General features: G+C 69.3%; 163 protein-coding genes, 3 tRNA genes, 1 pseudogene and 1 riboswitch (1 of these 168 only partly in view). Of the genes and pseudogenes, 85 read left to right on the plus strand and 82 right to left on the minus strand.

All coding sequences use genetic code 11. From position 1 onward, the window contains the following. Positions 1–844: the 5' end (the start) of a sialidase family protein gene (locus AB0B96_RS17735; RefSeq protein ID WP_362899833.1), read on the minus strand. It extends 899 nt beyond the left edge of the window; only the first 844 of its 1,743 coding nucleotides appear in the window; it begins with the start codon at positions 842–844; the stop codon falls past the left edge of the window. A gap of 187 nt (positions 845–1,031) precedes the next feature. Here AB0B96_RS17735 and rpmG point away from each other — a divergent pair, with 187 nt between their 5' ends. Further along, positions 1,032–1,196: a 50S ribosomal protein L33 gene (gene rpmG / locus AB0B96_RS17740; protein ID WP_350945296.1), complete on the plus strand. Its 165-nt coding sequence runs from the start codon at positions 1,032–1,034 to the stop codon at positions 1,194–1,196. 2 nt (positions 1,197–1,198) lie between these two features. Next, on the plus strand, positions 1,199–1,444 hold the full coding sequence (locus tag AB0B96_RS17745; protein WP_350945297.1) for a type B 50S ribosomal protein L31: 246 nt from the start codon (positions 1,199–1,201) through the stop codon (positions 1,442–1,444). Positions 1,445–1,591: 147 nt separating this feature from the next. On the opposite strand, the gene AB0B96_RS17750 is transcribed toward AB0B96_RS17745, so the two are convergent. The 3 genes from AB0B96_RS17750 to AB0B96_RS17760 all read right to left on the minus strand — a co-directional run bounded on the left by AB0B96_RS17750 (position 1,592) and on the right by AB0B96_RS17760 (position 4,291). After that, positions 1,592–2,152, minus strand: a complete 561-nt coding sequence (locus tag AB0B96_RS17750) for a cellulose binding domain-containing protein (RefSeq protein ID WP_350945298.1) — start codon at positions 2,150–2,152, stop codon at positions 1,592–1,594. 188 nt (positions 2,153–2,340) lie between these two features. Next, the gene (locus AB0B96_RS17755; protein WP_362899837.1) at positions 2,341–3,405 is read right to left on the minus strand and encodes a lytic polysaccharide monooxygenase; all 1,065 of its coding nucleotides are present in this window, start codon (positions 3,403–3,405) and stop codon (positions 2,341–2,343) included. A 406-nt stretch (positions 3,406–3,811) separates the two neighbouring features. Then, the gene (locus tag AB0B96_RS17760) at positions 3,812–4,291 is read right to left on the minus strand and encodes a GNAT family N-acetyltransferase (protein WP_362899839.1); all 480 of its coding nucleotides are present in this window, start codon (positions 4,289–4,291) and stop codon (positions 3,812–3,814) included. Between the two features lie 155 nt (positions 4,292–4,446). Between AB0B96_RS17760 and AB0B96_RS17765 the strand changes: the two genes are divergently transcribed. Continuing rightward, positions 4,447–4,665 carry an EF-hand domain-containing protein gene (locus AB0B96_RS17765; RefSeq protein WP_362899841.1) on the plus strand — a complete coding sequence of 73 codons (219 nt, stop codon included), beginning with the start codon at positions 4,447–4,449 and terminating at the stop codon, positions 4,663–4,665. A gap of 147 nt (positions 4,666–4,812) precedes the next feature. On the opposite strand, the gene AB0B96_RS17770 is transcribed toward AB0B96_RS17765, so the two are convergent. Beyond that, the gene (locus AB0B96_RS17770) at positions 4,813–5,160 is read right to left on the minus strand and encodes an STAS domain-containing protein (protein WP_362899843.1); all 348 of its coding nucleotides are present in this window, start codon (positions 5,158–5,160) and stop codon (positions 4,813–4,815) included. Between the two features lie 370 nt (positions 5,161–5,530). Here AB0B96_RS17770 and AB0B96_RS17775 point away from each other — a divergent pair, with 370 nt between their 5' ends. Together AB0B96_RS17775 and AB0B96_RS17780 are read left to right on the plus strand one after the other, a co-directional pair. Beyond that, positions 5,531–6,643 carry an acetate/propionate family kinase gene (locus tag AB0B96_RS17775; protein WP_362899845.1) on the plus strand — a complete coding sequence of 371 codons (1,113 nt, stop codon included), beginning with the start codon at positions 5,531–5,533 and terminating at the stop codon, positions 6,641–6,643. 88 nt (positions 6,644–6,731) lie between these two features. After that, entirely contained in the window at positions 6,732–7,175 is a 444-nt protein-coding gene (locus tag AB0B96_RS17780) for a DUF6789 family protein (protein WP_362899847.1), read from the plus strand. Positions 7,176–7,306: 131 nt separating this feature from the next. Here the strand turns inward: AB0B96_RS17780 and AB0B96_RS17785 are convergent, their stop codons facing one another. Continuing rightward, positions 7,307–7,702: an isoamylase early set domain-containing protein gene (locus AB0B96_RS17785; RefSeq protein ID WP_350945304.1), complete on the minus strand. Its 396-nt coding sequence runs from the start codon at positions 7,700–7,702 to the stop codon at positions 7,307–7,309. A gap of 289 nt (positions 7,703–7,991) precedes the next feature. Here AB0B96_RS17785 and AB0B96_RS17790 point away from each other — a divergent pair, with 289 nt between their 5' ends. Then, complete coding sequence (locus tag AB0B96_RS17790) at positions 7,992–8,618, plus strand: uridine kinase (RefSeq protein ID WP_362899849.1); 627 nt, start codon at positions 7,992–7,994, stop codon at positions 8,616–8,618. 60 nt (positions 8,619–8,678) lie between these two features. On the opposite strand, the gene AB0B96_RS17795 is transcribed toward AB0B96_RS17790, so the two are convergent. Next, positions 8,679–8,975 carry a hypothetical protein gene (locus AB0B96_RS17795; RefSeq protein WP_362899851.1) on the minus strand — a complete coding sequence of 99 codons (297 nt, stop codon included), beginning with the start codon at positions 8,973–8,975 and terminating at the stop codon, positions 8,679–8,681. 109 nt (positions 8,976–9,084) lie between these two features. Beyond that, on the minus strand, positions 9,085–9,333 hold the full coding sequence (locus AB0B96_RS17800; RefSeq protein WP_350945307.1) for a hypothetical protein: 249 nt from the start codon (positions 9,331–9,333) through the stop codon (positions 9,085–9,087). 134 nt (positions 9,334–9,467) lie between these two features. On the opposite strand from AB0B96_RS17800, the gene AB0B96_RS17805 reads away from it, so the two are divergent. Further along, on the plus strand, positions 9,468–10,181 hold the full coding sequence (locus tag AB0B96_RS17805; protein WP_362899853.1) for a hypothetical protein: 714 nt from the start codon (positions 9,468–9,470) through the stop codon (positions 10,179–10,181). Positions 10,182–10,284: 103 nt separating this feature from the next. Here the strand turns inward: AB0B96_RS17805 and AB0B96_RS17810 are convergent, their stop codons facing one another. After that, the gene (locus AB0B96_RS17810; RefSeq protein WP_362899855.1) at positions 10,285–10,755 is read right to left on the minus strand and encodes a PepSY domain-containing protein; all 471 of its coding nucleotides are present in this window, start codon (positions 10,753–10,755) and stop codon (positions 10,285–10,287) included. A 278-nt stretch (positions 10,756–11,033) separates the two neighbouring features. Here AB0B96_RS17810 and AB0B96_RS17815 point away from each other — a divergent pair, with 278 nt between their 5' ends. From AB0B96_RS17815 to AB0B96_RS17840, 6 genes are all read left to right on the plus strand, one after another. Continuing rightward, positions 11,034–11,720, plus strand: a complete 687-nt coding sequence (locus AB0B96_RS17815) for a hypothetical protein (protein WP_362899857.1) — start codon at positions 11,034–11,036, stop codon at positions 11,718–11,720. Positions 11,721–11,910: 190 nt separating this feature from the next. Beyond that, positions 11,911–12,825 carry a helix-turn-helix transcriptional regulator gene (locus tag AB0B96_RS17820; RefSeq protein ID WP_362899859.1) on the plus strand — a complete coding sequence of 305 codons (915 nt, stop codon included), beginning with the start codon at positions 11,911–11,913 and terminating at the stop codon, positions 12,823–12,825. 145 nt (positions 12,826–12,970) lie between these two features. Continuing rightward, on the plus strand, positions 12,971–13,783 hold the full coding sequence (locus tag AB0B96_RS17825) for an SAM-dependent methyltransferase (RefSeq protein ID WP_362899861.1): 813 nt from the start codon (positions 12,971–12,973) through the stop codon (positions 13,781–13,783). Positions 13,784–14,041: 258 nt separating this feature from the next. Continuing rightward, a complete protein-coding gene (locus tag AB0B96_RS17830) occupies positions 14,042–14,509 on the plus strand; it encodes a hypothetical protein (RefSeq protein WP_362899863.1) in 468 nt (155 codons plus the stop codon). 134 nt (positions 14,510–14,643) lie between these two features. Continuing rightward, positions 14,644–15,258 (plus strand): TetR/AcrR family transcriptional regulator, encoded by a 615-nt coding sequence (locus AB0B96_RS17835; RefSeq protein WP_362899865.1) that lies wholly within the window; start codon positions 14,644–14,646, stop codon positions 15,256–15,258. A 107-nt stretch (positions 15,259–15,365) separates the two neighbouring features. Then, the gene (locus AB0B96_RS17840; RefSeq protein WP_350945315.1) at positions 15,366–15,590 is read left to right on the plus strand and encodes a hypothetical protein; all 225 of its coding nucleotides are present in this window, start codon (positions 15,366–15,368) and stop codon (positions 15,588–15,590) included. 107 nt (positions 15,591–15,697) lie between these two features. On the opposite strand, the gene AB0B96_RS17845 is transcribed toward AB0B96_RS17840, so the two are convergent. The 4 genes from AB0B96_RS17845 to AB0B96_RS17860 all read right to left on the minus strand — a co-directional run bounded on the left by AB0B96_RS17845 (position 15,698) and on the right by AB0B96_RS17860 (position 20,276). Further along, positions 15,698–16,861 (minus strand): XRE family transcriptional regulator, encoded by a 1,164-nt coding sequence (locus tag AB0B96_RS17845; RefSeq protein ID WP_362899867.1) that lies wholly within the window; start codon positions 16,859–16,861, stop codon positions 15,698–15,700. Positions 16,862–16,945: 84 nt separating this feature from the next. Next, the gene (locus AB0B96_RS17850; RefSeq protein ID WP_362899869.1) at positions 16,946–17,395 is read right to left on the minus strand and encodes a DUF779 domain-containing protein; all 450 of its coding nucleotides are present in this window, start codon (positions 17,393–17,395) and stop codon (positions 16,946–16,948) included. Continuing rightward, entirely contained in the window at positions 17,395–18,912 is a 1,518-nt protein-coding gene (gene adh, locus AB0B96_RS17855) for an aldehyde dehydrogenase (RefSeq protein ID WP_362899871.1), read from the minus strand. The genes AB0B96_RS17850 and adh overlap by 1 nt, the downstream gene beginning before the upstream one ends. A 98-nt stretch (positions 18,913–19,010) precedes the next feature. After that, complete coding sequence (locus tag AB0B96_RS17860) at positions 19,011–20,276, minus strand: GAF domain-containing protein (RefSeq protein WP_362899873.1); 1,266 nt, start codon at positions 20,274–20,276, stop codon at positions 19,011–19,013. 143 nt (positions 20,277–20,419) lie between these two features. On the opposite strand from AB0B96_RS17860, the gene AB0B96_RS17865 reads away from it, so the two are divergent. Together AB0B96_RS17865 and AB0B96_RS17870 are read left to right on the plus strand one after the other, a co-directional pair. Beyond that, a complete protein-coding gene (locus tag AB0B96_RS17865) occupies positions 20,420–20,641 on the plus strand; it encodes a hypothetical protein (protein WP_350945322.1) in 222 nt (73 codons plus the stop codon). A 142-nt stretch (positions 20,642–20,783) separates the two neighbouring features. Continuing rightward, the gene (locus tag AB0B96_RS17870; protein ID WP_362899876.1) at positions 20,784–23,021 is read left to right on the plus strand and encodes a family 2 encapsulin nanocompartment cargo protein terpene cyclase; all 2,238 of its coding nucleotides are present in this window, start codon (positions 20,784–20,786) and stop codon (positions 23,019–23,021) included. On the opposite strand, the gene AB0B96_RS17875 is transcribed toward AB0B96_RS17870, so the two are convergent. The 4 genes from AB0B96_RS17875 to AB0B96_RS17890 all read right to left on the minus strand — a co-directional run bounded on the left by AB0B96_RS17875 (position 22,992) and on the right by AB0B96_RS17890 (position 26,956). Next, complete coding sequence (locus tag AB0B96_RS17875) at positions 22,992–24,263, minus strand: YihY/virulence factor BrkB family protein (protein ID WP_362899878.1); 1,272 nt, start codon at positions 24,261–24,263, stop codon at positions 22,992–22,994. The genes AB0B96_RS17870 and AB0B96_RS17875 overlap by 30 nt on opposite strands. Positions 24,264–24,488: 225 nt before the next feature. Then, complete coding sequence (locus tag AB0B96_RS17880; protein WP_362899880.1) at positions 24,489–25,106, minus strand: TetR/AcrR family transcriptional regulator; 618 nt, start codon at positions 25,104–25,106, stop codon at positions 24,489–24,491. A gap of 15 nt (positions 25,107–25,121) precedes the next feature. Beyond that, positions 25,122–25,832, minus strand: a complete 711-nt coding sequence (locus AB0B96_RS17885; protein WP_362899882.1) for an ABC transporter ATP-binding protein — start codon at positions 25,830–25,832, stop codon at positions 25,122–25,124. Then, positions 25,829–26,956, minus strand: coding sequence for an ABC transporter permease (locus AB0B96_RS17890; RefSeq protein WP_362899884.1), 1,128 nt, complete (start codon positions 26,954–26,956; stop codon positions 25,829–25,831). Before AB0B96_RS17890 ends, AB0B96_RS17885 begins: the two co-directional genes overlap by 4 nt. Positions 26,957–27,169: 213 nt before the next feature. On the opposite strand from AB0B96_RS17890, the gene AB0B96_RS17895 reads away from it, so the two are divergent. The 3 genes from AB0B96_RS17895 (at position 27,170) to AB0B96_RS17905 (ending at position 29,485) form a co-directional block, all read left to right on the plus strand. Beyond that, positions 27,170–27,595 (plus strand): hypothetical protein, encoded by a 426-nt coding sequence (locus AB0B96_RS17895; RefSeq protein ID WP_362899886.1) that lies wholly within the window; start codon positions 27,170–27,172, stop codon positions 27,593–27,595. Between the two features lie 114 nt (positions 27,596–27,709). Further along, positions 27,710–27,841 (plus strand): hypothetical protein, encoded by a 132-nt coding sequence (locus AB0B96_RS17900; protein WP_362899888.1) that lies wholly within the window; start codon positions 27,710–27,712, stop codon positions 27,839–27,841. A 129-nt stretch (positions 27,842–27,970) separates the two neighbouring features. Next, positions 27,971–29,485 carry a family 43 glycosylhydrolase gene (locus AB0B96_RS17905; RefSeq protein WP_362899890.1) on the plus strand — a complete coding sequence of 505 codons (1,515 nt, stop codon included), beginning with the start codon at positions 27,971–27,973 and terminating at the stop codon, positions 29,483–29,485. Between the two features lie 231 nt (positions 29,486–29,716). On the opposite strand, the gene AB0B96_RS17910 is transcribed toward AB0B96_RS17905, so the two are convergent. Then, positions 29,717–30,028, minus strand: a complete 312-nt coding sequence (locus tag AB0B96_RS17910; protein WP_362899892.1) for a hypothetical protein — start codon at positions 30,026–30,028, stop codon at positions 29,717–29,719. A gap of 261 nt (positions 30,029–30,289) precedes the next feature. Beyond that, positions 30,290–31,360: a hypothetical protein gene (locus tag AB0B96_RS17915; RefSeq protein ID WP_362899894.1), complete on the minus strand. Its 1,071-nt coding sequence runs from the start codon at positions 31,358–31,360 to the stop codon at positions 30,290–30,292. Between the two features lie 243 nt (positions 31,361–31,603). On the opposite strand from AB0B96_RS17915, the gene AB0B96_RS17920 reads away from it, so the two are divergent. Then, the gene (locus AB0B96_RS17920; protein ID WP_362899896.1) at positions 31,604–31,900 is read left to right on the plus strand and encodes a hypothetical protein; all 297 of its coding nucleotides are present in this window, start codon (positions 31,604–31,606) and stop codon (positions 31,898–31,900) included. A 131-nt stretch (positions 31,901–32,031) separates the two neighbouring features. On the opposite strand, the gene AB0B96_RS17925 is transcribed toward AB0B96_RS17920, so the two are convergent. Together AB0B96_RS17925 and AB0B96_RS17930 are read right to left on the minus strand one after the other, a co-directional pair. Beyond that, the gene (locus AB0B96_RS17925; RefSeq protein WP_362899898.1) at positions 32,032–32,622 is read right to left on the minus strand and encodes a hypothetical protein; all 591 of its coding nucleotides are present in this window, start codon (positions 32,620–32,622) and stop codon (positions 32,032–32,034) included. Between the two features lie 805 nt (positions 32,623–33,427). Beyond that, positions 33,428–33,501 (minus strand) — tRNA-Arg (locus AB0B96_RS17930). A gap of 293 nt (positions 33,502–33,794) precedes the next feature. Between AB0B96_RS17930 and AB0B96_RS17935 the strand changes: the two genes are divergently transcribed. The 5 genes from AB0B96_RS17935 (at position 33,795) to AB0B96_RS17955 (ending at position 37,975) form a co-directional block, all read left to right on the plus strand. Further along, complete coding sequence (locus AB0B96_RS17935) at positions 33,795–34,013, plus strand: hypothetical protein (RefSeq protein ID WP_362899900.1); 219 nt, start codon at positions 33,795–33,797, stop codon at positions 34,011–34,013. Positions 34,014–34,175: 162 nt separating this feature from the next. Further along, positions 34,176–34,982: an aminoglycoside phosphotransferase family protein gene (locus AB0B96_RS17940; protein ID WP_362899902.1), complete on the plus strand. Its 807-nt coding sequence runs from the start codon at positions 34,176–34,178 to the stop codon at positions 34,980–34,982. Between the two features lie 37 nt (positions 34,983–35,019). Beyond that, entirely contained in the window at positions 35,020–35,985 is a 966-nt protein-coding gene (locus AB0B96_RS17945) for a cobalamin biosynthesis protein (protein WP_362899904.1), read from the plus strand. Next, positions 35,982–37,505: a cobyric acid synthase gene (locus tag AB0B96_RS17950; protein ID WP_362899906.1), complete on the plus strand. Its 1,524-nt coding sequence runs from the start codon at positions 35,982–35,984 to the stop codon at positions 37,503–37,505. Before AB0B96_RS17945 ends, AB0B96_RS17950 begins: the two co-directional genes overlap by 4 nt. A 254-nt stretch (positions 37,506–37,759) precedes the next feature. Then, positions 37,760–37,975, plus strand: a complete 216-nt coding sequence (locus AB0B96_RS17955; RefSeq protein ID WP_350945335.1) for an SHOCT domain-containing protein — start codon at positions 37,760–37,762, stop codon at positions 37,973–37,975. Between the two features lie 244 nt (positions 37,976–38,219). On the opposite strand, the gene AB0B96_RS17960 is transcribed toward AB0B96_RS17955, so the two are convergent. The 4 genes from AB0B96_RS17960 to AB0B96_RS17975 form a co-directional block, all read right to left on the minus strand. Continuing rightward, positions 38,220–38,741 carry a hypothetical protein gene (locus AB0B96_RS17960; RefSeq protein ID WP_362899908.1) on the minus strand — a complete coding sequence of 174 codons (522 nt, stop codon included), beginning with the start codon at positions 38,739–38,741 and terminating at the stop codon, positions 38,220–38,222. 100 nt (positions 38,742–38,841) lie between these two features. Next, on the minus strand, positions 38,842–39,093 hold the full coding sequence (locus tag AB0B96_RS17965) for a hypothetical protein (RefSeq protein ID WP_362899910.1): 252 nt from the start codon (positions 39,091–39,093) through the stop codon (positions 38,842–38,844). A 41-nt stretch (positions 39,094–39,134) separates the two neighbouring features. Continuing rightward, positions 39,135–40,169: a 1-acyl-sn-glycerol-3-phosphate acyltransferase gene (locus tag AB0B96_RS17970; RefSeq protein WP_350945338.1), complete on the minus strand. Its 1,035-nt coding sequence runs from the start codon at positions 40,167–40,169 to the stop codon at positions 39,135–39,137. Positions 40,170–40,358: 189 nt separating this feature from the next. Continuing rightward, a complete protein-coding gene (locus tag AB0B96_RS17975) occupies positions 40,359–41,192 on the minus strand; it encodes a patatin-like phospholipase family protein (protein WP_362899912.1) in 834 nt (277 codons plus the stop codon). A gap of 176 nt (positions 41,193–41,368) precedes the next feature. On the opposite strand from AB0B96_RS17975, the gene AB0B96_RS17980 reads away from it, so the two are divergent. From AB0B96_RS17980 to AB0B96_RS17990, 3 genes are read left to right on the plus strand one after another with little or no spacing between them, the layout of a single operon-like run. Continuing rightward, entirely contained in the window at positions 41,369–42,301 is a 933-nt protein-coding gene (locus AB0B96_RS17980; RefSeq protein WP_362899914.1) for an ABC transporter ATP-binding protein, read from the plus strand. After that, positions 42,270–43,073 carry an ABC transporter permease subunit gene (locus AB0B96_RS17985; RefSeq protein ID WP_362899916.1) on the plus strand — a complete coding sequence of 268 codons (804 nt, stop codon included), beginning with the start codon at positions 42,270–42,272 and terminating at the stop codon, positions 43,071–43,073. Before AB0B96_RS17980 ends, AB0B96_RS17985 begins: the two co-directional genes overlap by 32 nt. Then, positions 43,073–44,182 carry a helix-turn-helix domain-containing protein gene (locus AB0B96_RS17990; protein WP_362899918.1) on the plus strand — a complete coding sequence of 370 codons (1,110 nt, stop codon included), beginning with the start codon at positions 43,073–43,075 and terminating at the stop codon, positions 44,180–44,182. Before AB0B96_RS17985 ends, AB0B96_RS17990 begins: the two co-directional genes overlap by 1 nt. 16 nt (positions 44,183–44,198) lie before the next feature. On the opposite strand, the gene AB0B96_RS17995 is transcribed toward AB0B96_RS17990, so the two are convergent. From AB0B96_RS17995 to AB0B96_RS18025, 7 genes are all read right to left on the minus strand, one after another. Continuing rightward, complete coding sequence (locus AB0B96_RS17995; protein ID WP_362899920.1) at positions 44,199–45,161, minus strand: quinone oxidoreductase; 963 nt, start codon at positions 45,159–45,161, stop codon at positions 44,199–44,201. A gap of 62 nt (positions 45,162–45,223) precedes the next feature. Beyond that, on the minus strand, positions 45,224–46,972 hold the full coding sequence (locus AB0B96_RS18000; RefSeq protein WP_362899922.1) for a serine/threonine-protein kinase: 1,749 nt from the start codon (positions 46,970–46,972) through the stop codon (positions 45,224–45,226). 37 nt (positions 46,973–47,009) lie between these two features. Further along, positions 47,010–47,672 (minus strand): HAD family phosphatase, encoded by a 663-nt coding sequence (locus AB0B96_RS18005; RefSeq protein WP_362899924.1) that lies wholly within the window; start codon positions 47,670–47,672, stop codon positions 47,010–47,012. Further along, positions 47,662–48,807, minus strand: coding sequence for an ABC transporter ATP-binding protein (locus AB0B96_RS18010; protein WP_362899926.1), 1,146 nt, complete (start codon positions 48,805–48,807; stop codon positions 47,662–47,664). The genes AB0B96_RS18005 and AB0B96_RS18010 overlap by 11 nt, the downstream gene beginning before the upstream one ends. Beyond that, complete coding sequence (locus tag AB0B96_RS18015; protein ID WP_350945357.1) at positions 48,804–49,658, minus strand: ABC transporter permease subunit; 855 nt, start codon at positions 49,656–49,658, stop codon at positions 48,804–48,806. Before AB0B96_RS18015 ends, AB0B96_RS18010 begins: the two co-directional genes overlap by 4 nt. Beyond that, on the minus strand, positions 49,646–50,524 hold the full coding sequence (locus AB0B96_RS18020; RefSeq protein ID WP_350945358.1) for an ABC transporter permease: 879 nt from the start codon (positions 50,522–50,524) through the stop codon (positions 49,646–49,648). Before AB0B96_RS18020 ends, AB0B96_RS18015 begins: the two co-directional genes overlap by 13 nt. Further along, positions 50,521–51,636 carry an extracellular solute-binding protein gene (locus AB0B96_RS18025; RefSeq protein ID WP_350945359.1) on the minus strand — a complete coding sequence of 372 codons (1,116 nt, stop codon included), beginning with the start codon at positions 51,634–51,636 and terminating at the stop codon, positions 50,521–50,523. The genes AB0B96_RS18020 and AB0B96_RS18025 overlap by 4 nt, the downstream gene beginning before the upstream one ends. Positions 51,637–52,023: 387 nt before the next feature. Here AB0B96_RS18025 and AB0B96_RS18030 point away from each other — a divergent pair, with 387 nt between their 5' ends. Continuing rightward, positions 52,024–52,779, plus strand: coding sequence for a GntR family transcriptional regulator (locus AB0B96_RS18030; protein ID WP_350945360.1), 756 nt, complete (start codon positions 52,024–52,026; stop codon positions 52,777–52,779). A 71-nt stretch (positions 52,780–52,850) separates the two neighbouring features. Continuing rightward, positions 52,851–53,117, plus strand: coding sequence for a DUF6504 family protein (locus AB0B96_RS18035; protein WP_350945361.1), 267 nt, complete (start codon positions 52,851–52,853; stop codon positions 53,115–53,117). Between the two features lie 51 nt (positions 53,118–53,168). Here the strand turns inward: AB0B96_RS18035 and AB0B96_RS18040 are convergent, their stop codons facing one another. Next, positions 53,169–53,996 carry a DUF4328 domain-containing protein gene (locus AB0B96_RS18040; protein WP_362899930.1) on the minus strand — a complete coding sequence of 276 codons (828 nt, stop codon included), beginning with the start codon at positions 53,994–53,996 and terminating at the stop codon, positions 53,169–53,171. A gap of 84 nt (positions 53,997–54,080) precedes the next feature. Continuing rightward, on the minus strand, positions 54,081–54,731 hold the full coding sequence (locus tag AB0B96_RS18045) for a response regulator transcription factor (RefSeq protein ID WP_350945363.1): 651 nt from the start codon (positions 54,729–54,731) through the stop codon (positions 54,081–54,083). Positions 54,732–54,886: 155 nt separating this feature from the next. Here AB0B96_RS18045 and AB0B96_RS18050 point away from each other — a divergent pair, with 155 nt between their 5' ends. From AB0B96_RS18050 to AB0B96_RS18060, 3 genes are read left to right on the plus strand one after another with little or no spacing between them, the layout of a single operon-like run. Further along, the gene (locus tag AB0B96_RS18050) at positions 54,887–55,039 is read left to right on the plus strand and encodes a hypothetical protein (RefSeq protein ID WP_362899932.1); all 153 of its coding nucleotides are present in this window, start codon (positions 54,887–54,889) and stop codon (positions 55,037–55,039) included. A gap of 51 nt (positions 55,040–55,090) precedes the next feature. Then, the gene (locus AB0B96_RS18055) at positions 55,091–55,609 is read left to right on the plus strand and encodes a sigma-70 family RNA polymerase sigma factor (protein ID WP_362899934.1); all 519 of its coding nucleotides are present in this window, start codon (positions 55,091–55,093) and stop codon (positions 55,607–55,609) included. Further along, the gene (locus AB0B96_RS18060) at positions 55,606–56,781 is read left to right on the plus strand and encodes a hypothetical protein (RefSeq protein WP_362899936.1); all 1,176 of its coding nucleotides are present in this window, start codon (positions 55,606–55,608) and stop codon (positions 56,779–56,781) included. Before AB0B96_RS18055 ends, AB0B96_RS18060 begins: the two co-directional genes overlap by 4 nt. Before the next feature lie 91 nt (positions 56,782–56,872). On the opposite strand, the gene AB0B96_RS18065 is transcribed toward AB0B96_RS18060, so the two are convergent. Further along, positions 56,873–57,892 carry an LLM class F420-dependent oxidoreductase gene (locus AB0B96_RS18065; RefSeq protein WP_362899938.1) on the minus strand — a complete coding sequence of 340 codons (1,020 nt, stop codon included), beginning with the start codon at positions 57,890–57,892 and terminating at the stop codon, positions 56,873–56,875. Positions 57,893–58,003: 111 nt separating this feature from the next. On the opposite strand from AB0B96_RS18065, the gene AB0B96_RS18070 reads away from it, so the two are divergent. Beyond that, positions 58,004–59,497, plus strand: coding sequence for a sulfatase (locus AB0B96_RS18070; protein WP_362899940.1), 1,494 nt, complete (start codon positions 58,004–58,006; stop codon positions 59,495–59,497). Here AB0B96_RS18070 and AB0B96_RS18075 read toward each other — a convergent pair. Then, positions 59,426–60,181: an FCD domain-containing protein gene (locus AB0B96_RS18075; RefSeq protein ID WP_362899942.1), complete on the minus strand. Its 756-nt coding sequence runs from the start codon at positions 60,179–60,181 to the stop codon at positions 59,426–59,428. The two genes, AB0B96_RS18070 and AB0B96_RS18075, sit on opposite strands and share 72 nt — an antisense overlap. 70 nt (positions 60,182–60,251) lie before the next feature. On the opposite strand from AB0B96_RS18075, the gene AB0B96_RS18080 reads away from it, so the two are divergent. The 9 genes from AB0B96_RS18080 to AB0B96_RS18120 all read left to right on the plus strand — a co-directional run bounded on the left by AB0B96_RS18080 (position 60,252) and on the right by AB0B96_RS18120 (position 73,179). Then, positions 60,252–61,172, plus strand: a complete 921-nt coding sequence (locus tag AB0B96_RS18080; protein ID WP_362899944.1) for a heterodisulfide reductase-related iron-sulfur binding cluster — start codon at positions 60,252–60,254, stop codon at positions 61,170–61,172. After that, complete coding sequence (locus tag AB0B96_RS18085) at positions 61,169–62,575, plus strand: lactate utilization protein B (protein WP_362899946.1); 1,407 nt, start codon at positions 61,169–61,171, stop codon at positions 62,573–62,575. Before AB0B96_RS18080 ends, AB0B96_RS18085 begins: the two co-directional genes overlap by 4 nt. Next, positions 62,572–63,372 carry an LUD domain-containing protein gene (locus AB0B96_RS18090; RefSeq protein WP_362899948.1) on the plus strand — a complete coding sequence of 267 codons (801 nt, stop codon included), beginning with the start codon at positions 62,572–62,574 and terminating at the stop codon, positions 63,370–63,372. Before AB0B96_RS18085 ends, AB0B96_RS18090 begins: the two co-directional genes overlap by 4 nt. Before the next feature lie 232 nt (positions 63,373–63,604). After that, positions 63,605–64,147 (plus strand): GNAT family protein, encoded by a 543-nt coding sequence (locus AB0B96_RS18095; RefSeq protein ID WP_362899950.1) that lies wholly within the window; start codon positions 63,605–63,607, stop codon positions 64,145–64,147. Positions 64,148–64,474: 327 nt separating this feature from the next. Next, positions 64,475–65,302 carry a sirohydrochlorin chelatase gene (locus AB0B96_RS18100; RefSeq protein WP_350945373.1) on the plus strand — a complete coding sequence of 276 codons (828 nt, stop codon included), beginning with the start codon at positions 64,475–64,477 and terminating at the stop codon, positions 65,300–65,302. Between the two features lie 75 nt (positions 65,303–65,377). Beyond that, positions 65,378–66,460 carry a nicotinate-nucleotide--dimethylbenzimidazole phosphoribosyltransferase gene (gene cobT / locus AB0B96_RS18105; protein WP_362899952.1) on the plus strand — a complete coding sequence of 361 codons (1,083 nt, stop codon included), beginning with the start codon at positions 65,378–65,380 and terminating at the stop codon, positions 66,458–66,460. Positions 66,461–66,689: 229 nt separating this feature from the next. Further along, entirely contained in the window at positions 66,690–67,922 is a 1,233-nt protein-coding gene (cobA, locus tag AB0B96_RS18110; RefSeq protein ID WP_350945375.1) for a uroporphyrinogen-III C-methyltransferase, read from the plus strand. 1,160 nt (positions 67,923–69,082) lie between these two features. Next, positions 69,083–71,545 carry a dynamin family protein gene (locus AB0B96_RS18115; protein WP_362899955.1) on the plus strand — a complete coding sequence of 821 codons (2,463 nt, stop codon included), beginning with the start codon at positions 69,083–69,085 and terminating at the stop codon, positions 71,543–71,545. Further along, positions 71,542–73,179: a GTP-binding protein gene (locus tag AB0B96_RS18120; RefSeq protein WP_362899957.1), complete on the plus strand. Its 1,638-nt coding sequence runs from the start codon at positions 71,542–71,544 to the stop codon at positions 73,177–73,179. The genes AB0B96_RS18115 and AB0B96_RS18120 overlap by 4 nt, the downstream gene beginning before the upstream one ends. Before the next feature lie 26 nt (positions 73,180–73,205). Here the strand turns inward: AB0B96_RS18120 and AB0B96_RS18125 are convergent, their stop codons facing one another. Next, a complete protein-coding gene (locus AB0B96_RS18125; protein ID WP_362899959.1) occupies positions 73,206–74,573 on the minus strand; it encodes an acyltransferase in 1,368 nt (455 codons plus the stop codon). Positions 74,574–74,883: 310 nt separating this feature from the next. On the opposite strand from AB0B96_RS18125, the gene ssb reads away from it, so the two are divergent. Beyond that, a complete protein-coding gene (gene ssb, locus AB0B96_RS18130) occupies positions 74,884–75,765 on the plus strand; it encodes a single-stranded DNA-binding protein (RefSeq protein ID WP_362899961.1) in 882 nt (293 codons plus the stop codon). Positions 75,766–75,892: 127 nt separating this feature from the next. On the opposite strand, the gene AB0B96_RS18135 is transcribed toward ssb, so the two are convergent. Then, a complete protein-coding gene (locus tag AB0B96_RS18135; protein ID WP_362899963.1) occupies positions 75,893–76,465 on the minus strand; it encodes a hypothetical protein in 573 nt (190 codons plus the stop codon). Positions 76,466–76,615: 150 nt separating this feature from the next. Here AB0B96_RS18135 and AB0B96_RS18140 point away from each other — a divergent pair, with 150 nt between their 5' ends. Then, the gene (locus tag AB0B96_RS18140) at positions 76,616–77,209 is read left to right on the plus strand and encodes a hypothetical protein (RefSeq protein WP_362899965.1); all 594 of its coding nucleotides are present in this window, start codon (positions 76,616–76,618) and stop codon (positions 77,207–77,209) included. A 217-nt stretch (positions 77,210–77,426) separates the two neighbouring features. Here AB0B96_RS18140 and AB0B96_RS18145 read toward each other — a convergent pair whose 3' ends face one another. Then, positions 77,427–77,954: an ATP-binding protein gene (locus AB0B96_RS18145; RefSeq protein WP_362899967.1), complete on the minus strand. Its 528-nt coding sequence runs from the start codon at positions 77,952–77,954 to the stop codon at positions 77,427–77,429. Positions 77,955–78,274: 320 nt separating this feature from the next. Here AB0B96_RS18145 and AB0B96_RS18150 point away from each other — a divergent pair, with 320 nt between their 5' ends. The 4 genes from AB0B96_RS18150 to AB0B96_RS18165 all read left to right on the plus strand — a co-directional run bounded on the left by AB0B96_RS18150 (position 78,275) and on the right by AB0B96_RS18165 (position 84,036). Further along, entirely contained in the window at positions 78,275–79,618 is a 1,344-nt protein-coding gene (locus tag AB0B96_RS18150) for a hypothetical protein (protein ID WP_362899969.1), read from the plus strand. 714 nt (positions 79,619–80,332) lie between these two features. Next, complete coding sequence (locus tag AB0B96_RS18155) at positions 80,333–81,589, plus strand: GGDEF domain-containing protein (protein ID WP_362899971.1); 1,257 nt, start codon at positions 80,333–80,335, stop codon at positions 81,587–81,589. Between the two features lie 182 nt (positions 81,590–81,771). After that, entirely contained in the window at positions 81,772–83,436 is a 1,665-nt protein-coding gene (gene ettA / locus AB0B96_RS18160) for an energy-dependent translational throttle protein EttA (protein WP_362899973.1), read from the plus strand. A gap of 159 nt (positions 83,437–83,595) precedes the next feature. After that, positions 83,596–84,036 (plus strand): thioesterase family protein, encoded by a 441-nt coding sequence (locus AB0B96_RS18165; RefSeq protein ID WP_362899975.1) that lies wholly within the window; start codon positions 83,596–83,598, stop codon positions 84,034–84,036. Between the two features lie 41 nt (positions 84,037–84,077). On the opposite strand, the gene AB0B96_RS18170 is transcribed toward AB0B96_RS18165, so the two are convergent. The 4 genes from AB0B96_RS18170 to AB0B96_RS18185 form a co-directional block, all read right to left on the minus strand. Continuing rightward, entirely contained in the window at positions 84,078–85,619 is a 1,542-nt protein-coding gene (locus AB0B96_RS18170) for a glycoside hydrolase family 13 protein (protein ID WP_362899977.1), read from the minus strand. Positions 85,620–85,674: 55 nt separating this feature from the next. Next, entirely contained in the window at positions 85,675–86,073 is a 399-nt protein-coding gene (locus AB0B96_RS18175) for a globin (RefSeq protein WP_350949457.1), read from the minus strand. Between the two features lie 20 nt (positions 86,074–86,093). Beyond that, on the minus strand, positions 86,094–87,161 hold the full coding sequence (locus AB0B96_RS18180; protein WP_362899979.1) for a mechanosensitive ion channel domain-containing protein: 1,068 nt from the start codon (positions 87,159–87,161) through the stop codon (positions 86,094–86,096). Between the two features lie 480 nt (positions 87,162–87,641). Continuing rightward, on the minus strand, positions 87,642–87,926 hold the full coding sequence (locus AB0B96_RS18185; protein ID WP_362514799.1) for a hypothetical protein: 285 nt from the start codon (positions 87,924–87,926) through the stop codon (positions 87,642–87,644). 372 nt (positions 87,927–88,298) lie between these two features. On the opposite strand from AB0B96_RS18185, the gene AB0B96_RS18190 reads away from it, so the two are divergent. Further along, the gene (locus tag AB0B96_RS18190; RefSeq protein ID WP_362899981.1) at positions 88,299–89,840 is read left to right on the plus strand and encodes an XRE family transcriptional regulator; all 1,542 of its coding nucleotides are present in this window, start codon (positions 88,299–88,301) and stop codon (positions 89,838–89,840) included. Then, positions 89,837–90,331 carry a GNAT family N-acetyltransferase gene (locus AB0B96_RS18195; RefSeq protein ID WP_350949460.1) on the plus strand — a complete coding sequence of 165 codons (495 nt, stop codon included), beginning with the start codon at positions 89,837–89,839 and terminating at the stop codon, positions 90,329–90,331. Before AB0B96_RS18190 ends, AB0B96_RS18195 begins: the two co-directional genes overlap by 4 nt. 289 nt (positions 90,332–90,620) lie before the next feature. Here the strand turns inward: AB0B96_RS18195 and AB0B96_RS18200 are convergent, their stop codons facing one another. After that, complete coding sequence (locus AB0B96_RS18200) at positions 90,621–91,124, minus strand: NUDIX domain-containing protein (RefSeq protein ID WP_362899984.1); 504 nt, start codon at positions 91,122–91,124, stop codon at positions 90,621–90,623. 294 nt (positions 91,125–91,418) lie between these two features. On the opposite strand from AB0B96_RS18200, the gene purU reads away from it, so the two are divergent. Then, entirely contained in the window at positions 91,419–92,273 is an 855-nt protein-coding gene (purU, locus tag AB0B96_RS18205; protein ID WP_350949462.1) for a formyltetrahydrofolate deformylase, read from the plus strand. A gap of 14 nt (positions 92,274–92,287) precedes the next feature. On the opposite strand, the gene hypE is transcribed toward purU, so the two are convergent. The 14 genes from hypE to AB0B96_RS18275 all read right to left on the minus strand — a co-directional run bounded on the left by hypE (position 92,288) and on the right by AB0B96_RS18275 (position 104,269). Next, positions 92,288–93,568 (minus strand): hydrogenase expression/formation protein HypE, encoded by a 1,281-nt coding sequence (hypE, locus tag AB0B96_RS18210; RefSeq protein ID WP_362899986.1) that lies wholly within the window; start codon positions 93,566–93,568, stop codon positions 92,288–92,290. Then, on the minus strand, positions 93,565–94,692 hold the full coding sequence (hypD, locus tag AB0B96_RS18215; RefSeq protein WP_362899988.1) for a hydrogenase formation protein HypD: 1,128 nt from the start codon (positions 94,690–94,692) through the stop codon (positions 93,565–93,567). Before hypD ends, hypE begins: the two co-directional genes overlap by 4 nt. A 6-nt stretch (positions 94,693–94,698) precedes the next feature. Then, positions 94,699–94,917, minus strand: coding sequence for a HypC/HybG/HupF family hydrogenase formation chaperone (locus AB0B96_RS18220; RefSeq protein WP_362899990.1), 219 nt, complete (start codon positions 94,915–94,917; stop codon positions 94,699–94,701). 7 nt (positions 94,918–94,924) lie between these two features. Next, positions 94,925–95,323: a hydrogenase maturation nickel metallochaperone HypA gene (locus AB0B96_RS18225; protein WP_362899992.1), complete on the minus strand. Its 399-nt coding sequence runs from the start codon at positions 95,321–95,323 to the stop codon at positions 94,925–94,927. Positions 95,324–95,560: 237 nt separating this feature from the next. Continuing rightward, positions 95,561–96,064 carry a hydrogenase maturation protease gene (locus AB0B96_RS18230; RefSeq protein WP_362899994.1) on the minus strand — a complete coding sequence of 168 codons (504 nt, stop codon included), beginning with the start codon at positions 96,062–96,064 and terminating at the stop codon, positions 95,561–95,563. Beyond that, positions 96,061–97,500 carry a hypothetical protein gene (locus tag AB0B96_RS18235; protein ID WP_362899996.1) on the minus strand — a complete coding sequence of 480 codons (1,440 nt, stop codon included), beginning with the start codon at positions 97,498–97,500 and terminating at the stop codon, positions 96,061–96,063. Before AB0B96_RS18235 ends, AB0B96_RS18230 begins: the two co-directional genes overlap by 4 nt. Further along, a complete protein-coding gene (locus AB0B96_RS18240) occupies positions 97,497–98,129 on the minus strand; it encodes a DUF6084 family protein (protein ID WP_362899998.1) in 633 nt (210 codons plus the stop codon). Before AB0B96_RS18240 ends, AB0B96_RS18235 begins: the two co-directional genes overlap by 4 nt. Next, complete coding sequence (locus tag AB0B96_RS18245) at positions 98,122–98,829, minus strand: DUF5947 family protein (protein WP_362900000.1); 708 nt, start codon at positions 98,827–98,829, stop codon at positions 98,122–98,124. The genes AB0B96_RS18240 and AB0B96_RS18245 overlap by 8 nt, the downstream gene beginning before the upstream one ends. Beyond that, positions 98,826–99,590, minus strand: a complete 765-nt coding sequence (locus tag AB0B96_RS18250) for a NifU family protein (protein ID WP_362900002.1) — start codon at positions 99,588–99,590, stop codon at positions 98,826–98,828. The genes AB0B96_RS18245 and AB0B96_RS18250 overlap by 4 nt, the downstream gene beginning before the upstream one ends. A gap of 39 nt (positions 99,591–99,629) precedes the next feature. Next, positions 99,630–101,411: a nickel-dependent hydrogenase large subunit gene (locus tag AB0B96_RS18255; protein ID WP_362900004.1), complete on the minus strand. Its 1,782-nt coding sequence runs from the start codon at positions 101,409–101,411 to the stop codon at positions 99,630–99,632. 1 nt (position 101,412) lies between these two features. Then, on the minus strand, positions 101,413–102,489 hold the full coding sequence (locus AB0B96_RS18260) for a hydrogenase expression protein HypE (RefSeq protein ID WP_362900006.1): 1,077 nt from the start codon (positions 102,487–102,489) through the stop codon (positions 101,413–101,415). A 91-nt stretch (positions 102,490–102,580) separates the two neighbouring features. After that, on the minus strand, positions 102,581–103,315 hold the full coding sequence (locus tag AB0B96_RS18265) for an SIS domain-containing protein (RefSeq protein ID WP_362900008.1): 735 nt from the start codon (positions 103,313–103,315) through the stop codon (positions 102,581–102,583). After that, positions 103,302–103,595, minus strand: a complete 294-nt coding sequence (locus AB0B96_RS18270; protein ID WP_362900010.1) for a HypC/HybG/HupF family hydrogenase formation chaperone — start codon at positions 103,593–103,595, stop codon at positions 103,302–103,304. The genes AB0B96_RS18265 and AB0B96_RS18270 overlap by 14 nt, the downstream gene beginning before the upstream one ends. After that, positions 103,592–104,269: a phosphoheptose isomerase gene (locus AB0B96_RS18275; protein ID WP_362900012.1), complete on the minus strand. Its 678-nt coding sequence runs from the start codon at positions 104,267–104,269 to the stop codon at positions 103,592–103,594. The genes AB0B96_RS18270 and AB0B96_RS18275 overlap by 4 nt, the downstream gene beginning before the upstream one ends. Before the next feature lie 325 nt (positions 104,270–104,594). On the opposite strand from AB0B96_RS18275, the gene hypF reads away from it, so the two are divergent. Then, the gene (gene hypF, locus AB0B96_RS18280; protein WP_362900014.1) at positions 104,595–107,018 is read left to right on the plus strand and encodes a carbamoyltransferase HypF; all 2,424 of its coding nucleotides are present in this window, start codon (positions 104,595–104,597) and stop codon (positions 107,016–107,018) included. Positions 107,019–107,154: 136 nt separating this feature from the next. On the opposite strand, the gene AB0B96_RS18285 is transcribed toward hypF, so the two are convergent. The 3 genes from AB0B96_RS18285 to AB0B96_RS18295 all read right to left on the minus strand — a co-directional run bounded on the left by AB0B96_RS18285 (position 107,155) and on the right by AB0B96_RS18295 (position 110,760). Then, on the minus strand, positions 107,155–107,502 hold the full coding sequence (locus tag AB0B96_RS18285) for a VOC family protein (RefSeq protein WP_362900016.1): 348 nt from the start codon (positions 107,500–107,502) through the stop codon (positions 107,155–107,157). Positions 107,503–107,616: 114 nt separating this feature from the next. Further along, positions 107,617–108,423: a helix-turn-helix domain-containing protein gene (locus AB0B96_RS18290; protein ID WP_362900018.1), complete on the minus strand. Its 807-nt coding sequence runs from the start codon at positions 108,421–108,423 to the stop codon at positions 107,617–107,619. Between the two features lie 264 nt (positions 108,424–108,687). Continuing rightward, positions 108,688–110,760, minus strand: a complete 2,073-nt coding sequence (locus AB0B96_RS18295; protein ID WP_362900020.1) for a prolyl oligopeptidase family serine peptidase — start codon at positions 110,758–110,760, stop codon at positions 108,688–108,690. A gap of 318 nt (positions 110,761–111,078) precedes the next feature. Between AB0B96_RS18295 and AB0B96_RS18300 the strand changes: the two genes are divergently transcribed. The 3 genes from AB0B96_RS18300 to AB0B96_RS18310 all read left to right on the plus strand — a co-directional run bounded on the left by AB0B96_RS18300 (position 111,079) and on the right by AB0B96_RS18310 (position 112,793). Continuing rightward, positions 111,079–111,588, plus strand: coding sequence for an HNH endonuclease (locus AB0B96_RS18300; RefSeq protein WP_362900022.1), 510 nt, complete (start codon positions 111,079–111,081; stop codon positions 111,586–111,588). 120 nt (positions 111,589–111,708) lie between these two features. Further along, the gene (locus tag AB0B96_RS18305; protein ID WP_362900024.1) at positions 111,709–112,530 is read left to right on the plus strand and encodes a GNAT family N-acetyltransferase; all 822 of its coding nucleotides are present in this window, start codon (positions 111,709–111,711) and stop codon (positions 112,528–112,530) included. A 32-nt stretch (positions 112,531–112,562) separates the two neighbouring features. Next, entirely contained in the window at positions 112,563–112,793 is a 231-nt protein-coding gene (locus AB0B96_RS18310; protein WP_350949482.1) for a zinc ribbon domain-containing protein, read from the plus strand. A 144-nt stretch (positions 112,794–112,937) separates the two neighbouring features. Here AB0B96_RS18310 and AB0B96_RS18315 read toward each other — a convergent pair whose 3' ends face one another. The 3 genes from AB0B96_RS18315 to AB0B96_RS18325 all read right to left on the minus strand — a co-directional run bounded on the left by AB0B96_RS18315 (position 112,938) and on the right by AB0B96_RS18325 (position 116,718). After that, positions 112,938–113,423, minus strand: coding sequence for a WYL domain-containing protein (locus AB0B96_RS18315; protein ID WP_350949483.1), 486 nt, complete (start codon positions 113,421–113,423; stop codon positions 112,938–112,940). Between the two features lie 81 nt (positions 113,424–113,504). Beyond that, on the minus strand, positions 113,505–115,343 hold the full coding sequence (gene ilvD, locus AB0B96_RS18320; protein ID WP_362900027.1) for a dihydroxy-acid dehydratase: 1,839 nt from the start codon (positions 115,341–115,343) through the stop codon (positions 113,505–113,507). Positions 115,344–115,893: 550 nt separating this feature from the next. After that, positions 115,894–116,718, minus strand: coding sequence for a nuclease-related domain-containing protein (locus AB0B96_RS18325; RefSeq protein ID WP_362900029.1), 825 nt, complete (start codon positions 116,716–116,718; stop codon positions 115,894–115,896). Between the two features lie 282 nt (positions 116,719–117,000). On the opposite strand from AB0B96_RS18325, the gene AB0B96_RS18330 reads away from it, so the two are divergent. The 3 genes from AB0B96_RS18330 (at position 117,001) to AB0B96_RS18340 (ending at position 118,443) form a co-directional block, all read left to right on the plus strand. Further along, a complete protein-coding gene (locus tag AB0B96_RS18330) occupies positions 117,001–117,300 on the plus strand; it encodes a hypothetical protein (protein WP_350949486.1) in 300 nt (99 codons plus the stop codon). A 61-nt stretch (positions 117,301–117,361) separates the two neighbouring features. Beyond that, positions 117,362–117,724 (plus strand): DUF5130 family protein, encoded by a 363-nt coding sequence (locus AB0B96_RS18335; RefSeq protein ID WP_350949487.1) that lies wholly within the window; start codon positions 117,362–117,364, stop codon positions 117,722–117,724. An 89-nt stretch (positions 117,725–117,813) separates the two neighbouring features. Beyond that, a complete protein-coding gene (locus AB0B96_RS18340) occupies positions 117,814–118,443 on the plus strand; it encodes a hypothetical protein (protein ID WP_362900031.1) in 630 nt (209 codons plus the stop codon). A gap of 18 nt (positions 118,444–118,461) precedes the next feature. On the opposite strand, the gene AB0B96_RS18345 is transcribed toward AB0B96_RS18340, so the two are convergent. Beyond that, positions 118,462–119,424: a hypothetical protein gene (locus tag AB0B96_RS18345; RefSeq protein WP_362900033.1), complete on the minus strand. Its 963-nt coding sequence runs from the start codon at positions 119,422–119,424 to the stop codon at positions 118,462–118,464. 253 nt (positions 119,425–119,677) lie between these two features. Beyond that, positions 119,678–122,245 (minus strand): aminopeptidase N, encoded by a 2,568-nt coding sequence (gene pepN, locus AB0B96_RS18350; RefSeq protein WP_350949490.1) that lies wholly within the window; start codon positions 122,243–122,245, stop codon positions 119,678–119,680. A 221-nt stretch (positions 122,246–122,466) separates the two neighbouring features. Here pepN and AB0B96_RS18355 point away from each other — a divergent pair, with 221 nt between their 5' ends. Further along, complete coding sequence (locus AB0B96_RS18355; RefSeq protein WP_362900035.1) at positions 122,467–123,087, plus strand: disulfide bond formation protein DsbA; 621 nt, start codon at positions 122,467–122,469, stop codon at positions 123,085–123,087. A gap of 153 nt (positions 123,088–123,240) precedes the next feature. After that, positions 123,241–124,650: an aldehyde dehydrogenase family protein gene (locus AB0B96_RS18360; protein ID WP_362900037.1), complete on the plus strand. Its 1,410-nt coding sequence runs from the start codon at positions 123,241–123,243 to the stop codon at positions 124,648–124,650. A 72-nt stretch (positions 124,651–124,722) separates the two neighbouring features. On the opposite strand, the gene def is transcribed toward AB0B96_RS18360, so the two are convergent. Beyond that, entirely contained in the window at positions 124,723–125,211 is a 489-nt protein-coding gene (gene def / locus AB0B96_RS18365) for a peptide deformylase (protein ID WP_362900039.1), read from the minus strand. Between the two features lie 99 nt (positions 125,212–125,310). On the opposite strand from def, the gene AB0B96_RS18370 reads away from it, so the two are divergent. Then, on the plus strand, positions 125,311–125,778 hold the full coding sequence (locus AB0B96_RS18370) for a ribose-5-phosphate isomerase (RefSeq protein ID WP_350949494.1): 468 nt from the start codon (positions 125,311–125,313) through the stop codon (positions 125,776–125,778). 3 nt (positions 125,779–125,781) lie between these two features. On the opposite strand, the gene AB0B96_RS18375 is transcribed toward AB0B96_RS18370, so the two are convergent. Beyond that, entirely contained in the window at positions 125,782–125,982 is a 201-nt protein-coding gene (locus AB0B96_RS18375) for a hypothetical protein (protein ID WP_350949495.1), read from the minus strand. Positions 125,983–126,037: 55 nt separating this feature from the next. Then, positions 126,038–127,267: a GNAT family N-acetyltransferase gene (locus tag AB0B96_RS18380; RefSeq protein WP_362900042.1), complete on the minus strand. Its 1,230-nt coding sequence runs from the start codon at positions 127,265–127,267 to the stop codon at positions 126,038–126,040. A 119-nt stretch (positions 127,268–127,386) separates the two neighbouring features. Between AB0B96_RS18380 and AB0B96_RS18385 the strand changes: the two genes are divergently transcribed. Then, entirely contained in the window at positions 127,387–128,502 is a 1,116-nt protein-coding gene (locus AB0B96_RS18385) for a PP2C family protein-serine/threonine phosphatase (protein WP_350949497.1), read from the plus strand. Positions 128,503–128,538: 36 nt separating this feature from the next. On the opposite strand, the gene AB0B96_RS18390 is transcribed toward AB0B96_RS18385, so the two are convergent. Then, positions 128,539–129,144 (minus strand): response regulator transcription factor, encoded by a 606-nt coding sequence (locus tag AB0B96_RS18390; protein WP_362514925.1) that lies wholly within the window; start codon positions 129,142–129,144, stop codon positions 128,539–128,541. A gap of 253 nt (positions 129,145–129,397) precedes the next feature. On the opposite strand from AB0B96_RS18390, the gene AB0B96_RS18395 reads away from it, so the two are divergent. The 12 genes from AB0B96_RS18395 to AB0B96_RS18450 all read left to right on the plus strand — a co-directional run bounded on the left by AB0B96_RS18395 (position 129,398) and on the right by AB0B96_RS18450 (position 145,500). Next, positions 129,398–130,666, plus strand: coding sequence for a site-2 protease family protein (locus AB0B96_RS18395; RefSeq protein ID WP_362900044.1), 1,269 nt, complete (start codon positions 129,398–129,400; stop codon positions 130,664–130,666). Positions 130,667–130,793: 127 nt separating this feature from the next. Next, positions 130,794–131,315: a MarR family winged helix-turn-helix transcriptional regulator gene (locus AB0B96_RS18400; protein WP_362900046.1), complete on the plus strand. Its 522-nt coding sequence runs from the start codon at positions 130,794–130,796 to the stop codon at positions 131,313–131,315. 581 nt (positions 131,316–131,896) lie between these two features. Then, the gene (locus AB0B96_RS18405) at positions 131,897–133,015 is read left to right on the plus strand and encodes an FAD-dependent oxidoreductase (RefSeq protein WP_362900048.1); all 1,119 of its coding nucleotides are present in this window, start codon (positions 131,897–131,899) and stop codon (positions 133,013–133,015) included. Between the two features lie 174 nt (positions 133,016–133,189). Next, the gene (locus AB0B96_RS18410) at positions 133,190–133,918 is read left to right on the plus strand and encodes a L,D-transpeptidase family protein (RefSeq protein WP_362900050.1); all 729 of its coding nucleotides are present in this window, start codon (positions 133,190–133,192) and stop codon (positions 133,916–133,918) included. A gap of 487 nt (positions 133,919–134,405) precedes the next feature. Continuing rightward, positions 134,406–135,632, plus strand: coding sequence for a hypothetical protein (locus AB0B96_RS18415; RefSeq protein WP_362900052.1), 1,227 nt, complete (start codon positions 134,406–134,408; stop codon positions 135,630–135,632). Continuing rightward, positions 135,629–136,990 carry an MFS transporter gene (locus tag AB0B96_RS18420; RefSeq protein ID WP_362900054.1) on the plus strand — a complete coding sequence of 454 codons (1,362 nt, stop codon included), beginning with the start codon at positions 135,629–135,631 and terminating at the stop codon, positions 136,988–136,990. The genes AB0B96_RS18415 and AB0B96_RS18420 overlap by 4 nt, the downstream gene beginning before the upstream one ends. A 69-nt stretch (positions 136,991–137,059) precedes the next feature. Next, positions 137,060–137,764, plus strand: coding sequence for an SRPBCC domain-containing protein (locus AB0B96_RS18425; protein WP_350949505.1), 705 nt, complete (start codon positions 137,060–137,062; stop codon positions 137,762–137,764). 10 nt (positions 137,765–137,774) lie between these two features. Further along, positions 137,775–138,356 (plus strand): flavin reductase family protein, encoded by a 582-nt coding sequence (locus AB0B96_RS18430; protein ID WP_362900056.1) that lies wholly within the window; start codon positions 137,775–137,777, stop codon positions 138,354–138,356. A gap of 129 nt (positions 138,357–138,485) precedes the next feature. Beyond that, positions 138,486–139,523: an aldo/keto reductase family protein gene (locus AB0B96_RS18435; RefSeq protein ID WP_362900058.1), complete on the plus strand. Its 1,038-nt coding sequence runs from the start codon at positions 138,486–138,488 to the stop codon at positions 139,521–139,523. Positions 139,524–140,567: 1,044 nt separating this feature from the next. Further along, on the plus strand, positions 140,568–141,281 hold the full coding sequence (locus tag AB0B96_RS18440) for an AfsR/SARP family transcriptional regulator (protein ID WP_362900060.1): 714 nt from the start codon (positions 140,568–140,570) through the stop codon (positions 141,279–141,281). Positions 141,282–141,490: 209 nt separating this feature from the next. After that, positions 141,491–141,919 carry a nuclear transport factor 2 family protein gene (locus tag AB0B96_RS18445; protein ID WP_362900062.1) on the plus strand — a complete coding sequence of 143 codons (429 nt, stop codon included), beginning with the start codon at positions 141,491–141,493 and terminating at the stop codon, positions 141,917–141,919. A 395-nt stretch (positions 141,920–142,314) separates the two neighbouring features. After that, positions 142,315–145,500 (plus strand): BTAD domain-containing putative transcriptional regulator, encoded by a 3,186-nt coding sequence (locus AB0B96_RS18450; protein WP_362900064.1) that lies wholly within the window; start codon positions 142,315–142,317, stop codon positions 145,498–145,500. Between the two features lie 128 nt (positions 145,501–145,628). On the opposite strand, the pseudogene AB0B96_RS18455 reads toward AB0B96_RS18450, so the two are convergent. Together AB0B96_RS18455 and AB0B96_RS18460 are read right to left on the minus strand one after the other, a co-directional pair. After that, positions 145,629–145,715, minus strand: a pseudogene (locus AB0B96_RS18455) (IS5/IS1182 family transposase); the annotation flags it as partial. Between the two features lie 484 nt (positions 145,716–146,199). After that, a complete protein-coding gene (locus AB0B96_RS18460) occupies positions 146,200–146,718 on the minus strand; it encodes a hypothetical protein (protein WP_362900066.1) in 519 nt (172 codons plus the stop codon). Between the two features lie 524 nt (positions 146,719–147,242). Between AB0B96_RS18460 and AB0B96_RS18465 the strand changes: the two genes are divergently transcribed. After that, positions 147,243–147,500, plus strand: coding sequence for a hypothetical protein (locus AB0B96_RS18465; RefSeq protein WP_362900068.1), 258 nt, complete (start codon positions 147,243–147,245; stop codon positions 147,498–147,500). 568 nt (positions 147,501–148,068) lie between these two features. On the opposite strand, the gene AB0B96_RS18470 is transcribed toward AB0B96_RS18465, so the two are convergent. The 4 genes from AB0B96_RS18470 to AB0B96_RS18485 all read right to left on the minus strand — a co-directional run bounded on the left by AB0B96_RS18470 (position 148,069) and on the right by AB0B96_RS18485 (position 151,813). Next, complete coding sequence (locus tag AB0B96_RS18470) at positions 148,069–149,043, minus strand: hypothetical protein (RefSeq protein ID WP_362900070.1); 975 nt, start codon at positions 149,041–149,043, stop codon at positions 148,069–148,071. 3 nt (positions 149,044–149,046) lie between these two features. Next, positions 149,047–149,183: riboswitch (cyclic di-AMP (ydaO/yuaA leader) on the minus strand. A 72-nt stretch (positions 149,184–149,255) separates the two neighbouring features. Beyond that, on the minus strand, positions 149,256–150,335 hold the full coding sequence (gene galT / locus AB0B96_RS18475; RefSeq protein ID WP_362900072.1) for a galactose-1-phosphate uridylyltransferase: 1,080 nt from the start codon (positions 150,333–150,335) through the stop codon (positions 149,256–149,258). After that, positions 150,332–151,132 (minus strand): DeoR/GlpR family DNA-binding transcription regulator, encoded by an 801-nt coding sequence (locus tag AB0B96_RS18480; RefSeq protein WP_362900074.1) that lies wholly within the window; start codon positions 151,130–151,132, stop codon positions 150,332–150,334. The genes galT and AB0B96_RS18480 overlap by 4 nt, the downstream gene beginning before the upstream one ends. 84 nt (positions 151,133–151,216) lie before the next feature. Further along, on the minus strand, positions 151,217–151,813 hold the full coding sequence (locus tag AB0B96_RS18485; RefSeq protein WP_362900076.1) for a metal-dependent phosphohydrolase: 597 nt from the start codon (positions 151,811–151,813) through the stop codon (positions 151,217–151,219). A gap of 198 nt (positions 151,814–152,011) precedes the next feature. Here AB0B96_RS18485 and AB0B96_RS18490 point away from each other — a divergent pair, with 198 nt between their 5' ends. Beyond that, on the plus strand, positions 152,012–152,143 hold the full coding sequence (locus AB0B96_RS18490; RefSeq protein ID WP_350949513.1) for a hypothetical protein: 132 nt from the start codon (positions 152,012–152,014) through the stop codon (positions 152,141–152,143). 18 nt (positions 152,144–152,161) lie between these two features. Here AB0B96_RS18490 and AB0B96_RS18495 read toward each other — a convergent pair whose 3' ends face one another. Continuing rightward, positions 152,162–152,731, minus strand: coding sequence for a TIGR03086 family metal-binding protein (locus AB0B96_RS18495; RefSeq protein ID WP_350949514.1), 570 nt, complete (start codon positions 152,729–152,731; stop codon positions 152,162–152,164). A 211-nt stretch (positions 152,732–152,942) separates the two neighbouring features. Between AB0B96_RS18495 and AB0B96_RS18500 the strand changes: the two genes are divergently transcribed. Further along, positions 152,943–154,481 (plus strand): choice-of-anchor I family protein, encoded by a 1,539-nt coding sequence (locus AB0B96_RS18500; RefSeq protein ID WP_362900078.1) that lies wholly within the window; start codon positions 152,943–152,945, stop codon positions 154,479–154,481. Positions 154,482–154,575: 94 nt separating this feature from the next. Here the strand turns inward: AB0B96_RS18500 and AB0B96_RS18505 are convergent, their stop codons facing one another. The 3 genes from AB0B96_RS18505 to AB0B96_RS18515 form a co-directional block, all read right to left on the minus strand. Further along, positions 154,576–156,249 carry a SpoIIE family protein phosphatase gene (locus AB0B96_RS18505; RefSeq protein WP_350949516.1) on the minus strand — a complete coding sequence of 558 codons (1,674 nt, stop codon included), beginning with the start codon at positions 156,247–156,249 and terminating at the stop codon, positions 154,576–154,578. 44 nt (positions 156,250–156,293) lie between these two features. Continuing rightward, a complete protein-coding gene (locus tag AB0B96_RS18510) occupies positions 156,294–157,880 on the minus strand; it encodes an NAD(P)/FAD-dependent oxidoreductase (protein ID WP_362900081.1) in 1,587 nt (528 codons plus the stop codon). A 104-nt stretch (positions 157,881–157,984) separates the two neighbouring features. Further along, positions 157,985–158,602: a TetR family transcriptional regulator gene (locus AB0B96_RS18515; RefSeq protein WP_362514978.1), complete on the minus strand. Its 618-nt coding sequence runs from the start codon at positions 158,600–158,602 to the stop codon at positions 157,985–157,987. An 86-nt stretch (positions 158,603–158,688) separates the two neighbouring features. Here AB0B96_RS18515 and AB0B96_RS18520 point away from each other — a divergent pair, with 86 nt between their 5' ends. Continuing rightward, positions 158,689–159,978, plus strand: coding sequence for an NAD(P)/FAD-dependent oxidoreductase (locus tag AB0B96_RS18520; RefSeq protein WP_362900083.1), 1,290 nt, complete (start codon positions 158,689–158,691; stop codon positions 159,976–159,978). Positions 159,979–160,503: 525 nt separating this feature from the next. On the opposite strand, the gene AB0B96_RS18525 is transcribed toward AB0B96_RS18520, so the two are convergent. Next, positions 160,504–160,574 (minus strand) — tRNA-Gly (locus AB0B96_RS18525). A gap of 88 nt (positions 160,575–160,662) precedes the next feature. Between AB0B96_RS18525 and AB0B96_RS18530 the strand changes: the two genes are divergently transcribed. After that, positions 160,663–160,736 (plus strand) — tRNA-Pro (locus tag AB0B96_RS18530). 160 nt (positions 160,737–160,896) lie between these two features. Here the strand turns inward: AB0B96_RS18530 and AB0B96_RS18535 are convergent. Beyond that, positions 160,897–161,406, minus strand: a complete 510-nt coding sequence (locus AB0B96_RS18535; RefSeq protein ID WP_350949519.1) for an ATP-binding protein — start codon at positions 161,404–161,406, stop codon at positions 160,897–160,899. Positions 161,407–161,649: 243 nt separating this feature from the next. Between AB0B96_RS18535 and AB0B96_RS18540 the strand changes: the two genes are divergently transcribed. The 6 genes from AB0B96_RS18540 (at position 161,650) to AB0B96_RS18565 (ending at position 170,267) form a co-directional block, all read left to right on the plus strand. Beyond that, a complete protein-coding gene (locus AB0B96_RS18540) occupies positions 161,650–162,516 on the plus strand; it encodes a helix-turn-helix transcriptional regulator (RefSeq protein ID WP_350949520.1) in 867 nt (288 codons plus the stop codon). Between the two features lie 209 nt (positions 162,517–162,725). Continuing rightward, complete coding sequence (gene tig / locus AB0B96_RS18545; protein ID WP_362900085.1) at positions 162,726–164,105, plus strand: trigger factor; 1,380 nt, start codon at positions 162,726–162,728, stop codon at positions 164,103–164,105. 516 nt (positions 164,106–164,621) lie between these two features. Further along, positions 164,622–165,215, plus strand: coding sequence for an ATP-dependent Clp protease proteolytic subunit (locus AB0B96_RS18550; RefSeq protein WP_344896003.1), 594 nt, complete (start codon positions 164,622–164,624; stop codon positions 165,213–165,215). Positions 165,216–165,226: 11 nt separating this feature from the next. Continuing rightward, positions 165,227–165,871: an ATP-dependent Clp protease proteolytic subunit gene (locus AB0B96_RS18555; RefSeq protein ID WP_350949522.1), complete on the plus strand. Its 645-nt coding sequence runs from the start codon at positions 165,227–165,229 to the stop codon at positions 165,869–165,871. Positions 165,872–166,063: 192 nt separating this feature from the next. After that, positions 166,064–167,344 (plus strand): ATP-dependent Clp protease ATP-binding subunit ClpX, encoded by a 1,281-nt coding sequence (clpX, locus tag AB0B96_RS18560; RefSeq protein ID WP_350949523.1) that lies wholly within the window; start codon positions 166,064–166,066, stop codon positions 167,342–167,344. A gap of 346 nt (positions 167,345–167,690) precedes the next feature. Continuing rightward, positions 167,691–170,267: a valine--tRNA ligase gene (locus tag AB0B96_RS18565; protein WP_362900087.1), complete on the plus strand. Its 2,577-nt coding sequence runs from the start codon at positions 167,691–167,693 to the stop codon at positions 170,265–170,267. Positions 170,268–170,613: the final 346 nt, after the last annotated feature.

The raw sequence follows: 170,613 nt of genomic DNA on the forward strand, positions 1-170,613 counted from the left end.
TGGGAAGGTTCGCGTCCAGCTTGAGCGGCGACCACGTCAGTCCGCCGTCGGTGCTGGTCGCCGTGGCGCTGTGGGCCGCGCCCGAACGGTAGCGGGCGTCGCGCGCCGCCGCCGAGGCGCCACTCCTCAGATCCAGGGAGCGGGTCACCATCACGAGCGTCCCGGGGTCGTCCTGGGAGGGCGCGATCTGCGGCTCCTCGATCGCCACCCCCGGCGGGTTCTCCGCGAGCCCGCCGGAGGTCCAGGTCTTCAGGTCGGTCGAGCGCAGCACGCCCGCCCTGTTCGTACCGTCCGAGTGCCGCCAGTAGGGAACCAGCCACACGCCGCCGTGCCGCAACGGTTTGCCCGCCACGACCACACCCCTGCCGTTGTCCGGCACGTCGACGGTGACGGGGAAGGCGGTCCAGGTGCGGCCGCCGTCGGCGCTCCTCCTGACGACGAGCGAGGTGGGGAAGCCGTCGACGTCGCCCTCCCGGTCACGGTCGCGTTCGACGGAGATCAGGCCGAGCAGCGCGTACAGCGTGCCCGCGTCGTTGAGGAAGATCACATAGTGGTAGCGGGTCGTGGCGGTGGCGGCGGCGAGCGTTCCCACCGTCCAGGTCAGGCCGCCGTCCTCGGAACGGGCGTACATGATGGAGCCCTGATCGGTCGGCGCCGGGTCCCGCGCGTCCCTGACACCGGCCCGCCAGGCGACCACCAGCCGCCGGTGGTCCAGGGCGACGATGTCGGGAACCCGGTTGCCCTCGTGGGCGAGTTCCCCGTCGGGATTCCTGGTGACCTTGCCGTACACGACGACGGGAGGGCTGACGTCCGATCCGACGATCTCACTTTCCGGCCAGGGCATGGATCACAGGGAACAGTGGGCGGATGGACGGGAGGTTATCGGGGGGTGAAGCCCACGCGGCCGACGTCTCGCGTCCGCCCGAACCCGGGTGAACGCGGGGCGGGCGAAGGACGCGGAGCGGGAATGCCCGGCTAATGAAAACCGTTATCATCGGCGTCGGGTAATCCGCCCTCCGAGAGGAGCAGACGTGGCCAAGAACGAGATGCGACCGGTGATCAGGCTGAGGTCCACGGCGGGCACCGGTTTCACCTACGTGACCCGCAAGAGCCGGCGTAACGACCCCGACCGGCTCACTCTCGTCAAGTACGACCCGATCGTCCGCCAGCACGTCCCGTTCCGAGAGGACAGATAGCCATGAAGAAGGGCATCCACCCCGACTACCGCCCGGTCGTCTTCCGCGATCCGAGCGCGGGTGTCGCCTTCCTGACCCGTTCGACCGTCAGCAGCCGCAAGACCGTCGAGTGGGAGGACGGCGCCGTTTACCCGCTGGTCGACGTCGACGTCTCCTCGGCGAGTCATCCCTTCTACACCGGGCGCGGCCGGGTCGTCGACACGGCGGGGCGCGTCGAGCGCTTCCAGCGGCGCTACGGCAGGAGCTGACCCCAGAACCGATTCCGGCCCCGGCCTCGGCCGGGGCCGTGCCGTTTTCCGGTGGCCGGGACTCGCGTCCCCGCCACGCCGGGACGCGCGGCACCGCTCATCGGGGCGCGGGCCACCGTGCACAGGCCGTGGACAGGCCGGGCCGCGTCAGCCGCAGGTGATCTCGGTGAAGGTCGGGGGTGTGGTGGCGGACCCCACGAAGCCGATGTCGGTGGCGGTCGCCCCCGGCGCCAGCGACGGCTTCTCGGTGGGGGCGTGCAGCATCGCGACGGGGCCACTCTGCATGTGGGTGCCGTTCCACGACTGGGTGAAGGTCGCCTCGCGCGGTTGCATCCACTGGATGTACCAGTCGCGTATCGGCTTGTCGGTGGTGTTGGTGATCGTCGCGGCGCCTCGGTAGCCGCCGGGCCACGACTCCACCAGGGTGACCGTCGCCTGACACCTCTTGGTGTCCGGGGCAGGGGTGTCCATGTCCTCGTGGAGGGGCGCGGAGGACGATGATGCCGGGGGGTTGCCGTCATCGGACGGGGCCGCCGGGGGGTTCCCCTGGACGGACGGGGACACCTGGGTGACGTGCTGGGAGATCGGGTGCGCCGCGGTGTGCCCGCTCTCCTGGGTCCGGCCGGCGCAGGCGCCCGCGACCAGGGCCACCGCCGCTCCGAGCGAGACGAGGCCCAGCAGTGGCGCGATCTTCGTGCTGAACGGCACGGGACTCCCTTCCGCCCTTTTCACGAGGGCGCGGCGGCCGTGGGGAGGGGCGGTGATCCGGTGCGGTTGTGGCGGCCCGGCGGTCTGCCGGTCCGCTCATCCGTCGGTCTGTCGGTCTGTGGGGACGAACGGGGTGAGGGGGAGACGGGTCGGTCCCCGCCGGTGGCACCGGCGGGGACCGCGTTACATCAGGGGCTGGAGCAGGTGACGCTCGGAGAGCCGCTGGTGCCCGATCCGGTGAACCCGAAGGTGGTCGAGGCGCCGGGGGCTATCGTGCGGTTCCAGTCGACGTTCTTGGCCGTGACGGTGGATCCGGACGTGGTGTGCGTGGCACTCCACAGACTGTTGATGGCGCTACCGCTGCCGAGTGTCCACGTCGCCGTCCAGCCGTTGATGGTGGCCGATCCCGAGTTGCGCACGGTCACCTCGCCCTGGTAACCGCCCGACCAGGAGCTGACGGTCTTGTAGGTGGCGGTGCACGCTCCGGTGCCGGGGGTCGGCGTCGGGTTCGGGGTCGGGCTCACGGTCGGCGTCGGGGTCGGGGTCGGGTCCGGGTTGTTGCCCGAACGGCCGACTCCGGTCACCTGGCCGTTGCCGCCGTCGAAGACGACGTCGGAGCAGTTGTAGAACGTCTCGGCGCTGTCGGAGCGCTTCCACACCGAGTAGATGATGTGGCGGCCCGACTTGCCGGAGGGGAGCCTGGCGTTCCAGTAGTAGTTGGCGTCGTTGGTCCCCGGGTTTCCGACGCTCTGCGGGTGGTCGGCCGTGTGGAAGGGTTCCGACTCCAGGTCATCCCAGGTCAGAGCCCGGTTGGGGTTCCAGCCGTCCTTGGTGATGTAGAGGTAGAACCAGCCGGGGTGGGCGGCCCACTTGTTGTACTTGAACTGGATGTTCGCGCCCGCGGTCAGGTGCGTCACCGGCCAGTTGGCACTCGGCAGGTCGTACCCGCTGTAGCCCGGGTTGCCGCCGCTGCACGCCTGGCCGTCGGGGATGAACCCGCGGGTTCGCCCGGCTCCGTCGGACCGCAGCAGGCTGAACCAGTTGTACAGCGAGTTCGCCCCGCTCTGGGCAACCGCCGCCGAACACGCCGAGTTGATCGGCACGATGTTCCCCTGCGGGGAGAGGCCGTCCTGCCAGCAGAAATACGTCCGGCTGCCGGGCACCATCATCGCGCCGTGCGCCGAGGCCGGCAGGGGAACGAGAACGACGGCGAGCAGCGCGGTCATGAAAGTGACCACACCGGCGACAGCCATACTTCGCCATTTACTCACAGAATTACCATCCCTTTCGAGGGGGTGACGAGACATTGATCAATGGCGGTGAGGCGCTCACGCGAGACGGACTCTAGGTCGCAGGTTGCGGGGGTGTAAACGGAGTGCTTCTTTCACCGTGAGGTAGCGGCTTGTTGTACCAGTTCAGGGGGTTACGGGGTGATTTCACCCAATGAAAGGTTCACGGTTGGGGTGCCCTGTGGTGAGTCTTCGCGGGAAGGGTCGCACCAGGTGGAGAGCGAAGGACTTGCGGATCTTCGAGGTGTAGGAGAAAACGGTGGGGAAAAACGAAAGACCGGCCGGAGGATTTCCGGCCGGTCTTCGGCGAAGGGGCGGGCCCTGGGCGAGATGCCTTTCCCCGCGGGGCCGCCGCGCCTTTCCTGCGGGGCTACCGCGTTCTTCCCGCCGCGACCTTCTCCAGTGCGGGCCCCGTGAGGCGGTACCTGTCCCACTCGTCGAGCGGTTCCGCGCCGATCGCCCGGTAGAAGTCGATGGCCGGGGTGTTCCAGTCGAGCACCGACCATTCGAAGCGGCCGTAGCCGCGCTCCACGCAGATGCCCGCCAGTTCGGCGAGCAGCCTCCTGCCGTGCCCGCCGCCCCGGTGGGCCGGATGGACGAAGAGGTCTTCGAGATAGATCCCGTGGGTGCCGAGCCAGGTGGAGTAGGAGACGAACCAGATCGCGAACCCCGCGATCCTCTCCCCGTCGACGGCGATGTGGCAGAACACGCTGGGGGAGGGGCAGAAGAGCGTCTCGTGGAGCATGTCGGGGGTGTTCTCGACCTTGTCCAGCGCCTTCTCGTACTCCGCGAGTCCACGGATCATGTCGATGATCGCCGGGACGTCGTCCGGCGTTGCGGGGCGAATCATGCTCGAAGTCTAGGGCGGGGCCGCGGTTGGGGACGAGTTAGAAAAGGATTTTCGGTGATAAAAGGTGTTATATAGGGTCGCATGGCTGTACGGGAGACGCCTCCCGTAAGTTGTCTGCTGATCGAAGTGCGGGTCGTTGAGAAAGGCGGGTCACCATGTCGACAGAACCCCACGGGGAGCGGCTGGCGGAGCTCAGGGAGGCGTTCGCGGCCATCGACATCGATGGCGACGGATTCATCACGGAGCGGGAGTTCGGTGAGCACTTTCCCGCCCTGCCCGCCGAGGCCATCGGATCGCTGAACCAGAACGGCGACTCCGATGGCGACGGCCGGCTCTCGTTCGAGGAGTTCGTCCGCCTGGTTTCCCGAGACTGACCGTTCCCCGTTCTTCGAGGGGGCCACCGGAACCGGTGGCCCCCTCGAAGAACGGGTGCCACCTCGCGCGACCTTCTCTCGGCGTTCTCCCTCGGTGACGTCGGGCGCCACCGCGGGTCTGACCGCGCTCACCGGAGACGGCGAGGGTCAGCGCGGGACCGGGACGTGACTGTCGGAGATCTCGCGCAGTGACTCCTCGACGGTGGAGTCGATGGGGAACGCCTCGCGCAGCCTGGTCAGATCGAGCAGGCGGCCGAGGAATCCGTGCACGCCGACGAGGCGCAGCCAGCCTTTCCGCTCGTAGGCGCGTCGCAGGCTCGTCAGCAGCACCCAGATGCCCGTGGAGTCGCAGAATCCCACTCCCGTCGTGTCGACGACGAGACAGATGTGACCGCGCCTCATGTACTCCGCGATTTTCTCCTCGAGCAGCGGCGCCGAGGACTTGTCCAGGTCGCCGACCAAGGTCACCACGGAGAAGTGCGGGTGCGCGTCCATGCTTACGGAAAGTCGAGTCATATCGCCCCGCTGTCTACGGCGGTTGGAGACAGCGCCCTGTCGGGAGCCGTACGAAGGAGAAGGACAGGTGCCGTTACCCCCACCGTACGCCCGTCGCTCATGACAGTTCAACAAGTGATTGCGAACCGTCAGCGGTCAAGGAATCCGGAGGTAGATCGCCGCGCTCCGGTTTCGTTCTCGGTGCGGGACCTCACAGGACCAGGCCGTCGCGGTGAGACGAGGGGCGGCGTCCTCACCCCGGATACCCGCGGATACCCCCGGGATACCCACGGATTCTCACGCACGGTGACGGACGGCGGGCCGCCGCGGGGCGCCGTTTGTCCCATCCGCCCCCGGGCACGTGAGGAAGATGGGAACCACTGATCCGGCGGTGCTCACCGTCAACGCGGGATCGTCGAGCCTGCAACTCCACCTCGTCCGGGACGGTCAGGTCCTGCGCACCGAGCACAGCGAGCAGAGTCTCGACCCCGGCACGGCCGAGCGGGCGATCACGGACTTCCTCGACGCCGCCCCCGGCACCGACCTCGCCGCTGTCGGCCACCGCCTCGTCCACGGAGGCGAGGCGGTTCGGAAGCCGACGGTCGTCGACGACGGCGTACTGCGAGCGGTGGGGGAGTACGCCGATCTCGCCCCGCTGCACGTACCGCCCGCGCTCGCGCTCGTCGAGGCCGCCCGGAACAGGCTGCCCGACATCCCGCACGTGCTCTGCCCCGACACCGCCTTCCACGCCGAACTCCCCGACAGCGCCGCCACCTACGCGCTGCCCGCGGAGTGGAGGAGCCGCTACGGCCTGCGCCGCTACGGCTTTCACGGCCTGTCGTACGCCTGGACGCTGGAAAGGGCCGCGGAGATGCTCGACCGGCCCGCGGGCACCCTCCAGGTCGTGCTGACCCACCTCGGCGGAGGCTCCTCGGTGTGCGCCGTCCGCGACGGCCGCAGCGTGGACACCTCGATGGGATTCACCCCGCTGGAGGGGGTCCCGATGAGCAAACGGTCCGGGAGCGTCGATCCCGGCATGCTGCTGTGGCTGCTGTCGGACTCCCGGCTCACGCTCGACGAACTGCGTGAAGGACTGGAACACCACTCGGGCCTGCTCGGCCTCTCCGACGGGAAGTCGGGAGACACCCGGGAACTGGTCGCCTCAGGGGATCCGGCCGCCGCGCTGGCCCTGGAGGTGTTCGCGCATCGGGTGAGCCGGGAGATCGCCGCCGCCGCGACGAGCCTGGACCGGCTCGACGCGCTCGTGTTCACCGGGGAGATCGGCTGGGACCAGCCGGAGGTCCGCGAGGCCGTCTGCGGAAGGCTCTCCCTGCTCGGCGTCGAGCCGCCCGCCCGCGGTGACCTCGACACCGACGGGACGGTCAGCGCGCCCGGCGCGTCCGTGCCCGTACTGGTGGTCAGGCCGAGAGAGGAACTGCAACTCGCCAGAGAGACCCTCGGCGCGCTCGGCGGGCATCCGTGAGGGGACCGGCCGCCGTTCGAGGATCTTCGTTTCGAGGAATCCCGCCGACGTTTCGAGGACTTTCACCGGAAAGGCAGGGGTAAGGATCGTGATTCGTGATCTCGTCAGGGGCGCGGGGAGCGGCGTTCTGGCCACGGCGGCGATGAGCGCCGTGATGCTCGCCGGGGAACGCGCGGGGCTCATGAGGGATCAGCCTCCCAAGAGGATCGTCCGCGGCCTCCTGCCTGGCCACAGGCACCGGCCCAAGTCGGGGGAGAGAGCACTGGGCGCGATCGCCCACTTCGGCTTCGGCGCCACGGGCGGGGCCGCGTTCGCCCTGCTCTGCGGGGGACGCCGTGCCCCGGTGACGCTCGGGGTGGCCTACGGGCTGGCCATCTGGTTCGTCAGCTACCAGGGCTGGGTGCCGAAACTGGAGGTCCTGCCGCCGATCGACGAGGATCAGCCGGGACGTCAGGCGGTGATGGCCGCGGGCCACGTGGTGTACGGCGCGATGCTCGCCCTCGCGGTGAACGGCCCCCGGCGCGAGACTTGACGGCCCGCACCCTCCGCGTCCCCGCCGGAAATGGGCCGGGACGGGGAAGGCACGAGCCGCAACGATGATCGCGGAGCCGGTGGAACGGTTCCGTCCGGGGGATCCCGCTCCTGCGAACGGTCACCGAGGTGCTAGGAGGAGGCCACCGAGGCCGTGACCGGCTGCCCGGCCGAGAGCGTCTGCCGTATCGGCTTGCCGACCGCGGTGCGCGCCGCGCCTGGGCTCTCAGGAGCCTCCTGGACGTCGGCGGGGTTGATCCGGCCGCCGTGCTCGTCGTGGTGGTCGGCGTCCGCGTCGTCGAACCACACGCCGCCCTCCGCGAGATAGCGGAAGCGGATGGGCTGGTGAGCGGGAACCATCAGGCTCACCTGATAGGTGCCGTCGTCCCTGCGCCGCATGGGATGGGCGTAGGGGTCCCAGCCGTTGAAGTCACCGACCAGCGAGACCCCTCCGCGGGTCGGGCTCTCCACTATGGTGAAAGTCAGCTTGACCTGGCCGTTCTTGGTCGGCTTACCGCGCTTGATCACTGAAGTCCTCCTGACATCGCTGTCTCCGTGCGTAACGTGCCGTGATCTCGGTTGCGGAAAGACGTGAAGATCACGCCAACTACCGGATCGCGCCGACGTGGACGTGACGCGATCTGGAGGCCGACGCCCGGTCACGGCCGAGCCGTCGATCCATATGGATCGTTACCGCCCGTAGCGGCCGGACAACCCGGACAGACCGATATTTGATCGGCATTACGTTCGACCTTGACCCGACCGGGATGGTTGACCGGTCCCGCCGGAGGCGGCGCGCGTCGGCCAGGATGGTGGGGTGGACATACGGCCTATCTCCCCTTCCTCGCTGGTGGAGGAACTCGCCGACCGGGTGGCCGCGGAGCCCCGCGACTCCTGGGTGCGCGTCGCGCTCGACGGGGCTCCCGCGACGCGGCCGGAGCAACTCGCCGACGCGCTGGTGGGCCCGCTCCGGCTGCGCGGCAGGGAGGTGCTCCGTGTCTCCACCGCCGACTTCCTGCGCCCGGCCTCGCTGCGTTTCGAGTACGGCCCGACCGACCCGGACTCCTTCTACGCCGACTGGTTCGACTACGGAGGGCTGGTCAGAGAGGTGTTGGGACCGCTCGACCCGGGCCGGTCGGGAAAGGTGCTGCCCACGCTGTGGGACAGCGCCGTCGACAGGGCCACCCGTGCGCCGTACGTCACGGTCCCCCCGGGCGGTGTGCTGCTGCTGGCCGGCCCCCTGCTGCTGGGCCGGGGGCTGCCGTTCGAGCTGACCGTGCACCTGAGGCTCTCGCCGGGCGCGCTCTCCCGGCGCACCCCGGAGGAGCTGCACTGGACGCTGCCCGCCTACGCGCGCTACGAGGAGGAGGTCGCCCCGGCGGAGCTCGCCGACGTGGTCGTCCGCGTCGACGACCCGAGACATCCGGCCCTGGTCACCCCGTGACGGGCGAAGGCGGGGCACGTCCCCCTGACGCGTCCCGCCTTCGATCCTCCGGTGACGGTGCTACACGCCCGCGCGGGAGGGCGTCCTGCGCTCGGAGTACGACTCGGCGACCGACCCCTGCTCCAGGGAGGGCCGCATCTCCTCGCGGGTCTCCTCCATGCGCAGCGCGATCCCCATCGCGAAGAAGGTCGGTGCCCACTCGCCGATGAAGATCCCCCAGTGGTCCGCCCGCTCGATCCCCGCCCTCTCCTGCGCGTTCGACGTGAACCACGCCGCGATCGACGCGCCGACCGAGGCGATTCCGGCGGCGTACATCATGTTGGACTTCACGCCCATCTTGTGAAGCATATTGATCATTTCATCCCCCTGATGATGGTTCGTCCTTATGGTTACCCAGCGAGATGGCGGATAACCGAATGTGGCGAACCGCAGGTGGGGCTGCTTCCAGCGGGTGAAGCCCGTCTCGCTACGTCGTGCCGCGCGTTTTCGAGGGGTCTCGCTCGTCGTCCTCGCCCAGGCGTTTGAGAAGGTCGTCGCGCCTGGCTTCGAGCTCGCCGACCAGGATCTCCTGCTCGTCGGCCTGATTGATCAACATTGCCCGTTCGACGGCGTCGGTGGGGCCGATCTCTCCCACCTGCCCACGCAGCTCCGCGACCTCGGCACGCAGTCTCTCCAGGTCCTCTTCGACCTGCCGCAGTTCTTCCTGAAGACTCATTCGCTGTCCATACCCCTGCTTTCGGCCTTGACTCCACGGCCTTGACCTCACGCTCCGGGCCATAGCGGCCCGGTGACCGGGAGACGCATCGCGCGGTGGCGGAACCTGATCGACTCGACCGGTGTATCTCCCGCATGAGAAGAATTCTTTTACTTCTGGCGCTCATCGTCCCCCTGCTGGCCCTGGGCGCCCCGGCGCGGGCGGGAGGCTGGGCACTCACCGTGATGGACCCGGTCCCGGTGACGAGCCCGGACACGACGTACACCCTCGGCTTCTGGCTGCTCCAGCACGGCACCCATCCGTACGAGGGTGACGACCTGGGTGAGGTCGCGCTGGAGTTCACCGACGGGAAGAAGACGCTCCGGTTCCCCGGCGTGGCGCTGAAGGAGCCCGCCCACTACGCCACCGCGGTCTCCCTGCCCAAGGGCACCTGGGAGGTGACCGCGATCCAGGGCTGGTTCCCGTCCTACCGGATCGGCACCCTGGCCGTGCCGGGACGGTTGGAGGTCGCCCCGGTTCCCCCGGACCTCAGGCCGGCGATCACCGGCCAGCAGCCGCCTGAGGAGGATCACTGGGGGGCGATTCGCCCGCCGAGGATTCCCCTCGGTGACGGCACTCCCGGCTTCCTCCCGTACAGGTCCGCCACTCCCACGCCCGTCGCCACCCCGGCGGCACCCGCCGGAGGCTCGCCAGGAGAGACGACCACCGTCGCGGTCGTGGAGCGGGGAACCTGGTGGCGGCCCGGGTACGCGGTGACGGCGCTCGCGGGGGTCGCGGGGGTCGCAGTCCTCGCCGCGCTCGTCCACCGGATGCGGCGGGGCCGGATCACCGGCGTTCCGCCTCGGTGACCCCCTCCCGTGTCCGGTGACCGCCGTCGCGTTCGGCCGGCATGGACAAGGAGCCCGTGACACGCGAGGTGTCACGGGCTCCTTGTCACTGTTCGTCTTTATGTCAGTCGTCGTCCTGGTCGTCATCGTCATCGTCGATGTCGTTGGCGTCATCGGCGGCGTCGGCGGCCCGTTCCGCGGCGGTCTCGGTCTCCTGCTCGTGCTCCAGGATCGCGCCGGTGGTGGCGTCGACGTCGAACTCGTGCTCGACGTCACCCTCATGGAACTCGATCTCCCACTTGGTGGGAGTCTCGTCGCCGTCGAACTCGGTCTTGACGAGCCTGGCGCCGGGAACCTTGTCCTGGGCGATCTTGATGGCCGCGTCCCGGCCGACCTTGGCCTCCGCCTCTCCGGGCGCGGGGGTCGCGGGAGCGGTGCCGGTCCCCGGCGTCTCGTTGACCGGCGCGGGAGTCGTCGCCGTACCGCTGGGGGCCGGAGTGGGCGTCGCGGTTCCGGCGAAGGCTACTGCGCTACCTCCGGTGACGACGGCGAGGAGTCCGGCGGCGGCGATGGTGAGTTTCGTCGTGTTTCGCATGTCCCAAAGCTTGCCGGGGGCGTCGTTAGCGGCACGCTGCGGCAACCCTAAAGGCAGGTTAAGACCGTCGAGCGGTTCCGGGCCTCGGATTTCGCCCCCCGTCGGCCCTTTCCCGATGAACCGGCCATGCCGATGCTGCGTACCTGCCGGTGAAAGCGACCTCGAAATCGACGGCGCGAGCCGGGACCAGTCGCCTGGTCCGGCTCGGGTCCGGGCGCGATCCGCCGTCGTGCCCTCGCGTCGTCGATGACGCGGATCTCCACGCCGGAAGGACTGGGATGGACGACATCACGGCCTGGCGAGGAGTCCCTGCAGGGACTCCTCGCCTCCGCTCGGAGGCTTCGTGCCCCTCCTGGTGCGAGCGCGAGCATTCCACCACGTACGTCACCCACACGGCCGACATCGCCGAGCTGCGCAACCCCGACGGGTCCACGGTGACCGTCACGCTCTCCCAGCACGTCCAGCCGGGGTACGTGGGGGAGCGGGTCGTGCGTGTCTACACCTGCCTCGGTGCGGAGACCGGCATCGCCGACCTGTCACCGGACTCCGCGGAGGCCGTCGGACGTTCGATCGTCGCCTTCTCGCCCGACGGGTCCATGCGCGCGTACGGGCTCGCCCTGCAGCGGGCCGCCGCGCACCTGCTGCTTCCCGGGCTGGAGATGTCCCGCGACGGGCAGGGCGCGACGGGGCCGGTCAAGGTGTCCGCCCCCACCGCCGTGTCGCCCTCGCAGGAGAAGCTGTTCAGGATCGCGTACCTGTCCGGGTACCTCGACGTGACCAGGGCGCCGGCGCCGTTGAGCGGGGGAGTGGTCGAGCGCCGTCTCAGCCGGGTGCTGTCGCCGAGGGAGACGAGCGAGTTGTGCGACATCGTGCGCGGCATGCTGTCGCGCCGTACCGCCGCGAACCGGGGAACCCTCCGCGACGACGCGTACGAGGACTCGGGGGACCTCGCCGCGGGGCTGTAGGGCCGAGCGGCTTTACCGGCGATTCCCTAGGGGTGATGAATTCACCGACATTCGCCTACAAAGGTAGATTTGTAGCTATCTGCAGTCGCAGATGCAAGTGCAAACGCAAGTGCGTGTCCGGCGGAGCTGTGCGAAACACGCTGTATGTGTGAAACTGTGGCACCGTAGGAAGGCGCGACAGGGAGCCCGCATGGCCGGACAGACCGCGAAAGACAGCGGTGAGCAGGGTGGCGTTCTCGCGTACGCGGGTGGTGGTGGTCCCACGATCCTGCGGATTCTGCTCGGCGCCCAGCTGCGGAGGCTGCGCGTCGCCAAGGACATCACCCGCGAGCAGGCCGGTTACGCCATCCGTGCCTCCCACGCCAAGATCAGTCGGCTGGAGCTCGGGAGGGTCGGCTTCAAGGAACGCGACGTCGCGGACCTGCTGACGATGTACGGGGTGACCGACCCCGAGGAAAGGGCCCCGCTGCTCACGCTGGCCCGCCAGGCCAACGCCCCCGGCTGGTGGCACAAGTACGGAGATCTGCTGCCCAACTGGTTCGAGGTCTACGTCGGGCTCGAAGAGGCCGCCTCGATCGTCCGGACCTACGAGGTGCAGTTCGTCCCGGGCCTCCTGCAGAGTCCCGAATACGCGCGGGCCGTCATCATGCTCGTGCACGGCGCCGCCTCCACCGACGAGGTCGACCGCCGCGTCTCGCTGCGGATGGCCCGCCAGAAGCGCCTGACCAGGCCGGACGCCCCGACGCTCTGGGCCGTGATGGACGAGGCCGTGCTGCGGCGGCCCATCGGCGGCCCCCACGTGCTGCGCGCCCAGCTCGACCACCTGCTCGACGTGGTCGAACTGCCCAATGTCAGGCTGCAGATCATGCCGTTCGAGCGGGGCGGCCACGCCGCGGCCGGCGGTCCGTTCTCCATCCTGCGCTTCCCCGAGCGGGACCTGCCCGACGTGGTCTACATGGAGCAGCTCACCAGCGCCCTCTACGTGGACAAGCTCGAAGAGACCGACCACTACATGCAGGTCATGGACCGTCTGTGCATCCAGGCGTACTCCGTCTCCGAGAGCAAGCGGTTCCTGCGCGACCTCCGCGAGGAACTCTCGGTCTGATGCGGTTCGGCGTGGTTTCACGGGACCGGTGAGGTCCGCTGACCTGGGGAAACCGCATTCGGTCATCAGACGAAATGTCGGTTCATGATCTGAAGGCGTCGATCACTCGTCTACCATTCGAGAAAGAGATGGTGAAGGCGAGGACATGACTGAACACGAGCAGGCTCCGCCGGGAATCGACCCTACGGTCCCGAGTGTGGCTCGTATGTACGACTACTACCTGGGAGGCAAGGACAACTTCGCCTCCGACCGGATCGCCGCCGAGAAGATCGTTGAACTCGTCCCCAACGTCAAGGACGTGGCGCGCTCCAACCGCGCCTTCCTCGGGCGTACCGTGCGGCATCTCGCCGCCTCGGGAATCCGCCAGTTCATCGACATCGGCACGGGACTGCCGACCCAGGAGAACGTGCACCAGGTCGTCCTGCGCGAGGCGCCGGACTCCCAGGTCGTCTACGTCGACAACGACCCCATCGTGCTCGTCCACGCCCGCGCACTTCTCGCCGACAACACGCAGACCGTGGTGATCCCCGGTGACCTGCGGGAACCGGGGGCGATCCTCGACCATCCGGAGGTTCGCGAGCGCATCGACTTCGACCAGCCGGTCGCCGTCCTCATGGTGTCCATCCTGCACTTCGTCGCCGAGGACAAGGAGGTCGCCGACATCGCCGCCTCCTTCGGGAAGCGGCTGGTCTCCGGCAGCCACCTGGTGATCTCCCATGTCACCTCCGGCGACCTCACCGAGGAACAGGTCCGGCAGGGCCGCGGCGTCTACGGGACGACCACGGCGGGCGGCATCTTCCCCCGCACCCTCACCCAGATCCGCGGCCTGTTCGACGGGCTGGAGGTGCTCGAACCCGGCCTGGTGCCCGTCTACGACTGGAGGCCCGACGCCGGCGACGTCGTCATCCCGCCGGGAGCCGGCGCCGTCACCGTGGGAGCCGTCGGGCGGGTCCCGTAGAAGTCTCGTCTCCCGTCCGCGTTCCTCCCCGGAGCGCGGACGGGAACCTCGGAAGAGTGTGAAATCCCGGAGCGCGGAACCTTGGCGGGGCCGTGGGACACCCGGAGCGGGGGCACGACGTCCTTTCCGGTCCCCGGGTCCCTCACGGGACCCTCGATTCCGTTCGGGCGCCCTCGGCGCGAGACACGGTGACCGCGCTCCCGATCGGCGACGCCCGCGAACGGTGAACCCGCCGGGGCCGGTGAGCGTATCTGAAGGATGTTGACACATTCGCGCCGGACCGGTGTCGCCAGGAACCTCCGGGTGGTCGCCACGGTGATCCTCACCCTGTCCTTCTCCCTCGCCTGCAGCGCGGACCAGCCCGCGAGCGCCCCCGCCGCGGCCGGAAACGCCGTCCCCGCAGTCCCCGCGGGCCCGCCTCCGACCGTCGAGCAACTCGCGAAGAAGGTCGACTGCAAGCCCAGGATCCAGGTCGACGCGGTCGACATCCGGACGGGAGCCTGCAAGACCTCCGTCGGTCAGTTCTTCATCAGCACCTTCGTCACCCAGTCCGGCAAGGACCAGTGGATGGACCAGGCGCCGGAGTACAACCCCCACCTCGTCGGAGAACTGTGGACCGTACTCGGCGCCAGGAAGGTCCTGGACGAGTTGCGCGTGACGCTCGGAGGAGAGCTGCACCTGACCGACCACCGGGTGACCCCGACCTCCACACCGCCCGCCGGGTGACATGTGCCCCCCTGCTCCGCACCGGGTGAGCGCCCGGTGCGGGCCGGGGCGCCGCTTGTCATAGCGGTGCTAGATGTGCGAGCGGCGTTATTAATAACAAGGGGCGACTTAATAGCGGTGCTAGCATCAGCGTGATGTCCACACAGGAGCGCCGTGAGCGCGAGCGGGCGCGGCGCCGTCGGCTGATCGTGACGGTCGCCCGCGAGCTGGCCGAGGCCGAGGGGTGGGAGGCGGTCACGACGCGCCGTCTCGCCGAACGCATCGAATACAGCCAGCCGGTCCTCTACAGCCACTTCGCGGGCAAGGACGCCATCGTGGCGGCCGTCGCGCTGGAGGGTTTCGCCGAGCTCACCGCGGAGCTGGGAAAGGCCCGACTGAGGGCGGAGGATCCGCGCGAGGCCCTCTCCGCCCTGATCCACGCCTACGCCGACTTCGCCCGGCTGAACCCGTCGCTGTACGACGCCATGCTCACCCTCGCCGTCGACCTGCCCTTCGGCCGTCCCGGCACGCCGGCCCCGCTCCAGGCCGCCTTCGCCGAATTCCGTGAGGCGATCGCCGCCTTCGCCGACGACCGCGACACCGGAGTCCTCGCCGAGATCGCCTGGGGGTCAGTGCACGGACTCGTCACCCTCACCCGCAGCGGACGTCTCCCGGCGGCCCACCACGAGCGGCGGCTGGCGATGCTGATCGACCAGCTCACCGCGCCCGCCGGCGGTGGCCGTCCCGCGCCCGCCGCCGGCGGTGGGTGATCCCGCGTAGGCGTTTCCAGCAGAATTATCGGCGAGGGCGAACTTTATCCCTGAATGAAATAGACGCGGCATTGCCTGCTGATTCGCCGGTCCGTAGCATCCGTCCCATGTCCATCACGCGTGAGTTCGCCTACGCATCATCCTCGCGTCCCGCCGACGGTGAATGTGTCTGGTATCGCTCAAAGGGCGACATTTACGACTTGATTCGCACGGGCAGCGACGGAGATTTCCGATACCACGCCTTCCACGCCCGCGACGGCCGCTATCTCCAGGCCTTCGCCTCCTGGCAGGACGGCCTGGAGTGGATCAGGGAGCGTGTCGAGGGCGAGTGAGCGGGTGGCGGGGCGACGCGGGGTGGTCACGGGGGGAGGCTCCGCGAAGCGGTCGCGACGAGCGTCACCGCACGGCGCGACCGGCGGCCGGTGCCGCGAAGGAGCGGTCAGGGCACCGGCCGCAGCGCCGGGCGACGGTCGGGCAGGTCGGGCAGGTCGAGCAGTTCGCGCACCCGTGAGACGGGCCAGGCCAGCTGGGCGGCGAGCAGTTCCGTGGTCAGGCCGGTCTGCGAGACGGCGAGCTCGAAGGCCCGGTGCAGCAGCACGGGCTGCTCGTCGGGGTGGCCGCCGATCGGCTCGGCGGCGAAGCCCGGCTGGTCGCGCAACGTCTTGAGCCGCCGGTGGGCGCGGCTCGCCGCGGAATCGGAGATCAGGCCGGCCTCGCGGCAGCGATGCAGCAGGGAGTCGACCGGCACGCCCCAGGTGCGCTTGAGCTCGACCAGCCCGCGCAGGTCGAGGCGGTCCGGCAGCTCCGGCAGGATGCTGTCGCGCGGGGTGAGGAACTCGGCGGCGAAGACGTCGGCCTCCCGCTCCTGCCGGACGTCTCCCGAGGCCGTGTCGCCGTGCAGCACCAGGTGGCCGAGCTCGTGGGCGGCGGTGAACCGGTGGCGGTGAACGTCGTCGCACCGGTTGGCGGTCAGCACCACGATCGGGCGGGGCAGCCGGGAGGTGGAGAAGGCGTCCACCGTGACGGTGTCCTCGTCGTCCTCGCCGGGTGGGAGGAAGACCACGACGATCCCGTGGGCCTCCATGTGCCGGACGAGGTGCGACAGCGGGCCGGTGCCCAGCCCCCAGAGCCTCCGCAGCGCGCGGGCGGCCCGGGCGGGGTCGCCGGGCGGCTCCACGCCGGAGTGGACCTCGCCGCCGGAGGGACCGGGAAGGACGACGGGGGGCAGCCCGACCTGACTCTCCAGCGCGTGGGCCAGTTCCCAGACCTGCTCGACGAAGGCCGCGGCCTTGGCCCGCTGGTACGCGCGGGCGGAGCGCGGGCTCCCGAAGTGCGCGATGGAGCCGTCCAGCCTGCCGTGCGGGCGGCCCAGCAGGAAGAACGCCGGCGGCACGCCGAGTGCGTCGGCCAGGCGGGGAACGAGGTCGGGCCGGGGGCGGCTCATGCCCGTCTCGTACTGTCCCACCGCCGCGGGGGTGACCCCGATCCGCTCGGCGAGGTCCTTCTTCGTCATCCCCGCCAGCTGCCTGGCCTGGGTGAGCCGCCCCTGGTCGAACGCGTCGGCGACGGCCTGCGGGCTCTGTGCGGAGTTCCGCCGGTCCATGGGCGACCTCCGCTCACGCTTCGCCCGGTGTCAGGCGATCACCGCCGACACTTCATTTCCGTGCATCGTACTCCCGCTGTGACCCTATTTGATGTTGTATGTCCCCGTATCACGGTCGGCGCCGCTCGGTGGGTGAGGCTCCGCCAGGATCCGCTCGGCCTCCTCGTCGGTGAACAGCCGGGAGCGGATGAGGAAGCGCACCCCCTCGGGGGCCTCCAGGGAGAATCCGCTGCCACGGCCGGGAACCACGTCCACCGTGAGATGGGTGTGCTGCCAGTAGGCGTACTGGGAGGCGCTGATCCAGAACGGGGTGTCCAGGGCCAGCACGCCCAGCAGCAGGTCCACGCCGCCGACCCGGAACTCGCCCCGGGGATAGCACATGGGCGAGCTGCCGTCGCAGCAACCGCCCGACTGGTGGAACATCAACGGGCCGTGTCGCCGGTGGAGCACGGTCAGCAGTTCCTCGGCCGCGGGGCTGAGCCGCACCCGCTCCACTCGGAGCGGATGCGGCTCACCGGTGGGGCCGGTCGGCATCAGAAGAAGCCCAGTCTCTTGGGCGAGTAGCTGACCAGCATGTTCTTCGTCTGCTGGTAGTGGTCCAGCATCGCCCTGTGGTTCTCGCGGCCGATGCCCGACTGCTTGTAACCGCCGAACGCGGCGTGCGCGGGATAGGCGTGGTAGCAGTTGGTCCACACCCGCCCGGCCTTGATCGCCCGGCCGAACCGGTAGGCGGCGTTCACGTCGCGGGTCCACACCCCGGCGCCCAGGCCGTACAGGGTGTCGTTGGCGATCTTCAGGGCCTCGTCCTCCGAGTCGAAGGTCGTCACCGACACGACCGGCCCGAAGATCTCCTCCTGGAAGACGCGCATGTCGTTGCTGCCCTTGAAGACCGTCGGCTCGATGTAGTAGCCGCCGTCCAGACCGGGAACCGTGCGCGGGCCGCCGCCGGTGAGCAGCTCGGCCCCCTCCTTCAGCCCGATGTCGATGTAGGACAGGATCTTCTCGTACTGGTCGTTGCTCGCCTGCGCGCCGATCATGGTGGCCGGGTCCAGCGGGTCGCCGCCGACGATCGCCCTGGTACGGTCGAGCGCCCTGCTCATGAACTCGTCGTAGATGGACGCGTGGATCAGGGCCCGCGAGGGACAGGTGCACACCTCGCCCTGGTTCAGGGCGAACATCACGAAACCCTCGACGGCCTTGTCCAGGAAGTCGTCGTCGGAGGCCGTGACGTCGGGAAGGAAGATGTTCGGGCTCTTACCGCCGAGCTCCAGCGTCACCGGGATGATGTTCTCCGAGGCGTACTGCATGATCAGCCGCCCGGTCGTGGTCTCGCCGGTGAAGGCCACCTTCGCCACGCGCGGGCTGGAGGCGAGAGGCCGGCCCGCCTCCGCGCCGAACCCGTTGACGACGTTGATCACACCGGGCGGGAGCAGATCGGCGATGAGCTCCATCACCAGCAGGATGCTGGCGGGAGTCTGCTCGGCGGGCTTGAGGACGACGCAGTTGCCCGCGGCCAGGGCGGGGGCGAGCTTCCACACCGCCATCAGGATGGGGAAGTTCCACGGGATGATCTGGCCCACCACGCCCAGCGGCTCGTGGAAGTGGTAGGCGACGGTGTCCTCGTCCAGCTGGCTGATCCCGCCCTCCTGGGCGCGGATCACCCCGGCGAAGTAGCGGAAGTGGTCGACGGCGAGCGGCAGGTCCGCGGCGAGCGTCTCGCGCACCGGCTTGCCGTTCTCCCAGGTCTCGGCGACGGCGAGCCGCTCCAGGTTCTCCTCGATACGGTCGGCGATCCGGTTGAGGATGTTCGACCGTTCGGCGGGCGAGGTCCGGCCCCAGGAGTCGGCCGCGCGGTGGGCGGCGTCCAGCGCCAGGTCGACGTCGGCCGCGGTGGAGCGGGCCACGCTGGTGAAGGTCTTCCCGGTGACCGGGCTCGGGTTGTCGAAGTACTCCCCGTTCACCGGGGGCACCCACTCGCCGCCGATGAAGTTGTCGTACCGGGCGGCGTAGGTGACGATGCTTCCTTCGGAACCGGGTGGTGTGTAGACCATGACTCCGCCTTCCTTCACATGGCTGTAACAGAGCCAACGATGGAGGGCCGAGGTTGGTGAAAGGTTGGCGTCCGGCCGATGCCGGGGGAGGGGCGAGGTCAGTCGCTCCGCGCCGTGCGGTGGCGGGCGAGCGCCACGGCCCTGCGCGGGTCATCGGCCCCGAGGACCGCGAGGGTCCGCTCGTGTATCTCCAGGTCGTACGGGTGCAGCTCGCCGAAGCGGAACACCGGACCCGGACCGGGCCAGCGCAGCACCGCCTCACGCAGCGCGACCTCGATGTGCTCGCGCCAGGTCCTGACCCCAGGCGCGTCCGACCACGGCAGCAGAGGGCCGCCGTAGAGCCGCGCCGCCGTCTCCACCCGCCCGGCGCCCAGCGCGGCGAGCACCTCGGCGGCGTCGCAGTCCAGGGGCGCGGTCAGCTCGTAGCGCCGGGTGGCCAGCGCGCCGGAGAGCGCCCGCCGCAGGTGGGAGACCTCCGCCTTGAGGGTGGTCGCGGCGACGTGCCGCTCGCCGTACAGCTCGTCCATCAGCCGCTCGGGGGACATCCCGGGCCCCTGCGGTCCCGAGAGAGCGAGCAGGGTGAGGATCTCCAGCTGGCGAGGGGGCAGCTTCAGGGGAACGCCGTCACGGGTCAGCTCGGCGCCGCCGAGGGCGCGCAGCCGCAGGCCGCTCTTCTTGCCGGTACTTCCGGCGAAGAAGCCCTGAACGGAGGGTCCGCTCGCGGACGGAGGGCTCATCCGTTCGGCCAGCCGGCTCTCGATGGCGCCGACCAGGGTGTGCAACGCGGGCATGGCGAGGGGATGCGAGCGCTCCCAGGTGCTCGACAGGTCGAGCACGCCGAGAACCCGGCCGCCGGGGGACCGGATCGGGGCGCAGTAACAGACCCACCCGTGCAGGGCACGCACCAGGTGTTCGGCCGAGAACACCTGGGTCGGGCGGCCGGTGCGCAGCGCGAGGGAGAGGGCGTTGGTGCCCATGGCCTGTTCGTCCCAGCGCCCTCCCGGGGCGAAGTTCACCGCCTCGGCCCGCCGTCGCATGACCCGGCCGCCGCAGGTCCACATGATGGTGCCCGTCTCGTCGGTGACCGCCGCGATGAAACCGCCGTCCTCGGCGATCCCGCGCAGCTCGTCGGCGACCGTGGCCAGGGGCTCGCGCAACGGCGAGGCTCTCCAGCGCTGCAGGGCTTCGCCCTCCTCGGGGGCGCTGTCCTGCTCGGGTCTCACCGTCGCGATGGACCGGCCCCAGGAGTCGACGATCTCCTTCCTGAGCCGCTCGCGGTCATGCGGACGCCCGCCCTGGACCCAGCGTGCCCACTCCAGCTCCAGGTTGGTGCGATGCCGGCGTAGCGCCTGGCTTCCTTCCATACCTGCCTCAAACCCGTCGACGCCTACCGTGATGATGCCTCACCGTGCGCCGGGACGCACCCCTTCGGGACGCGCGTTCACATCTCGGGCGAGCGTAAAAGGACCTGCGAATTGTCGGTGGGGCAGGGAAGGATGGCTCCATCATGGTTATCACCCCCTCCCTTCCTTTCGCCGCCACGACCTCCCCGAGCGGGGACATCGTGGTCTTCTACGTCGGCGTCGAGCCCCGCATGACACCGGAGCAGGCGCTCGCGTTCGCCGACCGGCTCCGTGACCTCGCGACCGCCGTGTCGCGCCCGGGTCGCGAGGAGCACCGGTCGGCGGGCGCCGGATGTCCTGATCGTGCCATGGCCTATTCGGGGTAATCCCTTTCACTCTCCGTGGTCGTTGCGTAGCGTTCTGCCTGTCGTGGCTCCCGGGTGAGGGAGCCGCCTCGTCGACTCGTCATGCCCCCTGATGCCCAGGGCGCTCCCGGACGCGTCGATATCGGATACGGAAGGACAGAACATGCAACCCTTCGAGCTTCCTGACTTCTATCTGCCGTATCCGGCCAGGCTGAACCCCCACGTGGAGACCGCGCGAGAGCACACCAGGGCCTGGGCGTACGACATGGGCATCCTCGACCCCGACCTCGGCATCTGGGACGAGCGCAAGCTCGACGCCATGGACTACGGCCTGCTGTGCGCCTACACCCACCCCGACGCCCCCGCCGCCGAGCTCGACCTCATCACCGACTGGTACGTGTGGGTCTTCTTCTTCGACGACCACTTCCTGGAGACCTTCAAGCGCAGTGGCGACCTGACGGGGGCGAAGGAATACCTCGACAGGCTGGCGGCCTTCATGCCGGTGCATCCCACGGGGCCGCCTCCCGAGCCGGAGAACCCGGTGGAGCGCGGCCTGGCCGACCTGTGGGCCCGGACGATCCCGGCGATGTCCGCCGACTGGCGGGCACGCTTCGTCGAGAGCACGAAGAACCTGCTCGACGAGTCCCTGTGGGAGCTCGCCAACATCAACGCGGGACGCGTCGCCAACCCGATCGAATACATCGAGATGCGACGCAAGGTCGGCGGCGCCCCCTGGTCGGCGAACCTGGTCGAGCACGCCGCGGGCGCCGAGGTCCCGGCTGTCATCGCCGCGAGCAGGCCGATGCGCGTGCTGCGAGACACCTTCTCCGACGGGGTGCACCTGCGCAACGACCTCTTCTCCTACGAGCGGGAGGTCGGCGACGAGGGCGAGCTCAGCAACGGCGTCCTGGTCTTCGAGCGGTTCCTGGGCTACGACACCCAGCGGGCCGCCGACGCGGTCAACGACCTGATCACCTCCCGGCTGCACCAGTTCGAGAACACCGCGCTCACCGAGCTGCCCCCGCTCTTCGAGGAGCACGGCCTGGACCTGAAGTCCCGCCTCGACGTCCTCGCCTACGTCAAGGGACTCCAGGACTGGCAGTCGGGCGGCCACGAGTGGCACATGCGCTCCAGCCGCTACATGAACGGGGCCTCATCTGCCGACCCGGTGGCCCCGGCCCTCCTCGGCGGGCCCACGGGCCTGGGCGTCTCGGCGGCGCGCATCCGGCTGGCGCCCGGCATCACGGGCCCGGGGGGCCCGAGAAGCCACACCCACGTCCCGCTCAGGAAGGTGGGGCCGCTGCCGCTGCCCGAGATCTACATGCCGTACACGGCCCGGATGAATCCCAACCTCGACAGTGCCCGCCGCAACACGGTGGAATGGGCGCGCGAGATGGGGATGTTCGAGCAGCTGCCCGGCTTTCCCGGCCTGGCGATCTGGACCGAGCACAAGCTCGACACCTACGACTTCGCCATCTGCGCGGGAGCCATCAATCCGGACGCCCCCGGCCCCGAGCTGGACATCTCGACCTTCTGGCTCACCTGGGGAACCTACGCCGACGACTACTTCCCGCTCGTGTTCGGGTCCCGCCGCGACATGGCGGGCGCGAAGGCGTTCAACGAGCGGCTGTCGGCGTTCATGCCGCTCGACCTCTCCGCCACCCCGCCTCCGGTCAACCCGATCGAGCGCGGCCTCGCCGACCTGTGGTTCCGTACGGCGGCCTCCATGACGGAGAGCGCGCGCGCCAGGTTTCGCCGGGCCGTCCAGGACATGACGGAGAGTTGGCTGTGGGAGCTGGCCAACCACATCCAGAACCGGGTCCCCGACCCGGTCGACTACATTGAGATGCGCCGCAGGACCTTCGGCTCCGACCTCACGATGAGCCTGTCGCGCCTGGCCCACGGCCAGGCGGTGCCGCCCGAGATCTACCGCACCCGGACGATGCGCGGGCTGGACGACTCGGCCGCCGACTACGCCTGCCTGGTCAACGACCTCTGCTCATACCAGAAGGAGATCCAGTTCGAGGGCGAGCTGCACAACTGCGTGCTCGTCGTCCAGGACTTCCTGAACTGCGATCCGCAGAAGGCGGCCGACATCGTCAACGACCTGATGACGTCGAGGATGCGGCAGTTCGAGCACATCGTCGCCACCGAACTCCCCGCCCTCTTCGACGACTTCGACCTCGACGGTGAGGCGAGGAAGACCCTCGACGGATACGTGCGGGAGCTGCAGGACTGGATGGCGGGTGTGCTGCTGTGGCACATGAAGACCCGCCGCTACGACGAGGCCGAGCTGCACCACCCACCCGCGACGACACGTCCTCTCGTCCTCTCCGGGCTCGGCACCGCGGCCGCACGCGTCGGGTCCCCGCTACGGGCGGTGCCGGCCTCGCTCTCCTGACGCGACAGGGGGTTCGGGGCCGGAGCCTTCCCACTGTCTCACCGGAGGTGTCGGCGGGTGAGGGGCGGCCGTCTGGGCTCGACGGTCCTCAGGAAAATCTCGGCTGCCCCTCGCCGAGGAGCGCGCCCGTCGCGTTCTGAAGTCGTACCTGCGTGGCACGGGTCGTGGCCGCACCCACGCCTGCGCTTCCGTCTCCCGTTTTGTTCGCGGGTCCGTCTGTGCCTTCGGGGTCGTCTCCTCGTCGTCCGTCCGCGGCTTCTCCTCCGGGCCCGTCTGTGCCGATGGCCCCGTCCTGATCTCGGGGATCGCCGGTGCGGTGACGACCTCGGTGCGAGGCTCGCCGACGGGCCGCCGGGTGGCCAGGTCGAGGACCGTGCCGTGGCGGCTGGTCGCGGCGTGCGAGGCGGCGAACAGGATGAGCACGTTCACCAGCTTCAGGAAGAGCAACATGCCCACCGCACCCGCGACCACCTTGTACGCGGGATTCGCTGAACTGATGTTGAAATAGACCTGTCCGATCGTCTTCAGCAACTCCAGGCCGATGGTGATGACGAGGGCCGGTCCGACGACCCGCCGTGGCGACAGGCGCAGCCGAGGGGGCAGCGTCATCAACGCCGTCGAGAGCAGGAAGTTCACGCAGATGCCGAGCACGAAGGTGGTCGTGGACAGGGCCCAGCGCGCCGGTAGCGCCTCGACCCCGATCGTATGCTCGGCCAGCCAGATGAGCGCGCTCTGAGTGCCGAAGGAGAGGGTGAGCGAGATCGAGAGCAGCAGCCCGAGCGCGACCATCACGGCCAGGTCGAGCAGCCACCGCAGGAAGAAACCGCCCGGATACTGCTCCAGACCCCAGACCGCCCGGATGGAGGAGCGCATCGAGTCGATCCAGAACACGCCGGTCAGCGGAAGGCCGAAGAAGGCGATCAGCCCCGCCGTGTCCCGCGCGTCGCGCAGTGCCTGCACGTCCAGTCGCGGGAACGTGTCGCTCAGGTAGTCCTCCACCTGACCGAGCGCGGCGGGGGTGTCCAGCACATGGCCCATGATCACGAAGGACAGCAGCGCGAGCGCGAAGGTGGCGTAGAACGCGTAGTAGGTCATTCCCGCGGACAGGCGGCCCGCGTCGGTGCGGTCGTAGTGGACGGCCGCCCGGACAAGATGGTCGAACCAACCGCACCGGTTCCGTACCGCGGTCCATGCTCCGACGAACCCGCTGGTCCACCGGCTCGCCCCGGAGGTGGCCTTCATGACTGGGCACCCTACCCTCAGGTGGGCGTTTCACCGCTGGTGAGTCGGGGCGACGTCGCGATTCCTGTGACAGCGGAACGTCTTCACCGAGGAGGAGCCGCGGCGACAGACGGAGAGGGGGCGCGAGCGCTTCGACGAGAAATGACCTTGTTAGCGGCCAACGCCGGCCGAGGTACGAAGGCGCCGGAGAACCCCTGGTCCCGCGCTCCTGCCCTGATCGGCCGGTCAGGTGTGGTCGCTCCTCTCCCGCGGACCGGCCGGTGCGGAGGAGGCGGTCAGGTAGGGGGCGAGGAGTTCCCGGGTCCGCGCGCGGATGTCGCGCTCGTCCGATCCGGACTCGATCATCTTGGAGGCCGCGTACACGACGGCGTTGATCAACTCGGCGGTCGTCTCCGGAGCGGGCGCGCCCATCTCGGCGAGCGCCCCGACGAGCGGGTCCAGCATCTGCCGGTGCATGACGCCGCTCTTCTCGTCCAGTTCCCTGCCGGGGGCGACGACGGTCAGGGCACGGGCGATGGCGTGCTCTCCCTCGGAGACCAGGCACAGGTTCGTGTCCACGTAGGCCAGGACCCGCTCGCCGGGGGTGGGGGCGACGCGCATCGCCTCGGTGACGCGCTCGGACCAGCGGGGGAAGACGTCCTGGATCAGGGCGTCGAGCAGGTCCTGCCGCGAACGGAAGTACTGGTAGACCGACGAGCGGGCGAGCCCGGCACGGGCCGCGACCTCGGCCAGGGCCGGGGCCTGCTCCGCCCCCTCGGCGAGGATGGCCCGGGTGGCGTCGAGGAGGGTCCGCAGCTGCGCGGCACGGTGCTCCGCGACCGTGGGAGCACTGATACGTGGCACGGACCCTCCTCGCTTTCAGCCGGACAGCCGCCCGTCGGTCATCTCCACGATCCGGTCGCAGTGCTCAAGCACGTCATGGTCGTGGGTGACCATCACGGTAGCAACCGCGGACTGCTTGGTCTCCTTGGCCAGCAGGGACACCACCTCGTGGCTGCGGGCCCGATCCAGCGCGGCCGTCGGCTCATCGACCAGCAGCAGGGACGGGGTCGCCATCAGGGCGCGGGCGATACCGATTCGCTGGCGCTCGCCACCGGAGAGCTGGTGGGGACGCCGGTTGGCCTTGTGCCCCATGCCGACCTCCTCCAGCAGCTGCCGGGGATCACGGTGGTTCTCGCCGCCCCCCGCCAGATGTGTCACCAGACGCAGCTGGTCGAGCGCGATCAGCGCGGGCAGCAGGTTGCCGCTCTGGAAGACGAACCCGATGTGGTCGCGGCGGTAGGCGGCCCGGTTCGCGGGGCTCATGGCGGCGATGTCGTGACCGTCGATGGTGACGGTTCCCTCGTCGGGGGTGGTCAGCGCCCCGGCGACGGCGAGCAGGCTCGACTTCCCCGCTCCTGAGGGGCCGACGACGGCGACGAACTCGCCCGGTTCGACGCTCAGGTCGACGGCGTCGAGCGCCGTGACGGTGCTGTCGCCGTCCCCGAGACGCAGGGTCACCCCGGCGAGGACGAGCCCGCTTCCGGTGTCGGCGGCAGGACGGTCCTTGGCGCTCTTCGTACGGGTCATCGTTGTCCTCCCAGGGCGGCCAGCGGGTCGACGGCGGCGATGCGGACAATGGCGGCGGCCGCGCCGAGCAGGCCGAGGACGACCAGCAGCACGCTCGCGAGGCCCACCGCGGGGGCTTCGAGAGTGAAGGGGATGCCGCCGCCGATGGCGCTGCCGAGGCCCACTCCGACCGCCACGCCGACGCCGGTGGAGGCCAGCAGGACGACGGAGGCCTGGAACAGGCCGTCGCGCAGCAGGTAGGGCTTGGAGGCCCCCATGGCCCGGAGCACGGCGAGCTCGTGCTTGCGCTGGATGGTCCACACGGTGAAGAACGCGCCGACAACGAGGGCCGAGATGGCGTACAGGAACACCTGGATGAGGCTGAGTGTCGAGGTCTCGGCGGTGTAGCCGGGCGAGGCGCCGAACGATTCGGTCAGGGTGACGCTGGTGGTGCCCGCGGCGCCGTCTCCGGCCGCGAGGTTCAGGGTGGCGCCGCTCTCGGCCCGGATGGCGACGGCCGTCGCCTCGGTCATCGCCTCGGGGCGTACCTCGTCGTCGGGGCCGGCACCGGTGTGCAGCCGCTGCCAGGTGGCCAGCGGCAGGTAGGCGACGTCGACGTGACCGAAGGTGTGCTGGTCGGCCGTCGCGCCGATCACGGTCAGCTTGGTGCCGATCCGGTCGACGGTCACGACGTCCCCGACGCGCAGGCCGTCGTCCAGCGCGCTGGCCGACACGACGATCCCGTCCGCCGCGCCCAGCCCGGTGCCCTCGGCGACCTCGGGGGCGAGGAACGAGTCGGGGTTCACCCCGAACAGGGCGAGGTCGATCGGCAGGTCACGGTCGCTGCGGGTGTTCACCAGGAGGTTGCCGAAGGGCTCGGCCTCGGCGACGCCCGGCTGGGTCCTCCAGGTGTCGACCTGCTTGACGTCGACCACGCTGCGAGAGAACGCCGCGTCCAGCTTGGTGCCCTCGCCGAACGCGAACGCGGTCACCGGGAGGCGCTTCAGTCCGGAGACACCGTCGTTCACCAGGCCGGACGAGAGGCCCGACAGCAGCACCATGAGCACGGCGATGAGCGCGACCACACCTCCCATCAGGATGAAACGGGAACGCGCGAACCGTAGTTCGCGCATGGCAAGAAACATTTTTCCTCTCCTTTCTCGGTGGTCATGCAGTTTCTCGACACAGTGTCGGCAACTATACCGACAGCGTGTCGGGAACATGTCGCGGGCAGTTGGAAGCGGTAGGGACGGCGCCGGGTCGGATCACCCCGAGGTGTGCGAAGCGGCTCGGCTGGTCGCGACGGTGCGGCAGCGCATATGTTTGGGGCGACCGTCGCCGACGAAAGCGCGGAGATCGTGGCAGAAGATGGCGTACCCCCTGTCCCCGGCACCGTGGCCACCGCCCGGATCGGTGCGGCTCTGGCCGTGGCGTCTGCGTTGAACTACCTCCTCTGGCTGGGCTGGGACCGGGAACGGGTTGTCGAGTCGGACGGGAGTCTCAGCGGCCCCTATGAGGCGTGGCAGGTGGTCGGCCTGGTGGCCGGCCTGGGAATCCTCGCCGTGCTGGCCGGCAGGCTCGGCCTCCCCAGGATCGGCACGCTCGGCGTCGCGGGTGTGATGTGGTTGTGCTGGTCGATCGACGCCGCGATGTCGGACGACGGCGGTCTGTGGGTCGTGGGCGCGGTGATGTTGCTGCCCGCCGTCCTGCTCGGTGTCGGTCTGGTCGCGTTCCTCGCGGCTTCCGGTAAAACCGCCGGTCGGAAGGCCCGGCCTGGGGAGTGACCCGCGCGCGGGACTCGCCGACCCCTCTCACCTGCGCGGTGGCGGTGGCCGGTTCTGTCGAGGGTGCGGGTCCGTCGGTGGTGCGGCCGCCGCGTCCTTGTCGTAGGAGCGTCCTTGCGGAACGCGCCCCTTGAGGTCGTGACGGCCGGCGTCTATGACGGCGACCACCGTCCCGCTGCCTCCGAACAACCGGTGTGCCTGCTCGATCCGCGGCGCGCCCAGGTGCCGGAGGCGGCGGGAAATTGACGCTCACTCTTGACGGCAGCAATGTTTGCGTTAACGCTTTGGGCGGAAACCTCCGCGAAATCCCCTCGTGACTTTCGCGGTTCGTCATCCATTTCTTGTTAGCGTTAACATTTGTTGGGAGATACGAGCATGCTGCGCATCACCCCCCGCGCGGCGGTCGAGACCGTGACGATCCGGCGAGCGGGCAGCCGAAAGCTCCTGTGCCGCTCGTCGCGGTCGGCGGTGACGGCCGTCATGGTCGTGCTGAGCCTGATCGCCACCCTGCTGACCGCCCCCGCCGCCCATGCCGCACCGGCCGTCCAGTACACCAACCCCCTGGTCGCACAACGAGCCGATCCCCACATCTTCCGGCACACCGACGGCTACTACTACTTCACCGCCACCGTTCCCGAATACGACCGCATCGTGCTGCGCCGAGCCATCACCCTGCAGGGCCTGTCCACCGCGCCGGAGACGGTGATCTGGCGCAAGCACACGAGTGGTGAGATGGGGGCCCACATCTGGGCACCGGAGATCCACTTCATCAACGGCAGGTGGTACGTCTACTTCGCCGCCGGCCGTGCCGACGACGTCTGGCGGATCCGGATGTACGTCCTGGAGAGCAGTGCCGCCAACCCGCTGACCGGCAGCTGGACCGAACGCGGCCGGATCGTCACCCCCTGGGACACCTTCGCGCTGGACGCCTCGACGTTCGTCGCGGGCGGCGTCCGGTATCTGACCTGGGCGCAGCAGGAACCCGGCATCGCCACCAACTCGAACCTGTACATCGCCCGGATGGGAACCAACCCGTGGACCATCACCGGGCCGACGACCCGGTTGACCGTGCCGACCCTGGCCTGGGAGACGCGCGGATACAAGGTTGCCGAAGGGCCGTCGGTGATCCAGCGCAACGGCCGGATCTTCCTCACCTACTCCGCCAGCGCCACCGACGCCAACTACTGCCTCGGCATGCTGACCGCCTCGGCCTCGGCCGACCTGCTCAACGCCTCCTCCTGGACCAAGAGCCAGAATCCGGTGTTCGCCACCAACGCCGCGACCGGCCAGTACGGGCCGGGGCACAACTCCTTCACCGTCTCCGAGGACGGGCAGAGCGACATCCTCGTCTATCACGACCGCAACTACCGGGACATCTCCGGCGACCCGCTCAACGATCCCAACCGGCGTACCAGGCTCCAGAAGGTGTACTGGAAGGCCGACGGCACCCCCGACTTCGGCATCCCGGTGCCCGACGGGATCTCGCCGGTGCGGCTGAGGTCCTACGACCAGCCCGACCGTTTCGTTCGGCACTGGGAGTATCGGGCCCGGATCGACGCCAACGTCGCACCGCTGGCCGACTCCCAGTTCAGGATCGTCCCCGGGCTGAACGGTGGGACGACGGTGTCGCTGGAGTCCACCAACTTCCCCGGCTACTACCTGCGGCACCGTAACCACCAGGCGTGGGTGGAGCGCAACGACGGCTCGGCGATCTTCCGCGCCGACGCCACCTTCACCCGCAGGACCGGCCTGGCCGACGGTTCGGCGGTGTCGCTGGAGTCCGTCAACTTCCCCGGCTACTACCTGCGCCATCGCGACCTCCAGATGTGGGTGGAGCGCGACGACGGCTCGGCGACCTTCCGCGCCGGTGCCACCTTCACCCTGGAGTGACCCGCACCGTCGTCAGCGTCTGATCACCTACCGGCCGACGGCCGGCATGGTCGCCTTCGAGCACAACCTGTTCCTCGTGGCGGTTCTCTTTCGGCGCCGGTGCGCTGAGAACCTTCACCCGGGTAGGCGGCGCCCATGGACGGCGAAGAGTTCCTGTCACACCTCATCGTGATAGGAGCTCTTCGCCGACGGCACCGCCGGCCACGCCCCGGCGGTGCCGCCATACCCGCGTCAGGAGAGCGGACGTACGTCCACGCCGTAGCTCAGGCGGTCGATCCACGTTGGTCCGCAGCTCGCCGTGCTCCACTGACCGCTGTTGGTCGTCACCCATCCGCCGTCCCTGCGGCCGTTGCTGCACTGGACCCACGCGCGGAACTCGTAGGCAGGGCCGATCGTCGCGCATCGGGCGGAAAACGAGTTCTGACCGAAGGTGTAGTCACAGCCGTCGGCCCCTGCCGACGCCGGGCTCAGCGCACTCGACCCGACGGTAACGGCTCCCACCGCGAGCACGGTCGCGGCGAGGACACGCAGGATTCTTCTCATACCCTCTCCTAAACACTGATGACAGCTGGCCGTTCAACGTTCCGTACAACCCGGTTCGCGCCTTACTCCGGGGACGTGCAACAGAGGGAGCTCTTAGGAAACTTTCCTAAATAAAAGATACGTCCAAGCCGGAGCGCGTCAACCCCGCGCGTACCGGCAACCGCATCCGTCCAGTGAATGCCGGAAGAAGATCACGCCATTCCGTACATGTTCCGGATCTTGGTCTGCCAAGGACTGTGAGTGAAAGACCGCATCGGCTGGTTACGCCCCTGCACCCGGCAAGCTCGCAGGTCGATACTGCCGCCCCGGTGGAGTGCATTCCCCGATCCCGTGGTCGCGATGGCAACGGGGATCCCAGTGAGAACCGTAATGCAGCAGCGAAGCGGCCAGGTCGGGGTGGGCGGCAGCCCAGACGTCATCGAAGACGAACCACTGGCGGTAGCCGGAGTAGTCATCGATATGGATGGCCATCTGAGCCACGTGCTCGCTCTGCCGGATGATCGTACGGTGCGGATCGCGACCCCGGGCAGGCGCGAACCCCTGCAGCAGGCGTAGCCCGATCTCGTGTGCCTGCTGGTGAGCGCCATATGTTTCCGAGATGTCCTGCTCGAAGTCGGGCCAGCGGTTGCAACGCTCCAGGGCCGGCCCGATCTCGTCCTCACCGGGTGCGACCAGGGCGCGCAGGACGGCCAGTTCCCCGGACCACTCATCGATCGGGGCGTCCGTCTCCCGCAGGGTCGCCGCGAGCCGGGGTAACCGGGTGCCGGGAAAGCACGCCGGCATGTTCCAGCCCATGCTGTCGAAGGTGCTGTAGAAGGTCAGCACGACCGCGTAGGTCGCCCCTTCACCTCCGGGTGGCGCGGGCGTTGCGGGCCAGGTCGTCACCGGAGAGGTGAACGACCGGCTGGCGGAGAAGCCGGGAGGGACGTCGGGGAGTTTCCATCCGTCGTGCAGCAGGTAGGCCCAGCGCTCCGGTTCGGCGGCCACGAGAGCGTCCTCGACGAAGAAATAGGCCAGCATGACCTCGTCGTCATCGGTGAGCACCCGCACGCTGTGCTCGTCGACCCGTAGCTCCTGCTCGACGTCGAGGTGTTCCTCCAGCAGGCGGTGCAGCTCCGCTGTGCTCCGGGGCGCGGGCAGCCCGGTCTCGAAGATGGTGGACAGGCCATAGACGCTCGCCCCGAGTTCGCGCGTGATCCACTCATAAGCGTCACCGCTTCCCGCCTCGTCCCAGACCCTACGGAACCAGTCGAGCACCGTCGCGTCGGGAAAATGCCGCACCAGCTTGCCGGAGGGGCCCTCGTAGACGCTGCGGTAGATGAAAAAGACCATGCCGCAGACCATCTCAGACGGTACTGACAGAACATGATCCGTCAGCTTGCCATGCTTGGTGGTCGTCCCGAATGAGACGCCACTTGGTGGCACCGGTTTTCCAGAGGGCCGAGTTCCGAGCGGCAGTGCCTTCTACCGGGGGGAAATTACGTCCATCGCACTCACGCAATGAAGATCACCATTCATGTGTCCCGCACCGGTAGGCCGTTGGCACAATGGCTTGGAGATCGAGAAGGTGACGCCGTGGAGGACCACAAACGCGCTCTCATCAACCAAATGGCTGCGCGGATTGACCTGTACGACTCGGGCGAGATTTCCTTACCCAAGCTGGTCGAAGACCTCCGCGGCCTGTTCGAGGCCGCCGATCCGCGCGAGCTGAGCATCAGGGACTCGTTCGAGGAAACCTGGACCGAACTCGATGCCGAGAGCGAGCTCAGGACGGAGGCATGGGCACCTCCAGGCCTTGCCGATGACGCACACCTGCGCGAGATCCTCCAGCGGCTGCGCTCCTGGATCGAGTGGTGCGGCCTCGCCTTCTGATCCGTACAGTGATCCGCTCGAGAAACCTGCCCCGCATCTGCTTGGTGAGCCGTACGGCAACGCGTCAGGGCACTGGCGCGGCGACGGTGTCCTGATTACCCAACGTACGGACTAGAAGATCAGTCTGACGCCTACTCCACCCACCACCAACCGTCTCCAAGATCGTGTGTGGCGTTGCCGAGATCACCGCTCGCCGTCTGGACCGTCGTGCCTCGACCATCGGAACCCGGTACATGGGCGATGCCCCTGCCGGTCTCCGCCCGCCAATCCTCGAACACCGGCAGGTAGAGCACGTCGCCCTGTGGCCGTACCTGACCGTCTATCGACAGATACCTCATCCACCCGGGCACGGTGAGCGGCCGGTGGTGTTCGTGGTCGGCGGCGAGTTCAGCGAATGCGTCCCGGTGGGACCGGACCAGGTCCTCCGCATACAGGGCTTCCCAGTCAGCGGTTCTGACCACCGCTCCGGCACCGAGGGCAAGCAACAGCGCGGCGATACACCGGCCATAGTCCCTGAAGGACAGATAGGTCATCACCACCGTGATCGACCGACTGATCACCCACAACCAGGCCGCCGTGATTGCAAGCCCGGCGAACAGCTCGGACACCCTGAACACCGGAATCCAGAAGTACTCCAGCGCCACCAGCGCGAGCCACGCGAGTGACACCATCGTGAGCGCCGGCCGGCTCAAGGGCTTCTTCTCACTGGATGCAGTCGACACGGCGTGAAGTTTTCCGGAGCGACCAGCGGCCGAGCTACATCTGAACAGGTAATTTCACACCGTTTGCACGCTTCCCCCACATATCCTCAGTACTGCTGACTGATCCTTGAGCTCGGAGACAGATGGTCGACTCCCCAGGAGATCTGGGAACTGATCTTTCTCATCGACGACTGGGAAGCTCTGCGCGGCGCTCCGCCGACCGACGACGAGCTTCGAGAGCCGGCAGGAAAGATCGTCGATTTCGCGAGGACGGTGCTTGAGGCGGAGGCAGACCCGGGATCGTAGTAGGGGAAGCTGCCGTCAGGCTGGTGATCACCCTGGAGCCGAGTGCCCTCACCGCAGGCACAGCGGGTCTCAGGGGGGCTGCGTCCCGAGCGGAGACAGGGCCTCTGAACAGGGGGGCGGCTTTTTTCGCACCGCGACTGCTGAAGATCATCCCGCATATATCCCGCAACGGCTATTCATCGACCTTGGGCGTGCCTGACACGCTCTCGCAGCCGGTGTAGGCGGCGGTCGTACTGACCGGCGTAGGACTTCTCGGCCTTAAGGAGATGCGGCCGGTGCCGATCCCGCCGGAACTGGTGGCCATCCTGCGTGACCACATCGACCGTCACGGCGTCGCCGCCGATGGCCGGCTCTTCCGGAACCGCCGGTCCCACCTGGGGAAACGGGGCCGGATCCATTCCGCGTATGTTCCGTGACCGGTGGCATACGGCTGCTTCCGGCTACCTGTGGCTGCCTGAGAGGCACGGGCCGCGGACAAGCAAAAGACCAGGTCAGCGGCTAGATGACCTGGTCTTGGCAGCGCACCCTGCAGGATTCGAACCTGCGACCGTCGGATTAGAAGTCCGGTGCTCTATCCAGCTGAGCTAAGGGTGCTCCCGCTTAATTGTGCATGATCCGGGGAGTGCTCATGTATCGGTTTCCTGGCTGTGTCGTGAGGATCACCCCGTGAATCCTCCGGATCCTGTAGGGAGCGTCGCGGATGCCGAGTGTGGGCGAGCGGGGCCGGGAGGTCCAGGGGTGCGCCCAGGGGAGGCCCGAGGGCAGGTTTTGCCTGGTTATGCACCTGCTTTGGGGCGGATGCCCCCGCGTGTCGAAGTGATGATCCTCGCTCGGGATTCCACGATTCGCGCCCCTGCCCGGCCGGTCACCAATCTATGCTGGACAGCATGCCGTACCTCGAAGAGCGCGTCGACACCGTTGAGACCGACAGTACCGAGATCAAAAGTCGTCTCGGTGTGCTCGAACGATCCGTCGGCAACATTGAGAAGAACACCGCGGTCATGCGCGACGACATCGCCGAGTTGAAGGCCGGGCAGATCGAGATCCGTGACCTGCTCGCTCGCGTGGTGGCACGCCTCGAAGGCGTGCCAGGCCAGACCGCCTAGATCAGGCGCGAAGCGCGGTCGGCGACCGGGCAGGGGCGCGAACGGCCGACCGGCTCGGCGACGGTCGATCGGTGAGAACGGCTTCCGGCTGTCCCGGCGTGTGAAGATCGGTCTGTCCGAATCGTTCTCCTGAGGAGACGGGGCGGTCTAGGCTCGTATGCCATGTTCGTCGCGACGGCCCAAGAGGAGATTCCCCTTCTGGGCGGTGATGTCACCGACGGGGTGGTGCGGGTCGGGGACACCGTCCGGCGGCCCTGCAGGGCCTCCACGGCTTCGGTGCACGCACTCCTGCGTCATTTGGAGCGTTCTGGGTTCGAAGGGGCTCCCCGGGCGCTGGGGGTGGACGAGCGGGGCAGGGAGATCCTGAGCTATGTCGAGGGGGAGTCCGCGGTCAGGCCGTTGCCTTCGTTCGCACTCACCGAGGAGTCTCTGGCCGGGCTGGCGCGGCTGCTGCGCGCTTTTCACGACGCGGCCGAGGGGTTCGTCCCGCCGCGGGAGGCGGTCTGGGAGGCGGGGTCCAACGACGACGCGGCGCCGCGGCTGGTCGGGCACTGCGACGTCAACCTCGACAACGTGATCTTCCGTGACGGGCTTCCCGCCGCGCTGATCGACTTCGACATGGCCCGGCCGACGACCCGGCTGTTCGACGTGGTGACCACGCTGCGGCACTGGGCGCCGATCGCCGATCCCCTCGATCTGGAGCCGCTCCAGCGTCGTCTCGACGTCGGTCCCCGGCTGCGCCTGTTCTGTGACGCGTACGGCCTGGAGCCCCGTGATCGCCGGCGCCTGCTGGATCTCGCCCGGCTCCGCTTCGACCGCTCCTACCACGCGATGCGGGCCAAGGCCGAGGCGCAGGGCGGGAACGGCGGGTGGGCCCGGATGTGGGCCGGTGGGGCGGGGGAGCGCATCCGGCGGGCCTGTGTGTGGCTGGAGACCCACCAGGATGAACTCCATGAACACCTCGTTTAGCCGACTGATCGTCAAAGTGGGACCGAAGAGACCTGGAGTGGCCGAAGGGGTGGGGATGCTCGCCGGGGTCGCGATCGACGCCGTGCTCGCCGATCCCCGGCGCGGGCATCCGGTCGCGCTGTTCGGCACCGCCGCCGCCGGGGTGGAGGGGCGGGTGTACGGCGACAGCCGGGCGAGAGGTGTGCTCCATGTGGCCCTGTGTGTGGTCCCGGTGGCGCTGCTCGGTCACGTCGCGACCCGGCCGCGCAACCCGGTGGTGCGGGCCGGGCTGAGCGCGGCTGCGACGTGGGCGGTCGTCGGCGGTACGACGCTGGGCCGCGAGGGTGCGGCGATGGCCGGATTCCTGGAGGACGGCGATCTCGCGGGGGCGCGGGGGAGGCTGCCGCACCTGTGCGGGCGTGACCCGTCGGGGCTCGGGGAGTCCGGGCTCGCCAGGGCGACCGTCGAGTCGATCGCGGAGAACACCTCGGACGCGGTGGTGGCGCCGCTGTTCTGGGGTGCGGTGGCCGGAGTGCCCGGTCTGCTCGCGTACCGGGCGGTCAACACGCTGGATGCGATGGTGGGGCACCGGAACGCGCGCTACGAGCGCTTCGGGTGGGCCGCCGCCCGCCTCGACGACGTCGCCAACTTCGTGCCCGCCCGGATCACCGGGCTGCTCGCCGCGCTCGGCGCTCCGCTGGTGGGCGGTTCGGCGCGGCGGGCGGCGGCGGTGCTGCGCAGGGACGGCCACCGCCATCCCAGTCCCAACGCGGGCCGCTGCGAGGCCGCCTTCGCGGGGGCGCTGGACCTCACTCTGGGAGGGGTGAACGTGTACGGCACCAGGGTGGAGCACCGGCCGGAGATGGGCGAGGGGCCCGCGCCCTCGGTCGCGGACATCCGCAGGTCGGTACGGCTGGCGCGGGCGGTCGGCCTGGCGGCGGCGGGGCTCGCCGTCCTGGCCGCCGTTCGGGGCTCGTACGGGCGAGGTTCACGCGGGACGGGCTCGTATGGGAGGAAGGGGTGAAGGGGGCGTTGCTGGTCGCGGGGACGACCTCCGACGCGGGCAAGAGCGTCGTCACCGCCGGGATCTGCCGCTGGCTGGCCAGGCAGGGGGTGAGGGTCGCGCCGTACAAGGCGCAGAACATGTCGCTCAACTCCTTCGTCACCGCGGACGGCGCCGAGATCGGCAGGGCCCAGGCGATGCAGGCCGCCGCGTGCGGGCTGGAACCCAGCGCCGACATGAACCCGATCCTGCTCAAGCCGGGCAGCGATCGGCGCAGCCAGGTCGTGGTGATGGGCAGGCCGATGGCCGAGGTCGACGCGATGGAGTACTGGGACGTCAAGGAGCGGCTCCGCCAGGTCGCGGTCGACGCGCTCGAGCGGTTGCGGGGCGCGTACGACGTGGTGGTCTGCGAGGGGGCGGGCAGTCCGGCGGAGATCAACCTGCGCAGGGGCGACATCGCGAACATGGGCCTGGCCCGTGCCGCGAACCTGCCGGTCGTCGTGGTCGGCGACATCGACAGGGGTGGGGTCTTCGCCGCCCTGTACGGGACGGTCGCGCTGCTGGAGCCCGCCGACCAGGCGCTGATCGCCGGGTTCGTGATCAACAAGTTCCGCGGGGCGCCCGAGCTCCTCGAACCGGGGCTGGACATGATCAGGGAGCTGACCGGCCGCGAGGTGTACGGGGTGCTGCCCTGGCTGGACGGCCTCTGGATGGACGTCGAGGACTCCCTCGCCCTGGACAACCGGCCCGCGTCCGGGACGCGTGCCCCGTACGGCCGGCAGACCCTGCGGGTGGCGGTGGTGCGGCTGCCGAGGATCTCCAACTTCACGGACGTGGACGCGCTGGCCTCCGAGCCAGGAGTGATGGTCCGCTTCGTGACCTCCCCGGGCGAGTTGGAGGACACCGACCTGGTGGTGCTGCCGGGCTCTCGGGCCACGGTCTCCGACCTGGGGTGGCTCCGTGCCACCGGCCTGGCCGCCGCCCTGCCGGGGCGGGCGGTGCTGGGCATTTGCGGCGGTTACCAGATGCTCGCCAGGACCATCCGCGACGACGTCGAGTCGGGGGCGGGGCTGGTCGAAGGGCTGGGGCTGCTGCCCGCGTCGGTGGAGTTCGCCGAGGACAAGACGCTGGGCCGTCCGGTCGGTGCCGCGTACGGCCACCCGGTCTCCGCGTACGAGATCCACCACGGCGTGGTGACGGCCGACGGCGGCGAGCCCTTCCTGGACGGCTGCCGTGCCGGTTCGGTGTGGGGTACCACCTGGCACGGCGCCCTGGAGAACGACGGTTTCCGCCGGGCCTTCCTCGCCGACGTGGCCGCCGTCTCCGGTCGCGACTTCACCCCGGCGCCGGACGTGTCGTTCGCCGTGCTGAGGGAGGAGAGGCTGGACGCGCTCGGTGACCTGATCGAGCGGAACGTCGACACCGGTGCCCTGCTCCGGTTGCTGGAGGGCGGGGCTCCCGCGGGGCTGCCGTCGCTGCCGCCCGGCGGGGTCTCGCGTGAGGCTCCGGATTTCTCGGCGGGCGCTTCCTCCGTCGGGTGAGGTACGCCGGAGGCGACCGGCGAAGCGATCGGAGCCGGGGGTTCCCTCCGTCGGGTGAGGTGCCGGTCCTTCCGTCGGCTGAGACCGGTGTCCGTTCCAGCGAGGCGACAGGTGATTTATCACCTGTACTGCCTCTTTTGAGGGGCGAAGACGAATAAATCAGTTCAGATGGTGAAAAAGGGGAAGGTCTTCCGCCGGGTAAACTCGATGGATCCCCGGCGAATCCGATGGGGAGGTAGTAGGGGAGGCCGACGATGTTCCGCATCCTGGTGTTGCTCGTCGTCATCGCGGTGATCGTGGTGGTGATCCTCGGCGTGACCAGGAGGGTACGTGCCGCCGTGGCAGGCGGGGTGAAACGCGAGCCCGTCGCCGACAGTCCCCGCGAGATCCTCAAGCGCCGCTACGCGGCCGGTGAGATCGACGAGGACGAATACCTCCGCCGGATGTCGGGCCTCTCCCAGGACTGGTAGTTCCACCGGCGTCGCGCGTCGGGCTGCGGTCAGGTTGGTGCCGTTGGACCTCAAGATCCAGTCTCCAAGGTGTCCACATTCAATGGGGAGCGCCCAAGAGCTGCGGTGATGGAGCCGGCGACGAAGCGGAGGTGGGTGGCCCCATGTGGGATTGCCGCCTGGTGGCCTTGGGCTCCGGTGAGGGCACGGCGCAAGGTCGCAGAGTCTGCGGCCGGGATGGTCGCGATGTTGGCGGAAACAGGGGTCAGTGACCGGGAGCCGTCAGGCAACCGCCGTCGTTGATGTAGCCCCCTACCTCCACCTTCGACTCACGCTCGTCGTAGAAGCCGGTGAGGCATCCTCCCGACAATTCGATAGCGAACACCACAGCGGAGCGAGCCCCTCCTGCCCTGATGATGACGTTCGTCCCTGGTGGGGCGACCGCCCGTACCGCTTTCGCGACGTGGGCCTCGCCGTGCAGTGCCCGCTCGCGCAGGTCGGCGAATTTGCCCCGCAGGGCCTCGGCCACCGGCTCAGCCTTCGCAGCCACCTCCGGAGGAACCGCGCCGCGCTGGCGGTATGCCTCGTTGTCCGCGTGCTTTTGCTCCCAGGAGGGCATCGTGACGCAGGTGGCAGGCGTCAGCGACTCAGCGGCTTCCGGGCAAGGAAGTAAGGCTGACGGCGACGCCGACGGCCCGCCTCCCTGTGTCCGCGCCACACCACAGCCATTCAGGATGGTCAACAACAGCATGGCGACAAGGGCAATTAAGATCTTCATGCTCTTCATGCCTCAACGATCGGGCACGGCGAACCGGGGGCACAAGTCACGTCGGCGGCAGTGGGGTGATCGCGTGGTGTTCGCCGGCTCACAAGGATCAGGTGGCCCTTCAATCCGGGAGTCTCAGGGTTTCGGGCGTTTCCCAGACTGTCGGCTGCCGCTCGGGGTTGGTTTCCTGGTGCACGAACTGGCTGATCAGCTCGGTGAGGGCTTGCCGGTCCTGCTCGGGAAGGTCCTGTAGGAGGGCGATCGCCGGTTGAAGCACCTCCACCGTGGCCTCGGGTGTGATGGCGTCGTTGTCGCTGTGATCAAGTTTGATGACGATCTCTCTCAGGCCCTTAGGTGGTCGGACCGGCGTCACGAGCCGACGTGGTCGGGCGCACATCGTGACGCCGGCGCGTGTCAGGTCGCGGGGGCGGGGGCCGGCTGGTTCTCGGTGATCCAGGCGTCGATCTCCTCCCAGTGCTCGAAGAGCCAGCGGATCTGCTCCTCGCGCTCGCGGGGCACGTCGGCGGCCTGGACCCGCCACCACTTGGCCTTGATCTGGGCGCTGAGCGGCAGACGGGTCCAGATGTCCCCGAAGGTGATCAGGTCGTCGAGGCCGGTGTGCGCGACGAAGATCACGTCGGCCTCGGGGCAGGCGTCGATGGCGGCGATCGCCCCGTTGGGGCGGGGGGCCATCAGGTGCTCCAGCCTGCGGGCCCGTGCGGCCTCCTCGGCCAGGCCCTTCTGCTCCAGCCTCAGGATGGCCCGCCAGCGGCGCTTCGGGGTGAAGTTGCCGCCCTCGGGGAAGATCACCAGGGCGTCGTCGGCGTCCATGCCGGCCGACAGGCGGCGGATCTCGGCGAGGATGCCGCTCTCCGCGGTCTTGCGGTGGACGAAGGCGTTGGGGAGACGGTTGATCACCACGTCCAGCGAGGGGACGAACTGCAGGGCCGCCTTCATCACGATCCTTGGGCGCCTGTGGTATCGGGCGAGAAGGTGGTGCACGAGCAGGAAGGAGTCGCCGGGGCCCGCGTGGCGGGACAGGACGATGACGGGGCGGGTGAGGCGCCGGGAGGTCTCCTCGGAGGTCGGCGGAGGCTCGTCGACCTCGACGCTCAGGCGGAAGATCCGCACCGCGGCCTCGTAGATCTTGGACAGGAACCACTGGATCAGCTCGTAGTGCTGCTCCTGGTACTCGTCACGGCTGAGCCGGCCGCCCAGGCCGTTCGTCACCCACAGCCACAGGCAGGCGCACAGTGCCATCGACTCCAGCGTCAGCCACGCCATCGCGAACCAGACCAGCCGGGTGCCGCGCCGCTGCGGGGGCGGCAGGCGCAGCGAGGCCGCGGTCACCACCAGCAGCCAGATCGGGAGCGTGAGCACCGCGAGGACGGTGAGCACGATGACGAGAGGTGCGAGGACCAGGCGGCGGATGATGCGAGGAGGCAGCACGAGCGGCTCCTGCCTGTGTGGATGTGCGGTGTGTAGGTCGTGCGGGTGCTGGGTGACTCACACCGGTGTGACTCAGGCCGGTGTGACTCGGATGGACGTTGATGCGGACATGTCCCTGTGAGGTACCCCGATGTATACGTACAACGCGATGTGGGGCATATCGATGCCGGGCTGGACGGGTGACGTGGCTCAGGAGGGCGACTGCCGGGCCAGGTAGTCGGCCGAGGCCCGATAGGCGCGATCGATGTATTTAGATATATGCGAAATATCCCGGTATCGCAGCTGGGAGAAGTCCATTCCCGGCCGGGACTCACCCCCCGAAGGCATCACGTGGACCTCGATGTCGTCCGGCAGGGTGGCCATCTCCTCGGTGAAGCGGTGCCGCCGGGCGATCTCGAAGGCGGTCATGCCGACCTCCCACGGGCGCCGGGGCACCGTCAGGGGACGCTCGATCCTGCCCACGTGCAGCACGTAGACCCGCCGGGCGCCGAGCGCGACGGCCCGGCCGACCGGGATGCTGTGCACCAGCCCGCCGTCGAGATAGTGACCCTCGCCGACGCGGACCGGCGGCAGCAGCCCCGGAACGGCGCAGGAGGCGAGGACCGCGTCGACGAGCGGCCCCTCGGTGAACCAGTGCGCGGCGGCGCGCTCGACGGAGGCGGCCACGCACTGGAACGACACGGGAAGATCCTCGATGCGGGAGACCGGGAGCGTCCTGGCCAGCAGGTCGCGCAGTGGCTCGGAGGAGTGCAGGTGGGTGCCGCTTTTGGCGAGGGTGGACAGCCGGGTCACCCAGGACCCGGCGAACGCCGTACGGACGATGTCGGAACTCCACAGCGTGTTCAGACGCTCGACCGCGTCACCGGGGGAGGCGGCGAACACGACGCCGTTCAGCGCGCCCACGGACGTGCCGACGATCAGGTCGGGCTTGATACCCGCCTCGTCGAGCGCGCGCAGCATGCCCACCTCGTGAGCGCCGAGAACGCCCCCGCCACCCAGTACGAAGGCAGTGTCCAGGCTCATGGGCTCACCATATCCCCGCCCCGGAGCGCCGGATTCCCGCCGAGGCCGCGCCGGTTCCGGATCCACGGGAAGAAGCCGAGGAACCGGGCGGTTCCGGATCCCCGCAAAGAAAAGGCGGCCAGTTGTCCGGGTCCTGACATGACCTCAGGCGCCGGCGAGAGGGCACGATCTGACGCATGACAAGTGTGGTGGAGACCGAAGGGCTCACCAAGTTCTACGGCGGACGCCGAGGACTTGAGGATCTCGACCTGGAGATCCGACCGGGGGAGGTGTTCGGGTATCTCGGCCCGAACGGAGCGGGAAAGACGACGACCATCAGGCTGCTCCTGGACGTCATCCGTCCCACCAGGGGCCGGATGACGGTCCTGGGCAGGGATCCCCGCGAGGCGGGTGTGCGGAGCCGGATCGGTTACCTGCCCGGCGAGCTGGCTCTGGAGGGCAGGGAGAAGGCGGGGGAGTTCCTCGCCTTCCTCGGCATGATGCGCGACGGCGTGCCCAAGGGGCGGATCGAGGAGCTGGCCGAGAGGCTGGAGGCCGACCTGTCGGTGCCGATGGGCAAACTCTCCAAGGGCAACAGGCAGAAGGTCGGGCTCATCCAGGCATTCATGCACGAGCCGGAGTTCCTGATCCTCGACGAGCCGACCAGCGGCCTGGATCCACTGATGCAGCAGGAGTTCCTCGCGATGGTCCGCGAGGTCCGCGCCTCGGGCCGCACCGTGCTGATGTCCTCCCACGTGCTGGCCGAGGTCGAGGACGTCTCCGACCGGGTCGGTATCGTGCGCGGCGGCAGGCTGGTCGCGGTGGAGGACGTCTCCGCGCTCAGGGAGAAGGCGGTGCGCCGGGTGGAGTTCCACTTCGACGCCCCGGTGCCCCGGGAGGCGTTCGAGAACCTGCCCGGCGTACGGGACCTGCGGGTGGAGGGGGCCGGGGTGCGCTGCACCATCGACGGCCGCCCGGACGCGCTGATCAAGGCGGCGGCGAGGTTCACGGTGGTGCACATGGTCAGCGCCCAGCCCGACCTGGAGGAGATCTTCCTCACCTACTACAGCCGGCACGAAGAGGAAGAGGAGGCGCGCGATGCCCGCACTGGTGTCGAAAAGCCTGCGTGACTACCGCAGGCCGCTGCTCGGCTGGACCATCGGGATCAGCGCCTTCTTCGCGCTGTACCTGGCCTTCTACCCGAACATCCAGAGCAACCCCGGCCTTTACGGGGAAGTGGCGCTGACCAAGTTCCCCGGGGCGATGCGCGACCTCATGGGCGGCCTGGAGGAGGGATTCACCAGCGGCTCCGGCTACCTGCAGACCCTGGTCTACCAGCTGTTCGGGCCGCTGCTGTTCATCATGTGCGCCGCCGTGATCGGCAACCGGGCGATCGCCCAGCCCGAGGAGTCGGGCACGCTGGAGCTCGTCCTCACCCTCCCGGTCGACCGCAGGCGACTGGTCCTGGAGCGCTTCGCCGCCCTCGCCCTCGCACTGTTCGGCGTGGCGGCGGCCACCTTCCTCGCCGTGCTCGGCCTGGCGGTCGCCGTCGACATGGGCGTACCCGCCGGCAGGATCCTCGCCGGTCACGTCGGCGTCTTTCTGCTCGCCCTCTTCTTCGGCACGCTCTGCCTGACGGTCGGCGCCGCGACGGGTCGCAGGGGGGTCGCCCTCGCGGTGGTCGGGGTGGTCGCCGTGGCCGGATACGTGGTCGAGACCATGGGCAAGGACGTGGCCGGTGTGTCCTGGCTGCGCTGGATCTCGCCGTTCCACTACTACCTCGACGGTCGGCCGATCCAGCTGGGGCTCCCGGTAGGGGACTATCTCGTGCTGGCCGGGGCGACCGTCGTGCTGCTCCTGATCGCGATGCCGGCCTTCGACAGGCGTGACGTGGGAGTCTGATGGACGAGCTGCTCGGCGGCCATCTCCGGATGTTGCGGGAGGCGGCCGCCACCGGCAGGCTGCCAGGGCGGGCCGAGCTCGACGACTGCCGCGCCGTCGGCGCGCTGGCCGCCGAGCGGGGCGTGTCCGTGCGGGCACTGGTCGAGGCCGCGCTGGCGACGGCCGAGTCGGTGACCCCCACCCCGCTCCCGGCCCTGCGGCGTACGGTCTCCGCCCTGATGGAGGGGTACGAGAACGCCCAGCGGGCGGCGTTGCGCCGGGAGGAGACGGCGCGCAGGAAGTTCGTCGACGACCTGCTCCAGGGCCGTGCCGACAGGCTCGCCGAACGGGCCGAGCACTTCGGGCTCCGCATGGCCGAGACGTACGTGGTCGCCGTCGCCCGCCCTGTCACCGGAGCCGCCGCGGCCGTCGCTTCGGGGGACGGCGGGTTCGAGGGGCACGGCGGGTTCGAGGGGCACGGAGGGGAAGAGGAGGTCCGCGGGCTCGCGGGCGAGGCGGAGGGGACGGCCAGGAGGATCGAGGAGGCGCTGGTCGCCCGGTTCGGCTCGCACAACGTGCTGGTCACGGTGCGCGACGGGATGCTCGTGTGCGTGGCGCCGGGCAGCCTCGACGTCGTGACCGGAGAGTTCACCCATCACGTGCGTCAGTTGTTGGCGCCCGGCTGGCGGGTCGGGCTCGGCAGGGCGCACCGGGGCCCAGGCGGGGTGGTCACCTCCTATCGGGAGGGTGTCAACGCCATCGGGTTCGGCGACAGGCTGGGATTGCGCGCCTCGGTGCTCAAAGCCGCCGACCTGTTGGTCTTCCCGGTGCTGCTGCGGGACCGTACGGCGATCGAGGACCTGGTGACGAGCGTCCTCAGCCCGCTGCTCGAGGCGCGGGGCGGCCCCGAGCCGCTGCTCGCCACGCTGGAGGCCGTCTTCGCCTCCCAGGGCAACCAGACCGCCGCCGCGCGCAGGCTCGACATCAGCACCCGGGCGGTGACCTACCGGCTGGAGCGGATCCGCCGCCTCACCGGGTTCTCGCCGGACGATCCCACCCAGCGTTTCACCCTGGAGACGGCGGTCCTGGGCGCCCGGCTCCTGGACTGGCCCGCCCAGCCGACGCACTGACCGGACCTCCGCGCCGTTACGGGATCAGGAGCAGCTTGCCGGTCGTCCGGCGGGCTTCGAGGTCCTCGTGGGCACGGGCGGCCTCGGCGAGCGGGTAGCGCTCGGAGACGTGCACCCGCAGCTGCCCGGAGGCGACCCAGCGGTAGAGGTCGGAGGCGCGCCAGGCGAGCTCGTCGCGGGTGGCGATGTAGGAGCCCAGCGTCGGACGGGTGAGGAAGAGGGAGCCGTTCTTGGCGAGGATCTGCGGGTCGAACGGCGGGACCGGGCCGCTGGCCTGGCCGTACAGCGCCATCATGCCGCGCGGTCGCAGCGAGGCGATGCTCTCGTCGAAGGTGGCCGCGCCCACGCCGTCGTAGACGACGTGCACGCCGGAGCCGGTCAGCTCGCGGACCGCGTCGGCGAAGCCCTTGTAGCGGAACACCTCGTCGGCGCCCGCCTGGCGGGCCAGGGTCTCCTTCTCGTCGGTGGAGACCGTGCCGATGACCCGGGCGCCGCGCAGCTTGGCGATCTGGGTGAGCAGCAGGCCCATCCCCCCGGCGGCGGCGTGCACCAGGACGTCGTCGCCCTCCTTCACCTCGTACGTGGAGTGCGTCAGGTAGTGGGCGGTGAGTCCCTGGAGGGTGACGGCCGCCGCGGCCTCGGCCGTCACCCCCTCGGGTACGGCGAGCACCTTGGAGGCGGGCACCACGTTCCTGGAGGCGTAGCTGCCCGGCACGTTCGCCCATGCCACGGTGTCGCCGACGGCGACGTCGCGCACGTCCTCGCCGACCGCGACGACGGTGCCCCCGCCCTCCTCGCCGGGAACGAAGGGCAGGGAGAGCGGGTAGCGGCCCATCCGGTGGTAGACGTCGATGAAGTTCACCCCGGAGGCGGCGACGTCAACCAGGACGTCACCGGGATTCATCTCGGGGTCCGGGTGATCGTCGGTGTAGGTGAGAACCTCGGGTCCACCGGTGGCGGAGACGACTATGGCGCGCATCGTGCTGAACTCCTTCGGTCGGTCGGATGCCCCGTTCCCCGCAGGGTGCGGATCACTCGCCGTCAGGGCTGTGTGGTGGGGGCGGGGCCGTGCAGGGTGAAGTTGTCGAACGCGGTCCGCAGGACGGCGTCGCTGTTCTCGCCCACCCGGGCGATCACGCCGACGAGCCCGTTGGGCAGCGGGTTGGTGTCGAGGAACGACTGGGTCTGCTCGTCGTTGACCCACATGGTGAGCCGCACACCGCCCTCGACTCCGGCGCACTCCGCCGTGAGCCGGACGGCCTCGCCCTTGGGCAGGTCGATCTTGACGGGCTTGGTGAGCTCGCCCCCGGCGCTCTTGACGGTCTTGCGGATGCGGGCGTTGCCCGAGGTGTCGAGCAGAAACTCGTACCGCGTCGCCTTGTTGTCGTCCTCGCCCCGACAGAACAGCCCGTACTCGCCCATACCGACGGTGCCGGAGCGGATCGTGATGTCGGAGCCGAGCAGGATACGGCTCGGGGTGATCGGCATGGGACTGGCCGTGGGGTCGGGGGTGGCCGGGGGAGCGGAGACGAAGGGGATCGGGGCCTGCTCCCGCCTGATGGGGGAGTAACCGCTGACGTCGACGGCGTAGTAGCCGTTGGGGGAGTAGCCGTACGTGCCGGTCAACGGGCTGTAGGTGCCGCCGCTCCAGCCGGTGCCGCTCTGGGTGAAGTCGTCCTGGTAGAGCAGGGGGAGGTCCTCCGGAGGGCCGCCGGGAGCGAGGGCGAGGCGCAGCCCGATCCCCGCTGCCGCCACCAGCAGGGCCGCCACCGCCGCCCCGACGGCGAGGTTTCGCCGCCCGCCCGCGAGGCCGCGCGGGAAGGGACCGGTGCCGCCCTCCGGTGGCCCGGTGAGGGTGTGGCCGGGGCTGGAAGGCGTACCCGAGGGTCCACCGGGACCGGTTCCGCTCCAGGGGACGCCGTCAGGCGTCTCCCCGAGTTCCTGCCAGGAGGCCTGGACCGAGTGGGCGGCCTGTTCCGGCGCGGCGGAGCGGCCAACCAGGTGGTCGAGGAGCTGCTGCGAGGTGGGCCGGTTGTGCGGGTCCTTGGTCAGGGCGTAGGTGACGAGCTCGCGCAGCGCGGGCTCCATGCCCTCCAGGGAGGGTTCGGTGTTGAGCACCTGGTACAGCACGGCGGGCAGCGCCTCGCCGCCGAACGGCGCCCGCCCGCTCGCGGCGAAGGCCATCAGGCAGCCCCACGAGAACACGTCGCAGGCGGCGGAGACCGGCTCACCGCGCAGCACCTCGGGCGCCATGTATCGCGGGGTGCCGAGGATCTCGCCGGTCCCGGTCATCCCACCGAGGGTGTCCAGCGCGCGGGCGATACCGAAGTCGATCACGCGGGGGCCGACGGGGGAGAGCAGCACGTTGGAAGGCTTGAGGTCGCGGTGCACGACTCCGGCGCCGTGGATGGCGGTCAGCGCGGTCGCCACCCCGACGGCGAGCGCGTCGAGGCTGGAGCCGCGGAGCGGCCCGTCCGTGTCGACGGCCTCCTCAAGGCTGGGGCCGGCGACGTACTCGGTGACGACGTAGAGCTGGTCGCCGTCGAGCGCGGCCTCGACGACCGCGGCCGTGCAGAACCTGCGGACCCGCTGCGCAGCGTCGGCCTCCCTGCGGAAGCGCATCCGGAACCGTTCGTGCCGGCTGTACTCCGGATTGATGACCTTGATGGCGACCTGCTGCCCCTCAGGGGACTCGCCGAGATAGACCGTGCCCATCCCGCCCCTGCCCAGCCGACTGAGCACGCGGTATCGGCCTATCTGCAGGGGTTCGTCGGGACTGAGGTCGCTCACCTTTGTGCCTAACCGCCTACGCCGTCACATGGGTGTTTCAGCCTATCGATCTTCTGCCGCTCACCAGCAGACGCAACAGCGGCACGCCGACTTTTTCCAGGCCGTCCACGGTCAGCACGTCCTCGGGCGCCGGACCGCCGGAGACCGACACCACCCGGCACCCCGCCGCGCGGGCCGCAGCGAGCCCGGTCGGGCTGTCCTCCACGGCCACGCAGTCGGCGGGGTCGAGGCCCAGCACGGAGGCCGCCCGCAGGTACGGGTCGGGCAGCGGCTTGCCGCGAACGGTGTCCTCGGCGGCCACGACCAGGGCGAAGCGCTCCGCCCCGACGGTGCGCAGCACCATCTCCACGATGAGTCGCGGTGAGGCGCTGACCAGTGCCGCGGGTACGCCTTCCGCCCTCAGCTCGTCCAGCAGCCGGATCGCGCCGGGCAGCGGTGTCACCCCGCCGGAGATCCGTCCGGCGAAGGCCTCGGTGAGTCGCGCCCCGATCCGTTCCACGCCGGGCGGGGACGGTGCGCGCCGTGCGAGGTAGCCGGCCACGTCCTCGACCATGCGGCCCAGGACGTGGCCGGCGTCGGCCTCCGTCAGCTCCAGGTCCAGCTCGGCGGCGACCGCCACGCACGCCTGCCACCACATCCCCTCGGTGTCGACGAGCGTGCCGTCCATGTCGAACAGAACGGCCTTGAGCTCACCCGACACCCGCGACGTCCTCGGACTCGGACGCTCCGGATGCCCCGGACGCCCTCGACGACGCGGCGGGCGTCGCGGAGTCCGGGGAGCCCTCAGGGGTGAGGACGGGGGCGGGGGCGGTGCGCGCGGCGACGAGCACGGGCCGCTGCACGAGGGAGACGTCCACCCGCGTGCCCGGCGCCAGGCGTACCGCGTCGTGTCCCGGCACGTCGCTGAGGACCTCCAGCTCGCCCACCCGCACCCGCAGCCGGGCGGTGGAGCCGCGGAAGGACGACGCCACGACCGTGGCGTTCCCTTCCGGGGAGGGTGTGACCAGCACGGCCTCCGGGCGTACCAGCACGTCGACGTCGGGCGAGGACGGCACGGAGCCGTCCACCGGCATGAGTTTCCCCATCACGGTCACCTCCCGGCCGGACAGCCGGCCGGGGACGTGGTTCATCGCGCCGACGAACTCCGCCACGAACGGGGTGGCGGGCCGGTCGTAGACCTCGGCCGGTGGGCCGCACTGCTCCAGCCGACCGGCACGCAGCACCGCGACCTTGTCGGCGACCGAGAGGGCCTCCTCCTGGTCGTGGGTGACGAAGATGGTGGTGATGCCCAGTTCGAGCTGGAGGCGCCGGATCTCCTCGCGCAGCGAGACGCGGACCTTGGCGTCCAGTGCGGACAGCGGCTCGTCGAGCAGCAGTACGCGTGGTTCCAGCGCGAGTGCCCTGGCCAGGGCGACACGCTGTTGCTGGCCGCCCGACAACTCGTGCGGGTAGCGCTGGGCGTGCGTCGGCAGGCCGACCAGCTCCAGCAGCTCGTCCGCCCGCGCGTGCCGTTTCGCGGTCGGCACCTTGCGCACCCGCAGCCCGAAGGCCACGTTGTCCCGCGCGTTGAGGTTGGGGAACAGGCTGTAGGACTGGAAGACCATGCCCGCGTCCCGCCGGTTGGCGGGCACCCGGGTGATGTCCTTGCCGTCCACGAGCACCGCTCCGGCGTCGGGGTGCTCGAAACCGGCGACGCAGCGCAGCGCGGTGGTCTTCCCGCAGCCGGAGGGGCCGAGCAGGGCCATCAGCTCGCCCTGTTCGACGATGAGGTCCAGGCCGTCCAGGGCCACCGTGCGGCCGAACGCGCGACGCAGCCCCCGGAACTCGACGGTCATCGGCGTTTCCTTCCCGCACCCGAGAGGGTGAGCAGCAGCAGCCAGATGAGGAGCAGGCTGATGATCGACAGGGCGACGGAGAGCTGTCCGTCGTTCCCGGAGATGGTGACGATCCAGACGGGGAACGTCTGGTAGCCGAGCAGGGCGGCGACGGTGTACTCGCCGAGCACCAGCGCGAGGGCGAGGAACGAGGCGCTCGCGATGGAGGAGCGGATGTTGGGGATGATCACGCGGAACAACACGTACGGCCACGAGGCGCCCAGGTTGCGTGCCGCCTCCACCAGCGTCCGCACGTCGATCGCGCGTAGCCCGGCGTCCAGCGACCGGTAGACGAACGGCAGCGTCAGCATCACGTACGCGAGCACGAGGACGAAGGGGAACCTCTCGTTCTGGATGGCGATGAGCGTCGCCCAGAACGGTGTGGCGGCCAGCGCCTCGACGCCGTCACGCAGCGCCGTGCTGATGCCGACCACGTAGGTGATCGGCGGTACGACCAGCGGGAGCGTGGAGAGCACCTCCAGCACGGGCCGCAGCCGGGGCGCGCCGAGCCGTACGGCGAGCATGGCGGGAAGGGTGAGCAGCAGCACCGCGACGATGGTCGCCGCGGCCAGTGCCAGGGAGAGCAGCAGGCTGGGAACGAAGCCGGGCGCCGACAGGATCCGCCCGTAGGCGGCGAGCGAGAAGCCCTGGCCCTCGGAGTAGACGGTGAACCAGAAGGACACTGCCATCGGCACGACGAAGTAGACCGCCGCGACGACCAGCACGATCCCGCGCCAGGCCCGCCGCGCTCCGGGGCGGGCGGTGGCGGCGGGACCCGGGGTGACGTCGGGCAGGGTCGCTACCGCAACCATCGGGAGCTCCTCTTCTGCAGCGGCAGGTAGACCGCCATCACCAGCAGCGCGACGACGATCATGTCGAGGCTCAGGGCAAGCGCGACGTTCTCGTACCCGATGAGGACGTCCCCGGTGAGTGCCTCGGCGATCTGCAGGGTGACCAGGGGGACCGTGCTGCCGACCATGGCGTAGGCGGTGGCGTAGGCGGCGAAGGCGCCGCCGAACAGCAGGACGACGCCGCCGAGCAGGGCCGGGGTGAGCACCGGGACGCCGACGTAGCGCCAGAACTGCCAGGTGGTGGCGCCGTTGTTCTGCGCCGCCTCCCGCCACTGCGGGCGCAGGCCGTCCAGCGCCGGGGTCACGACGAGCACCATCAGCGGCACCGAGAAGTACATGTAGACCAGGGCGAGGCCCCAGAAGTTGTACAGCACGCCGGGGCCGAGGCCCAGCGCGGTGGTGATCACCCCCGAGTTGCCCAGGGTGGCGATCCAGATGAAGGCGAGTGGCACGCCGCCGAAGTTGGCCAGCACCCCGGAGAAGGTGAGCACGGCCTCGCGCAGGGCGGTGAACCGGGAGGTGACGACGGCCTGGGCGAGGAACGTCCCGGCGACCGCGGCGGCGACCGCCACCACGGCCGACAGTTGAACGCTGCTGATCAGGGCGTTCAGGTAGGCGCCCTGCAGGCTTCTGGACAGGTTGGCGGTGCCGAGGGAGGAGACCTTGGTCACCGGGTCCTTGACGGTGAACGCGCCGACCAGCAGCGTGAGCGCCGGGATCCCGAAGGCCACCGCCGTCACGACGAGCAGCGGCAGGGCTCCCACCCAGTTCTTGGAGCGAGGACGGCCGCCGCGCGGGGCGGCGGCCGTGACGGCCGGGACCGTCATCCCGAGACCGCGGCGCCCCAGCCGTCGGCCAGGACCTCCTTGGCCTTGTTGACCTGGGCCTCCGTCGGGAAGGTGGGGTCACCCTCGACCGGCGGGAGGTTGGCCTCGGCCGTCGCGTCGACCGTGCCGTCGGCCTTCATCGCGGGCAGCAGCACCGGGCGGGCGAAGCCGCCGAGGTAGAGGTTCTGGCCCTCGGCGCTGTAGAGGAACTCCTGCCACAGGCGCGCGGCGGCCGGGTGCGGGGCGTCCTTGTTGATGGCCTGGGCGTAGAGCTGGAAGTACTTGCCGTCGTCGGGGATGACGGTCTTCCAGTCGATGCCCTTCTCGGCCATCTTGGGGGCGTAGGCGGCGTTGTTGTAGTCCCAGTCGATGCTGATCTGGGTCTCGCCCTTCTCGATGGTGGCCGGGGTGGTCTCCACCGGGTTGAAGTTCCCGGTCTCCTTCAGCTTCTTGAAGAAGTCGAGGCCGGGCTGGATGTCGTCGAAGGAGCCGCCGTTGGCGAGGGCCGCCGCGTACACGCCCGCGAACGCCGAGCCCGACTTGGTGGGGTTGCCGTTCAGCGCGACCTTGCCCTTGTACTCGGGCTTGAGCAGGTCGGCGTAGGTCTCCGGGCACTTGTCGATCTTCTTGGCGTCGCAGCCGATGGAGATGTAGCCGCCGTAGTCGTTGAACCAGAGGCCGCTCGGCTCCTTCTGGTTGTCGGGGATCTTGTCCCAGCTCTCGACCTTGTACGGCGCGAACAGGCCCTCGGCGGCGCCGCTGATCGCGAAGGACTGGCCGATGTCGAGCACGTCGGGGGCGCGGTCCTGGCCCTTGCGGGTCTTCACCGCGTTGATCTCGTCGGCGCTGGAGGCGTCGGGGGTCTCGCTCTCGATCTCGATGCCGTACTTCGCCGTGAAGGCCTCGATGATCTTTCCGTAGTTGGCCCAGTCGGGCGGGAGGGCGATGACGTGGAGCTTGCCCTCCTTCTTGGCGGCCTCGACGAGCTTGTCCAGCCCGCCGAAGTCGGCGGCGGAGGTGGCGGTTCTGGCGTCCACTCCGGCCGCGGAGCCGTCGGCGCCCGCCGTGGGGGCCGCTGTGGTGGGGGCGGCTCCGCACGCTGTGGCGCTCATCAGGAGGAAGGCGGCCAGGCCTGCAAAGCGAACTCGGGATGCGATCACTGTGTCTCCCAAGGGGGTGTCGCGCAATATTTCACGAAAGTAGACGAACTTGTACAAACAAGCTAGACCCCCTATGTCGTGAATCAGTTGCTGTTTGGTGAACGGGCGAAGTACAAGGGTGAAATGCGGAAACTAGGGCTATGTGCGGCGATAATGCTTGTTTAGGGTGAGGTTCATCCGGACATATGGTGCGCGCAGCGAGGGATTCCGTTGACGCCTGCCGGGCCGGACGCGAGTGGGCGGCTTGAGAGGCGAGGCGAGATTGCACGGTCACCGGGTGTGCGGGGGTGCGTGGGAGAGAGCCGTGGGGTTCGCGGGTACGCCGGAAGGGGGGCGGAGGTGACGGCCCGGTACATGGGCATCGCGGAGGAGTTGCGCGACGCGATCATGCGAGGCGAGCACCCCGTGGGTGCCCAGCTCCCCTCGGAGGCCGAGCTGGCCGCCCGCTTCGCGGCCTCGCGCGGCACGATCCGCCAGGCGGTCGCCGTACTCGCCACCGAGGGCCTGGTCGGGTCCCGCCAGGGCGCCAGACGCATCGTGCTCGGCCGTGAGCGCAGCCAGAGCTTCGCCGAGCTGCACAGCTTCGCCCAGTGGGCGCGGGCGATGGGCTACCGGGTGAGCGGGCGGATGCTGGAGCAGCGCCGCAGGGGCGCCGACGTCACCGAGGCCGCCAGGCTCGCCCTCCAGCCGGGCGATCCGGTGCTTTTCGTGCTGCGGCTGCGCTCCCTGGAGGGTGAGCCGGTGATGCTGGAACGCACGGTCTACGCCGGGTGGATCGCCCCGGCCGTCGAGCGCATCGAACCCGGCTGCGAGTCGGTCACCCAGGCCCTCTACGAGAGCGTCGGCCTCGTCTTCGCCTACGGCGAGCACCTCATCGACGCGGTCGCCGCGGGCGTCGAGGACTCCAGGCTGCTCGCCGTGCGCAGGGGCAGCCCGCTGCTGCGCCAGCGCCGGGTCACCACCACCCACGAGGGGCGGCCCGTCGAGTGGTCCGACGACCGCTACCGCGCGGGCAGCGTCACCTTCAGCATCCGCAACTCGGTGGACGCCAATCCGCTCGTGCGGCAGATGGGGGACTTGCGCCCGGCCCCGTGAGAACGTATGTTCGATACGCCAGACCCGTCTTCCCCCGGGTGCTCATCGGAAAGCCGTGGGAGAAGAGCGTCTTGAGCAGACTTTACGGCGACCCCGTCGAAGTGTGGATCCGCGACGGGCAGCCCGTCCAGTTCGTCTGGGGCGATCGCCTCCACGCCGTCGGCAGGGTTCTCGACCACTGGGTCGTCGCACGCGAGTGGTGGAAGACCTCCGCCGGTGATCCCGGCGAGCGCCGGTTCTGGCGGGTCGAGGCCGCCTCGGGAGGCCGGGCCGGCACCTACGAGCTCAGGTTCGACACCGCGGGCGAGGGCTGGCTGCTGATCAGGGCCTGGGAGTGACGCCCCGCCCCGGCACGCCTCCCGCGTGCCTTCCATCGGGCGGGGCGGTGCTCACTGCCCGGCGGGATGGACCTCCTGGGGCTGCTCCTGCCCGGAGACCTCCGGTGAGAGTGCCTCGGAGGGTGTGGGGTCCTTCGCGGGCGAGGTCGGGACCGATCTCACCGGGTTTCGCTTCACCCGGTCCTGCTGCACCGAGGTCGGTTTCACCGGGACCGTCTCCGTCGCCTTCGCCGGGAGGCGGCGCTCCGGCCTGGTCCGCCGCCGGTGCCCGGCGCCCGCGGCCTGGATCCCGGTGATCTGCCGCACGGTCGTCGCGCACAGCAGGGAGGCGGTCGCGACGGCGATCAGCTCGGTCAGGCCGAACCCGGTCAGGCTCGTGCCGCCCTGGGGCGCCCCCGGCCACAACCGTGCAAACACCAGCGCGGAGGCGACGAGCCAGCTCAGCCACCAGGCGGTGAGCAGCGCCTTCCAGCGCAGGCGGCGATCCAGCGGCGGCCGGGAGGCTCGCCACAGCCGGTCGACCAGCACGGGGGGCGCGGCCAGGTTGACCACCGGCACGAACCAGCTCACCAGCACCGGCGCCACCGCGGGCCGGTCGGCGCCCTGCCGGGCACGGAGCAGCCAGTTCAGGTACGCGGCGACGGCGGCGATCGCGGATGCGGCGAAGAACATGATCAGAATGGCGAAGACGGTGACCGCGCCGAAGACCGCGTCGGCTCCGGGGGCGTGGGGGTCGCCGTTGAGCTCGGATATCTCCAGGACGAGGCGCCGGCCGCGGACCTGTTCGAACACCGCCAGGGCGGCGACCGCGACCACCAGTGCGGTGAGCGTGACATAGACGGCCGAGGCCGATTTTTGTAGAGATGGGATAGAGCGCATGTATATCTCCCCCCGCCATGCGCTGAGGACCTGCCCCTTTTCCTATCCCGTCAGCGCTCCCGCTAATCAGCGCGGATGCCCTGCTCAGCCGACGATGCCGGACTCCCACGCCCAGGCGGCGATCTCCACCCGATTCCTCGCGCCCAGCTTCGCCTGGATGCTCCCCAGGTGGGTCTTCACGGTCGACAGCGAGACGAACAACTCGGCGGCGACCTCCTGGTTGGTCCGCCCCCTGGCGACCAGTCGCACGACGTCCAGTTCGCGCTCGGTGAGGGGCTCGCTGGGCGGGCGTACGCCACCGGCCCGAGGGTGGGAGAGGTGTTCGAGCAGGCGCACGGTCACCGAGGGCGACACCAGCGCGTCCCCGGCCGCCGCGGCCCGGATCGCCTCGATGAGCAGCGTCGGCCCGCTGTCCTTGAGCAGGAAACCGGTCGCCCCCGCGCGCAGCGCGCCGTAGACGTACTCGTCGAGGTCGAAGGTGGTGACGATCACCACTCTCATCGGGTCCGCCACCCCCGGCCCCGCGAGGATGCGGGTGGCCTCCAGACCGTCCAGCTTGGGCATGCGGATGTCGAGCAGGCACACGTCCGGTCGTAACCGTCGTGCCAGCTCGACGGCCTCGGCCCCGTTGGCGGCCGTCGCCACGACCTCCATGTCCTGCTGGGCGTCCAGAATCATCTGGAACCCGGTCCGCACCAGTTCCTGGTCATCGGCGATGAGCACCCGAATCGTCACCTGTTGGATTGTGCCAGCCCACGGGCGGTTCCGGATCGGGCATCCGGCCGATGTGCCGGTAAGCGACGGCGAATCGCCCTTTCCGTCGATCCCGTCCGGGGGCGTGGAGACGATCGGTCGATCTGCCGCCGTCCTCCGCGCGGGAAAGTGCTCGCGTGAACGTTGTCCTTGAGGGAGCCGGGCTGGTCAAGCGCTTAGGAACGACCATGGCGCCGGACGGTGTCAGACCGGCGATCCACGCGGGCGAGGGCGTGGAGAAGGCAGGGGCGGGCCGAGGCGGGTGGGTGGGGAAACAGGGTGCCGGATAACTTTTCTCTTCCCGGCCGGTGATCGGGGGGCCGGGAAAGGCACTCCTTGGTGTGGATGATCCAGAAGCGCGATTCACCGCGCTGTACGACCAGCACTATCGCAGCGTGCTCGGCTACACGCTGCTGCGCGCGGAGCGGCAGGCGGCCGAGGACATCGCGAGCGAGACGTTCCTGATCGCCTGGCGGCAGCTGGAGGAGCTGCCGGAGCCGCCGCTGCCCTGGCTGCTCGGCGTCGCCCGGAACCTGCTGCGCGGGCAGCGGCGTTCCGGGCTGCGACGGCGGGCACTGGTGGAACGGCTGGCGGAGCTGTCCTCGGAGGGCGACGTGACCGAGCGGGTGGCCGAGCAGGTCGCCGAGCGCGAGGCGGCCCTCGCGGCGCTCGCCGGGCTGTCCGAGCTGGACGCCGAGGCGGTGATCCTGGCCAGCTGGTACGGGCTGGCTCCGGCCGACGCCGCCAAGCTCGCCGGCTGTTCCGCCCGGGCCTTCACCGTCCGCCTGTATCGCGCCCGCCGCCGCCTGTCCCAGGCACTCGACCTCACCCCGGCCACTACCCTGCAGGAGCAGCCTTGAACGACGTCGACGAACGTGTCCGCGCGTTGCGCCCGGACGCACTCACCGAGGACGCCCACCGGCGGCGCCGCGAGGCCGATCTCGCCCGCGCCTTCGCGACGGCCGTGTCCGAACCCGGTCGCGCGTCCGATCATGCGTCCGGTCGCGCTTCCGATTCCGTGTCCTCCCGCGTGCCCCTCGACGCCTCCCGCCCCCTGTCCCGTCTCCGCCTCACCCCCGGGATCGTGCTGACCGGCGCCCTCGTCGGGCTGGCCGCCGCCGTGACGGTGCCCGCCGTCATGACGGGGACGGTCGGGCTGCGGGGGCCGGGCGGGGGCCGGACCGCGGCGATCGCCTCCCCGGACCCGGCCTCGGGCACCTCCCCGGTACGGCACCCCGAGACCTCCGGCTCGCTCCCGGCCGCTACCCCCGGCACACCGGTGGTCACGCTCGACGCCCGGTCGTTCCTGCTGACGGGTGCGGAGACGGCGGCGCGCACGACCTCCCCGGAAGGCCGGTACTGGTTCGAGCGCACCAGGACCTTCGAACCCGTCGGGTCCGGCGCGACCGTCGCCCACACCGACGAGTCCTGGTATGACGGCCGGGCCGGGCGGGTCGTGTCCAACCAGGATGTGGACATCACTTTCGCCACCGATGCCGCGAAGGCGGCATGGAGGGCGAAGGGAGCCCCGGCACTGTGGCCCGGGCCGCGTACCGAGGACTTCTCCCGGCTCTCGCTGCGGTGGCGGGTCGGGAGCGAGACGCTGAGCATGGACGAGGTGCGGGACCTGCCCGGTGACGCCGGAGAGCTGGAGCGGTGGCTCCGCTCGGCCCACCGGGACGGGCCGTTCCCGGACTTCGTCTTCGACGCCGCGCGGTACCTGCTCGCCTCACCCGCGAGCCCGGCCACGCGTGCCGCGACGTTGCGCGTCCTCGCGGCCCAGCCCGGAATCGTCCTGGAGAAGGACGTCCTCGACCCGCTCGGGCGCACCGGCTTCGCCGTCACCACGGCCGAAGGCCACCACACCCTGGTCGTCGACGAGTCGGGGTCGCGCCTGCTGGCCTTCGTCTACACGGGCCCGGACGAGAGCCCCCGTACCGGTGACCGTTCCGCGCACCTCCCCTTCCGCAAGGGCCTCAGGATCGCCTATGAGGAGTCCGGCTGGGTGGGGAAGGTCGGCGTCCGGAGGTGACGTCCGCCCCGCCGCGCGGCGAGACCGGCGGGCGGCGGGGCGGTCCTCGCGCGAGGAGGATGCGAGGAAGAGCGGCGCCGCCCGGGACGGTTCAGCCCAGGACGAGGTCCCTGACGGTCTTCAGGGAGGCCTCGTCGCGAGGGCCCATCACCAGGAGGTTGCTCACCGGGCTGTCACGCCACAGCTCAAGGCGTTCGCGGATGCGGCCCGCGGGGCCGACCAGGGAGATGCCGTCGGCCAGCTCGTCGGGGATCGCGTTGAACGCCTCGTCCCTGCGTCCGGCCAGGTAGAGGGCCTGGATCTCCTCGGCGGCCTCGGCGTAGCCCATCCTGCCGATGATGTCGGCATGGAAGTTGCGGCTCTTGGCCCCCATACCGCCGATGTAGAGGGTGAGCATCAGCTTCACCCCGTCCAGCGCCGCTCGGACGTCGTCGGTGATGAGGGTCATGACCATGGCGGCGATGTCGAAGCCGGGGTCGGCGCCGGCGAGCGAGGGGCCGTACATCCGCTCGATCTTCTCGGGGAACACGAACAGCGGGAGCCAGCCGTCGGCGATCTCGGCGGCGAGCGCGACGTTCTTCGGCCCCTCCGCGCCCAGGTAGAGGGGGATCTCGGCGCGCAGCGGGTGCGTGATCAGCTTCAGCGGCTTGCCGAGGTTCGCGCCTCCCGGGTAGGGGAGGGGGTAGTGCTCGCCGTCGCTGGTCACCGGCTCCTCACGGCGCCACACCTTGCGCATGATCTCGACGTACTCGCGGGTGCGGGCGAGCGGCCTGGGGAACGGGTTCCCGTACCAGCCCTCGACGACCTGGGGCCCCGACGCGCCGATACCGAGCAGCAGCCGCCCGCCGGTGAGATGATCCAGGGTCATCGCGGTCATCGCGGTCGCCGCCGGGGTTCTGGCGGAGATCTGCACCACGGATGTGCCGAGTTTGATGCGGGATGTCCGCGCGCCGTACCAGGCCAGGGGAGTGAAGGCGTCGCTACCGTAGGCTTCCGCGGTCCAGACGGACTCATAGCCCAATCGCTCCGCGGTCTGGACGAGTTCGGTGGCGTCGTCGGCGTTCCGTTGCCAGTAGCCGAGGTTCAGGCCGAGCTTCAGGTCGGTGCTCACGGGGTTCTCCTCGCGACGCGGCGCCGGACGGATCCCGCAATTAGAACACGTTCTATATTGGTCGGTCGAGTGTGAGGTGTCGAGATTCTGTCTTCCGGGAAGCGTGCTTCTGTGCTCAACGCCGCTCGCAAACTCCTCTCCCTGGTGTCGCTCCTCGCCCTCGCCGCCATGGGAACGATCCCGGCCGTGGCGCACGCGCAGGGACGGCCCAACATCCTGTTCGTCCTCGTCGACGACCTGGAGGCGGGTGATCTACGGAGATTTCCCAACATCTGGAACCTCCTCGCGCAGGGCGGCACCGGCTTCGACAGGTTCTTCGTGCCGAACTCCTGGTGCTGCCCCTCCCGCGCGTCGATCATGCGCTGCCAGTACGTGCACAGCCACGGCGTGCTGACCAACACCGCCCCCGAAGGGGGGTTCACCAAGTACTACACATCCGGCCTGGAACGCTCCAACATCGGGACCTGGATGAAGTCGGCCGGATACCGCACCGGGCTGATGGGCAAATACCTCAACCACTATCCCGGCGGCGCCACCTCCGCCACCCACGTGCCTCCCGGCTGGGACGAGTGGGACGTGCCGGTGCGCAGGCTGTACGAGGAGTACGGCTACACGCTCAACGAGAACGGCATGCTGCGGAAATACGGCTTCGCGCCGCAGGACTACCTGACCGACGTGCTCAGCGCGAAGGCGAGGGCGTTCGTCTCCCAGCCGAGCCGGGATCCGTTCTTCCTGTATCTCGCCCCGGTCGCCCCGCACAACCCGGCCAACTACGCCCCCCGGCACGAGGCCGCCTTCTCCGGGGTGGTGGCTCCGCGCACCCCGTCCTTCGACCAGGCGGATGTCAGCGCCGAGCCACTCTGGCTCAGGTCGCTCCCGCCGTTCGACGCCGCGAGGGTCCGCAAGATCGACCGGCACTACCGGGACCGGCTCCGGGCGATGCTCGGCGTGGACGACATGGTCGGCGCCCTCGTCGAATCGCTCAGGGCCTCCGGCAAGCTCGACGAAACGTATATCTTTTTCTCCTCCGATAACGGGTTCCACCTGGGCCAGCACCGGCTCGCCCAGGGCAAGACCACACCCTTCGACGAGTCGATCAAGGTGCCGCTGCTGGTGAGGGGACCCGGCGTGCAGGCGGGCCGCGTCGTCGGCGACATGGCCGCGAGCATTGACCTCGCCCCGACGTTCGCGCAGCTCGCCGGGGTCACCCTCCCCGACTTCGCCGAGGGGCGCTCCCTGCTGCCGCTCCTGCGGGGCGAGACGCCGCCCTCGTGGCGGCAGAACGTGCTGCTGGAGTTCTACCGCCCGACCAGCCCGGATTCGGCCCGCCAGACCCCGGTCCCCGCCTACCAGGGGATGCGGACCGCCCAGAGCACCTTCGTCCGCTACTCCACCGGCGAGTACCAGATCTACGACGTCGTCAGGGATCCCTACCAGCTCCACAACCTCGCCGCGGAGATCCCGCTCCCGGTGATCGCCGAGTTCAACCGGCAACTCGACGCCCTGGTCTCCTGCTCGGGCGCCTCCTGCCGCTCAGCCGACTCGGTCAGACCGCCCCTGCTGCCCTTCAAGCCCCTCGTCATTCTCAGCCCGTGGGGGACGTGAGATGCCGGGGTAGGCCCGTCGCAGGTGGTCCTCGACGGCGGAGGCGGCCTCCGCCGCGTCTCCGGCGGCGATGGCCCGGTGGATCCGGCGGTGGTCGGCCATGAGCCCCGCGGTGTCGCCCAGGCGCTCGACCGCCTCGACCGCGTAGCGGCGGAGCGAGTCGCGCAGGGAGAGCATCATCGCGGTGGTCAGCCTGTTGTCCGAGGCCTCGGCGATGGCGACGTGGAAGGCCGTGTCGTGCTCGACGAACTCCTCGGCCGTCGTGGTGGCGTCCATACGCTCCAGCGCGGCGGTCAGGGCGGACAGGTCGGCCCCGTGGACGGCGGCGTGCGAGACCGACCACTTCTCGATCATCAACCGGGCGTCGACGACCTCCTCCAGTGACAGGTTCGCCAGCCCGAGGTGCAGCCTGAGCAGGTCGCTCAGGGCCTCGGCGGGCCTGGAGATGAGGAGGGCCCCCGCATCGGGACCCCGCCCGACCTGCGAGGAGACCACTCCCAGCGTCTCCAGCACCCGCATCGCCTCACGTACCGACGACCGGCTCACCCGTAGCTGCTCGGCGAGTTGCCGCTCGCCGGGCAGGCGATCCCCGACCCTGAGGCCGTCGTCCGCGATACGACGCTCGATCTGGGCGATCACCTCCTCGAACGTCCGGGTGCGCCGGACCGGCTGCCAACCGCTCAAGAGGACCTCCTCTTGTGGAGAAATATGGTCAGACCATACTGTGGTCAGGCCATTGAAAGGAAGGAGCGCCGTGCGCGTCGCCCTCTTCGTCACCTGCGTGAACGACACGCTGTTTCCCGGCACCGGGCGGGCGGTCGTCACGCTGCTGCGCCGCCTCGGATGCGACGTCGACTTCCCCAGCGCCCAGACCTGCTGCGGCCAGATGCACGTCAACACGGGATATCCCGAGGAGGGCCGGCGGCTCGCGCGGCACTTCGTGGACGTCTTCGCCCCCTACGACGCGGTCGTCGCGCCGTCGGGATCGTGCGCCGCGATGGTCCGCGAGCAGTATCCCCGGCTCGCCCGCACCACCGTCGCCCCCGCCCAGGTCAGGACCGGGGGCCCCGGAGGGCTGATCACCGGGACCGTCGGGACCTCGGCGTCCCGGGCGGTTCCGCCGAGAGGCGCGGGTCCCGCTCCGGCGCCTCTCGCGGGCGAGTCGGAGTCGCCTGCTCCGCCGAAGGACCCGCGCCCCGGCCCGGCGCCCGGCGAGGGCGAGTCAGGGTCCTTCGCCGCCGAGGTGGCCGAGCTGGTGCCCAGGGTCTACGACCTCTCCGAGTTCCTCGTCGACGTCCTTGGCGTCACCGACGTGGGCGCCTACTTCCCGCACCGGGTGACCTACCACCCGACCTGCCACTCGATGCGGATCCTGCGTGTGGGAGACCGGCCCACCCGGCTGCTGGAGCAGGTCAGGGGGCTGGAGCTGGTCCCGCTCCTCGGTGCCGACGAGTGCTGCGGCTTCGGCGGCACCTTCGCGGTGAAGAACCCGGCGATCTCCGCGGCGATGTGCGCCGACAAGGTGCACAACGTCGCGACCACCGGCGCCGAGGTGCTGTGCGCCGCCGACAACTCCTGCCTGATGCACATCGGCGGCACCCTGAAACGCCAGCGCACCGGTGTGCGGATCATGCATCTCGCCGAGATCCTCGCCGCCACGGAGACCACCCGATGAGCGGCACTTTCCTGGGCATGCCCGCCTTCCCGGCGAACGCCGCGGTCGCCGTGCGGGACTCGCAGCTCAGATACAACCTCCGCAGGGCCACACGCACGATCCGCGGCAAGCGGGCCTTCATGGTCGACGAGCTGCCCGACTGGGCCGAGCTCCGCCGGGCGGGCAAGGAGATCAAGGACCACACCCTGCGCAACCTGGAGCACTACCTGCTCCGCATGGAGGAGGCCGTCACCGCCGCGGGCGGTCATGTCCACTGGGCGGCCGACGCCGAGGAGGCGAACAGGATCGTCGCCGACCTGGTCAAGGCCACCGGCGAGACCACCGTGGTCAAGGTCAAGTCGATGGCCACCCAGGAGATCGGCCTCAACGAGGCACTCCAGGCGGAGGGCATCACCGCCTACGAGACCGACCTGGCCGAGCTGATCGTCCAGCTCGGTGACGACTGGCCCTCGCACATCCTGGTCCCGGCGATCCACCGCAACCGTTCGGAGATCCGCGAGATCTTCCAGGAGAAGATGGCCGACTGGGGCCGCGCGGCGCCCGAGGACCTGACCGACGAGCCCCGTGCCCTCGCCGAGGCCGCCAGGCTCCACCTGCGCGAACGTTTCCTGTCGACCAAGGTCGCCGTCTCCGGCGCCAACTTCATGATCGCCGAGACCGGCACGCTGGTGGTGCTGGAGTCCGAGGGCAACGGGCGGATGTGTCTCACCCTGCCCGAGACGCTGATCAGCGTGGTCGGCATCGAGAAACTGCTGCCGAGCTGGCGGGACCTGGAGGTCTTCCTCCAGCTGCTGCCCAGGAGCTCCACCGGCGAGCGGATGAACCCCTACACCTCCACCTGGACGGGCGCGACCGAGGGCCAGGAGTTCCACCTGGTGCTGCTCGACAACGGCCGCACGAACGTGCTCGCCGACGAGGTGGGCCGCCAGGCGTTGCGTTGCATCCGCTGCTCCGCCTGCCTCAACGTCTGCCCGGTCTACGAGCGCGCCGGAGGCCACGCGTACGGGTCGGTCTATCCGGGACCGATCGGCGCGATCCTCACCCCGCAGCTGCGCGGGACCGCCTCGGAGCTGGACGCGTCGCTGCCGTACGCCTCGACCCTCTGCGGCGCCTGCTTCGACGCCTGCCCGGTCGCGATCGACATCCCCGAGGTCCTGGTCCACCTGCGCGGCAAGGTCCGCCACGCGCGCGCCGAGCGCCTGGGCATGCGCGCCGCCGGGTGGGTGTTCGACCGCCCCACGCGGCTGGCGCGCGCCCAGCGGTTCGGCGGGCGCCTGCGCAGGTTCGTCCCCGGCCGCCTGCCGGGGCCGCTCTCCGGCTGGACCGACACCCGCGACATTCCCGACATCCCTGCCGAGTCCTTCCGCGACTGGTGGAACCGTACCGACGGAGGTGCCCGATGACCGCCGGAGCAGCGTCCCCCGCGCCCGGTCCCGGGCGGCCGTCCGGTGCCTCCTCGGGGGCGGGTGCCCTCTCCGGCAAGAGCGGTTCCTCGGCCACGGGTGGTCTTTCCGCTACGGGTGGCTCCTCGGCTACGGGTGGTTTCTCCGGTACGGGTGGCTCCTCGGGTTCGGGTGGTTTCTCCGGTACGGGGGCCAAGGAGCGGATTCTGGCGAGGATCCGCTCCGCCGTGGCCGGAGCGCCCGACGTCGAGATCACCCGCGCCTACCGCACGTCACCGGAGTCGGTGGCCCCGGAGGGCGTGGTGGAGTTGTTCGCCGAGCGTGTGGCCGACTACCGGGCCGTCGTGCACGTGGTGGACGAGGCGGAGGTCGCCGCGACGGTCGCGGCGGCGCTGGCCCGGCGGGGCGCCGGCCGACTGGTCGTCCCCGAAGGGCTGCCGCCGGAGTGGGCGCCCGACGATCCGGTCACCGACGACCCTCCGCTGAGCGCGGTGGAACTGGACGGGCTGGACGGGGTCGTCACCGGATGCGCGGTCGCGATCGCGGTGACCGGCACCATCGTGCTGGACGCCGGACCCGGCCAGGGGCGGCGGGCACTCACCCTGGTCCCCGACTACCACCTGTGCGTGGTGCGGGCCGGGCAGATCGTGGCGGGGGTCCCCGAGGCCGTCGGCAGGCTCGACCCCACCAGGCCGCTGACCTGGATCAGCGGCCCCTCCGCGACCAGCGACATCGAGCTGAACCGGGTGGAGGGCGTGCACGGCCCACGCACGCTGGAGGTCGTCATCGTCCGCTGAGCCGTCGTACCCCCGGCCGGTTCGGCGGGGGCGATCCTCGCCGACGGGAGGTCGTCGTCCGCTGAGCCGTACCCCGAGCCGGCTCGGTCCGGATGATCGCCACCGGCTCGTCGTCCGTCGAGGCGTTCCCTTCGGATCCCGATCCGGCCCGTCCGGGCCGGATCGGGATCTTGCGCGGGCGGGGTTCGCCGGGGTGAGGTTGGGACCACACATCTCCCGGCAAGGAGGGCGCGTGACCGCCTTCGTCCCCGATCCGCCGATCCTGACCGGCCGGCTCGTGATCCGGCCTTTTCGCCCGGGTGACGCCCCCCGCGTCCGCTCGGTGATCAGGGCGCGTGACAGGTTCCTGCCGCCAGGCGCCCCTGGGCACCCGTCGGGCATCTCCCAGTGGCTCTCCCACGGCGTGCACGAACTGCGTCGCTCCGGCCAGGGCGTGCACCTGGCGGCGGAGGCCGACGGTCTGATCGTGGGCGCGATCAGCCTCTTCAGGACTCTCTGGGGTGCGGGGACCACCGAGGTCGGGTACGGGGTGCATCCGCTGCACCGGGACCGGGGCTACGCCACCGAGGCCCTGCTCGGTGTGGCGCGCTGGGTGTTCGAGACCACGGAGATACGCAGGATCGAGCTTCGCGCCGGCCTGGACAACACGGCCTCCCTCCGGGTCGCGGAGAAGGCCGGTTTCGTCAGGGAGGGCGTACTTCGCGCCGCCGAGCTGGGGGAGGACGGTCCGCGCGACATCGTGGTGTTCGGAATGCTCAGAAGTGATCTGTCCTGATCCACGCGGGATTCTCGTGTCGCGGGTGGCGCGATGGACGTCATGCCTGGCCGGGAAGGGGGGAGGGGTGCGCGGGGTGTGGAACGACGGCGTGGCCGTGCTGGACGTCTCCCGCGAGCCGGGCTAGCGTGCCAGGGCGTGTGATCCAGATGGCCCGGCGGGTGAGGGAGTGTCGCCACCACCGGTCCAATCCGCACCACCCGTCACACCCGTGTGAGAAAAGACGTATTTACCGATCCGTTACCTGTCCATGGAGTGGCTTTATCGGATATTGTCGCGAGTCGCCACTGCGTAACCCCAGGTCAAGGTCATTGGAGTCCCCGTTCCATGAAACCGCCGCTGCTGCTCATCGGGCAGGGCTCGCACGACGACAATGGATCTGCTGAATTCGGTAGGTTCGTCCATCGGCTGCGCTGCCGCCTGGATCAGAAGGCCGTGGACGTCTCCGGTGGCTACATCGCCAGGGCCAGGCCGCGCCTCAGCGACTCCGTCGCCTCGCTGGTCGCTCGCGGGCACCACCGGATGGTGGCCCAGCCGATGAGCCTGGCCGGAGACGTGTGGCTCGGCGCGGACATCCCCTCGGCGATGGCCCGCGAGCAGGAGAGGCACCCCATGCTGACCTGCGACTACGGCCGTCCCCTCGGCTCGGACCCGCGCATTCTCGCGCTGCTCGCCGAGCGTCTGGCCGACGCGGCCGCCGAGGTCGCCAGCCTCCGGCTCGTCCCGGCCGCCGCCGGGGTGTTCGACGACGAGCCCGAGCACATCGAGATCGGCGAGACCGCCGTGGTCCTGGTCGGCGACGGCTCCACCAGTCCCGAGACGAACGCCGACGTGCACCGGGTCTCCCGCCTCTTCTGGGAGACCCACGCCCACGAGTACATGACCGTGGAGACGGCCTTCGTCTCCCTCACCCCGCCCGGCGTGCCCGGCGGCATCGAGCGCTGCCGCCGCCTCGGCGCCAAGCGCGTGATCGTCGTCCCCTACCTGCTGTTCGCCGGTGGCCTGCTCGACCGGGTCTGGGCACAGGCGATGGCCTACGCGGCCGGGCACCCGAATCTGGACGTCCGCTGCGCCGACGTCATCGGCGACTGCGAGGGCCTGGCCGACGTGGTCATCGAGCGCTACGAGGAGGCGCTCAGCGGCATCGCCTGGTGATCCGTCGATCCCCGACGGGTCGGTATGACTTTTCAGTATTTTCCCGGAAATCCGGATTCAAGGGAGAATGATCACATGACCACCCTTGAGGAGACCATCGCGGCGATCCGTCCCGCGGACCCGGCGGCCGTCGCGGAGGCCCGCGCCCACCAGGACCGCCTGACCAAGCCCCGTGGCGCGCTGGGCGCCCTGGAGGACGTGGCGGTACGGCTGGCGGGAGCCGCGGCGGTGAGTCCTCCGCCCCTTCCCGCTCCCGCGGCTCTGGCGATCTTCGCGGCCGACCACGGCGTCCACGCCAGAGGCGTGAGCCCGTGGCCGAGGGAGGTCACCCTGCAGATGGTCGGCAACTTCCTCGCGGGCGGCGCCGTGGCCAACGCCTTCGCCGTCCAGGCAGGGGTCTCGGTGACGGTCGTCGACGTCGGCGTGGCGGCCGACCTCGACCCCGCGCCCGGTCTGACGATCAGCAAGGTCGCGTACGGCACCGCAGACCTGTCCGCCGGGCCCGCGATGACCCCCGAGCAGGCGGTCGCGGCACTGGAGGCCGGGATCGCGGTGGCCCGCGATCTCGTCGAGGGAGGCGCCCGCTGCCTGATCACCGGCGACATGGGCATCGCCAACACCACCGCCTCGGCAGCGCTGATCTGCGCGTTCACCGGGCACGACGCGGCCGTGGTGACCGGCAGGGGCACCGGTGTCGACGACGAGACCCTCGCGCGCAAGGTCGAGGTGGTCCGCGAGGCCCTGCGGGCGAACGGCCTGGAGCACGGACGGGACAGTGCCTCGGAGATGTCCGCGCTGCGGACGCTGGCCGCGGTCGGCGGCCTGGAGCACGCGGCGATCGCCGGATTCGTCCTCGCCGGGGCCGCCCTTCGCGTACCGGTCATCCTGGACGGTGTCATCGCCGGGGCGGCGGCGCTGGCGGCGGCGGCCCTCGCCCCCGACGTCGTCGACCACTGTGTGGCGGGGCACCGTTCGGCCGAGCCCGGACACGCCGTCGCGCTGGATCACCTCGGACTGCGGCCCCTGGTCGAGCTGGAACTCCGGCTCGGCGAGGGTACGGGTGGCCTGCTCGCCCACCCCATCGTCTGCGCAGCCGTCAGGGTGATGCACGAGGTCGCGACCTTCGACTCCGCCGGTGTGACGGACAAGGAAACCTGATCCAACCGTCACGGTCGCGGCTTGTCCGCAGATCAGCCGCGCGAATCCTCCTGCTTCGGTCGCGGGGAGGAAGCCAAGTACGGAAGGCTTGGAGGGACAGGTTGACAGCGGTCAGCCCAGTCTTGACAGCTGTTAACACGGGCGCAGTGAAGCGGGCGCCATTAGCCGGTAGGTTTACCTCCTAGCACGCCATGCTTCGCAATTCCTCGTGAATGGGAGATCGGTCGCCATGTCGCCCTACCTGCTTGGCTTGCGCCTTTCCGGGCGGCGAGTGCTCGTCGTGGGTGGAGGACGCGTCGCCCAGCGGCGGGTGCCGGCGCTGCTCGACGCGGGCGCCCTGGTCACCGTCGTCTCGACGAGCGTCACGCACGCCCTCGACGACCTCATCGCCACGGGTCGCGTGACCTGGGAGGCGAGGCGCTACCAGGTCGGCGACGTCGACGGGGCCTGGCTGGTGCAGGCCTGCACCAACGACCGCGCGGTGAACGCCGCGGTGGCCGCGGAGGCGGAGGCCAAGCGCATCTGGTGCGTACGCGCCGACGACAAGGACGCCTCGGCGGCCTGGACCCCGGCCAGCGGCAAGGTGGACGAGATCAGCGTGGCGATCACCGCCGGAGGCGACCCCCGCCGCGCCGCCGGGATCAGGGACGCCGTCGTCGGAGCCCTCAGGGACGGCACGGTCGACGCCAGGCGCAACCGTACCAAGCCGGTGGGCGTCGCCCTGGTCGGCGGAGGACCCGGCGACCCCGGCCTGATCACGGTCCGCGGGCGGCAGTTGCTGGCCCAGGCCGACGTGGTCGTCGCCGACCGCCTCGCCCCGCAGCCCCTGCTCGACGAGCTCTCGCCGGACGTCGAGCTGATCGACGCGGCCAAGATCCCCTATGGTCGTTACATGGCCCAGGAGCGGATCAACGAACTGCTGATCGAGCACGCCAAACAGGGCAAATTCGTGGTCAGGCTCAAGGGCGGCGACCCGTTCGTCTTCGGTCGCGGTGGCGAGGAGATGCTCGCCTGCGCCCGCGAGGGCATCCCGGTCATCGTGGTTCCCGGTATCACCAGTCCGATCGCGGTGCCCGCCGCGGCGAACGTCCCCGTGACCCATCGCGGAGTGAGCCAGGAATTTCACGTGATTTCCGTACATGTTCCGCCCGGCGATGAGAGATCCACCGTCGACTGGCCTAATCTGGCAAGATCCGGCGGAACACTGGTGCTTATGATGGCGGTCGAACGAATCGGCGCGATAACCGAAGCGCTGATTCGTGACGGCCGTTCGCCGGAAACTCCCGTAATGGTGGTACAGGACGGTACCCTTCCCACCCAACGCGCTCTTTACGCCACGCTGTCCACCGTGGCGGAGCGTGTGAGCGCGGCTGGGATTCGACCACCTGCGATCGTGATCGTCGGGGATGTCGTGAAGGTCGGCCAGGAGGTCGAGATGGTTCGAGCGGAGCGAGTACCGTGAAATCGGCGTCCAACAGGCCCCCCCAACCAGGTGGTGGCCGTGACCCTCGCCTCGCCGGCACCCCCCAGGAGCCGCCTGACGACACCTCGTCGGACGACAGGGAATCCCCCGGCGAGCAGACGGTGACCTTCGGCGCCATCCGTGCCGACGACGACGCGGCCTCCATCCGCGCCCGCACCCGGCCTCCGGGTGCCCAGCCACCGGGGACAGCCGTTCCCAGGGCGGCCGGCGGCCCCGCCGTGCCCCGGGGAAGGACACCGGGTCCCGCGACCCCGGCCGGAGGAGGCGGCACCGCCGCGCCCTCGGGCAGGACGGCGGGTCCGGCGGGAGGCGGTCCCGCGACCTCCGCCGAGGCGAGCGACCCCGCGGCCCCACCCGCCTCCAAGGAGACGATGGAGGCATTCCACGCCGCGGCCGCCGCCGCACAGGCCAAGATCGAAGCCATCACCGCCTCCCGCGCCCGCGAAGCGGCCGCCAAGCCCGCCTCCCAGGGCAACCGCCCGACGGGCACCCAGGGCAACCGCCCGACGAGTCCCTCCCGGGGCGGCCCCGCCACGGCCCCCGGTCAGGGCGGAGGTCAGGGCGGCCCCGCTTCCCCCGGTGCCTCTCGCGGAGGCTATCCCTCCGCGCCCGCTGCGACTCCTGGTCAGGGGGTTCGTCCTTCCGCGGGTGCCCCCCGTGGAGGTGCTCCCGCCTTGCCCGGCGCGGCCCCTCGCCCCGGGACCCCCGCTCCCCGTGGCGTCCCCGCCTCGCCGGGTGCTCCTGCTTCTCCGGTTGCTCCTCGTGGGGGCACGCCCACGACTCCTCAGGGCACTCCCCGAGGGCAGGGCGCCCCCGGTGTCCCTCCGGGCGTCTCTCGCGGAGGCGCCGCAGCCGGTTCTCCCGGCGCCGCCTTCCGTCCAGGTGCTCCTGTCCCCTCGAGCGGTGCCGAAGCCGATCCCGGTGCGGCCTTCCGTCCGGGTGCTCCGGTGCCTCCGAGCGCACCTGCTGGTGGGGATGCCGCTCCCGGTGCGCTTTTCCGTCCCGGTGCACCCGTTCCTCCGAACGTCCCCCGCACCGGTGGCCCCGCCAGGCCCTCATCCGGTGCTCCCGCACCCCAGACCTCCGGTGCTCCCGCACCCCCGGCCGAACCCGGCGCGATCTTCCGTCCGGGTGCTCCGGTGCCTCCGTCCGCACCTGCTGGTGGGGATGCCGCTCCCGGTGCGCTTTTCCGTCCCGGTGCACCCGTTCCTCCGACGAACGTCCCTCGCACCGCCGACCCCGCCACCTCCCCGTCCGAAACCGGCGCAGAGGCTCCCGCCTCCCAGGAAGTCCCGGACCCCGCGCGGGAGACAGGGGTCTCCGCCTCCGGCGCCGCTGTTGAGGAAGCCCTCTCCCGGTCCGAGGGCGGCGCCCCCGGCAGCGACTCCGGCACCGGAGGCGCTCCGCCCCTTCGCGCGAGCAGGGCGGAGGAGAAGCAGGAACGATCCGACAAGGACGCGGAGCCGGACGAGGTCGTTCCCGGCACGACCTCGCAGGAACGTCGGAACGACTCCGAGGACGACGCGGAGAGCGACGGCGGCACACCGGGCACCACCGGCCTCGTCGAGGCCGAGAGCGGCGAGGTTCGGCGCGACGCCACGGTCGCCACCGCCGACACCGGCATCGCCGACGAAACCGCGAGTGACGCCGAGCCCTCCGCCATCGCCGACGAGACGCCGGGCGAGAACGAGGACGGGAGCGACGACGCGGCCGGTGACGATGTCCGGGACGAGGCCGGAACCGTCGACGGCGGCGAGGAGATCAAGAACGAAGAGGTCCAGGGCGAGGAAACCCAGGGCGAGACCGACGAACTCCGAAGTGAGGACGGCGAACGTCGAGGCGAGGGTGAGGAAACCCGGGGCGAGGACGAAGAGCGCCGAGGCGAGGGCGAGGAGGCGGCGCCGGACGGGACGCGGGAGACCCTGCTTCCCGAGGCCGTCTCCGAGGCGCTGAGCAACGCGCTCACCGCCGTACGCGCCGGCGTCACCGATCTCACCTTCGGCCTGGACCTCCCCGGCGCGGAGGAGGCGAGGCGGGTCCAGGGCGAGATCCTCGCCCAGCTTGACGACTACGTGATCCCGCGTGTCCACACGAGCACCGCGCCCGCGCTCGTCGTGGTGGCGGGTTCCACCGGCGCGGGCAAGTCCACGCTTCTCAACACCCTGGCCAAAGCCAAGATCAGCGCGACCGGAGTACGCCGCCCGACGACCGGCACGCCCATCCTGGCCTGCCACCCCGACGACCACGAGTGGTTCACCGAGAGCGACCTGCTCGGCAGCCTGCGGCGGCTCAGCGAGCCCGACCCCGAGGCCGCCTCGGGGAGCCTCGTGCTCGTCTCCACCGAGCACCTCCCCTCCGGTGTCGCCCTGCTCGACACCCCCGACATCGACTCGGTCGTCGAGGAGCACCACGAGATCGCCCACCGCATGCTCGACGCGGCCGATCTGTGGATCTTCGTCACCACCGCCGCCCGGTACGCCGACGCTCCGGCCTGGCGGCTGCTGCGCCTGGCCAAGGAGCGTGGAGCCCGCCTGGCCATCGTGCTCTCCCGGGTGCCGCCCAGGTCCCGAGAAGTGATCACCAAGCACTTCGTCAGGATGCTCACCGAGTACGGCCTCGGCGAGGTCGAGCGGTTCGTCATCAACGAGAGCAGGGTCACCGACGGGATGCTCCCCGACGCAGAGGTGAGCGAGCTGCGCCAGTGGCTCACGGATCTCTCGGTCGACGACCGGCGTCGCGCGCAGGCCGTACGGGCGACCCTGGACGGGGTGCTGAACAGCTTCCGCACCCGTGTCCCCGCCCTGGCCAAGCACCTGGAGATCCAGGTCGCCTTCCGGAGGGACCTTCGCGGCGACGTGGACGGCGCCTACGCCCGTGCGATGGCCGACGTCGACAAGAGCACCGAGGACGGTTCGCTGCTCCGGGGTGAGGTGCTCGCCCGCTGGCAGGACTTCGCCGGGTCCGGCGACCTCATGCGTACCCTCCACCTGCGCAGGCCGAGTCGCTTCGGCGGCAAGGCGAACCAGCAGGCGCCCGAGCGGATCAGCGCGCTGAAGTCCGCGCTGCGCGCGGGGCTGGAGTCGGTGGTCGTCTCTGCGGCGCAGCGGGCCGCGGAGGAGGCCGCGTCGCGCTGGCTGAACCGCCCCGGCGCGCAGGAGGCCCTGGCCGCGACCCCCGATCTCGGCCGCCCGTCCGACGACTTCGCGCGCAGGACCGGCCGGGCCGTCGCGGCCTGGCAGGAGCACATCATCGAGCTGATACGCACCGAGGGGGTGACCAAACGGGCGGTGGCGAGGGTGATCTCGTTCGACGACGAGTCCCTCTCGCTGATCCTGACCATCGGGCTGCTCGGTTACGGTTCCTCGGACGAGCGGAACGGCGCCGGGGCACTGCCGCAACGGCTGGTGCACGCGCTGCTCGGCGCGGAGTCGCTGCGCAACCTCGGCGTGAAGGCCCGGAGCGATCTCCGAGCCCGGATCGGCATGCTCTTCGACGACGAGATGGCGCGTTACGCCCAGGCTCTCGACGGTGCGGGCATACCTGACGAATCCGCCGCCACCCGCCTTTACCAGGCAACGTACAACCTTGAGGTCGCCCGATGAGTGTTGGCACCACCCAGTCAGGCCAGGGTCTCGGCAGCCGGCTCGCCGCGCTGGCTCGGATCGTGGAGCTGGGGCCGGGCAAGGTCGAGCCCAAGCTCCTCACCGAGTCGGGTCAGCTGCTGCTGCGCGCCGGTGACAGGCTGAAGCTCTCCTCCGAGCACACCGTGGTCGCGCTCGCGGGAGGTACGGGCAGCGGCAAGTCGACGCTCTTCAACTCGATCTCCGGCCTGGAACTGTCGCCGACGGGGGTGCGCCGCCCGACCACAGCCCGTACGCACGCCTGCGTCTGGGGCCTGGACGGGGCGGGTCCGCTGCTCGACTGGCTGCAGATCCAGTGGCGGCACCGCTTCGCGCGGGCCAGCGCCCTGGACAAGGACGAGGGCCAGCTTCACGGGCTGATCCTGCTCGACCTGCCCGACCACGACTCCATCCGGGCGCTGACCGACACCGAGGCGGACCGGCTCATCCAGATCGCCGACCTCGTCGTCTGGGTGCTCGACCCGCAGAAGTACGCCGACGCCTCCACGCACCGGCGCTACGTGACCGATCTGGCCGGGCACGAGGCCGTGACGATCTTCGTACTCAACCAGGCCGACAAGCTCGACCAGGAAGAACTCGCCGAGTGCGTCGAGGACCTGGACGGTCTGCTCCGCCGCGAGGGGGTCGAGAACCCCGTGATCGTCACCACCTCGGCGATCATGGGCAGGGGCGTCGACGAGCTCAAGGCCGTCCTCGCCGAGACCGTCTCCAAGCGCAGGGCCGCGACCCAGCGGCTGGAGGCCGATCTCGACCGGCTGACGCTCCGTCTCGCGAAGGTCATGCCCGCCGACGGTGCCTCCCCGCCCTCCTCCATCGACGACGCCCGCAGAATCGGTCTCACCGACGCCCTCTGCGACGCCGTCGGCGTCCCCGCGGTCGGCGAGGCGATGGAGAACGTGTACGCGGCGCGGTCCGGTGAGTGGGTCGGCTGGCCCTACACCCGCTGGGCCGCCAAGCTCCGTCCCGACCCGCTGAAAAGCCTGCGCCTGGGCAAACTGCGAGACGAGATCCGCGGCCTGAGCGGCGGCTCGGTCAGCGCGCAGCCCGCCGAGGTGGACACCGCCGTCCAGGCGCTCACCGACGGCCTGACCTCGGGCATGCACGAGGCGTGGCAGAACGGGATCAGGGACGCCGCGCGCTCCCGCTCCGCGCAGCTGCCCGAGGTGCTCTCCGAGGAGCTGTCGGAGGTCGCGCCGAGACTGGACAGGGTTCCCGGCTGGTGGCGGTTGCTGCTGGCCTGGCAGTACTTCCTGGTCCTGCTCTTCGTCGCGGGCCTGGCCTGGGTCGGTACGGCCCTCGCCTACGGCGTCTTCGGGCTGGGAACCCTGCCGGATGGGCTGGAGGTGTTCGCCGACGCGGCCTCACTGCCATGGGTCGGGTTGATGATCTTGTCCGTGCTGGGGCTCGGGGCGCTCACCGCGACGGCGAGCCGCAACTTCGTCGTGCTCGGCGCGGGCAACGAGCGTGACACGCTGGAGCGCGAGATGCGCCGCAGGGTCGCCGGGATCGCCGAGAACATGGTGATCGAGCCGGTGGAGCGGGAGCTGACCCGTTACAACGAGTTCAACTCGGCGATGCGGAGCCTGCGGGACTGATTTCTCCCTCGATGCCCTGGTCTCGATCACTCCCGCATGGGGTGCGAATATCTCCAACGGACGAACCCCAGGACGGCGACGCCACCGAAGTAGGCGATCAACACTCCCGCGGGCATTCCCATCGGCTCCTGCTCTTCCCCCGGGCCGACCAGAGCGATGGACAGAAGCGCGGCGACCACGGCACCGACCCCGACGATCGTGAGTGCCGTTGGCCACCCGCCCTTCACCGTGTTCCCGGACGAGGCCCATCGCCCCGCGCGCCGCTCGAAACCCCCGAACAGTACGACAAAGAACGTGAGAACCAGAGCCAGGCAGGCGAGCCAGGGAACGCGCAGGAGCAACCAGAATGCCGACCCGGGCGCGGCGTCGGGCATCACCCCCGTTCCGTAGAGCGCGAGGACACCGACGACGGCGGCGGTCATGTGCCAGAGGAAGAGCGTCATGATCACCGAGTTGATCGCCACGACGACGGTCCACGGTCTCAATCGCCGCAGCCACCGGTTTCCCGGGCCACGTGCGCACAGGGCGACTCCCGTCTGCGTGACGGCCAGCGCCAGGAGGGCGAGCGTAGGGGGAGAGGTGTTCTGTACGCCCTCCCCTCCGAATCCCACCATGCTGACCGGATAGGGGCCGACCACCGTGAGAAGCACGAGGGCGATGAACCCGGCCGCCGCCATCGACAGAGCCACGCTCTGCCGACCCGGCAGGCGCCCGTCCTGCCAGGCGAAGCCGAGCTGATGCACGGCCAGCCAGGCGAACAGGAAGTTCGCCTGGCCCCCATGGGGAACGTCCAGCACCAGACCTGCCAGGTCGCCCGCACCGACGAGTGCCGCCAGGATGATCGGCACGACCAGGCCCACACGCCGATGCACGGCGTGCATCGGCGGGGTGAGGGCCGTCACGGCGATGTAGATGACCAGGAACCACAACGGGATCGAGGCCAGCCAGACCGCCATACCGATCAGAGCGGGCTCGACACCCAGACCCCTGGCCGTCAGAGCCACCACCGCCAGTCCGCCCAGCAGTATCGTCGTCGGGCCCAGAAGCCGAGCCGTCCGACCCAGCATCCAGCTCACGGCGTTGCCGCCCCGCTTGAGGTGGGAGGTGAGGGACGCGGCGTTCGCGAAGCCGCCGACCAGGAAGAACAGGGGCATCACCTGGAACAGCCACGTCAGCGGATGGGTCCACGGGACGACCTGGAGGATGCTGCCACCTTGGAACTTCCCGCCGTCGTGGGTCACATAGATCGCCAGCCAGTGTCCGATCACAACCGCGGTGATCGCGACGGCGCGCAGCAGGTCGACGTAGCGCTCCCGATGCGGCGGTGTCCGCTCGGCCATCAGTCGCACCTGCCGCCCCATCCTCTGGACGGCTAGAAAAGGGCGCGCTGCCATCTCGCCGATGTTTCCCACGATGGGGGCATTCCTCCATCCACGCCATATCAAGCGATCTTTCTTCCCTCCCCTTGCCGTCCGATCGGCTCCCGCAGATTTACGGCGGAGTGGAACCGATGGGAAACATGGGACCGGCGCACACATGGGACCGACGCACGCTGCTCGGGGTCGGTAAGACCGGGTCGTCCACAGCTTTCTCGCGCGTCCCGGGTTTTCCCCAGAGCGTGATTCGGTAACCCGTGCGAGGGGCGGGCGGGGCGATCGTGTCCTTCATGCCGCCGGCGCTCGGCCGGCTCTCATGGGAGGCACGATGAACGACATCTACGTCACGCTGACCGGTAACGTCGCGGCCCCGCCGCGCCAGCACACCTTCCCCGACGGCTCCCGGGTGACCTCACTCAAGATCGCCTCAACGAGCCGCTACTTCGATCGGGAGAACCAGCAGTGGCGCAACGGCGAGACGACCTACTTCGGCGTCCGCTGCTTCCGGGGGCTCGCCGACAACGTCGCCCAGTCGGTCCAGATGGGCCAGCCGGTCGTGGTCCAGGGGCGGCTGCGGATCCGCGAGTTCGCCCATGAGGGAGAGCGCCGGTTCATGCCCGAGGTGGAGGCCAACTCGCTCGGCCACGACCTGCGCTGGGGGCTCGGGAGCTTCACCAAGCCGCAGCGCGGCGGTCCGCTCCCCGCTCTCGGCAGCGCGGAGCGGATCGAGCTTGACCGCGAGACCTCCGACTGGGCCATGAGCGGCGGCGCCCCCGTCGCGGCCGGGGCTCTCGGCGCCCCGTCTCCGCTGAAGACCGGCTCCGACACCGAGACCTCAGCGCCGCACGAGGTGGAGATCACGCCGGACGGTGAGGCGACCCACGACGCGATCTCCGCAGGCTCCACCGCTCACCCGGAGCAGGCCACCACTCATGTCTGGGAGGCCGTCGAGGTCCCGCCGCGTCCGGCCGACCCCGGGCTCACCGGACAGGGCCACGGTCCCGCCAGGGAGGAAGCGGCGGAGGGACAGGCCGTGGCCGGAAGGGCGAAGGCGGCGAGAAGCACGACGACGAAGCGGCGAGGCACGACGGGGACGCGAGGCCCGAACGCCGGCGAGGCACCCGTCGGGAGCGGACCGGGCGCGCTGAAGACCCACCCGGATACGAGCGACGAGACGCCCTGGCCGACCCGGGCACCCATCGCGGCCTGAGCCGCTTCAGGCGGTGAGGTCTGGACCGCGGACCTCCCCGCCGACCGGGAGCTCAAAGCCGGAGCGCGGGGTGGTGGGCGATGGTCGCGGTCCGTGCTTCTTCAGTGACGCGAGAGGGCAGGTTCGCTCAGCGTGGCCAGGCGTCGCGGGGTACGCGGTAAAGGACGCGTGAGGTCGCGAACCAGTCCCGGTCGAGGAATCTGCCGGTGATCCGCCCCGCCAGGATGAGGTAATACTCCACCTGCTCCCGGAACCCGGCATCATCCGGATCCAGGTCCAGCGCGTAACCCTGGAACGCCTCCTCGCCCACCCTGCCCACATACTCTCCGTCGTGGTAGTAGACCATCCCTTCGTCGGCAAGTTCATACAGGCCGGCCATGTGCCAATGAGCGAGGATGCCCCTTCCTCCGGTGCTCGCTTCTTCGGACAGCGTGAAACCCCTGTTCATGGTGACCGAGACAGACCAGCCCGGGGAATGCGTCCCGATCCAGACCAGAGTCTCCTGCTCGTCATTCTCAATCAGGTCGAACGCGGTATCGAGATCGCAGAGAACCCCAGAGCCCGAATCCGCCCGGAAACGCTCCGCGGCTTCATCGATCTCATCCGTGTCGATCCAGGCCACATCGAAGCGGCTGTTCAGGAGATGCTCCTCCAGGAGATCCCACTGATTCTCCGCGGGCATCGCTCGTAACAGGTTCAACGGACAGCTCCTTGCGAGGTTCGAGCAAGTCCGTGAGTGGAGGCGAATCGCTCTCTGCCTGGGCGTGACCCGATATTCCAGCTACGCGAAGAACGCCATTAACATCCACTGAACTTGGTCAGGATCTTCTTCAGGGTAAGCGGAGGGGACATGCGTGTCGGTGACAGTGCCCAGGTCCACCAGGCGTGCGGGTTGCTCGCGCAGGTGCAGGCCATTCAGCGGTTCAACGCCGAAGCCGGACTGTGCTTCGCTCGCATCGGCCTCACCGGCGAGCGCGCGTCGCTGGTCGTGGAACACCCCGACTATCCGCCGCTGCACTTGAAAGTGGACTACGACATCTCCCGGCCGGCGCTGCGCGCGCTCCTGACCGCGCGGGGTCGGCCGGTCCGTCCCGAACCAGCTGACTATGACCACACTGTGGCGACACCCCACCCGCACGGTCCCGGCCTGATCCGGCACGGGTACGTTCTCTATGAACTCTGCGACACCGGCGCGTGGACCGACTACTACGAGGGTCGCTCCTGGCAGGGCGAGCTGGCCGACATCGTCTATGAACCCGTCGGCACCGATCTGTTCGTACGCCTTGATGGTGTGGCCTGGCGAGTGACGGTGAAACTCTCCATCCGGGAGCTAGGCGACCTGATCGGTGCCGCCTACAGCGTGGTCGATCGCATCAGCAGCGCGGTGGAGACGCCTTCGGCGGCGCAGCGTGAGCAGATGCGCCACGGCGAGGTGCTCGTATAAGGGATGTTTCCTTCACGGAGAACTGCGCACCGATCTAGGTTCCCGTCCTGCGGGGAAGCTCAGAGAGGCCGGCGTCACGGACGGGGGTGGGGTCGGGTCCGTGGACGCCGGCCTCTGGGTACGGCCCACGCCCGGTACGGGGGAGTGGTGGGCGTGGGCCGGCTCCGGGGTCAGGGGGATCGGGGGACGATCCTGGCTGCCCGGAGGTTGGGGGAGGTCAAGGGTGGTGTCGTTGGGGGGTGAGGTCGAGCCGGTATCGCTCGGTCGGTAGGTCGAACCAGACGACGGTGCCGAGTTGGCCGGTGCCGCACAGGCGGGTCCATTGGGTGCCGCAGTGGCCGTGGGTGAGTTCGGTGACGATGCGCAGGCCCCGGCCGCCGAGTTCGAGGTCGTCGAGGTGTTCGGGGACGGCCGGTGGGCGGCGTAGGAGGTGGTCGATGAGGGTGGTGCCTGCTCCGGCGTCGACGACCTCTGCGCGGACGGGCAGGTTGTGGTCGTGCAGGAGGCGTAGTTCGTAGGGGGCGGGGGCGTAGCGGGTGGCGTTGGTGACGAGTTCGGAGACGACGATCTCCAGGTCGTCGAGCACGTCGGGGTCCGGGAGCTGTTTGGTCAGCTGGTCGCGGAACAGCTCCCGGGCGCGGCGGGCGGCGTTGCCGGGGGGTAGGCACCAGGCGGTCATCCGGAAGCGGTTGGGGAGTCTGCCGTGCCCGTCGGGGTCCGGGACGGGCACGTGCTCGATGAGCATCGTCGCTCCTATCGGGTGGGAAATGGAGACGTTTCACCGGCGGACGGAAACCGGTTTTGGGAAAGTCGCCCATCGCGGGACGGGCACTGCTTATTAGGGCTTTCGTGAAATTCTTGCCCTGATTATCCGTTGTAATGAGACGACTGCGGAGCGTAGTGTTGCGAGAGCGGAACGAACCAGACGGGCTCCAGAAAACCTGCTCGCACCCCTCTCGAACAGGCAGATCTCGTCGTCCGGGGTTGTCCCCTCTTCAGGGAAGCCTCTCGTGGCCTGTCCGGGTGGATTAATCAGATTTACAGTCGGAGAAAGGGGAGTGGCGAATGTCCGGACCAGTCTCTATGCAGCCCGGAGAGGTCTTCGTCCATCCGTTGAGTTATGTCCGCGCCGAGCGCGGCTGGACCTACCAGGACCTGGTGACCGTCATCGCCCGACGTGTCGGGAACATGGCGCGAAGGAGGGAGAAGGCGTGGCGCTGGGAGCACTGGGGGGTCGTGCCCGACCGTGACACCCAACTCGCTCTCGCCGCCGAGCTCGGCGTCTCCCCGGAGACCGTCCACGCCCGGCCCTGGCCCGGTTGGCTGCCGGTCGGCGACCCCATCCGAGTCGACTTCTCCTGGGACCAGACGGGCAGTCGGCTCGCTCTCAACCACGCATTGGAGAAGGCGATGATGGACCGGCGGGGTTTCGTACGGCTGACCGGAATGAGCCTGACCGCGTTCGCGACCGACTGGCTCAACGTCGAACCGGCCCGGCTCACCTCTGTGCTGGGCGGGGGCCAGATCGGTGAGGAGTTCGTTGAGCAGATCGAGGCGAGCCTGCCTCGTCTGCATACGCTGCAGGGCAGCCACGGTGGGCAGTACGTCCGCAAGCTGCTCGACGCCGAGCTCGGCATGGTCACCGGGGTGCTGGAGAAGTCCTCCTACAGCGAGGCCATCGCCCGGCGTCTTCACACACTGGCCGCAGAGCTCGGGCAATTGGCGGGTTTCGCCTCCTTCGACACGGGATTGCATTCCGCAGCTCAGCGATACTGGGTCGCTGCCGTCCATTCCGCGCAGGCAGCCGGTGACCGCGCCGTAGGGGCGGACATCCTCAAGTCGATGGCTCTGCAATGCAGGGATGTAGGGGACTTTCCCGGTTCCTTGACCCTTGCCCGTGCCGCCTACGAGGGCGCCGGAAAGGTCACACCGCGTATCGCCAGCGTGCTGGCCATGCGGCTGGCGTGGGCCCACGCGAGCGTCGGTGACAAGGCTGAGGCTCATCGCCTGCTGGGCATCGCCGACACTCAGTTCGGGCGCGGCACCAGCGCGGACGACCCCCGATGGATCCGATGGTTCGACGAGGGGGAATTCCACAACCATGTCGCCACCTGCCAGATCGACCTGGGCGACCTGCGACGCGCGGACTCCTACCTTGAGAAGGCGCGAGAAGGGTTCGCCCCAACCAGACGCAGAGACTACGCCACCTATCTGATCAGGCGTGCCCGCGTCCAGAACGACCTTGGCAATGCCGATCAGGCCGGTGATCTGCTGCACCAGGCGGTTCCGCTGATCGAGCAGGCCCCCTCCAAGCGCAACGTCGGCAAGCTGCTCGCCGTTCGCGATCGCCTGCCCGACGACACCCGCAGGAGCGACCTCGACCAGAGGCTGTCCCCCCTGACCGGGTGACCGTTTCCGGACCTTGGCGCGTCGTCGGAGCCGACCTCCGCGGCCCTGGCAGAGCCATCGCCGCGGAACCGGCCGAACGTTCTCTCGGAGAGGACTCTCTTAACAGCTCTTCGACGTTGAGGGGGAAGTGCCTTCTCGGCGCCCTCCCCCTCCCCGGTTCGTTTTCGATCCCACGACCTGTGTGTCCGGGCGCCGGATGACGATGCCGGACGTCGAACGGCCGTAACCGGGCAACGAGGCTATGAAAAGGCAGGGAAGGAAGCGCTGGAGGATTCGACGGGGGGAGAGGGGAGATCTAGGGGATTCGAGTGAGCAGGGTGTCTGGTGGGGGGTAGCAGGCTCACATGGGTACGGAGAGGGAGCCTGGGTGCGGGCGAGTTGAGGGGGCACCGGCCGGGCGCGGTCGGGGTCTCGCCGTGACTGCGCGGTGACGCCGAGATAACCGGCCGATGGTCTTGCCCGTGTCAGATGCCGAGACACCTGTTAGGTCCAGGTCACGCCCCGCAGCATGGCTTGCTCCTTTCCCACCACGGCCCGCTCGCGAGCGAGCGGTTTCCAAGTCGTGAGCCGGCCGGTGGGCTGACTCACTCCGCCAAAGGTAGCGGTTGCCATCGCGCGTCGCACACTCCGCAACTATTGTGTTACACATCGTTAGTCGGAGAGGGGGACGACATGGTGGCTCCCAGTCACTCACCGGTCAAACCACGCGACGGCATGACACCTTTGGTCGATCGATGGCCCCTGCTGGGGCAGCGTCGTCCGCTGGTCGGCTACCTGTGCGGGATAGTAGCGCTGGATCTCGTCGCGATCGTGTTCTTCTCGATTTCCGGTGTTTTCCGCTGGTCCGACGTGCTGACGTTCACGGCGTTGATGATGTGCGGAGCCGTGTGCATCGAGGCGACCCGGAGACTCGGCATGCCCGCGGGCGTCTACCGCGATCTGCTGTCCGCCTGGTGGTTACCCGCAGCCCTGCTCCTCCCGCCGATCTACGCGCTTCTGGCGCCCATCCCGCTCCAGTTCCTGCTGCAGAAGCGGGTGCGCGCGACGGTGGTCTACCGGCGGGTCGTGAGCTCGGCGGCGATCGGACTGGCCGGATGCGCGGCCTCGCTGCTCTTCCACGCCGTGGTCGGCGACCTGGGGGCGCTGACCAGGGGGGAAGGATGGCCGATCCTCGTTGCCATCGGCTGCGCGATCTTATTCACAGTGATCAACACCGCGCTGATCGCCATCGCCGCGCACACCGCCGACCCCGAGAGCCGCTGGCGGGAGGTCCTGTGGAACCGGGAGAACCTGCTCCTCGACTTCGTCGAGCTCTGTCTCGGCGTCCTCGTCTCCATCACCTGCGGGCTCAACCTGGCCCTGCTGGTCCTGGCGCTGCCCCCGGTCGTGCTGCTCCAGCGCAGCCTGCTCCACGCCCAGCTCCAGGCGGCGGCCCGCACCGATCTCAAAACCGGCCTGCTGAACGCCGCGGCCTGGCAGCGGGAGGCCGACACCGAGATCGTCAGGGCGCGGCGCACCGGGGAGACGCTCGCGTTGCTGATCGTCGACATCGACCACTTCAAGAAGGTGAACGACACCTACGGTCACCTGATCGGCGATCAGGTCCTCGTCGGGGTGGCCGACACCATCCGCAGCCAGCTGCGTGACTACGACGTGGTGGGCCGGTTCGGCGGTGAGGAGTTCGTCGTCCTGCTGCCCAGGGCCGACGTGACCGAGGCGCGCAGGGTGGCGGAGCGGCTGCGCTCACGGGTGGGGCGGATGGCCGTCCCGGCCGACGACAACATGATCACTGTGACCATCTCGGTCGGTGTCGCGATCATGAGTGTGCACGGGGACGACCTGATCGAGCTGCTCGCGGCGGCCGACCTCGCTCTTTACCGGGCCAAGGAGCTCGGCCGCGACCAGATCTGCCTGTCGGCCACCATCGTGCCCCCGGCCCGCAGGCCCGGATCCGAGGCCGCTCCCGGCTGAACTTCTCGGGCCCCATCCGGAGCCGCTCCCGGCTGAACCGGTCTTCGTCCGGGCCGCCCTCGGTTGAACGAGCCTTCCTCCGGGGCCGTCCTCGCCGAATCGGTCTTCGTTCAGGGCGGAACCCTCGACGGCCCTATCCAGGGCCGCCCATAGCTGAACTCCCCAGGCCCTAAACTAAGGGCATGCCGGAGTACATCTACACGCTGCAGCGCGTGCGCAAGGCGCACGGTGACAAGGTCGTCCTCGACGACGTGACGCTGTCGTTCCTGCCGGGCGCCAAGATCGGTGTCCTGGGCCCCAACGGCACCGGGAAGTCGACGCTGCTGAAGATGATGGCGGGCCTGGAGCAGCCGTCCAACGGCGACGCCCGGCTCATGCCCGGCTTCACCGTCGGCATGCTTCAGCAGGAGCCCCCCCTCAACGAATCCAAGACCGTCCTCGGCAACGTCGAAGAGGGTGTCGCCGAGACCAAGGCGATGCTCGACCGCTTCAACGAGATCGCCGAGCTGATGGCCACCGACTACAGCGACGATCTGCTCAACGAGATGGGCAAGCTTCAGGACGCCCTCGACCACCGCAACGGCTGGGATCTCGACAGCCAGCTGGAGCAGGCGATGGACGCCCTGCGCTGTCCTCCGCCGGACGCCGAGGTCACCCAGCTCTCTGGTGGAGAGCGCCGCAGGGTCGCCCTGTGCAAGCTGCTTCTGGAGCAGCCCGACCTGCTGCTGCTCGACGAGCCCACCAACCACCTCGACGCCGAGAGTGTCCAGTGGCTCGAATCCCACCTGGAGAAATACCCGGGCACCGTCCTGGCCGTCACCCACGACCGCTACTTCCTGGACAACGTGGCCACCTGGATCCTGGAGCTCGACCGGGGCCGCTGCCACCCCTACGAGGGCAACTACTCCACCTACCTGGAGGCGAAGGCGGCGCGGCTCAAGCTTGAGGGCCAAAAAGACGCCAAGCGCAAGAAGCGCCTGGAGGAGGAGCTGGAGTGGGTCCGCTCCAACGCCAGGGCCCGCCAGACCAAGAGCCGGGCGCGTCTGCAGCGCTACGAGGAGATGGCCGCCGAGGCCGACAAGCACCGCAAGCTCGACTTCGAGGAGATCCAGATCCCGCCGGGCCCGCGCCTGGGGACCACGGTGATCCGGGCCGAGAAGCTCACCAAGGGCTTCGAGGAGCGGGTCCTGATGGAGAGCCTCTCCTTCGACCTCCCGCGTAACGGCATCGTCGGTGTGATCGGCCCGAACGGTGTGGGAAAGACCACCCTGTTCCGGATGATCACCGGCAGCGAGACGCCCGACAGCGGCGAGATCGTGATCGGCGACACGGTCAAGATCTCCTACGCCGACCAGAGCAGAGGCGGGATCGACCCCGCCAAGAACGTCTGGGAGGTCGTCTCCGACGGGCTCGACTACATCAAGGTCGGCCAGGTCGAGATGCCGTCCCGCGCCTACATCGCCGCGTTCGGGTTCAAGGGCCCTGACCAGCAGAAGAAGTCGGGCATCCTGTCCGGCGGAGAGCGCAACCGGCTCAACCTGGCGCTCACCCTCAAGCAGGGCGGCAACGTGCTGCTGCTCGACGAGCCCACCAACGACCTCGACACCGAGACGCTCTCCAGCCTGGAGAACGCGTTGCTGGAATTCCCCGGTTGCGCGGTCATCACCTCGCACGACCGGTGGTTCCTCGACCGCATCGCGACCCACATCCTCGCCTGGGAAGAGGGTTCGAACTGGTTCTGGTTCGAGGGCAACTTCGCCGACTACGAGAAGAACAAGATCGAGCGCCTGGGTGCCGACGCGGCCAGGCCGCACCGGGTCACCTACCGCAAGCTCACCCGCGACTGATCCCCTTCCCCGGAGGCCGGTCTGCAGACCGGCCGGTCTCCGGGAAGGGGTGTCGCACCTGGCGCGGGCCCGCCCGCGACGGATGCGGTGTCGCCGTGCCGACGGGCTTCCGACGTACCGCCGTAAGCCGGCGCGTCGGGGCCCGCTACGGTTTTGGGTGTGTTTGGACAGAGCATCGTGGACGGCGTCGGCCGTGGCCACCGGCATGTGTTCCCCAGGGCCGTGAGGTTCGCCGACATCGACTCGCTGGGACACGTCAACAACGTACGGTTTCTCGACTACCTGGAGGACGCGCGGCTCGCGCTGTTCCATGTCGATCCCCGGCGTGAGGGCCGCGAGCCCTTCAATGGGCTCGTGATCGCCAGACACGAGGTCGACTATGTGCGGCCCCTTACCTTCCGCCCCGATCCGGTCCGGGTGGAGTCATGGGTGACGGAGATCCGGCCGGTGCGGTTCACCCTCGTGTACGAGATCCTCGACGACGAGGAGATCTTCGTCAGGGCCCGCTCGGTGATCGTGGCCTACGACGTGGAGAAGGCCTCCCCCCGACGGCTGAACCAGGACGAGCTCGCCTACCTGGACAGGTTCGTCACGGGCTGAGGGCGCCTGCCACCGGACGTCCGCCGGTGGCAGGCGGTCTGTCAGGCCTCAGGAGTGTGCAGCCAGGCCGCGGTGTCCGGCAGGAGAAGGTGACCTTCCACCGGGGCGCTGCCGATCAGGACACGGTCGTGCGGAGGCAGTTGCACCGGCTCGGAACCGCAGTTGATGACGCAGGTGAGCGGACCCCGGCTGAAGATGAGGGCGTCCTCGGGGGAGTCCAGCCAGGTGATCTCGTCCGGCAGCGTGCCGCGCAGCTCGCGGCGGGCGCGCAGGGCCTCCTGATAGAAGTGGAGCGTCGAGCCCGGGTCGTTCGACTGGCGCTCGGCGGAGAGTGCGGCCCACTCGACCGGCTGTGGCAGCCAGGGCCGTGTTCCGTCGGGGGAGAAGCCGTAGGGCTCGGCCGCACCGGACCAGGGGATGGGGACCCGGCAGCCGTCGCGGCCGGCCAGCTCGCCCTTGGAGCGGGCGAAGATCGGGTCCTGGCGGGCCTCCGGGGGAAGATCCTTCACCTCGGGGAGGCCGAGTTCCTCCCCCTGGTAGAGATATGCCGATCCCGGCAGGGCGAGCATCGCGAGCAGGGCCGCGCGGGCACGGGCGAGGCCCGTCGTGGAGTTGGTGAGGCCGTCGCCGTACCGGGTCACGTGGCGGATCACGTCGTGGTTCGAAAGGACCCAGGTGGGGGCGGTCACCGCGGCGAGCGTGTCATCGATGATCTTCTTGAACGCCGGTCCTGACCAGGGCGCTTCCAGCCAGGCGAAGTTGAAGCTCTGGTGCAGCTCGTCGGGGCGGACGTACAGGGCGAGATCCTCGGCGGAGTCGGTCCAGACCTCGCCGATCGCCATCCGCTCGCCCTCGTAGGAGTCGAGGACCTTGCGCCAGTCGCGGTAGACCTCGTGCACCTCGGGCCGCCCCCAGATCGGCGACTCGGCCTTGAACGCCTGGTCCTCCGGCGGGGTGTCCGGCAGCCCTTCGGCCTTGTACAGGCCCATCGCGACGTCGATCCTGAATCCGTCCACCCCGCGGTCGAGCCAGAACCGCAGCACGTCGAGGAACTCGGAGTGGACCTCGGGATTGCGCCAGTTGAAGTCAGGCTGTTCGGGGGCGAAGAGGTGGAGATACCACTGTCCGTCGGGAGACTTGCTCCAGGCGGGGCCGCTGAAGGTCGACTGCCAGTTGTTGGGAGGGGACTCCCCGCCGTCCTGGAAGATGTAGCGGTCGCGCCCCTCGCCTCGCAGGGCGGCCTGGAACCACTCGTGGGCGGAGGAGCTGTGGTTCGGGACGATGTCGACGATCACCCGCAGCCCGAGCCGGTGCGCCTCGGAGACGAGTTCGTCGAAGTCGGAGAGCGTGCCGAAGAGCGGGTCGACGTCGCGGTAGTCGGCCACGTCGTAACCGCCGTCGGCCATCGGGGAGCGGTAGAAGGGGGTCAACCAGATCGCGTCCACGCCGAGCTCGGCGAGATACGGCAGGCGCTGCCGGATGCCGGGCAGATCGCCGACGCCGTCTCCGGAGGCGTCGGCGAAGCTGCGAACGTAGATCTCGTAGACGACGGCATCACGCCACCAGGGGGTTTCCATGTGCATGGGTTGCCCCAGGCCGGTGGGGTTTATGCGTGGCAGACCCCGACCTTACGGTGGTTTATACGTCGGGGGTGTTTACCATGCTGTGCGCCGCGTACACGAGATAGTCCCAGAGGCGTTTCTCCAGCTCGTCGGGGAGCTGGAGGGAGACCACCGCGTCGTGCATGTGGCGGAGCCAGGCGTCGCGCTCGGCCGAGCGGATGACGAACGGGTTGTGCCGCATCCGCAGCCGGGGGTGGCCCCGCTGCATGCCGTACGTGTTGGGACCGCCCCAGTATTGGATGAGGAAGAGCCTGAGCCGCTCCTCGGCGCCTTCGAGGTCTTCCTCGGGATACAGCGGCAGGAGGATCGGGTCGGTGACCACTCCCTGGTAGAAGCGGTGCACCAGACGCCTGAAGGCCTCCTCGCCGCCAACGGCGTCGTAGAAGGACTGGGATTCCTCGGGGGTAGCGGACACGTCATCCAGCCTAATTGACGTCAGGAGGCGATCGTGATGCCGGCGCGGTCGAGGGCGAACTTGATCCGCAGGCGGAGCTCGCGGGCGACCTCGCCCTGCCGGGAGGGGAGGGTCTTGGCGCTGACCCGGAAGATGACCGCGGTGTCGGAGATCTGCTCGATGCCCCAGACCTGGGGCTCCTCGACGATGACGCTGTCGCGGAAGGCGGGCTCGTTCCACATCTCGTCGACGACCTCCTTGAGCAGGTCGCGGACCACGGGGATCTCCGAGGCGTACGCCACCGGCACGTCGACCGTGGCGCGGGCCCAGCCCTGGGACTCGTTGCCGACGCGGGTGATCGTGCCGTTGCGGATGTACCAGACGCGGCCGTCGCTGTCGCGCAGGCGGGTGATGCGCAGGGTGACCGCCTCGACGGTGCCGACCGCGGTGCCCGTGTCGATCACGTCACCCACGCCGTACTGGTCCTCCAGGAGCATGAACATGCCGGCGATGAAGTCCTTGACGAGCTCCTGGGCGCCGAAGCCGATCGCGACGCCCAGGATGCCGACGCTGGTCAGCAGGGGGGCGATGGGGATGGAGAGGCGGTCGAGAACGGTGAGCGCGGCGGTGCCCAGGATGATGATCGAGGCGACGTGCCTGAGCACCGAGCCGATGGTCTCGGCCCGCTGCCTGCGCCGTTCGGCCACGATCGCGTCGAGGCCCTCGGGGGCGACCGTCTCCCTGCCGCGCAGCCGTCCCGCCAGGGAGGTGCGCTCGGCGGACGCCCGGCGCACGATCCGGCCGATCAGCCGGTGCGACAGGTTGCGCAGGATGAGCGCGATGGCCACGACCAGGACGATGGCCACCAGCCACGCGATCACGGGGGCCACCCAGTCGACGGACGCGGGGATGAGCATCTTCACAAAGTCGCAGATTACTCCCCCACCGTCTCCGCACCCTTTTGTAAATCCCGCACTCACGTCGAGGAGGTCCTCGACGACGGCTTCCGGACCCGAGGTCGGGGTGACGCTGGGTGTCGGGGTGAAGCTGGGAGTGGGGGTGAAGCTGGGGGTGGGAGTAGGAACGGGCGTGGGGGACAGCAGGAACACGGAGTGGATCCCTTTCGGATCGGATCGACAGGCTGACCGAGTGAGTCATGCAACCCACCCATCTTGCCGATCGAACCGGTCTCCGTCACATCACGCCGGGGAAGACGGGGACATCCTGGTCTGGAGCCGCGGAGGCGGACCAGGATGCCCCTGGTGACGGGGTGACCCGGCACGGGGCACGCACCCGGAAGCGTGTCCCGTGCCGTTCCCGAAAGGGATCCCTCCGGTCACCGTCCGGACGAGAGACCGGACGGCAGCCTGTGCTTTGCAGCGGTTCGTGGGCTTCGGCTCACGGGGAGCCTCCGCGTTTTTCGTGGAAGTTCTCGTGGAACGGCGGCCCGCGGGTGCGGGCCTGACGATTCGGAGCCGGCGGGGTGTCCAGCGTCCGAAGACGCTCCGCACCGGATCACCCCGCCGGCTCCGTCGGGCCGCGGTAGGCGCGGCACACCGGGCGGATGAACGCCCGTTGTGCCGCTCACCTCACTCTCCTACCGCGGCTAGCACGCGTGCGACCTTGGTCGCGGCACCGGCGGGGTCCTCCACCGTGTGCATTCGTTCGCCCCAGGACCACCAGTAGTACCAGTCCCGATGGCTGGGGGTGGCCTGCGCCCTGCAGGTGACGTTCTCCGCCAGGCTGGTCGCCTTCGGATTGATCACACGCACGAACGCACGGCCCGAGTGGGTCCGCACCACGCGGGCGTGCAGCCCGCGACAGTCAAGCTCCGTCACCAGCCGCTCAAGGTGCTGGAAATCGTCTTCACCCACCTCGTCCCTCCTCGTGCTCTCGGATGGCCGGCACCGAATCGTGTTCGTCCGATCACGCTTCCGGTGCTGCCCGCCAAAGATGACTCACAGCGGCCCTACGGGTCAATTCAGGGAAAACCCTGTTCAGGGTGGGCGATGTGCCAAGTGGGTTGAAAGAAACAGTCCTTCGGAGGACGATTCTTAGCCAGCGGCTTTATTAGCGTGTTCCGGATGAGTCAAACGTGGTCCATCATTCTCGGTAGGCGCAGTGCGACCGGAAGATCACACTGCGTCAAGGGAGATGGGGATCCGGTCGGGACCAGTGTGCCAGCCAGCCCAGCTGGTCACGAGAGAGGGGCCGGTATGTCCGGCAGGCAGCACAGGGAGACAGAGTTGGCGAGGCAGGTCCGGGCCCGTGGCCTGGCGGCCGGGAAGTCCTCGGCGCAGATAGCCGAGGAAATATATGAAAAGTGTAGTTCGCAATTCGGGACCACTCGGATAAAAGGTCACCGCCTCGCGCACGGCGTCGCTCTCGCGGACGTCATCGAACAGATACGGGCGCTGTTCGAACGCGACGGTAAGGCGGCTCCCGGCATCGGTGAGACGCTCCTGTCCGCGTACGAGAGCGGGTTGAAGCGACCCGGTCCCGAATACCTGCACTACCTGTGCTCCGCCTACCGGGTCGAGCCCCCCTCCCTCGGGTACGACGGCCCGTGCATCTGTGGCCACGGCCACAAGATGCCCGGTGTCGTGCGAGGTGATCTCCAGGATGGAAGACCCGACACTTCCCCTGGTCCGCGTGAGCTGCTGATCCAGCCGATCGGCGCCGACCCTCCCGCGGACGGGGGTGAGGAGGACGAGAACGTGCTACGGAGGACGCTCTTACAGCTTCTGGCCGGCAGCGGTATCGCGCTGGACGGGCAGGTGCTCGGATCGGTGGAAAGCATGCGTCGGCGGATGGACGACACGCTGGTTTCGGCCACCGTCTCGCCCGCGATGCTCGATCAGTGGGAGGAATCCACCATCGGCTTCGGCCGCCAGTACATGAACACCCCCCCGCTCAGGCTGCTGTGCGACGTGATGCTCGAATTCGCCGCGGTGCGCAAGGCGATGGAGCGGCACCAGCCGGTCGACCTGCAAGAACGGCTGTGCCGCATGGCGGCGAAACTCGCCGGTCTGAGCGGCATGATCATGATCAATCTTGGCGACCACCGGCTCGCGCGGTCCTTCTTCAGGACCGGCAGGACCGCGGCGGACGAGACCGGCGACCGGGCGCTGAGGGCGTGGGTCACGGCGAGGGAGGCTCTGGTCCCCCTCTACTACGGCGACCCGCGCGAGGCCCTCAACCTCGCCAAGAAGAGCAGGGACCTGGCCGGGCAGACGCCCTGTGCGGCCCAGGTCATGGCCCCGGTGGTCGAGGCCCGCGCGCTGGCGATGATGTCGGGCTCGGGCAAGAAGGACGTGGTCGACCAGGCGAAGCGGGCGCTGTCGAGGGCGAGGGCCGCCTTCTCCCAGATGTCCGCCACGGAGCAGGACGACTCGACCTTCGGCTACACCGAGCGCCAGCTCTACTTCCACCAGGGAGACGCGCTCGTCAAGCTCGGGCAGGCGATGGAGGCCGATCTCATCCTGGAGCAGGCGCTCACCAAGTACGGCCCGACCGACTGGCTCGACCCGACCTTCATCAAGTTCGACCGGGCCCAGTGCAAGATCCTTGAGGGTGACGTGGACGAGGCGCTGGAGATCGCCCACCGTACGGTCCTGAGCCTCGACGAGAGTTGCCGGCCCGACATCCTCATGCAACGCGCCCACGAGGTGGGCAAGCAGGTCGAGGTGAAGGTCCCCGGCCATCCCAAGCTCAAGACCTACATGGAGTCGCTGCGCAGCCGCGGCACGTCGACGGAGGATCCGGTGACCGACAGGAGTGGCACTTGAAGCCGAGGCTTCGGCGTTATCGCTGGTCCGACCTGGAGTCCGTATGGGCGCTTCACCAGATCTGCCTCGCGCAGGTCGGTCTCGCGCCGGGGGACGGCGTCTACTACGAGGACGACTTCCCGAGGATCCACGAGATCTATCTCGCCGACCGGGGTGAGTTCCTCGTGGGCGAGACGCCCGAGGGGCGCGTCATCACGATGGGCGGTCTGCGTCGTGTCGACGACCAGACCGCCGAGATGTGCCGCATGCGGGTCCATCCGGAGTTCCAGCGTCGCGGATTCGGCGCCCAGATGGTGCTCGCGCTGGAGACGCGAGCCACCGAACTCGGTTATGTGCGTCTTCGCGGTGACACCACCATGAATCAACTCGCGGCGATGGAGCTCTATCGCAAGTTCGGCTGGCGCGAGGTCCGCCGGGAAGAACGAGGGGGGTGTGTGGTGATTTACGGAGAAAAAGACCTAATAGCCGCTATGTCCTCTTTAACTAAGTGATCTATATTTAGGGATATCTTTCGGTTTGGTATTGCCTATTTCGGAAATATCCGAATAATTATTTTCGTACCTACCACCATTCCCTGGTGAGTGCGATGAAAAAGATCATTGTCCACAAAGCCGGCGTGTCGCGACTGGGTGGCGCTGCCGGCACCATCCACAAGGGATGAGATTCTTCCCCACCGAGAGAATCATCCTCCAACGGTCGCGGCCCCCGGTCCGAGAGATCGAGGGCCGCGCGGGCTTTTCTTGTCCGGCTGTTCGTTCCCTTTTCCGGCTGATGACCGGTTCACCCCAGCAGTGTGAGGCGGGAGACGACCTCTGGCAGGTCAGGGGGCTCCAGGGAGCCGGGGAGATCGACCATCTCCGCCGGTGAGAACCAGTCGCAGCCGAGGTAGGTGATGTGCTCCTCGGCGGTGAACGCCCCGGCGCTCACCTCGGGAGTGCCCTCGAACCTCGCCAGATAGAACCGCTCCGTCTTGGCGTAGTCGACCCCGATCCAGCGGAACTCCCTGCGTACCGGCACCCACAGGTTCAGCACCGCCTCGCCCGGCAGCCCCGTCTCCTCGGTGAGTTCGCGCCGCGCGGCCTGCAGAGGGGTCTCGCCCGGGTCGATCCCGCCGCCCGGCGGTTCCCAGAGGGTCTGGCCGCCGACGGGGTCGCGCCAGTGCATGAGAAGCACCCGGCCTGCCCCGTCCACACAGATCACCCGGGTCGCGGGCCTGCCGCTCGGCTGAGGGGTGTCCGCGATGTCCGTGGTATCCGGGGTGTCCGCGAGGTCTGGGGTCTCCATAGGGTGGGGGTCCATAGGGTGGGGACGATAGCACCCCGTTCGCCCAGCGGATCAGCGCCTCGGACGGTTCCGGATGGCTTTCTTGACTCCGGGCGATGTCGGCCGACCCCGGGTGCTCCGACGACCAGAGCGAGATCGCGTGGTTGTGGTGGTTCCGGGGGTCTGTGGTGGCCTTGGGGTCTCGTGGCCCGCCACGTGCCGGACGGCCGGATGCGGCGGTGGGATTCGCTGTACCCTGCCCAGGTCAGGTGGAAGCACCGTACGATCCGACCTCTCAAGCTCAAAGGTGAAGGCATGAGTTCCAGGGCCGAGTTTGTGTTGACGCTGTCCTGCCCGGACCGTCCGGGAGTGGTGGCCGCGGTCTCCGGCCTCCTCGCCGGGCGGGGATGCAACATCATCGAGAGCCAGCAGTTCGGTGACGCCGTGGCCGAGCGGTTCTTCATGCGGGTGCAGTTCGCCTCTCCGCTGTCCGACGGGGAGCTGCGCGAGGCCTTCGCCGCGCTCGCCCCCGAGTTCGGCATGGATTTCAAGCTGCGCGACGTCTCCGTCAAGCCGCGCGTGCTGGTGATGGTGAGCAAGTTCGGCCACTGCCTGAACGATCTTCTGTACCGGACGCGCTCGGGCCTGCTCGACATCGAGATCGTCGCGGTCGTCTCCAACCACCCGGACCTGCGGCCGCTGACCCAGTCGTACGGCATCGACTACCACCACCTGCCGGTCACCCCCGAGACCAAGCCCAGGCAGGAGGCGGAGGTCCTCACCCTGGTCGACCACTACCGGGCCGACCTGGTGGTGCTCGCCCGCTACATGCAGGTGCTGTCGGAAGACCTCTGCGTCAAGCTCGCGGGCAATGTGATCAACATTCACCACTCGTTCCTGCCGTCGTTCAAGGGCGCCAAGCCCTACCACCAGGCGCACTCCCGCGGCGTGAAGCTGATCGGCGCGACCGCGCACTACGTGACCGCCGACCTTGACGAGGGCCCGATCATCGAGCAGGAGGTCGCCCGGGTCAACCACACCCACTCCGCGGACGACCTCGCCGCCATCGGCCGTGACGTCGAGTGCCAGGCCCTGGCGCGGGCCGTCCGCTGGCACACCCAGCAGCGTGTCCTGCTCGACGGTCACAAGACGATCGTCTTTCCCCGCTAGCCAACCGCTCCCGGTCAGCAGATTCTCGGTAGCGGGTCGCCGACCAGCAGGTCGACGATGCGGGTGCCGCCGAAGGCGGTCCTGAGCAGGACCAGCCCCGGCGGATCGTCGGCGATCCGCCCGATGATCGCCGCGTCGGAGCCGAGCGGGTGGGAACGAAGGGCGGCCAGGGCCGTCTCCGCGGAATCCCCGGCCACCACCGCGACCATCCGGCCCTCGCAGGCGACGTAGAGCGGGTCGATCCCCAGCAGTTCGCACGCCCCCCGTACGGCGGGGCGGACCGGCACCGCGTCCTCGTCGAGGACGACGGCGACCCGCGAGGACTCCGCTATCTCGTTGACGATCGTCGCGACCCCGCCCCTGGTCGCGTCGCGCAGGCAGCGCACCGCGCCGCCCCCGTCGCTGTCGCAGGCGTCCAGCAGCAGGTCGACGAGGGCGTTGAGCGGAGCGGTGTCGGAACACAGGTCGGCCTCGATGTCGAGTTCTCCCCGGGCGAGCATGATGGTGATCCCGTGCTCGCCGATCGGCCCGGACACGATGACCGCGTCTCCCGGCCGCGCGGAGGCGGCACTCAGCCGGACGGGCCGCTCAAGCGTCCCGATGCCGGAGGTGGTGATGTAGCAGCCGTCCGCCTTGCCCCTCTCCACGACCTTGGTGTCACCGGTGACGATCCACACGCCCGCCGCCCGCGCCGCCTCGGCCATCGAGGCGGTGACGCGCCGCAGGTCGGCCACCGGAAATCCCTCTTCCAGGATGAATCCGGCCGACAGGTAGCGGGGGCGGGCACCGCACATGGCCAGGTCGTTGACGGTGCCGTTGACCGCGAGGTCGCCGATGTCGCCGCCGGGGAAGAACAGCGGCGTGACCACGAACGCGTCGGTGGTGAGGGCGAGCCCGTCGGTGACCGCGCCGTCCTCCAGGGTCTCCAGCATCGGGTTGCGGAACGACTCCAGGAACACCGCCTCGATCAGGGTCCTGGTGGCCTTGCCGCCCGCGCCGTGCGCCAGGGTGACGCGGTCCTCCCGGACGCGCGCCCCGCGTCGCCGTACCCGCTCGATCCGGTCCAGCACCCGCTGCTCCCGGACGCGCGCCTCCTCCCTCGGGTCACTCAGGTCCGGTACGTGTCCGCGGACGCGCGTCTCCTTCTTCGGGTCCTTCAGGTCCGGTACGTGTTCGCGGCCGGGTGTCTCCTCCCGCAGACCCGGCGCCTGCAACCCGTCGAGTGATCCCGGGGGATCCATCTCCCGTACGGTGTGCTCCTCGGCCCGTCCGGTGCCGCCTTTTCCGTCGTTCACGTCCGGGTCGCCTCCCTGACGCGCTCGCGCGAGAACCGGCCGAAGTTGTAGTACGCCGCGCAGGCGCCCTCGGACGACACCATGCACGTGCCGATCGGCGTCTCCGGAGTGCACGCGGTGCCGAAGACCTTGCACTCCCAGGGCTTGAGCACTCCCTTGAGCACCTCGCCGCACTGGCACGCCTTCGGATCGGCCACCCTCCCGCCCGGAATCCGGAAGATCCGCTCGGCGTCGAAGGCGGCGTACCGCTCGGTGACCCTGAGCGCCGACTGCGAGATGAAGCCGAGCCCGCGCCATTCGAAGTACGGCCGCAGCTCCATCACCTGGCCGATGACGCGCAGGGCCTTGAGGTTGCCCTCCCACGGGACCACCCGGGAGTACTGGTTCTCCACCTCAAAGCGGCCTTCCGACAGTTGCAGAAGGATGCGGTAGACCGTGTGCAGTACGTCCAACGGCTCGAAACCGGCGACCACCATGGGCTTTCCGTAGGCACGCGCGACGAACTCGTACGGCCGGCAGCCGATCACGGTCGAGACGTGGCCCGGCCCGATGAACCCGTCAAGGCGCAGGTCGGGAGAGTCCAGGATCGCCTTGATGGCGGGGATGATCGTCACGTGGTTGCAGAAGATCGAGAAGTTCTCGATCCCCTCGGCCTCGGCACGCAGGACCGTCATCGCCGTCGAGGGCGCGGTGGTCTCGAACCCGATGGCCATGAAGACCACGCGCCGTTCCGGGTTCTGCCGGGCGATCTTCAGGGCGTCCAGCGGGGAGTACACCATCCGGATGTCGGCCCCCCGCGCCTTGGCGTCGAGGAACGAGCCGTTCCCGCCCGGCACCCGCATCATGTCGCCGAACGACGTCATGATCACGTCCGGCTGTCCGGCGATGTGGACGGCGTCGTCCACCCTTCCCATCGGGATGACGCAGACCGGGCAGCCGGGACCGTGCACCAGGGTGACGGCCTCGGGCAGGTAGTCCTCCAGGCCGTGCTTGTAGATCGTGTGGGTGTGCCCGCCGCACACCTCCATGAACTTGTAGTCGCGGCCGGGCTCGCACAGCGCGGCGATCCGCGCGGCGAGCATCCGGGCCTTCTCGGCGTCGCGGTACTCGTCGACGAAACGCATCAGCCCTCACCCCTCTTCGATCGTGGATTCTCGGAGGGCCGCGATCTCGTCCTCGTACGCCTGGCCGATGCTTTCGAGGAAGTCGAGCGCGGCCCTCGCCTCCACCTCGTCGATCTTCGACAGCGCGAACCCGACGTGGATGAGGATCCAGTCGCCGGGCGCGACGCACTCGTCCTCAAGCAGGCCGATGTTGATCGCGCGCTTGACGCCGCAGACGTCGACCATGGCCAGATCAGGACGATCCGACAGGATTTCCACGATCTCGCCGGGAATTCCCAGGCACATGAGAGACCTCCGCCAGCTGGATGGACTCGAGAACGAGGTCTTCGCCGCCCTCGGTGTCGATATCGGTGTCGCCGCACCCCGCGCAGAGGGCGAAGGGCTCGACGGAGGTGGACGTGCTCCCGCAGGAACGGCAGGTCATCCTCACCGGGACGATGACCAGTTCCACATGGGCGCCCTCGGCCACGGAACCCTCGGAGATCGAGGAGAACGCCAGGTTGACGGCCGGTTCCGTGAGGCGGAGCAGGGCGCCCGCGCGGACTCGCGCCCGTCGCACCCGCCTGCCGTCCGCCCGGTTCTCCACCGCCGTGAGGATCGCCTCGGCGATCCCGAATTCATGCATCGTCATCCCTTCTCATTGCATCGGTAGGTTTTTCCGTTCCGGCGGGCCGTGACCTCGATGTGTTCCGCCCGCCGCCCGAATGGCGCGGACGGTCGTACGGGACGGCCCGTCCCGCGTCCACGGCTCTCCGGAGTGCGCGGGCCCGCTACATGTTCCGCATCCGCAGGTAGCGCTTGATGTCGGGGAGCGACTGATAGACCAGTATGGCCACCCCCACCAGCACCGCTCCGGCCAGCAGGCGTTTCAGCATGTCCGTTCCTCCTCGTGAACCGCGGTGGCGAGCGCCATCGCGATCTGTTGCCCCGCGAGCTCGACGACCAGGTCCGCCGCCCTGGCGACGGCGTCCGCGACCGGAGGGCTGAGCCGCATGCCAGGCGAGGTGTCGGCGGGCTGGCAGCCGACGAGCAGGACGCGACCGGCCTCGCCGCCGAGCACGCCCACCAGCGAGAGCACGGTCTCCGGCGTCATCGAGTGCGCGTCGGCGAAGGATCGCGGTACGTCGCCCGCCGACGGTTCGAGGACGTACAGGGTGCCGGGCGGCCCGTCGCGGGAGACCGCGTCGACCAGGATCGTGACGTCGTATCCGCCGCCGGTCAGCTCGTACGCCAGGTGGACGCCTCGGATGCCGAAGTCCCTGACCTCGACCTCATCGGGCAGGTCGGTGCGGGCCAGGTGTCCGGCCACCGCCACCCCGAAGCCGTCGTCGCCGAGGAAGACGTTTCCCACACCGGCCACCAGGATCCTCACGCGCCCACCTCTCCCACAGGTGAGTCGTCCGTGAGCGGCTCGACCTCGTCGGGGGCGAAGTAGAGGAAGCGGCCGTGCGATCGGTGCAGGTCAGCGCCCGGATCCTCCTCCAGGGTGACGGCCAGGTGGTGGGCGCCGTCGAGATCGAGGAGCACGGCCTCGACGTGCGCGGTCCTGCCGGCGAGGAACATGTCGTGGGCGTCGGCGCGTCGCCGGCCGGGAACCAGCCTGACCCTGCTGCCCCTGGAGACGGCCACCCCGGAAATCGTCACGCTGTCGGCCTCCGGGGAGACCGCAGCCTCAGCCCACTGGGGGGCGGACCTCTCCCCCAGGGCCCAGGACGACTCCTCACTCGCCGGAGACATCGGTGAGGACGTGCACGAGGACATCTCCGGAGACGTCCGAGAGCGCGGGTCGGTGTTCTCCTCCACCGAACGGATCGCGCCGTGGAGTCGTTCCAGCAGCTCCGGTGGCATGTTGCCGACCATGTCGATGAGCTCGGCCACCCGGGGGTCGGTCTCCCGGGCCTCCCGAGCCTCCGAGTCGGTGAGGGTGAGGGTGCGCAGGTGGAGCATCTCGTCGATCTCCGTGGAGTCGAACAGCGGCCCGGGGCTCTCCGGCGCGATGTCCGGGTGGTCGTAGAGGATGATCGGAGAGGACAGCACCACGTCCCGATGGCCCGGCTCGCCCACGAGTACCGGCCAGGTGTGCTCGTTGCGGCAGGTCTCCACGGCGGGCCGGGCCCAGTTCGGCGGGTCGAGCAGGGAGACGAAGGCTCCGGCGGTCACCGCGATGAGCAGGTGCGCCGAGATCAGCGAGTGCCGCAGCGCCTGCTCGCGCGGCGCGCCCAGCGGTTTCCAGGGGTCGGTGTTCTCCACCCGGACGCGCAGCTTGACCAGGTCGTAGGGGCCCGGTACCAACTCGGCGGAGACCCTGAGCGCCGCGTTCAGCGGCAGGTGCTCGGAGACGAGGCGCCCTATCACCTCTCCGGACGGCGCCACGATCGGCTCGACCACGCGGTCTCCGGGAATCCGTACCTCGATGACCCGCTCTGGGGCGTCGAGCAGACCGGCGATGGGGAGTGTCACCTCCGTCTCCCGCTCGGTCGCCTCGTCGAAGGCGAGGTAGGTCCGGTGGCCGTTCCGCAACTGCTGGACCGGCCAGTAGCCGTCGTCCTCGGCGCGCTCGACGCCGCGTGTCCTCAGGTGCAGGAAGCGCAGGTTCAGGTGCGCGACGGCGTACGCGGCCCCTTCGAGGAGGCATTCGGTCACGTTGTACGGATACTCGGCGGTCGCGGTGAACCCCGGAGGGACGAGCACCCCGAACTGCCAGCGCACCTGGTTCTTGGGCGCCGAGGCGCGATAGGGGTAGAGAAGGTAGCCCTCGTACAGCACCGCGTCCGCCACCCGCCGCGCGATGTCCATCGGAACGCTCATCGCCGCGTCTCCTTGAGCAGTAGTTCCAGGGTCTCGTCCCAGGTCGCCAGGGCGCGCCCGGACTTGAACCTGCTGAGTTCCCGTAGCGTGCCGCGACGCAACCGCAGCCACCCCGAGTCCGGGAAGTAGCGGTCCATCAGCTCCCGCCACACCGCCACCGGCAACCGGCAGCGGGCCTCGCGATGCCACGGCACCTGGCTCACCGAGAAGCCGTCTCGTGCCCTGGCGAACACCGTGCCGTGGAAGAGCATGAGCATCGGGATCTCGCCGTCCTCCAGGGCGGCGAAATACCGGCCCGCCGACACCTCAAGGTCGTAGCCGCACGGCACCGGCACGTCGATCTCGGTGCTCCCGGTGAACGCCGGGACCATGACGGAGACGTCGGCGAACCGCAGGGGCTTCAGCGTGTCGCCCCAGCGCGCCGGGTCACCGAACAGGTCGCCGAGCAGCTCCGCCTCGCCGGCGCCGTGGCGCCGCAGGTGGGGCTCCACCCGGATCTGGCAGCCCAGCGCGACGGTGTGCACCCCCGAGGGAGCGGGGGCGGTGACGCGCAACCGGAAGACGAGCGTCGGGAAGGCCGCGTACGCCTCCGCCCGCACGCCCACGCAGTCGAACGTGAGCTCATCCACCGCCCTCACCACCTCGGAGGGGCGGTACGGTGCGGCCGCGTCCGCGCAGGTCGGCGAAGAAACCGTTGATCGCCTCCCGCGCCTCCTCGCCGCCGTCGAAGCCCTTCCAGTGCATCCGCACCAGGCCGACCAACGCGTAGCAGGTGTCGATCGGCACCAGATGGCAGGCGAAACCGCCGTCGGGACGGCGGTCCACCAGGAGTGCCTCCACGTCGGGCCGGACGTCGGCCATCTCCGGGTTGTTCGCCAGGACGCGCCGCCACGTCTCCAACGGCAGCAGCGACTCGGTGGCTCCGGCCGGGCTCGGATAGAACGCCACGGTCCGGTCCATCGCGGAGTTGTGGAAGAAGAAGGCCGTGCGGACCGGGATCTGCATCTCGTCCCAGTCGGCCGCGCTCAACAGGAAACGCGGGGCGTGGAGGTAGCGTCGCGGGACGGCCCGGTAGCGTGCCCGGCCGTCCGTGTCGCGGGTGAACAGCAGGTAGCAGGCCCGGCAGGCGCACAGCAGCGCTCGGCTCTCGACATTCACGAGGTGGCCGTGCTCCTCGCCCGCGGGGGTCGCGCACAACTCGCACAGCGTCGTCGGTGTCGGTGTCGTCGGCGTTGCTGGTGTGGCCGGTGTCGCGGGTGTCGTCGGCGACCAGGCGGACCGGTCCGTCCGGGGCGGCTCGCGGAACCTGCGCAGCCCGGTGGCCGTCACGACACCGGCTCCGGCTTCGCCGTCTGCGGTGACCCTGGTCCTGGCTCCCGCCCCGGATCAGCGGCCGGTCCCGGCCCTGACCTCGGCGCCGCTCCCGGTCCTCGCGCTGCTCCTGGCCCTAGCGTCGCTCCTGGCCCTAGCGTCGCTCCTGGCCCTAGCGTCGCTCCTGGTCCTCGCGCCGCTCCCGGGGCCGGCGCGGAGTCCGGAGCCCGCTCCGGAACCGGGCACGGGCCGGGCGCGCGGCGCTGGATCTGCAGCAGCCCCTGCCGCCCGTCGCTCACCCCCTCGACCTCCACCCCCGACACCTCGGGCGCCGCCTGGGCGATTGCTCGTTCGATGGCGTCGGTCACGGTGAGCAGCGAGGACGGGCAGCCGCGACAGGCGCCCTCCAGACGGAGCCGCACGATCCCGTCCTCGCCCACGCCGAGCAGTTCCACACCACCCTCGTGCGACCCCAGGTGGGGCCGTACGCGCTCCAGCGCGTCGCGGACGCGTTCGGCCGTGCTCAGCGGGTGCAGGTCGTGCAGCACCAGCAGCCCGGACACGAGCGGGTCGCCGACCATGCGGCCCAGCACCTCGGCGGCCCCGGTCTCGGTGACGATCTCGACGACGCGTTCCAGACCGGCGCCGTACAGCTCGACGAGGGCACGTACGAGGTCCTCGGCCTTGGCGCGCGTCACGGCGTCGCTCAGCGCGCCGAGGTCGGCGATGAGCGCCTCGACACGATCGCCCGTCGCCTGGACGTCATGGGTTCGCGGCATCGGCTCGGGTCCCCTCTCCTGTGCCGGGAAGCGGTCGGTTCACGAGGCGCCGAAGGCGTGGGGAGTGTGCACCCTGCGCAGCTCCTCGCCGCCGCCGAGGTACATGTGCACCCCGCACGGCAGGCACGGATCGAAGCTCCGCACGGTACGCATGATGTCGATGCCCTTGAAGTCCGCGGGCGGGTTCTCCTCGAAGATCGGAGTGTTCTGCACCGCGTCCTCGTACGGCCCCGGCGTGCCGTGCACGTCGCGGACGCTCGCGTTCCAGGGCGTCGGCGGGTACGGATGGTAGTTGGCGATCTTCCCGTCTCTGATCACCATGTGGTGGGAGAGCACGCCCCGCACGGCCTCGGTGAAACCGCAGCTGATCGCCTCGTCGGGAACCGTGAACGGCTCCCAGGTCTGGGTACGGCCCGCCCGCACCTCGGCCAGGCCCCGCTCGACGAAGTAGAGCGCGCACGCCGCCGCGTAGGCCTGGAAGTAGGTGCGGGCCCGGTTGCGTTCCAGGGCGTTGGACAGCGGCTGCCCCTTGAACTCGGGAATCTTCCACTCGAACGTCTTCTCCGGCCTCAGCGCCGTCCGTGGCAGGTTGATCAGCACGCTGTGGCCGGTCGCTCTGACGTAGCCGATGTCGACCCTGCCGGACAGCGCCGTCGACCAGAGCCTGGCGATGGGCCCGCCGCCGGTGTCGAGCGCGAGCGCGTCCTCCCCGTCGAACCAGCGGGGCGACATGACCCAGCTGTATCTGTCGTCGAAGTCGCGTTTCTGCGGGTGTGGGATGGTGTGCTGGTTCCACGGGTGCCGGATGTCGACCGGGTTGCCCAGCGGGTCGTGGGTGACGAACGGCTCCCGGTCCTGCCAGTCGTCGTAGTAGGAGCTGCCCAGCAGGATCCGGATGCCGAGGTTGATGTCGACCAGGTCGTTGGTGACCAGCCTGCCGTCGACGATCACCCCCGGCGTGACGTACATCTCGCGGCCCCAGTCGCTCATGTTGCGGTAGGTGAAGTCGCAGTGCTCGGGGTTCTGGAAGCTTCCCCAGCAACCGAGCAGCACCCGCCTGCGGCCGACCTCCTCGTAGCCGGGCAGCGCCTGGTAGAAGAAGTCGAACAGGTCGTCGTGCATGGGTACGACCCGTTTCATGAACTCGACGTAGCGCATCAGCCGGGACAGGTAGTCGGTGAACAGCTGCACCGTCGCGACCGTGCCCACCCCGCCCGGATAGAGCGTCGAGGGGTGTACGTGCCTGCCCTCCATGAGGCAGAACATCTCGCGGGTGAGGCGGCTCACCGCGAGCGCCTCGCGGTAGAACTCGCCCTCCAGCGGGTTCAGCGACCGCATGATGTCGGCGATGGTGCGGTAGCCGTGGTCGCCCGCGTGCGGGGCCTCGGTGCGCTCGGCCATCGCCAGCACCCCGGGATTGGTCTCGCGGACCATCTTCTCGCAGTAGTCGACCCCCACCAGGTTCTCCTGGTAGAGGTTGTGGTCGAACATGTACTCGGCGGCCTCGCCCAGGTTGACGATCCACTCGGCCAGGGCGGGAGGCCGCACCCCGTACGCCATGTTCTGCGCGTAGACCGAGCAGGTGGCGTGGTTGTCGCCGCAGATCCCGCAGATGCGGCTGGTGATGAAGTGGGCGTCGCGCGGATCCTTGCCCTTCATGAAGATGCTGTAGCCACGGAAGATCGACGAGGTGCTGTGACACTCGGCGATCCGCCGGTTCTTGAAGTCGATCTTGCAGTAGATGCCGAGACTCCCGACGATCCTGGTGATGGGATCCCAGGCCATCTCCACGAGGTCGGGGTTCTGCTCCGAGGTCGTCATGTCAGCTCCAGGGCGCCTTGTAGCCGGTCAGCAACTCGCGCCCCTTGCGGCGCCATTTGGGTTCCTTGTCGACGGTTCGCAGGGTGACGCCGCGCAGCGCGCGGACGACGGTCCCGTACGCGCCGCTCACCGTCGAGGAGATGTGCGCGCCGGGCGGTTCGTCCATGAAGGGCATGAACTTGTCGGGGAAACCCGGCATCGTGCAGGCGATACAGATGCCCCCGACGTTCGGGCAGCCGCCGATCCCGTTCATCCAGCCGCGCTTGGGGACGTTGCACCGGACGACCGGCCCCCAGCAGCCGATCTTGACCAGGCACCTCGGGGAGCCGTACTCGGTGGTGAACTGGCCCTGCTCGTAGTAGCCCGCCCGGTCGCACCCCTCGTGGACGGTCTGGGTGAACAGCCACGTCGGGCGCAACGCCTCGTCGAGCGGGATCATCGGTGCCTGCCCGGCGACCTGGTAGAGCAGGTAGAGGAGCGTCTCGGAGAGGTTGTCCGGCTGCACCGGGCAGCCCGGCACGTTGACGATCGGCAGCCCCGCCTTGGACCTCCAGTCCCAGCCCAGATAGTCGGCGACGCCCATGGCCCCGGTCGGGTTCCCCGCCATGGCGTGGATGCCGCCGTACGCCGAGCAGGTTCCCGCGCAGACGATCGCGGTCGCCTTGGGCGCGAGCAGGTCCAGCCACTCGCTGGTCGTGATGGGCTGGCCGGTCTCGGGGTCGTTGCCGAACCCGGACCAGTAGCCCTCCTGCTTGATCGTCTCGTTCGGGATCGAGCCCTCGACGACCAGGACGAACGGGTCCAGCTCACCACGCTTGGCCTTGAAGAACCAGTCGATGAAGGCGTCGGCGCCCTGCGTCGGCCCGGACTCGAAGTCGATGAGCGGCCAGTGCACGGCCACCTTGGGAAGCCCGGGAAGCGCGCCGAGCACGATCTCCTCGATGCTCGGCTGGGTCGCCGCGGTGAGCGAGACCGAGTCGCCGTCGCAGCTCAGCCCGGCGTTGATCCACAGTATGTGGACGACGGGCTCCTCTTGCTCCCGAGCTCTGCCGCTCGCTGTGTCCGTCGGCGCTGCCATGACGCCTCCCACTCCTCGTGATGTCTGCGGAACGTGAAGGGGGAGGGGGCGGGGTTCTCCTCACCCGGGTTGTGCGCCCGGGCTGCCGGGCTCACCCCGGGCTGTGCGCTCGCGGTATCGGCGCCGATCCGAGCGCGTGCCAGGTCAGTTCCCGAAGGACGTGGTAGAGGGTGGTCTGCGTCTCCTGGATCCGGTGCACCGAGGAGGAGGGGACGACGAACAGGTGGTCCAGGACGCCCCGCTCGGACAGTTCGGCCAGCCTGCCGCCCCCGCCTCCGGCCAGCCCGACGGTGAGCATGCCCCGGTGGGCCGCCTCCTCGAACGCCCGGACGACGTTGGCCGACCCGCCGCTCGTGGACAGTCCGACGACGATGTCCCCCGGACGGCCCAGCGCCGCGAGCTGCCTGGCGAAGACCACCTCGAAGCCGACGTCGTTGGAGAGCGCGGTGACCACGGCGACGTCGGCGGTCAGGCAGAGGGCGGGCAGGGCCGGGCCGCGGCAGGGCCGCAGGAAGGCGGTGGCGACCTCCTGGGCGTCGGTGCTGCTCCCGCCGTTGCCGAAGCTGAACAGCCGCCCGCCCGCGACGAACCGCGCGGCCATCTCCTCGGCGCACGCCGCGAGCTCCGCCGCCGACTCCGCGCCCATCCGCTCGCGCAGCCGTACGATCTCGCCGGTCTTCTCCACGGCCGATCGCATCGCCTCCGCCTGCACCTCCGTCGTGCCGAGATCGGCCCGGCCGAGGTGCTCGTCGTGCTCGGGGTGGTCGTAAAGGAAGGGGTACAGCTCGCGCACGCCCTCCGCGGGCGTTTCGTCAAGCGCGCTCATCGCCGTCCTCCTCCTCGGCGCCGTCGTCGCCTTCCTCGGAGATCTCCTCGTCGCTCTTCCTGGCGCTTCCGCGCGCGACGACGGCGATGGCCTCCCTGGCGTGGACGAGGACGGTGTCGCCCACCGCGGGGTCGACCAGCGCCACGCTCACTTCTTCGAGGACCCCGCCCGCGTCGACGATCGCCAGGTCCCCCTCAAGCAGCCTGACCACGCTCATCGGCAGTGCCTGGTCGGAACAGGTGACGCAGACACCGTCGGTGCAGTCCTCGGGCCCGTTCACCGGTCCGCCCCTCGCGCGGGCGGACCGAGCCGGTCGAGGAACACATGAACCAGCTCCCACAGCAGGTGGTAGGTGGTGACGTGGACCTCCTTGACCACGGCCGGCTCGTCGGACGCGGCGACCAGGATGTGGTCGGCCGGAAGGCGACCGGTCGTGGCGCGCCCGCCCGGGGTGTGCTCGCCCGTGATGGGCCCGGTCGGGAAGTGGCCCGTCGCCCCGCGACCCGGAGTGTCGCCCTCACCGCCGCCGGCCAGGGCTCCGGCCAGGGCGATGGTCAGCAGGCCGAGCTCCCCGGCGGCCTCCAGACCTCGCAGAACGCTCGGACATCGGCCGTCGCGGAAGATCCCCAGGGCTGTGTCGGCGGGGTCCGCCCAGTGGCGCACCTGGTGGGCGAAGACCTCGTCGCCGCCCCCGCCTTTCCGGCCGTCCCCGCTCTGTCGGTGGTCTCCGTTCTCCCCGCCTCCGGCCACGCCTTTCCCACGATCTCCGTCGTTCTCGCGGCCCGCGTCGTTCGTCGGGTCGGCCGTCGCGATGTCGCCGCTCAGCGCCACGGCGGGGAGTGCCCTCTTGCCCACGATGACCGGGTGCATGAACTCGACCGCGATGTGCGCGGCGTCCGCGCTCGCGTCGCCGAACACGATCAGCTTGCCGCCGAGACGAAACCTCGAGGCCATGGCGCGAGCGGCGCACGCGACACGTTCCACCTCACCCGTCAGAGCGCGCCCGGCGTGACCCCGTCGCGCGAAGGCGGCGATCACCGTCGACTCCGTAACCGGTATGACCACCGGTGGTGAGAGAGGCGTTGTTCGCGTACTCGGTGTGCCAGGCATGTCGACGCTCCGTATTTCTCACGGTAGTCGCCACATTACGATTGGCCGTTTCAGCCCCGACACCCCCGGCTCGACAACCAACGGCAAAGCTCTGATCATCCACGTAACCTTCCCGTCCAGATCATGCGAGCCCCGGAGGCATTCCCGTGGGGACGGGAAGGATGGCGGGATGGGCGTGGGGCGGGGAACACGGGTCAGGGTCAGGATCAGGATCGAGGGAATCGTGCAGGGGGTGGGATTTCGCCCCCACGTCCACCTACTCGCCCGGCGCCTGAACCTGTCCGGGTGGGTGGGCAACGACGACCGGGGTGTGTTCGTCGAGGTCGAGGGGGAGCCCGGTGACCTCGAGCGCTTCCGGAAGGGCCTGCGGGACCAGGCCCCGCCGCTGGCGGCGATCGACCGTCTGACGGCCACCGAGATACCGGTACGCGGGGACCGGGGGTTTCGCATCGTGGCCAGCCGAGAGGGGAACCACCGGTTCACCCTTGTCCCACCTGATGTCGCGACATGTGATGACTGCCTGTCCGAACTGTTCGACCCCGCCGACCGGCGTCACCGCCACCCCTTCGTCAACTGCACCAACTGCGGGCCGAGGTTCACCATCATCCGGGATGTCCCCTACGACCGAGCCGCCACCACGATGGCCGGGTTCGCCATGTGCGGGGAGTGCGAGAGGGAGTACCTCGACCCGTCGGACCGCCGGTTCCACGCCCAGCCGATCTGCTGCCCGGCCTGCGGCCCGGTCCTCCGCCTCCTGGACGGTGGTCTTCGCGGCGCCTCGCACGCTCGTGATCCGGGCGGCGGTGATTCCGGTGACGGCCCGGATCCCCCTGGTCCGAACGGCGGCTCGCATGTCCACGGACCGGGTACCGGGCATCCCGGTAAGAGGCCGGACGACGGCGTCGATCCGATCGTGGCGGCGGTGCGGGTGCTGCGAGCGGGAGGCGTCCTGGCCGTCAAAGGACTCGGCGGGTATCACCTGGCGGTCGACGCCACCGACGAGGAGGCCACCCGGACCCTGCGCTCCCGTAAGCGCCGCGAGGAGAGGCCGTTCGCGGTCATGGTCCCCGACCTGCGCACCGCGCGGGCGCTGTGCGAGCTGGACGCCGAGGGCGAGCGGCTGCTCACCGGTTCCCGGCGTCCGATCGTGCTGCTGCCTCGCCGCCCAGGAGGCGCGGTGGCCGAAGCGGTCGCGCCGGGCGACCGCCGCCTCGGTCTCATGCTGCCGTACACGCCGGTACACCACCTGCTCGCCGCCGAACTCGCCCGCCCGTACGTTCTCACCAGCGGAAACCTCTCCGACGAGCCCATCGCCTACCGCGACGACGACGCGCTCACCCGGCTCGCCGGGGTCGCGGACGCCTTCCTCACCCACGACCGGCCGATCCACGCCCGCGCCGACGACTCGGTGTTCCTCGCCGTAGGAGGGGGCGCGGTGCCGCTGCGCAGGTCCCGGGGGTACGCCCCGGAGCCCCTGCGGCTCTCACCGCCCGCCCGCCGGGCGGTACTCGCCTGTGGCGCCGAGCTGAAAAGCACGTTCTGCCTCGCGCGGCAGGAGCACGCCTTCGTCTCCCACCACATCGGCGACCTGGAGAACCACGAGACGCTGTGCTCCTTCACCGAGGGGATCGAGCACCTCCGGCGCCTGCTCGGCATCACCCCGGCGCTCGTCGCCCACGACCTGCATCCCGAGTACCTGTCCACGAAGTACGCCCTCGACCTGGAGGTGCCCGGGTCGGTGGACCTGACCGGCGTGCAGCACCACCACGCGCACATCGCCTCCTGCCTGGCCGACAACCGGGAGCGCGGCCCGGTCATCGGGGTGGCCTTCGACGGTCTCGGCTACGGCACCGACGGCACCATCTGGGGCGGTGAGTTCCTGGTGGCCGACCTGGCGGGCTTCACCCGTGCCGGGCGCCTGGCGCCGGTGCCGATGCCCGGTGGCACCGCGGCGATCAGGCAGCCCTGGCGGATGGCGGCCGCGCACCTGCGCGCGGCCTACGGTGACGCGCTCCCCGAGGACCTGCCGGTCAGGGTCCGCCACGGCCCGCGCTGGGACGAGGTGGTCGCGGTGGCCGAGTCCGGGACGAACTCCCCCCTCACCTCCAGCGCCGGACGCCTGTTCGACGCGGTGGCGGCGATCCTCGGGCTCCGCGACACCGCCGGATACGAGGGGCAGGCCGCGATCGCCCTGGAGCAGTGTGCCGACCCCGTGGAGAAGGGCGCCTATTGGGCCAGGATCGTCGACGACGGGCCGCTTCTGACGATCCTGGCCGCGGACCTCGTCCGCGCGGTCGTGGAGGGCACGCGCGCCGGGGCGGTTCCGGCGCTCGTCGCGGCCCGTTTCCACAACGGCCTCGCCGCCGCTGCCGCACGGGTGTGCGCGCGGCTGCGCGAGGACACGGGCATCGGTACGGTCGCCCTGTCGGGTGGGGTCTTCCAGAACCGGCTGCTGCTGGACGGTCTCGTCACCGCCCTCCGGCTACGCGGGCTGCGGGTCCTGACCCACCGAACCGTCCCTCCGAACGACGGCGGCATCAGCTTCGGCCAGGCCGCCGTGGCCGCGGCCCGCGACACCCTCGGCCTTTTTTGAGCGGGCACGCCGCCACCGGGCCCGGACCACCGGGCGCGCCGTCACCGGGCCTGGACAGCCGGGGCACGCTGCTACCGGGCCCGGACCGCCGGGCGCGCGGTCGTGGGGCATGGACCGCCGCGCCGGGATCGTCGTATCAGGGCCGGTACGTGCCGAAGTACCAGATGTTGCCCTCCAGATCCTTGCAGGCGTAATCGCGGGAGCCGTAGTCCTTGTCGGCCAGTTCCATGGTGACCTCCGCCCCGGCCACGACGGCCCTGGCGTGGTGGGCGTCGGGGTCGTCCACGGCGACGTAGACTCCCGGCCCTCCCGGCTCGCCCGGACTCGTCATGATCATTCCGGTGCCGGCGATCAGCTCCCCGTGACCGACGCCCCCGTCGGCGGTTGTGTGGAGCTCGTGGACCTCGAAACCGAACGCCTGGACCAGCCACTCGACGGCCTTGCCCGCGTCGCGGTAACGGACCAGTGGATACACCGTTCGCATGTTCTCTCCTCCCATGTAGTGATCACCACGATGTCACCGGCGGGAGCGTCAGGGCTTGGAAAAATCTGACCTGTGGACCTCCCCCCCAAGGGAGGTCGCGCCCAAGGTTCTTGATCACCCGATGGCGCGAGGGGGAGACGCCAGACCGCGGGGAGTGACGCCCGCCATGGCCCTGAACTCGCGGTTCATGTGAGCCTGGTCGTAGTAGCCGCAGACGGCGGCGGTGTCGGCCGGCGACATGCCGGACCTCAGGCGGCCGGAGGCGTGCTCGAAGCGCAGCACCCTGGCCGCGGCCTTCGGCGCCAGCCCGATCTGGTCGTGGAAGCGGGAGACGAGGTGGCGGTGGCTCCATCCCAGCTCGGCGGCTATCGAGGCCACGGACATGGTGCCCCGGGTGGCGACCAGCCGCTGCCACGCCCAGCCGACACGGCGGTCGGGCAGCGGTGCGTCGCCGATGCGCGTGCTGAGCGCCTCGTCCAGCAGAGCGATCCTGACGGCCCCGTCGGGAGCCTCCGCCAGTCGCTCGACCGTGGCCGTGGCCCACCCCCCGAGAACCTCCTCCAGCGGAACCACCCGGTTGGCCAGCTCCCGCAGGGGCATCCCGAGCAGCCGCCTGGCCCCGAGCGGTGTGAGGTTGACCTGCACCCCCTCGGAGATCCCGGTCGTGGTGGTGTCGACGTAGGTGTCATGCAGGCCACCGGCGAACGAGGCCAGCCGCTGGGCGCCCTCCGGGCCGTCCAGCGTCAGCGGCGCACCGAACCCGAAGATCATGACGACCCCGGCGAACGGCGGCTGCCGCCGGGGCATGGGATCGGCGTAACGCTCGGTGTAGGCCGACAGGTGCGTGACGTAGGGCCGCAGGAAGGCTCCCGGCTCACTCTCGGTGAAGGCCAGGCCCTCGGTCACCGCCGCGTCGTTCACGCCTCGACCATAACCGCCGCCCCCGACAGTCCGGCAGCCCCGATCATGGCCGCCGCCCCGACGGTTCAGCCGCGCCGTCCATACGGCCCCATCCGTGCGGCCCTGACCGCACGGCCCTGACTGTGCGGTCCCCGGCCGTGCGGCCCTGACCGTGCCCCGACCATGGCCACAGCCCTCGACGGTCGGGCCCTCGCGGACGTGGAGAGGGCGCGCCCGGACTCCCGGACGCGCCCTTTTCTGCCGACGGCTCTCAGGCCCGCACCCTCAGGAGGTCAGGCCGGTGTGGTAGGCGAGGAAGCTGAGCTGGTCGGAGGCGAGCTCGACGGTCTTGCTCACCGCGCGGGCCCCGTGACCGGCCTCCGCCTCGTTGCGGAGCAGGATCGGCCGCTCCGAGGCCTGTGCGTGCTGCAGGGCGGCGCACATCTTCCAGGCGTGCAGCGGATGGACCCGGGTGTCGGACTGGAAGACGGTGAACAGCGTCGCCGGGTAGGACACGCCCTCCCGAACGTGGTGATAGGGGGAGTAGGAGTGCAGCCAGGCGAACTCGTCGGGCTTCTCGGCGGAGCCGTACTCGACGTTCCACGTCGCGCCCAGGCCGAACAGCTCGTAGCGGATCATGTCGAGCAGCGGCGCCGAGCAGACCACCGCGGCGTAAAGCTCCGGGCGCTGGGTCAGGGCCGCGCCGACCAGCAGGCCGCCGTTCGAACCACCGGAGATGGCCAGCTGCGAGGACGTGGTCACTCCGGTGTCGATGAGGTGCTCGGCCGCCGCGTGCAGGTCGTCGAACACGTTCTGCTTGTTGGCGAGCATCCCGGCCCTGTGCCACTCCTCGCCCTGCTCGCCGCCGCCGCGCAACTGGGCGATGGCGTACGTGCCCCCCGCCTCGACCCAGCTCAGGACGGACGCCGAGTAGCCGGGGGTCATCGAGATGCCGAAGCCGCCGTAGCCGTACAGGACGGTGGGGCGCGGCCCCTCGACACCGGGAGGGGAGATCACCAGCATGTGGACCTCGCTGCCGTCCGCCGAGAGGTAGGTCACCTGCTCGGTGGTGATGGCGGGCACCTCGATCGCGCCGGGGGAGGACGCCCAGAGCGTCGTCTCACCGGTGCGGGCGTCGTAGCGCTGGATGCTCGGCGGCGTGGTGTTGTCGGTGTAGCCGAACCAGGCCTCGTGGCCACCCTCGGGGCGCTCGCTGATGCCGCCGATGGTGCCGAGACCCGGGGTCGGCACCTCGCCGACGCGCTCGCCGGTGACCAGGTCGTGGACCGAGATCTCGCTGATCGCGTGACGGGTCCAGCCCACGAGCATCACCGGCCGGTCGAGATCGTCGAGGATCGCGAAGTCGGTGAGCACGGCCTCGGGATCCTGCGGGATCAGGTCACGCCAGTTCTCGAACCGGGGATCGGACGGATCGGTCACGCAGACGCGGGCGCGCGGGGCCTCCCGGTCGGTGAAGACGTACAGGCGGCCGTCGCGGCCGAAGTGCAGGGCGCTCTGGGCGTCGACCCCCTCCTGGACGACGACCAGCTCGGGTGAGGAGGGGGAGGACGCCTGGAGGTCGGCCACCCACAGGTCGTTGCGCGGCGCCGTGCCCCTGGAGGCGGAGATCTGCAGCCAGCGGCCGTCGCGGGAGACCGCCACCCCGTAGTAGTTGGTCTTCTCCAGGCCCTCACCGAAGATCAGGACGTCCTTCTCGGTGGAGGTGCCGACCCTGTGCAGGTAGACCCGGCGGTGGAACTGCTCCTCGCCATCGGGTACCTCGGTGGAGGGCAGCCTGCGCACGTAGTAGAAGGCCTCGCCGCCCGGCAGCCACGCCACGGGGGAGTAGCGGCACCGGTCGATCGGCCCCTCGATCCGGTCGCCGTACGCGATGTCCATCAGGTAGAGGCTCGATTCCTCGTCACCGCCCACCGAGACCTGGTAGGCGAGCAGGCGGCCCTCCTTGTCGGGCTGCCAGGAGTCGAGGGTCGTCAGCCCGGTCGGGTCGAGCGCCATCGGATCGAGCAGCGCCCGCTCGGAGCCATCGGGGTCCACGGTGTAGAGGACGGCGTGCTCCTGCCCGGGGGCGCGCCGCATGAAGAACCGCCGCTCCCCGCGCCACGTCGGTGCGCCGATCGACCCGGAGCCGAGCAACTCGGCGATCCGGGTCTTGAAGCCCTCACGTCCGGGAAGGGCGTCCAGCTCGGTCTTCAGCAGTCTCTCCTGCCCCACCAGCCAGTCCTTCGTCGCCGGATCGTCCGGGTCCTCAAGCCACCGGTAGGGGTCGGGAACAGGAACACCGTGGAGCTCGTCGACGAGCTCAAGACGGCTGGCTGGAGGATACGGCTGTCTCGTCATGGCTGGAACCCTACGACCTAAAGGCCGCGAGACGCGGCCATTGCGCGGGCGGCGTATCTGATCTGCGGCAGGAGGAGTTAAGAACTGGTAATGCGGGCATAAAACGTATCAGGTGTCTCTCCAGTCATTTATGGGTGGCGAGAACCAGGTAGCAGCAGCCAAACTTGGTGAAGGACGGTGCCGTGGTGAGCATCCGCTGGGCCGTCCGGCGGAGGTCCTCGTGACGGAAGCGCCCGGGCCCCAGGAGGGGCCGCCAGCCGGGGCACGCAGTGGCGTGCCCCCTCATGTGACACGTCGTGCGGCGGGAGAGGCCCGCTGATGCGCCAGGTCCTGCTCTTGAACGCCACCTACGAACCCCTGACCACCCTCTCCCTGCACCGGGCCGTCGTGCTCGTGCTCAGGGAGAAGGCCGATGTCGTGCACCGTGACGGGCGGGGCGCCGTGTTCCGCTCGGCGAGCCGTACGCTCGACGTCCCCTCGGTGATCAGGCTTCGGAGATATGTCCGGATCCCATATCGGTCACGGATCCCGCTGACCCGGACCGCGCTGATGCGCCGGGACGACTACCGGTGCGCCTACTGCGGTCAGCGGGCCGAGACCATCGACCATGTCATCCCGCGTTCGCGAGGCGGCCCCCACACCTGGGAGAACTGTGTCGCCTCGTGCACGACGTGCAACCACCGCAAGGCCGATCGCATGCTGGAGGAACTGGGGTGGACGCTCAACGTCGCCCCGGTGGTGCCACGTGGCGTCCACTGGCGGTTGATCGGCGCGCACGTCGTCGGCGATCCCCAGTGGGCGCCCTATCTCGCGGAGAGTGCGGCCTGAGGTCCGGCACCCGATGACGAGGCCGCCGCGCCACCCGGTGGAGCGCGGCGGCCCAGTCATGCCCGGTGAGCCGGACCTTATCCGCTGGCACGGAAGATCCCCGATGGGCACAATCACCTCATGACGTGGATCTTCACCTCCGATGTCGAGGCGTATACGGGCGTGGCGGAGCCGTGGCTGCTGCGGGATCCGGTTCGCAACACCCTCCTCCTCACCGTCCTGCGTGCCATACGCAACGGCCTGTGGGGTGACGACCCGCTGCTGGGACGGCTGGAGCGTGACGGCCGGGTCGTGGCCACGGCGATCCAGACGTCGCCCTACGCCCTCATGCTCCCCGCGATGCCCGCCGACACCGTGCCCGAGCTCGCCACCCGCCTGATCGAGACCGAGAGGGCGATCTCCGGTGTGAGCGGTCCGCTCTCACCGGCCGAGACGTTCGCCGCCTCCTGGTGGCGGCCCGAGGCGAGTCGCCGTGCCGAGCGCCTCTACCGGCTCGACGCGCTCGTCCCCCCGAAATCCCACGCGGCAGGGGCCTCCCGGGTCGCCGTCGCGGCCGATCTCCGCCTCCTGGTCCGGTGGAGCGAGGAGTTTCAGGCCGAGGCGAAAGGTGTCGGCGACATCGACCTGACCGCGCTGGTGGCGAGCAGGATCGCGAGACGGGAGCTGGTCGTGTGGGAGGCGGGCGGGAGGCCCGTCGCGTTCGCCGGGGTCTCCGCGCCCATCGGCGGGATGAGCCGGGTCGGCCCGGTCTACACGCCCCCCGAGTCTCGCGGGAAGGGTTACGGCACCGCGGTCTCCCACGCGGCGAGTGCCAAGGTGCGGGCCGAGGGCGCCACGGAGGTGCTGCTCTTCACCGACCTGTCCAACCCCACGTCCAACTCGATCTATCAGGCGATCGGCTATCGGCCGGTGAGCGACTATGTCTCCATCACCTTCACGTGAGCGAGCCCGGCGAGCTGGGTAACCTTGGTGCCATGCCCAGATACGACTTCCGCTGCCGCGCCTGCGGGTCCACCTTCGAGATCTCCCGCCCGATGGCCCGCTCCGACGATCCGGCGCCCTGCCCCGAGGGACATGACGACACCGTCAAGCTGCTCTCCACGGTCGCCGTGACCGGTGGCTCCGCGAGCTCCGCGGGTTCCGCCGCCGCGCCCCGCCCTTCCGGAGGCGGCGGCGGGTGTTGCGGAGGCGGCTGCTGCGGTTAGGAGCCGAGGTCCGCGCGGTGGGGAGCCGGAGCCGTCACGGCGGCAGGGCTCCCGTCGCGGACTGTCACCCGGATCGGCTCGCGCCTCCGGGTGACAGCTCGAATCGAAACGGTCGGTCCGCAGCCGACAGCGTGCGACCGTGGGCTATGCGGCGGCGCGCTTGCCCTGGAAGGGCAGGAACGCCTCGGCCCGGTGCGGGCGGGCCGGCACGAAGGTGGGCTCGGTGGCGATGATCCGGTCGAACCTGAACGCCCGGATCGCGCCGCGCAGGCGGCACATCCCGACGAGATACCAGTGTTCGCGGTGAACCATGCAGGTCACCGGGTCGACGTCGCGGACGGTGACCCGCCCGGAGACGTCCTGGTAGTGGAGACGGATGACGAGGTTTGAGGTGATGGCGTTGGCGATCGTCCGGGCACGGTCGGCGGTCTCGGCGGGCATCGGCTCGGTGAGGGTCGCCAGGGTGGTGGCGACGATGTCGTCGTCGAGCTCCATCTGCTCGAAGGCGTGACGCAGGCCGCTGCGGGCGGCGTTGGCCTGCGGACCCGACCCCAGATGCGCCATCGACAGGGCGAGGGCGGCGATCTCGGCAGTCGTGAGCGGGGCGGTGAGCTTCATGACGTTAGTCATACCCAGATAATACGTCCGAGCACTGACATTTTTTCGAACTTCCTGTCGGGTAAGGCATCTCTACCCGACAGGAAGCCCAGGTCAGCGGGACAGCTGTGACAGGTCGCGCGAGGCACCGGTGGAGGCCGAGGTGGTGAGCGCGGCGTACGCCTGCAGGGCGGCGCTCACCTGGCGCCGGCGGTCGCGCGGCCGGTAACCGCCCAGGTCGGCGAGGAGCTTCTCGCGGCGGGCGGCCAGCTCCTCCTCGGGGACCTTCAGGTCGATCGAACGGGCGGGGATGTCGATCGCGACGAGATCGCCGTCCTCGACGAGGGCGATGGTGCCGCCCTCGGCGGCCTCGGGGGAGGCGTGGCCGATGGACAGCCCGCTCGTGCCGCCGGAGAAGCGGCCGTCGGTGACCAGCGCGCAGTCCTTGCCCAGCCCCTTGCCCTTGAGGAACGAGGTGGGGTAGAGCATCTCCTGCATGCCGGGTCCGCCCTTGGGGCCCTCGTAGCGGATCACCACGACGTCGCCGGCCTTGACCTTGTTGTTGAGGATGCCCTCGACCGCGTCGTCCTGCGACTCGAAGACGACGGCCGGACCCTCGAACCGCCAGATCGACTCGTCGACCCCGGCGGTCTTGACGATGCAGCCCTCGGTGGCGATGTTGCCGTACAGGACGGCGAGGCCGCCGTCGCGGGTGTAGGCGTGCTCGGCGTCGCGGACGCAGCCCTCGGAGCGGTCGAGGTCCAGCTCCTCCCAGCGGGCGCCCTGGGAGAAGGGCTTGACGGTGCGGGCGTTGCCGGGGGCCGCGTGCCACAGCTCCAGCGCCTCGGGCAGCACCTGCGGTGACTTCGGGTCCCAGCGGTCGAGGTAGTCGCCCAGGGTGCCGCCGTTGACGGTGTAGGCGTCGCGGTGGAGCAGTCCGGCCCGGTCGAGCTCGCCCAGGATCGCCGGGATGCCCCCCGCGCGGTGGACGTCCTCGACGTGGTACTTCGCCGTGGCGGGGGCGACCTTGCACAGGCAGGGCACTCGCAGCGAGATCTCGTTGATCTCCTTCAGCCCGAAGTCGACCTGGGCCTCGCGGGCCGCGGCGAGGATGTGCAGGATCGTGTTGGTCGAGCCGCCCATCGCCACGTCCAGCGCCATGGCGTTCTCGAACGCGTTCTTGGTCGCGACGGCGCGCGGCAGGACCGTCTCGTCGTCCTGCTCGTAGTAGCGGCGGGTGATCTCCACCAGTTGGCGCCCGGCGTCCTCGAACAGCTTCCTGCGCGCCTTGTGGGTGGCGAGGATCGTGCCGTTGCCGGGGAGCGCGAGCCCGATGGCCTCGGCGAGGCAGTTCATCGAGTTGGCGGTGAACATCCCGCTGCACGAACCGCAGGTGGGGCAGGCGTTCTCCTCCATCTCCAGCAGCTCGGCGTCGGAGACGGCGTCGTTGGCGGCGGCGATCATCGGGTCGATCAGGTCGAGCTTGCCGTTGGGGGTCTTGCCCGCCTCCATCGGCCCGCCCGAGACGAAGACGGTGGGGATGTTGAGCCTGAAGGCGGCGAGCAGCATGCCCGGGGTGATCTTGTCGCAGTTGGAGACGCAGATCAGCGCGTCGGCGCAGTGCGCGTTGACCATGTACTCGACCGCGTCCGCGATCAGCTCCCGGCTGGGCAGCGAGTAGAGCATGCCGCCGTGGCCCATCGCGATGCCGTCGTCGACCGCGATCGTGTTGAACTCGCGCGGGATCGCGCCCGCCTCGCGGATCGCGCCGGCGACGACGTCGCCGACCTCGCGGAGGTGGACGTGCCCGGGGACGAACTGGGTGAAGCTGTTGGCCACGGCGATGATCGGTTTCCCGAAGTCCTCGCCGGCTACGCCCGTCGCCCGGAGAAGGGCCCGGGCCCCGGCCATGTTCCTGCCGTGCGTGACCGTACGAGACCTGAGGGCGGGCATGAGGCTTCTCCCATCATCGAAACCGTGTCTACAAATGGTACGGCTACCGCCCGGTGCGTGAGACGCCTGTCCAGGCCACGAGACATCCGGCTTCTCGCCACATGTTCTGTGAACACCGTACGAGCGTGATCGACGTACGGGGCCGGGGCGGCGAGGCGGGCGCGTCGGTCGCCGGGAGGGTTCCGGGACGACGACGGGGCACGGGGTGGGCACCGGGGCGACGGCCGGCGGGCCCGATACGGGCCCAGGGTGTTCTTCGACACTACCGAAGGTCTCCGCGCCCGGCGAACCCGGGGCGAACGGCAGCCGCGGAGAGCCCTCGATCACCTGCCGCGACGTCCACACGAAGACGTCCACACGAAGACGTCCACACGAAAGGGAACGCGCGCTGGAGCGCGACCGGGCCCGCACTCGCGGGAACCGGGAGGGGAGGAGGACGGGAGCCGCCTGGCCGGGGCGTCGTGGCGGGGCGGGCTCCCGTCGGTCCCCGAAGGGAGAGACACGGCGGAGGTACGGGCGTGCCGGAAAGGGCTCGCGGGACAACCCGAAATCAGTTCTCCGGGTAGCGTGCGGGCAGGACCCGCTCGGCGGCCTCGAAGATCCTGTCGATCTCGGCGTCGGTGAGTGAGCGTTCCCGCTTGGTGATCCATTTACGGACACGACTGCCGTCGAATACGTCCACCTCGCGGACGTTGAGGACCTTCCAGGGGATGGCCGGGCCGTAGATCGCGAGGGACGGCACGATCGTGACATCGTGCCCCAGCTCGGCGCCGATCAGTTCGCCGGCCTGGGATGCCTCCCAGCGGGCTTCGTCGAGGCGGGGTTTCTGGTTGAACGGGCCGTGGAACAGCTTGCGGTGGGACTGGACGCGGACCGGCAGGCGCTTGTCCCACTTCTCGGAGTCGACCGCGTAGACGCCGGTGGGGCCCACGACCAGGTGGTCGATCTGCGCCTCGCTGCCGGGGATCGCGCGGGCGTGCAGGGTGCGGTAACCCCCGCGCTCCAGCCGTTTGAGCTGCATCTCCGTGCGCCGTTCCGCGACCGAGGCGCGCCGCCAGGCGGGCACGGAGGAGTTGGAGCGGGCGCGGAGCACCGTGTCGACGATCGCGGCCACCACGGCGGCGGTGAAGCCCAGCGGCCAGCTGGCCAGCAGGACGCCCGCGAGCACGCCGACGCCGACCGCGATGATGGCGCGGCGGCGCAGGTGGCGGTATTTGGGGTCGTCGAGCAGGTTGCGTAGCGAGGCGCGCTCAACAGGTGCGTACGTAGACGCTGGCGCGGCGGGTCGAGACGTCGGCCGATCTTCGGCCTGTCGGTCACTGACCCAAATCGGTGACGTAGTGTTACCGTCTTCTGGTACCTGACCGGAATCCACGTAACTCACGGTAGCTGACGTCCTCGGGGGTGCCTAGTATTGCGTATCTCATACTTTTGTGACCGCCGTCACCCGCTTGGCACTGCTATGAACCGGGTACCTTAGGGACTTTTCGCTCTGGATCACTGGGTGTCGCGCGGGGTGTGGCTCACGTTCACGATCTTAACGTCCCGGGCGGCCGACGGTCGCGGATCGAGGCCGCCACGGGGGTCTCCCCAGCCGGCGCGCCCCGCCACCCGGTGGCCCTCGACGGGTGATTCCGCGCCGGGTTACTTTTGAGGTGTGGACAGTGCGATCGAGGTCTTCGGCTTTCTCGTCGCAGTCTCCGGCGGTCTGTTCCTGCTCATCGCCCTGCTCGTGACGATGCCGGGCAGGATGCGCGACAGGGCCGCGAGGAGCACCTCGGCGGGCGCGGTCTGGCTGGGAGGCCCGCACGGCAGTGAGCGGGGGATCACCGACTCGGTCCTCGTGCTCACCGAACGGCGTCCGGCGAGGGCTCCGGCGCCAGAGATCGACTGGGTCTCGCTCGCGGTGACCTCCGAGCCGGGACGGCACACCGGCGGGGCGTCGGCGGCCTGGTGAACCCGGTGGTCCGGCGGATCGCCGGACCACCGCCAAACCGACAAAGGCGAGGTGACGAAGGATGCTCACCCTGACCTCGACACAGGGCGACGACGTCCGCGGGGCACTGCGCACCGCGGAACGGCGCACCGGGCTGCGTTTCGCCGCCTACCTCGGTCCGGCGATCGGACCGCGCCGCCACTTCTCCGAGCGGCTGCACGCCGCGCTGGGAGCCGACGCCGACAGGGCCGTGCTCGTCTTCGTGGACCAGCGGGGCAGGGCCCTGGAGATCGTCACGGGCTCCCTGGCCAGGGAGCGGCTGCCCGACGCGGAATGCCGCGCGGTCGCGACGTCGATGGCCGCGGTGCTCGGCCTGGGCGACCTGGTGGGCGGGCTGGTCACCGGGGTCCTGCTGCTCGCGGACCAGGCGTCGCGGCGCAGGTGATCCCGCCGGCCGGTCACGCCGGGGTGGAAGTGATCTTCCCGAAGGTCCGTCCGGGCGGAACGAGGTCGGTTTTCCCGGATAATCGGCTCGTGCTGAGGATCACGAGGGACGCGCCGCCGGGTCACTTCGTGCTGAGGATCACGCGGGACGCGTCGCCGGGTCACTCTCGCAGGCGCCCCACGGCGGAACGGGAGTCGGACGGGATCCTCGACTACGTCCAGGCGACGCTCGCGGACGCCCGCAGGAAGGTCCGGGGGGAGGACGAGACGGCGGCCGCCCTGCTGTTCACGACGGGCGCCGCCGCCGGTGCCGTCGTCGTCGGGCTGCTGAACGGCCACTGGAGGCCCGGCGAGCTGTCCGGCAAGGTCGAGTGGCTCTGGTGGACGAGCGTGTTCTTCTGGCTGATGGGGATCCTCGTGCTTACCGGAGCCCTCTGCGGCCGTACCTCCGGGCTCGCGGGCAGGGTCCTGGAGCGGCGCCGTTTCTACCCCGGCACCTTCGCCCGGGACGCGCCGCCGGAGCCGGACCCCCGGCTGGGGTACGGCGTGGGGCGGCAGGGCCGTGGCGCCGAGGTCAGGGTCGACCTGCTCGTCCTGGAGATCAGGAGGCTCAACGCCGTCGGGGACGCCAAGCGGCGCTTCATCCGCCGCGGCGTCCTGCTCATGATGGTCTCCATCGCCTGCTGCGCGCTGGCGGTGTTCGTCGACGGCGGGCTCTGAGCTCCTCGGGCCGCACGATCAGTGCCGTAGAAGCCTCACCAGGTGCGCGCTGGTGTCCTCCAGCAGTGTCGAGGGCTTCAGCGCCGCGCCCGCGACGGCGGAGAACAGGGAGGGCAACCCCGGCAGCGGGAAGCCGTCGTCGCTGGAGGCCTCCCCGCCCACACCGTTCTTGGCCAGGGTGGTCCGGCTGCGCTCCCATGCCTCGATGACCTCCTCGGGGGAGGGCACGCCGAATCCGTGGCCCACCGGGGCGGCGTGGCGCAACCGCACCAGCGGGGTCTCGGCGAAGGCGAGAGCCACCTGGGAACGCAGCGCGAGGTCCTCACGGAGGTCCGGATCGACCCAGTTCATCGCGGTGCAGGGGTTGCGGCAGTCGGCCACGCAGGTGGCCAGAGCCCCGGCCACCTGGCTGTGCTGGCGGTCGAAGTAGGCGCGCCATCCCTCGGGCGGCTCCCCGGCCACGCGCAGGGTCCGGTTCGCGGCCGACTGCTCGGCCCTGGTGTGGTCGCAGTCGCGGTCGCCGATCACCCCGAACCTGCTGTCCGGCGCGGTGAGCCCCTCCGGCCAGCGCGCCGGGTCTCCGGCGTTGCCGAGCACCGGTTCGAAGGCGAGCAGCGGGAGATACTCGCTGGCGATGTGGAGGGCGGCGACCATGGGGCTCAGCTCGCGGCGGTGCCACCTGACCGCGATGACCTCCAGCAGCAGCCCGTACGCGGGCCGCAACGACTCCAGCGCGCCGCGCGGCTGCTCGCGGGGCGTCTGCGGCATCGTGCAGGCCCGCGCTCGCCGCCGAAGGTCGCTCGGCACGGACCGTGCCTCGACGGCGAAGTCCTCCGCGTCGAGGGAGAGCAGCCGCTGGCCGAACTCGCAGACCGCCTCGATCTCGTCCGCGTCGCGTACGACACCCGAGGCGAGGGCTCCGATGTCACCGAAGGCGTATCTCCGGGCCAGGGAGATGAGCAGGTCACGTGCTGATTCCACGTGATTTACCCTCTCATGACCCAGAGACGACGGGACAGGTGTCCACACACGGCAAGACGTGGGGTATCTCCCGCGCTTACCGGCATTCCTTCCAGTGTCCGTCAGGAACCACTTAAAACTTCAGCTGTGGTCGACCCGGGCGGTGCGGGACGGCCCCGCCCGGGTCTCGCGGCCAGGTCAGGCCGCCGAGGCGTCCTTGGCGCGGGTTGTCCCGGGCGGTGTGTGATGGCTCCGCCCGGGTCTCGCGGCCGGGTCAGGCTGCCGAGGCGTCCTTGGCCTGGGCGCGCAGGGCGCGGCCGATGCCGTCGGCGCCCTCGAGCAGCAGGCGCTTGAGGGCGTGCGGCGGCTGGGTGGACGAGATGAGGTCCTGGGTCCTGGCGACCGTCTCTGGAGAGATGCTCAGCGCCGGGTAGCAGCCGTTCGCGAAGTTCTGGGCGCTGTCGGAACTCCAGGACGCCCAGATCCCGCCGATCTCCTCGAAGTACTTCGCCCCGTACGGCTCCAGCAGCTCCGGGTGGCGCGGGTCCATGAAACCGGCGATCGTCGAACGGAGCAGCGCCCCGCTCAGCTTGCCCTCGGTGATCGCGGTCCAGGCGTTCGCCTTGCCCTCGGCGGTCGGGATCGCGGCGCCGCAGAGCGCGGCGGAACGCTCGCCCGTCGCGGTGGCGTCGCGCAGCAGCTCCTGGGCGATGTCCTCCTCGCCGAGCAGGCCGCCGGAGACCAGGGCGCCGGTCAGCGTCCAGCGCAGGTCGGCGTCGACGGTGAGGCCGTCGAGCACCGTCTCCCCGTCCAGCAGCCCCTTCAGGAACGCCAGGTCCTCGGTGGAGGTGGCCACGGCCGACAGCGCGTTCAGGTAGGCGAGCTGGTGGTCGGAGCCGGGCGCGGCCTCGCCGACCAGGCGGCGCAGCGCGGAGGCGAGCCTGGCCAGGCCCTCGGGGCGCCAGGCGGGGTCGCCGTACTGCTGGACGGCGAGGCGGGCCTGGCGGAGCAGGGTCTGGGCGACGGTGATGTCGGTGACCGACTCGATGTTGGAGACGACCAGGGTGAGGTAGTCGCGGGTGGCCATCTCCGCGTCGCGGGTCATGTCCCAGGCGGCCGACCAGCACAGCGCGCGGGGCAGCGACTCGGTGAACCTGGCGATGCCGCCCTCCGTCAGGGTCCGCAGCGACCGCTCGTCGAGCCTGACCTTGGCGTACGTCAGGTCGTCGTCGTTGATCAGGATCAGGTCCGGCTGGACCTCGCCGACCAGCTCGGCCACGGCCGTGCGCGCGCCGACGACGTCCAGCTCGACCCGCCTGACGCGGACCAGCTCGCCGTCTCGCAGGGAGTACAGGCCGATGGCGACGCGGTGCGAGCGCAGCGTCGGGTAGTCGGCCGGGGCCTCCTGGAGGACGTCGAACTCCAGGAAACGGCCCTCGGGGTCGACGGTGAACGAGGGGCGCAGCGTGTTGACCCAGGAGGTCTCCAGCCACTCCTTCGACCAGGAGGACAGGTCGCGTCCCGAGGTGCGCTCCAGCGCACCGAGCAGGTCCGCGAGCGTGGTGTTCTCCCAGGCGTGCTCGTTGAAGTAGTCACGGACCCCGGCGAGGAAGTTGTCCAGGCCCACGTAGGCGACGAGCTGCTTGAGGACCGAGGCGCCCTTGGCGTACGTGATCCCGTCGAAGTTGACCTCGACCGCGTGCATGTCGACGATGTCGGCGGCGATCGGGTGGGTCGAGGGCAGCTGGTCCTGGCGGTAGGCCCAGGCCTTCTCGACGTTGGCGAAGGTCGTCCAGGCACCCTGGCCCCAGCGGGTGGCCTCGGCCTGGCAGAGCACCGAGGCGTAGGTGGCGAACGACTCGTTCAGCCACAGGTCGTCCCACCAGCGCATGGTGACCAGGTCACCGAACCACATGTGCGCCATCTCGTGCAGGATCGTCTCCGCGCGGCGCTCGATCACCGCGTCCGTGACGCGCGAGCGGAAGACGTAGTCCTCCAGGAAGGTCACGCAGCCCGCGTTCTCCATCGCCCCGGCGTTGAACTCGGGGACGAAGAGCTGGTCGTACTTCCCGAACGGGTAGCGGACGCCGAAGATCCGGTGGAAGAAGTCGAAGCCCTGCCTGGTGACCTCGAAGATGTTCTCCGGGTCGAGGTGCTCGGCGAGCGAGGCCCGGCAGTACAGGCCCAGCGGGATGCCGTCGTGCTCGGAGGTCACCTTGTGGTAGGGCCCGGCGCACAGCGCGGTGATGTAGGTCGACATCACCGGTGAGGGCGGGAAGTGCCAGCGCTTGGCGGCCTGGAGCGCGCCGTGTCTGCCGTGGTGCTCCGGCAGCTCGTCGGCCGCGTCGGGCGCCGTGTTGGAGATGACCTCCCAGTGGGAGGGCGCGAGCACGGTCAGCTCGAAGGAGGCCTTGAGGTCGGGCTGGTCGAAGCACGCGTACATCCGGTGCGCGTCGGCCGTCTCGAACTGGCTGTACAGATAGACGCTCTTGTCCACCGGGTCGACGAAGCGGTGCAGGCCCTCGCCGGTGCGGCTGTAGGAACAGTCGGCGTCCACCCGCAGCTCGTTGGTCTCGGCCAGGCCAGGCAGCGGCAGCCGTCCGGTCTCCAGGTCGTAGCCGCTCACGTCCAGCTCGACGCCGTTCAACACCGCCGTGCGCACCTTGGCGCCGGCCAGGTCGACGAACGTCTCCGCACCCGGCCGGGTGCTGGTGAAGCGGACCGTGGTGACGCTCTCGAAGCGCTCCTCACCCTCGGTCAGGTCGAGCTCCACCGCATAGGACTGCACACTGAGCAGCCGTGCGCGCTCGCGCGCCTCGTCACGGGTCAGATTGCCTGCCACTACCGCTCCCTCTTCACAACTTCCCCCGCTCCATTGCTAAGGGGTGACTGAATCCTGCCACGTAAGGCCGCGGGCCGCCGCTTCACCTCGGACTGCGGACTGGTACCCCAGATCCGAGAATAAAGAGCCATGTCAAGGTATTAATCCACCTGTGGAATAGGGGACTCCGCTCTCCGGGTTGTCGCTACCGAAGAAGCCTCACGACCAGGAAGCCGGAAAAGATGACTGAGCGAACCCCTGTCGATCTCTGGTTCGATCCCTTCTGCCCGTTCGCGTGGATGACCTCCCGCTGGTTGCTGGAGGTTGAGAAGGTACGGCCGATCGAGCCGCGCTGGCACATCATGAGCCTCAACGTGCTGAACGAGGACAAGGACGTCCCGGACAGCTACCGTGAGTTGATCGCCAAGGCCATCGGCCCGGTCCGGGTGGTCACCGCCGTGCAGGAGAAGTACGACTCCGAGACGGTCGGCCGCCTCTACACCGAGCTCGGCACCCGTCTGCACAACCAGGGCAGGGCCAGGCAGCTCGACACGCTCCGTGAGACGGTCGAGGAGGCGCTGGAGGCCGCGGGGCTCGACCGCGCCTTCGCCGACGCGATGGACTCGACGGAGTTCGACGAGGCACTGCGCGCCTCGCACAACGACGGCATCGACCGGGTCGGCCAGGAGGTCGGCACTCCGGTGATCTCCGTCGAGGGCGTCGCCTTCTTCGGCCCGGTCATCTCGCCCGCTCCCAAGGGCGAGGAGGCGGGCAGGCTCTGGGACGGCGTGCGCCTGGTGGCGGGCACCGACGGCTTCTTCGAGCTCAAGCGCTCCAGGACCCGGGAACCGATCTTCGACTGATCCGCCTCTCCGATGTTTCCGCCCGCCGTGCGCGACCGCGGCGGGCGGACTCGCCCGCGTGGGACGCCCTGCTCCCATACCAAGGTCGTCTTTGTGTGAGGGCGCGTTTCGGGTGCCCTCGCGTAACAACGGGACGCACGCCAGGATGAGGGCATGCGTCACCTTTATCTGAATGGAGCCTGGCAGGCGTCCGCGTCGGGCGAGAGCATCGATGTGATCAACCCCGCCACCGAGGAGCGGATCGACAGGGTTCCCGCAGGGGCGCCCGCCGACGTCGAGGCCGCGGTGGCCGCCGCCCGCGCAGCCTTCCCCTCCTGGTCCGCGACGCCTCCCGCCGAGCGGGGCAGGATCCTCGCCTCGGCCGCGGACCTGGTACGAGAACGCTCCGACCAGATAGCCAGGATCATCGCCACGGACATGGGCGCGCCGTACGGCGTGGCGATGAGGGTGCACACGCTGATGCCGGCCGGTGTGCTGGCCTCGTACGCCCAGCTGGCCGAGACCTACGACTTCGAGGGCGGGCAGGTCGGCAACTCCCGCGTCTTCAGGGAGCCGGTCGGGGTGGTCGCCGCGATCACCCCCTGGAACTACCCGCTCCACCAGGTCGTCTGCAAGGTGGGCGCCGCGCTCGCCGCGGGGTGCACGGTCGTGCTGAAGCCCAGCGAGGTGGCACCGCTGGCGGCCTTCGCGCTCGCCGGGATCCTCGACGAGGTCGGACTGCCCGCCGGGGTCTTCAACATGGTCAGCGGTCACGGCCCGGTGGTGGGTGAGGCGCTGGCCGCGCATCCCGAGGTGGACATGGTGTCGTTCACCGGCTCCACCCGGGCCGGACGCCGGGTCGCCGCGCTCGCGGCCGAGACGATCAAGCGGGTGGCCCTGGAACTCGGCGGCAAGTCCGCCAGCCTGATCCTGCCGGACGCCGACCTGGCGGCGGCGGCGAAGGCGACGGTGGCCAACGCCTTCGTCAACTCCGGCCAGACCTGTTCGGCATGGACCCGCATGATCGTCCATCGCGACCGGTACGACGAGGCCGTCCGTCTCGCCGTCGAGGCCGCGGGGAGATACACCGTCGGCGACCCCTTCGACGAGGCGACCAGGCTCGGCCCCCTGGTGTCGGCGGCCCAGCGTGACCGGGTCGTCCGTTACATCAACCGGGGCGAGGAGGAAGGGGCCCGGCTGGTCGCGGGAGGCACCGACCGGCCCCTGGAGCGCGGCTTCTACGTCGAGCCGACGGTGTTCGCCGGGGTGGAGCCGGGGATGGTGATCGAGCAGGAGGAGATCTTCGGCCCGGTCCTCACGATCATCCCCTACACCCGGGGGGAGGACGAGGCGGTCGCGATCGCGAACGGCACGCCGTACGGCCTGGCGGGCGCGGTGTGGGCGGGCAGTGAGCAGCGTGCGGTCGAGGTCGCCAGGCGGCTGCGCACCGGCCAGGTGGCGGTCAACGGCGGCCGGTTCAACCCGCGGGCGCCCTTCGGCGGCTACAAGCAGTCGGGTATCGGCCGCGAGCTGGGAGAGTTCGGGCTCGAGGAGTATCTGGAGATCAAGGCCGTCCAGCTCTGACGGCCGCCCGGCGACCACCGGGGATCGGCCCGAGGTCGCCCGCACGTGACGGCCGCCCGGCGACCACGGAGGTCAGGGGGCCTGGAGCAGGACCTTCCTGGCGGCGTCCCTGGCGAGCCTGTCCACGTACAGCCTGCCGTCGAGGTGGTCGGTCTCGTGCTGGAAGCAACGCGCCAGCATGCCGCGGGCCCTGATCCGGATCGGCCGCCCCAGCCGGTCCAGGCCGCTCACGGTGACTCCCGCGGCCCGGGGCGTCCTGGCGTAGATCGGGGTGCCGGTCTCGCGGCCGGGAACGGACAGGCAGCCCTCCTCGTCGAGGACCTCGGCGTCGTCGTCCACGGCCAGTTCCGGGTTGATCACATGGCCCTTGCGGTTGCTGCAGTCGTAGACGAAGATCCGCTTCGACACGCCGATCTGCGGACCGGCCAGGCCGACACCCTGAGCGGCGTACATCACGGCGAACATCTCGTCGATCATGCGCCGCAGGTCGCGGTCGAATTCGGTGATCGGTTCGGCGGGTGTGCGCAGGACAGGGTCACCGACCACTCGGATGTCACGCATGTGGGAACTCTCTCTTGTAAGGGGCGAGGAAGTGCTGTGGCCATTACTCTAGTCGGGGGCCGGGTGGAGTCGCCCGCGCACACCTGCGAAACTGTGCGGGTGCGCGTCTACATCGGTGCCGACCATGCCGGCTATGAGCTCAAGAACCACGTCGTCTCCTGGCTGAAGGAGAACGGCCACGAGGTCGAGGACTGCGGTCCCTTCGTCTACGACGCGGAGGACGACTACCCGCCGTTCGTGCTGCGCGCGGCCGAGGGCGTCGTGGGCGACCCGGGCAGCCTGGGTGTCGTCATCGGTGGCTCGGGGAACGGCGAGCAGATCGCGGCCAATAAGGTGCGCGGCGTCCGGGCCGCCCTGGCCTGGAGCGAGGAGACCGCGAGGCTCGCCCGCGAACACAACAACGCCAACGTCGTCAGCGTCGGCGCGCGGATGCACGAGCCGGAGGAGGCGATCCGGTTCGTCGAGACCTTCCTCGGCACCGCCTACTCAGGGGCCGAGCGGCACAACCGGAGGATCGCGCAGCTCGACTCGTACGAGACCATCGGCCAGCTCCCGCCGCTGCCGTAGTTCTCACCGGTGGCGCTCGCGGGGCGGTGACTCCCCGCGCGGCGCCTCCCGGCGCGGCCCGCTCCGCGCGGGCTCCTTGCGGGGTGGCGTCTCGTCGCGCAGGGGGCGGCGATCCGCGGCCTCCTGCTGCTCGCGCGACGGGCGTGAGACGTCTCGCGCCCGCATCGCGGTGATCGCGGTGATCTGCAAACTCTGCAGTGCCATGCCGGTCACCATAACCCGCTCGGGCACCCCCTCAGAAGGGCCCCCGGAAGAGCCGTCAGAAGACCAGGCCGGCCCAGGGAGCGGGGCCCCACGACATGGCGGTGGACAGCTCTCGCAGGGCACCCGCACGCGACTCCCGCACCACGCCCGCCGCGAGCAGCGCCGCCAGCGGGCGCCCGCCCAGGTAGGCGGCGCCCAGTACGGAGACGGGCAGGGTCAGGTCGGCGGGGTCCTCCGAGGGGGCGCAGCGGGCGCCGGAGGTGTCGGCCGTGAGCCGCCAGCGGCGCGCGTTCCACGGGCACACCGTGTCCTCGACCTCGATCACCACATCCACCGGCGCGCTGTATCGGCGGGCGGGAAGGGCACGATCGACGTCCACGACGCGGATCCACAGGTCGTCCAGCCAGAGCGCGTGAAGTGCGCGCGGCTCGGCGAGCAGGTGGATCAGCGGGTCGTCCGCGGGCCGGCTCGGGGCGAAGACGTGGGAGACCAGGTCGCGGTCCAGGACGTGGCGCCAGAGCAACGCGTAGGCGGCGGGATCGAGGCCGAACAGCTCCTTGAGCCGCAACTCGCCCGCGGGAAGGTCGTGGTCGTCGAAGGATGCCTTGATCCGGAAGAGCGCGTAGCCGCGCGGGCCGCCGTCGTCCTCGGCGACCACGGCGCGCAGCGGACCGGCGCCGCCCTGGTCGGACTCGTGGTCGCTCAGCACCGCGTCCCAACGCGCGGCCGGGCGGTCGTACAGCCCGGGGCGCTCCTCGAACGCGGACTCGTAGATCTTCTCGAAGACGGACCTGGCGTCCGCCGGTTTGACGATGCGCAACCGCAGGGTGGGATCGACCGGGGCGTTCCGGGTGAAGGCCGCTTTCGCCGTGGGTATACGGAAGAGCAGGTTGTCGGCGGCCCTGCCGTAGCCGTAACGACCGTAGATCGCGGCCTCGGCCGCGTAGAGCGCGGCGACGGCCTCACCTCGCTCGTGGAGATCCGACAGCTGGCGGGTCATCAGCGAGGAGAGGATGCCCCGGCGCCGGTGCGAGGGCAGCACGCCGACCGCGGTGACGCCGCCGACGGGGATCGGGCCGCCGGGCACGTTCATGCTGAAGCTGAGCGCCGCGGCGGTGCCCACGAGCAGGTCGCCGTCGAACACGCCGAGCGAGCGGTCGAACTCGGCGATGCGCCTGAAGAGCTCCTGCCGGTGTTCGGGGACGGCGATGCCGAACGCCTCCTCGTCCAGGGTGTTCCAGGAGGACCATTCGGCTTTGCTGATCGGGCGCATGCTGAGAGTCATCTGTCAAACGGTAGTAGGGGACAAACGGGTCTGGCCATCTAATATCCCTGCTTAATGATCAAGGCGTTGGTCAAGTGGGCTGCCCAAAGGGGGGATAGCCCGATACAGTCGAGCGCATCATGAGTTCCCGTCCGGTGCCGCTGCTCCCTCCGGCGCTCCGCGCGTTCCTGGTCCGCATCCCGCTTCTCGTCCCCATCGTGCGATTCCTGCGGCGCGGTCCTCTGGCACGCGACCGGAACCTGCTCATCACCCTGATCCTGCTCACCCTGCTGATCGGCGGGCTGGCCGCCAGGGTCTCCATGGAGTGGTTCTCGCCGGCGTTGATGATCCCGATCACCCTCGTGGCGGGGCTCCAGCTCCGGCTGAACAGTCTCGTCAAGCTGCTGTGCGCGGTCGCGGTCTCCCTGATCTACGTGGCCGTGGTGCGGGGAGTGGGACACATCGGCCCCGGCCTGCTGGTCACCTTCGGCTTCACCGCGGTGCTGGCCGCGCTGATGGCCCGCACCCGCGGCAAGCTCGGTGTGCAGGGCCTGCGCGGCGACGCGATGCTGCTGGAGTTGCGCGACCGTCTCAAGAGCCAGAGCGACCTGCCCCCGCTGCCCAAGGAGTGGGGTTCCAAGGTCGTTCTCAAGCAGGCCGGAGGCTCCTCCTTCGGAGGCGACTTCCTGGTCTCCATGCGCGAGGGCGACATGATGGATCTCGCCCTGGTCGACGTGTCGGGCAAGGGCGTCGACGCGGGCACCCGGGCACTGCTGCTGTCGGGCACCTTCGGCGGGCTGCTCGGCTCGGCCACCGACTTCCTGCCCGCCTGCAACACCTATCTGCACCGCCAGCGCGAGGCCGAGGGCTTCGTCACCGCGGTCCACCTCCGGCTCAACCTCGTGACGGGCGAGTACGTCATCACCTCGGCCGGCCACCCCCCGGTGGTCAAGTTCGAGTCGGGGACCGGGACGTGGCGGGTCTCCACGGCCAAGGGGGTCGTCCTCGGTGTCGTACCCGACCTGCACTGTGAGGTCGACCGGGGGATGCTGCGCAAGGGCGACGCGCTCATGCTCTACACCGACGGCCTGATCGAGCAGCCGGGGCGCGACATCGACGCCGGTCTCGACCGCCTGCTCGGAGAGGCCGAGCGGCTGATGCCCTCGGGGTTCCGCGACGGTGCCCGCAACCTGGTCGCCTCCATGTCGTCGGGCCACAACGACGACTGCGCCCTCATCCTCATCTGGCGCCCCTGAATCCGGCGTCGCCGGGGGAAGGCCGTCGGGGGAAGGTCAGAGCCACCCCGAGTCGCCGGCGATGCGTACGGCGTCGAGGCGGTTGCGCGCCTGTGTCTTGCACATGATCCGTGACAGGTGGTTGCGGACCGTTCCCACGGAGAGGAACAGCTGGTCGGCGATCTCGCCGGACCTGGCCCCCTGCGCGACCAGCCTGAGCACGTCGAGCTCCCGGCGGGTCAGGGGGTTCTCCGCCGATCTGAGGGCGGCGACCGCGAGCTCGGAGTCGACCGCGCGGCGGCCGGCCGCGACCTGGCGGACACCGTCGGCCAGCTGCTCGGGACCGACCTCCAGGCTCATGAACCCGAGCGCGTGGACGGCGAAGGCCCGGCGGACCTGGACCGGACTGGGAGTGCGCGACAACAGGAGGACCCGGCAGCCGGGAGCCCTCTCGTGCAGCCGGAGCGCGACGGTGAAACCGCAGACGTCCGGCAGTTCGAGATCGATGACCGCCGTCTCCGGGGTGTGCCGCAGGACGGCGGGGAGCACGTCCTCCCCGGTGGAGACGTCGGCCACCACTTTCATGTCGTTCTCGTTCTCCAGCGTCGCCACCAGTCCGCGCCGGACCAGGGGAAGATGCTCGGCCACCAGGATCCCGATCAAAACGCCCCTCTCTCCCGCCCTCACCCTCATCAAAGAGTGTTCGTGCGATCGCTGAATGTCAACGGAGTGTGTCCGATCGGCGAAGGATGGGCAATGGCCCGGACCGGCCAGGAGCAGCCGGTGACGCCGCGCTCCGCGTCGGCGTGGAGGACGGATACTTGGGCTAACCTCTTATGGGGCATTGTCGGTGAAACCGCGATGGGAGTACGAACCTGTGAGCTGGCTCTCCGTGGTCGGGGTCATTGTCTTTCTCGTGGGGCTGATGGTGTCCATCGGGCTGCACGAAATCGGTCACCTGGTGCCGGCCAAGCTGTTCGGTGTCAAGGTCACCCAGTACATGGTCGGGTTCGGTCCGACCATGTGGTCACGTCACAAGGGCGAGACCGAGTACGGCATCAAGTGGCTCCCGCTCGGCGGATACATCCGCATGATCGGCATGCTGCCGCCCCGGCCCAACGACGCCCCTGGCAAGGTGCGCTCGGTCTCCACGGGTCCCTGGCAGGGCCTGATCGAGAACGCCCGCGACGTCGCCCTCGAGGACGTACGACCGGGCGACGAGGACCGGGTGTTCTACCGCAAGCCCTGGTGGCAGAAGGTCATCATCATGTCCGGCGGCCCGGCGATGAACTTCGTGCTGGCGTTCATCCTGTTCGGCGTCGTGCTCATGGGGTTCGGCATTCCCACGCAGAAGACCGAGATCGCCTCGATCCCGCAGTGCGTGAAGACCGCCGCCGACTACGCCAAGAACCCCGAGTGCACCGCGGCCGACATGCCCAGCCCGGCCAGCGTGGCGGGGTTGCGGCCGGGGGACGTCATCGTGTCCGTGGCGGGTATGCCCGCCACGAGCTGGGACGTCGCGACGCGGGCCATCCGCGACCACGGCGCGGGTCCGGTCGAGATCGGTATCAGGCGGGCCGGTCAGGAGCTGACCGTCACCGCCGGCCTCATCGCGCAGGACCGTGAGTCGCTGGACGAGCCCGGCAAGATCGAAAAGGGTGTCGGCTATCTCGGGGTGAGCCCGAAGATCGTCATCGAGCAGCAGAGCTTCGGCGCCGTCGCCGAGCACATGGGGGACCTCACCTCGGCCACCGCCGCCGCGCTGCTCAGGTTCCCCGAGAAGATGGTCGGTGTCTGGCACGCCGCCTTCTCCGGCGACGAACGCGACAAGAACGGCCCGATCGGTGTCATCGGCGTGAGCCGTATCGGCGGTGAGATCGCCGCGGCCGCGATCCCGCTGGAGAACAAGGTCGTCGTCTTCATCAACCTGCTGGCGGGCTTCAATCTGGCGATCGGCCTGTTCAACCTGATCCCGCTGCTTCCCCTGGACGGCGGCCACATCGCGGGCGGCCTGTGGGAGGGGCTCAAGCGCGGTTTCGCCCGTGTGGCGCGCCGTCCCGCGCCCGGCCACGTCGACATCGCCAAGGCGCTTCCCCTCACCTACGCGATCGCCTTCCTGATGATCATCATGGCGGGCCTGCTGATGTACGCCGACCTGGTCAATCCGGTCCGCCTGTCCGGCTGAGCGTCTCCCGCCCAGGCGTCCCGTGCGCGCCGATCTTCCCGGTCCCGGCCCGAGGCGGCGTCGTGCGCGCCGTCGCCGCAGGGCCGGAACACGCGGCACATCCGTCCGTAGCGGCTAGGGTGGCGCCGTGAACGAGGGGACGCCTGGAGCGGTGATCGACGTGGCCCTGTTCCGGCTTCGTCGAATCTGGTCGCGGCCGTTGCGGCCGCGCAACGCAGGGGAGCCGCAGCGGCCGGTGCACATGTCGAACGTGATGGTCGTGCACGCCGTGCACAAGCTGAGCCTGGACGTGCCCGAGGTGACCGTGGGCGCCGTCGCCGAGCAACTGGGTGTCGATCCGTCGACCGCCAGCAGGTTGGTCAACGACGCGGTCGGCGCGGGGTTCGTGGAGCGTGAGGAGTCGGCCGTGGACGCCAGGCGGGCCAGGCTCGTGCTGAGCGAGCGGGGCCGCCGCGTGCTGGAGGTGGTGGTCCGTCACCGGCGCACCTACCTGGACGGCCTGATGGCCGACTGGGACGAGTCGGACCGCGAGGCGTTCGCCCGGCTGCTCGGCCGTTTCGCCGAGGCCGCCGTGGCCCGTCCGGCGAACCTGGCCAACCTCGACCGGCTGATCGCCGAGACTCTCGCGGAGACCCCCGCCCCGGGCTGAACCGCACCCTCTCGGGTCCGGTGTCTTCGCGGGGCCTGTGCGGCCTCCTGGTCGCGTAGGCTCCCGCCGGGCGGCGTCGGAGGTGAGCGGACGGGGGCGCCTCTCGGTATATGTGTTTAGTCATCATGTTCTCCAACAAGTGAGACTTGGCCCGCTACCTGCCCCTTAACAATCCCACCGAGGGCATATAGGCGAGTCCACGAGTAAAGTCGGCAATTCGCCCTGCGATCGCTTCGATCGACCCTTCGCGACAGCCGGGACCGGGTCAAGGAGTGTCAATATTCGCCCGGGTCGACCGGTGGATCGGTGATGAAAATCCGGCACGCGGCCAAAGGTTTGTCATCGGATCATTCGGGCCGAGTGTGGCTTTTCGCCGCTCGATCCAGATTCTTTCTTCAAGCGGTCATGCTTTCCCATCGCCCGAGGCCGGTGTTCTCCGATGCCGGGTTCGCCGCCATTCGGGGATTCGCCGGTGCTCGAATTACTGTGGAGGGGTTTCGGTGTTCGTCGTGACGGCCCCCCACGTCGGTCGCGCCGAAAAGTGATCGAGCTGGATGGATCAGGAAAGAAGGCGTTCCCAGGTGCGCGCGAATTCAGAGGGAATAGTTGTCGTCGGGGCCGGGGTAAGCGGGTTGACCAGCGCGCTGTGCCTGGCCAGGGAGGGGTTCCGCGTCACCGTCGTCGCGGAGCGATTCGCCCCCGACATCGTCTCGGTCGTCGCGGGCGCGCTGTGGGAGTGGCCACCCGCGGTGTGCGGCTACCACCACGACCAGATCTCGCTCGCCCGCTCCAAGGACTGGTGCGTCACCTCGTACGAGATGTTCGAGAGGCTGGCCAGGGCGAAGGTTCCCGGGGTGGCGATGCGAAGGTCCAACTTCTATTTCAAGCACCCCGTCGAGGAGAACCCGCACGACCTCCACAAGATGCGGGAACTCGCGGGGAAGGTGCGCGGCTTCGTCCGCGACCGGACACTCGCCGAACGCAACGGCGTCAGCCCCGACTACGGCGTGGTCGACGCGTACTCGCACCTGGCGCCCATGATCGACACCGATCAGTACATGGCGTGGCTGATGCGGCAGGTCAAGATCCACGGTGTGCGGGTCGAACGGTACCGGGTCGAGGGCCTGCTGGCCGAGCGGAGGGAGGAACTCCTCGACCGCTTCGACGCCGAGGTGATCGTCTGCTGCGCGGGCCTGGGCACCGCCGCACTCCGCGGCATCGGCATGTATCCGCTGCGCGGCGCGCTGGTGCGGGTACGCAACGACGGGCTTCGCGGACGCCGGATCCGCGAGGCCCACTGCGTCTCCCACGACGAGGAGAACAAGGACGAGCAGGACATCGTCTTCATCGTGCCGCGCAATCCGAGACTTCTCGTTCTCGGCGGGCTGGCGGAAAAGGACGAGTGGGACACCGGAATCAATCTGGAGAACCACGCTCCGGTACGGGAGATGTACGAGCGATGCCTCGCCTTCATGCCCGCGTTGCGACACGCCAGGCTGGATCCCGACGAGCCGGTACGGGCGGGACTGCGGCCGTTCCGGGCCGAGAACGTCTGCCTTGAGTGGGACGACGAGGAAAAGGTCGTCTACAACTTCGCGCACGGCGGGGCCGGATTCAGTTTTTCCTGGGGCTGCGCCCAGGAGGCCGTCGGTCTGGTGCGCGCGGCGATAGAGGACCGCAAGTACTCGTATTCCTTCTAGTGGACCTCGCCAGAGAGCGGATAGGCGTCAAAAATGCGGAGAACCGTCAAGTGCTTCCTGGCCGCGAACTCGGCCCTCGCGCTCACCGCGTGCCTGCCATTCGGTGTCGTGAACACCGGTGTCATGTCGTCGCGGCATTCAGGACCGCCCGTTCCCCGTGAAAGCCCTTCGCCCATGCCTCGTTCCGAGCACACCCCGCCGGCCCGGTTCCCCCTCCTTCGCGTCGGCGACAGGGGAGCCCAGGTCCAGCAGATCCACCGGCGCCTCGACCGGCTGGGGTTCGGGCCGGGAGATGTCGACGACGAGTACCGTCCCGCGCTGCGCGCGGCCGTGTGGGCCTTTCAGAAGGCGAACGGACTGCCTGCCACCGACCAGATCGACCCGCGGACCTGGCGAGCGCTCTCCCGCCCGGCGCGCCTCAAGCCGCTGGTGCCGTACGGGGAGCCCACGAGGGTGGAGATCGACCTGCGCCGCCAGTTGCTCACCGCGTGGAAGGACGGCAGGCCCGCGCTGGTCTCCCACATCTCAACCGGAAACGGCGAACACTACTGCAAGAAAGGCCACTGCGGGGTCGCGGTCACGCCCACCGGTGACTTCCGCGCCTGGTACCGGACGCCCGGATGGACGAGCGGGCCGCTGGGCGACCAGTTCTACACCATCTATTTCAACCAGGGCATCGGCTTCCACGGCTCGGAGCGGGTCCCGCGGCACCCCGCGTCCCACGGATGCATCCGGGTGCCGCTGCACAACGCCAAGGCGCTCTACGACATGACCCCGATCGGCACTCCCGTCCACGTCCGCCGTCCCGAGGCTCCCGAGCGCTCGAAGTCCTCCGAGCGCCCTGTGTCTCCGGCGTCTCCGGCCTCTCCCGGGCGGGACACGGACCGGCCGAAGACGCTTTGAGAACGCCGTCGCACAGCCCGCCCCCGGCCCGAACGGCCGGGGGCGGACTCATGTCCGGCACCTCGGGCCCTCCCGGTCCGAACGACCCCCGGCACCGGGTCGAACCACCGGGGCCGGTGGGGCGCGGGAAAAGATTCGAACCCCGGCCACCAGGCAGGACAACCATATTCAAGAACTGTCAAGGGTGCCGTGAAACCGACGCGAAACCATCGTGAAACTGCACTCGGAAAAGCTGACTCCGCCAGCAAGGAACAACCCCGAAAGGAGGTGTTTCAGATGCGGAGTGAGGTCTACGCCCCGAGCGAGGTGTACGCCCCCAGCGAGGTCTACGCGCCGAGCGAGGTGTACGCGCCCAGCGAGGTCTACTAATTCGGTGAATTGAACGCCGATATCTGGCGGGAGAGGATTTCATAAGTCTTCTCCCGCCTTTTAACCATACTTGACCATGTGATCGGCTGATCTGGAAAAGAGTGGGGCATTGGCGGGCTTGCACACGTATACGCGCGCGGACGACGTCGCGTGGGGGGATCTGGAGTTCCCGCCCGTGGTCGAGTTGGACACCGTCGGACTGCGGCGCAACTGGAGCGCCTGGTTCACGCTGACCTCCACGGTGGACGGGCCGCTCTGCGCCGAGAGCACCCCCCTGTTGCTCGCCCTGCTGCGCGACGAGAACCAGGACGAACTGCTTCCGCACTGCTCCCTCATCCTGCAGGGAGACTCGCGGTCCTGGCTGGCGAGGCAGGCGAGGCAGGACGTGTTCCTGGGGGACTCACCGGCGGACGTGGCGGCGAACACCGGCCTGGAACCGTGGCTGTTCCTCAGCCGCCAGATCGCCGAGTGGCCGCATCAGTCCGTACCACGGCGCGCGGTGCTCGTCAGGATCCTCACGCAGCTCGGGTTCTACCGGCTCGCGGCGGAGCTGACCGCCGGCGGCGCCGAGGGCACCCACCCCGCGGGCGACCACCTCGCCTACGAGACCGCGCGGGCGCTGCGCCAGCATCTGCGCGACTCCGCGGTGACGGACGCCTTCGCCAGGCTCGCCACAGAGGGAGAACTGCCGGTACCGCGCGTGCTCTCGTGCACCCAGCTGATCTCGATCCTGTTGCGGGACAGGGGAGGCGAGCGCGGGAGCGACTACTGGATGGCGTACGGCCAGGAGCTGTTGCCCACCCTGAACGAGGTCGAGCCCTGGTCGCGCGCGCTCACGGTGAGCAGGTTCTGGCGGGCCGCGGCCTTTCACCGGATCACGGAGAAGGACGAGTACGGGGCGCGGGAGGCGATGGACGCGGCGTACGAGGCGGGTGCCGAGGCCGAGAGCCTCGCCGCCGACTCGCAGCAGTGGCACAGCGCCCGGGAGAACACCAGGCTGCTCCTGGACGTGACCGTGAAGGCGGGCACCATGCTCCACCCCGCAGAACACGTGGAACGGGCGGCCGAGCAGCTGTTGCGGCTGGACGGCAACGAGCCCTCCGCACGCTACTTCGCCGGCGCCTGGTTCCAGCGCGAAGGCGACCTCAAGCGGGCGGCGGTGGAGTTCGAGCTCGGTGCCCAGGCGGGTGGTCTTCGAGGAGCCGGCGCGGCGTACAAGGCGGTGCTCTGCCGGCGGCGGCTGGGAGACGCGGACGGAGTCGCGCGCACCACTCGCCTGCTCTTCGAACTCGACCCCGCCGCGCTGCTCCCCGAGGACTCCGTCCCGGAGGGCGTGAGCGCATGACGACGAGGGAGGTCCCGGGCGCCGGAGACCTGCGGACCACGGCGGAACCGAAGGTCTCCGGCGCGCCACCGGGCGGGCACGGAGGGCGGCGCCTGGGCTCGAAGATCTCCAGCGGCCTCGGCCGCAACTTCTGGCTGCTCTGGGGAGGCTGGTCGGTCTCGAGCGTGGGAAACGGCCTGACCGTCACCGCGCTGCCGCTGCTGGCCGCCGACCTCACCAGCGATCCGGCGACGCTCTCCCTCGTCGGGATGGCGGACAAGCTTCCCTGGCTGCTGCTCGCCCTGATGGGAGGCGCGCTCGCCGACCGCTGGGACCGGCGCCGGGCGATGTGGGTGTCGGACGCCGTCCGGTGCGCGATCCTCATCGTCCTGTTCGTCGCGGTGCTCGGCGGCTGGGCCTCGATCCCGCTCCTCATGGTGATCGCCTTCAGTATCACGTCGATCGAGACCGTCTACGACAGCTCGCGCTCGGCGATCCTGCCGATGGCCGTCTCGCAGGACCGGGAGGCGCTTGAGCGAGCCAACAGCAGGCTGATGACCGCGAACACGGTCGCGCTGAAGTTCCTGGGACCGGCGCTCGGCGGTGTGCTCTACACCGTGGGCCGGGCCGTACCTGTGGGCGTGGACGCCGTCAGCTTCGCCCTGAGCTCCCTCTTCTCGTTCCTCATGCGCGGCGATTTCCGCACCGACGGTGTCCGGGCGGCGACGGCGCCCGGCGCGAAACCCCGGCGCGCGATGCGCGAGGAGATCGGCGAGGGGGTGCGCTGGCTGGCCCGCCATCGCGTGCTCCGGGTGTTCACCCTGGTCGCGGGTCTCACCAACATGTGCACGGTCGGCCAGTTGGCGATGCTGGTGCTGTACGCCCGTCAGGTCATGCTGATCAGCGACGTGGCGTACGGTCTGCTGCTCGCCTCGGTCGCGGTCGGCAGCGTGACGGCGGGCTTCACGTGCCGGATGTTCACCCGCCGGCTGGGACCGGCGAGGTCCGCGCTCGGCGGGGCGATGCTGGGCGCGCTGGGCTTCACGATCCTGGGGTTCACCGGTGAGGTCGCCTTCGTCGCCCTCGGCCTCGCCATCACCGGCTACACCGCGATGACCTGGAACGTCACGACCGTTTCGATCCGGCAGGCGATCGTCCCCAAGGAGCTGACCGGACGGGTGAGCAGCGTGAACAGGCTCGTGGCCTTCGGGCTGATGCCGGTCGGCATATTCCTGGCCGGTCAGATCGCGACCCACGCCGACCTGGAGACCGTTTACCGGGTGGGTGGCCTGTTCGGGGCGGCCGTGTCGCTCATCGGACTATTGACGCTTTCCAACGCCGCAGTCGAGAGGGCCCTGCACGAGGCGGGGGCCAAGTAGGCGATCGACCGGTGTACGGCTGAGCCCGTGCCCTCGTCGGCGCGAATCCCAAGAATGGAGAACGGTGGCATGGCACTCGAAACATCGACGGCACGCGAGATCAAGGTGAGCCGGGAGCGCGTCTGGCAGGCCTGGACCGACCCCAAGGAGGTCCGCGCCTGGCTGAACCTGCACGACGCGAGCGTCCCGGTCGAGCCGGGTGATCCGCTTCGCTGGCACTTCAACCGGGGAGGGAGGGTCGACCTCGTCTTCACGGCGACGCTGCGCGAGGTCGACCCCGGTTTCTCGTGCTCCTACGACTGGGACGTGCCGGGGAACGACGAGCCGACCTCCGTGGAGGTGGAGTTCGTCCAGGTCGACGAGGACAGCACCGAGGTGAAGGTACGCCACTCGGGTTTCAGCGACTCGGTCCGCTCCCGGGTGGAGTTCGACGCCTACGACCACCACTGGTGGCACTACCTGGAGCGGCTCGCGGCCTACCTGGAGCACCGCCCGTTCCAGTTCCACAAGACGCTGACGCCGCCCAAGACGGGCATCATCCCGCTGGGGGTCACCCCGGAGACCGGGATGGTCGTGCAGGATGTGGCGATCAACTCCGCCGCCGAGTTCGTCGGGATCCAGCCCGGCGACGAGATCCACGCCATCGACGGCGTCACGCTCAAGGAGATGGAGGACTTCCACCGTTGGCTCGACGACGCGGTACCCGGGCAGAAGGCGACGTTCACCCTCCAGGACCGCACGGTCGAACTGGTGCTGCGTCCGTTCACGGCATGACGTCCCGACGATGATCAGCGTGGACGGCTTCCGGGCCGCACTCGCCCGGTTTCCCAGCGGCGTCACGGTCGTCACGGCCCGGGGGGAGCGGGAAGGCTCGCACGGTCTGACCGTGAGCGCCTTCTGCTCCGTCTCCGCCGAACCTCCGCTCGTCCTGGTCTGCCTGGCGCGGTCCGCACGCACGCTGCCCGCCATACGGGAGTCGGGACGCTTCGCGGTGAGCATGCTCCGCCAGCACCACGACGACGTGGCGCGCCTGTTCGCGACGACGGCCCTGGACAAGGTCAAGGGTGGATGGGGAGCACTCACCCCGGACGGCCCGCCTGTCGTCCCCGACGCGCTCTTCTCACTGGAGTGCACCGTGCACAGTGTGCTCACCGCGGGTGACCACGAGGTCGTCATCGGCGCGGTACAGGCGTACAGCGTGCGTGACGGTGCTCCGCTGATCTACTACAGGAGGGCCTTTCACCCTCTCGCCACCGTCTTCCCCGGAGGTCGCCCAGGCGACCCGTCCCTCCCTCGGGACGACGCGCGTCCGGGCGAGGCGGGCGAGTTCAGAGGTGGGAACGCACACCGGAGCCGCGCGTCCTGACACGTCGGCGGATCGGCGCCCGCGCGACCGATCCGCCGTGCCGCGCGCGGAGCAGTATCGTGACCTTCATCTGAAAGGAGGATCGGGAAGACGGGCTCCTCGAAGGAGGGCGCCGCATCCTGACGACCAATGGAATATCGCCACCTCGGGCAGAGCGGCCTGATGATCAGTGAAGTCACCTTCGGAAACTGGCTCACCCACGGCGAACTGGTGGATCGGGACCAGGCGGTCGCGTGCATCCGGGCGGCACTCGACGCGGGCATCACCACCTTCGACACCGCCGACGTCTACGCGCGGGGAGCGGCCGAGGAGGTGCTGGGCGCCGCGCTCGACGGGGTGAGACGATCGTCGCTGGTCCTCGCCTCGAAGGTCTGCCTGCCCACCGGCGAGGGACCGAACGATCGTGGCCTGAGCCGCAAGCACGTCGTGGAATCCTGCGAGGCGTCCCTGCGCCGGCTGCGTACCGACTACCTCGACCTGTACCAGGCGCACCGTTTCGACGAGACGACCCCGTTGGAGGAGACGCTGATCGCCTTCGACGACCTGGTACGCCAGGGCAAGGTCCTCTACCTCGGCGTCTCCGAGTGGACGGCCCCGCAGATCGCGTCGGCGCTGGCCATCGCCGGCGAGCTCGGGCTGCGCAGCCGCATCGTCTCCAACCAGCCGCAGTACAACATGTTGTGGCGGGTCGTCGAACCGGAGATCGTCCCGCTGTGCCTGCGCGAGGGCATCGGCCAGCTGGCCTTCCAGCCGCTCGCGCAGGGGGTGCTGACCGGCAAGTACCGGCCGGGCCAGGAGCCGCCGGACGGGTCGCGGGGAACGGCCGGCGGGCGGGCTCCCACCTTCATCAGGAGGGTTCTGGGCACGACGCTCCTCGAACGTGTGCAGGCCCTGCTCCCGCTCGCGGGGGAGTGTGGCCTCTCGGCGGCCCAGCTCGCGATCGCCTGGGTGCTTCGGCAGCCGGGGGTCTCCTCGGTGGTCGCCGGTGCCACCAGGCCCGAACAGGTGACCGAGAACGCCTCGGCGTCCGGCAGGACGATCGACGACGCCGTCCTGAAGCGGGTGGACGAGGTGCTCGGGGACCTCGTCGACCGGGACCCCGCCAAGACCGCGAAAATGATGGCGGTGAAGCCGAGCTGGATGAAGGCCGATGCGGAGAACGGCTAACCGCGGGCGTCCGCGTGACCTCACCTCGTGACCTCACCGCGGTTCGCCGAGCCGGGGCGCGGGGGCAGCTCGAAGGCAGCTCGGGGGGCAGCTCGGTGTTCGCCGGAAACGCCGGTTACGGACATGACGTTATGAAGACATAACGTCATGTCCGTAACTCATGCGAGATATATCCGCTTATGACAACTTTTCAGCTTGAGGTAAAAGCCACAACTGTGTCCGGCATTTACGTATAATGGCCGGAAGCAGACAAGAGGTATGGGGGCTACCGGATGGCTGTGCGTTTTCATGTTCTCAGGCACGTTGAAATCACCGTGGACAGGCACATGGTCGGCTTGGGGCGCCGCCGGTGCGAGCGGTTCACGTTCATGTCGCCGCGCGTCCAGGAAGGGCACGCCACAGGGCGGCCGCGCGCGATCAATCGGGAGGATCGCCGCTCGAAGGGCGGTCACATCCCGCTCGTACGGACCTTGACCGGGAGCACAGGGCGGGATCCGGCCTTCGGCTGAAGCGGCCGCGCTCGCCGGAGTGGTGTGACCTGAGCCGCGCCGGAGCGCGCCCGCGATGGTCTCCCCGGGACCGTACGCGCTGTCAGAGGGCTCGCAGCGGGTCCCGTCCCGTCGCCCATGGGGCGAAGGCGGTTCACGACCTCTTTCTGGTCCCCTTTCCGGGCCTTCCCATCGGGTGCGAGACCGGTGAGATCCGCGATTCACGTTTCCGGCCGAGCTACCGGCCACCCGTTCCGAGCGCGGCGGCACAGTTCCGCCCTGATCGAGGTGGCGCTTCGTCGAGACGTCGTACGCGCCTGTCATCGACCGACACCTCACGTTCCCGATCCGTGCGCGACCGTCTTCCGTGACGGCATGCACGGCGGAGAAGACGACATTCCCATGAAGAGGCTGACGTCCCTTTCCCACCCGCGAAGGAAAACACATGTCGCCTAACACCCTCCCGGAGGGCGAGGTACAGTTCCACGTTCTCGGGGATCTGGCGGTTACCGTGAACGGCGTCGAAGTGCCGATGCCGGCCCAGAAACCGCGAAAGTTGTTGAGCATACTGCTCAGCAGAGCGGGGCAGTCGGTGCCCGTCGGGATCCTGTCGGATATTTTGTGGACCGAACAGCCCAAGAATCCGCGGAAGGCGATGCAGGTCTACGTGTTCCGCCTCCGGCATGTTCTCGGCCACGACCGGATCCAGCAGCGGGGTGAGGGCTACGCGCTGGTCACGCATCCCGACGAACTCGATGTCCACAGGTTCGAGGCGCTCGCCAAACAGGCGCTGAACGCCATGCTCTCCTCCGACATAAAGGATTTGGCGCGCTGTTCGGCGGAGGCGCTCGACATGTGGCGCGGCAGGCCGTACGCGGACCTGGCGGAGAGCGCCGTCGCGGACCACGAGGTCAGCCGGCTGGAGGAACTGCGAACCTCACTGCTGGAGCTTCGTATCGGCGCGGACATCGGCCTCGGGAACCACTTCGAGACCATACCCGAGCTGCGCGGCCTGATCATGCGTTTCCCGTTCCACGAACGATTCCGCACCCTGCTGATGCTCGCCCTCTACCGGACCGGTCGCCAAGGGGAGGCGCTGGAGGTGTTCCAGGAGACCATCGTGCTGCTCGACCGGGAGCTGGGAATCCTGCCGGGTCAGGAAATGAGCACGATGCACACGCGAATTCTGCAGTCCGACCCGTTCCTGATGTCCGTCGACGCCGTACTGGAATGTCTGGGAGAGGTCGGCCTGAAGGCCGCGCATCGGTGAACCAGGGGCCGGTGCCGTTGACAAGGGGTGCGGAGGGCTGGACGCGCCGCGATCCGGCGCGGTGCGCCGACCTGGCCGTCGCGCCCCGGTTCCGCAGACCTTCGGTGTGCCTTCGGGCGACGGGACACCTACCCCGGCGATAGTTGTGCCTCGTCCCTCGCCCCGTATCGTCCCCACCAGTGATCCCGACGGTGTGAGGAAGGATCGGCATGAGCGACGACGCGGTGCGACGCGTTTTCCGGACGGTCGACTCGTTCGACCCCGACGAGTTCGTGCGGTTGCTGGCCGAGGACGCCACGTTGGTGTTCGGCAACGCCGAGCCGATGGCGGGACGCGAGGCCATCGCCGCCGGGTTGCGGGACTTCTTCTCCACCATCGGCGGCCTGCGGCACAGGATCGTGCGGAACTGGCAGGTGGACGCCGACATCATCGCCGAGACCGAGGTGACCTACCGGCGGCTCGACGGCACGGACGTCGGCGTCGTGGCCGTATCGATCTGGCGCACCCGCGACGACGGCCTGATCTCCGACTACCGCATATTCGTCGACCTCGCCCCCCTCCAGGCGGGCGGGGGCGCCGTCGAGCCCGCGTCCACGGGCGCGGCGCCCACCTTCGCCCACGGGGGCGCCCAGGGGTGAGCCGCCGCTTACGCGACCGGACGCCGCCCCCGGAGATCAGTACATCGAGATCTGATCCACCATGACGACCGACCTGCGGTGATCTTCTAGAAGGTGTTCCGAGCCGGGCTTTCGGCGTTCACTGGTTCCCATCGTTTCGTGCTGCTTCTCGTGCCCATGTGCCCTGGGTGTGCCCGATGCTCCTGGACCTGTAGGGCCTCCACCGGCGAGTCCGGCCGTGGGCGAAACCCACTCGCTTTCCCCGGCGTCCGATGCCTTCGTACGCCGGTCCGGCAGTCGGCTGGTCATGTCCTGGAATCCGGCCCGGGCAAGAAGAGTTCGCAATCGTTTCGTCACCCAGTGGATCACTGAAACAGGCCGTCCAGGTTTACAGTGCGTCCAGTCAAGGGGGCACAATGAAGTTCGGGATACTAGGTCCGCTGACGGTGTGGCGAGAGGGTGAGCAGCTCGATCTCGGCACGCCTAAGGCGCGGGTGCTGTTAGCGGTTCTGCTGTGCCAAGCGGGTAATCCTGTTTCGGAAGATCAACTGGCCGCGGCACTGTGGGGGAACACCCCTCCGAAGAGCGCCACCAAGAACATGCAGACCTACGTTCACCGGCTCCGGCGGCACCTGGGCGACCCGGCTCGCGTCGTGCGGCACAGCTCCGGATATCTGGTGCCGGTGGTCCGGGACGAGCTGGATGCGGCGAGGTTCGAGAACCTGGCCGGCTCAGGGCAGGCTGTGGAGGCCGCCGGTGAGCCGGAGGAAGCGACCCGCCACCTGCACGAGGCGCTGAATCTCTGGCGCGGGCCCGCGTTCGTCGGCATGACCGATGTCCCGATGCTGGCCGCGGAGGCCGCGCGGCTGGACGAGGTCCGCCTGTCGGTCCTGCAGTCGCGGATCGCCGTGGACCTGAGGCTGGGACGCCACGCCGGGCTGTTGGGCGAGCTGACCGCACTCACCAACGAGTACCCACTGCGGGAGCGGCTGCGCGCGCAGCTGATGTTGGCGCTGTACCGCTGTGGCCGGCGGGCGGACGCGCTCGCCGAATACACGCGCGCCCGCAAGACCCTGATCGAGGAGACCGGTCTGGACCCGGCCGAAGAGCTGCACGACATGCATCAGCGAATCCTCACTCAGGACCCCTCGCTCGACCTTGTTCCTCGCGTCATGGCGACGATCACGGGCTCCCCTGTGGGGCCGGGCCCGTACAGGCCGGCCTACCGTGACACTGCTGCGCGCCTGTCGGATGAACTGGGTATCGAGCCGAGCGAGCACATGCGTGCCCTGTCCGCCGACCGTCCCGTCCATGCCACGGCCCCGACGCCTGAACCTCGGGCGGCCCCCACCCCCGCCGAGTTGCCGCTGGACATCGCGGATTTCACGGGCAGGGATGGCGAGGTGGCAGACCTCACCGAGGTCCTCACCAAGCCGCGGCCGGGTACCGTCGCCATGGCCAGCATCGCGGGTCTGGGGGGCCTGGGCAAGACCACGCTCGCCGTGCACGTCGCGCACCGGATCGCGGGTCGCTTTCCCGACGGCCAGCTCTATGCGGACCTGCGTGGTGCCTCCGCCGACCCCGCCCGCCCAGAGGACGTGCTCAGCCGGTTCCTGTTCGCACTGGGCATCAGCGCCACCGGCATACCCGAATCCCTGGAGGAACGCGTGGCGTTCTACCGGAGCTGCCTGGCCGGACGCAGAATTCTCATCCTGCTCGACGATGTCGCCGGAGAGGAGCAGGTGCGGCCGCTCCTGCCCGGGGCCCCCGGCACGGCCGTGCTCCTTACCGGATGTGTCCGGCTGGTCGGTCTCGAGGGCACGAGCCTGCTGGAACTCGATGTCCTGCCGTCGGCCCAGGCCTTGGACCTACTGAGAAGAATCGTCGGCGACGAACGCGTCCAGGACGACCCGGACGCGGCTCTGGAGATCACCCGGCTGTGCGGCCGGGTCCCGCTGGCGGTCCGCATCTCGGCGGCCAGGCTTCTCGGTAGAAGGCAGTGGAGTCTGTCCCACCTCGCCGGTGTCCTCGGGGAGGAACGGCACCGGCTGGACGAACTTGTGGCGGGCGACCTCGACATCCGCGTGGGATTCGAGATGAGCTACCGGATGCTTCCCGCGGGTGCGCAGCGGGCCTTCCGGTTAGCCGGACTGCTCGACGCGCCCGATTTCGCTCCCTGGGTGGTGGCGGCCCTCTTGGACGTGCCGGTACGGCAGGCGGAACACGAGATCGAAACCCTGATCGACGCTCATCTGCTGAACCCCACCGGGACGGACGAGACGGGCATGCTCAGGTATCGGTTCCACGACCTGATCCGGTTGTACGCGCGTGAGCGGGCGCAGCGAGAGGATTCCGAACCCGAGCGCCAGGCCGCGCTCGGGCGGGCCCTGGGCGCGTGGCTGGCGCTGGCGGAGGTCGCGGCGGAACACGTCCAGGGCCCCTGCTACGCACCCATGCACAGCTGTGCGCCGCGCTGGCGGCTGCCTGCGGCGGTCTCCGGTCCGCTGCTGGCCGACCCGATGGCCTGGTTCGGCGCGGAGCACGCCGCGCTGATGGCGGGGGTCGCCCAAGCGTGCGAGGCGCGCCTGACCCGACTCGCATGGGACCTCGCGGGGTCCACCGAGACGTACCTCAACGTGCGCGGCTTGTATGACGGCTGGCAGCGCATGCACGAGCAGGCGCTCGCCCTCTGCCGCGAGACCGGCGACAAGCGCGGCGAGGCCGTGCTGATGCGCGGCCTCCTGGAGGTCACCACCTGGAGCTCACCGGCGGGCCCCGGACCGGCGATGACACGGATGCGGGCCGGCGCTTCACAGCTCCTCGACCTGTTCACCATGCTGGACGATCCGGTCGGAACGGCCGATGCCTTGGCGACCCTGGCCTGGAGCATGACGGCCGATGGGAACGGTGGTGCACAAGCGCTCGCCCTGGCGGAGCGCGCTCTGCGGACGGCCGCCGACGCGGACTACCTCGGCGGCCAGGCGCGGGCCTATCACGTGATGGCGATCATCCATGGCGAGGACGACCCTCAAGGGGCGCTCACGGTCCTGGAGCAGGCGACGAAGGTCGCCGAGGCGCTCGGCAACGCTCACTACACCACGACGATCACCCAGTTCCTCGGCGCGGCGAAATCGTTCTGCGGTGACATCACGGGCGGCCAGGAACTGCTGGAAAGCTCCTTGAGAATGGCACGGCGGTTGCACTACCGCTATCTGGAGACGTTCTCGCTGCTCTACCTCTCGAAGCTGTTCGCCGCGGTCGGGGACGAGCGGGCCAGGGCGACCGCCGAACTGACGCTGGCCCACAGCGAGGACGGCAACTTCGGCCATTATCTCGCCGACGCGCTCAGCGTTCTTGGACAGTTGAACCTGGCCGAAGGAGACCTGCCCGCCGCCATCGCCACTCTCGAACGCTCGGTCCGGGTGTGGCGAACCCGCGGCTCGATCCCCTACCTGGCGCGGACGCTCCGTGCCCTCGGCGACGCCCACAGTGCCGCCGGCGACCATCACACGGCCAGGGCCGTCTGGGAGGAGGCCCGTGAACTGTTCCACGGGATCTCGCACGAGAATGGCGTGAGAACGCTGGACTCCCGGCTCGTGTGAAGGGCGGCCAGGCTCTCGGCGACATGTCGCCGTGGATGACCGCCATCAGACGGCGGCGGTCATAGAGGGCCAGGTGCCGCCTGCCGGTTCTTGGGATTGCTTCGTATCGATCGTCCCGCCGTCGTCCCCTTTTTACGGGCTCCGGCGGCGTGCTGGTGGGCGCGGGCGATGGTGGAATCGATGCTGACGGTCCACTCGACCTGACCGATCGAGTCGTCCTTGACCTGCGTCTCCTCCAGCAACCGGGCCCCCGTGCCGTCTCATGCTCGTCGTGCGGCCATTGGGCGATCAGATGGCTGAGGAACCGCGCGCCTGTCTCCCCCCGCGCGTGAGGCGGTCGCGCCGGCCCGCCACATCAACTATCCGCTGCACCTGGCGGATGCACTGGAGCATCCGGCAAGCCTTCAGGGCGTGACCGACGCGCACACCGAAGGCAGGCCGTTCGATAAGGAGCCTCCAAGGTCCGCAGCGTCATCAGGTGAGGACGCTGCACCCGTTCAGCCAAGCAAAGCCGGGTGGCCAGGCGCATGAGGAGCAGCAGGTCGTCGCGTTCTGGACGACCGGCTCGACGCCGGCCGCGGGCGGGCCGCTGATCGAGCCGGCCGGGAGCACCGGAGGGCCGGCGCTCTCCGGTGCTCTGACCATGCTGCTCCCGATCGCGGCTCTCGCCGTACTCGGAAAAGGTCGGGCTGAGGAGGCTCAGCGCTTCGCGAGGTTGTACTGGATGGTGTACTGCCGCGCTCCGCAGCAGCCAGGGTGGCTCGGGTTGGGAGTCCGGATCCAGAGCTGCCCGAAGTTGCTGCCGCCGCGCACTTTGACCGTTCTCATGACCGAATACGCCTTGGAGCCGCCGTCGCAGATTTTGCCGTATCTACCCCGCTGGGCCTCCCAGTTGTTCGCGTTCGCGAAGTAAAGGTCCGGAAAGATGCACCCGCCCTTGGGGAAGCCGTTCTCGCGGATCACGATGGACCGCAGCTGCGCGGACTTGGAGGACTTGTAGGCCCAGGTGGTGGTCACCTTGATCGGGTAATTCCGGCCACGGTGGTCCTTGATCGCGACATAGGTGATCACGGACTGGACCGGCTTGACTCGCTTGACGTAGCTGATTTTTTGGTTGGGTGCGGCGTGTGCGGCGGGTGCCACGAGCAGCCCGGCTCCGAGGGCGGCGGTGAGAGCCACTCCGATCGTGGGAAGCCGGAATCGCGTAAGGGGTCGCACTGGTTCTCCTTCACCATGCAAGGCGTTTCTGGACAAACGATCATCTGACCGGTCGGCAGGTACTTTCGAGAAGCGTGGTCAGGCCGAAGGGTGAGCGTCGAGCCGGGTGAAGATGGAGCCGGCTGGCTGCGCGGGCGCTGAGCACGTGGCCCTCGCACATCCGCATTTCGGCGCTGCCCCGATAACGACGTCAGCCGAAACGCCGAGAACGGACACGACGCCTGCGATCCTCTTCTGCTTGCTGGTCGCTACAATTCCCTTCCCTTCAAGCGTTTTTCGAGTTTTGCGCCGACCGAAATCTATACGACCTTGGTATATTCAGAGAATATGGTCGGCATACGGGCGCTGGATCCTGCCGGGTCCTGCGCGCCAGGTGATGACGGTGCGGACATGGTCGGGCCCGTGCCTGGATCGACCAGTGGAACCTGATCTCGGCTGAACCCGCGCCCGGTCCTGCAACAGGCTCAAGCGGGCCACTGCGAGCCGGCGACCTGGAAGGTGACCGATCGTTTCTTTCCGAACCCGTGACGGTCGTGCCTCCCGACGTCAAGATGGTTCGGATCAAGACCCATGCTCACACCGGCACCGGATTTCATGAAAGCTCCAACACGTATGCGTTCCGACACCCGGCAGACGTGCGGGCGGTGGGCTACTTCAGGAACCACGCTCGGACGAGGGTAACGCTAATCAAGATCAAAGCGTTCTATACGAATGGCTTCGACGGGAATGCGCTGATCGCCCCGGCCATCAATAACAGCAAAGGCTCTTTCCGTAAGGATTGAATAACCAATGGTTATGCGCCTCGATGATGAGGTGATCTCAGAGAAATAATTCGGGCAGTTGCGGATATCCGGTACGCCGCCCGTGGCGTTTCGGGCCTTTCGGGAGAACTCGCCGAAGGCCGGAGAGAAAGACGCGGAGCCTCCGGTGGATGAGTTCTCATCACAAGAAGCCGCAGCGGTGCGGCTTTGGACGAGGGAAGGTTCGCCTGCCGCAAGTGCCTGGGCCCGGGACCGATGGATCCGGCGAGGGCGTCGTCCGGCTCGGGAACCGCTGGGTGACCGGGTGGTGCCGGATGCGAAAAGCCGGCCTCCAATCTGTCTTCGTTGGTCGCCCCCCTGCCGCGCCGGGTGACCTACGGGCGCAACCGGGCCACCTCCCATCCGTCACTCGATCAACTGGTCGGACTCAGGACCTGCTCGTCCAGGGGAACCCGTCCTGCGCGTCCGTGCAGGACTCCGCCGCCCTACGCTCTATCGCGCGCCAACCGAAGATCATGAAGCGGGAAGTCCGCGAAGCGTCCTGAGAGGACCTTGCGACAAGATCACCGCAGGGCAGAAGTCTGGTGGTTCAGTACATCGAGATGTGCGGATGGTCGAAGTGGTTGGCCGTGATGCCGCCTCGGTTCGACATGAACCTCCAGCCGGAGCCGTGGTTGATGCGCTGGCGCCAGATCACGTACTTCACGCCGAGCTTGGCCTTGTTCTTGATGGCCCAGGCGGCGATCTCGTCGCCGAGCGCGAGGTTGGCGGCCGTGGGCATCGCGCCACCGGCGCTCATCATGAAGTCGCAGGCGCGGCCCAGAGGATGCTCGCCGCCGTCGTTGACGGCCCGGTAGCAGCCGACCGAGTACGGCAGGTTGAAGCGCCTCATGACGGCGTCGCGCATGATCCGGGTGCGGTCGGTGATGTTGTCGGGGCCGGTGGGCAGTTGCGGCGCCCAGCTGCCGTCGGCGCGACGGCCGGAACCGGTGGGGGCGAGCCGGTCGAGCTTGTTCTTCATGTCGCGGATCAGCTTCTCGGCCTTCTCTCGCTGCGCCTGCACCTCCTTGGCCTCGTCGCCGATCTCGTCGGTGAGCCTGGCGGCCGTCTCGGCCGCCCGCTTCCTGCGGTCGATGCTGTTGACGAAGCCCTCCAGGTGGGCGGCCTGCTGGGCGGTGAGCTGCTCCATCACCGCGGCGGCGCCCATGTCGCCGGAGAACATCAGCGCGGGCAGCCCTCCGCCGCTGCTCTGGTAGCGCAACTGGACGATGGAGTCGACCTCCCGCTTGGCCTCGACGTAGGTCTTCTCGGCCTTTTCCAGGTTCTGCTTGGCGACGATCTCGGCCTTCTGCGCCATCTTGAGCGACTCGCGGGTGGCCGCGTAGGTCTCGATCAGCTTGTCGACCTGCTTGCCGAGCTTGGCCAGCTCGGCGCGGAGCTTGGCCTCGGTGGGCTTGGGGTCCGCGCTTCCGGCGGTGGGGGCGCCGATGGTGAACACGACGATCGAGCTCAGGCAGAGGGCCAGAGACGCACGCCGACGGAACGTGGGGGACGGGGCCGCCACGCACTCTCCTCTCCTTACGCCTACCGGGTTAGCTGACGGGTTCGGGCTGGAGGAAGCCCTTCCACCGAAGTGGTTTCACCCCAGGTGCGGTGGTTCCCCGGCTCCCGGGCAAGGTGCCCGGGATTAGGCAAATCAGCGTTTACAGCCGATGTGGGAAGGATAGTAGTGGTAAACAGCAGGTCATGCGACCTCAAGACGAGACCAAGCGGTAATCAGTTCGTGACAACAGAGCGCAGCAGTTGTGCTGTCGCCTCGGGCGACACGTCGTTCACGAAGGCGCCCATCGCCGACTCCGACCCGGCGAGGTATTTCAGCTTGTCCGGCGCGCGGCGGATGCTGAACAGCTCCATGTGCGCGTACGACAGATCGCGGCCGGTGGAGACCGGTGCCTGGTGCCAGGCCGCGACGTACGGCATGGGCACGCCGAAGATCCCGTCGAGGCGGCGGAGCACGTCGGTGTAGAGGGGGCCGAACGCCGCGCGTTCCCCGGCGTCCAGCGCGACCAGGTCGGGGACCCTGCGGTGCGGGTAGAGGTGGACCTCCACGGGCCAGCGCGCCGCGGCGGGGACGAAGGCCGTCCAGTGCTCGTTCGAGCCCACCACCCGGATCTCGGCCGCACGCTCCGCGGCCAGGACGTCGGCGAACAGGTTGCCGCCCGTCCGCTCCCTGTGGCGCTCGGCCGCCCCGAGGGTGAGCCTGGTGCGCGGGGTCACGTAGGGGTACGCGTAGATCTGGCCGTGCGGGTGGGCCAGGGTGATGCCGATCTCCGCCCCCCGGTTCTCGAAGCAGAAGACCTGCTCCACGCCGGGCGTCGCCGACAGCTCCGCCGTACGGTCGACCCAGGCCTCCATGACCAGTTCGACCCGCTCGGGGGAGAGCCGCGAGAACGCGGAGTCGTGCTCGGAGGTGAAGCAGACCACCTCGCACCTGCCGACCCCCGGACGGACCTCGCTCAACCCTCCGATCGGCCGGTGGTCGCCCGGCTGGGCGGAGAACGAGGGGAACCGGTTCTCGAAGACCACCACCTCGTAGTCGGAGGAGGGGACCTCGGTGAGATTGCCCGGAGTCGAGGGACAGAGCGGGCACTCGTTGGCGGGGGGAAGGAAGGTGCGGCCCTGGCGGTGCCCGGCCACCGCGATCCACTCCTCGGTGAGCGGGTCGTAGCGCAGCTCGGAGGCGGCGGGACGGGGCGGCAGGTCGCGCCGGTCGGGTGCCGTGCGGTCGGCGTCGTCGCGCCGGTCGAAGTAGAAAAGCTCCCGGCCGTCGGCCAGGTGGGTGATCGTACGCTTCATCGGCCGGCGATCTCGCTCTCGCGCTGGGGGTCGGTGATGATCATCTCGCCCACCGAGGCGGCGAGCTCCTCGCGGGCCTTCTCGGTCATGCCGGAGTCGGTGACCACGATGTGGGCCTCGGCCAGCTCGGCGATCGTGCTGATGCCGACCGTGCCCCACTTGGTGTGGTCGGCGAGCACCACCAGGCGGTGCGCGGAGGCGACCAGTTCGCGGTTGGTCTCGGCCTCGAGCAGGTTGGGGGTGGTGAACCCGGCGCGGGTGCTCATACCGTGCACGCCGAGGAAGAGGGTGTCGACGTGCAGGCCGCGGATCGCCGAGACCGCGACCGGACCGACCAGCGCGTCGGAGGGGGTGCGGACCCCGCCGGTCAGCACGACCGTCTGGTCGGCCCTGGGGGAGCGGTGGAAGACGTCGGCGACCCGGATCGAGTTGGTGATCACGGTCAGCTCGGGCACGTCGACGAGGTGGTGGGCGAGCGTCCAGGTCGTGGTGCCCGCGGAGAGCGCGACGGCGGTGGCCGGCCGGACGAGCCGGGCGGCGTGCCGGGCGATCGTCTCCTTCTCCGCCTGCTGGCGCACCGACTTGGCGGCGAAACCCGGCTCTTCGGTCGAGCCGGGCCCGGCGGCGGTGGCGCCACCGTGGACCTTCTCCACCAGGCCGCGCTCGGAGAGCACCTCGAGGTCGCGCCGGATCGTCATGTCGGACACGCCAAGCTCCCGGACGAGATCGGCGACCCTGACCCCGCCGCTGCCGCGCACCCTTTCCAGGATCGCCTGCTGTCGCTGCTGGGCGAGCATCGCCTCACTCCCCTTAATCCATCAGATTCCACCAAAATACCACGACCAGGTGGGGGAGGTTGTTGGATTGTGCTGGCCGGCCGCTCACAGTCGATCAAGCTCCGCCGCGATGTTCGCCCTCGCCGCCCCCTCCAGATCGGCGACGTGGAAGATCACCGGAAGATCGAGCAGCGAGCGCAGCACCGCGGCCCTTCCTGCCCTGAACACGTCGTCGGGGACGAAGCCGTACTCCTCGCGCACGGCCGCCGCGTAGGCGGCGTAGACGTCGGGGGAGGAGCCCAGGATCGCCAGGTCCGCGTCGGACAGCACGGCCCCGTCCGCGTCGCCGGACGCGGGTGCGTGCGTGACGGTCATCCTGACCAGCCGGGCGACCGTCGCCACATCCTCCGCGGGCACCCCCAGCTCCGGCAGCGCGCGCTCGGCCAGCCTCGCGCTCCGCTCCTCGTTGTCCGCGCGCCGCGGGTCGTAGACGGCGTCGTGGAACCAGGCCGCCATCCGTACCAGGTCCGGGCGCCCCGCGTGGTCGGCGAGGGCGTCGACATGGGTGAGCACCGCCTCCAGATGGGCGGTCGTGTGATACCTGCGGTGCGGCTCGTCGTACCGGGTGATCAGTTCGCGGCCGAGGGGGTCGGCCCCCGCGCCGGCGAGGGATCGCCAGCGGGCCATCAGCTTCTCGCTCATGTGACGGAGCCTAGAGTCCGGTGACGGAGCCGGTAGTCCGGCCTGACGGGTGAGGAGCCCGGTCACGCGTCCATCCAACGGGTGGGGAACGTCAAGACGGGGGAAACGCCGGGGAAATACGGTCCGCCGGAGCCGGACGGATCGCCGTCCAGGCCTTGTGCGACGGACATTCCAGGAGGAATGTGAAGGTCTGGGCGAGTGAGATCGAGTCCCGTACGGATCCGGAGGAACCTCGGCGAAGGGGTGGTCGGCATGGGCAGACGAGCACGCAAGGCCAGGGCGCGCAAGAAGCGCAGGGCCAACCACGGCCGGCGGCCGGCGGCGGGCTGACGGCACGCGCTCCGATGGTCAGGCGCGGCGGCCCCAGGAGGCGAGCAGCAGGGTCTGCGGGTCGGTGCCCGAGTGAGGCTGCGGGTGCTCCCCGGTGGCCGCGGCCTGCCGGTAGCCGGGCTCGGCGTCGCTGAACCAGGTGGCGCAGGCCTCGACCAACTCGGGATCGAGACGCTCGTCGGCACCGATGGCGCGGGCCAGGTCCCACGTGTGGATGAGCGCGTCGGCGAACAGTTCGGTGATGTACTCCCGGCCGGACACGTCGCCGAACGGCAGGTGGACGAGGCGGCCGAGGGCGTGAACGCCTGTCGCCGCCTGGATGGCGGGTACGGCCGAGGTGTCGAAGGCCTTGATGGGATCGTCGCCCAGCAGGTCTCCGTCGAAGGCGTCGCCGACGTCCGCGGAGGTCCCCCCGGCCAGCAGCACGGGAGCCCACAGGTTCTCGCCGACCACGTGGTTGACGAGAGCACGCACGTCCCAGTCGACGCACGGGGTCGGGTTCTCCCACTGCTCGGGGCCGATCCGGTGGACAAGAGCGCCGAAGTCGTCCAGTGCGCGGTGGTAAGCCTCGGGTACGTCGATGGTCATCATGCCCCTCCCGATGCCCTCCCGGGTCTCCTCCCGGCTCTCATCTTGACCGTAACCCCTGAACAGCCAGTAGTCATCGCGTCAACGGACATGACCGGCATGCCCGAGGTGCCCAAGGAATTCCGTAGGGTGCACACCTGACCGGGGGACTTCATTCCACGGTCAGATCGACGTCAGCAGTAAGTCACGATATTTTGCGAAACTTCATCTCATGCGCACCATGACTTTCACCAGGGCGACCGCCGCGGCGGTCACCGGCCTGCTCCTCCTGCCCCTCTCCGCGGTTCCGGCCACCGCCGAATCCGGCCACCGGGGCATCACACTGACCTTCCTCGGCCGTCACACCGCCGGAACCGCCGGGGCCTCGGAGATCACCGCGTACGATGCCTCCACCCGCAGGGTCTTCGTGGTGAACGCGCAGGCCGGTACCGTCGACGTGCTCGACATCCGCGACCCGCGCAAGCCGCGCAAGGTCGCCACCCTGGCCACCCCCGGAGCCAACAGCGTCGCGGTGCGCCGCGGCCTGGTCGCCGTGGCCCAGCAGGCCGCGGTCAAGACCGACCCGGGCACCGTCGCCTTCTTCGACGCCGCGAGCGGGAAGAAGCTCAGGCAGGTGACCGTGGGGGCGCTGCCCGACATGCTGACCTTCACTCCGGACGGGACCCGGGTGGTCGTGGCCAACGAGGGCGAGCCGTCCTCCTACTGCGAGGGCGAGGCGGCCGACCCCGAAGGTTCGGTGAGCGTCGTCGACCTGCGCCGCTGGACGGTGCGGACCGCGGGGTTCGCGAAGTTCGACGCCGAGCGGCTGCGGGCCCGGGGAGTGCGGATCACCGGCCCCGGCGCCACCGCGGCCCAGGATCTGGAGCCGGAGTACGTCACCGTCGACGGCGACACCGCTTATGTGACCCTTCAGGAGAACAACGCGCTCGCGATCGTCGACCTGAACCGGGTCGTGGTTCGCGACGTCGTCCCGCTGGGGCTGAAGGACTGGTCGAAGAGCGGGTTCGACGCGTCGGACAGGGACGGGAAGATCGACGTCAGGCCCCGGCCGGTGAAGGGCATGTACCAGCCCGACGCGATCGCGCACTTCCGCGACCGTGGGCGGACCTACCTGGTCACCGCCAACGAGGGCGACGGGCGCGAGTGGGGCTGCCACGCCGACGAGGTCAGGGTCAAGTCGCTGAACCTCGCGCTGCCCGACGCGGAGAACCTCAAGAAGGACGCCGAGCTCGGCCGCCTGAACGTGGCCGTCGACTCGCCCAGGGACGCGAACGGCGCCTACACCGAACTGCACGCGTTCGGCGCCCGCTCGATCTCGGTCAGGTCCACCTCGGGAGCGCTCGTCTGGGACTCCGGCGACCAGTTGGAGCGGCTCGTCGCCAGGGAACTGCCCGGCGCCTTCAACGCCGACAACGAGGAGAACGACTCCTTCGACAGCCGCAGCGACAACAAGGGCCCCGAGCCCGAGGGGATCACGGTCGGTGAGGTGCGTGGCCGGACCTACGCCTTCGCCGGGCTGGAGCGGGTCGGTGGGATCGTCGCCTACGACCTGGGCGACCCGCGCGCCCCGCGTCTGGCGGGCTACGTCAACACCCGTGACTTCACCGGCTCGGTCGAGGACGGCACCGCCGGGGACGTCGGTCCCGAGGGCGTGCTGTTCATCCCCGCCTCCGACAGCCCCACCCGCCACCCGCTCCTGGTGGTCGGCAACGAGGTCAGCGGCACCACCGCCCTCTACGAGATCCGCTGAGGGCTCGCCGGGCCCCGTTCCGGCACCGCGAGGCCCCGTCCGTCGCAGGATCATTCGATCGTGTCGCCGTCACCGGCGTCCGTGGTCAAGACGGCTATGGCAGCCTCTGCTCGATCCAGACGATCTTGCCCTTCGGGGTGAGGCGTGATCCCCAGCGGTGGGCGAGCCAGTTGATGAGGTGCAGGCCGCGGCCGGTGTCGCTGGTGGTGGACGCCTCCCGCATGACCGGCTCGGACACCGATCCGTCGGACACCTCGCAGACCAGGGTGGGCCCGCGCAGCAGACGCAGCTCGACCTCGCCCCGGCCGTGCTCGACCGCGTTGGCGACCAGCTCGCTCACCATGAGCTCGGTGTTGTCACTGAGCGAGGACAGTCCCCACTCGTCGAGCGTGGCCCGGACGAAACGGCGGGCCTGGGAGGCGGAGCGGGGGTCGGAGGGCAGTGACCTCTCCGCGAAGTCCTTCTCCGTCAGCTCCGACACCCTGGCGAGCAGGAGGGCGATGTCGTCCCGCTCGTGTCCGGGCCGCTGTGCCCTGATCGTGAGGTCGCAGACCTCCTCCAGGTCGTGGTCGGGGCCGGAGAGCAGACCGCGCAACGCGTTGATGCCCTCCTCGATGTCCCGGTTGCGGCTCTCCACCAGGCCGTCGGTGTAGAAGGCGAGCACGGTCCCGCCGGGAAGCGTGAACTCCCGCATCTCGGCGGGCTCGTTGCCGATGCCCAGGGGGAGCCCCGGCGGCAGCTCCAGCAGTTCGGTCTCGCCGTCGGGCTGTACCAGGATCGGCGGCACGTGTCCCGCACAGGCGATCGCGCACCGCCGCGTGACGGGATCGTAGGTGGCGTACACACACGTGGCGATCTGGCTGGCGTCCAGGTCCTGGCTCATCAGGTTGAGCCGGAACAGCACGTCGGCCGGGCTCAGGTCCAGGCTGGCCAGCGTGCGCGCGGCCGTGCGGAGCTGGCCCATGGTGGCGGCCGCCCTGATGCCGTGCCCCATCACGTCGCCGACGACGAGGGCGACCCGGCAGCCGGGCAGCGGGATCACGTCGTACCAGTCGCCGCCCACCCCGACCAGGTCGCTGGCCGGCAGGTAACGGGAGGCGATCGTCAGGCCCAGAGGCTGGGAGAGATCGACGGGCAGCAGGCTGCTCTGCAGGGTCAGCGCGGTGCGGCGCTCGCGGTTGTAGAGGCGCGCGTTGTCGAGGCAGACCCCGGTCCTGGCCGCAAGTTCCTCGGCCAGGTTGACGTCCTGCTCGTCGAAGGGCTGGCTGGTGGGTCTGCGGGTGAAGATGACGAAGCCCAGCACCCGGCCACGCGCCTTCAGCGGCACCACCAGAAACGAACTGTCCTCCAGCACCTTCGACACCGAGTCACGCTTCCAGAACCGCCCGATCTCCTCGGCGGTCCTGCGCCCCAGGCGCGGATAGAGGATCGGGTTGCCGGTCGCCATGCACCGGGCGTAGGGGGTCCAGGCCTCGTAGACGGCGACCTCGTCCACGGGAAACGCCCTGGCGTACTCGCCGGGAGAGGGATCTGCCACGCCGACCGCGATCCGCCGCACCAGCGCCGAGCCGTCGGTGGTCTCCTGGGGAAACTCTCCCTCGGTCACCAGCCGGTCCTGTACGAGGATGCCCGCCGCGTCCGCGAAGCGCGGCACGGCGACGTCCATCAACTCCCTGCCGGTCTCGAACACGTCCAGTGTGCTGCCGATGCGTTTGCTGGCGGCGTTGAGCAGGGACAGCTGCTCGTGCATGGACGCGGGACTGCCCATCCTGAACCCTGGCGTGGCTGGATTTTTTGTGACAAAACGGGACTTCACTCGCTCCACCGGGGTGCGGGAACCGGCGTCCACCAGGTTTCCAGTTCGAGGTCTTCTGCGATGGCGTTGGCGCCGTTGTATCCGGGGGCCGCGGAGACCGAGCCGCCCGGGTGACTGCTGGCGCCGCAGAGGTAGAGGCCGTCGACGGGGGTGCGATACTGGCCCATCTCGGGGACCGGGCGGTTGCCGCCCAGCTGGGACGGCTCGTAGGCCCCCACGTGATGACTGCCGCGCACCATGTTGACGCAGTGCCGCTCGATATCGAGTGGTGAGAAGACCCGTTTACCCAGGACGGCGCCCCCCGTGAGGTTGGGGGCGTATTCGGCCCACTCGGCGAGCAGCCGCTCCCCGACCTCCTCGCGCCGCAGGTCCCAGTTGGCCGGGTCACCGCCGAGGTCGTACGGGGCCCACGGCCACCAGAACGCCACGTGCTTGCCGGCGGGGGCGTACGAGGGATCGAACAGCGAGGGGCACGCGCCGTTGCCGGCCAGCCGCTCGGGCAGCTCCCCCCGGTGGATCTGGTCGAAGGTACGGCCGAGCTGCTCGCTGTCGTCGGCGCCGAGCACCACGAGGAAGGCCCGGTCCACGTCGGGCTCGAACTCGGCGGCCCGGTAGCAGGGCGCCTCGCCGAGCGCGAGGTGCAGGGTGACGAGGCTGTGCGCGGCCCACCTGTAGTCCTCGACCTTGGCGGTGATCTCCGCGCCGAAGTTCTCCGGACCGGCGAGCCGTACGGTCTGGGGGGCGTCCACCGCGCTGGCCACGAACCTGCGGGCGGTGAGCACGTCGCCGGTGGCGAGCCGCACCCCGGTGGCCCGCCCGTCGTCGACCAGGATCCGCTCGACGTGGGCGCCGGTCACCACGGTGCCGCCGTGCTCCTCGATGACGGCGCGCAGCGCGCTCGCGACGTTGGCCGCGCCTCCCACCGGCACCCCGAGCCTGGCGATGCGCGACAGCAGCCGGGGGAAGAAGCCGCCGGTGCCGGGAACGTTCTCGATGGAGATCGCGTGCAGGAAGGACTTGAACAGCACCCTGACCTGGTCGCTCTCGAAGTTCCTGTCGACGGCCTCGTACAGCGAGAGCGGCATGTAGCTCATCATGTCGCGTCCCAGGTCGCCCTTGATCCGCTCGGCGAGCACCGGCGGCGGCAGTGGCCTGGAGTACAGGAAGCCGTTCATCAGCCCTCTGGCCGCCTCGGCGTAGCGCTCGTACAACTCCAGCCAGCGCGCGGCGTCGGCCGTGGAGAAGCGGGCGAAGGACTCGGCGGTGCGCTTGGGGTCGGTGTAGACCGTGATCGCCCGGCCGTCCCTGAAGACCGTGGCGTGCTGGGTCTCGGGGTAGATGTAGCGCAGGCCGTAGCGCTGAAGCTCCAGGTCCGCGGGGACCGGGCCCTCCTCCAGGAAGTGGTAGCTGCTGTGAGTGTTGTGCCGGAACCCCGGGAGGGTGAGCTCCTGGGTGCTGCAACCGCCACCCGCGACGTCGTTGCGCTCGACGACCGCGACCGACAACCCCGCCTTCGCGAGGTAGGCGGCGCACGTGAGGCCGTTGTGACCTCCGCCCACGATGACGCCGTCGAACTCCGACACTTTCCCTCCAGGGGCAGTCTGACTTCTGGTTATGGAGGATTGTAAAGAATGATCTACATGCGAACCTCGTGTTTAACAGAGATTCATAGATATTTCCACACGAACTAGGACTTGTCGGTGTTGAGGTGGCGGAGCAGGCGTGCCAGTTGCTCCCCGTAGCGCTCCCCGAACTCCTCCGACGCCGGATCGTCCCCGCAGATCGCGCGGACCAGCTGCGGGAATATCGCTCCGGCGTCGGCCGCGGCGAAGAGCATCAGGAGCAGGTACGCGGGGTCCAGGTCGGCGGGGAACTCCCCCTCCGCCTGCCGCCTGCGCAGGTCCTCGACGTTGTCCCGCATGTCCCTGAGCAGCGCGGAGTCCTCCTCGCCGTCGTCCTGCAGTCCACCCCAGATGAGGATCCTGGCGAGGTCGCGGTCACGCACGGTCGCGGTGACGTAGCCGCGTACCAGTTCGGGCAGCGTCGGCGGCGGCGACGTCCCGGCGAAGGTGCTCTCCTTGCCCTGCCAATCCGCCGTGAGCGCCTTGAGTAACCCTTCCTTCCCGCCGAAATAGTAAGAGATGAGCTGTTTGTTCACTCCGGCTCTGGCGGCTATCTCACTCACCCTCGTTCCGGCGAATCCCTTGGCGGAGAACTCGGCCTTGGCCGCCTCGACGATGCGCCTCTTGGTGCGCTCGGGATCACGCCTGCGCTCCACGGGGGCGCGGCGAGAGGGCTTGTCCATGCCTCACGGTAACACCGGCCAACCATCGGGATGAATCTATCAACCTTTTGGTTGATAGATTCATCCCGATGGTTGATAGTGATGCCATGACGAACATGAGAGTCGCCGTCGTCGGAGGCGGGATCGGCGGTCTCTGCCTGGCGCAGGGGCTGCACGGCGCGGGGATCGACGTGACGGTCTACGAGCGCGACCGCACCCCCTCCGACCGGCTCCAGGGCTACCGTGTCCACATCGACCCCGATGGCTCCCGGGCCCTGCGCGATTGCCTGCCCCCCGAGCTGTGGGAGGCGTTCCTGGCCACCTCCGGTCGCGGTGCACAGGACTTCCGCTTTCTCAGCCACCGGATGAGACCGCTGCTGACCCTGGAAAGTCCGTCCGTGACCGATCCGGTGGACGCCCACCACTCGGTCAGCAGGATCACCCTGCGGCAGATCCTGCTCTCCGGCCTCGAAGGGCCCAGCGGTGTCGTCCGGTTCGGCAAGACCTTCGAGAGCTACACCCGTGACCCCGAAGGCACCGTCACCCTGCGCTTCGCCGACGGCACCGCCGAGGCCGCCGACATCGTGATCGCCGCCGACGGCGGAAACTCCCGCGTCAGACGCCAGTACCTGCCGCACGCCCGCCGCGTCGACACCGGCATCGTCACGATCGCGGGCAAGTTCCCGCTCACCGCCGCCACGCGCCCTCTGATCGACCCGGGCCTGTACGAGGCCATCAACATGGTCATTCCACCGAGGGGCCTCGGCATGTTCGCCGCGCCGCACGACCTCGCGGGCGCCGGGAACGCCGGGAACGCCGGAAGTACGGTCCTACCGCCGGGGATCGGCAGGACCGAACGGGAGGGTGCCCTGTTCGACAACACCGGCGGCTACGTCATGTGGGCCTTCGGCGCCGCGACCGGTCGCTTCCCCCACGACCTCGCCACGATGGACGGTGGGCGGCTGAGGGACATCGTGACCCGGATGACCGAGGGCTGGCACCCGGACCTCCGCACACTGGTCACCGCCTCCGACCCCGACACCGTCTCGCTGCTGCCGATCCGCACCTCGGTGCCGATCGGCCCCTGGCCCGCCACGAACATCACCCTGCTCGGAGACGCGATCCACAGCATGACCCCGATGCGGGGGATCGGCGCCAACATCGCCTTACGCGACGCCCGGTCGCTTCGCGACGCTCTCACCGGTGGCGGCGACCCCGTCGCGGCCATCGCCGTCTACGAGGCGAGGATGCGCGAGTACGGCTTCGCCGCCGTGCGCGACTCCCTCAAGGCGGCCCATCGGTTCGTGGACGAGAACCCGGTGGCCCGGGCCGGCCTGAGGACCTTCCTGCGCGCCGCCGGGCACCTCACGGCCCTGAGACGCAAAGCCTCCCTGTGAGATCTGGCGCCTTACCCGTCACGTCGGACTCAGAGCTTCGACCATGTCGCGGGCCGGTCGGCGGACGGTCTCCATTCCTCCGGAGATCATTCCCGTTCTGCGAGCACACTTCGACGAGTTCGCGGAGCCGGGGGAGGGCGGCCTTGTCTCCGTCGGTCCCAAGGGGGCGCTCCCGCTCCCGCGGGATCCGGAGGAAGGTACAGACCGAGGTGGGTCTTCCGGCGTTCCACTTCCATGATCTCCGGCACGTCGGTAACACCTTGGCATCGGACAGCGGGGGGAGCCGCGAAGAGCTGATGACCGGAATGGGACGCTTCTCCACTCGGGCGGCGCTCGTCTACCAGCACGCGAGCAAGGACCTGACCAGGCCATCGCTCGGGCGCCGGGGAAGGAATTCAAGAAAGCCCGCGAAAACGGGTCCAGAAAACCATCGGGCACGCAGCGGGCACGGAAGTTCCTGAAGTTTTGGCGAAACGTGAAAGGCCAGGTCGCCGCGTATGGGCTGACCTGGCCTTTCATCATCTGAGCGGACGACGGGAATCGAACCCGCGTAGCCAGTTTGGAAGACTGGGGCTCTACCATTGAGCTACGTCCGCGCGAGCCGGCGTCAGTCTGGTCTAGACTTCATCCGTTCGTCAGGGCGTAAGCGTACCGGAGTTCCGGAGCGTGCGCGCACTCGACCTACGGGGTGTGGCGCAGTTTGGTAGCGCACCTGCTTTGGGAGCAGGGGGCCGCAGGTTCAAATCCTGTCACCCCGACACGTGCCGGGCATCGGTTTCGACCGGTGCCCGGTTCTTCGTTCCGGAGGGCGAGTGGCTCTTCGCGGCGCGCGTGGGACGGACGGGTCACGCGCGTGGGACGGGCGGGTCAAGGGTGCCCGCGGAGAAACGTGGAAATGATCCCGCTGTGGGGAGAATGTCAGGAGTGAGGGCTGAAGAAGGCCCAGACGGCCTTGCCGCCGCAGTTGAGGTGATCCCAGCCCCAGCCCTGGCTGTAGGTCTCCACGATGTAGAGGCCCCGGCCGTTCTCCGAGACGAAGTCGGGCTCCTTGGGCGTCGGCACCTCGTTGCTCGGGTCCGTCACGGCCAGGAGCACGTGGGGAGAGAGGTGCACCAGGACGAGCGTGATCGGGTTGATCTCGGTCCGGCCGGGCGGGCACAGCGCGTAACGGACCGCGTTGGTGACGAGTTCCGAAACCACTAGCGCTGCGTCATCGCTGAGTTCCGCCAGCCCCCAGTCGTGGAATGTGGAACGTGTCACGTCCCTGGCGGTCTTCACCGAGTCGGCCTGATTGGGCAGGGGACACGCGGTGGCGCCGGAGTGGTTGGCCTCCAGTAGCTCGTCAAAGCCCACCTGGCGGGTCGCCTGCAGGTAGTCGGCAGCCGATTTTGGCTCCTCCACCATCCTGCCGGTACCTCCCGCTGTCATCGTGAGTCTCCGTACTACTTGAGAGTTTTCAGAGCTTGTGCACCATAAGCCCAATATGCACTAGGCCATCATGGGTCACCGACACGTCCGCTGCAAGACCCAAATGCACGTGCAGTTGCAATGTGCAGCCGCATGGGCGGTTAGGACGTCGACTTGGCGAATTGGGCAGGGAGTTGAGACCTTGTCATAGCGGCCGGAAGTAGTGACACTGTGTGCGCTGGCCCAAGTACAGAGGGAGGCGAAGTGACGCAGGTTCAACCGGGATCGGGTCCCACAGCTCTGCGTATCCTTTTAGGCTCCCAACTGCGTCGCCTGCGTGAGGCCAAGGGGCTGTCGCGCGAGGAGGCGGGCCATCTGATCCGCGGATCCGAGTCCAAGATCAGCAGGATGGAACTCGGCAGGGTCGGCCTGAGGGAACGCGACGTGGCGGACCTGCTCACCTTCTACGGGGTGGAGGACGAGCAAGCCCGGTCGGCGGTGATGGATCTGCTGCTCAGAGCCAACGAGCCCGGCTGGTGGCACCGGTTCAACGACCTGCTGCCCTCATGGTTCCAGACGTACGTCGGCCTTGAGGAGGCGGCCTCCCGGATCCGTACCTACGAGGTGCAGTTCGTGCCGGGCCTGCTGCAGACGAAGGAGTACGCCAGGGCGGTCATCACCGCGGGGAGCGCCGGCATCGCGCCCGAGGAGATCGCCCGCCGCATCGATCTGCGCATGCAACGCCAGCAGGTGCTCGGCCGACCCGACGGACCCTTCTTCTGGGCCGTGATCGACGAGGCCGCCCTGCGGCGTCCGATCGGCGGCGCGGACGTCATGCGGGCCCAGCTGGAGCATCTGCTCGACCTCATGCGGCAGCCGAACATCACGATCCAGGTCATGCCCTTCAGCTTCGGAGGTCACAGCGCGGAGGGCGGCGCCTTCAGCGTGCTCCGCTTCAACGACAGCGAACTCCCCGACGTCGTCTACGTCGAACAGCTGGCCAGCGCCCTTTACCTGGACAAGCGTGAGGACGTCGACCGCTACAGCGAGGTCATGGAGCGGTTGTGCGCGGTCAGCACCACGCCCGGTGAGACGAACGACATCCTGCGGCGGATCATCAAGGAGGACTGAGCGGCCATTGGTCGCTCCCTGGTGCCGCTCTGCCCTAGACTGGCCAGCGGCGCTGAACACCCGCCGCTGTGGAGCATGCCCTAATCTCGCGTGTCTCGACGGCTGTGCCAGGTGCCGCTCATGTGGGCGCGGCGCGCGAGCTTGCCGCGGTAGCCGTTAAGTCCTGACGCGCCCGCGATCACTCGAAGCTTGATCAAGGAGACGACCCCGTGAAGACCGCTGTGGAGGAGCTCAGCCCGACCCGGGTAAGGCTTACCGTCGAGGTGCCGTTCGAGGAGCTCGGCGAGAGCCTGCAGGCGGCGTACAAGAAGGTCGCGCAGCAGGTGCGCGTCCCCGGGTTCCGCCCCGGCAAGGTTCCGGCTCGCATCATCGAGCAGCGGTTCGGCCGCGCCGTGGTGCTGGAGGAGACCCTCAACGACGCGGTGCCCAAGCTGTACGGCCAGGCCGTCGACGAGAGCGACATCTTCCCGGTCAGCCAGCCGGAGATCGAGGTCACCAAGATCGAGGACGGCCAGCAGGTCGAGTTCACCGCCGAGGTGGATGTTCGTCCCGGCTTCGAGGTCCCCGACTACCAGGGCATCGAGGTGACCGTCCCGGTCTCCGAGGTCTCCGAGAAGGACATCGAGGAGCAGCTGAACGGCCTGCGTCAGCGTTTCGCCACGCTGACCGGCGTCGAGCGCCCCGCGGCCTCCGGTGACTTCGTCGTCATGGACCTGGCCGCCGCGATCGACGGCGTCAACATCGAGGAGCAGCAGGCCAACGACGTCTCCTACGAGGTCGGCGCCGGCTCGGTGCTGCAGGGGCTGGACGACGCACTGGTCGGCCTGTCCGCGGGTGAGACCAAGGAGTTCACGACCAACCTGGTCGGCGGCGAGAACGCCGGCGAGGAGGCAGTGGTCACCATCACCGTCAAGAGCGTCAAGGAGAAGGTCCTCCCCGAGCTCGACGACGAGTTCGCCCAGCTCGCCAGCGAGTTCGACACTCTCGACGAGCTCAAGGCGAGCATCAGCGAGACGGCCCGCCGCAACAAGCTGATCGACCAGGTCGTCCAGGCTCGCGAGAACGCCCTCGCCGCCCTGCTCGACAAGATCGACATTCCGCTGCCCGAGAGCGCGCTCAAGGCCGAGGTCGACAACCGCAAGCACAACCTTGAGCACCAGATCGCCGAGAGTGGCCTGAGCAGGGAGGCATATTTCCGCCTCTACCAGACCACCGAGGAGGAGCGCTTCGCGGAGTTCGACGAGAGCGCCGCCAAGGCGCTCAAGACGGGCTTCGTCCTCGACAAGATCGTCAAGAGCGAGGACCTCGGTGTCAGCGAGCAGGAGCTGACCAACTTCGTGGTGCGCCGCGCCATGCAGATGAACGTCGCGCCCAACACGCTGGCCCAGCACCTGGCCGACAACGACCAGCTCACGCTGGCCATGGTCGAGATCGTCCGCGACAAGGCCAAGAGCGTCATCGGCGACGCCGCCAAGGTGACCGACGAGGCCGGCAACGAGGTCGACCTCAAGGCCATCTACACCGAGATCAACGGTGAGGAGGTCTCCGAGGAGGCCGACGACACCGAGGTCGAGACCGCCGCCAAGTAGTCTTCGGCCGAGCGGGAGACCGGATTCGTCCGCTGCCTCCGCCGCCCGATGCCCCCGCCGCGCTCCGCGTGGCGGGGGCGTCTTCGTCCCCGGGTGAGGGTGCGCGTGCCGCAGGGCGACGCCTGGAGGGCTCCGGAATCTCCCCGGCCCTTCTCTCTGCCCCCAGAGCTTCGAGGGCTCCTGGGCCCTCTGAGAGCCGTTGAGGGATCTCGTGGCCCCAACCTGTCGCACGCCTTCCTGCGCGTGCCCACCTTCGCCTCTCCGGCGAGCGGCGACACGCCGGGGAGGCTCCGGCCTCTCAGCCCTCGCAGGGATGCACAACAGGGGAGCCGCGGACGTGGTGGGGAGGCGGCGGGCAGCATGCGCCGTCAGCGAACAGTGCGTTGAGGAGGCATGTCCGGTAGGTGGCGCGCGTTAAGGTCACAAGCAAAGCCAATCGATTACGACGCATCGGAAGGTGACGCTGTGACCAGCCCGCCGACCTTCTACCAGCCGACCGGCTCCGGGCCCGAGTCGATGAGCCAGCCAACCGGCTCGTTCAGGCTCGAAGACCAGCTCTACCAGCGGCTGCTGCGTGAGCGCATCATCGTGCTGGGCACCCAGGTCAACGACGAGATCGCCAACCGGATCTGCGCCGAGCTGCTCCTGCTCGCCGCGGACGACTCAGAGCGCGATATCTGGCTCTACATCAACTCGCCAGGCGGTTCCGTGACCGCTGGTATGGCGATTTACGACATGATGGAATATGTGCCTAACGATGTGTGCACGGTCGCGATGGGTCTGGCCGCCTCCATGGGCCAGTTCCTTCTGTGCGCCGGCGAGCGGGGCAAGCGATACGCCCTGCCGCACGCCCGCATCATGATGCACCAGCCTTCCGGCGGCATCGGCGGCACCGCCGCCGACATCGCCATCCAGGCGGAGCAGATGCTCTACGTCAAGAAGACCCTCGCCGAGCGCATCGCGTTCCACACCGGCCAGAATCTCGAGCAGATCGAGGCCGACTCCGACCGCGACCGCTGGTTCACGGCCGAGGAGGCCAAGGACTACGGCTTCATCGACCAGGTCGTGCGCAGCGCTCGGCAGGTGCCCTCCACGGGCGCCGTCTCCTGAAGGGGCACAAGGTGAGTGAGTTGATCCGGCCGGGAGACATCAACGGCCGCTACGTTCTTCCGTCCTTCACCGAGCGCACGTCCTACGGCATGCGGGAGATGAACCCGTACGCCAAGCTCTTCGAGGACCGCATCATCTTCCTCGGCGTGCAGGTGGACGACGCGTCAGCCAACGACGTCATGGCGCAGTTGCTGACCCTGGAGTCGCTCGACCCCGACCGCGACATCAGCATCTACATCAACTCGCCGGGCGGTTCGTTCACCGCCATGACGGCGATCTACGACACGATGCAGTTCGTCCGGCCGGAGATCCAGACGGTCTGCCTGGGCCAGGCGGCCTCGGCGGCGGCGGTCCTGCTGGCCGGCGGCACGCCGGGCAAGCGCTTCGCCCTGCCGAACGCCCGCATGCTGATCCACCAGCCGTCCACCGAGGGCGGCGGCCAGGGAAGCGACATCGAGATCCAGGCGCGCGAGATCCTCAGGATGCGCTCGCAGATGGAGATGATCATCGCTCAGCACTCGGGCAGGGCACCGGAGGCGGTCCGCAAGGACATCGAGCGGGACAAGATCCTCGACGCCGTCGAGGCGAAGGAGTACGGGCTGATCGACGACATCATCCCGTCCCGCAAGAAACTCGCGAAGGCCGTAGCCTCCTAACGAGGCATATCGCACCGGAACCGTGCCGAATCAGGCACGTTCCGGTGCGACTCGCCGCTAGGGGGCTCACTGAGGGCTCAGAAGACGGTAACGTCGAAACCTAAGCGGGATGACTTTTCGATCGGGTATCGGGCCGGTCGGAAGAAACGGACCGCGGTAGCCAGGGCGGTCCCACGCAAAGGAGTATCTGGGGTGGCACGCATCGGCGACGGGGGAGACCTGCTGAAGTGCTCTTTCTGTGGAAAGAGTCAGAAGCAAGTCAAGAAGCTCATCGCCGGACCCGGCGTATACATCTGCGACGAGTGCATCGACCTCTGCAACGAGATCATCGAGGAGGAGCTCAGCGAGTCCTCTGAGCTCAAGTGGGACAGCCTTCCCAAGCCGAGGGAGATCTACGAATTCCTCGACGCCTACGTCATCGGTCAGGACCAGGCGAAGAAGGCTCTCTCCGTGGCGGTCTACAACCACTACAAGCGGGTGCAGTCCGGCGAGCGCGGGCGTGACGACGGCATTGAGCTGTCCAAGTCCAACATCCTGCTCCTGGGCCCCACCGGTTCCGGCAAGACACTGCTCGCCCAGACGTTGGCGAAGATGCTGAACGTTCCGTTCGCCATCGCCGACGCCACCGCCCTGACGGAGGCGGGCTACGTGGGCGAGGACGTCGAGAACATACTGCTCAAGCTGATCCAGGCCGCCGACTACGACGTCAAGAAGGCCGAGACCGGCATCATCTACATCGACGAGGTCGACAAGATCGCTCGTAAGAGCGAAAATCCGTCGATCACCAGGGACGTCTCCGGCGAGGGCGTGCAGCAGGCCCTGCTGAAGATCCTGGAGGGCACGACCGCGAGCGTGCCGCCACAGGGCGGACGTAAGCATCCGCACCAGGAGTTCATCCAGATCGACACCACCAATGTGCTGTTCATCTGTGGTGGGGCCTTCGCCGGTCTTGAAAAGATCATCGAGTCCCGGGTCGGCCGCAAGGGGATCGGTTTCAACGCGATCATCCGCTCCAAGGAGGACATCGACAGCGCCGACATCTTCGAGAACGTCATGCCCGAGGACCTGCTGAAGTTCGGCATGATCCCCGAGTTCGTCGGCCGGCTTCCGGTGATCACGAGTGTCCACAACCTCGACCGTGAGGCGCTCATCCAGATCCTCACCGAGCCGCGTAACGCCCTCGTCAAGCAGTACCGTCGGCTGTTCGAGCTGGACAACGTCGAGCTCGAATTCACCGACGACGCGCTGGAGGCCATCGCCGATCAGGCGATCCTCCGAGGCACCGGCGCCCGCGGCCTGCGGGCGATCCTGGAGGAGGTTCTCCTCTCGGTGATGTACGAGGTGCCCTCGCGGCAGGACGTGGCGCGAGTGGTGATCACCCGCGAGTCGGTTCTGGAGCACGTCAATCCCACGCTCGTCCCGCGCGACCAGCTCAACAAGCAGCAGCGGCCGCCGCGGGAGAAGTCGGCGTAGAAGTCCGCGCGAGCCGCTCCAGGCTCGCACGAGTGGTGCCCCCCGTGGATTCTCCCGCGAGGGGCACCGCCTGTTTCCGGCTGACCGACTCCCGCGACGTATCCGGTTGAGGCCGCCGATGTCCCTCTCCGCCCCTGCTTCGTATCTGCGGGTATCCGCCGATTCTGGTCACCTGTTCGCCGGAGCCCGCGGGTGCCTGCTTCGTATCCGCCGGTGTCCGCTCGGTGTTCGTCGGCCCGCAACGGGGAGGGGAGCATCTCGTTCGCCGGAAGAAGTCACAGGAGAAGCGATCCATAGGACGGTCCGTGGGACGGGGGACACGCGGACATCCCTAGACTTGGGCATCGTGACGACGCCAGAGCTGCCCACCCAGTACGCACCCGCCGACGTGGAGACCCGGAGCTACGAGCGCTGGGTATCGGAGGGACACTTCACCGCCGACCCGAGCAGCGAGCGCGAGCCGTACAGCATCGTCCTGCCTCCGCCGAACGTGACCGGTGTCCTGCACATCGGCCACGCCCTCGACCACTCCATCCAGGACGCGCTGACCCGCCGCGCTCGCATGCGCGGCCAGGAGACGCTCTGGCTGCCCGGCATGGACCACGCGGGCATCGCGACCCAGAACGTCGTCGAGCGCGAGATCGCGAAGAACGGTCTGTCCCGGCACGACCTCGGCCGTGAGGCGTTCGTCGAGCGCGTCTGGCAGTGGAAGGAGGAGTCCGGTGGCCGGATCCTCGGCCAGATGAAGAAGCTCGGCGACGGTGTCGACTGGTCGCGCGAGCGCTTCACCATGGACCCCGGTCTCTCCCGAGCAGTGCAGACGATCTTCAAGAAGCTTTTCGACGACGGGCTCATCTACCGTGCCGAGCGCATCATCAACTGGTGCCCGCGCTGCCTGACCGCGCTGTCGGACATCGAGGTCGAGCACAGCGAGGACGAGGGCGAGCTCGTCTCGATCCGCTACGGCGACGGCGACGACTCCATCGTGGTCGCCACCACCCGGGCCGAGACGATGCTCGGCGACACCGCTGTGGCGGTGCACCCCTCCGACGAGCGCTACGCGCACCTGATCGGCCGCGAGGTGGAGCTGCCGCTCACCGGTCGCCGCATCCCGATCGTCGCCGACGAGCACGTCGACCCGGCCTTCGGTACGGGAGCGGTCAAGGTCACCCCGGCGCACGACCCGAATGACTTCGAGATCGGGCGACGCCACTCGCTGCCGTCCTTGGCGGTGATGGACGAGCGCGGGGTGGTCACCGCACACGGCCCGTTCCAGGGGCTCGATCGCTTCGAGGCCAGGCCCGCGGTGGTGGCCGCGCTCCGTGCGGATGGAAGGATCGTCGCGGAGAAGCGCCCCTACCTCCACTCGGTCGGGCACTGCTCTCGCTGCAAGACCGTGATCGAGCCCCGGCTCTCGCTCCAGTGGTTCGTCAACGTCTCGCCCCTGGCCAAGGCGGCCGGCGACGCGGTCCGTGACGGCCGGACGAAGATCCACCCGCCGGAGCTGGCCAAGCGCTACTTCGACTGGGTCGACGACATGCACGACTGGTGCATCTCCCGGCAGTTGTGGTGGGGGCACCGCATCCCGGTCTGGTACGGCCCGGACGGCGAGGTCGTCTGTGTCGGCCCTGACGAGCAGGCGCCCGAGGGTTACGTCCAGGACCCCGATGTCCTCGACACCTGGTTCTCCTCGGGGCTCTGGCCGTTCTCCACTCTCGGCTGGCCGGACAAGACGCCGGAACTGGCGAAGTTCTACCCGACCTCCGTCCTGGTGACCGGCTACGACATCCTGTTCTTCTGGGTGGCCCGGATGATGATGTTCGGCATCTACGCCATGGACGGCGAGCCGCCGTTCCGGACCGTGGCACTGCACGGCATGGTCCGTGACCAGTACGGAAAGAAGATGTCGAAGTCGTTCGGCAACGTCGTCGACCCGCTCGACTGGGTCGAGCGCTTCGGTGCCGACGCCACCCGCTTCACGCTGCTGCGCGGTGCCAACCCCGGCTCCGACGTGGCGATCAGCGAGGAATGGGCCGGGGGTTCGCGCAACTTCTGCAACAAGATCTGGAACGCCACCCGCTTCGCGTTGATGAACGGCGCCGTGACGGGTGAGCTCCCGATCGAGAAGCTGACGGCCGCCGACCGCTGGATCCTTTCCAGGCTCCAGGAGGTCGTCGCGTCGGTGGACACCGCGTTCGAAAACTTCGAGTTCGCCAAGATCTCAGACCTGCTGTACCACTTCGCGTGGGACGAGGTCTGTGACTGGTACGTGGAGCTCGCCAAGATCCAGATCGCTTCCGGCCAGGAGCACACCCGGCTCGTGCTGGGTCATGTCTTCGACGCGCTGCTCCGGTTGCTCCACCCTCTGGTGCCGTTCGTCACCGAGGAACTGTGGCGTGCGGTCACCGGGCGTGAGTCGATCGTCGTCGCACCCTGGCCGACGGTTCAGGACTCGTTGCGCGACCTCTCGGCGGAGGAAGAGATCCTCGCCGTGCAGGGATTGATCACCGAGGTGCGCAGATTCCGTTCCGACCAGGGGCTCAAGCCGGGCCAGAGGGTCGCTGCGAGGCTCTCTCTCGCGGGTACGGCACTCGTGCCTCACGAAGGGGCGATCAGGTCTCTGCTCCGGCTCGACCAGCCGTCCGAGTCGTTCGCCGCGACCGCCAGTCTCGATGTGGCCGGAATCGCCGTGGAGATCGACACGGCGGGGACGATCGACGTGGCCGCCGAGCGTAAGCGGCTGGAGAAGGACCTCGCGGCAGCGCGCAAGGAGGCGGCCCAGGTCGCCGCCAAGCTCGGCAACGAGCAGTTCATGGCCAAGGCACCCGACGACGTGGTGACCAAGGTGCGCTCCCGTGCCGCGCAGGCGGATCAGGACATCGAACGATTGCTCGCCCAGCTGGCGGCGCTTCCGGCCGGCTGACCGGCCGAGGGGAGTTCGTGGCAGGGACTCGGGTCGACCTGGTGATCGGGAACTCGACCTGATGAGTGTCCAGGACAGGCAGCTGTCTTGACGAGAACCCGGGGTCTCTTGACCCCGGGTTCTCGTGTTTGAGGGTTGGTGTCCCAGGGAAGACCTAGTTCTTACCGGAAAGTTGGTCATCGCAGCCCTAGGGGGCTGCTAGAGTTCTTCATGCAGGGCAGCGTCCTGCACTCCCTCTCTGAAAATCTCGACAAACCGGATGTGTCCGAGTGATTGGACAACGATCGGATGTTGGAGTAAGTTAGAGGGGTTGCCCTGGAAACGGGGTGGTCGCAATCCTAGCGGG

This window comes from Streptosporangium sp. NPDC049046 (assembly GCF_040649155.1).
In the GTDB taxonomy this organism is placed as follows: domain Bacteria; phylum Actinomycetota; class Actinomycetes; order Streptosporangiales; family Streptosporangiaceae; genus Streptosporangium.

Excerpts from the sequence above, each read along its gene's own strand:
- AB0B96_RS17745 (WP_350945297.1), top strand. The coding sequence starts at position 1,199 with ATGAAGAAGGGCATCCACCCCGACTACCGCCCGGTCGTCTTCCGCGAT.
- AB0B96_RS17755 (WP_362899837.1), bottom strand. The coding sequence starts at position 3,405 with ATGGCTGTCGCCGGTGTGGTCACTTTCATGACCGCGCTGCTCGCCGTC.
- AB0B96_RS17760 (WP_362899839.1), bottom strand. The coding sequence starts at position 4,291 with ATGATTCGCCCCGCAACGCCGGACGACGTCCCGGCGATCATCGACATG.
- AB0B96_RS17765 (WP_362899841.1), top strand. The coding sequence starts at position 4,447 with ATGTCGACAGAACCCCACGGGGAGCGGCTGGCGGAGCTCAGGGAGGCG.
- AB0B96_RS17770 (WP_362899843.1), bottom strand. The coding sequence starts at position 5,160 with ATGGACGCGCACCCGCACTTCTCCGTGGTGACCTTGGTCGGCGACCTG.
- AB0B96_RS17775 (WP_362899845.1), top strand. The coding sequence starts at position 5,531 with ATGGGAACCACTGATCCGGCGGTGCTCACCGTCAACGCGGGATCGTCG.
- AB0B96_RS17795 (WP_362899851.1), bottom strand. The coding sequence starts at position 8,975 with ATGATCAATATGCTTCACAAGATGGGCGTGAAGTCCAACATGATGTAC.
- AB0B96_RS17800 (WP_350945307.1), bottom strand. The coding sequence starts at position 9,333 with ATGAGTCTTCAGGAAGAACTGCGGCAGGTCGAAGAGGACCTGGAGAGA.
- AB0B96_RS17805 (WP_362899853.1), top strand. The coding sequence starts at position 9,468 with ATGAGAAGAATTCTTTTACTTCTGGCGCTCATCGTCCCCCTGCTGGCC.
- AB0B96_RS17810 (WP_362899855.1), bottom strand. The coding sequence starts at position 10,755 with ATGCGAAACACGACGAAACTCACCATCGCCGCCGCCGGACTCCTCGCC.
- AB0B96_RS17815 (WP_362899857.1), top strand. The coding sequence starts at position 11,034 with ATGGACGACATCACGGCCTGGCGAGGAGTCCCTGCAGGGACTCCTCGC.
- AB0B96_RS17820 (WP_362899859.1), top strand. The coding sequence starts at position 11,911 with ATGGCCGGACAGACCGCGAAAGACAGCGGTGAGCAGGGTGGCGTTCTC.
- AB0B96_RS17825 (WP_362899861.1), top strand. The coding sequence starts at position 12,971 with ATGACTGAACACGAGCAGGCTCCGCCGGGAATCGACCCTACGGTCCCG.
- AB0B96_RS17830 (WP_362899863.1), top strand. The coding sequence starts at position 14,042 with ATGTTGACACATTCGCGCCGGACCGGTGTCGCCAGGAACCTCCGGGTG.
- AB0B96_RS17835 (WP_362899865.1), top strand. The coding sequence starts at position 14,644 with ATGTCCACACAGGAGCGCCGTGAGCGCGAGCGGGCGCGGCGCCGTCGG.
- AB0B96_RS17840 (WP_350945315.1), top strand. The coding sequence starts at position 15,366 with ATGTCCATCACGCGTGAGTTCGCCTACGCATCATCCTCGCGTCCCGCC.
- AB0B96_RS17845 (WP_362899867.1), bottom strand. The coding sequence starts at position 16,861 with ATGGACCGGCGGAACTCCGCACAGAGCCCGCAGGCCGTCGCCGACGCG.
- AB0B96_RS17850 (WP_362899869.1), bottom strand. The coding sequence starts at position 17,395 with ATGCCGACCGGCCCCACCGGTGAGCCGCATCCGCTCCGAGTGGAGCGG.
- adh (WP_362899871.1), bottom strand. The coding sequence starts at position 18,912 with ATGGTCTACACACCACCCGGTTCCGAAGGAAGCATCGTCACCTACGCC.
- AB0B96_RS17860 (WP_362899873.1), bottom strand. The coding sequence starts at position 20,276 with ATGGAAGGAAGCCAGGCGCTACGCCGGCATCGCACCAACCTGGAGCTG.
- AB0B96_RS17865 (WP_350945322.1), top strand. The coding sequence starts at position 20,420 with ATGGTTATCACCCCCTCCCTTCCTTTCGCCGCCACGACCTCCCCGAGC.
- AB0B96_RS17870 (WP_362899876.1), top strand. The coding sequence starts at position 20,784 with ATGCAACCCTTCGAGCTTCCTGACTTCTATCTGCCGTATCCGGCCAGG.
- AB0B96_RS17875 (WP_362899878.1), bottom strand. The coding sequence starts at position 24,263 with ATGAAGGCCACCTCCGGGGCGAGCCGGTGGACCAGCGGGTTCGTCGGA.
- AB0B96_RS17885 (WP_362899882.1), bottom strand. The coding sequence starts at position 25,832 with ATGACCCGTACGAAGAGCGCCAAGGACCGTCCTGCCGCCGACACCGGA.
- AB0B96_RS17890 (WP_362899884.1), bottom strand. The coding sequence starts at position 26,956 with ATGTTTCTTGCCATGCGCGAACTACGGTTCGCGCGTTCCCGTTTCATC.
- AB0B96_RS17905 (WP_362899890.1), top strand. The coding sequence starts at position 27,971 with ATGCTGCGCATCACCCCCCGCGCGGCGGTCGAGACCGTGACGATCCGG.
- AB0B96_RS17910 (WP_362899892.1), bottom strand. The coding sequence starts at position 30,028 with ATGAGAAGAATCCTGCGTGTCCTCGCCGCGACCGTGCTCGCGGTGGGA.
- AB0B96_RS17915 (WP_362899894.1), bottom strand. The coding sequence starts at position 31,360 with ATGGTCTTTTTCATCTACCGCAGCGTCTACGAGGGCCCCTCCGGCAAG.
- AB0B96_RS17935 (WP_362899900.1), top strand. The coding sequence starts at position 33,795 with ATGCCGTACCTCGAAGAGCGCGTCGACACCGTTGAGACCGACAGTACC.
- AB0B96_RS17940 (WP_362899902.1), top strand. The coding sequence starts at position 34,176 with ATGTTCGTCGCGACGGCCCAAGAGGAGATTCCCCTTCTGGGCGGTGAT.
- AB0B96_RS17955 (WP_350945335.1), top strand. The coding sequence starts at position 37,760 with ATGTTCCGCATCCTGGTGTTGCTCGTCGTCATCGCGGTGATCGTGGTG.
- AB0B96_RS17960 (WP_362899908.1), bottom strand. The coding sequence starts at position 38,741 with ATGAAGAGCATGAAGATCTTAATTGCCCTTGTCGCCATGCTGTTGTTG.
- AB0B96_RS17975 (WP_362899912.1), bottom strand. The coding sequence starts at position 41,192 with ATGAGCCTGGACACTGCCTTCGTACTGGGTGGCGGGGGCGTTCTCGGC.
- AB0B96_RS17980 (WP_362899914.1), top strand. The coding sequence starts at position 41,369 with ATGACAAGTGTGGTGGAGACCGAAGGGCTCACCAAGTTCTACGGCGGA.
- AB0B96_RS17985 (WP_362899916.1), top strand. The coding sequence starts at position 42,270 with ATGCCCGCACTGGTGTCGAAAAGCCTGCGTGACTACCGCAGGCCGCTG.
- AB0B96_RS17990 (WP_362899918.1), top strand. The coding sequence starts at position 43,073 with ATGGACGAGCTGCTCGGCGGCCATCTCCGGATGTTGCGGGAGGCGGCC.
- AB0B96_RS17995 (WP_362899920.1), bottom strand. The coding sequence starts at position 45,161 with ATGCGCGCCATAGTCGTCTCCGCCACCGGTGGACCCGAGGTTCTCACC.
- AB0B96_RS18010 (WP_362899926.1), bottom strand. The coding sequence starts at position 48,807 with ATGACCGTCGAGTTCCGGGGGCTGCGTCGCGCGTTCGGCCGCACGGTG.
- AB0B96_RS18015 (WP_350945357.1), bottom strand. The coding sequence starts at position 49,658 with ATGGTTGCGGTAGCGACCCTGCCCGACGTCACCCCGGGTCCCGCCGCC.
- AB0B96_RS18020 (WP_350945358.1), bottom strand. The coding sequence starts at position 50,524 with ATGACGGTCCCGGCCGTCACGGCCGCCGCCCCGCGCGGCGGCCGTCCT.
- AB0B96_RS18025 (WP_350945359.1), bottom strand. The coding sequence starts at position 51,636 with ATGAGCGCCACAGCGTGCGGAGCCGCCCCCACCACAGCGGCCCCCACG.
- AB0B96_RS18040 (WP_362899930.1), bottom strand. The coding sequence starts at position 53,996 with ATGCGCTCTATCCCATCTCTACAAAAATCGGCCTCGGCCGTCTATGTC.
- AB0B96_RS18085 (WP_362899946.1), top strand. The coding sequence starts at position 61,169 with ATGAGCGGCACTTTCCTGGGCATGCCCGCCTTCCCGGCGAACGCCGCG.
- AB0B96_RS18090 (WP_362899948.1), top strand. The coding sequence starts at position 62,572 with ATGACCGCCGGAGCAGCGTCCCCCGCGCCCGGTCCCGGGCGGCCGTCC.
- AB0B96_RS18100 (WP_350945373.1), top strand. The coding sequence starts at position 64,475 with ATGAAACCGCCGCTGCTGCTCATCGGGCAGGGCTCGCACGACGACAAT.
- cobT (WP_362899952.1), top strand. The coding sequence starts at position 65,378 with ATGACCACCCTTGAGGAGACCATCGCGGCGATCCGTCCCGCGGACCCG.
- cobA (WP_350945375.1), top strand. The coding sequence starts at position 66,690 with ATGTCGCCCTACCTGCTTGGCTTGCGCCTTTCCGGGCGGCGAGTGCTC.
- AB0B96_RS18120 (WP_362899957.1), top strand. The coding sequence starts at position 71,542 with ATGAGTGTTGGCACCACCCAGTCAGGCCAGGGTCTCGGCAGCCGGCTC.
- AB0B96_RS18125 (WP_362899959.1), bottom strand. The coding sequence starts at position 74,573 with ATGGCAGCGCGCCCTTTTCTAGCCGTCCAGAGGATGGGGCGGCAGGTG.
- ssb (WP_362899961.1), top strand. The coding sequence starts at position 74,884 with ATGAACGACATCTACGTCACGCTGACCGGTAACGTCGCGGCCCCGCCG.
- AB0B96_RS18140 (WP_362899965.1), top strand. The coding sequence starts at position 76,616 with ATGCGTGTCGGTGACAGTGCCCAGGTCCACCAGGCGTGCGGGTTGCTC.
- AB0B96_RS18145 (WP_362899967.1), bottom strand. The coding sequence starts at position 77,954 with ATGCTCATCGAGCACGTGCCCGTCCCGGACCCCGACGGGCACGGCAGA.
- AB0B96_RS18150 (WP_362899969.1), top strand. The coding sequence starts at position 78,275 with ATGTCCGGACCAGTCTCTATGCAGCCCGGAGAGGTCTTCGTCCATCCG.
- AB0B96_RS18155 (WP_362899971.1), top strand. The coding sequence starts at position 80,333 with ATGACACCTTTGGTCGATCGATGGCCCCTGCTGGGGCAGCGTCGTCCG.
- ettA (WP_362899973.1), top strand. The coding sequence starts at position 81,772 with ATGCCGGAGTACATCTACACGCTGCAGCGCGTGCGCAAGGCGCACGGT.
- AB0B96_RS18170 (WP_362899977.1), bottom strand. The coding sequence starts at position 85,619 with ATGCACATGGAAACCCCCTGGTGGCGTGATGCCGTCGTCTACGAGATC.
- AB0B96_RS18200 (WP_362899984.1), bottom strand. The coding sequence starts at position 91,124 with ATGGAGACCCCAGACCTCGCGGACACCCCGGATACCACGGACATCGCG.
- purU (WP_350949462.1), top strand. The coding sequence starts at position 91,419 with ATGAGTTCCAGGGCCGAGTTTGTGTTGACGCTGTCCTGCCCGGACCGT.
- hypD (WP_362899988.1), bottom strand. The coding sequence starts at position 94,692 with ATGCGTTTCGTCGACGAGTACCGCGACGCCGAGAAGGCCCGGATGCTC.
- AB0B96_RS18220 (WP_362899990.1), bottom strand. The coding sequence starts at position 94,917 with ATGGTCGACGTCTGCGGCGTCAAGCGCGCGATCAACATCGGCCTGCTT.
- AB0B96_RS18225 (WP_362899992.1), bottom strand. The coding sequence starts at position 95,323 with ATGACGATGCATGAATTCGGGATCGCCGAGGCGATCCTCACGGCGGTG.
- AB0B96_RS18235 (WP_362899996.1), bottom strand. The coding sequence starts at position 97,500 with ATGAGCGTTCCGATGGACATCGCGCGGCGGGTGGCGGACGCGGTGCTG.
- AB0B96_RS18250 (WP_362900002.1), bottom strand. The coding sequence starts at position 99,590 with ATGCCGCGAACCCATGACGTCCAGGCGACGGGCGATCGTGTCGAGGCG.
- AB0B96_RS18255 (WP_362900004.1), bottom strand. The coding sequence starts at position 101,411 with ATGACGACCTCGGAGCAGAACCCCGACCTCGTGGAGATGGCCTGGGAT.
- AB0B96_RS18260 (WP_362900006.1), bottom strand. The coding sequence starts at position 102,489 with ATGGCAGCGCCGACGGACACAGCGAGCGGCAGAGCTCGGGAGCAAGAG.
- AB0B96_RS18265 (WP_362900008.1), bottom strand. The coding sequence starts at position 103,315 with ATGAGCGCGCTTGACGAAACGCCCGCGGAGGGCGTGCGCGAGCTGTAC.
- AB0B96_RS18275 (WP_362900012.1), bottom strand. The coding sequence starts at position 104,269 with ATGGCCTCGAGGTTTCGTCTCGGCGGCAAGCTGATCGTGTTCGGCGAC.
- hypF (WP_362900014.1), top strand. The coding sequence starts at position 104,595 with ATGGGCGTGGGGCGGGGAACACGGGTCAGGGTCAGGATCAGGATCGAG.
- AB0B96_RS18285 (WP_362900016.1), bottom strand. The coding sequence starts at position 107,502 with ATGCGAACGGTGTATCCACTGGTCCGTTACCGCGACGCGGGCAAGGCC.
- AB0B96_RS18295 (WP_362900020.1), bottom strand. The coding sequence starts at position 110,760 with ATGACGAGACAGCCGTATCCTCCAGCCAGCCGTCTTGAGCTCGTCGAC.
- AB0B96_RS18300 (WP_362900022.1), top strand. The coding sequence starts at position 111,079 with ATGCGCCAGGTCCTGCTCTTGAACGCCACCTACGAACCCCTGACCACC.
- AB0B96_RS18305 (WP_362900024.1), top strand. The coding sequence starts at position 111,709 with ATGACGTGGATCTTCACCTCCGATGTCGAGGCGTATACGGGCGTGGCG.
- AB0B96_RS18310 (WP_350949482.1), top strand. The coding sequence starts at position 112,563 with ATGCCCAGATACGACTTCCGCTGCCGCGCCTGCGGGTCCACCTTCGAG.
- AB0B96_RS18315 (WP_350949483.1), bottom strand. The coding sequence starts at position 113,423 with ATGACTAACGTCATGAAGCTCACCGCCCCGCTCACGACTGCCGAGATC.
- ilvD (WP_362900027.1), bottom strand. The coding sequence starts at position 115,343 with ATGCCCGCCCTCAGGTCTCGTACGGTCACGCACGGCAGGAACATGGCC.
- AB0B96_RS18335 (WP_350949487.1), top strand. The coding sequence starts at position 117,362 with ATGCTCACCCTGACCTCGACACAGGGCGACGACGTCCGCGGGGCACTG.
- AB0B96_RS18355 (WP_362900035.1), top strand. The coding sequence starts at position 122,467 with ATGACTGAGCGAACCCCTGTCGATCTCTGGTTCGATCCCTTCTGCCCG.
- AB0B96_RS18360 (WP_362900037.1), top strand. The coding sequence starts at position 123,241 with ATGCGTCACCTTTATCTGAATGGAGCCTGGCAGGCGTCCGCGTCGGGC.
- def (WP_362900039.1), bottom strand. The coding sequence starts at position 125,211 with ATGCGTGACATCCGAGTGGTCGGTGACCCTGTCCTGCGCACACCCGCC.
- AB0B96_RS18375 (WP_350949495.1), bottom strand. The coding sequence starts at position 125,982 with ATGGCACTGCAGAGTTTGCAGATCACCGCGATCACCGCGATGCGGGCG.
- AB0B96_RS18380 (WP_362900042.1), bottom strand. The coding sequence starts at position 127,267 with ATGACTCTCAGCATGCGCCCGATCAGCAAAGCCGAATGGTCCTCCTGG.
- AB0B96_RS18385 (WP_350949497.1), top strand. The coding sequence starts at position 127,387 with ATGAGTTCCCGTCCGGTGCCGCTGCTCCCTCCGGCGCTCCGCGCGTTC.
- AB0B96_RS18410 (WP_362900050.1), top strand. The coding sequence starts at position 133,190 with ATGCCTCGTTCCGAGCACACCCCGCCGGCCCGGTTCCCCCTCCTTCGC.
- AB0B96_RS18420 (WP_362900054.1), top strand. The coding sequence starts at position 135,629 with ATGACGACGAGGGAGGTCCCGGGCGCCGGAGACCTGCGGACCACGGCG.
- AB0B96_RS18425 (WP_350949505.1), top strand. The coding sequence starts at position 137,060 with ATGGCACTCGAAACATCGACGGCACGCGAGATCAAGGTGAGCCGGGAG.
- AB0B96_RS18430 (WP_362900056.1), top strand. The coding sequence starts at position 137,775 with ATGATCAGCGTGGACGGCTTCCGGGCCGCACTCGCCCGGTTTCCCAGC.
- AB0B96_RS18435 (WP_362900058.1), top strand. The coding sequence starts at position 138,486 with ATGGAATATCGCCACCTCGGGCAGAGCGGCCTGATGATCAGTGAAGTC.
- AB0B96_RS18445 (WP_362900062.1), top strand. The coding sequence starts at position 141,491 with ATGAGCGACGACGCGGTGCGACGCGTTTTCCGGACGGTCGACTCGTTC.
- AB0B96_RS18450 (WP_362900064.1), top strand. The coding sequence starts at position 142,315 with ATGAAGTTCGGGATACTAGGTCCGCTGACGGTGTGGCGAGAGGGTGAG.
- galT (WP_362900072.1), bottom strand. The coding sequence starts at position 150,335 with ATGAAGCGTACGATCACCCACCTGGCCGACGGCCGGGAGCTTTTCTAC.
- AB0B96_RS18480 (WP_362900074.1), bottom strand. The coding sequence starts at position 151,132 with ATGCTCGCCCAGCAGCGACAGCAGGCGATCCTGGAAAGGGTGCGCGGC.
- AB0B96_RS18485 (WP_362900076.1), bottom strand. The coding sequence starts at position 151,813 with ATGAGCGAGAAGCTGATGGCCCGCTGGCGATCCCTCGCCGGCGCGGGG.
- AB0B96_RS18495 (WP_350949514.1), bottom strand. The coding sequence starts at position 152,731 with ATGACCATCGACGTACCCGAGGCTTACCACCGCGCACTGGACGACTTC.
- AB0B96_RS18500 (WP_362900078.1), top strand. The coding sequence starts at position 152,943 with ATGCGCACCATGACTTTCACCAGGGCGACCGCCGCGGCGGTCACCGGC.
- AB0B96_RS18505 (WP_350949516.1), bottom strand. The coding sequence starts at position 156,249 with ATGGGCAGTCCCGCGTCCATGCACGAGCAGCTGTCCCTGCTCAACGCC.
- AB0B96_RS18515 (WP_362514978.1), bottom strand. The coding sequence starts at position 158,602 with ATGGACAAGCCCTCTCGCCGCGCCCCCGTGGAGCGCAGGCGTGATCCC.
- AB0B96_RS18520 (WP_362900083.1), top strand. The coding sequence starts at position 158,689 with ATGACGAACATGAGAGTCGCCGTCGTCGGAGGCGGGATCGGCGGTCTC.
- AB0B96_RS18535 (WP_350949519.1), bottom strand. The coding sequence starts at position 161,406 with ATGACAGCGGGAGGTACCGGCAGGATGGTGGAGGAGCCAAAATCGGCT.
- AB0B96_RS18550 (WP_344896003.1), top strand. The coding sequence starts at position 164,622 with ATGAGCCAGCCAACCGGCTCGTTCAGGCTCGAAGACCAGCTCTACCAG.